At 72.7% G+C, this 227709-nt stretch carries 205 protein-coding genes, 3 tRNA genes, 3 rRNA genes, 1 other RNA gene, 7 pseudogenes, 1 CRISPR repeat array and 1 riboswitch (2 of these 221 only partly in view); of the genes and pseudogenes, 88 read left to right on the top strand and 131 right to left on the bottom strand.

Translation table 11 applies throughout. From position 1 onward, the window contains the following. The 4 genes in view from ACQP0T_RS07970 to cobS are tightly spaced (at most 52 nt apart) and all read left to right on the top strand, a layout consistent with a single transcriptional unit that may run on beyond the window. A protein-coding gene (locus tag ACQP0T_RS07970; protein WP_433871986.1) for an aldo/keto reductase family protein crosses the window boundary here: on the top strand, window positions 1-943 show its 3' portion. Its footprint begins 41 nt before the window's first position; the window shows 943 of its 984 coding nt (coding positions 42-984); the start codon falls outside the window, past its left edge; it ends in the stop codon at window positions 941-943. Window positions 944-995: 52 nt separating this feature from the next. Then, a complete protein-coding gene (cobU, locus tag ACQP0T_RS07965; RefSeq protein WP_433871985.1) occupies window positions 996-1538 on the top strand; it encodes a bifunctional adenosylcobinamide kinase/adenosylcobinamide-phosphate guanylyltransferase in 543 nt (180 codons plus the stop codon). A gap of 31 nt (window positions 1539-1569) precedes the next feature. Then, the gene (cobT, locus tag ACQP0T_RS07960; protein ID WP_433871984.1) at window positions 1570-2616 is read left to right on the top strand and encodes a nicotinate-nucleotide--dimethylbenzimidazole phosphoribosyltransferase; all 1047 of its coding nucleotides are present in this window, start codon (window positions 1570-1572) and stop codon (window positions 2614-2616) included. A 1-nt stretch (window position 2617) separates the two neighbouring features. Beyond that, the gene (gene cobS, locus ACQP0T_RS07955) at window positions 2618-3361 is read left to right on the top strand and encodes an adenosylcobinamide-GDP ribazoletransferase (protein ID WP_433871983.1); all 744 of its coding nucleotides are present in this window, start codon (window positions 2618-2620) and stop codon (window positions 3359-3361) included. Window positions 3362-3464: 103 nt separating this feature from the next. Here the strand turns inward: cobS and ACQP0T_RS07950 are convergent, their stop codons facing one another. Next, window positions 3465-4568, bottom strand: coding sequence for a branched-chain amino acid aminotransferase (locus ACQP0T_RS07950; RefSeq protein WP_433871982.1), 1104 nt, complete (start codon window positions 4566-4568; stop codon window positions 3465-3467). 308 nt (window positions 4569-4876) lie between these two features. Between ACQP0T_RS07950 and ACQP0T_RS07945 the strand changes: the two genes are divergently transcribed. Beyond that, window positions 4877-5179: a hypothetical protein gene (locus tag ACQP0T_RS07945; protein ID WP_433871981.1), complete on the top strand. Its 303-nt coding sequence runs from the start codon at window positions 4877-4879 to the stop codon at window positions 5177-5179. Window positions 5180-5226: 47 nt separating this feature from the next. Here ACQP0T_RS07945 and ACQP0T_RS07940 read toward each other — a convergent pair whose 3' ends face one another. Next, window positions 5227-5901, bottom strand: coding sequence for a DUF402 domain-containing protein (locus tag ACQP0T_RS07940; RefSeq protein WP_433871980.1), 675 nt, complete (start codon window positions 5899-5901; stop codon window positions 5227-5229). A 7-nt stretch (window positions 5902-5908) separates the two neighbouring features. Continuing rightward, entirely contained in the window at window positions 5909-7156 is a 1248-nt protein-coding gene (locus ACQP0T_RS07935) for an amino acid permease (RefSeq protein ID WP_433871979.1), read from the bottom strand. Between the two features lie 216 nt (window positions 7157-7372). On the opposite strand from ACQP0T_RS07935, the pseudogene ACQP0T_RS07930 reads away from it, so the two are divergent. Together ACQP0T_RS07930 and ACQP0T_RS07925 are read left to right on the top strand one after the other, a co-directional pair. Continuing rightward, a pseudogene (locus ACQP0T_RS07930) lies at window positions 7373-8859 on the top strand (leucyl aminopeptidase). A 165-nt stretch (window positions 8860-9024) separates the two neighbouring features. Next, complete coding sequence (locus ACQP0T_RS07925) at window positions 9025-9543, top strand: OsmC family protein (RefSeq protein WP_433871978.1); 519 nt, start codon at window positions 9025-9027, stop codon at window positions 9541-9543. Between the two features lie 36 nt (window positions 9544-9579). Here ACQP0T_RS07925 and ACQP0T_RS07920 read toward each other — a convergent pair whose 3' ends face one another. After that, the gene (locus ACQP0T_RS07920; RefSeq protein WP_345365098.1) at window positions 9580-9915 is read right to left on the bottom strand and encodes an oxidoreductase; all 336 of its coding nucleotides are present in this window, start codon (window positions 9913-9915) and stop codon (window positions 9580-9582) included. Window positions 9916-10151: 236 nt separating this feature from the next. On the opposite strand from ACQP0T_RS07920, the gene lpdA reads away from it, so the two are divergent. From lpdA to ACQP0T_RS07885, 7 genes and pseudogenes are all read left to right on the top strand, one after another. After that, window positions 10152-11522: a dihydrolipoyl dehydrogenase gene (gene lpdA, locus ACQP0T_RS07915; RefSeq protein ID WP_433871977.1), complete on the top strand. Its 1371-nt coding sequence runs from the start codon at window positions 10152-10154 to the stop codon at window positions 11520-11522. Between the two features lie 52 nt (window positions 11523-11574). Then, window positions 11575-11742, top strand: a pseudogene (locus ACQP0T_RS07910) (biotin/lipoyl-containing protein); the annotation flags it as partial. A gap of 221 nt (window positions 11743-11963) precedes the next feature. Next, window positions 11964-12398, top strand: a complete 435-nt coding sequence (locus ACQP0T_RS07905) for a biotin/lipoyl-containing protein (protein WP_433873619.1) — start codon at window positions 11964-11966, stop codon at window positions 12396-12398. Next, a pseudogene (gene sucB, locus ACQP0T_RS07900) lies at window positions 12296-13327 on the top strand (2-oxoglutarate dehydrogenase, E2 component, dihydrolipoamide succinyltransferase); the annotation flags it as partial. The gene ACQP0T_RS07905 and the pseudogene sucB, both read left to right, overlap by 103 nt. A gap of 120 nt (window positions 13328-13447) precedes the next feature. Continuing rightward, window positions 13448-14194, top strand: a complete 747-nt coding sequence (gene lipB / locus ACQP0T_RS07895) for a lipoyl(octanoyl) transferase LipB (RefSeq protein WP_433871976.1) — start codon at window positions 13448-13450, stop codon at window positions 14192-14194. A gap of 65 nt (window positions 14195-14259) precedes the next feature. After that, window positions 14260-15363, top strand: coding sequence for a serine hydrolase (locus tag ACQP0T_RS07890; RefSeq protein WP_433871975.1), 1104 nt, complete (start codon window positions 14260-14262; stop codon window positions 15361-15363). A 14-nt stretch (window positions 15364-15377) separates the two neighbouring features. After that, window positions 15378-15845, top strand: a complete 468-nt coding sequence (locus ACQP0T_RS07885) for an ArsR/SmtB family transcription factor (protein ID WP_433871974.1) — start codon at window positions 15378-15380, stop codon at window positions 15843-15845. 26 nt (window positions 15846-15871) lie between these two features. Here the strand turns inward: ACQP0T_RS07885 and ACQP0T_RS07880 are convergent, their stop codons facing one another. Genes ACQP0T_RS07880 through ACQP0T_RS07870 form a run of 3 tightly spaced genes read right to left on the bottom strand, consistent with a single transcriptional unit; the run spans window position 15872 to window position 18550 of the window. After that, window positions 15872-16816, bottom strand: a complete 945-nt coding sequence (locus tag ACQP0T_RS07880) for an LLM class F420-dependent oxidoreductase (protein WP_433871973.1) — start codon at window positions 16814-16816, stop codon at window positions 15872-15874. A 46-nt stretch (window positions 16817-16862) separates the two neighbouring features. After that, window positions 16863-17636 (bottom strand): ABC transporter permease, encoded by a 774-nt coding sequence (locus tag ACQP0T_RS07875; protein WP_433871972.1) that lies wholly within the window; start codon window positions 17634-17636, stop codon window positions 16863-16865. Then, window positions 17636-18550 carry an ABC transporter ATP-binding protein gene (locus ACQP0T_RS07870; protein WP_433871971.1) on the bottom strand — a complete coding sequence of 305 codons (915 nt, stop codon included), beginning with the start codon at window positions 18548-18550 and terminating at the stop codon, window positions 17636-17638. Before ACQP0T_RS07870 ends, ACQP0T_RS07875 begins: the two co-directional genes overlap by 1 nt. Before the next feature lie 133 nt (window positions 18551-18683). Between ACQP0T_RS07870 and ACQP0T_RS07865 the strand changes: the two genes are divergently transcribed. The 5 genes from ACQP0T_RS07865 (at window position 18684) to ACQP0T_RS07845 (ending at window position 23388) form a co-directional block, all read left to right on the top strand. After that, window positions 18684-19805, top strand: coding sequence for a sensor histidine kinase (locus ACQP0T_RS07865; RefSeq protein ID WP_433871970.1), 1122 nt, complete (start codon window positions 18684-18686; stop codon window positions 19803-19805). Then, on the top strand, window positions 19802-20452 hold the full coding sequence (locus ACQP0T_RS07860; RefSeq protein ID WP_433871969.1) for a response regulator: 651 nt from the start codon (window positions 19802-19804) through the stop codon (window positions 20450-20452). Before ACQP0T_RS07865 ends, ACQP0T_RS07860 begins: the two co-directional genes overlap by 4 nt. Window positions 20453-20514: 62 nt before the next feature. Next, on the top strand, window positions 20515-21444 hold the full coding sequence (locus tag ACQP0T_RS07855) for an oxidoreductase (protein ID WP_433871968.1): 930 nt from the start codon (window positions 20515-20517) through the stop codon (window positions 21442-21444). Between the two features lie 81 nt (window positions 21445-21525). Continuing rightward, window positions 21526-22527, top strand: a complete 1002-nt coding sequence (gene lipA / locus ACQP0T_RS07850) for a lipoyl synthase (RefSeq protein WP_345365074.1) — start codon at window positions 21526-21528, stop codon at window positions 22525-22527. 129 nt (window positions 22528-22656) lie between these two features. Further along, window positions 22657-23388 carry a DUF4191 domain-containing protein gene (locus ACQP0T_RS07845; protein ID WP_345365072.1) on the top strand — a complete coding sequence of 244 codons (732 nt, stop codon included), beginning with the start codon at window positions 22657-22659 and terminating at the stop codon, window positions 23386-23388. 124 nt (window positions 23389-23512) lie between these two features. On the opposite strand, the gene ACQP0T_RS07840 is transcribed toward ACQP0T_RS07845, so the two are convergent. Next, window positions 23513-23680 carry a hypothetical protein gene (locus tag ACQP0T_RS07840; RefSeq protein ID WP_433871967.1) on the bottom strand — a complete coding sequence of 56 codons (168 nt, stop codon included), beginning with the start codon at window positions 23678-23680 and terminating at the stop codon, window positions 23513-23515. Beyond that, entirely contained in the window at window positions 23677-23982 is a 306-nt protein-coding gene (locus ACQP0T_RS07835; RefSeq protein ID WP_433871966.1) for a hypothetical protein, read from the bottom strand. Before ACQP0T_RS07835 ends, ACQP0T_RS07840 begins: the two co-directional genes overlap by 4 nt. A gap of 202 nt (window positions 23983-24184) precedes the next feature. On the opposite strand from ACQP0T_RS07835, the gene glnA (ACQP0T_RS07830) reads away from it, so the two are divergent. Together glnA (ACQP0T_RS07830) and ACQP0T_RS07825 are read left to right on the top strand one after the other, a co-directional pair. Further along, window positions 24185-25609, top strand: a complete 1425-nt coding sequence (gene glnA / locus ACQP0T_RS07830; RefSeq protein ID WP_433871965.1) for a type I glutamate--ammonia ligase — start codon at window positions 24185-24187, stop codon at window positions 25607-25609. A 104-nt stretch (window positions 25610-25713) separates the two neighbouring features. Further along, the gene (locus ACQP0T_RS07825) at window positions 25714-26547 is read left to right on the top strand and encodes a PhzF family phenazine biosynthesis protein (RefSeq protein WP_433871964.1); all 834 of its coding nucleotides are present in this window, start codon (window positions 25714-25716) and stop codon (window positions 26545-26547) included. A 46-nt stretch (window positions 26548-26593) separates the two neighbouring features. Here the strand turns inward: ACQP0T_RS07825 and ACQP0T_RS07820 are convergent, their stop codons facing one another. The 11 genes from ACQP0T_RS07820 to ACQP0T_RS07770 all read right to left on the bottom strand — a co-directional run bounded on the left by ACQP0T_RS07820 (window position 26594) and on the right by ACQP0T_RS07770 (window position 46482). Beyond that, a complete protein-coding gene (locus ACQP0T_RS07820) occupies window positions 26594-27460 on the bottom strand; it encodes an SMP-30/gluconolactonase/LRE family protein (protein WP_433871963.1) in 867 nt (288 codons plus the stop codon). A gap of 115 nt (window positions 27461-27575) precedes the next feature. Beyond that, window positions 27576-28139 (bottom strand): dihydrofolate reductase family protein, encoded by a 564-nt coding sequence (locus tag ACQP0T_RS07815; protein WP_433871962.1) that lies wholly within the window; start codon window positions 28137-28139, stop codon window positions 27576-27578. Between the two features lie 96 nt (window positions 28140-28235). Next, window positions 28236-31271 (bottom strand): bifunctional [glutamine synthetase] adenylyltransferase/[glutamine synthetase]-adenylyl-L-tyrosine phosphorylase, encoded by a 3036-nt coding sequence (locus tag ACQP0T_RS07810; RefSeq protein WP_433871961.1) that lies wholly within the window; start codon window positions 31269-31271, stop codon window positions 28236-28238. Between the two features lie 53 nt (window positions 31272-31324). Further along, on the bottom strand, window positions 31325-32077 hold the full coding sequence (locus ACQP0T_RS07805; protein ID WP_433871960.1) for a type 1 glutamine amidotransferase: 753 nt from the start codon (window positions 32075-32077) through the stop codon (window positions 31325-31327). 314 nt (window positions 32078-32391) lie between these two features. Then, window positions 32392-32508, bottom strand: a 5S ribosomal RNA gene (rrf, locus tag ACQP0T_RS07800). 155 nt (window positions 32509-32663) lie between these two features. Next, window positions 32664-35751, bottom strand: a 23S ribosomal RNA gene (locus ACQP0T_RS07795). 258 nt (window positions 35752-36009) lie between these two features. Continuing rightward, window positions 36010-37532 (bottom strand): 16S ribosomal RNA (locus ACQP0T_RS07790). Together the 16S, 23S and 5S rRNA genes form the textbook arrangement of a ribosomal RNA operon. 565 nt (window positions 37533-38097) lie before the next feature. Then, window positions 38098-41682 carry an FkbM family methyltransferase gene (locus ACQP0T_RS07785; protein ID WP_433871959.1) on the bottom strand — a complete coding sequence of 1195 codons (3585 nt, stop codon included), beginning with the start codon at window positions 41680-41682 and terminating at the stop codon, window positions 38098-38100. Between the two features lie 105 nt (window positions 41683-41787). After that, entirely contained in the window at window positions 41788-43131 is a 1344-nt protein-coding gene (gene glnA / locus ACQP0T_RS07780; RefSeq protein WP_433871958.1) for a type I glutamate--ammonia ligase, read from the bottom strand. A 65-nt stretch (window positions 43132-43196) separates the two neighbouring features. Next, a complete protein-coding gene (locus ACQP0T_RS07775; protein ID WP_433871957.1) occupies window positions 43197-44807 on the bottom strand; it encodes an SLC13 family permease in 1611 nt (536 codons plus the stop codon). Between the two features lie 79 nt (window positions 44808-44886). Then, window positions 44887-46482, bottom strand: a complete 1596-nt coding sequence (locus ACQP0T_RS07770; RefSeq protein WP_433871956.1) for an alpha/beta hydrolase — start codon at window positions 46480-46482, stop codon at window positions 44887-44889. Between the two features lie 97 nt (window positions 46483-46579). On the opposite strand from ACQP0T_RS07770, the gene ACQP0T_RS07765 reads away from it, so the two are divergent. The 8 genes from ACQP0T_RS07765 to ACQP0T_RS07730 all read left to right on the top strand — a co-directional run bounded on the left by ACQP0T_RS07765 (window position 46580) and on the right by ACQP0T_RS07730 (window position 57878). Beyond that, window positions 46580-48316: an NAD+ synthase gene (locus tag ACQP0T_RS07765; RefSeq protein WP_433871955.1), complete on the top strand. Its 1737-nt coding sequence runs from the start codon at window positions 46580-46582 to the stop codon at window positions 48314-48316. Between the two features lie 105 nt (window positions 48317-48421). Beyond that, the gene (locus ACQP0T_RS07760) at window positions 48422-51292 is read left to right on the top strand and encodes a DEAD/DEAH box helicase (protein ID WP_433871954.1); all 2871 of its coding nucleotides are present in this window, start codon (window positions 48422-48424) and stop codon (window positions 51290-51292) included. Beyond that, a complete protein-coding gene (locus ACQP0T_RS07755; RefSeq protein ID WP_433871953.1) occupies window positions 51285-52067 on the top strand; it encodes an SWIM zinc finger family protein in 783 nt (260 codons plus the stop codon). The genes ACQP0T_RS07760 and ACQP0T_RS07755 overlap by 8 nt, the downstream gene beginning before the upstream one ends. A 181-nt stretch (window positions 52068-52248) precedes the next feature. Further along, complete coding sequence (locus ACQP0T_RS07750) at window positions 52249-53040, top strand: transporter substrate-binding domain-containing protein (RefSeq protein WP_433871952.1); 792 nt, start codon at window positions 52249-52251, stop codon at window positions 53038-53040. A 46-nt stretch (window positions 53041-53086) separates the two neighbouring features. Next, window positions 53087-53701 carry a hypothetical protein gene (locus ACQP0T_RS07745; protein WP_433871951.1) on the top strand — a complete coding sequence of 205 codons (615 nt, stop codon included), beginning with the start codon at window positions 53087-53089 and terminating at the stop codon, window positions 53699-53701. 160 nt (window positions 53702-53861) lie between these two features. Then, window positions 53862-54713, top strand: a complete 852-nt coding sequence (gene panB, locus ACQP0T_RS07740) for a 3-methyl-2-oxobutanoate hydroxymethyltransferase (RefSeq protein ID WP_433871950.1) — start codon at window positions 53862-53864, stop codon at window positions 54711-54713. A 287-nt stretch (window positions 54714-55000) separates the two neighbouring features. Continuing rightward, on the top strand, window positions 55001-57061 hold the full coding sequence (locus ACQP0T_RS07735; RefSeq protein ID WP_433871949.1) for an SIR2 family protein: 2061 nt from the start codon (window positions 55001-55003) through the stop codon (window positions 57059-57061). A 25-nt stretch (window positions 57062-57086) separates the two neighbouring features. Next, window positions 57087-57878 carry a hypothetical protein gene (locus ACQP0T_RS07730; RefSeq protein WP_433871948.1) on the top strand — a complete coding sequence of 264 codons (792 nt, stop codon included), beginning with the start codon at window positions 57087-57089 and terminating at the stop codon, window positions 57876-57878. Between the two features lie 60 nt (window positions 57879-57938). Here ACQP0T_RS07730 and ACQP0T_RS07725 read toward each other — a convergent pair whose 3' ends face one another. Next, window positions 57939-58919, bottom strand: a complete 981-nt coding sequence (locus tag ACQP0T_RS07725; RefSeq protein WP_433871947.1) for a glutathione S-transferase family protein — start codon at window positions 58917-58919, stop codon at window positions 57939-57941. Window positions 58920-58979: 60 nt separating this feature from the next. Between ACQP0T_RS07725 and ACQP0T_RS07720 the strand changes: the two genes are divergently transcribed. Then, complete coding sequence (locus tag ACQP0T_RS07720) at window positions 58980-59726, top strand: SDR family NAD(P)-dependent oxidoreductase (protein WP_433871946.1); 747 nt, start codon at window positions 58980-58982, stop codon at window positions 59724-59726. Between the two features lie 154 nt (window positions 59727-59880). On the opposite strand, the gene npdG is transcribed toward ACQP0T_RS07720, so the two are convergent. The 15 genes and pseudogenes from npdG to cobC form a co-directional block, all read right to left on the bottom strand. After that, window positions 59881-60528 carry an NADPH-dependent F420 reductase gene (npdG, locus tag ACQP0T_RS07715; protein WP_345365052.1) on the bottom strand — a complete coding sequence of 216 codons (648 nt, stop codon included), beginning with the start codon at window positions 60526-60528 and terminating at the stop codon, window positions 59881-59883. A 114-nt stretch (window positions 60529-60642) separates the two neighbouring features. Beyond that, on the bottom strand, window positions 60643-60831 hold the full coding sequence (locus ACQP0T_RS07710) for a hypothetical protein (RefSeq protein ID WP_345365004.1): 189 nt from the start codon (window positions 60829-60831) through the stop codon (window positions 60643-60645). 48 nt (window positions 60832-60879) lie between these two features. Beyond that, window positions 60880-61335: a hypothetical protein gene (locus ACQP0T_RS07705; RefSeq protein ID WP_433871945.1), complete on the bottom strand. Its 456-nt coding sequence runs from the start codon at window positions 61333-61335 to the stop codon at window positions 60880-60882. Between the two features lie 264 nt (window positions 61336-61599). Continuing rightward, window positions 61600-62556 (bottom strand): annotated as a pseudogene (locus ACQP0T_RS07700) (C40 family peptidase); the annotation flags it as partial. Between the two features lies 1 nt (window position 62557). Continuing rightward, window positions 62558-63154, bottom strand: coding sequence for a hypothetical protein (locus ACQP0T_RS07695; RefSeq protein WP_433871944.1), 597 nt, complete (start codon window positions 63152-63154; stop codon window positions 62558-62560). A 27-nt stretch (window positions 63155-63181) separates the two neighbouring features. Beyond that, on the bottom strand, window positions 63182-65089 hold the full coding sequence (locus tag ACQP0T_RS07690) for a hypothetical protein (RefSeq protein WP_433871943.1): 1908 nt from the start codon (window positions 65087-65089) through the stop codon (window positions 63182-63184). 5 nt (window positions 65090-65094) lie between these two features. Next, complete coding sequence (locus ACQP0T_RS07685; RefSeq protein ID WP_433871942.1) at window positions 65095-67959, bottom strand: ATP-binding protein; 2865 nt, start codon at window positions 67957-67959, stop codon at window positions 65095-65097. Next, a complete protein-coding gene (locus tag ACQP0T_RS07680; protein WP_433871941.1) occupies window positions 67934-68473 on the bottom strand; it encodes a hypothetical protein in 540 nt (179 codons plus the stop codon). The genes ACQP0T_RS07685 and ACQP0T_RS07680 overlap by 26 nt, the downstream gene beginning before the upstream one ends. A 7-nt stretch (window positions 68474-68480) precedes the next feature. Then, window positions 68481-68774 (bottom strand): hypothetical protein, encoded by a 294-nt coding sequence (locus ACQP0T_RS07675; protein WP_345364990.1) that lies wholly within the window; start codon window positions 68772-68774, stop codon window positions 68481-68483. A gap of 581 nt (window positions 68775-69355) precedes the next feature. Then, window positions 69356-71539, bottom strand: a complete 2184-nt coding sequence (locus ACQP0T_RS07670; RefSeq protein WP_433871940.1) for a hypothetical protein — start codon at window positions 71537-71539, stop codon at window positions 69356-69358. 604 nt (window positions 71540-72143) lie between these two features. After that, window positions 72144-72536, bottom strand: an RNA gene (gene rnpB, locus ACQP0T_RS07665) — RNase P RNA component class A. Between the two features lie 30 nt (window positions 72537-72566). Further along, on the bottom strand, window positions 72567-73682 hold the full coding sequence (locus tag ACQP0T_RS07660; protein ID WP_433871939.1) for a bifunctional RNase H/acid phosphatase: 1116 nt from the start codon (window positions 73680-73682) through the stop codon (window positions 72567-72569). After that, window positions 73679-74407 carry a zinc ribbon domain-containing protein gene (locus ACQP0T_RS07655; protein ID WP_433871938.1) on the bottom strand — a complete coding sequence of 243 codons (729 nt, stop codon included), beginning with the start codon at window positions 74405-74407 and terminating at the stop codon, window positions 73679-73681. Before ACQP0T_RS07655 ends, ACQP0T_RS07660 begins: the two co-directional genes overlap by 4 nt. Next, the gene (locus ACQP0T_RS07650) at window positions 74404-75261 is read right to left on the bottom strand and encodes a Nif3-like dinuclear metal center hexameric protein (protein ID WP_433871937.1); all 858 of its coding nucleotides are present in this window, start codon (window positions 75259-75261) and stop codon (window positions 74404-74406) included. The genes ACQP0T_RS07655 and ACQP0T_RS07650 overlap by 4 nt, the downstream gene beginning before the upstream one ends. A 5-nt stretch (window positions 75262-75266) precedes the next feature. After that, window positions 75267-76313 carry an Rv2231c family pyridoxal phosphate-dependent protein CobC gene (gene cobC, locus ACQP0T_RS07645; protein ID WP_433873617.1) on the bottom strand — a complete coding sequence of 349 codons (1047 nt, stop codon included), beginning with the start codon at window positions 76311-76313 and terminating at the stop codon, window positions 75267-75269. A 154-nt stretch (window positions 76314-76467) separates the two neighbouring features. Between cobC and ACQP0T_RS07640 the strand changes: the two genes are divergently transcribed. From ACQP0T_RS07640 to ACQP0T_RS07630, 3 genes are read left to right on the top strand one after another with little or no spacing between them, the layout of a single operon-like run. Then, window positions 76468-76926, top strand: coding sequence for a low molecular weight protein-tyrosine-phosphatase (locus ACQP0T_RS07640; protein ID WP_433871936.1), 459 nt, complete (start codon window positions 76468-76470; stop codon window positions 76924-76926). 7 nt (window positions 76927-76933) lie between these two features. Beyond that, on the top strand, window positions 76934-77806 hold the full coding sequence (locus ACQP0T_RS07635; RefSeq protein ID WP_433871935.1) for a fructosamine kinase family protein: 873 nt from the start codon (window positions 76934-76936) through the stop codon (window positions 77804-77806). 56 nt (window positions 77807-77862) lie between these two features. After that, window positions 77863-78699, top strand: coding sequence for an SURF1 family cytochrome oxidase biogenesis protein (locus ACQP0T_RS07630; RefSeq protein ID WP_433871934.1), 837 nt, complete (start codon window positions 77863-77865; stop codon window positions 78697-78699). A 161-nt stretch (window positions 78700-78860) separates the two neighbouring features. On the opposite strand, the gene ACQP0T_RS07625 is transcribed toward ACQP0T_RS07630, so the two are convergent. Next, the gene (locus tag ACQP0T_RS07625; protein ID WP_433871933.1) at window positions 78861-79802 is read right to left on the bottom strand and encodes a cobalamin biosynthesis protein; all 942 of its coding nucleotides are present in this window, start codon (window positions 79800-79802) and stop codon (window positions 78861-78863) included. Window positions 79803-79943: 141 nt separating this feature from the next. Between ACQP0T_RS07625 and ACQP0T_RS07620 the strand changes: the two genes are divergently transcribed. The 6 genes from ACQP0T_RS07620 to ACQP0T_RS07595 all read left to right on the top strand — a co-directional run bounded on the left by ACQP0T_RS07620 (window position 79944) and on the right by ACQP0T_RS07595 (window position 89913). Further along, the gene (locus ACQP0T_RS07620) at window positions 79944-81566 is read left to right on the top strand and encodes a DUF2397 domain-containing protein (RefSeq protein WP_433871932.1); all 1623 of its coding nucleotides are present in this window, start codon (window positions 79944-79946) and stop codon (window positions 81564-81566) included. After that, window positions 81563-82753, top strand: coding sequence for a TIGR02678 family protein (locus ACQP0T_RS07615; RefSeq protein WP_433871931.1), 1191 nt, complete (start codon window positions 81563-81565; stop codon window positions 82751-82753). Before ACQP0T_RS07620 ends, ACQP0T_RS07615 begins: the two co-directional genes overlap by 4 nt. Further along, the gene (locus ACQP0T_RS07610; protein WP_433871930.1) at window positions 82750-86835 is read left to right on the top strand and encodes a TIGR02680 family protein; all 4086 of its coding nucleotides are present in this window, start codon (window positions 82750-82752) and stop codon (window positions 86833-86835) included. The genes ACQP0T_RS07615 and ACQP0T_RS07610 overlap by 4 nt, the downstream gene beginning before the upstream one ends. Beyond that, a complete protein-coding gene (locus ACQP0T_RS07605) occupies window positions 86828-88024 on the top strand; it encodes a DUF2399 domain-containing protein (RefSeq protein WP_433871929.1) in 1197 nt (398 codons plus the stop codon). The genes ACQP0T_RS07610 and ACQP0T_RS07605 overlap by 8 nt, the downstream gene beginning before the upstream one ends. Window positions 88025-88553: 529 nt before the next feature. Continuing rightward, a complete protein-coding gene (locus tag ACQP0T_RS07600; protein WP_433871928.1) occupies window positions 88554-89117 on the top strand; it encodes a VOC family protein in 564 nt (187 codons plus the stop codon). A 136-nt stretch (window positions 89118-89253) separates the two neighbouring features. Beyond that, on the top strand, window positions 89254-89913 hold the full coding sequence (locus tag ACQP0T_RS07595; protein ID WP_433871927.1) for a YdcF family protein: 660 nt from the start codon (window positions 89254-89256) through the stop codon (window positions 89911-89913). A 3-nt stretch (window positions 89914-89916) separates the two neighbouring features. On the opposite strand, the gene ACQP0T_RS07590 is transcribed toward ACQP0T_RS07595, so the two are convergent. The 3 genes from ACQP0T_RS07590 to ACQP0T_RS07580 all read right to left on the bottom strand — a co-directional run bounded on the left by ACQP0T_RS07590 (window position 89917) and on the right by ACQP0T_RS07580 (window position 93015). Continuing rightward, window positions 89917-90972, bottom strand: a complete 1056-nt coding sequence (locus ACQP0T_RS07590) for a saccharopine dehydrogenase family protein (RefSeq protein WP_433871926.1) — start codon at window positions 90970-90972, stop codon at window positions 89917-89919. Window positions 90973-91132: 160 nt separating this feature from the next. After that, on the bottom strand, window positions 91133-92278 hold the full coding sequence (dgoD, locus tag ACQP0T_RS07585; RefSeq protein WP_433871925.1) for a galactonate dehydratase: 1146 nt from the start codon (window positions 92276-92278) through the stop codon (window positions 91133-91135). After that, window positions 92275-93015: an IclR family transcriptional regulator gene (locus ACQP0T_RS07580; RefSeq protein ID WP_433871924.1), complete on the bottom strand. Its 741-nt coding sequence runs from the start codon at window positions 93013-93015 to the stop codon at window positions 92275-92277. The genes dgoD and ACQP0T_RS07580 overlap by 4 nt, the downstream gene beginning before the upstream one ends. Window positions 93016-93217: 202 nt before the next feature. Between ACQP0T_RS07580 and ACQP0T_RS07575 the strand changes: the two genes are divergently transcribed. Continuing rightward, window positions 93218-94213, top strand: coding sequence for a YdcF family protein (locus ACQP0T_RS07575; RefSeq protein WP_433871923.1), 996 nt, complete (start codon window positions 93218-93220; stop codon window positions 94211-94213). Between the two features lie 35 nt (window positions 94214-94248). Beyond that, window positions 94249-95406, top strand: coding sequence for a VanZ family protein (locus ACQP0T_RS07570; RefSeq protein WP_433871922.1), 1158 nt, complete (start codon window positions 94249-94251; stop codon window positions 95404-95406). Between the two features lie 79 nt (window positions 95407-95485). On the opposite strand, the gene ACQP0T_RS07565 is transcribed toward ACQP0T_RS07570, so the two are convergent. Both ACQP0T_RS07565 and hisD read right to left on the bottom strand, forming a co-directional pair. Then, on the bottom strand, window positions 95486-96784 hold the full coding sequence (locus ACQP0T_RS07565; protein WP_433871921.1) for an MFS transporter: 1299 nt from the start codon (window positions 96782-96784) through the stop codon (window positions 95486-95488). 25 nt (window positions 96785-96809) lie between these two features. Further along, window positions 96810-98123: a histidinol dehydrogenase gene (gene hisD / locus ACQP0T_RS07560; RefSeq protein ID WP_433871920.1), complete on the bottom strand. Its 1314-nt coding sequence runs from the start codon at window positions 98121-98123 to the stop codon at window positions 96810-96812. A 124-nt stretch (window positions 98124-98247) separates the two neighbouring features. On the opposite strand from hisD, the gene ACQP0T_RS07555 reads away from it, so the two are divergent. After that, window positions 98248-99264: a LacI family DNA-binding transcriptional regulator gene (locus tag ACQP0T_RS07555; protein WP_433871919.1), complete on the top strand. Its 1017-nt coding sequence runs from the start codon at window positions 98248-98250 to the stop codon at window positions 99262-99264. Window positions 99265-99274: 10 nt separating this feature from the next. Here the strand turns inward: ACQP0T_RS07555 and ACQP0T_RS07550 are convergent, their stop codons facing one another. From ACQP0T_RS07550 to ACQP0T_RS07530, 5 genes are read right to left on the bottom strand one after another with little or no spacing between them, the layout of a single operon-like run. Further along, window positions 99275-100039: a putative hydro-lyase gene (locus tag ACQP0T_RS07550; protein ID WP_433873616.1), complete on the bottom strand. Its 765-nt coding sequence runs from the start codon at window positions 100037-100039 to the stop codon at window positions 99275-99277. Window positions 100040-100053: 14 nt separating this feature from the next. Beyond that, the gene (locus ACQP0T_RS07545; RefSeq protein ID WP_433871918.1) at window positions 100054-100923 is read right to left on the bottom strand and encodes a biotin-dependent carboxyltransferase family protein; all 870 of its coding nucleotides are present in this window, start codon (window positions 100921-100923) and stop codon (window positions 100054-100056) included. Next, window positions 100923-101534 carry a 5-oxoprolinase subunit B family protein gene (locus ACQP0T_RS07540; RefSeq protein WP_433871917.1) on the bottom strand — a complete coding sequence of 204 codons (612 nt, stop codon included), beginning with the start codon at window positions 101532-101534 and terminating at the stop codon, window positions 100923-100925. Before ACQP0T_RS07540 ends, ACQP0T_RS07545 begins: the two co-directional genes overlap by 1 nt. A 4-nt stretch (window positions 101535-101538) precedes the next feature. Then, window positions 101539-102300, bottom strand: a complete 762-nt coding sequence (locus ACQP0T_RS07535) for a LamB/YcsF family protein (RefSeq protein WP_433871916.1) — start codon at window positions 102298-102300, stop codon at window positions 101539-101541. An 11-nt stretch (window positions 102301-102311) separates the two neighbouring features. Next, the gene (locus ACQP0T_RS07530) at window positions 102312-103532 is read right to left on the bottom strand and encodes an NRAMP family divalent metal transporter (protein ID WP_433871915.1); all 1221 of its coding nucleotides are present in this window, start codon (window positions 103530-103532) and stop codon (window positions 102312-102314) included. Between the two features lie 179 nt (window positions 103533-103711). On the opposite strand from ACQP0T_RS07530, the gene ACQP0T_RS07525 reads away from it, so the two are divergent. Continuing rightward, the gene (locus ACQP0T_RS07525) at window positions 103712-104410 is read left to right on the top strand and encodes a GntR family transcriptional regulator (RefSeq protein ID WP_345364925.1); all 699 of its coding nucleotides are present in this window, start codon (window positions 103712-103714) and stop codon (window positions 104408-104410) included. Between the two features lie 170 nt (window positions 104411-104580). On the opposite strand, the gene mshB is transcribed toward ACQP0T_RS07525, so the two are convergent. Together mshB and ACQP0T_RS07515 are read right to left on the bottom strand one after the other, a co-directional pair. Then, window positions 104581-105402, bottom strand: a complete 822-nt coding sequence (mshB, locus tag ACQP0T_RS07520; RefSeq protein WP_433873615.1) for an N-acetyl-1-D-myo-inositol-2-amino-2-deoxy-alpha-D-glucopyranoside deacetylase — start codon at window positions 105400-105402, stop codon at window positions 104581-104583. Window positions 105403-105471: 69 nt separating this feature from the next. Then, window positions 105472-106428, bottom strand: coding sequence for a DUF3048 domain-containing protein (locus tag ACQP0T_RS07515; RefSeq protein WP_433871914.1), 957 nt, complete (start codon window positions 106426-106428; stop codon window positions 105472-105474). A gap of 254 nt (window positions 106429-106682) precedes the next feature. On the opposite strand from ACQP0T_RS07515, the pseudogene ACQP0T_RS07510 reads away from it, so the two are divergent. Continuing rightward, window positions 106683-108220 (top strand): annotated as a pseudogene (locus tag ACQP0T_RS07510) (UxaA family hydrolase). A 56-nt stretch (window positions 108221-108276) separates the two neighbouring features. Here the strand turns inward: ACQP0T_RS07510 and ACQP0T_RS07505 are convergent. The 4 genes from ACQP0T_RS07505 to ACQP0T_RS07490 all read right to left on the bottom strand — a co-directional run bounded on the left by ACQP0T_RS07505 (window position 108277) and on the right by ACQP0T_RS07490 (window position 112129). Beyond that, the gene (locus ACQP0T_RS07505; protein ID WP_433871913.1) at window positions 108277-109548 is read right to left on the bottom strand and encodes an acyltransferase family protein; all 1272 of its coding nucleotides are present in this window, start codon (window positions 109546-109548) and stop codon (window positions 108277-108279) included. A 120-nt stretch (window positions 109549-109668) separates the two neighbouring features. Next, window positions 109669-110325: a response regulator gene (locus ACQP0T_RS07500; RefSeq protein WP_433871912.1), complete on the bottom strand. Its 657-nt coding sequence runs from the start codon at window positions 110323-110325 to the stop codon at window positions 109669-109671. Further along, window positions 110322-111545 carry a sensor histidine kinase gene (locus ACQP0T_RS07495; protein ID WP_433871911.1) on the bottom strand — a complete coding sequence of 408 codons (1224 nt, stop codon included), beginning with the start codon at window positions 111543-111545 and terminating at the stop codon, window positions 110322-110324. Before ACQP0T_RS07495 ends, ACQP0T_RS07500 begins: the two co-directional genes overlap by 4 nt. Window positions 111546-111625: 80 nt before the next feature. Continuing rightward, entirely contained in the window at window positions 111626-112129 is a 504-nt protein-coding gene (locus tag ACQP0T_RS07490; RefSeq protein ID WP_433871910.1) for an AAA family ATPase, read from the bottom strand. Window positions 112130-112380: 251 nt separating this feature from the next. On the opposite strand from ACQP0T_RS07490, the gene dnaE reads away from it, so the two are divergent. Beyond that, on the top strand, window positions 112381-115980 hold the full coding sequence (gene dnaE / locus ACQP0T_RS07485) for a DNA polymerase III subunit alpha (RefSeq protein WP_433871909.1): 3600 nt from the start codon (window positions 112381-112383) through the stop codon (window positions 115978-115980). Window positions 115981-116674: 694 nt separating this feature from the next. Here dnaE and ACQP0T_RS07480 read toward each other — a convergent pair. From ACQP0T_RS07480 to ACQP0T_RS07470, 3 genes are all read right to left on the bottom strand, one after another. Further along, a tRNA-Val gene (locus ACQP0T_RS07480) sits at window positions 116675-116749 on the bottom strand. Between the two features lie 71 nt (window positions 116750-116820). Continuing rightward, the gene (locus tag ACQP0T_RS07475; protein WP_345364897.1) at window positions 116821-117285 is read right to left on the bottom strand and encodes a peroxiredoxin; all 465 of its coding nucleotides are present in this window, start codon (window positions 117283-117285) and stop codon (window positions 116821-116823) included. Between the two features lie 100 nt (window positions 117286-117385). Next, on the bottom strand, window positions 117386-117817 hold the full coding sequence (locus tag ACQP0T_RS07470) for a DUF3052 domain-containing protein (protein WP_345365046.1): 432 nt from the start codon (window positions 117815-117817) through the stop codon (window positions 117386-117388). A 285-nt stretch (window positions 117818-118102) separates the two neighbouring features. On the opposite strand from ACQP0T_RS07470, the gene aceE reads away from it, so the two are divergent. Beyond that, window positions 118103-120877: a pyruvate dehydrogenase (acetyl-transferring), homodimeric type gene (gene aceE / locus ACQP0T_RS07465; RefSeq protein ID WP_433871908.1), complete on the top strand. Its 2775-nt coding sequence runs from the start codon at window positions 118103-118105 to the stop codon at window positions 120875-120877. A 92-nt stretch (window positions 120878-120969) separates the two neighbouring features. Here aceE and ACQP0T_RS07460 read toward each other — a convergent pair whose 3' ends face one another. Both ACQP0T_RS07460 and pnuC read right to left on the bottom strand, forming a co-directional pair. Next, entirely contained in the window at window positions 120970-122241 is a 1272-nt protein-coding gene (locus ACQP0T_RS07460; RefSeq protein ID WP_433871907.1) for a M14 family metallopeptidase, read from the bottom strand. Between the two features lie 83 nt (window positions 122242-122324). Continuing rightward, on the bottom strand, window positions 122325-122972 hold the full coding sequence (gene pnuC / locus ACQP0T_RS07455) for a nicotinamide riboside transporter PnuC (protein WP_433871906.1): 648 nt from the start codon (window positions 122970-122972) through the stop codon (window positions 122325-122327). 110 nt (window positions 122973-123082) lie between these two features. Beyond that, window positions 123083-123216, bottom strand: a riboswitch (FMN riboswitch). Window positions 123217-123370: 154 nt separating this feature from the next. Between pnuC and ACQP0T_RS07450 the strand changes: the two genes are divergently transcribed. Beyond that, a complete protein-coding gene (locus ACQP0T_RS07450; RefSeq protein WP_345364889.1) occupies window positions 123371-123601 on the top strand; it encodes a DUF3263 domain-containing protein in 231 nt (76 codons plus the stop codon). A gap of 32 nt (window positions 123602-123633) precedes the next feature. On the opposite strand, the gene ACQP0T_RS07445 is transcribed toward ACQP0T_RS07450, so the two are convergent. After that, complete coding sequence (locus ACQP0T_RS07445; RefSeq protein ID WP_433871905.1) at window positions 123634-124494, bottom strand: peptidoglycan recognition protein family protein; 861 nt, start codon at window positions 124492-124494, stop codon at window positions 123634-123636. A gap of 205 nt (window positions 124495-124699) precedes the next feature. Between ACQP0T_RS07445 and ACQP0T_RS07440 the strand changes: the two genes are divergently transcribed. From ACQP0T_RS07440 to ACQP0T_RS07415, 6 genes and pseudogenes are all read left to right on the top strand, one after another. Continuing rightward, window positions 124700-125896, top strand: a complete 1197-nt coding sequence (locus ACQP0T_RS07440) for a PucR family transcriptional regulator (protein WP_433871904.1) — start codon at window positions 124700-124702, stop codon at window positions 125894-125896. Between the two features lie 180 nt (window positions 125897-126076). After that, window positions 126077-126997, top strand: a complete 921-nt coding sequence (locus tag ACQP0T_RS07435) for an ACP S-malonyltransferase (protein WP_433871903.1) — start codon at window positions 126077-126079, stop codon at window positions 126995-126997. Next, window positions 126994-127974: a beta-ketoacyl-ACP synthase III gene (locus ACQP0T_RS07430; protein ID WP_433871902.1), complete on the top strand. Its 981-nt coding sequence runs from the start codon at window positions 126994-126996 to the stop codon at window positions 127972-127974. Before ACQP0T_RS07435 ends, ACQP0T_RS07430 begins: the two co-directional genes overlap by 4 nt. A 62-nt stretch (window positions 127975-128036) precedes the next feature. Further along, window positions 128037-128276: an acyl carrier protein gene (locus ACQP0T_RS07425; RefSeq protein WP_433871901.1), complete on the top strand. Its 240-nt coding sequence runs from the start codon at window positions 128037-128039 to the stop codon at window positions 128274-128276. Continuing rightward, a pseudogene (locus ACQP0T_RS07420) lies at window positions 128273-129516 on the top strand (beta-ketoacyl-[acyl-carrier-protein] synthase family protein). The gene ACQP0T_RS07425 and the pseudogene ACQP0T_RS07420 overlap by 4 nt, the downstream one beginning before the upstream one ends. Window positions 129517-129598: 82 nt before the next feature. After that, complete coding sequence (locus ACQP0T_RS07415; RefSeq protein ID WP_433871900.1) at window positions 129599-131050, top strand: acyl-CoA carboxylase subunit beta; 1452 nt, start codon at window positions 129599-129601, stop codon at window positions 131048-131050. A 275-nt stretch (window positions 131051-131325) separates the two neighbouring features. Here the strand turns inward: ACQP0T_RS07415 and ACQP0T_RS07410 are convergent, their stop codons facing one another. Continuing rightward, on the bottom strand, window positions 131326-131892 hold the full coding sequence (locus ACQP0T_RS07410) for a hypothetical protein (RefSeq protein WP_433871899.1): 567 nt from the start codon (window positions 131890-131892) through the stop codon (window positions 131326-131328). 64 nt (window positions 131893-131956) lie between these two features. Beyond that, complete coding sequence (locus tag ACQP0T_RS07405) at window positions 131957-132460, bottom strand: DUF3145 domain-containing protein (protein WP_433871898.1); 504 nt, start codon at window positions 132458-132460, stop codon at window positions 131957-131959. A gap of 349 nt (window positions 132461-132809) precedes the next feature. Between ACQP0T_RS07405 and ACQP0T_RS07400 the strand changes: the two genes are divergently transcribed. Then, complete coding sequence (locus ACQP0T_RS07400) at window positions 132810-134018, top strand: hypothetical protein (protein WP_433871897.1); 1209 nt, start codon at window positions 132810-132812, stop codon at window positions 134016-134018. Here the strand turns inward: ACQP0T_RS07400 and ACQP0T_RS07395 are convergent, their stop codons facing one another. The 3 genes from ACQP0T_RS07395 to ACQP0T_RS07385 form a co-directional block, all read right to left on the bottom strand. Continuing rightward, complete coding sequence (locus tag ACQP0T_RS07395; protein WP_433871896.1) at window positions 134019-134684, bottom strand: hypothetical protein; 666 nt, start codon at window positions 134682-134684, stop codon at window positions 134019-134021. 380 nt (window positions 134685-135064) lie between these two features. Continuing rightward, entirely contained in the window at window positions 135065-136072 is a 1008-nt protein-coding gene (locus ACQP0T_RS07390; protein WP_433871895.1) for a hypothetical protein, read from the bottom strand. After that, window positions 136069-136560 (bottom strand): SigE family RNA polymerase sigma factor, encoded by a 492-nt coding sequence (locus ACQP0T_RS07385; RefSeq protein ID WP_345364863.1) that lies wholly within the window; start codon window positions 136558-136560, stop codon window positions 136069-136071. The genes ACQP0T_RS07390 and ACQP0T_RS07385 overlap by 4 nt, the downstream gene beginning before the upstream one ends. Before the next feature lie 254 nt (window positions 136561-136814). Here ACQP0T_RS07385 and ACQP0T_RS07380 point away from each other — a divergent pair, with 254 nt between their 5' ends. The 4 genes from ACQP0T_RS07380 to pobA all read left to right on the top strand — a co-directional run bounded on the left by ACQP0T_RS07380 (window position 136815) and on the right by pobA (window position 141529). Next, the gene (locus ACQP0T_RS07380) at window positions 136815-137639 is read left to right on the top strand and encodes an LLM class F420-dependent oxidoreductase (protein ID WP_433871894.1); all 825 of its coding nucleotides are present in this window, start codon (window positions 136815-136817) and stop codon (window positions 137637-137639) included. 232 nt (window positions 137640-137871) lie between these two features. Next, window positions 137872-140001: a carbon starvation CstA family protein gene (locus ACQP0T_RS07375; RefSeq protein ID WP_433871893.1), complete on the top strand. Its 2130-nt coding sequence runs from the start codon at window positions 137872-137874 to the stop codon at window positions 139999-140001. After that, window positions 139998-140207 carry a YbdD/YjiX family protein gene (locus ACQP0T_RS07370; RefSeq protein ID WP_345364857.1) on the top strand — a complete coding sequence of 70 codons (210 nt, stop codon included), beginning with the start codon at window positions 139998-140000 and terminating at the stop codon, window positions 140205-140207. Before ACQP0T_RS07375 ends, ACQP0T_RS07370 begins: the two co-directional genes overlap by 4 nt. 149 nt (window positions 140208-140356) lie before the next feature. Then, a complete protein-coding gene (gene pobA, locus ACQP0T_RS07365) occupies window positions 140357-141529 on the top strand; it encodes a 4-hydroxybenzoate 3-monooxygenase (RefSeq protein ID WP_433871892.1) in 1173 nt (390 codons plus the stop codon). 42 nt (window positions 141530-141571) lie between these two features. On the opposite strand, the gene ACQP0T_RS07360 is transcribed toward pobA, so the two are convergent. Further along, window positions 141572-142549: an adenosine deaminase gene (locus tag ACQP0T_RS07360; RefSeq protein WP_345364853.1), complete on the bottom strand. Its 978-nt coding sequence runs from the start codon at window positions 142547-142549 to the stop codon at window positions 141572-141574. Between the two features lie 96 nt (window positions 142550-142645). On the opposite strand from ACQP0T_RS07360, the gene ACQP0T_RS07355 reads away from it, so the two are divergent. Continuing rightward, window positions 142646-143341 carry a class I SAM-dependent DNA methyltransferase gene (locus ACQP0T_RS07355; protein ID WP_433871891.1) on the top strand — a complete coding sequence of 232 codons (696 nt, stop codon included), beginning with the start codon at window positions 142646-142648 and terminating at the stop codon, window positions 143339-143341. Here the strand turns inward: ACQP0T_RS07355 and ACQP0T_RS07350 are convergent. Together ACQP0T_RS07350 and ACQP0T_RS07345 are read right to left on the bottom strand one after the other, a co-directional pair. Continuing rightward, the gene (locus ACQP0T_RS07350) at window positions 143320-144048 is read right to left on the bottom strand and encodes an rRNA methyltransferase (protein ID WP_433871890.1); all 729 of its coding nucleotides are present in this window, start codon (window positions 144046-144048) and stop codon (window positions 143320-143322) included. The two genes, ACQP0T_RS07355 and ACQP0T_RS07350, sit on opposite strands and share 22 nt — an antisense overlap. 41 nt (window positions 144049-144089) lie before the next feature. Further along, a complete protein-coding gene (locus ACQP0T_RS07345) occupies window positions 144090-144215 on the bottom strand; it encodes a hypothetical protein (RefSeq protein WP_345364848.1) in 126 nt (41 codons plus the stop codon). 487 nt (window positions 144216-144702) lie between these two features. On the opposite strand from ACQP0T_RS07345, the gene ACQP0T_RS07340 reads away from it, so the two are divergent. Both ACQP0T_RS07340 and ACQP0T_RS07335 read left to right on the top strand, forming a co-directional pair. Further along, complete coding sequence (locus tag ACQP0T_RS07340) at window positions 144703-144909, top strand: hypothetical protein (RefSeq protein WP_345364845.1); 207 nt, start codon at window positions 144703-144705, stop codon at window positions 144907-144909. A gap of 120 nt (window positions 144910-145029) precedes the next feature. Further along, a tRNA-Ile gene (locus ACQP0T_RS07335) sits at window positions 145030-145104 on the top strand. A gap of 66 nt (window positions 145105-145170) precedes the next feature. Here the strand turns inward: ACQP0T_RS07335 and ACQP0T_RS07330 are convergent. The 9 genes from ACQP0T_RS07330 to ACQP0T_RS07290 form a co-directional block, all read right to left on the bottom strand. Beyond that, the gene (locus tag ACQP0T_RS07330) at window positions 145171-146271 is read right to left on the bottom strand and encodes a site-specific integrase (RefSeq protein ID WP_433871889.1); all 1101 of its coding nucleotides are present in this window, start codon (window positions 146269-146271) and stop codon (window positions 145171-145173) included. Between the two features lie 74 nt (window positions 146272-146345). Beyond that, complete coding sequence (locus ACQP0T_RS07325; RefSeq protein WP_433871888.1) at window positions 146346-146528, bottom strand: helix-turn-helix domain-containing protein; 183 nt, start codon at window positions 146526-146528, stop codon at window positions 146346-146348. Further along, on the bottom strand, window positions 146528-148057 hold the full coding sequence (locus ACQP0T_RS07320) for a replication initiator (protein ID WP_433871887.1): 1530 nt from the start codon (window positions 148055-148057) through the stop codon (window positions 146528-146530). The genes ACQP0T_RS07325 and ACQP0T_RS07320 overlap by 1 nt, the downstream gene beginning before the upstream one ends. 108 nt (window positions 148058-148165) lie before the next feature. Further along, on the bottom strand, window positions 148166-149071 hold the full coding sequence (locus ACQP0T_RS07315; protein ID WP_433871886.1) for a hypothetical protein: 906 nt from the start codon (window positions 149069-149071) through the stop codon (window positions 148166-148168). Window positions 149072-149083: 12 nt separating this feature from the next. After that, complete coding sequence (locus tag ACQP0T_RS07310) at window positions 149084-149269, bottom strand: hypothetical protein (RefSeq protein ID WP_369774901.1); 186 nt, start codon at window positions 149267-149269, stop codon at window positions 149084-149086. A 43-nt stretch (window positions 149270-149312) separates the two neighbouring features. Then, a complete protein-coding gene (locus ACQP0T_RS07305) occupies window positions 149313-150719 on the bottom strand; it encodes an FtsK/SpoIIIE domain-containing protein (RefSeq protein WP_433871885.1) in 1407 nt (468 codons plus the stop codon). Between the two features lie 166 nt (window positions 150720-150885). Beyond that, on the bottom strand, window positions 150886-151062 hold the full coding sequence (locus tag ACQP0T_RS07300) for a hypothetical protein (RefSeq protein WP_369774904.1): 177 nt from the start codon (window positions 151060-151062) through the stop codon (window positions 150886-150888). Then, complete coding sequence (locus tag ACQP0T_RS07295; RefSeq protein WP_433871884.1) at window positions 151062-151313, bottom strand: hypothetical protein; 252 nt, start codon at window positions 151311-151313, stop codon at window positions 151062-151064. The genes ACQP0T_RS07300 and ACQP0T_RS07295 overlap by 1 nt, the downstream gene beginning before the upstream one ends. Window positions 151314-151886: 573 nt before the next feature. Then, a complete protein-coding gene (locus ACQP0T_RS07290; RefSeq protein ID WP_433871883.1) occupies window positions 151887-152246 on the bottom strand; it encodes a hypothetical protein in 360 nt (119 codons plus the stop codon). 121 nt (window positions 152247-152367) lie between these two features. Between ACQP0T_RS07290 and ACQP0T_RS07285 the strand changes: the two genes are divergently transcribed. Further along, window positions 152368-152712 carry a GntR family transcriptional regulator gene (locus ACQP0T_RS07285; protein ID WP_433871882.1) on the top strand — a complete coding sequence of 115 codons (345 nt, stop codon included), beginning with the start codon at window positions 152368-152370 and terminating at the stop codon, window positions 152710-152712. 171 nt (window positions 152713-152883) lie between these two features. Further along, window positions 152884-153435: an HD domain-containing protein gene (locus tag ACQP0T_RS07280; RefSeq protein WP_433871881.1), complete on the top strand. Its 552-nt coding sequence runs from the start codon at window positions 152884-152886 to the stop codon at window positions 153433-153435. On the opposite strand, the gene ACQP0T_RS07275 is transcribed toward ACQP0T_RS07280, so the two are convergent. Genes ACQP0T_RS07275 through ACQP0T_RS07265 form a run of 3 tightly spaced genes read right to left on the bottom strand, consistent with a single transcriptional unit; the run spans window position 153423 to window position 154891 of the window. Further along, window positions 153423-153893, bottom strand: a complete 471-nt coding sequence (locus tag ACQP0T_RS07275) for an NUDIX hydrolase (RefSeq protein ID WP_433871880.1) — start codon at window positions 153891-153893, stop codon at window positions 153423-153425. The genes ACQP0T_RS07280 and ACQP0T_RS07275 overlap by 13 nt on opposite strands. A gap of 9 nt (window positions 153894-153902) precedes the next feature. Beyond that, the gene (locus ACQP0T_RS07270; protein ID WP_433871879.1) at window positions 153903-154649 is read right to left on the bottom strand and encodes an XRE family transcriptional regulator; all 747 of its coding nucleotides are present in this window, start codon (window positions 154647-154649) and stop codon (window positions 153903-153905) included. A gap of 53 nt (window positions 154650-154702) precedes the next feature. Further along, window positions 154703-154891, bottom strand: a complete 189-nt coding sequence (locus tag ACQP0T_RS07265) for a MerR family transcriptional regulator (RefSeq protein ID WP_433871878.1) — start codon at window positions 154889-154891, stop codon at window positions 154703-154705. An 84-nt stretch (window positions 154892-154975) separates the two neighbouring features. Here ACQP0T_RS07265 and ACQP0T_RS07260 point away from each other — a divergent pair, with 84 nt between their 5' ends. After that, window positions 154976-155167, top strand: coding sequence for a hypothetical protein (locus ACQP0T_RS07260; RefSeq protein WP_433871877.1), 192 nt, complete (start codon window positions 154976-154978; stop codon window positions 155165-155167). Window positions 155168-155247: 80 nt separating this feature from the next. Here the strand turns inward: ACQP0T_RS07260 and ACQP0T_RS07255 are convergent, their stop codons facing one another. Next, window positions 155248-155625 (bottom strand): hypothetical protein, encoded by a 378-nt coding sequence (locus ACQP0T_RS07255; protein WP_433871876.1) that lies wholly within the window; start codon window positions 155623-155625, stop codon window positions 155248-155250. Window positions 155626-156262: 637 nt separating this feature from the next. Beyond that, window positions 156263-156961: direct repeats of the CRISPR family, unit length 29 nt; unit sequence GTGCTCTCCACGCATGTGGAGGTGGTCCG. Between the two features lie 451 nt (window positions 156962-157412). Here ACQP0T_RS07255 and ACQP0T_RS07250 point away from each other — a divergent pair. Beyond that, the gene (locus tag ACQP0T_RS07250; RefSeq protein WP_433871875.1) at window positions 157413-158087 is read left to right on the top strand and encodes a glycoside hydrolase family 16 protein; all 675 of its coding nucleotides are present in this window, start codon (window positions 157413-157415) and stop codon (window positions 158085-158087) included. Further along, a complete protein-coding gene (locus tag ACQP0T_RS07245; protein WP_433871874.1) occupies window positions 158084-158347 on the top strand; it encodes a hypothetical protein in 264 nt (87 codons plus the stop codon). Before ACQP0T_RS07250 ends, ACQP0T_RS07245 begins: the two co-directional genes overlap by 4 nt. A 19-nt stretch (window positions 158348-158366) precedes the next feature. On the opposite strand, the gene ACQP0T_RS07240 is transcribed toward ACQP0T_RS07245, so the two are convergent. The 3 genes from ACQP0T_RS07240 to ACQP0T_RS07230 all read right to left on the bottom strand — a co-directional run bounded on the left by ACQP0T_RS07240 (window position 158367) and on the right by ACQP0T_RS07230 (window position 159955). Further along, entirely contained in the window at window positions 158367-159083 is a 717-nt protein-coding gene (locus ACQP0T_RS07240) for a hypothetical protein (RefSeq protein ID WP_433871873.1), read from the bottom strand. Between the two features lie 3 nt (window positions 159084-159086). Next, window positions 159087-159272 carry a hypothetical protein gene (locus tag ACQP0T_RS07235; RefSeq protein WP_433871872.1) on the bottom strand — a complete coding sequence of 62 codons (186 nt, stop codon included), beginning with the start codon at window positions 159270-159272 and terminating at the stop codon, window positions 159087-159089. A gap of 101 nt (window positions 159273-159373) precedes the next feature. Next, entirely contained in the window at window positions 159374-159955 is a 582-nt protein-coding gene (locus ACQP0T_RS07230; protein WP_433871871.1) for a TMEM165/GDT1 family protein, read from the bottom strand. A gap of 519 nt (window positions 159956-160474) precedes the next feature. On the opposite strand from ACQP0T_RS07230, the gene ACQP0T_RS07225 reads away from it, so the two are divergent. After that, window positions 160475-161626 (top strand): sensor histidine kinase, encoded by a 1152-nt coding sequence (locus ACQP0T_RS07225; RefSeq protein ID WP_433871870.1) that lies wholly within the window; start codon window positions 160475-160477, stop codon window positions 161624-161626. 19 nt (window positions 161627-161645) lie between these two features. Here the strand turns inward: ACQP0T_RS07225 and ACQP0T_RS07220 are convergent, their stop codons facing one another. From ACQP0T_RS07220 to dnaG, 5 genes are all read right to left on the bottom strand, one after another. After that, complete coding sequence (locus ACQP0T_RS07220) at window positions 161646-162878, bottom strand: hypothetical protein (protein WP_433871869.1); 1233 nt, start codon at window positions 162876-162878, stop codon at window positions 161646-161648. Window positions 162879-163045: 167 nt separating this feature from the next. Further along, window positions 163046-163118 (bottom strand) — tRNA-Asn (locus ACQP0T_RS07215). A 100-nt stretch (window positions 163119-163218) separates the two neighbouring features. After that, entirely contained in the window at window positions 163219-163977 is a 759-nt protein-coding gene (locus ACQP0T_RS07210) for a trans-aconitate 2-methyltransferase (RefSeq protein WP_433871868.1), read from the bottom strand. Beyond that, a complete protein-coding gene (locus tag ACQP0T_RS07205; protein WP_345364827.1) occupies window positions 163977-164501 on the bottom strand; it encodes a hypothetical protein in 525 nt (174 codons plus the stop codon). Before ACQP0T_RS07205 ends, ACQP0T_RS07210 begins: the two co-directional genes overlap by 1 nt. Continuing rightward, a complete protein-coding gene (gene dnaG / locus ACQP0T_RS07200; protein ID WP_345364825.1) occupies window positions 164498-166390 on the bottom strand; it encodes a DNA primase in 1893 nt (630 codons plus the stop codon). The genes ACQP0T_RS07205 and dnaG overlap by 4 nt, the downstream gene beginning before the upstream one ends. Before the next feature lie 57 nt (window positions 166391-166447). Between dnaG and ACQP0T_RS07195 the strand changes: the two genes are divergently transcribed. Then, window positions 166448-167365 carry a sigma-70 family RNA polymerase sigma factor gene (locus ACQP0T_RS07195; protein ID WP_433873613.1) on the top strand — a complete coding sequence of 306 codons (918 nt, stop codon included), beginning with the start codon at window positions 166448-166450 and terminating at the stop codon, window positions 167363-167365. 308 nt (window positions 167366-167673) lie between these two features. Here the strand turns inward: ACQP0T_RS07195 and ACQP0T_RS07190 are convergent, their stop codons facing one another. The 6 genes from ACQP0T_RS07190 to ACQP0T_RS07165 form a co-directional block, all read right to left on the bottom strand. Then, window positions 167674-168240 carry a carboxymuconolactone decarboxylase family protein gene (locus tag ACQP0T_RS07190; protein ID WP_433871867.1) on the bottom strand — a complete coding sequence of 189 codons (567 nt, stop codon included), beginning with the start codon at window positions 168238-168240 and terminating at the stop codon, window positions 167674-167676. A 78-nt stretch (window positions 168241-168318) separates the two neighbouring features. Further along, entirely contained in the window at window positions 168319-169413 is a 1095-nt protein-coding gene (locus ACQP0T_RS07185) for a serpin family protein (protein WP_433871866.1), read from the bottom strand. Window positions 169414-169502: 89 nt separating this feature from the next. Continuing rightward, the gene (locus tag ACQP0T_RS07180) at window positions 169503-169688 is read right to left on the bottom strand and encodes a hypothetical protein (protein ID WP_345364820.1); all 186 of its coding nucleotides are present in this window, start codon (window positions 169686-169688) and stop codon (window positions 169503-169505) included. A gap of 138 nt (window positions 169689-169826) precedes the next feature. Next, on the bottom strand, window positions 169827-171119 hold the full coding sequence (locus ACQP0T_RS07175; protein WP_433871865.1) for a deoxyguanosinetriphosphate triphosphohydrolase: 1293 nt from the start codon (window positions 171117-171119) through the stop codon (window positions 169827-169829). 39 nt (window positions 171120-171158) lie between these two features. Continuing rightward, window positions 171159-171818, bottom strand: coding sequence for a YdcF family protein (locus ACQP0T_RS07170; RefSeq protein ID WP_433871864.1), 660 nt, complete (start codon window positions 171816-171818; stop codon window positions 171159-171161). Between the two features lie 357 nt (window positions 171819-172175). After that, window positions 172176-173561: a glycine--tRNA ligase gene (locus ACQP0T_RS07165; protein WP_433871863.1), complete on the bottom strand. Its 1386-nt coding sequence runs from the start codon at window positions 173559-173561 to the stop codon at window positions 172176-172178. 197 nt (window positions 173562-173758) lie between these two features. On the opposite strand from ACQP0T_RS07165, the gene ACQP0T_RS07160 reads away from it, so the two are divergent. Together ACQP0T_RS07160 and ACQP0T_RS07155 are read left to right on the top strand one after the other, a co-directional pair. Then, window positions 173759-174208 carry an ArsR/SmtB family transcription factor gene (locus ACQP0T_RS07160; RefSeq protein WP_433871862.1) on the top strand — a complete coding sequence of 150 codons (450 nt, stop codon included), beginning with the start codon at window positions 173759-173761 and terminating at the stop codon, window positions 174206-174208. Beyond that, window positions 174205-174618 (top strand): Fur family transcriptional regulator, encoded by a 414-nt coding sequence (locus tag ACQP0T_RS07155; protein ID WP_433871861.1) that lies wholly within the window; start codon window positions 174205-174207, stop codon window positions 174616-174618. The genes ACQP0T_RS07160 and ACQP0T_RS07155 overlap by 4 nt, the downstream gene beginning before the upstream one ends. A 4-nt stretch (window positions 174619-174622) precedes the next feature. Here the strand turns inward: ACQP0T_RS07155 and ACQP0T_RS07150 are convergent, their stop codons facing one another. From ACQP0T_RS07150 to hrcA, 17 genes are all read right to left on the bottom strand, one after another. Next, the gene (locus ACQP0T_RS07150; protein WP_433871860.1) at window positions 174623-175333 is read right to left on the bottom strand and encodes a TIGR03943 family putative permease subunit; all 711 of its coding nucleotides are present in this window, start codon (window positions 175331-175333) and stop codon (window positions 174623-174625) included. Beyond that, window positions 175333-176349, bottom strand: a complete 1017-nt coding sequence (locus ACQP0T_RS07145; RefSeq protein WP_433871859.1) for a permease — start codon at window positions 176347-176349, stop codon at window positions 175333-175335. Before ACQP0T_RS07145 ends, ACQP0T_RS07150 begins: the two co-directional genes overlap by 1 nt. 129 nt (window positions 176350-176478) lie before the next feature. Continuing rightward, window positions 176479-176907 (bottom strand): YbjN domain-containing protein, encoded by a 429-nt coding sequence (locus tag ACQP0T_RS07140; protein WP_433871858.1) that lies wholly within the window; start codon window positions 176905-176907, stop codon window positions 176479-176481. Beyond that, window positions 176904-177749, bottom strand: coding sequence for an isoprenyl transferase (locus tag ACQP0T_RS07135; RefSeq protein ID WP_433871857.1), 846 nt, complete (start codon window positions 177747-177749; stop codon window positions 176904-176906). The genes ACQP0T_RS07140 and ACQP0T_RS07135 overlap by 4 nt, the downstream gene beginning before the upstream one ends. A 91-nt stretch (window positions 177750-177840) precedes the next feature. Next, on the bottom strand, window positions 177841-178629 hold the full coding sequence (gene recO / locus ACQP0T_RS07130) for a DNA repair protein RecO (protein WP_345364802.1): 789 nt from the start codon (window positions 178627-178629) through the stop codon (window positions 177841-177843). A gap of 30 nt (window positions 178630-178659) precedes the next feature. Continuing rightward, the gene (locus tag ACQP0T_RS07125; RefSeq protein ID WP_433871856.1) at window positions 178660-179079 is read right to left on the bottom strand and encodes a DUF2752 domain-containing protein; all 420 of its coding nucleotides are present in this window, start codon (window positions 179077-179079) and stop codon (window positions 178660-178662) included. Then, complete coding sequence (locus ACQP0T_RS07120) at window positions 179076-179486, bottom strand: CD225/dispanin family protein (RefSeq protein ID WP_433871855.1); 411 nt, start codon at window positions 179484-179486, stop codon at window positions 179076-179078. Before ACQP0T_RS07120 ends, ACQP0T_RS07125 begins: the two co-directional genes overlap by 4 nt. 59 nt (window positions 179487-179545) lie before the next feature. Further along, window positions 179546-179995 (bottom strand): CD225/dispanin family protein, encoded by a 450-nt coding sequence (locus ACQP0T_RS07115; RefSeq protein WP_433871854.1) that lies wholly within the window; start codon window positions 179993-179995, stop codon window positions 179546-179548. A 116-nt stretch (window positions 179996-180111) separates the two neighbouring features. Then, on the bottom strand, window positions 180112-181020 hold the full coding sequence (gene era, locus ACQP0T_RS07110; RefSeq protein ID WP_345364794.1) for a GTPase Era: 909 nt from the start codon (window positions 181018-181020) through the stop codon (window positions 180112-180114). 243 nt (window positions 181021-181263) lie between these two features. Next, window positions 181264-181596: a cytidine deaminase gene (locus tag ACQP0T_RS07105; RefSeq protein ID WP_433871853.1), complete on the bottom strand. Its 333-nt coding sequence runs from the start codon at window positions 181594-181596 to the stop codon at window positions 181264-181266. Beyond that, window positions 181589-182920, bottom strand: coding sequence for a hemolysin family protein (locus ACQP0T_RS07100; RefSeq protein WP_433871852.1), 1332 nt, complete (start codon window positions 182918-182920; stop codon window positions 181589-181591). Before ACQP0T_RS07100 ends, ACQP0T_RS07105 begins: the two co-directional genes overlap by 8 nt. A gap of 13 nt (window positions 182921-182933) precedes the next feature. Beyond that, entirely contained in the window at window positions 182934-183497 is a 564-nt protein-coding gene (gene ybeY, locus ACQP0T_RS07095; protein ID WP_345364788.1) for an rRNA maturation RNase YbeY, read from the bottom strand. Beyond that, on the bottom strand, window positions 183494-184546 hold the full coding sequence (locus ACQP0T_RS07090) for a PhoH family protein (RefSeq protein ID WP_433871851.1): 1053 nt from the start codon (window positions 184544-184546) through the stop codon (window positions 183494-183496). The genes ybeY and ACQP0T_RS07090 overlap by 4 nt, the downstream gene beginning before the upstream one ends. Before the next feature lie 131 nt (window positions 184547-184677). Further along, complete coding sequence (locus ACQP0T_RS07085) at window positions 184678-185025, bottom strand: histidine triad nucleotide-binding protein (RefSeq protein ID WP_433871850.1); 348 nt, start codon at window positions 185023-185025, stop codon at window positions 184678-184680. 472 nt (window positions 185026-185497) lie between these two features. Next, window positions 185498-186256 carry a 16S rRNA (uracil(1498)-N(3))-methyltransferase gene (locus ACQP0T_RS07080; protein WP_433871849.1) on the bottom strand — a complete coding sequence of 253 codons (759 nt, stop codon included), beginning with the start codon at window positions 186254-186256 and terminating at the stop codon, window positions 185498-185500. Between the two features lie 3 nt (window positions 186257-186259). Further along, window positions 186260-187435, bottom strand: coding sequence for a molecular chaperone DnaJ (gene dnaJ / locus ACQP0T_RS07075; protein ID WP_433871848.1), 1176 nt, complete (start codon window positions 187433-187435; stop codon window positions 186260-186262). A 44-nt stretch (window positions 187436-187479) separates the two neighbouring features. After that, window positions 187480-188502 (bottom strand): heat-inducible transcriptional repressor HrcA, encoded by a 1023-nt coding sequence (gene hrcA, locus ACQP0T_RS07070; protein ID WP_345364779.1) that lies wholly within the window; start codon window positions 188500-188502, stop codon window positions 187480-187482. A 401-nt stretch (window positions 188503-188903) separates the two neighbouring features. Between hrcA and ACQP0T_RS07065 the strand changes: the two genes are divergently transcribed. After that, complete coding sequence (locus tag ACQP0T_RS07065) at window positions 188904-189248, top strand: hypothetical protein (protein ID WP_433871847.1); 345 nt, start codon at window positions 188904-188906, stop codon at window positions 189246-189248. 214 nt (window positions 189249-189462) lie between these two features. Then, window positions 189463-189756, top strand: coding sequence for a type II toxin-antitoxin system VapB family antitoxin (locus ACQP0T_RS07060; protein ID WP_345364775.1), 294 nt, complete (start codon window positions 189463-189465; stop codon window positions 189754-189756). Between the two features lie 19 nt (window positions 189757-189775). Here ACQP0T_RS07060 and hemW read toward each other — a convergent pair whose 3' ends face one another. Next, a complete protein-coding gene (gene hemW, locus ACQP0T_RS07055) occupies window positions 189776-191005 on the bottom strand; it encodes a radical SAM family heme chaperone HemW (RefSeq protein ID WP_433871846.1) in 1230 nt (409 codons plus the stop codon). A gap of 274 nt (window positions 191006-191279) precedes the next feature. Here hemW and ACQP0T_RS07050 point away from each other — a divergent pair, with 274 nt between their 5' ends. The 10 genes from ACQP0T_RS07050 (at window position 191280) to ACQP0T_RS07005 (ending at window position 205606) form a co-directional block, all read left to right on the top strand. Beyond that, entirely contained in the window at window positions 191280-192977 is a 1698-nt protein-coding gene (locus tag ACQP0T_RS07050) for a nitrite/sulfite reductase (protein WP_345364771.1), read from the top strand. Next, window positions 192974-193126 carry a hypothetical protein gene (locus ACQP0T_RS07045; RefSeq protein WP_433871845.1) on the top strand — a complete coding sequence of 51 codons (153 nt, stop codon included), beginning with the start codon at window positions 192974-192976 and terminating at the stop codon, window positions 193124-193126. Before ACQP0T_RS07050 ends, ACQP0T_RS07045 begins: the two co-directional genes overlap by 4 nt. Continuing rightward, a complete protein-coding gene (locus ACQP0T_RS07040) occupies window positions 193123-193848 on the top strand; it encodes a phosphoadenylyl-sulfate reductase (RefSeq protein ID WP_433871844.1) in 726 nt (241 codons plus the stop codon). Before ACQP0T_RS07045 ends, ACQP0T_RS07040 begins: the two co-directional genes overlap by 4 nt. A gap of 45 nt (window positions 193849-193893) precedes the next feature. Beyond that, window positions 193894-194814: a sulfate adenylyltransferase subunit CysD gene (gene cysD, locus ACQP0T_RS07035; protein WP_433873611.1), complete on the top strand. Its 921-nt coding sequence runs from the start codon at window positions 193894-193896 to the stop codon at window positions 194812-194814. A gap of 115 nt (window positions 194815-194929) precedes the next feature. After that, a complete protein-coding gene (locus ACQP0T_RS07030) occupies window positions 194930-196273 on the top strand; it encodes a sulfate adenylyltransferase subunit 1 (RefSeq protein WP_433871843.1) in 1344 nt (447 codons plus the stop codon). 5 nt (window positions 196274-196278) lie between these two features. Next, window positions 196279-197040 (top strand): sirohydrochlorin chelatase, encoded by a 762-nt coding sequence (locus ACQP0T_RS07025; RefSeq protein WP_433871842.1) that lies wholly within the window; start codon window positions 196279-196281, stop codon window positions 197038-197040. Window positions 197041-197277: 237 nt separating this feature from the next. After that, window positions 197278-197514 carry a hypothetical protein gene (locus ACQP0T_RS07020; protein ID WP_433871841.1) on the top strand — a complete coding sequence of 79 codons (237 nt, stop codon included), beginning with the start codon at window positions 197278-197280 and terminating at the stop codon, window positions 197512-197514. A gap of 221 nt (window positions 197515-197735) precedes the next feature. Next, entirely contained in the window at window positions 197736-202331 is a 4596-nt protein-coding gene (locus ACQP0T_RS07015) for a type VII secretion system-associated protein (RefSeq protein ID WP_433871840.1), read from the top strand. Window positions 202332-202377: 46 nt separating this feature from the next. After that, window positions 202378-204735, top strand: coding sequence for an ADP-ribosylglycohydrolase family protein (locus ACQP0T_RS07010; protein WP_433871839.1), 2358 nt, complete (start codon window positions 202378-202380; stop codon window positions 204733-204735). Between the two features lie 94 nt (window positions 204736-204829). Then, on the top strand, window positions 204830-205606 hold the full coding sequence (locus tag ACQP0T_RS07005) for an enoyl-CoA hydratase-related protein (RefSeq protein ID WP_433871838.1): 777 nt from the start codon (window positions 204830-204832) through the stop codon (window positions 205604-205606). A gap of 3 nt (window positions 205607-205609) precedes the next feature. Here the strand turns inward: ACQP0T_RS07005 and ACQP0T_RS07000 are convergent, their stop codons facing one another. The 6 genes from ACQP0T_RS07000 to ACQP0T_RS06975 form a co-directional block, all read right to left on the bottom strand. Continuing rightward, window positions 205610-205978 (bottom strand): barstar family protein, encoded by a 369-nt coding sequence (locus ACQP0T_RS07000; protein WP_433871837.1) that lies wholly within the window; start codon window positions 205976-205978, stop codon window positions 205610-205612. 419 nt (window positions 205979-206397) lie between these two features. Further along, a complete protein-coding gene (locus tag ACQP0T_RS06995; protein ID WP_433871836.1) occupies window positions 206398-206631 on the bottom strand; it encodes a hypothetical protein in 234 nt (77 codons plus the stop codon). A gap of 119 nt (window positions 206632-206750) precedes the next feature. Continuing rightward, on the bottom strand, window positions 206751-207641 hold the full coding sequence (mmsB, locus tag ACQP0T_RS06990; RefSeq protein ID WP_433871835.1) for a 3-hydroxyisobutyrate dehydrogenase: 891 nt from the start codon (window positions 207639-207641) through the stop codon (window positions 206751-206753). A gap of 43 nt (window positions 207642-207684) precedes the next feature. Continuing rightward, window positions 207685-208716: an enoyl-CoA hydratase/isomerase family protein gene (locus tag ACQP0T_RS06985; RefSeq protein WP_433871834.1), complete on the bottom strand. Its 1032-nt coding sequence runs from the start codon at window positions 208714-208716 to the stop codon at window positions 207685-207687. A gap of 34 nt (window positions 208717-208750) precedes the next feature. Further along, the gene (locus ACQP0T_RS06980) at window positions 208751-209923 is read right to left on the bottom strand and encodes an acyl-CoA dehydrogenase family protein (RefSeq protein WP_433871833.1); all 1173 of its coding nucleotides are present in this window, start codon (window positions 209921-209923) and stop codon (window positions 208751-208753) included. Window positions 209924-209976: 53 nt separating this feature from the next. Continuing rightward, the gene (locus tag ACQP0T_RS06975) at window positions 209977-211476 is read right to left on the bottom strand and encodes a CoA-acylating methylmalonate-semialdehyde dehydrogenase (RefSeq protein WP_433871832.1); all 1500 of its coding nucleotides are present in this window, start codon (window positions 211474-211476) and stop codon (window positions 209977-209979) included. Window positions 211477-211662: 186 nt separating this feature from the next. Between ACQP0T_RS06975 and ACQP0T_RS06970 the strand changes: the two genes are divergently transcribed. Together ACQP0T_RS06970 and ACQP0T_RS06965 are read left to right on the top strand one after the other, a co-directional pair. Then, window positions 211663-212526 carry a transketolase gene (locus tag ACQP0T_RS06970; protein WP_433871831.1) on the top strand — a complete coding sequence of 288 codons (864 nt, stop codon included), beginning with the start codon at window positions 211663-211665 and terminating at the stop codon, window positions 212524-212526. Then, the gene (locus tag ACQP0T_RS06965; protein WP_433871830.1) at window positions 212523-213518 is read left to right on the top strand and encodes a transketolase family protein; all 996 of its coding nucleotides are present in this window, start codon (window positions 212523-212525) and stop codon (window positions 213516-213518) included. The genes ACQP0T_RS06970 and ACQP0T_RS06965 overlap by 4 nt, the downstream gene beginning before the upstream one ends. A gap of 86 nt (window positions 213519-213604) precedes the next feature. Here ACQP0T_RS06965 and ACQP0T_RS06960 read toward each other — a convergent pair whose 3' ends face one another. The 7 genes from ACQP0T_RS06960 to ACQP0T_RS06930 form a co-directional block, all read right to left on the bottom strand. Continuing rightward, window positions 213605-214468 (bottom strand): LLM class F420-dependent oxidoreductase, encoded by an 864-nt coding sequence (locus ACQP0T_RS06960; RefSeq protein WP_433871829.1) that lies wholly within the window; start codon window positions 214466-214468, stop codon window positions 213605-213607. Between the two features lie 163 nt (window positions 214469-214631). Continuing rightward, the gene (locus tag ACQP0T_RS06955) at window positions 214632-215072 is read right to left on the bottom strand and encodes an NUDIX domain-containing protein (RefSeq protein ID WP_433871828.1); all 441 of its coding nucleotides are present in this window, start codon (window positions 215070-215072) and stop codon (window positions 214632-214634) included. A gap of 69 nt (window positions 215073-215141) precedes the next feature. Next, the gene (locus ACQP0T_RS06950) at window positions 215142-215612 is read right to left on the bottom strand and encodes a ribose-5-phosphate isomerase (protein WP_433871827.1); all 471 of its coding nucleotides are present in this window, start codon (window positions 215610-215612) and stop codon (window positions 215142-215144) included. Then, window positions 215609-217297, bottom strand: a complete 1689-nt coding sequence (locus ACQP0T_RS06945; RefSeq protein WP_433871826.1) for a dihydroxyacetone kinase family protein — start codon at window positions 217295-217297, stop codon at window positions 215609-215611. Before ACQP0T_RS06945 ends, ACQP0T_RS06950 begins: the two co-directional genes overlap by 4 nt. 238 nt (window positions 217298-217535) lie before the next feature. Further along, window positions 217536-218852, bottom strand: coding sequence for a GntP family permease (locus tag ACQP0T_RS06940; protein WP_433871825.1), 1317 nt, complete (start codon window positions 218850-218852; stop codon window positions 217536-217538). Window positions 218853-219035: 183 nt separating this feature from the next. Then, on the bottom strand, window positions 219036-219800 hold the full coding sequence (locus tag ACQP0T_RS06935; protein WP_345364726.1) for an SDR family NAD(P)-dependent oxidoreductase: 765 nt from the start codon (window positions 219798-219800) through the stop codon (window positions 219036-219038). Window positions 219801-219822: 22 nt separating this feature from the next. Beyond that, a complete protein-coding gene (locus tag ACQP0T_RS06930; RefSeq protein ID WP_433871824.1) occupies window positions 219823-220668 on the bottom strand; it encodes a sugar phosphate isomerase/epimerase family protein in 846 nt (281 codons plus the stop codon). Window positions 220669-220801: 133 nt separating this feature from the next. On the opposite strand from ACQP0T_RS06930, the gene ACQP0T_RS06925 reads away from it, so the two are divergent. Genes ACQP0T_RS06925 through ACQP0T_RS06915 form a run of 3 tightly spaced genes read left to right on the top strand, consistent with a single transcriptional unit; the run spans window position 220802 to window position 223067 of the window. After that, a complete protein-coding gene (locus ACQP0T_RS06925) occupies window positions 220802-221470 on the top strand; it encodes a GntR family transcriptional regulator (protein WP_433871823.1) in 669 nt (222 codons plus the stop codon). A 35-nt stretch (window positions 221471-221505) separates the two neighbouring features. Beyond that, the gene (locus tag ACQP0T_RS06920; RefSeq protein ID WP_433871822.1) at window positions 221506-222033 is read left to right on the top strand and encodes a GNAT family N-acetyltransferase; all 528 of its coding nucleotides are present in this window, start codon (window positions 221506-221508) and stop codon (window positions 222031-222033) included. Window positions 222034-222062: 29 nt separating this feature from the next. Then, window positions 222063-223067 carry a methyltransferase gene (locus tag ACQP0T_RS06915; protein WP_433871821.1) on the top strand — a complete coding sequence of 335 codons (1005 nt, stop codon included), beginning with the start codon at window positions 222063-222065 and terminating at the stop codon, window positions 223065-223067. Here ACQP0T_RS06915 and ACQP0T_RS06910 read toward each other — a convergent pair. The 3 genes and pseudogenes from ACQP0T_RS06910 to ACQP0T_RS06900 all read right to left on the bottom strand — a co-directional run bounded on the left by ACQP0T_RS06910 (window position 223042) and on the right by ACQP0T_RS06900 (window position 226456). Continuing rightward, the gene (locus ACQP0T_RS06910) at window positions 223042-223701 is read right to left on the bottom strand and encodes an MOSC domain-containing protein (protein WP_433871820.1); all 660 of its coding nucleotides are present in this window, start codon (window positions 223699-223701) and stop codon (window positions 223042-223044) included. The two genes, ACQP0T_RS06915 and ACQP0T_RS06910, sit on opposite strands and share 26 nt — an antisense overlap. Before the next feature lie 250 nt (window positions 223702-223951). Continuing rightward, a pseudogene (locus tag ACQP0T_RS06905) lies at window positions 223952-224982 on the bottom strand (NAD(P)H-dependent flavin oxidoreductase). Window positions 224983-225001: 19 nt separating this feature from the next. Further along, the gene (locus ACQP0T_RS06900) at window positions 225002-226456 is read right to left on the bottom strand and encodes an MFS transporter (RefSeq protein ID WP_433871819.1); all 1455 of its coding nucleotides are present in this window, start codon (window positions 226454-226456) and stop codon (window positions 225002-225004) included. Between the two features lie 70 nt (window positions 226457-226526). Here ACQP0T_RS06900 and ACQP0T_RS06895 point away from each other — a divergent pair, with 70 nt between their 5' ends. Then, window positions 226527-227084: a TetR/AcrR family transcriptional regulator gene (locus ACQP0T_RS06895; protein ID WP_433871818.1), complete on the top strand. Its 558-nt coding sequence runs from the start codon at window positions 226527-226529 to the stop codon at window positions 227082-227084. On the opposite strand, the gene ACQP0T_RS06890 is transcribed toward ACQP0T_RS06895, so the two are convergent. The 3 genes from ACQP0T_RS06890 to ACQP0T_RS06880 all read right to left on the bottom strand — a co-directional run. Continuing rightward, window positions 227085-227276 (bottom strand): DUF397 domain-containing protein, encoded by a 192-nt coding sequence (locus tag ACQP0T_RS06890; protein WP_433871817.1) that lies wholly within the window; start codon window positions 227274-227276, stop codon window positions 227085-227087. It lies immediately after the preceding gene. 134 nt (window positions 227277-227410) lie between these two features. Then, window positions 227411-227608: a DUF397 domain-containing protein gene (locus tag ACQP0T_RS06885; protein ID WP_433871816.1), complete on the bottom strand. Its 198-nt coding sequence runs from the start codon at window positions 227606-227608 to the stop codon at window positions 227411-227413. Beyond that, window positions 227602-227709, bottom strand: partial view of a helix-turn-helix domain-containing protein gene (locus ACQP0T_RS06880; protein WP_433871815.1) — the 3' end only. The gene runs 738 nt beyond the window's last position; the window shows 108 of its 846 coding nt (coding positions 739-846); the start codon falls outside the window, past its right edge; its stop codon occupies window positions 227602-227604. The genes ACQP0T_RS06885 and ACQP0T_RS06880 overlap by 7 nt, the downstream gene beginning before the upstream one ends.

Raw genomic sequence — 227709 nt, 5'->3', positions numbered from 1 at the left:
CGAGATCGCCTACGGCAACTGGCTCACCCACGGCTCCCAGGTCGAGGAGGAGCGGGCGGTCGAGTGCGTGCGGGCCGCCCTGGACGCGGGGATCACGACGTTCGACACCGCCGACGTCTACGCCGCGACCCGCGCCGAGTCGGTGCTGGGCCGGGCGCTGTCCGGGGTCCGCCGCGAGGGCGTGGAGATCTGCACCAAGGTCTACTTCCCCACCGGTGCGGGCCCCAACGACCGGGGGCTGGGCCGCAAGCACGTCGTGGAGTCCTGCCACGCCTCGCTGCGGCGGCTGGGGACCGACCACGTGGACCTCTACCAGGCGCACCGGTTCGACCACGAGGTGCCGCTGGAAGAGACCATGACGGCCTTCGCCGACCTGGTCCGCCAGGGCAAGGCGCTCTACATCGGGGTCTCGGAGTGGACCGCCGAGCAGATCACCCGGGGCGCCGAGCTGGCCCGCGAGCTGTCGGTGCCGCTGATCTCCAACCAGCCGGAGTACTCGATGCTGTGGCGGGTCATCGAGTCCCAGGTGGTCCCGGCCGCCGAGCGCGAGGGCCTCGGGCAGCTCGTCTGGTCACCGCTGGCCCAGGGCGTGCTCACCGGCAAGTACCTGCCCGGCCAGCAGCCGCCCGAGGGCTCCCGCGCCACCGACGAGTCCGGTTCGGAGACGATCGCCCGCTGGATGCACGACGAGGTGCTCGAAGCGGTGCAGCAGCTCACCCCGATCGCCGCCGACCTGAACCTGTCGATGGGGCAGCTCGCGGTGGCCTGGGTGCTGCAGAACCCGAACGTCTCGGCGGCGATCATCGGCGCGTCCCGGCCCGAGCAGGTCGTGGACAACGCCGGTGCCGCCGGGGTGGTGCTCGACGAGGACGTGCTCGACGCGATCGACGACGTCCTCGACGACCTGATCACCAGCGACCCACGCCGGACCGGCTCGCACTGAACGCCCGCCACCGCCCCGCCGGCCCGGGGCGAGCGCAACACGAGGAGGTCGGGTGGCAGCCCGCACGCTGGTGCTCGGAGGGGCCCGCTCCGGCAAGTCCGCGCACGCCGAAGGGCTGCTGCCCGCCGACGCGGACGTCGACTACGTCGCCACCGCCCGGCGCGACCCGGACGACGCGGAGTGGTCGCGGCGGATCGCCGCGCACGTCGAACGCCGCCCCGCGAGCTGGCGGACCGTCGAGGCCGGTCCGGACGAGCTCGCCGCGGTGCTGCTGGCCGCCGGGCCGGACCGGTGGCTGCTGGTCGACGACCTGGCGACCTGGCTGACCGCCGCGCTCGACGACGCCGGGGCGTGGGAGCGCGACCCAGCGGCGCTGGCCGCGGTCGCCGACCGGTGCGCCGAGCTGGTCGACGCCGTCGCGCGGTGCCGCTGCCGGCTCGTGCTGGTCTCCGCCGAGGTCGGGTTGGGCGTCGTGCCGGGCACCAGGTCTGGAAGACTCTTCCGCGACGAGCTGGGAGCGCTCAACGCCCGGCTCGCCGAGGGGTGCGACGACGTGCTGCTGCTCGTCGCGGGCATCCCGCTGCGGCTGCGCTGACCGGCCGCCGAGGAACACGGAGGTTTTTCGCTTGTCCACCGATCCCGCCTTCCCGACCGTGCCGGAGCCCGACGACGAGGTCCGGCAGCAGGCGCGGGAACGGCAGGCGCAGCTCACCAAACCGGTCGGCTCCCTCGGGCGCCTGGAGGAGCTCGGCACCTGGGTCGCGGCCCGGCAGGGCGTCTGCCCGCCGCGCCCGTTCGCCCGGCCCCGGGCGGTCGTCTTCGCCGGGGACCACGGCATCGCCCAGCACGGCGTGTCGGCCTACCCCGCCGAGGTCACCGGCCAGATGGTGCGCAACTTCCTCGACGGCGGCGCGGCGGTCAACGTGCTCGCCGACAACGCGGGGGCGACCGTGCGGGTGGTCGACCTCGCCGTCGCCGTGGATACCTCCGAGGCGATCAGCACGCACAAGGTCCGCCGGAGCTCGGGCGTCATCGACCGGGAGGACGCGCTCACCGAGGACGAGGTGGACGCCGCGATCCGGGCCGGCCGGACCATCGCCGACGAGGAGATCGACTCCGGGGCCGACCTGCTCGTCGCCGGGGACATGGGCATCGGCAACACCACCCCGGCCGCGGTGCTGATCGCGCTGCTCACCGGGACCGAGCCGGTCGCCGTGGTGGGGCGCGGCACCGGCATCGACGACAACACCTGGATGCGCAAGGCCGCCACGATCCGCGATGCGCTGCGCCGCGCCCGCCGGGTGATCGACGACCCGGTGGCGCTGCTGCGCACCTCGGCGGGGGCCGACATCGCCGCGCTGACCGGCTTCCTCGCCCAGGCCGCGGTGCGCCGCACCCCGGTGCTGCTGGACGGCGTCGTGGTCGGGGCCGCCGCGCTGATCGCCGAGGAGCTCGCGCCCGGAGCCCGGCAGTGGTGGCTGGCCGGGCACCGCTCCGCCGAGCCCGGTGGCCCGCTCGTGCTCGAACACCTGGACCTCACCGCGGTGCTGGACCTGGACATGCGGCTCGGCGAAGGCTCCGGTGCGCTCACCGCGCTGCCGCTGCTCACCGCCGCGGTGCGGCTGCTCGGCGAGATGGCGACCTTCGCCGAGGCCGGCGTCAGCGGGAGCTGAGGTGGGCGGACTGCGCCTGGCCCTGTCCTGGCTGAGCGTGCTGCCGGTGCCGGTCGGCCGGGTCGACGAGCGCGTCGCCCGGCACGCCATCACCGCCGCACCGCTGGTGGGCGCCCTGCTGGGCGCGCTGGCCGCCGCCGTGCTCGGGTTCGCGACGCTGCTCGGCGCCCCGCCGCTGCTCGCCGGACTGCTCGCGGTCACCGCGCTGGCGCTGCTCACCAGGGGGATGCACGTGGACGGGCTGGCCGACACCGTCGACGGGCTCGGCTGCTACGGGCCGCCGGAACGGGCGCTGGCGGTGATGCGCGACGGCGGCGCGGGACCGTTCGCCGTGGTCGCGCTGATCCTGGTGGTCGGCGTGCAGGCGACCAGCCTCGCCGAGCTGAGCGCCGAACCGGCAGCGGTGGTGCTGGCCTGCGCCGCGGGGCGGGCGGGCTTCCTGGTCTGCTGCCGCACCGGGGTTCCCGCCGCCCGGCCGGAGGGCCTCGGCGCGCTGGTGGCGGGCAGCCAGCGGCTGCCGGTCGTGCTGGCCTGGTGGGCCGGGCTGGTGGCGCTCGGTGCGCTCGGTGCCGGCGCCGGCCTGCTCGGCTGGGGCGCCGTCGCCGGGCTCGTGCTGGCGCTGGCCGCCCTGCTCGCCGTCGTCGAGCACGTCCGGCGCCGCTTCGGCGGGATCACCGGTGACGTGCTCGGCTTCGCCACCGAGGTCGGCACCACCCTCGTGCTCGCGGCAGCCGCCTCCAGTTGAACCCCGGGACCGGCGGGTCGTGGGTGCGGGGCACCCCGTACCAAGTCATGCGGTACAGGGTGCCCCGCACTCATTCCTCGACGGGTGAGTCCTCGGCTGGTGCTCAGGCCAGGGGGACCATCCAGCCGTGCTCGTCGGCGACGGTGCCCTTCTGGATGCCGGTGAGCTTCTCGCGCAGCGTCATCGTCACCGGGCCCGCCTGGCCGTCGGCGACGGTGAACTCGCCGTCGCGGTGCTTGACGTGGCCGACCGGGGTGATCACCGCGGCGGTCCCGCAGGCGAAGACCTCGGTGAGCTCGCCGGAGGCGGCCCGCTGCTCCCACTCGTCGACGGTGATCCGGCGCTCCTCGACCTTCATGCCGAGGTCGCGACCCAGCTCCAGCAGCGACGAGCGGGTGACGCCGGGCAGCAGGCTGCCGCTGAGCTCCGGGGTGACCAGCGTGGCGTCGGCACCGGAACCGAACACGAAGTACAGGTTCATGCCGCCCATCTCCTCGACGACGCGGCGTTCCACGGCGTCGAGCCAGACCACCTGGTCGCAGCCCTTCTCCACGGCCTGCGCCTGGGCGGCGAACGAGGAGGCGTAGTTGCCCGCGAACTTCGCGGCCCCGGTGCCGCCCGGCACCGCGCGGACGTACTCGTGGCTCAGCCACACCGTCACCGGCGTGACGCCGCCGGTGAAGTACGAGCCCGCCGGGGAGGCGATCAGCGCGTACAGGTACTTGCTCGACGGGTGGTTCACGCCGAGCCCGACCTCGGTGGCGATCATGAACGGCCGCAGGTACAGCGAGCTCTCGCCCTCACCGGGGACCCAGTCGGCGTCCTCGGCGACGAGCTGGCGCAGCGACTCCAGGAACAGCTCCTCCGGCAGCTCGGGCATCGCGATCCGCTCCGCCGAGCGCTGGAAGCGCTGCGCGTTGGCGTCCGGCCGGAACGCCGCGATCGAACCGTCGGGCTGCCGGTAGGCCTTGAGGCCCTCGAAAATGGCCTGCGCGTAGTGCAGGACCGAGGTCGCCGGGTCGAGCTCGATGCCGCGGTAGGGCTCCAGCCGGGCGTCGTGCCAGCCCTGCCCGCTCTCCCACCGGATCGTCACCATGTGATCGGTGAAGAACCGCCCGAATCCCGGACTCGCCAATACTTCGGCCCGTCGCTCGGCACTGGCCGGCTGCGGGTTGGGGGAACGGGAGAACGACAGCGATTCAGGCATGGCAACACCGTATCGCGCGCCCACGAGCAGTGGAAACCGACTCGGCGAAACTCGGACTTCCCAATGTCGCCCGTCCACCTACCGGCCGGATCCGGAGAGCCGGGGGCGATCGCGCCGAGCATCCCGGCACCGGCCCCGGCCGCGCTGAACGGCTGCGGCGAGCGGACTCGCTGCCTGCGCGGGACCGGCGTGGCGTTCGACGGCGTTGCCGTCGGTCGCCGCGGCTCCGCTGCGACCGATGGCAACGCCTTGCGCCGATCCCCGCTCGGCGACCGCGCCCCATTGCCGGAGCCTCCTATGATGACGTCATGACCAACGCGCAGAACGCGCCCGTCCCAGCCGGGCCCACCACCACGTCGCAGGACGTGCTCGCCGCGACGATGGCCGCGCTGATGCCGCTCGGCGCCGGGTTCACCGTCACCCTCGGCTACCTGTGGCTGGACATCTTCGGGCTGATCGTCGGGCTGGGCGCCGTGGCGGGCTGGGCGTACTGGTGGCGCAACAAGCACGGCGCCTTCTTCCCGGCCGACCTGCGCGGCGGTTCGGTGGGCGGCTTCGGCGCGCTGGTCGCGGTGATCGGGCTCTTCTTCCTGATCGCCCTCGTCCCCTGAGCCCGCCGGGCTCCTGAGCCGCCGCGTCGAGCACGGCGGTCCGGGGCTCAGCCGAGCAGCAGGGAGGGCGGCAGGGCGGGAGCCGTCCAGGACGGGTTCGGCCGGGCGTCGCAGTAGGTGCCGTCGAACGGGAACCGGCCGGCCTCGGCGGCCTCGATCATCCGCTCGCCCTCGGTGCGCAGCCGACGCAGGTGGTCCGCGCCGAAGCGCCCGGCGGCCACCGCCGGTCCCACCTCGTGCTCGTCCTTCCAGCTCCACCGGCCGTCCGGAAACACCTCCAGGTCCAGCACGCCGTCGACCCGGATCACCCCGGCGGCATCGCGCCCCAGCGGCACCTCCAGGTTGATGTACCAGTTGCGGAAGCGGCCGTCGGGCTCGAAGAACCACCACACCGAGGACCAGCGCCGCTCCTGCACCAGCCGCAGGTTCGGTCCGCCCCGCCAGGACGACCTGGCCGCCACCCGCGGGGTGGTGAACCGCTCGGCGAGCGGGAGCTCCCGCGGTGACCGGCCGTCCGGCGCGGTGGTGACCCGGATCTCGGTGCCGGGCAGCACCCAGCACAGCAACCGGTCCCCGTCGTCGTCGACCACCCGCGCCGGGTGCACCGCGCCCAGCGAGGAGTCCAGCCGCTGGAAGCGGTAGAGGACCCGCTCGCCCGGCCCCCACACGGGGCGCTGCTCGATCGGGTTCGGGGACGCCGCCCCGGCTGTCGTTCTCAGCATGACCGCCTCAGCTCCAGCGACGGGAGACCGCTCCCATCACGACCGGACCGACGATGACAACCGCCAGCGTCGCAAGCATCGCGGCGATCGGCATGCTCATCAGCAGAACCACCGAGAGCCCCATCCCCGCGCAGGCCGCCCGGGTCGGCCAGCGCCGCTCGTCGGCCAGCAGCACCCGCGCCGCCGCGCTGCCGAAGGCGTGGTGCGCCAGCAGGCAGCAGGACGCGACGGCCATCGCCACCACCGGGTCGACCAGCAGGACCAGCACCGCGGCGGCCCCGCCGACCAGCAGGTCCTGCACGTACGGCGTCCCGTGGGCACCGAACCGCCGCAGCGCACCGGGCAGGTCGCCGTCCTCGACCGCGGCCGTGGTGGTCGGTCGCGCCGATTCGAGCACGGCGAGTAGCACCGGCAGCAGGGCGACGGCGGCGGCGGTGCACAGCAGCGGGGCCAGTTCGGCCGCCGCGGCGGCGCCCAGCAGGTCGCGCAGCGGCACCGCGGACAGCGCCAGCCGCGCGGCCCCGAGCTGGTGCAGCGCCGACCAGCCGAGCGCGAGCAGCACCACCGCGGCGACCACCAGGGCCAGCAGCACCGCGCGACCGGACGCGCGGGGCGTGAAGCGGTCGTCGTCGGGCTCCGGGGCGCTCAGCCGCTCGAAGCCGAGGAAGGCGAAGAACAGCAGCCCGGCCGCGCCCGGGATCCCCACCGCCTCGTCCGCGCCGGACCGATCACCGGCCATCGCGGGGGCGGGCGGGATGGCCCAGCACAGCACCACCACGATCGCGAGCACCCCGAACATGAGCAGCAGCCACGCCCACGCGGCGCCGCCCCGGATGCGCAGCCCGGCGGTGGCGGCGAGCACGACCAGCAGCACGGCCACCGCCCCGGTGGGACCGGCCGCGGCGGGCAGCAGCAGCTCGCCGAGCGCACCCGCCACGGCCGCGAGCGCGGCGACGTGACCGGCGAGGTGCGCGCTGGAGGTGATCCGCGCGGGGAGCACGCCCAGCCGGGAGCGGGACGCGGCGTACACGGCGGCCCCGCCCGGGTAGTGCTGCGCCTGGTACGACGTGGCGGTCGCCGCGCAGCCCGCCGTCACCGCGGCGACCACGACGCCGACCAGCGACCACGGTCCCGCGGCGGCCGCGGCGGGCGCCATCCCCAGGACCGCGCCGCCCCCGATCATGCCGCCGAGGGCGAGCGGGAGCGCCGCCGCGCTGGAGGCGAGCCGTCGGGACGTGCCGAGCCGGAGAGCCACGCGACCACCCTTCCAGAAGGAAGTCCGCTCGTTCAGCCCCCTGTCGGTTGATCCTCGCAGTGGAGCCGGTGCCGCGAACCAGCCTAGCCGGGGCGCGGAACCGCCCGGTCCGGACGCGCCCGGTACCCGCTGCCCGATCACCGCACCGGCGGGGGGCTTAGAGTGCGCGGAGGACCCGCTGCTGTTGCGCAGCGCAGCCGCACGCCCGGAGGAAACGTGACACCGAAACTCGCCCTCACCGACAGCGCACCGCACAAGCTCGCCGTGGACGCCCTCGTCATCGGCGTCGTGCAAGGCGAACCCGGCCTGGAGCTCGGCCCCGGCGCCGAGGACGTCGCCGACGCCTACGACGGCGACCTGCTCGCGGTGCTCGGCTCGCTGGGCGCCACCGGGAAGTCCGGCGAGGTGGTCAAGCTCCCCGGCGGCAAGCTCCGCGCGGACCTGCTGGTGGCGGTTGGGCTCGGCCAGCGCGGCGACAGCGGCGCGGTCCCCGCCGAGGCGATCCGCCGCGCCTCCGGTGCCGTCGCGCGCTCGCTGGCCGGGGTGGGGCACGCCGCGACGACCTTGTCGGCCACCGAGCTCTCGGCCGCCGTGCAGGGCACCGTGATGGGCGCCTACAAGTTCACCGGCTACAAGTCCGCGGCCGGGACGACCCGGTGGGCAAGGTCGAGTTCGTCGTCCCCGACGACGGTGCCGACACCGCCCGCCAGGCGCTCAAGGGCGCCACCGCGATCGGCGAGGCCGTCAACACCGCGCGGGACCTGATCAACACCCCGCCGAACGACCTGTTCCCCGCGGCGTTCGCCGAGCGCGCCACCGAGCTGGGCCGCGCCGCCGGCCTGGAGGTCGAGGTGCTCGACGAGAACGCGCTGCGCAAGCAGGGCTTCGGCGGCATCCTCGGCGTCGGTTCCGGCTCCTCCCGACCGCCCCGGCTGGTCCGGCTGCGGCACCGGGGCGGCAAGTCCGCCGCGAAGGTCGCGCTGGTCGGCAAGGGCATCACCTTCGACACCGGCGGCATCTCGCTCAAGCCCGCCGCGGGCATGGACGAGATGACCTCGGACATGTCCGGGGCCGCCGCGGTGGTCGCCACGATGGTGCTGGCCGCCAAGCTGAACTACCCGCTGGAGATCATCGCCACGGTGCCGATGGCCGAGAACATGCCCTCCGGCACCTCCTACCGGCCCGGTGACGTGCTGACCATGTACGGCGGCACCACCGTCGAGGTGCTCAACACCGACGCCGAGGGCCGGCTGATCCTCGCCGACGCGATGGTGCGGGCCTGCGAGGACGGCCCGGACTACCTGGTCGAGACCTCCACGCTCACCGGCGCGCAGGTCGTCGCGCTGGGCAAGCGCACGCCCGGCGTGATGGGCAGCGAGGAGTTCCGGGACCGCGTCGCGCAGACCTCCCAGGCGGTCGGCGAAGGCGGCTGGCCGATGCCGCTGCCGGAGGAGCTGCGCGGCGAGCTCGACTCCAAGCTCGCGGACCTGGCCAACGTGACCGGGCAGCGCTGGGGCGGGATGCTCGCGGCCGGGCTGTTCCTCCAGGAGTTCGTCGCCGACGAGGTCGCCTGGGCGCACATCGACATCGCCGGTCCGGCCTACAACAGCGGGTCGCCGTGGGGCTACACGCCCAAGGGCGGCACCGGCGTGCCGGTCCGCACCCTCGCCGCGGTGCTCGCCGACATCGCCGACCGGGGCTGACCCCGCGAACCGGGTGCGGGGTGCCTTCATCCGACATGGCCGGATGAAGGTGCCCCTCACTCATGAACTGAAACGGGTGACGCTGCGCTCCGCTGCGACGACGGCGGGTGACGAACCGCTCACAAGCCTCACCGGATCGCGGGCCCGGAATGCCAGGATGGGGCGATGACGGAACTGAGACCAGCTCCCGCCCCCGCCCCCGCTCCCACCCCCGACCGGCACGGGTACCAGGTCGACGTGGTCTGGACCGGCAACACCGGCCAGGGCACCAGCAGCTACCGCGGCTACGAGCGCACCCACGAGGTCCGGGTCCCCGGCAGGGAAGCCATCGAGGCCTCCGCCGACCCCGCCTTCCTCGGCGACGCCAACCGCTACAACCCGGAAGAACTGCTGGTCGCGGCGCTGTCCCAGTGCCACATGCTGTGGTACCTGCACCTCGCTGCGGAGACCGGCGTGGTGGTCATCGGATACCACGACCAGGCCCGCGGGGTGCTCGCCGAGAGCCCGGTGGACGGCACCGGGCAGTTCGAGGAGGTCGTGCTGGCGCCGCAGGTCACGGTGTCCGACCGGGTCAGCCTGGACACCGCCGAGGCGCTGCACCAGCGGGCCCACGAGCTCTGCTACATCGCGAGGTCGGTGACCTTCCCGGTGCGCCGCGAACCGACCACCCGGATCGCGAACTGACCGCCCGGATCGTGAACTGACCCGGGACCCGGGGGCTCAGGCGTCGCCGCGCTCGCGGAGGATGCGCTGCCGCGCCTGGTAGTCGCGCATCCGCTGCGGGTAGCCGACCTTGGCGACCTCGTAGCAGGGCAGCCCCAGCCGCCGGGTCAGCTTGAACGCCGCCTCGGGGCCGTCGACCCGGCGCCGCGTCCACTCGCCGTCGTGGGCGATGAGCATCAGCGTGGTCTCGGTGACCGCGGTGCGGGGCTCGACGAAGCCCTCTACCCCGCGGCGCTGCCCGGCCCAGGCGACGAGATGATCGGCGTCCTCCGAGGACGCCTCGCGCCGGACACCGGCCCGCTTGCGTCCGCGCAGCCGATCGAACAGGCCCACCGCCATCGCCTCCGTTCACCAGGGGTTCCCTTCCGATGATGCCAGCATTCGAACCCGGTCGAGGCTGAATCGATCAGAACGCCGCCCGCCGCTGTGATCTCCGACGTCACAGCCGCGGATCGGACGGCCCACGTCGCGTCCGCACATCGTGTGGTGACAAGATGGCTGCTGGTGCCCTTGACCACTCGGTCCGCGGCGCCAACAGCGAGTCAACGATGCCTGTCGAGGAGTGCGAAGTGACCGACACGTCCGCCGATCTGGTCATTCTCGGCGGCGGTTCGGGCGGCTACGCCTGCGCTTTCCGCGCGGCCGAGCTCGGCCTTTCCGTCGTCCTCATTGAAAAGGACAAGCTCGGTGGTACCTGCCTGCACCGAGGCTGCATCCCCACCAAGGCGCTGCTGCACGCCGCGGAGGTCGCCGACTCCGCGCGCGACTCCGCCCAGTTCGGGGTGAAGGCCTCCCTCGAGGGCATCGCGATCGACGAGGTCAACAAGTACAAGGACGGCGTGGTCAACGGCCTGCACAAGGGCCTCCAGGGACTCGCCAAGGCGCACCAGGTCACCGTCGTCGAGGGCGCCGGGACGCTCGTGGACGCCAACACCGTCGAGGTCGCGGGCACTCGCTACACCGGCAAGAACGTCGTGCTGGCCACCGGTTCCTACTCCAAGTCGCTGCCCGGGCTGGAGCTCGGCGGCCGGGTCATCGCCAGCGAGCAGGCCCTGAACCTGGACTTCGTCCCGGAGAAGGTCGTGGTGCTCGGCGGCGGCGTGATCGGTGTGGAGTTCGCCAGCGTGTGGCGCTCGTTCGGCGCCGAGGTGACCATCGTCGAGGCGCTGCCGCACCTGGTCCCCAACGAGGACGAGTTCGCCTCCAAGCGCCTGGAGCGCTCCTTCCGCAAGCGCGGCATCACGTTCAAGACCGGCGTCAAGTTCACCGGCGCGGAGCAGACCGACTCCGGGGTCACCGTCAGCCTGGAGAACGGCGAGACCTACGACGCCGACGTGCTGCTGGTCGCCGTCGGCCGAGGGCCCAACACCGCGGGCCACGGCTTCGAGGAGGCCGGCGTCACCCTGGAGCGCGGCTTCGTGCGCACCGACGAGCGGTTGCGCACCAGCCTGCCCGGCGTCTACGCCGTCGGCGACATCGTGCCGGGGCTGCAGCTCGCGCACCGCGGCTTCCAGCAGGGGGTCTTCATCGCCGAGGACATCGCCGGGCTGAACCCGCCGGCGATCGACGAAGCCGGGATCCCCCGGGTCACCTACTCCCACCCCGAGGTCGCCTCGGTGGGCCTGACCGAGGCCGCCGCCAAGGAGCGCTACGGCTCGGTCGAGACCTTCACCTACGACCTCGCGGGCAACGGCAAGAGCCAGATCCTCAAGACTTCCGGCGCGGTCAAGCTGGTCCGCGCCACCGAGGGACCGGTGGTCGGCCTGCACCTCATCGGCGACCGGGTCGGCGAGCTCATCGGCGAGGCGCAGCTCATCTACAACTGGGAGGCTCTGCCCGAGGACGTGGCGCCGCTGGTGCACGCCCACCCGACCCAGACCGAAGCCCTGGGCGAGGCCCACCTCGCCCTGGCCGGCAAGCCGCTGCACGTGCACGGCTGACGTCGGCGCACGCAGCCAAGCACCCCGCCACACCACGAGGAGTCAGCAACAGATGGCCTTCTCCGTTCAGATGCCGGCACTAGGCGAGAGCGTTTCCGAGGGAACGATCACCCGGTGGCTCAAGCAGGTCGGCGACACCGTCGAGGTCGACGAACCGCTGCTCGAGGTCTCCACCGACAAGGTCGACACCGAGATCCCGTCCCCGGCGGCCGGTGTCCTCCAGCGGATCGTCGCCGAGGAGGACGACACCGTCGAGATCGGCGCCGAGCTCGCCGTGCTCGGTGACACCGCGGAGGGCGACGCGCAGCCCCAGCAGCAGGAGTCGGCCCAGCAGGAGCAGCCCGCCCAGCAGGCGGCCCCCAGCAGGAGGCCCCGCAGGAGCAGCCCGCCGGTCAGGCCCAGGCGGGTCAGGCCCAGTCCGGTCAGGCCCAGTCCGGTCAGATGCAGGGCAGCGACGTGCAGATGCCCGCGCTCGGCGAGAGCGTTTCCGAGGGCACCGTCACCCGGTGGCTCAAGCAGGTCGGCGACACCGTCGAGGTCGACGAGCCGCTGCTCGAGGTCTCCACCGACAAGGTCGACACCGAGATCCCCTCGCCGGTGGCCGGCACCCTGCTGGAGATCGCCGCGGAGGAGGACGACACCGTCGAGGTCGGCGCCAAGCTGGCCGTGATCGGCGAGCAGGGCGCCGCGGCACCCGCCCAGCAGGCCCCCAGCAGGAGCAGCCCGCGCCGCCGCAGCAGGAGGCTTCCCCGCAGCAGGCCCCGCAGCCGGCCGCGCCCGCCCCGGCTCCGGCGGCACCGCCCGCCCCGGCCGCGCCGCAGCCGCAGCCCGAGCAGGTGGCCGAGGAGACCAAGTCCGGTGCCACGCCGTACGTGACGCCGCTGGTGCGCAAGCTGGCCAACGAGCACGGCATCGACCTGGCCGGCCTCCAGGGCAGCGGGGTCGGCGGCCGGATCCGCAAGCAGGACGTGCAGGCCGCCATCGACGCCAAGTCCGCCCCGGCGGCCGAGCCCGCGAAGCCGTCGGCTCCGCAGGCGCCGTCCACCGCCGCGGCCGCCGAGCCGTCGGAGGAGGCCAAGGCGCTGCGCGGCACCACGCAGAAGATGTCGCGGCTGCGGCAGCTCCTGGCCCGCCGGATGGTCGAGTCGCTGCAGACCGCCGCGCAGCTCACCACGGTGATCGAGGTCGACGTGACCCGGATCGCCCGGCTGCGCGAGCGCGCCAAGAGCGGCTTCGAGGCCTCCGAGGGCGTCAAGCTGTCGTTCCTGCCGTTCTTCGCCAAGGCGGCGGCGGAGGCGCTGAAGCTGCACCCGAAGCTCAACGCCTCGGTCGACGAGGAGAACAAGGAGATCACCTACCACGGCTCCGAGCACCTGTCGGTGGCGGTGGACACCGATCGGGGCCTGGTCTCGCCGGTGATCCACGACGCGGGCGACCTCAACCTCGGCGGCCTGGCGCGCAAGATCTCCGATCTGGCGGAGCGCACCCGCAACAACAAGATCAAGCCGGACGAGCTCTCCGGCGGCACGTTCACCATCACCAACACCGGCAGCCGGGGCGCGCTGTTCGACACGCCGATCCTGAACCCCCCGCAGGTGGGGATGCTGGGCACCGGTGCCGTGGTGAAGCGGCCCGTGGTGGTCTCCGACGAGAACGGCGGCGACACCATCGCGATCCGCTCGATGGCGTACCTGGCGCTGTCCTACGACCACCGGCTGGTCGACGGCGCCGACGCCGCCCGCTTCCTGGCCACCCTCAAGCAGCGGCTGGAGGAAGGCGCGTTCGAGGCCGACCTCGGTCTCTGAGCCCCGTTCCCGAGCGCCCCGCGGCTCCCCGGCCGCGGGGCGCTCGTGCGCCCGGGCGGCTACTCGCCGGTACGGCGGGGACGGCACGCGGGCGGTCCCGCCGGGCGTAGCCTGAGCCGCGTGAGCCGTGCCGAAGAATCATGCCGCGCCACCGCCGAGCCCGTCGCGGTGCGCGAGCTGGGGACCATCGACTACCTGTCCGCGTGGGAGCTGCAGCGCGAGCTGGCGGACGACCGCGCGAACGACGCGGGTGAGGACACCCTGCTGCTGCTGGAGCATCCGTCCGTCTACACCGCGGGCAAGCGGACCGCGCCGGAGGACCGCCCGACGGACGGGACACCGGTCATCGACGTGGACCGCGGCGGCAAGATCACCTGGCACGGGCCGGGGCAGCTCGTCGGCTACCCGATCCTGCGGCTGTCCGACCCGGTGGACGTCGTCGACTACGTGCGCCGCCTGGAGCAGGCGCTGATCCACGTGTGCGACCAGTACGGCCTGACGGCCGGGCGCGTCGAGGGCCGCAGCGGCGTCTGGCTGCCCGCCGCCGACGGCCGCCCGGAGCGCAAGATCGCCGCGTTGGGCATCCGCGTGCAGCGCGGGGTCACCATGCACGGCCTGGAGCTCAACTGCGATGCCGACCTGGCGGCGTTCGACCGGATCATCCCCTGCGGCATCCGCGACGTGGGCACCACCTCGCTGTCGACCGAGGTGGGCAGGCGGGTGCCGGTCGCGGAGGTCGTGCCGCTGGTCACCCGGGCCGTGCTGGACGCGCTGGACGGCGCGCTGCCGGTCACCGAGCGGGACATCCCCCGGCAGGAGGCCGCCGCGGCCGGGGTGACGCTGGCGCTGGACCCGTCGTTGCGCTGACGCTGGCGCACCGCGCTCCACTCCTCTAGTATTCCGGAATTACGGACTACCAGAGGAGTGGAGCCATGCCGTTCTCCCGACGCCACCTGCTGGCCACCGCGGGCGCCACCGCCCCGCTGCTGCTGCTCGCCCCGAGCGCCGCCGCCCGGCCGAGCCCGCCCGACCTGGGCGCCCCGGACGGCTGGGTGGCGTGGTTCCGCGCCCACCGCGGTGGGGTGGGGCTGTTCCTCGACGACGGCCGCGGGAACCGGCTGGTCCACCGCCCGCACGCCGCGCAACCGCTGGCCTCGGCGATCAAGGTGGTCCACCTCCTCGGGTACGCGGTGGCGGTCGAACGCGGCGAACTGGACCCGCGCGAGCAGATCCGCCTCGGCGACTGGGAGCGCTACTACGTGCCGCTCGACGGCGGGGCGCACCCGGCCGCGCTGCGGCACCTGGGCATCCCCACCGACGACACCGGCCTGCACGCCGCCGACCCCGACCACCGGGTCGCACTCGACGACGCGGTCGCGACGATGATCCGGTTCAGCGACAGCGCGATCCCCGACCTGCTGCGCGACCGGCTCGGCGTCCGCGCGCTGCGCCGGGCCGCGGCGACGGGCGGCTGGCCCGATCCGGACCTGCGGTCGATGTGCGCCGAGTACCTGTTCCTGCTGCCCGAGCACGCACCCCCGGCGCACCTCCCGCTGCCCGCCCGCCGGGCCCGCGGGTTCGCCCTGGAACGCCGGTACCGCGACGACCCGGCGCTGCGGCGGCGGGTGCTGGACCGGCTGCTGACCACTCCCCTGCCGAGCTGGGACGAGCAGCGCGCGTGGGGCGACCGCACGATGGCCGCCCCGGCACGGCCGCTGGCCGCGCTGCACCGCGCCACCGCCACCGGCGCGATCCCAGGTGCCGCGCTCGCCCGCACCCACCTGGAGCGCCCGCGGGCGGGCGCGCTGCCTCCCGGGGTCGACGGCATCGGCTACAAGGGCGGCAGCCTGCCGGGAGTGCTCACCGCCGGGCTCACCGTCCGCCGCGCCGACGGCAGCACCGGCAGCGGGGCGCTGCTCGCGCACGGCGACATCACCCCGGAGCAGCTCACCACCGCCGACCCCGGCGGCGCGGTGCACCTCGCCCTCCAGGACCCCGCCTACCGCGACCGGCTGGCGGCGGCGCTGCGCGGTTGAGGCAAGCTGGCCGGATGGAGCAGGAGTGGCACGAGCGCATCGAGGCCCTGGAACGGCGGGTCGCCGCGCTGGAGGGCGCCGCGCGCTCGGCGGCCGTCGAGCCCAGCGGCGGGCGGGTGTCCTACGAGGGCAGCATCGCCGAGCCGGTCGAGCTGGAGTGGCGGATCGACGTCGACCCGGCGCGGGTGCTCGCGCTCGACCACGCCCCGCGCACCGAGGTGCTGTCCGCGCTGGGCCACCCGGCGCGGGCCTCGATCGTCGCGCTGCTGGCGACGTCCGGTCCGCAGACCACCCAGGCGCTGCAGGCCGAAGCCGGGCTGGGCTCCACCGGGCAGCTCTACCACCACCTCAAGGCCCTCACCGGCTGCGGCCTGGTCGACCAGGACAAGCGCGGCTCCTACCGGCTGCGCCCGCAGGCGGTGGTCCCGGCGCTGGTGCTGCTCACCGCGGCCTCCGACGTGTCCGGCCAGCTGCGCGGCTGACTGAGCGGAGACCGCGGCGAGCGCGGTCACAGCTGCGGGGCGACCTCCGCCGCGACCAGCTCGAGGTGGTCGAGATCGGCCAGGTCGAGGACCTGGAGGTAGAGGCGGGTGATCCCGGTCCGCTCGCGCCACCGGCCGATCACGTCGACGATCTCGGCGGGCGAACCGCACAGCCCGTTCTCCCGCAGCTCGTCGACCTCCCGGCCGATGGCCAGCGCGCGTTGCGCGACCTGCGCCTCGGAGGTGCCCGCGCACAGCACGAGCGCCGCGGAGCGGACCATCCCGGCCGGGTCGCGGCCGATCGCGGTGCAGGCCTGGTCGACCCGCTCGAACTGGGCGGCGGCGACGTCGGACCGCACGAACGGCACGTTGAACTCGTCGGCGTAGCGGGCGGCCAGCCGCGGCGTGCGCTTCGGCCCGCCCCCGCCGATCAGCACCGGCGGCGCGGGGCGCTGCACCGGCTTGGGCAGTCCGGGCGAGTCGGCGACCTGGTAGTAGGTGCCGTCGTGGCTGTAGGTCTGCCCCGTCTCGGTGCGCCACAGGCCGGTGATGATCTCCAGCTGCTCGGCGTAGCGGTCGAACCGCTCCCCCAGCGGCGGGAACGGGATGCCGTAGGCGGTGTGCTCCTCCTCGTACCAGCCGCTGCCGAGGCCGAGCTCGACCCGTCCGCCGGACATCTGGTCCACCTGCGCCACCGAGATCGCCAGCGGGCCGGGCAGCCGGAAGGTGCCCGCCGTCATCAGCGTGCCGAGCCGGATCCGGGAGGTCTCCCGGGCCAGCCCGGCCAGCGTCACCCAGGCGTCGGTCGGACCGGGTTGCCCGGTCGTCGAACCCATCTTGAGGTAGTGGTCGGACCGGAAGAACGCGTCGTACCCGGCCGACTCGGCGGTCCGGGCGACCCGGAGCAGGTCGTCGTAGGTGGCCCCCTGCTGGGGTTCGGTGAAGATCCTGAGCTTGAACGTCTCGTCCACGTCCGCGAGGCTAGCGGGTCGGCCGACCCCGCCGGCGCCGCGCGCCTCAGGTCCAGCGGAACAGCGCCGCGGCGGCGATCCCGCTGAGCGCCGCCGACACCGCCAGGGCGATCAGTTGACCCGCGTCGGGCACCACCCCGGTCCAGCACGCGGTGAGCACGTCCATCCCGGCGCCGAAGGGCAGGTGCGCGCCCACCGCCGCCAGCCACTCCGGGAGGTGCTGCCGCCCGCCGAAGCCGCCGCCGGTGGCGAAGATCGCGAAGAAGGCGACGAGCCCGATGGCCACCGCGGAGTTCGGCGTCGGCGACACCGCGGCCACCAGCATCCCCAGCGCGTACATCGCCACGACCACCAGCGCGAAGGCCGCCACCGCACCGAGCGGGGAACGCGGCGCCGCGAGGCCGAACCCGAGCCGGGCCACGACCAGCGCCAGCCCGATGCCGATCAGCGACTGCGCCACCCCGACCACGACCTGCGCCGCCAGCACCATCCAGGGGTGCGCCGGGGTGACCGACAGCCGCCGCAGCACCCCGGTGCGGCGGTAGGTCGCCAGGAACGACGGCATGTTCACCACGCCCGTCATGGCCAGCACCATCGCCATCGTCATCGGCACCACCACGGCGTCGAAGGCGGGCAGCCCGCCGAGTTCGGGGATGCCCGCGCCGTCGCTGCCGAGCCCGTTCATCACCATGAGCAGCACCGGCAACCCGAGCGGGACCACGATCCCGGCGGTGTCCCGCAGCACCAGCTTGGCCTCGGTGGCGATGAGCAGCCCCCACGCGCGCGGTCCCGGCCGGACCGCCTCGACCGGCTCCGCCATCACGCCACCTCCGCCGCGCCGCGCCCGGTCAGCTCGAGGAACGCGTCCTCCAGCCCGGGCCGCTCCAACCTGGTCCCGGTGGCCGCGATGCCGTACCGGGCCAGCGCCGAGCTGACCTCCGCCAACAGGTCCCCGGTGCCGGTCACCACCACCTCGGCACCGTCCGCGACCACCCCGGTGACCCCGGGCAGGTCGGCCAGCAGCGCGTGCTCGAACGGCGCGAGGGGGCGCAACCGCACCCGCTGCCCCAACCCGGCGCGCTCGACCAGACCGGTCGGGGTGTCCAGCGCCAGCACGCGTCCCGCGTCGAGGACCGCGATCCGGTCGCAGAGCCGCTCGGCCTCCGCCATGACGTGGGTGACCAGCACGACGGTGACGCCGGAATCGCGGATCCGCTCGACCAGCGCCCAGATCTCCCGCCGGGCGCGGGGATCGAGGCCGGTGGACAACTCGTCGAGCACCGCCACCCGCGGGTTGCCGACCAGGGCCAGCGCGATGGACACCCGCTGCGCCTGCCCACCGGACAACGCGCCGAACGGGGTGCGCTTCTGCTCGGTCAGCCCGAGGTCGGCCAGCAGCCGGTCCGGGTCGGCGCCGTCCCGGTAGAACGAGCGGTACAGCGCGACGGCTTCCCCGACGCGCAGCGCGTCGGGCAGCACCGCTTCCTGGAGCTGCACGCCGAGCACCTGCCGCAGCCGCTTCCGGTCGCGGCGCGGGTCGAGCCCGAGCACGTCGATCCGGCCCCGGTCCGGGGCGCGCAGCCCGGACACGCATTCCACCACCGTCGTCTTGCCCGCCCCGTTGCGCCCGAGGATGCCGAACACCTCCCCGCGCGCGACGGTGAAGCCGACGTCGTGCACGGCGATCACCTCCCCGTAGCGCTTGTGCAGTCCGGCCACTTTGATCACGTCCACGTCGTCCTCCGATGTCCTGGTCGGGCGTCGACGCTAGGTCGGGCGGCGGGACCGCCGCGGGTGCCGGAAGTCGTCGGCCGCGCCATGACTTCCGGCACGGTCGGCGCGGGCCCGCGGCGGCTAGGCTGCCGCCGTGGCGGGATGGCGGCTGGAGATCTGGGGAGCGGCGGGCCTGCTGCTGGTGAGCGTGCTCATCGGAATCCCGGTCGGCACCGCGTCGCTGGGCGGCTCGGACGTCATCGCCGGACCGGAGTGGCTGTGGTGGCTCTGCTACGGCTGCTTCCCCGCGCTGCTGGCGCTGTGCTTCCTCGGTCACCTGGTGCCCCGGCTGGACGCCCGGTACCTGCTGATCCCGCTGGAGCTCACCGCCGCCGGGGTGGTGCTGCTGGCCCCGCGCGGCGGTTTCCTGCCGATCCTGCTGGTGTTCGTCACCGCGCTGGCCGCCGAGCTGGCGTCGGTTCGGGTCGTCGCGCCCCTGCTGCTCGGCAACGGCGGCGTGATCGCGGTGGCCGTCGGGATGGCCGGGGCCGCGCCCGGCGAGATGGTGGTGCTCGCGCTGATCTACCTGGTGCTGCAGGCCTGTTCGGTGTGGATGGTGTGGAGCAACCGGCGGGAGGCCGAGCACCGGCGGCGCCTCGCGGTGGCGCACACCGAACTGCGGGCGGCGACCGCGCTGCTGGCCGAGTCGAGCCGGGCGACCGAGCGGCTGCGCATCGCCCGCGAGCTGCACGACCTGGTGGGCCACCAGCTCACCGCGCTGGTGCTGGAGCTGGAGATCGCCGCGCACCGCAGCGCGCCACCCGCCGACGCGCACGTGGCGCGGGCCCGGGCGGTGGCCCGGGACCTCCTCGGCGACGTCCGCACCGCGGTCGGCGAGCTGCGCGGCACCCCGCAGCGGCTGGACCGGGCGCTGCGCGAGATCGTCGCGGACCTGCCGCACCCCCGGGTCCACCTGGAGGTGGCCGATTCGGTGGCGCCGGACGAGGCGAGCGCGGCGGCGCTGATCCGGTGCGCGCAGGAGGTCGTCACCAACGCCATCCGGCACTCCGAAGCGGACAACCTGTGGATCCGGATCGGCACCGACGAGTCCGGGGCGATCACGCTCAGCGCCCGCGATGACGGGCTCGGCACCCCGGTGCTGCGGCTGGGCAACGGGCTGACCGGGTTGCGGGAGCGGATCGAGTCGCTGGGCGGGCACGTCCGGTTCGACACCCGCTCCGGCTTCCGGGTCGACGCGGCGGTGCCCGCCTCGTGATCCGGGTGGCGATCGTCGACGACCAGACGCTGGTCCGGCACGGCATCCGGGGCCTGCTGGAGCTCGCCGACGACATCGAGGTCTCCGGCGAGGCCGGCGACGGCGACGGGGCGCTGGCCCTGGTCGCCGCCGACCCGCCGGACGTCCTGCTGCTCGACCTGCGGATGCCCGGCCGCGACGGCCTCTCCGCGCTCACCGCGCTCGCCGAGGGCGGGGCACCGCCGCCGACCCTCGTGCTCACCACCTTCGACGACGACGAGCTGGCGTTGCGGGCGCTGCGCGCGGGTGCCCGGGGCTTCCTGCTCAAGGACGTGACGCTGGAGCAGCTGGTGGATGCGATCCGCACCCTGGCCTCGGGGGGCACGCTGGTGCAGCCCGCGCTCACCGAACGGCTGGTGCGCGCCGCCCGGGCCCTGCCCGAACCGGACGGCATCGACGACTTGCCCGCACCGCAACCGCTCACCGAACGCGAGCGGGAGGTCCTGCGCCTGCTCGCCGGCGGCTACGCCAACCGCGAGATCGCCGCGGCGCTGCACCTGGCGGAGGGCACCGTGAAGAACCACGTCTCCAGCCTGCTGCTGAAGCTCGGCGTCCGGGACCGGACCCGGGCCGTGCTGCGGGCCCTCCAGCACGGCTTGCTGGGCTGACCACCGCGCCGGGAACCCGCGGCTCGCTCAGCGCGGGCGGGCCCTCGCGTAGGTTCGGGAAGATGCGATGGACAACCGCCGACATCCCCGACCAGACCGGCCGCACCGTGCTCGTCACAGGCGCCAATTCGGGCCTCGGCTGGTACAGCGCCAAGGCGTTCGCCCGCAGCGGTGCGCGGGTGCTGCTCGCCTGCCGCGACGCCGAGCGCGGTCGCGCGGCGCTGAACTCGGTGGCCGCCGACGCCACCGCCGAGCCGGCGCTGGTCGAGCTCGACCTGGCCGATCTGGCGTCGGTGCGCAAGGCCGCCGACGAGGTCCGGGAACGCACCGGCGACGGCCTCGACGTGCTGCTCAACAACGCGGGCGTGATGGGCCCGCCGAAGCGCACCACGCGGGACGGCTTCGAGCTCCAGATCGGCACCAACCACCTCGGGCACGCCGCGCTGACCTGGCTGCTGCTGCCCGCGCTGCGGGAGCGCTCCGGGGCCCGGGTCGTCACCGTCTCCAGCCTGGCCCACCACGGCGGCAGCCTGGACGTCGACGACCTGAACTTCCAGCGCCGCCGCTACGACCCGATGCGCGGCTACTTCCAGGCCAAGCTGGCCAACCTGCTGTTCGCCGCGGAACTGGACCGGCGGGCCGAGCGCGCCGGGCTGGACCTGCTCAGCGCCGCCGCCCACCCCGGGATGAGCAACACCGAGCTGCCCACCAATTCGGCCCGGCTGCGCTCGATCCCCGGGGCCGAGCGCGTCGTCGGCTTCGTCAACGGGCTGATCACCCAGCCCGCGCACCGCGGCGTGCTGCCCCAGCTCTACGCCGCGACGTCCCCGGACGCCCGCGGCGGCGCGTACTACGGCCCGGACGGGTTCGCCGAGATCACCGGTTTCCCGAAGGAGGCGCGGACCAGCGCCAAGGCGCGCGACGAGCAGCTCGCCCGGCGGCTGTGGGAGCGCACCGCCGAACTCACCGGCATCGATCCCGGCCTGGCCTGAACCGCCGCGGGCGCGCGCGGGGGCCGGGCCCGCCGCCCGCGCGGTGCGGCCCGGTTGCCCCGGGGGCGTAGCCTGTGCGGTGTGACTGTGGTGCCGGAGGGACGCAAGCTGCTGCGGCTTGAGGTTCGCAACAGCCAGACGCCGATCGAGAAGAAGCCGTCGTGGATCAAGACCCGCGCGCGGATGGGTCCGGAGTACAAGGAGCTCAAGGGCCTGGTCCGCCGCGAGGGCCTGCACACCGTCTGCGAAGAGGCCGGTTGCCCCAACATCTTCGAGTGCTGGGAGGACCGCGAGGCCACCTTCCTCATCGGCGGTGACCAGTGCACCCGGCGTTGCGACTTCTGCAACATCGACACCGGCAAACCCCCCGAGCTCGACACCGAGGAGCCGCGCCGGGTCGCCGAGTCGGTGCAGGCGATGGGCCTGCGCTACTCCACGGTGACCGGCGTGGCCCGGGACGACCTGCCCGACGGCGGTGCCTGGCTCTACGCCGAGACGGTCCGGCGGATCCACGCGATGAACCCCGGGACCGGCGTCGAGCTGCTCATCCCGGACTTCAACGCCGAGCCGGACCAGCTCGCCGAGGTGTTCGACTCGCGGCCGGAGGTGCTCGCGCACAACCTGGAGACGGTGCCCCGGGTGTTCAAGCGGATGCGCCCGGCGTTCCGCTACGACCGGTCGTTGAAGGTCATCTCGGAGGCCCGCGCGGCCGGGCTGGTCACCAAGTCCAACCTGATCCTGGGCATGGGCGAGACCCCCGACGAGGTGCGCCCGGCGCTGCAGGACCTGCACGACGCGGGCTGCGACATCATCACCATCACCCAGTACCTGCGGCCGAGCCCCCGGCACCACCCGGTGGACCGCTGGGTCAAGCCGGAGGAGTTCGTCGAGCACACCACCGCGGCCGAGGAGATCGGCTTCCCGGGCGTGATGGCCGGACCGCTGGTGCGCTCCAGCTACCGCGCCGGGCGGCTGTACGCCAAGGCGACCACCCACCGCGGGATGCCGCTGCCGGAGAACCTGGCGCACCTGGCGCAGGCGGGCACCGCCGCGCAGGAGGCGAGCAGCCTGCTCTCCCGCTGAGCACCGACCCCTGCGGCGCCTCCGGGCCGACCTCGGCTCGGAGGCGCGGCGGGGACGAGTTCTCACGTCTCGGTCACGGCCGACGACCGCGCCTGCACCCGCTCGAAGCACGGCCGTATCCTGGAAGTCATGGCCAAGCAGGACAAGGCCGCCAAGAAGCAGGCGGCCAAGGAACGGCGCCGGGCGTCCCGGGGCCGGATCAAGCAGATCTTCGAAGCGTTCCAGCTCCAGCGCAAGGAGGACAAGCTCCTCCTGCCGCTGATGCTGGGCACGTTCGTCGGCGTGACCGTCGTGGTCTTCCTGCTGGGCATGATCTGGGGGCTGCACTGGGTGTTCCTGCCCGTCGGGCTGGCCTTCGGCCTGCTCGGCGCGGTGATCGTGTTCGGGCGCCGGGTGCAGGCGACGGTCTACCGCAAGGCCGAGGGCCAGCCGGGCGCGGCGGGCTGGGCGCTGGACAACCTGCGCGGGCGCTGGGTGCTCACCCAGGCCGTCGCGGGGACGGCGCAGCTCGACGCCGTCCACCGGCTGATCGGCCGACCGGGCATCGTGCTGGTCGCCGAGGGCTCCCCCGGTCGGGTCAAGTCGCTCCTGGCCCAGGAGAAGAAGCGGGTCTCCCGCCTGGTGGGCGACACCCCGATCTACGAGATCGTGGTCGGCAACGAGGAGAACCAGGTCCCGCTGCGCAAGCTCCAGACCCACCTGATGAAGTTGCCCCGCAACATCAACACCGGTCAGATGCACGCGCTGGAGAACCGCCTCGCGGCCCTGGCCAGCTCCCGGGGCAACGCCATGCCGAAGGGACCGATGCCGCAGGGCGCCAAGATGCGCAACGTGCAGCGCTCGATGCGCAAGGCCCGCTGACCGATCCGCTACCTTCGCCGCCTGCCGACCGGCAGGCGGCGAACTGCTGTCCGGGCTCGCGCCAGGCGGCGGCCTCCTCGCGCGGACGCCGTGCGGGCGGTCGTCCGGAGGCGGTCCGCGGCGCCTAGCGTTGCAGCACGATGGTGCCGGTCCACCGGTCGTGCCAGGACCGCCCGTCGAAGTTCCACACCACGGCCGGGATGATCACCAGGGTCAGGGCGCAGCGCAGCACGGCGCGCACCGGACCGACCATCGAGCGGCCGTCGACCCGCGCCACCCAGATCCGGGTCATCGCCATGCCGGGGTGGCGCCGAAGAAGCTCACCGGCAGCACGGTGAGCAGCGCCCAGGTCAGCAGGCTCCAGTCGCCGGGGAACTCGGGCGCGGTGAAAGCGCCGGTGATGAGGGCCGCGAGCACGATGTCGATCAGGAAGGCCGACCCGCGCCGTCCCGGGGACGCCGCCGCGCCGGGGCCGTCCTCGGGCAGGCCCAGCCGTTCGCCCCGCCACTGCGGCCGTTCGTCGGCCGCCTGTTCCCGGGCGTTGTTCAACGCCGCCTTGGGGCCGTCCAACCAGGAACCCATCGCTCGTCGCACATCACCCAGGGTACGTCCTGCGGCAGCCCCCATACTCGACCGGAGTGCACCAGGGCAACCACCTGAACAGGTGGCCGTTAACCTCTGCGAAACACCGAGGTGATGGCCGGGCAACACCCGTGACATAACGTTCGGTGCCGAGCCGGCGGAACGCGTGCGGGGCGTCGGTGAGCTGTCGAAAGCATGATAGGAGCCACCGAGGGTGTTCAAGAATCCAGACGAGGTGCTGCGCTTCATCGCCGACGAGGACGTGAAGTTCGTCGATGTCCGGTTCTGCGACCTGCCGGGCGTCATGCAGCACTTCACCGTGCCCGCCGCGGCGTTCGACCAGGACTCCTTCACCGAGGGTCTGGCCTTCGACGGTTCCTCCGTGCGCGGCTTCCAGTCGATCCACGAGTCGGACATGCTGCTGCTGCCCGACCCCTACACCGCCCGCATCGACCCGTACCGGGCCGAGAAGACGCTGATCCTGAACTTCTTCGTGCACGACCCGTTCACGTTGGAGCCCTACAGCCGCGACCCGCGCAACATCGCGCGCAAGGCCGAGCAGTACCTGGCCGAGTCCGGCATCGCCGACACCGCGTTCTTCGGCGCCGAGGCCGAGTTCTACATCTTCGACTCGGTGAAGTTCGGCGAGGGCCCGAACAAGAGCTTCGCCGAGGTCGACTCCGTCGAGGGCTGGTGGAACACCGGCCGCGACGAGGAGGGCGGCAACCGCGGCTACAAGACCCGGATGAAGGGCGGCTACTTCCCGGTCTCGCCCTACGACCACTTCGCCGACCTGCGCGACAAGATGGTCACCGAGCTGACCGCCGCCGGCTTCACCATCGAGCGGGCCCACCACGAGGTCGGCACCGGCGGCCAGGCCGAGATCAACTACAAGTTCAACACGCTGCTGCACGCGGCCGACGACCTGCAGCTGTTCAAGTACATCATCAAGAACACCGCGTGGGAGGACGGCCGCACCGCGACCTTCATGCCCAAGCCGCTGTTCGGCGACAACGGTTCCGGCATGCACAGCCACATGTCGCTGTGGAAGGACGGCAGCCCGCTGTTCTACGACGAGACCGGCTACGCCGGGCTGTCGGACACCGCGCGGCACTACATCGGCGGCATCCTGCACCACGCGCCGAGCCTGCTGGCCTTCACCAACCCGACGGTGAACTCCTACCACCGCCTGGTGCCGGGCTACGAGGCGCCGGTGAACCTGGTGTACTCGCAGCGCAACCGGTCGGCCTGCATGCGGATCCCGATCACCGGGGCGAATGCGAAGGCCAAGCGCGTCGAGTTCCGCTGCCCGGACCCGTCCGGCAACCCGTACCTGGCGTTCGCCGCGATGATGATGGCCGGTCTGGACGGCATCAAGAACAAGATCGAGCCGGCCGAGCCGATCGACAAGGACCTCTACGAGCTCCCGCCGGAAGAGGCCAAGAATGTCCCGCAGGTGCCGGACAACCTGGCGGCGGTCATCGACAACCTGGAGAACGACCACGACTTCCTCCTCGAGGGCGGCGTGTTCACCCCGGACCTGATCGAGACCTGGATCCGGCTGAAGCGCGAGGACGAGATCGACCCGATCCGCCTCCGCCCGCACCCGCACGAGTTCTCGCTGTACTTCGACGTGTGATCGCCGCGCACGAGGGCCCGCCGCTTGCGAGGAGCGGCGGGCCCTCGTCGTTGCCGCCGGCCTGCGACGACGCCCCCTTCGCCGGAACCGCTAAGCTGATCGGCATGGCGCGCGTTCGGGAATTCCGCCAGGTCGACGTCTTCACCGAGGTGCCCTGCCTGGGCAACCCGGTCGCGGTCGTGCTGGACGCCGAGGACCTCGGCACCGACGAGATGCAGCGCTTCGCGCGCTGGACCAACCTCTCCGAGACGACCTTCGTGCTGCCGCCGACGAGATCCGACGCCGACTACCGGGTGCGGATCTTCACCCCGGCGGGCGAGCTGCCGTTCGCCGGTCACCCGACCCTGGGCACCTGCCACGCGTGGCTGGACACCGCCGGGGAGAAGCGCGACGTCGTGGTCCAGGAGTGCGCGGCCGGGCTGGTCGACGTGCGCCGCACCGGCGCCGGTCTCGCCTTCGCCGCCCCACCGCTGGTGCGCGGCGGCGACGTCGACGAGGCCGACCTCGACCGCGTCACCGCGGCGCTGGGCCTCGACCGCACCGAGGTCGTCGACGCGCAGTGGGTGGACAACGGCCCCGGCTGGGTCGCCGTGCTGCTCGCCGACGCCGAAGCGGTGCTCGCGGTCCGCCCCGCCGGCCCGCTCGACCTCAAGATCGGCGTGGTCGGCCCGCACCCGCCCGGTTCCCCCGAGGCGTTCGAGGTGCGCGGCTTCTTCCCGGTCGGCGGCACCGCCGTCGAGGACCCGGTCACCGGCAGCCTCAACGCCTCCGTCGCCGACTGGCTGCTGCGCACCGGCCGCGCCACCGCCCCCTACCTCGCCCGCCAGGGCACCGCGCTCGGCCGCGGCGGCCGGGTCCACGTCTCCACCGACGACGACGGGACGATCTGGGTCGGCGGCGGCACCCTCGACGTCCTCACCGGCCACGCCACCCTGTAACCCCACGCGCCCGCACCGGAACCCGGATCCCTTCCGGGTGAAGACCTCAGATGCCGCGCCAGGGCGGGACGGGGGTGCCCGCGGTGCCCGGGCGGAACCGCAGCAGTGAACCGGCGAGCGGGTCGGCGGCCAGGGCGCGCTCGTCGTAGCCGAAGCAGGCCGAGGTCACGTACATCTCCTCCAGCCGCGATCCGCCGAAGGCCACGTCGGTGATGCGCCGGGTCGGCGCCCACAGCACCGTCTCCAGGTCGCCGTTGGGAGCATAGCGGTGGATCCGGCCGCTCCAGTGCATCGCCACCCACACGCAGCCGTCGGCGTCCACCGCGAGACCCTCCGGGCTGCCCTCCGCCTCGGTGCACACGACCCACTGGCGTCCCGCCGTGGCGCGGGCCCGGTCGACGTCGTAGTCGTAGGTCCAGATGGTGCGCTGCGCGCTGTCCACCACGTACATCCGGGCCCCGTCCGGGCTCCACGCGATCCCGCCGCAGCGGCTCAGCGCGTCCACCAGCAGGCGGGCCCGCTCCCCATCGAGCACGTACAGCGCACCGGCGGACGCCTCGGAGCCGTGCGAGAGGGTGCCGCCCACGAAGCGGCCCGCCGGATCGCACGACCCGCCGTTCATCCGGTCCCCACCGCGGACCTGCACCACCAGCTCCAACGCGGCCCGCGCGAGGTGCACCCGCGCAAAACCCCGGTCGCCCGCCGCCACCAGTTGGCCGTGCCGGGTGGCGCCCACCCCGGCGACCGCCTCGGGCAGCACGCGCACCTCGTCGAACTCCGAGTCGCGGTGGTAGGTGTGCAGTTCCCGGCGCAGCACGTCGACCCAGTGCACGCAGTTCAGCGCTGAGAGCCACAGCGGGGACGTGCCGAGCAGCGCCTGCCGGTCCACGAGCAGTTCGAAGTCCTCGGACACTTCCGCACCCCATCGCCGACGCGCCTGTCCAGTGCCAGCAGGCTACGTCCGCCCACCGGCGGCCCGGGACCGCCGAGTGGGTCACCAGCAGGGCCGTGCGCAGCAGCGACGTCGGTTAGCGCCGCCTCGGGCGGTAGGTGCGCCCGAAGCTCCGCGGGCTGTCCTCGAAGATGTCGACCAGCTCCCAGTCGATCCGCCGCCCGCCGGCGACGTCGAAGATGCGGGTGCCATCGCCGAGGAACACCGGGGCGACGAAGATCTGCAGCTCGTCGATGAGGTCGTGCTCGAGCGCCTGACGGGCGATGTCGGCGCTGATGATCTGCACGTCCCGGTCCCCGGCGATCTCCCGGGCGCGACGGATCGCCTCCACGACGTCGCAGTTCAGCGCCACGATGGTCGGGTCCTCGGCGATCTCCTCCGGCCGGTGGGTGAGGATGAACTCGGTCCCGGACCACGCGCCGCCGTAGGCCGCCGACGTCGTCTCGTCCCGCTCGTCCTGCTGCGCCTTGGCCGCGTCGTAGCCCGCCCGACCGGAGATGATCACGGCGACGTCTCCCGCCATCCGCTCCACGGTGCCCTCCGCCAGCGGTTCCGCGGTGGACAGCCAGCTCATGTCGTGATCCGGCCCGGTGATGAAGCCGTCGATGGAACAGGTGAATCCCCAGCCGACCTTCCCCACGCGTCCTCCTCGACGATCGATGCCCGGCTGCCTTCCCGGAGTGACCATTCTCCACCGAGGACCGACAGAACCCCGCCGATCGCCCGCGCCGCAGGCTCAGAACTCGTAGAAGACCCGCTCCACCACCGACCGGGCGTGCCGGGTGACGCGCAGGTAGTCGTCGACGACCGCGCCGGAATCCACGCCCTGCGGGTAGCCGAGCGCCGCCCCCACCGCGGAGAGCTCGCGGACCTTCTTCGGGAGCTGGTCGTCGGGTTTGCCCCGGACCAGCATCACGGCGTTGCGCACCCGCATCGCCAGCGTCCACGCCTCGGTGAGCTCCGCGGCGTCCTGCTCGTCGAGCAACCCCGCCTCGGCCGCGACCCGCAGGCCCTCGACCGTCGACGGGGTGCGCAGCGCGGGCAGGTCGTGGGCGTGGCGGAGCTGGAGGAGCTGCAAGGTCCACTCCACGTCGGCGAGCCCGCCGCGCCCGAGCTTGGTGTGGGTCGCCGGATCGGCGCCGCGCGGCAACCGCTCGGAATCCACCCGGGCCTTGATCCGGCGGATCTCCCGCACCTTGTCCTCGTCCAAGCCGCCCACCGGGTAGCGCACCGGGTCGATCGCGGTGCGGAACCGCTCGCCGAGCTCCCGGTCCCCGGCGACCGGGCGGGCCCGCAGCAGCGCCTGCGCCTCCCACACCTCGCCCCACCGGTCGTAGTAGGTGAGGTAGGAGTCCAGCGTGCGCACCAGCGGGCCCTGCCGCCCCTCCGGGCGCAGGTCGATGTCCACCTCCAGCGGCGGGTCCTGGCTCGGCGCCCCGAGCAACCGCCGCACCTGCTCGACGACCGCCGTCGCGTACCGGACGGCGAGCTGCTCGTCGGCGTCCTCGGTCGGCTCGCACACGAACAGCACGTCGGCATCGGACCCGTAGCCGAGCTCACCGCCGCCGAGCCGCCCCATCCCGATCACCGCGATCCGGGCCGGCGGCGGCCCGCCGTGCTGGGCCGCGATCGTCCGCATCGACACGTCCAGCGCGGATTCCAGCACCGCGGCCCAGATGTTCGACAGGCCCCGGAACACCTCGGTCGGCTCCATCAGCCCGAGCAGGTCGGCGCAGGCGATGCGGAGCAGCTCGTGGCGGCGCAATGACCGCGCCGCGGCGGCGGCCCGTCCCGGGTCGGAATAGCGGCCCACCGCGCTGCGCAACGACGTCGCGGCCTCCTCCTGGTCGCGCTCGGCCAGCGCCGGGGTGTCGGAGAGCAGGCGGAGCACCTCCGGCGCCCGCACCAGCAGCTCCGGCACCAGCTTGGCGGTGCCCAGCAGCAGCGCGAGCCGTTCGGCGACCACGCCCTCGTCCCGCAACAGCCGCAGGTACCAGGGGGTTTCGGCCAACGCCTCGGACACCTTGCGGTAGGCGAGCAGACCGCCGTCCGGGTCCGGGGTGGTGGCCAGCAGGTCGAGCAGCATCGGCAGCAAGGTGCCCTGGATGCTGGCGCGCCGGGACATGCCGGAGGTGAGCGACTGGATGTGCCGCAGCGCGCCTTCGGGCGAGAGGAAGCCGAGCGCGGCGAGCCGTTCGGTCGCGGCCCGCGTGGTCAACCGCAGCGCTTCGGTGGGCACCTTGGCGACGGCTTCCAGCAGCGGTCGGTAGAACAGCTTCTCGTGCAGCCGCCGCACCCGGTTGAGGTGCCTGCGGAACTCCGCGACGAGCGCCTGCCCCGCCGAAGTGCGCCCGCTGGAGCGCAGGCCGAGCGCACGGGCCACCACGTGCAGCACCTCGGCGTCGTCGAAGTCCGGGAACAGGTGGGTGCGGCGCAACTTCTGGAGCTGCAGGCGGTGTTCCAGGCGCCGCAGGAAGCAGTAGGAGTCGACGAGGTCGGCGGCGTCGGCCCGCGCCACGTAGCCGCCGTCGCCCAGCGCCAGCAGCGCCTCCAACGTCGGGGCCTGCCGCAGCGACTCGTCGCTGCGCCCGTGCACCATCTGCAGGAGCTGCACCGCGAACTCCACGTCGCGCAGCCCACCGCGACCGAGCTTGAGCTCCCGCTCGGCGATGTCGGCCGGCACGTGGTCCTCGACCCGACGCCGCATCGCCTGCACGTCACCGACGAAGCCCTCGCGCTCCCCCGCCGTCCACACCAGCGGCTGCACCGCGGCGTGGTAGCGCGCGCCGAGGTCTTCGTCACCGGCCACCGGGCGGGCCTTGAGCAATGCCTGGAACTCCCAGGTCCGCGCCCAGCGGCGGAAGTAGTTCAGGTGCCCGTCCAGGGTGCGCACCAGAGCACCGGCCTTGCCCTCCGGCCGCAGCGCCGCGTCGATCTCGAAGAACGACGCGCCCGCGATGCGCATCAGCAGGCTGGCCAGCCGGGTCGCCGCGCCGAGGTCGTCCTCGGTCTCGGCGACGAACACGACGTCGACGTCGCTGACGTAGTTGAGCTCGCAGCCGCCGCACTTGCCCATCGCGATCACCGCGAGCCGGGGGAACGGGTCGTCCTCGCCGAACCCGGACTCGGCGACGGCCACCGCCAGCGCCGCGCGCAGCGCCGCGACCGCCGCATCGGACAGCGCGGCGGCGACCTGCTCGTAGGCGGCGGTGGGCAGCGCGGGCTCGACCACCCGACCGACATCGCGGCCGGCGATCTCCAGCAGCAACCCCCGGTAGGCACCGCGCAGCGCGCTGACCGCCTCGGTCCCGCACACGGTGGCGACGGGACCCGCCGGGGTTCCGGGAGCGCCGTCGGCCCGGTCGGCGTGCACCGCGTCGAGCAGCACCGAGGTGTACCCGTCGAGGGTCCGCTCCCGGAAGCGGTCCGAGCACAACCGCCGCCAGTCCTCGGGATGGGCGACCAAGTGGTCGGCGAACGTCGTGGAGGTGCCGAGCACGGCGAACAACCGCCCGCGCAGACCCACGTCCTCGGCGAGCAGCCCGGACAGCTCCGACCACGCCGGGCCGACCGCTTCGCGGAGCCGGTCCAGGGAGTGCAGCGCCAGGTCCGGATCGGGTGCCCGCGACAACGCCGCCACCACCGGCTCGGCCACCGGACCGGAGTCCGACCACCAGCCGGCCGCCCGCAACTGCTCCTCGGCGCGCCCGGCATCGCTGAACCCGAACCGCGCCGGAGAGGGCGTCGAACCCGACCGCGACGTGTTGGCCATGCTCGAACCGTAGTCCCGCTTCCCGGGAGGTGGACCGCCGGTCACCGCGGGGCTCACGCCAGCGGCAGGAACCGCGAGGAGCGGCGCTCGTCGACCGGCGTCCCGGCCAGCCCGACGAACCGCTCCACGACCGGCCGCCAAGTCTCCGCCAGGTCCACGTGGAAATCCGCGAGGTGCTCGTCGTCCCAGTGCCCGGGACGCGCCGCGGCGGCGATCTCCGGGGCGCGCTCGAGCCACGAGCGCACCACCGCCGGGGAGGACTCGACGTGGAACTGCACCCCGTAACCGCACGCCCCGACCCGGAACGCCTGGTTCTCGCACTTCGGCGAGGAGGCGAGCAGCTGCGCCGAAGGCGGCAGGACCGACACCTCGTCGCCGTGGAACTGCAGCACGTCCGGTGTGAGCGGGGCCGGGCCGAGCAGCACGTCCTCCGCCGCGACGTCCCGCTTCGCGATCAGCAGCGTGCCCGCCTCCGGACCCTTCGGCATCGGGCGGACCTGGCCGCCGGTGGCCGCCGCGAGGAGTTGCGCGCCGAGAGACACCGCCAGCGCCGGCACCTGCTTCGCCACGGCGCTGCTCAGCAGCCCCCGCACCTCGGCGAGCCACGGGTGTTCCAGATCGTCGTGCGCACCCATCAGACCGCCGAGGACGATCAGCCCCTGATATCCGTCGAGGGTGGCGGGCAACGGCTCCTCCGCAGGTCGCACCACCTCGACTTCGGCACCGGCATCGGCCAGCCAGCCGCCCAGCGGACTGCTCGGATCGAGCCTCGAAGGCTCCACGACGAGTACGCGCACACCACCCATTCCCCGAGCCTACGACCCGCGGCCGACGCATCCCACCCGGCACGAGCGGTTTCCGCTCAGTCGCTGAGCGGGAGGGCCCCACCGCCGCGCGGAGACCGGTGCGGTGACAGGACGGTTCCCCAGCCGTGCGGAGGTCCCCTTCTGCCATCCACCGATGAACGGAACTCCCCCACCCACGACCCGGTCCGGGGGCGCAGACAAAAAAGCGGGACCCCCGGGCCCATCAGGCCCCGGAACCCCACACGCAAAAAAAAAGAAAGGGGCGGGGCACGAAGACCAATTCGTCTTCGTGCCCCGCCCCTTCCATCGTAATGTGTCGGCGGTGTCTTACTCTCCCACACCCTCACGAGTGCAGTACCATCAGCGCTAAGGAGCTTAGCTACCGGGTTCGGAATGGGACCGGGCGTACCCTCCCCGCCATCGCCACCGACAACCCACACCCCCCACACACAGTGGGGGAAACCCATGAGCAGCCGCCAACCAGCGGACACACAAAACAATCCAGTTATCAACAACCCACCACACACAGTGAGCCAACACGTCCTGGGTTGTTGTCCCAGAACCATACAGTGGGTGCAAACATCTCGTGAACAAGCCCTCGGCCTATTAGTACCCGTCCACTCCATCCGTTACCGAACTTCCATGCCGAGCCTATCAACCCAGTCATCTCCTGGGAGCCTTAACCCCACAAAGGGGGCAGGAGACCTCATCTAGGAACAGGCTTCCCGCTTAGATGCTTTCAGCGGTTATCCCTCCCGAACATAGCCAACCAGCCATGCACCTGGCGGTACAACTGGCACACCAGAGGTTCGTCCATCCCGGTCCTCTCGTACTAGGGACAGCCTTCCGCAAGTCTCCAACGCGCGCGGCGGATAGGGACCGAACTGTCTCACGACGTTCTAAACCCAGCTCGCGTGCCGCTTTAATGGGCGAACAGCCCAACCCTTGGGACCAACTCCAGCCCCAGGATGCGACGAGCCGACATCGAGGTGCCAAACCATGCCGTCGATATGGACTCTTGGGCAAGATCAGCCTGTTATCCCCGGGGTACCTTTTATCCGTTGAGCGACACCGCTTCCACCAGCCAGTGCCGGATCACTAGTCCCTGCTTTCGCACCTGCTCGACCCGTCAGTCTCACAGTCAAGCTCCCTTATACACTTACACTCAACACCTGATTGCCAACCAGGCTGAGGGAACCTTTGGGCGCCTCCGTTACCCTTTAGGAGGCAACCGCCCCAGTTAAACTACCCACCAGGCACTGTCCCTGAACCCGATCAGGGCCCGAAGTTAGATGCCCAGAACGACCAGAGTGGTATTTCACCAACGACTCCACACCCACTAGCGTGAATGCTTCCCAGTCTCCCACCTATCCTACACAAGCCGAACCAAACACCAATACCAAGCTATAGTAAAGGTCCCGGGGTCTTTCCGTCCTGCCGCGCGAAACGAGCATCTTTACTCGTACTGCAATTTCACCGGGCCTGTGGTCGAGACAGCGGAGAAGTCGTTACGCCATTCGTGCAGGTCGGAACTTACCCGACAAGGAATTTCGCTACCTTAGGATGGTTATAGTTACCACCGCCGTTTACTGGCGCTTAAATTCTCCGCTACACCCCAAAGGGGTTCACGGGTCCTCTTAACGTTCCAGCACCGGGCAGGCGTCAGTCCGTATACCTCGCCTTACAGCTTCGCACGGACCTGTGTTTTTAGTAAACAGTCGCTTCTCCCTGGCCTCTGCGACCACCACCAGCTCCCCCAGCACGTGGGTTCACCAGCAATGGCCCCCCTTCTCCCAAAGTTACGGGGGCAATTTGCCGAATTCCTTAACCACAGTTCACCCGACCGCCTCGGTATTCTCTACCTGACCACCTGTGTCGGTTTCGGGTACGGGCCATGCACACACTCGCTAGAGGCTTTTCTCGGCAGCACGGGATCACTCACTTCACCACCACGGCTACGCATCACCCCTCACCCCCATGGTGTGCGGATTTCCCTACACACCGGGCTACAGGCTTACACCAGTACAACCACTCACTGGCAGAGCTACCCCCCTGCGTCACCCCATCGCTTGACTACTCCGGCATCAGGCCCCATGCCAACCACGACACAAACCCGAAGGTCCACGCCGCGTCGGGATGGTTAGTCTCAACCGTTCCATCACGGACGCGTGCACACGGGTACGGGAATATCAACCCGTTCTCCATCGACTACGCCTGTCGGCCTCGCCTTAGGCCCCGACTCACCCTGGGCGGACGAACCTTCCCCAGGAACCCTTAGTCATCCGGCGGCAGAGATTCTCACTCTGCACTCGCTACTCATGCCTGCATTCTCACTCCCGCACACTCCACACCACGATCACTCGGGCGCTTCACCGCATACAGGACGCTCCCCTACCCAACAACACCCCACAGGGCATCGCCGGCATGGCTTCGGCGGTGCGCTTCAGCCCCGCTACATTATCGGCGCAGGACCACTTGACCAGTGAGCTATTACGCACTCTTTCAAGGATGGCTGCTTCTAAGCCAACCTCCTGGTTGTCTCAGCGATCCCACATCCTTTTCCACTAAGCGCACACTTAGGGGCCTTAGCCGATGCTCTGGGCTGTTTCCCTCTCGACGACGAAGCTTCTCCCCCGCCGTCTCACTGCCGCGCTCCAACCCGGGCGTATTCGGAGTTTGGCTGACCTCAGTAACCCGCGAAGGCCCATCAGCCAACCAGTAGCTCTACCCCACCCGAGCACCACACGACGCTGCACCTAAATGCATTTCGGGGAGAACCAGCTATCACGAAGTTTGATTGGCCTTTCACCCCTACCCACAACTCATCCCCCAGGTTTTCAACCCTGGTGGGTTCGGGCCTCCACACGGTCTTACCCGCGCTTCACCCTGGCCATGGGTAGATCACTCCGCTTCGGGTCTGCACCACGCGACTCCACGCCCTCTTCAGACTCGCTTTCGCTCCGGCTACCCCCCAACGGGTTAACCTCGCCACGCAGCAGCAACTCGCAGGCTCATTCTTCAAAAGGCACGCCATCACCCACCACAAGGACAGGCTCTGACGGATTGCAGGCACACGGTTTCAGGAACTCTTTCACTCCCCTCCCGGGGTACTTTTCACCATTCCCTCACGGTACTATCCACTATCGGTCACCAGGAAGTATTTAGGCTTAGCGAGTGGTCCCGCCAGATTCACAGCACCCTCCACGGAAACGCTGCTACTCGGGAACACCACCACACACCCAGCATGCATTTTCGCCTACGGGACTCTCACCCACTCCGGCCAGGCATCCCAACCTGTTCAACTAACACACACCGACGGTGCTGAAGGGCAGACAGACCCCTCCAACAGTGCCCCACAACCCCGCACACGCAACCCCTGTCCGGTCTCCCACGCGCACGGTTTAGCCTCCTCCGCTTTCGCTCGCCACTACTCACGGAATCACCAGTGTTTTCTCTTCCTGCGGGTACTAAGATGTTTCACTTCCCCGCGTTCCCCCCAACACCCTATACATTCAGATGCTGGTAACCCGGCATCACCCGGGCTGGGTTACCCCATTCGGACACCCTCGGATCACAGCTCGGTTGACAACTCCCCGAGGACTCTCGCGGCCTCCCACGTCCTTCATCGGCCCCTGGTACCAAGGCATCCACCATGTGCCCTACATTACTTGGCCACAAAGATGCTCGCACCCACTATACAGTTCTCAAACAACAACCCAAGACAACACACCCACACAGAGCGTGCCCTCTCAGACACCCAACAGCGAACCATTCTTGATCACACCAGTGCTGTTCCACAATCCCTCAAGCACCCCACGGCAGGAACACACACGGTCCCTCCACCACAGGCCACTCCACCACCCCCACCACAGCACCACCAACAAAGGGCGACCACTGCACAGGGCTTCGGCGGGTGTTTTCGTGCTCCTTAGAAAGGAGGTGATCCAGCCGCACCTTCCGGTACGGCTACCTTGTTACGACTTCGTCCCAATCGCCAGTCCCACCTTCGACCACTCCACCCCAACAGGGTTAGGCCATGGGCTTCGGGTGTTACCGACTTTCATGACGTGACGGGCGGTGTGTACAAGGCCCGGGAACGTATTCACCGCAGCACTGCTGATCTGCGATTACTAGCGACTCCGACTTCACGGGGTCGAGTTGCAGACCCCGATCCGAACTGAGACCGGCTTTAAGGGATTCGCTCCACCTCACGGTATCGCCACCCTCTGTACCAGCCATTGTAGCATGTGTGAAGCCCTGGGCATAAGGGGCATGATGACTTGACGTCATCCCCACCTTCCTCCGAGTTGACCCCGGCAGTCTCCCGCGAGTCCCCACCATTACGTGCTGGCAACACAGGACAAGGGTTGCGCTCGTTGCGGGACTTAACCCAACATCTCACGACACGAGCTGACGACAGCCATGCACCACCTGTACACCAACCACAAGGGAAACCCCCTCTCAGGGGCAATCTGGTGCATGTCAAACCCAGGTAAGGTTCTTCGCGTTGCATCGAATTAATCCACATGCTCCGCCGCTTGTGCGGGCCCCCGTCAATTCCTTTGAGTTTTAGCCTTGCGGCCGTACTCCCCAGGCGGGGCGCTTAATGCGTTAGCTACGGCACAGAAACCGTGGAACCGGTCCCCACACCTAGCGCCCAACGTTTACGGCGTGGACTACCAGGGTATCTAATCCTGTTCGCTCCCCACGCTTTCGCTCCTCAGCGTCAGTATCGGCCCAGAGACCCGCCTTCGCCACCGGTGTTCCTCCTGATATCTGCGCATTTCACCGCTACACCAGGAATTCCAGTCTCCCCTGCCGAACTCAAGTCTGCCCGTATCGACCGCACGCCCACAGTTAAGCTGCAGGTTTTCACGGCCGACGCGACAAACCGCCTACGAGCTCTTTACGCCCAATAAATCCGGACAACGCTCGCACCCTACGTATTACCGCGGCTGCTGGCACGTAGTTAGCCGGTGCTTCTTCTACAGGTACCGTCACCCGAAAGCTTCGTCCCTGTCGAAAGAGGTTTACAACCCGAAGGCCGTCATCCCCCACGCGGCGTTGCTGCGTCAGGCTTTCGCCCATTGCGCAAGATTCCCCACTGCTGCCTCCCGTAGGAGTCTGGGCCGTGTCTCAGTCCCAGTGTGGCCGGTCACCCTCTCAGGCCGGCTACCCGTCGTCGCCTTGGTAGGCCATCACCCCACCAACAAGCTGATAGGCCGCGGGCTCATCCTGCACCGCCGGAACTTTCCACACCCCACCATGCGGCAGAATGTCCTATCCGGTATTAGACCCCGTTTCCAGGGCTTATCCCAGAGTGCAGGGCAGATTACCCACGTGTTACTCACCCGTTCGCCACTCATCCACACCCGAAGATGCTTCAGCGTTCGACTTGCATGTGTTAAGCACGCCGCCAGCGTTCGTCCTGAGCCAGGATCAAACTCTCCAACAATGACTGTTGAAACAATCCCAGCAGACACTCCAACCACACCCCCACACACAGTGCAAAGGCCGGCGAGCGCCATACTCAAAGAAAACCCAAAAAAGGGGCTGTTCATCATGAACACTAGCCAAAAACAGTTCGCTGTTGAGTTCTCAAAGAACACACCCACACCACAACCACACACCCAACAAGGCGCACAGTCGCAGGGAGCAATTCCTGCTTCATTTACCGTATGTCGATCACTCTAGCAAGCCCGAAATCCGGTCGCTTCAGGGGGGTCCCCATCGCTCCCAGCCGCTCAGGCGACTGCTTGAGTTGTCAACTCGCCGCAGGAACGTTTTCCGTTCCCCCAGCGGCCACTCAACGTTACCCGGTTCGCTTCGCCGTGTCAAATCGGCGCGCCCCGGCCGGTCTGCACTCGCGGGATCACTCCCGGGCGCTCCCGGCACCGTCCGTCCCGGGCTTTCGCTCCGATCCGTCCGGCCGTCCGTGCGGCAAGAACTAAGTTACGCACACGCTCGGTGAAAGTCAAATCGCCTGTTCAGACGCTTGACGCCACCCGTTCGCCTGGGGATCACCGGGACGTCGGCCGGAGCCACAGCTTGACCGTGCTCGTCGTCCCGGTGGCGTTGACCGCCTCCAGGAGGTCCGCCGGGGACACCGTCCGGGTGCGACCGACCGGGACGAGCTCGTAACCGCGGGCGACGATGTCGTCCAGGGCGGTCGCGGGGTCATCGCCCATCTCGGTGATCGCCGAGGGGGTGAAGGTGCCGACCACAGACGGCCGGTCCCGTTCGAGCAGCCGGTCGAGCCCGCGCAGCACCCGGTGGATCCGGCCACCGACGTTCACGTGCACCACCGACAACCGCGCGCCGTCGGCCACCCCGCGAGACTCCAGCTCCTCGTCCAGCCGCACCCCGCGCACCGCGGCGCCGGAACCGCTCTCGGCCACCTCGACCCCGCCCGCGGCCGAGGAGGCGGCCACCAGCTCGCGCCCGGCGTCCCAGGCGGCGCCGTCCACCACCACCAGCCCGCGCGCCCACTCGGCCGGGACGTTGACCTCGACGTTGTGGCGCAGCAGTTCGCGGCTGCGGGCGCCCGGTTCCACGGCGACGACGCCGCCGCGGGGCCCGAACCTGCTGAGCACCCGCACCACCTGGTACCCGACGTAGGACCCGACGTCGAGGAACATCCCGTCGGGTTCCAGCAGCGAGTCGATGAGCGCGGACACCTCGGGATCCCAGGCGGAGTGCGAGGACAGCCAGGGCAGCATCGCGGCGTCGTCGGCGGGGAACCGCAGCAGCCCCGCGTCGCAGAGCACCGGGGCGGTGGTCGCGTCCTCCGCGCCGCTGCTGCGCTGGTGCTCCCGGAGCAGCACCCGTCGCAGCACGTCGGTGCGGTGCAGCGCGGCGCCCGCGTCGGCGGCGGCGCTGCGCACGCCGGCCTCCAGGGCGCGCCCGCCGTCGCGCTCCAGGGCGTCGACCCGGTCGACGATCCGCTCGACGGCGCCGGTCAGGCTGTCGATCCGCTGCGCGAGGGCGTCGATCCGGTCGCCCCCGCCCGGTTCCTGCTCCAGCTCGCGCAGCCTGCGGTGCTGGTCGGCGAGGTCGGCGCGGGCCCGGACCATGCCGTCGTCGGTGCCGAGGAGCTGGGCGTGCAGCTGCTCCTGCCGCTGCTGGAGCCGCCCGAGCTCGCCGCGCATCCCGTCCAGGTCGCCGCCGCCGTCGACGTCGTGCTGGCGGCTCAGGAGTTCGGCCGCGGTCTGCTCCACGCCGTCGATCAGCGCGCGCAGCACGTCGCGGATGTGCTCGTCGTAGTGGCTGAGCGCCCGCAGGACGGCCTTGCGCAGCGCGGGCGCCATCGAGTTGCGGCTCCCGACGCCGACGTCGGGGGTCCGGTGCAGGGCGTGCCGGGCGACGAGCAGCGGGCGCAGCGGGTCGTCGAGGTGGCCGTGCCGGTCCTGCGCCCACTGGGTGCGCCAGTTGCGGTAGGCGTGCTCCACGCGTTCGCGCAGCTTCTCCCCCGCCGCGGCGACGGTGTGCGTGGCGAGCAGGTGCTCCCGCGCCGACGCGGCGAACTCGGCGGTGCCGTCGGGATCGTCGGCCGCCCCGCGCAGCGCGACGGCGGCGGCGTCGATGTCCGGTTCCCCGGGCCCCTGGCAGGCGACGAGCACCGCGCCCCGCGCACCGAGCAGCTCGGCGACGCCGCCGTGCTCGCCCGCGATCACCGGCACGCCGGAGGTCGCCACGTCGAGCAGGCGCAGCACGTGGTGGTCGCCGCCGTCGCGGTGCAGCGACAGCACGCAGTCGGCGGCCCCGGCGAGCACGTCGACGTCGAGGTCCTCCTCGACGAGCAGCACCCGCTGGTCGGCGGCGGTGGCCAGGCGGAGGCGCTCGGCGGCCTCCGGGTGGTCGTCCGCGCCCGAGACGGCGATCAGCAACCGGACGTCGTCGCGGTCCGGGAAGGCGGCCAGGAAGGCGCTGACCAGGCCGACCGCGTTGTCGGTGCGCTCGACGGCGTGGTCGACGGCGGCGGCGACCACGTACTCCTCGGAGATGCCGAAGCGCGCCCGGGCCGCCTTGCGGGTGGGCAGGTCGACGGGCTCGTGGTCGACGGCGGCCACCGGCAGCACCCGGGCCACCGCCCCGGTGCGCCGGGCCGCCGCGCGGCTGCTCTCCGAGAGCACCCAGGTCTCGGCCACGGCGGCGGAGGGCCGCTCCGCGACGCTCGGGCGCACGTCGATCAGGTGGCGGCCGGTGGGCACCGGGATGCCGGGTTCGCAGCGCAGCACGACCGGGTAGTAGGCGGTGTCGGCGGTGGGCAGGCCCGACGCGCGGACGGCGGCGCGGACCGCCTCGGCGAGCCGGCCGCCGCCGAGCACCGCGACGCCGAGCTGGTCGACGAGGGCGGCGCGGTGGTCGCTCTGCCGGTGGACCGCCGCCGCGGGGACCCGGCCGCTGGCGATGCCGACGCCGACGCACCACTCGTGGAACGCGACCGCGTGCTCGCCGAAGGGTTCGGGGTGGTCGCGGCGCAGCACCGGGTCCTCCGCCCACACCGCCGCGGTCCAGCGCGAGCCGCCCGCGGCGCGCTGCCGGTCGTCACCGGGGGCGCAGGCCCACTCCAGGAATTCGTCGGCGGACTCGAAGGGGCTGGGCGGCGCCTGGCCGGCCGACCACGCGGCGGCGTACTCGCGGCGCAGCTCCTCGGGCAACGCCGTGCCGTCCGGCAGGAAGTCGTAGGGGTGCGGCTGCTCGCGGGTGTACCCGGCGGCGACCAACGCGTTGCGGTACCCGGCGCAGAGGCCGGCGAGTCCGGGTTGCTCGGACAGCAGCACGCGGGGCCGGTCGGCGTAGCCGGTGGACAGCAGCCACGGGCGCTGCGGCTGGAACCCCTCGAAGTGGACGGTGCGCAGCGGGAGGCCGTTCGCGGTGTGCGCGCCGTCGCGGGAGACGACCAGGGCGCGCTCGGTGGCGTTCCACGCCGAGAGCCCGACGCCCGGGTCGCGGACGACGTGGTGGTCGACCAGCGAGATGGCCACGTCGAGCAGGCCGGCGGCGCCGGTCGGGTCGGCGCTGAGCCGGTCGATCGTGGTGTTCAGCAGCTCCTCGGCCCCGGTGTGGACGGCGAACACCGCCGGGTCGAAGGTGCCCTCCTCGGCGAGGTCGGTGGCGTCCGGGCGCAGGCCGTCGACGGGCAGCGGGGCGAGCACCCGGGGCACCAGGGTGACCGGCTGCCCGGAGCCGCGCAGCGGTTCGTCGAGCGGGGCGAAGACCTGCACCCACGGCTCGAACTGGACCACGGTGCCCGCCCCGGCGAGCAGGTGCCGCAGCAGCCGGGGGCGCAGCACGTCGCGGAGCTGCTCGCTGGTGCAGGCCATCGCCAGCCGGGCGAACTCCTCGGCGGGCACGCCGACCGCGCCGGGGGACAGGCAGTCCGGTTCGTGCGCGGTCTCGTCGACCAGCAGCAGCCCGAACTCGGCGGTCGGGTGCTGCTGGAGGAAGGAGTCCCGCAGCACCCGCGCGGCGGGGAGCTGGTCGCGGGTCGCGACGGTGCATCCGGTGAGCCAACCCGGCGCGTCCGGGGCTTCGGCGGGCCACTGCGGCTCGGTCGGATCGCCGGGGGCGGTGGGGTCGTGATGCGCCTGCGAATCGGTCACGGGCGCAACCTACCGCCCGCCGCGGCGCGGCCGAACGCCTCACCCGCCGGAGTGATCGACGCCGGAATCGTCCCTGGTCGCGGGGGTGTCCGACGCCGCGCGCGCTCACAGCATCGGCATCAGGGTCCGCAGCTCGTACGGGGTGACGTGGCTGCGGTAGGAGTTCCACTCCTCGCGCTTGTTGCGCAGGAAGAAGTCGAACACGTGCTCGCCGAGGGTCTCGGCGACCAGCTCCGAGTTGTCCATCTCGGCCAGCGCCTCGTTGAGGTTCTGCGGCAGGGTGTCGAACCCGGCGACCTTGCGCTCCCGCTCGGTCAGCGACCAGACGTCGTCCTCGGTGGCGGGCGGCAGCTCGTAGCCCTTCTCGACGCCGCGCAGCCCGGCCGCCAGGATCACCGCGTAGGCGAGGTAGGGGTTGCAGGCCGAGTCGAGGTTGCGGACCTCCACCCGGCGCGAGGACGCCTTGCCCGGTGAGTACATCGGGACCCGGACCAGCGCGGAGCGGTTGGCGTGCCCCCAGCAGACGGCGGTCGGGGCCTCCCCGCCGACGATGAGCCGCTTGTAGGAGTTGACCCACTGGTTGGTCACCGCGGTGATCTCCCGCGCGTGGTGCAGGATCCCCGCGACGAACGCCCGCCCGGTGTCGGACAGCTCGTAGGGGTCCTCCGGGTGGTAGAAGGCGTTCTGGTCGCCCTCGAACAGGCTGAAGTGGGTGTGCATCCCCGACCCGGCCTGGGTGCTGAACGGCTTGGGCATGAAGGAGGCGTTCACGCCCTGGGTGATCGCGACCTCCTTGACCACGTACCGGAAGGTCATCACGTTGTCGGCCATGGTCAGCGCGTCGGCGTAGCGCAGGTCGATCTCCTGCTGGCCGGGGGCGCCTTCGTGGTGGCTGAACTCCACCGAGATGCCCATCGCCTCCAGGGTCTCGATGGCGTTGCGCCGGAAGTGCGGCGCGGCGTTGTGGCTGGCCTGGTCGAAGTACCCGCCGGAGTCGGCCGGGACCGGTTCGCTGCCGTCGTCGGGCAGGTTCTTGAGCAGGAAGAACTCGATCTCCGGGTGGACGTAGCAGGTGAACCCGGACTCGGTGGCCCGGGCCAGGGTCCGGCGCAGCACGTGCCGGGGGTCGGCCCAGCAGGGGGAACCGTCGGGCATGTGGATGTCGCAGAACATCCGCGCCGAGTAGTGCTCGCCGTCCGGGGTCTCCCACGGCAGCACCTGGAAGGTCGTCGGATCGGGCTTGGCGACCATGTCCGATTCGTAGACCCTGGCGAAGCCCTCGATCGACGAGCCGTCGAACCCGATGCCCTCGGCGAAGGCGCCTTCGAGCTCGGCGGGCGAGATCGCCACCGACTTCAGGATGCCGAGGACGTCGGTGAACCACAGCCGCACGAAGCGGATGTCACGTTCCTCCAGGGTGCGGAGCACGAACTCCTGCTGGCGGTTCATGCTGGCAGCCTAAAAGCTCGACGGCCCCGATGCGTAACTGGTCCGTGAAGCCCCGCCGCGCGCGCTCACCCGCCGAAGCCCAGCGCGGCGACCATCAGCGGCAGCAGCAGGGCGATGAGGATCGCGCCCGCCACGTCGAACACCGCCCCGGAGCGGATCATCTTGGTGATCGGCACCGCGCCGGAGCCGTAGACGATGGCGTTCTGCGGGGTGGACACCGGGAGCATGAACCCGAACGACGCGGCGAAGGTGGCGGCGATGGCGGGCACGAACGGGTTGATCCCGGCGGCGACCGCGATCGGGATCACGATGGGCACCACCACCGCGGCCGAGGCCGTGTTCGAGGTGGTCTCGGAGACCACCACGGCCAGCACGATCGCGAAGACCGTGATGGCGACCGTGCTGGACAGGCCGAGCCCGCTCGCTGCGGCGGTGCCGATGGTCTGGGCGAGTTCGGTGTCGGCCAGCAGCGAGCCGAAGATGATGCCGGTGCCGAACAGCACCACGGTGCCCCAGTCGATCCGGCTGGCCTCGGTCCAGGTGAGGGTGAACTGCCGCTTCTTCCAGTCGGTCGGCAGCAGGAACAGCAGCGCGGCGCCGAACACCGCGACGATGCCCTCGTCGAGCCGCTCGCTGATCACGTCGTAGACCGGGGAGTCGTTGCCCGCGAACAGCGCGACGAACCCGGGGGTGACCCACAGCGCGACGGTGACGCCGAAGGCGACCAGGGTGTTCTTCTCCGCGCGGGAGATCCGGCCGAGCTTGGCCCGCTCCGCGGCGACGTACTCCTCGACCCCGGTGAGCTTGCCGATCTCGGGCCGGTTGAGCAGCAGCAGGACCACCACGAGGATGACGAACATCAGCGCGCACACCGGAGCGGCCATCGCCATCCACTGCAGGAAGGTGATGCGCTCGCCGGTGGCCTCCTCGATCAGGCCGCGCCCGATCAGGTTCGGCGGCGAGCCGATCGGGGTGAGCAGCCCGCCGACGCTGGCGCCGTAGGCGAGCACCAGCATCAGCGCCACCCCGACCCGCAGCCGCAGCGGGTCGAAGGGCGCGTCGGCGGGGAGCTTGGCGCGCACCAGGTCCGCGATCACCGCGAGGATGCCGACCGCGGTGGGCAGCAGCATCGCGACGGTGGCGGTGTTCGAGACGACGGCCGACAGCAGCGCGGTGACCACGCCGAACGCCGCGATCACCCGGCCGGAGCTGCGCCCGACGCCGGGCAGCGACAGGATCGTGAAGGCGAACCGGCGGGCCAACCCGTGCCGCAGCATCGCCTGGGCCAGGATGAACGCCCCGATGAAGGTGAACACGGTGGACGAGCCGAACGGGGCGAGCACCTCGTCCGGCGGCAGCACCCCGAGCATCACGATCGCCGCCACGCCGAGCAGCCCGCCGACCGGGATCGGCACCGGTTCGCAGACCCACAGCACGATGACGCCGAGCAGCACGGCGGCGAGCTTGTGCTGCGCCGGTTCGAGCTGGATCGGGAGCAGCAGGAAGACGATGCTGATCAGCGGGGCGAGAACCAGCCCGACGGTGCGCCTGCCCTTCTCGAACCGCTCCTCGGCCGGGGACAGCACCTGCTCGCCCAGCCCGCGGTAGGTGCTGCCCGAGAGCAGCACGTCGGTCACGCTCCGCGAGCCGGAGTCCCGGCGGTCCGATTCGTCCATGCGGGAACCATAGGGTCGTCGTGATCGGCCTCACCACCGGCGAACCGCCCAATCTGGACTGCTCCGCCGGATGGGTGACCTACCTCCCCGCGGAGCAGCGGGCGCCGGGGGCGGGCAGCTCCAGGTCGACGAGGTAGTCGGTGCCCGCCTGGTCCACGCAGGCGTTGCCCTGCAGGAAGGCGGTGTGCTGGGTGCCCTCGAAGGTGAGCAGCCCGCCGCGCAGGGCTTCGGCCAGCGCCACCCCGGCTCGGTACGGCGTGGCCGGGTCGCCCGTGGTGGACACGACGAGCACCGGCGGCAGCTTGCCGACCTCCGGCGGCTCCTGCTCGCCGGTGACCGGGACCGGCCAGAACGCGCAGGTGTCGCGGGCTCCGCTCGGCGGATTGCCGTCGTCGAGGAACGGCGCCGCCTCCCGGTAGCGGCGATCCGCCTCCCGGAGCACCGCGGGGTCCAGCACCCGGGCGTCGTCCACGCAGTGCACCGCGTCGAACGCGTCCATCGTGTTGGCGTAATTTCCGCCCGCGCCGCGCTGGTAGTACTGGTCGGCCAGCGCGAGCAGCATCTCGCCGTCGCCGTCGCCGTCGCGCAGGCCGCGCAGCCCGAGGTCGAGGTACTCCCACAGGCTCGGGGCGTACAGCGCCTGCACCGCGGCGGTGGTGGCGTCGCCGTAGGAGAGCTGGCGACCGCGGCCCGCGGGCACCGGCTGGTCCACCAGCGGTCGGGTGAGCTGCTGGAAGCGGCGGACCGCGGCGCCGGGGTCGTCGCCGAGCGCGCAGTCCGGGCGGCGCGTGCACCACACCGCGAAGTCGTCGAAGGCCCGCTGGAAGCCGGCGCCCTGCGCGACCAGGCTGTCCACGGCGGACTGGGTCGGGTCGATCGCCCCGTCCAGCAGCAGGGCCCGCACGTTGCCGGGGAACTCCTCGGCGTACTCCGACCCGATCCGGGTGCCGTAGGAGAAGCCGAGGTAGGTCAGCTTCGGGTCGCCGAGCACCGAGCGCAGCACGTCGAGGTCGCGGGCCACGTCGCGGGTGCCGATGTTGGCCAGCAGCTCGGTGCCGGAGCGCTCGGCGCACTTGGCGGCGTAGGCGCGTTCCTCCTGCTCGGTCTCGGCCACGCCGCTCGGCGAGGTGTCGGCGTCGGAGTCCAGCCGTTCGGCGTCGCGCTCCGGTCCGGTCAGGCACTGCACGGCGGGTTCGCTGGCACCGACGCCGCGCGGGTCGAAGCCGACGAAGTCGAACCGCTCGCCCAGCTCACCGCCGGCCACCGCGGCGGACATGGTCGCCGCGGAGCTCATCCCGGAGGCGCCGGGGCCGCCCGGGTTCACCACCAGCGAGCCGATCCGGTCCTGCTGGTCGGCGGCGGGGCGGCGCAGCACGCCGAGGGTCAGCGTCGCGCCGTCCGGGTCGGCGTAGTCCACCGGCGCTTCCATCCGCGCGCACTCCAGCCCGGGTTCCTGGAAGGCGATCCGGTCGCTCGCGGAGGACGCGTACGGCGCGCACGGTCCCCAGGACAGGCGCTGGCCGTAGAACCGCTCCAGGGCGGGCGGCACCGGACCGGCCGGGCCGCGCTGTTCGGTGTGCGGGCGCAGCGGCTCGTCGCCACCCCCGTCGGGCGGGGCGCACGCGGTGGTGGCCAGCAGCAGCAGCGTCCCGATCACGGTCAGTAGGCGTGGCACCCGCTGATCGTGACATGCCGTGCCGGTGGCGCCGCGCGCGAGGTGCCTCGCAGCGGGCGGGCGAGGCGGTCGGCGCCGGATGCGCGAAGATGGAGCCATGCCGCAGTTGCGCACCGCACTCGCACAGGTCAACGCGTCGGTCGGCGACGTCGCCGGCAACAGCGCCATGATCCTGGACTGGACCCGCAAGGCCGTCGCCGAAGGCGCTCACCTGGTCGTCTTCCCGGAGCTGGCGCTGTCCGGCTACCCGGTGGAGGACCTGGCGCTGCGCAAGTCGTTCGCCGCCGCCAACCGCGCCGAGCTGGAGGAGCTGGCCGGGAAGCTGCGCGCGGCGGGGTGCGGGGACGCCCTGGTGGTCGTGGGCCACCTGGAGCGCGACGACTCCGGGCCGCGCAACGCCGCGTCCTTCCTGCACGGCGGCGAAGTCGTCGCCACCTACCACAAGCACTACCTGCCGAACTACGGCGTGTTCGACGAGGCGCGCTACTTCGCGCCGGGCTCGCGGCTGCCGATCGTGCGCTGGCACGGACTGGACATCGGCGTGGTGATCTGCGAGGACATCTGGCAGAACGGCGGGCCCGTCGCGGCGCTCGGCGAAGTCGGCGTGGACGTCCTGGTGTGCCCCAACGGCTCGCCCTACGAGCGGGCCAAGGACGACCAGCGCACGCCGCTGGTCTCCGGGCGGGCGGTCGAGGCCGGGGCGCCGATGCTCTACGTCAACCTGGTCGGCGCGCAGGACGAACTGGTCTTCGACGGCGACTCGATGGTCTCCGACGCCGAGGGCCGGATCGTGGCGCGGGCGCCGCAGTTCGCCGAGCACCTGCTGTTCACCGACCTGGACGTGCCCGCGGGCGGCTACACCTCGACCACCGTGGAGGTCGACCCGGGGCGGCCCGCGTTCGAGGTGCAGCGGATCGTGCTGGCCCCCGACCCGCTGCCCGGCTACGAGCCGCTCCCGGAACCGCCGCTGCCCGAGCCGCTGTCCGAGCCGGCGGAGGTCTGGGGCGCGCTGGTCACCGGGCTGCGGGACTACGCGCACAAGAACGGGTTCCGGACCATCACCTTCGGCTTCTCCGGCGGCATCGACTCGGCGGTGTGCGCGGCGCTGGCCGCCGACGCCCTGGGCCCGGATGCGCTGCACGGCGTCTCGCTGCCCTCGACGCATTCCTCGGAGCACTCCCGGTCCGACGCCTCCGAGCTGGCCGAGCGGCTGGGCTGCCACTTCCAGGTGCAGCCGATCGCCGAGATGGTCGAGGTGTTCGACCGGCAGCTCGAGCTGACCGGGCTGGCCGCGGAGAACGTGCAGGCCCGGGCCCGGGGCGTGACCCTGATGGCGCTGTCCAACCTGCACGGCCACCTGGTGCTGGCCACCGGGAACAAGACCGAGCTGGCGGTGGGCTACTCGACGATCTACGGCGACGCGGTCGGCGGGTTCGCGCCGATCAAGGACGTGCCCAAGACGCTGGTGTGGGAGCTCGCGCGGTGGCGCAACGCCGAGGCGGAGAAGCGCGGCGAGGTGCCGCCGATCCCGGAGAACTCGATCAGCAAGGCGCCGTCCGCGGAGCTGCGGCCGGACCAGGTGGACCAGGACACGCTGCCGCCGTACGAGCTCCTCGACGTGGTGCTGGACGGCTACGTCGAGGGCGATCTGGGCTACGCGGACCTGCTCGCCCGGGGCTACGACGCCGAGCTGGTCGAGCGGGTGCTGCAACTGGTGGACCGGGCCGAGTACAAGCGCAGGCAGTACCCGCCGGGGACCAAGATCACCTTCAAGGCCTTCGGCCGGGACCGCAGGCTGCCGATCACCAACCGCTGGCGCGAAGTCAAGCCCTGATCCCGTGCGAGTGCTGCACGGAGCCGTCGCGTCCGGCCGGCTGCTGCTGTGGGCGGAGGACTCGGAGCTGCCCGCGCGGATCCCGGGGCGGGCCCCCGGTCCGTGGTGGCGCACCCGTTCGCCGTGGCCGCCGAGCGGTTGCTCGCGGCGCTGCCCGCCGGTGTCGAGGCCGAGCCCGCGGACCAGGTCCTGCGGTTGCCGTCGCACCCGTCGGCGCCGGTGCCCTCCCCCGAGCTGGTGCGCGACCCGCTGACCTCGGGAGCCGCGCCGCGCGGGGCGGTGCGGCTGCGCGAGTGGCGCGTCCCGGTGCTGCGCTGCGCACCGGCGGCGCTGCTCGACGCGCTGGCCGGCGGGGCACCGGACGTCCGGTTGGGCGCGTCGGGGCACTTCCTGCGCTCGGTCGCCGAGCTCGCCGAGCGGCTCGTCTCGCGCGGTGGCGTGGTCCCCGCGGTGGTGGTCGAAGGCCCGCGCCCGCAGGCCCGTTGGCGGCCCGCGCCGTCCGGGTCCGAGTCCGCCCGCGTCGCGGCGCTGCGCGAGGCGATGCCGCCGGTGCTGCGCAGCGCCGACGAACGCGCCCCGGCCGAGGTGCTGCGGGAGGCGCTGGAGGCGCTCGTGGACGACCTCGCCCGGCAGCGCGCGGCCGGGGTGGAGCTCGGCGGCTCCGGCGGCGTCGGGGCGTGGCTGCGGGCGCTGACCGGCGCACCGGAGTTCGACGCCGATCCCGCCGAAGTGGCCGGGCTGGCGGACTCGCTGGCCGCGTGGCGGGCCGAGGCGGTCCAGGACGGCCCGGTGCGGACCTGCTTCCGGCTGCACCCGCCCGACGACGGCGAGCAGGACTGGCGGGTCGAGTTCCTGCTCCAGGCGGTCGGCGATCCCAGCGTGCTGGTCCCGGCCGCGCAGCTCTGGCACGAGGGCCCCGGGGTGCTGCGGCACTGGACCGACTCCCCCGAGGAGGAGCTGCTGGCCGGGCTCGGCGCGGCCGGCGAGTGGTTCCCCGCCGTGGACGAGGCGCTGCGCGCGGCGCACCCGACCGGCGCGCTGCTCGACGTCGAAGGCGCCCACGAGTTCCTCACCCTGGCGCCCGACCTGGACCGGGCCGGGTTCGGCGTGCTGCTGCCGTCGTGGTGGGGGCACGGCCCGGAGCTGGGGTTGAAGCTCACCGCGACGAGCACCGGCACGGCCGGGACGGTCGCGAAGGAATCGGCGCTCGGACTGGGCGCGATCGTCGACTACCGCTGGGACCTGGCCCTCGGCGACGCCGAGCTGACCTCCGCCGAGCTCGCCGAACTCGCCGGGGCGAAGGTGCCGCTGGTGCGGTTGCGCGGCCGGTGGGTGCGGCTGGACCGGGACCGGCTCGCCGCCGGGCTGGCGTTCCTGGAGCGGTCCCGGACCGGCCGGATGAGCGCGGGCGAGGTGCTGGCGCACGCGCGGCTGCCGGAGGACGGGGCGCCGGTGCCGGTGTCCCGGGTGGACGCCCGCGGCTGGCTCGGCGACCTGCTGTCCGGGGAGGCCGAGCAGCGGCTGGAGCCGGTCGACCCGCCGCCGGGGTTCACCGGCCGGCTCCGCCCCTACCAGCGCCGCGGTCTGGCCTGGCTGGCGTTCCTGGACCGCCTCGGGCTCGGCGCCTGCCTCGCCGACGACATGGGCTTGGGCAAGACGGTGCAACTGCTGGCGCTGGAAGAGCTCACCGCGGGCCGCGGCCCCACGCTGCTGGTGTGCCCGATGTCGGTGCTCGGCACCTGGCAGCGGGAGGCCGAGCGCTTCACCCCGGGCCTGGCGGTGCACGTCCACCACGGCGCGGACCGGACCGGCGGCGAGGCGCTCGCCGACGTGGCCGCGCGGCACGACCTGGTGCTCACCACCTACCCGCTGGCCCTGCGGGACGCCGAGGTGCTGCGCGGGATCGACTGGGACCGGGTGGTGCTCGACGAGGCGCAGCACATCAAGAACAGCTCCTCCCGGCAGGCCCGCGCGGTGCGCGCCCTGCCCGCGCGGCACCGGATCGCGCTCACCGGCACCCCGGTGGAGAACCGGCTGGCCGAGCTGTGGTCCATCGTGGACTTCACCAACCCCGGCCTGCTCGGGCCGCTGGCCACCTTCCGCGCGCGGTTCGCGGTGCCGATCGAACGCGACGGGGACACCGGCGCCGCCGAGCGGTTGCGGCGGACCACCCGCCCGTTCGTGCTGCGCCGCACCAAGACCGACCCGGTGATCGTCGACGACCTGCCGGACAAGGTGGAGCTCCAGCAGCTCTGCAACCTCACCGCCGAGCAGGCCTCGCTGTACCAGGCGGTGGTGGACGACATGCTCGCCCGCATCGACGACACCGAGGGCATGGCCCGGCGCGGCCTGGTGCTGGCCACGATGTCCAAGCTGAAGCAGGTCTGCAACCACCCGGCGCAGTTCCTCGGCGACGGCTCACCGCTGCCCGGCCGGTCCGGGAAGCTGGCCCGGTTGGAGGAGATCCTCGAAGCGGTGCTGGCCGATGGCGACAAGGCGCTGTGCTTCACCCAGTTCGCCGGCTACGGCGGGATGCTCGTGCCGCACCTGTCCGCGCGGTTCGACACCGAGGTGCTGTTCCTGCACGGCGGCACGCCGCGGCGGCAGCGCGACGCGATGGTCGAGCGGTTCCAGTCCGCGGGCGGACCGGCCCTGTTCCTGCTGTCGCTGGGCGCGGGCGGCACGGGCCTGACGCTGACCGCCGCCAACCACGTCGTGCACCTGGACCGGTGGTGGAACCCCGCGGTGGAGGACCAGGCCACCGACCGGGCGTTCCGGATCGGCCAGCGGCGGGACGTGCAGGTCCGCAAGCTGACCTGCATCGGCACCCTGGAGGAGCGGATCGACCGGATGATCGAGGACAAGCGCGCGCTGGCCCGGCTGGTGGTCGGCGCCGGCGAGAACTGGCTGGCGGAGCTGTCCACCGAGCGGCTCCGGGAGCTGGTCGCGCTGTCCGGCGAGGCGATCGGTGGCTGAGGGCTGGGGCCGACCGATCCGGGTGCCCGGTGGGCTGCGGGCCCGCAGCAGGCGCGGCCGGATCGGGCGGACCTGGTGGTCGCAGCGGTTCATCGCGGCGCTGGAGGAACTCGGCATCGGCGGCAGGCTGCAACGCGGCCGGACCTACGCGCGCGGCGGCCAGGTGCTCAGCATGACCCTGACGCGGGGCGTGGTGATCGCGCTGGTGCAGGGCTCGGTCCCGGAGCCGTACCGGGTGCGGATCGGGATCAGGGCGTTCAGCGAGGCGGAGTGGCGGCGGGTCGAGCAGGTGCTGGCCGAGCAGGCGGGGTACGCGGCGAAGCTGCTCGCCGGGCGGATGCCGACCGACGTCGAGGACGTCTTCGCGGCGGAGGGACTGCGGCTGTTCCCCACCGACCTGCACCAGCTCGGCATGGACTGCACCTGCCCGGACTGGGCGTTCCCGTGCAAGCACCTGGCCGCGACCTGCTACCTGCTGGCCGAATCCTTCGACGAGGACCCGTTCCGGATCTTCGCCTGGCGCGGCCGGGAGCGGGCGGAGCTGCTGGCCCGGTTGCGCGCGCTGCGCGGCGTCGCGGAGGAACCGGCGGCACCACCGGTCCCCGCGCTCGCGGACCGGCTCGACTCGTTCTGGACCGCGCCCGGCGCGCCCGCGCCACCGCCCGCCGAGGACACCGGCGACTGGGCCCTCGACGAGCTCGGTCCGCTGCGCAGCGGTGCGCACGACCTCACCGAGCTGCTGCGCCCCGCCTACCGGGCGATGACCGGACGCTGACGCGGGCGTGCGGCGCGGCCGGCAGGGAGGGAGGCACCCCCAGACGCCTCCCTCCCGCTCCTACCTCCGTAGACGCCGGGGGGCCCGGGAAGTTGTCCGGCGCGGCCGAGATCACACCCTGGCTTTCCGCGTCCGGACCGGCTATGCACGGTGCGGCGACGACGCGGAAGGGCGGGACGGCATGGGACGGGCGAGCAGGTTCGGCGCCGGGCTGGTGCTGGCGCTGGCGTTGACCGGGTGCACGGCGGCGGCGCCGGACCGGGCCGCGAGCCGGCTGGACGAGGTGGTCGAGCGCGGCGAGCTGCGGGTGTGCAGCACCGGCGACTACCGGCCGTTCACCTACCGCGACGAATCCGGGGCGTGGCGCGGGATCGACATCGACATGGCGCGCGACCTGGCGTCCCGGCTCGGCGTGCGCGCCGAGATCGTGCCGACCACCTGGGGCGACCTGCTCGAAGACTTCCAGGACCGTTGCGACATCGCGGTCGGCGGGGTCTCGATCACCCTGGAACGCGCGCGGCACGCCGCGTTCAGCGAGCCCTACCTGGCGGGCGGCAAGGCGCCGATCACCCGCTGCGGCGAGGTCGAGCGGTTCGCGACCCTGGAGCGCATCGACCAGCCGGGCGTGCGGGTGGTGGTCAACCCGGGCGGCACCAACGAGGAGTTCACCCGGGGCGCGCTGGACCGCGCGACCGTGATCGGGCACCCGGACAACAACACGATCTTCCAGGAGATCGCCGAGGGCCGGGCGGACCTGATGATCACCGACGCCGCCGAGGCCCGCTGGCAGGCCACCCGCGACCCCCGGCTCTGCGCGGTGCACCCGGACCGGCCGTTCACCTTCTCCGAGAAGGCCTACCTGCTGCCGCGCGGTGACGTCGCGTTCCGGCACTACGTCGACCAGTGGCTGAACCTCGCGCTGCACGACGGCACCTACCAGCGGATCTCCCGGCCCTGGCTCGGCGCGGGATGATCGCGAACCGGCCCCGGCCGCGCCGCACGGCCGATACCCTGCGGCCATGACCACCCCGGGGCCCCCGCAGCAGTACCCGCCCGTCGTGCTCGACCTCGGTGGCCGCGCCGCCGCGCAGATCCTGGTCGGCGGCGCGCTGGCCGGCGGCATCGGGCTGCTCGCCCTGGGCGGCGTGGTGTTCGGCGGGACCGGGGGCGACACCGTCGGACTCGTCATCGGCAGCACCATCGGCCTCGTCTTCCTCGGCATCGGGTTGCTCTGCCTGCTCGGCTGGCGCCGCGCCACCCGACCCAGGCACCTGCTGTTCGAACCCGAGGGCATCCGGTGCTCCGACCCGGGCGGCACCTCCTGGGCGGTGCGCTGGGAGGAGCTCTCGGCGGTGACGATCTCGCGCACCCAGGAGCGGGCGGTCCAGCTCAGCGACCACCTCACCCGGCGTACCCTGGTGCGCCTCGACCTGCACCCGGCCGACCCGGCGTTCCGCCAGCGGCACCCCGAGATGGACGCGCTGCTGGCCGCGCACCCGCAGCGCCAGGCCTACCGCTACGGGCTCGGCCACGCCGCGGACTGGATCCCGCACATCGAGCGAGGCGTGCGGCAGTACCGGCCGCAGCTCTTCCAGGGCGTGCGGGACGAGGGGTTCACCGTCGGCCTGTCCTGAGCCCGCCGCGCGGCCGGGTGGCGAACCTCATCGCGCACCCCGCGTCACCAGGACCACGGACCCTTCTTCCCGGCGGGGCCGCGTGGCAGGCTGAACGGGAAACTACCGGAACCGACCCGGGGACCTGCTCGCAGGCCACGAGGAATGAGGACGGTCGACGATGAGTGCTGCCCACGACGAGACGAACGCGCCCTACGGCTCGGCACCGCGGCGCAAGCGGGTGCGCATCCCCCACCTCCAGCAGCTCAAGGAGCGCGGCGAAGCCTGGCCGATGCTCACCTCCTACGACATGTACACCGCCCGGATCTTCGACGAGGCGGGCATCCCGGTGCTGCTGGTCGGCGATTCGGCGGCGAACAACGTGTACGGCTACGACACCTCGCTGCCGGTGACGGTGGACGAGCTGCTGCCGCTGGTGCGGGCGGTGACCGGCGCCGCCGAGCACGCGCTGGTCGTCGCCGACCTGCCGTTCGGCTCCTACCAGGCCTCGCCGGAGCAGGCGCTGGCCACCGCGACCCGGTTCATGAAGGAGGGCCGGGCGCACGCGGTCAAGCTCGAAGGCGGTCGCCGCTACGCCCCGCAGGTCGAGGCGCTGGTCGCGGCGGGCATCCCGGTGATGGGCCACATCGGCTTCACCCCGCAGAGCGAGCACGGCCTCGGCGGCTACCGGGTCCAGGGCCGCGGGGACGACGCCGCCGCCGAGCTACTCGCCGACGCCCTGGCGGTGGAGGGGGCCGGGGCGTTCTCGGTGGTGCTGGAGATGGTCTCGGCCGACGCCGCCCGCGAGGTCACCAAGCGGCTGCGCATCCCCACCGTGGGCATCGGCGCCGGAGCCGAGACCGACGCGCAGGTCCTGGTGTGGACGGACATGTCCGGGATGAACACCGGGCGCACCGCGCGGTTCGTCAAGCGCTACGCCGACGTGGGCGGGGTCCTGGCCGACGCCGCGCAGCGCTTCGCCGCCGACGTCCGGGGCGGGGAGTTCCCCGCCGAGGAGCACTCCTTCCGCTGACCCGCCCGGGGGTCGTCGTGGTCGGCGGGTCCGGGAGCCCTCCCGGGCCCGCCCCGCCGCTGCGGCGCCGTTCGTCGTCGACCACGGTCCGCCGGACGTGGTTGGCGAGGCAGTGTCGCGCTCGGCGTCCACAGGTCGTCGAACCGGGTGGGCAGCACCCGCCAGCTCGGGCGAACGGCATGGCGACCGCCGTCGCGGACGAATCCTTCCGCGCGGCTACGACCGGGCGGTCGGGATCACCCGAACGTCCCTGCCGAGCTTCGGCGAGCTTCGGCAGGATGCGGCGGGTGATCGAAGGAGCGACATCTCCGGGCGAGGATCCGCACGCCAGGCTCGCCGGGATCTTCGAGCGGGCCGCCGAACCACCGACCGTCCTCCTCGGAGCCGGCGCGTCACTGCCGCAGTTGCCGGTCGCCCGCGACCTCAAGCAGGAAATCCTGACCCGGACGGCCGACATGGCCCGGTCCCGCCCCGCCGACCTGGACCAGCTTCGAGAGCGGATCGATCAACCGCACTTCACGCTCGAATTGCTGTGCAGCATGCTGCGTTACCGCTGCGCCCCCGCTTACGACGCAGTCGCGATGTGGTCAGCGCTGTGCTCCGGTGTCCCACCCAGCCGACTCACCTCCACGATCGCGTCGTTGCGGAGCGCGGGCATGATCGGGCCGATCGTCACGACCAACTTCGACGCGACGTGCATGAGCGCGTTGGAGCGGTCGGGGCAGCGGTTCCGGGTCATCACGGAATGGCAGGTGCGCGATGGCGACGACATGCCGGAGCACACCGACGTCTGCGCCCTGCACGGCACGACGTACCGGGCGGCGGACGGCGAGTTCGCCCCACCGCTGTCGGCGACCGTCCGCGGCCTGGCACGTCCGTTCACCCCGGGAATGCGGCGCTACCTGGCTGGACTCTTCCGGCCCGGTCGGCCAGTTGTCGTCGTGGGGTACTCGGGTCAGGACCACTACGACATCAACCCGCTCCTGCGCGAGCTGCATCGCGAGGACGCGAACCGGCTGCGGGAATGGATGTGGATCTGCCATCGCGAGCGGGACCGGGACGACGTCCCGGCCGTCGTGGCGGCTCAACACGTGGTGGGCGATGCCACCGAACTCCTCGGGGCGCTGTGCGCGGAGCGCGGGCTCCACGTGGCCGGGAGCGAGGACGTCGAAACCGTCGACTGGCGGGGAAACCTGCGGGCGGTGTTCCGCGGTTTCAACCTACCGGCGGACGGGGTTGATGACTTCTTCCACGATCTCCGATCGAACATCGCAGGAGCATGGGCGGTTCTGGAGCATTACCGGTTGTTCAGCGGCGGCTACGACACCGCTGTCACCCTGACTTTCGGAGGGGTGAAGGACGAGAACGCGGATGCGGACCACCTGTCGTTCCGGTTCGGCGGCCGGAGATTGCCCTTCGGCAAGCTCCTGCACGCCAGTGCCGTCTACCGCACCGAGGATGCGAGCTCGGACGGGTATCCGCAGTCGCTCGGCTTGCTCAACGATGCTCTCACCGCGCTGGAAACCGCGTGCGAAGCGGAGGACGAGTCGACGCGCGCAGAAGAGAGGGCGCTGGTGCGCGTGGGGATAGCGATCGCCGAGGACTACCTCGGCTTGATCGACCGCAAGCTGGCCATGCGCACCGGCGGTTCGGCAGCCGAACGCCTGCGAGCCGAGGCGATCGCGCACTTCCAGAGGTGTCGGGAGCGCGCCGAGAATGCCGGACAGCTGCTCGCAGCGACGCGTCGCGGCTCGGAACCCGAGCTCATCGAGGACTTGGTCCAGCACCGGACGTGGGCGCTGATCGGTCAGGCCAACATGGCGCGCACGCTGGACCGCGCTGCTGCGGTCGAGGCCTATGACGCGGTCATCGCGCTCCAGCTCGCCGTCATGGCCGAACAACGCGGGTCGGGCGAGGTGGCCGGCTACGACGAGGTCGTGGCGTTCGCCCCGCAGCTCTGGTTGCGCGCCTCGGAGTGGTTGAAGGCCATCCTGGATTGCAGCGGCGAGCTCGACGCACCCGTTTCCTGGGACCGGATCGACGATCGATGGCGGGCGTTCGCCGACAAGTCGTACCGCATCTGCCTCAACGCCTACGCCGAGTACAACGCGGTCTCCTCGCAGCTCAACAGCCGGTACCCGGCGTACTTCGAAACGCGGATACTCTACTTCGCCGCCCGGGCCCAGGCTCGGAACGCGTTCGCCGAGCCGGAACGACGTGCCGCGCGCTCCGCGGCGGAGCAGGCGTTCGCGGAACTGCGCGCGCTCGCCGAGGCGAACCCGGACGTCTCGCCCACCTGGGTCGGCAACGCCGAGGAACGATTCGCGCGCATCGCGCTCAACTGGTGAACCTCGAGGAGTGGGACGAGAAGAGATGAGGAAATTCTTCCACCGATTCGCGACCGATGTCCGGCAGCGCCGCTACCTGGACGCCTACGCGGTCGGCTTCCTCGCTTTGGTCATGATGGCCCTGACCGTCTTCGGCGACAACCTGCCGGACGACTACCGGTGGGCGGTGGTGTTCGCCGGGATCGGAATACTCGTGCTGCGGCTGACCGCTCCCGAGAACCGCGTTCCGCCGGGCGGCGCCGTCGTGATCGGCGACCGCGCCAGGTTCGAGGACGACCCGCTGGCGGAACGCCTGAAGCGCGCCGAGGAGGTCTGCATCTTCGCGCCCTCGGCTGTGAACGTCCTCGACGAGCAGACCGGCGAGATCCTGCGCAAGCACGTGCTCGGCCGCCGGAGGGGAAAGGTGCGGATCGTGGTGCTGGACCCCCGGGAGGAGTCCGCGGTGGCACTCGCGGTCCGCCAACTGGATGAATCGCTGGAGTACCGGCGTCGAGACTTCCCCACCGACCTCAACTCGGTCGTCGCCGAGCTGGAGCGCATGGCCCGGTGGGATGTCGAAGGCGAATTCGACCACCGGTTCCTGCCCTACAACCCGGGGTTCAGCCTGGTCGTGCTGAACAGGCACCAGGCCGACGGTGCCGTGACCGTCGAGGTGCACGGCTTCCACAACGAGACGACGGCCGGGCGCATGCATTTCGAGCTCACCCGGGAGGAGAACCCTCGCTGGTTCGAGTACTGGGCGTCCCAGTTCGACCGGATCTGGGCCGAGTCGCGGGCCCCCGAAGCCGACGACGTGGTGCCGACCACTCGACCGTGAGCCTCCTGGAAGGCCGCAGCGGTGCGGTGTTCCGGTGATGCGGTGGACACCAGGCGGCGCTCAGCTCGGCGGGGTGCCTTCGCCGAAGGGCCTGCCGCCGAGCTGGTCGCGGTGGTGCGGGAGCCGCCAGCCGGACAGGTCCGGGCCGGCGGGCACGATGCCCGTCGGGTTCAGCTCGGCGTGGGTGCCGTAGTAGTGCCGCTTGATGTGGTCGAAGTCCACCGTGTCGCCGAAGCCCGGGGTCTGGAACAGGTCCCGGGCGTAGGCCCACAGCACCGGCAGCTCGGTGAGCTTGTTCCGGTTGCACTTGAAGTGCCCGTGGTAGACCGCGTCGAACCGCACCAGGGTGGTGAACAGCCGCACGTCGGCCTCGGTGATGGTGTCGCCGACCAGGTAGCGGCGGTCGGCCAGCCGGAGCTCCAGGCGGTCCAGCGCGGTGAACAGCCGGTCGAACGCCTGCTCGTACGCGGCCTGGGTGGTGGCGAACCCGCAGCGGTAGACGCCGTTGTTGACGTCCCGGTAGACCTCGGCGTTGATCGCGTCGATCTCGTCGCGCAGGTGCTCCGGGTAGAGCTCGGGCGCCCCGGGCCGGTGGTGGCGGGACCACTCGGTGGACAGGTCCAGGCTGAGCTGCGGGAAGTCGTTGGTGACCACCCGGCGCGACGGGATGTCGAGCACCGCCGGGACGGTGACGCGCCCGCCGAAGTCCGGGTCCGCCGCCCGGTACGCCTCGGCGAGGAACCCGAGGCCGGTCACCGGGTCCACCCCGCCGGGATCGAGGGTGAACCGCCAGCCGCGCTCGTCCCGGATCGGGTCGACGACGCCGAGGGACAGCGCCGCGTCCAGGCCGAGCAGCCGGCGCACGATCAGCGAGCGGTGCGCCCACGGGCAGGCCAGGCTCACGACCAGGTGGTAGCGGCCGGGCTCGACCGGCCACGCGCCGTCGTCGGCGATCCGCTCGGTGAACCGGTTGCCCTGGCGCACCCATTCACCCCGCCGCGAGGTCTCCGCGGCGAACTGCGCGTGCTGCTGCGCGTCCACACCTCCACCGTAGCCCCGCGACGGCCCGGCGCGCCCGCCGCTGCGGATAGGGTCGCCCGCATGGATTTGGATCTTTCCGGACGCTGCTACATCGTCACCGGGGCGAGCAAGGGCCTCGGCTTCGCCACCGCGCGGGCCTTGGTGGACGAAGGCGCGAACGTGGTCGTCTCGTCGTCCTCGCCGGACAACACCGCCGCGGCCGTCGCCGAGCTCGGCGAACGCGCGCGGGGGCTGGCCGCGGACCTGACCGACCCCGGCTCCCCGCAGCGGCTCATCGAGCACGCGCGGGAGCGGTTCGGCAGGCTCGACGGCCTGTTCGTCAGCCACGGCGGTCCGCCCGGCGGCCTGCCCGCCGCGATGGACGACGACGCGCTGCGGGCCGGACTGGAGATCGCCGCCATCGCGCCGATCCGGATGGCCCGCGAGGTCGCCGCCGCGCTCGGCGAGGGCGGTTCGGTCGTGGTGCTCACCTCGACCTCCGGAGCCGAGCCGCTGACCGGACTGGCCAGCTCCAACGTGGCCCGGCCGGCGACCCAGGGCTTCGTCAAGGACCTGTCGAACGAAATCGGGCCGCGCGGCGTGCGGGTCAACGCCCTGCTGCCGGGCCGCTTCGACACCGAGCGGGCGCGTTCGCTGGCCGCGGGCAACCCGCGCGCCCAGGAGGAGGCCGAGCAGGCCGCCGCGCTGCGCCGCTCCGGCGACCCCACCGAGCTGGCCGCCGTCGCCGCCTTCCTGCTCTCGCCGAAGGCCTCGTACGTCACCGGAGCCGCCTGGACCGTCGACGGGGGCCGCCGCGCCGAGATGTGAACTGGGTGAGGAGCACCTTCATCCGGCTATGTCGGATGAAGGTCCCCCTCACTCGGGCGGCATCACCCGAACGTGACGTAGGTGAGGGGCACCCTTGTCCCAGACACTTGGGCAAGGGTGCCCCTCACTCAGTTCACGGCCACCCGGGTGGTGGTCAGACGTCGGTGATGCGGAGTCCGGCGTGGGCCTTGTAGCGGCGGTTGATCGCGATGATGTTGGCGGTGAACGCCTCGACCTGGTGGGCGTTGCGCAGGCGCCCGCCGTAGATGCCCCGCACCCCGGGGATCACGTCGGCGAGCTCGCGGACCACGTCGGTGGCCTCGCGGTCGTCGCCGAGGACCAGGACGTCGAGGTCGACGTGCTGCACCGAGAGGTCGGCGAGGACGACCGCCGAGACGTGGTGGAACGCCGCGGTGACCCGCGAGTCCGGCAGCAGCGACTCAGCCTGCTGCGCGGCGCTGCCCTCCTCGACCGCCAGCGGGTACGGCCCCTTCTTGTCGAAGCCGAGCGGGTTGACGCAGTCGATCACGATCTTGCCCGACAGCTCGGCGCGCAACGAGGTCAGCGTGTCCGCGTGACCCTCCCACGGCAGCGCGGCGAGCACGATGTCGGCGGTCGCCGCGCACCCGGCGTTGTCCTGCCCGGTCACGTCGCCGCCGGAGACCTGGGCGATCTCCTCGGCGGCGTCCTGCGCGCGCTCCGCCTTGCGGGAGCCGATGACGACGCGGAGCCCCGCCTTGGCCCACCGGATCGCCAGCCCCCGGCCCTGCGCGCCGGTCCCGCCCAGCACCCCGACGGTCATCTCCCGTACAGCCACCTTCGGCTCCCATCCTCGTAGCGGAAACGTGCTCCCCCACGATCGACGGGCCGCGGGCATCGCGCCACCGCCGTGCGCTGTGGTTCACGCCACGCCCGTTCAGTCCTCGTCCTCGTAGCGCCGTTCGGCCTCGTCGGCGGCCTCGGTGCGCTCCCGGGCGATCTCCAGCGCGCGCGACGCGGTCTCGGGGTCCGGGTAGGGCCCCAGGCGATCAGCGGCGCGGCACGCCTGGGAAGCGGGCTCGACCGCGTGGTGCTTCAGGCAGAAGAACCAACCTTTGCGTGCCATGCTCCGAGCCTCGCACGACGCCGACCGCGTGTCACGGCGGCGAGCGGGTCACCAGGGCGGCGGCGGTGCCGCGGGCATCGGCTGCGGGCCGCCGGGCGACTGCCGCGGGATCGGGTCCAGGCAGGACACCAGCACGTGGTGGTCCTCCGGATCGTCGATCCGGCGGCCGTCGCGCATCCGGTACTCCAGCTCGCCGTCGTCACCGACCTCGACGGTGCAGCCGACCTCCGCGAGCTGCTCGTCGTCGAGGTCGGCGAGCCGCTCGTAGCGGGAGGGCACCACCCGGTAGACCGGCCACTGGACGTGCCCGAACGCCTGGTGGAACTCGGCGAGCAGGTGGCTCATCTGGTGCTGCCACGGCAGCGGCATCGCCTCGGCCAGCGAACGCGGCAGCACCGTGTACCCGCCGTCCACGCCGTGCCGGGCGCGGGACAGGTAGTCCCCGAGCGGGGTGCTCGACGCAGGTGGACCGGTGCGGCGCGGAATCGGGTCCGGCGTGAACATGATCAACCCTCCCAGTCAGCGGGTTCCCACTGCCGCCCGCCATTCTTACCGGGCGCCACCCTCGACCGGTAGCACGTCGGCATCGCTGTCGTCCGGTGTGTCGTCACCGGGCCCGGCAACGTTGCTCGGCGCGGTGGGGACGGTGGCCGTCGGCCTGCCGACCGGGACCTCGGGCTCGGTCGGCTCGGCGGGCTCGGTCGGCTCGGCGGGCTCGGTCGGCTCGGCGGGCTCGGTCGATTCGGTCACCGGCGGGTCCTCCGGCACCGGGCGGACCACGTGCGGCAGCAGCTCGCCGCTGTCCCACAGCTCGGTGATCTCCACCGACTCGCCCGGCTGCGGCGCGTGCAGCACCTTGTTGTCGCCCAGGTACAGCGCCACGTGGTGCACGCTGTCGGGGTCCCGGCCGTACCCCCAGAACACCAGGTCGCCGGTGCGCGCCTCGGCCAGCGGGACGTGCGCGCCGCCCCGGTCGTACTGCGCCTGGGAGACCCGCGGGATCGTGACCCCGGCCGCCGACCACGCCTGCTGGGTGAGCCCGGAGCAGTCGAAGGTGTTCGGCCCGGTGGCGCCCCAGACGTAGGGCGAGCCGAGCTTGGTGTGCGCGTACTCCATCGCCTTGCCCGCCAGGACACCGCCCGCGGCCATGTTCTCGCAGCCGCTGAGCCCGGAGAGGTCGCCCTCGGTGCTGACCAGGTGCGCGGCCATCGCCTCCCAGCGGTGGTAGCGCAGCGGATAGGCCGAGCGCTCGACCCGCTGGGCGGCGGTGCCGGGGCGCATCTCCTGCCAGCCCGGCACTTCCAGCAGCACGTCGTAGAACTTGTGGATCTGGTACTCGACGTCGGTGACCTGGGCGACGGTCCCCCAGCCCATCGACGGCCGCATCTGGAAGATGCCCAGGGAATCCCGGTCGCCGTGGTTGAGGTTGCGCAGGTTCGACTCCGTCTTGCCCGCCTGGATGGCGATCTGCGCGGCGCGGGGCGGCAGACCGCGTTCCTCGCCGATGGTGATGATCGCCGCCGCGATCCGCAGCGACTCCTCGCCGAGGGTGGCCGCGTCCTGCTGGCCGCCCGCCCGTTCACCCCAGACGCCGAGGTTGGCGTTGCACGCTCCCCAGTCCTGCTGACCACCGCCGCTGCCCGCCAGCAGCGCGGTGAGCGCCCCGAGCCCGACCAGCCCGCCGAAACCAGCGAGCGCGATGACCGCCACGACGAGCTTGCGCATGTCAGCCTTCCTTGTCGTACTCGGTGACCCGCCAGCCGTCGGGCGTCCTGACCACCCGCACGGACAACTCGCCCACGTCGGTGGGCAGGTGCACGCGCATGGAGGTCGCGGTCGTCGTCCCGGCGGTGGCCGGACCGGTGACCGCGTTGCCCGCGTTGGCCGGATCGACCGACTCCATCACGGCGAGGAACTCCGGGGTGGTGAACGGGCGCAGCCCGTCCAGCCACTGCTGCTTGGTGCTGCCCGGCGGGTGGTTCACCCAGGCCGCGCCCCAGGATTCGACGAGCGCGACGGCCGCCGGGTCCGGCGCCGCGGGCGGCGGCGGCTCGGTCGGCACCGAGATGCTCGGCGGCGAGCCGGTGCGCTCCGCCGCCTCGGCCGCCGCCTGGTTCCGCTGCTGCGCCGCCTGCTGCGACGCGGTGCGCTGGCCCGCGGTGGGATCCGGGCTCGGCGGCGGATCGGGCAGCAGGAAGCCGATGGCGAGGACCAGCACCGCGAGCACCACGACCGCACCCGCGAGGTGCTTCGGGGAGCGCAGCGGCCAGCCCCACAGCCGCCGGTAGACCGCGGCGCGGCCGCGGTGCGTGCGGATCGGCATCCGCCCTACCCCCTTCCTGCCGTGGCATCAGCCATCGGACACCTCCAGCCCCCGCGAGGGCCGGTAGACCACGTGCACCGGACGGCCCGAGACGACCTCCATCTCGGCCCGGCGGGGACCGGCCGCCGGTTCCGCCGGAGGCGCCTGCGGCGGGCCGGCGAGGCTCGCCCGGGACGGGACCAGAACGGGATCCTCGTCGACTCCGTCCCATTTGGCATCCGCCACCGGGGCGGTATCCACGACCCGGCTGCTGGTGCGCGCCTCCGGGAGCGCCCGCGCGCCCGGGCGGCGTTCGGCACCGCCGGGCGGCAGCGCCGGATCCGGTCCGCCGGGGCCGAGCGCGGGCGGCTGATCGCGGTCGGTGCGCTGCGCGGTGGCGGCCACGGCGGGCAGCTGCGCCTCCGGGCGCCCGCGCCAGCGCTCCCGCGTCCGGCCCGCGTACTCCTCGTCCGGATCGGTGCCGCGCACCGAGTCCCAGAACCCGCCCTCCGGGTCGGGCTGGTCCGGCCGCCGTCCCCGGAACCGGGAGAACACGCTGGTCGGCGCCTTCGGCACCGCGCGGCTGACGCTGCCGACCGACAGCTCCACCATCTGCGCCATCCGGCGCACCGGTTTGCAGACCATGAGGAACACGATGGTCACCAGCGCGGCGAGCATGATCTGGGTCAGCGGGTTGAACCCGCGCGACAGGTCGAAGATCCAGGTCAGGATCAAGGTGTGCAGCCCGGCCATCGCCGAGATCATCACCACGTTGAGCAGCGCCGCCCCGGCGACCCGGCCGACCGCCCGCAGCACCTGGTGGTAGAGCAGCGCGACCAGGCCGATCAGCGGTCCGGCCAGGATCAGCACCCGCAGCAGGACCTGGGCGAGCAGGATCGCGGCCTTGGCCAGCAACTGGAACGAGGCGTAGGAGAACGACTGGACCACGGCCAGGGTGCCCGCACCGACCCGGCTGCCGTCGACGCCCTGGAAGTTGCCGTAGGCGCTGGTGTTCTCCAGCTGCGCGGCGATGTCCTGGAACGCCTGCTCCTTGGGCTCCGTCGAGCCCTCGTGCCTGCCCTCCCGCACCTCCTGCTTCGTCCACGTCTGGGCGCGCAGCAGGTCCCGCCCGTGCTGCCCGGCCTGCGGGGAGTCCGGCTGCCCGAACTCACCGCGCAGCCAGTTGCTGTACACGACCTGGTCGTGCAGCAGGGTGGGCAGTTCGTGGCGCTCGTCGACGCCCACCTCGCGCAGGAAACCGGCCTGCACCGCCGACGTCCCGGTGATGACCACGTCGTCGAGCGCGTGGGTGTAGACCAGCGGCGTCAGGTAGGTCGCGGAGGCCAGCCAGAGCCCGGCCAGCGCCCACATCCCGCGCTTGCCGATGGTGGCCAGGTCGCCCTGCCAGATGTAGCGGAACAGGATCACCGCCAGCAGCAGCGCGACCACGCCGAACCACGGGGTGAACACGCTGTCGTAGAGCGCGACCGTGCCGGTGGCGATCACGTCGTCCAGCGGGTCGAGCAGGGCGCCGTCGAGCAGCGCGTAGTGCAGCCCGTTGGTGGCGCCGACCAGGTTCTTGGCGATGTTGAACAGCTCGTTGCCGAGCCAGGTGTCGACCAGCGCGTCGGGGTTGGTGACGCCCTGCGGCCCGCAGCCGAGGTCGTAGGTGTGCCAGACCAGTCCGGAGTAGCCGACCTCGTCGTAGACGCTGCCGGGACGGCCTTGGCCGATCGGGGCCGGGTCGAGGGCCCCGACCATGCCCGCGCCCGGGGCCTCCGGGTTCGGCGGCTCCTTGCATTCCAGGCCCTGCGCGAAGGCGGTCGGGCCGATCACGAGCTGGGCGCCGATGATCCCGGCGGCCAGCAGCAGCGCACCGCGCACCGGGGCCGTGCGGCGGTGGCGCACCGCGTGGACGCAGCCGAGGACCGCGAGCAGCACCACCACGATCGCCACGCCGCTCACCTCGGTTCGTCCCCGCCCCGCTCGCCCGGCCGCCGGGCCGGACGGTTCCCGTTCTCGTCGGCGTGGCCGATGCCGACCGACTCCAGCTCGAACTCGTCGAAGGAGTCGAAGTCGTCCGCGTAGTCCTCGCCGGGCGGCAGCGCCGCGCTGTCGGAGTTGGCCCCGCGCTCGGCGGGCAACGCGCGGGGTTCGACGTCCTCGTCCACGGCGGGCGTGGTGTCCAGGGCCTCGCGCAGGTGCGCCAGGTGCGGACCCGAGTAGTCGATCCGGATCTTCTCCACCCCGCCGGCGCCGTCGCCGAAGATGAACTGCCGCGGCGAGCGGTCCCGCTCGGTGCTGCTGCGCGCCACCGTGGGCCGCCTGCCCAGCGCCGCGACCACCTGCTCGTACCCGGCGCCGACCGGGACCTTGAGCAGCCGCAGGGCGTCGGCCTGCGCGTCCTCGTCGTCGAGCCGTCCGATGAACACCGAGTCCAGCAGCGAGACGAAGCCCTGGATCCGCAGGAAGTCCGCCGGGATCTGGCTGGACAGCAGGACCCGCACGTTCCACTTCCGGGAGTCGCGGGCGAAGCGGTTCATCAGCACCCGCCCGGTCGGCACCTCGGACAGGAAGAACGCCTCGTCGATCCAGACGCCCTTGCGCTCGTTCTTGGGCCGCTCGTAGATGGAGCGCTGGGTCAGCCAGGCCGCCAGGTTCAGCATCTCCACGCCGAGCGCCTCGGCGTCGGTCCAGTGCTCCCGGCCGACGCCGTCCTTGGGCAGGTTCAGCCCGGCCATCGTCAGCACGGTGAGCCGGTCCTCGCGGCGCTCCGAGTACGGGTCGGCGTCGACCTCGGGGATCAGCAGCGACATGCGCTCCCGGATCTCGTCGAGGAAGTCGGCCACCACCACCGCGTGCTCGTGGTGCTCGCTGGCGTCGCGGCGCAGCGCCTCGAACACCATCCCGGGGTGGGCGTCCGGGCGTCCGCCGACGGCGCGGACCGCGCGCAGCAGCACGATCCTGGTCTGCGGCAGCCGGGCCACCTCGTAGGGCAGCAAGCCGGTCAGCACGTCCAGCACCAGTCGGCGCCGGGTCGCCGCGGCCAGCGCGCGTTCCCGCCGCCAGCTCCGCTCCGGGTCGTCCTCGTCGACGAAGTGCTCCAGCTCCGGTTCGGCCACCACCCGGTACGGGTTGAGGATGCCGGGCTGGGCGTTGAGCAGGTTGATCGGCCGCGCGTAGGGCCGCAGCTCGGGCAGCTCGCACAGCGCGGCGAGCGGTCCCGACGGGTCGAGCAACGTCCAGTGCGCCCCGGCGCGCAACGTCTTGTAGACGGTGCCGCCGCCGAGGAAGCTCTTCCCCCCGCCCAGACCGGCGACGATGGCGGTGAGCCCGGAGGCGTCCCGGACCTCCTGCGCCATCCACGGGTCCCAGGCCACCGGGCGCCGGGTGGCGGTGCAGGTCTCGCCGAGCAGGATGCCGCGCCGGTCGCCCACCTCGGCGGTGGCCTGCGGGACCGCGGACGCCGACCACACCACCGAACCGCGCCGCAGGTAGGCGGCGTTGGCCAGCGGCTCGCCCGGGATGAACTCCCGGGCCATCGCGTACTGCGCCTCGGGGTGCTCGATGGCGATCTTCGGCTTGTAGAGGTCCAGGAGCTGCTGGGCCATCCGCAGCGCGTCGCGCTCGGTGGGACCGGACACCGCCATCCGCCACCAGGACCGCACCCGGGTGGCCAGCGCGGTGAACCCGGAGGTCATCTCGTCGTCGATCTCCAGCACCCGCCCGGCCTGCCGGGCCAGCGAGGTCGGCGGCTCCAGGCCGTGCTCCTCGGTGTAGTGCCGGACCTGCGACCGGACCTTGTTCATCTGGCGCTGGAGCTCGCCGCTGACGTCCTCGGGGCGCCGCACGTAGATCCGCGCCGACCACTCCACCGGCACCGGTAGCCGGTCGGAGTGCTGCATCCACGGGTCGTCGATCTCCGGGATCTGCAGGCCGTGGGTCTGCCCGACGGTGAGCACCGCGACGTGCCGGGTGATCCCGGCGTTGGAGCCGGTGCGCCCGCGCACGGTGACCGTCGGGGCGTAGGGCTCCTGGTGCAGGTCGGAGGCGTCGGTGAACGACGCCAGGTCCTCGGGCTCCCACGGCGCGCCGGGCACCGCGGGCAGGTTGCGCGGGGCGGGCAGGCCGAGCGAGCACGACCGGTGCATCAGCCAGGAGATCTCCTCGGCGGTGACCGGGCGGCCGTCCAGCCCGGCGGAGCCGATGACCTGGTCGAGGTGGTCGATCTCGCTGTCCAGCGCGATGAGCTCGGCGTCCACCGCCTCCGGGAACACCCGGCGCAGCAGCGGCGCCGCGCGCTCCACGGCGCGGTCCACCACGTTGCGGGTCTGGACCTGGACGCCGAGGTAGACCTCCTTCTCGGCCATCGAGCGACCCATGAGCTGCTGCTGCTCGCCGACCATGTAGTCGTCGAAGCTCAGCGTGCCGGGCACGTCGGGCAGCGCGTCGCGCGCGTTGCGCACGTGCGCTTCGGCCCACATCCGGATCGGGTAGGGCCGGTTGGTGACGCGCAGGTGCAGCCAGCGGCCCTGGAGCTCGGCGTACTGCCCGGCGATGGCCGCGATCAGGTCCTGGCGCTGCGAATCGGACCGGAACGACCAGCGCTGCGGGGAGAGCCGGTACCAGGCGAAGACGTCCTGCCCGGTGCGCAGCAGGTGGCCGTCGATCGAGCGCGCCGCGATCGACGGCGTGTAGGTCGGGATCGACGGCTCGTCGACCCCGCGACCCCGCTTGCGCGGTTTGGCACCGCTGGACGTCCTGCCCCGGGGGACGCCCTGGGCCTGCTGCGAGTTCCGCTCACGGCCTCGCCGGCGACCGAACACCGCGAACCTCCTTGCTACGCGCGCGCCTGCTGGGAACCGTGCCGCGGGACGCCGATCTCCGGGACCGGTCGGCCCGCTGCCGTTGGGGGTGTTGCGGGGGCGGTGGTGGTGGCGGCGAGGGGGTGCCGCGCCCGCCCCGCTTGGCCTTGGGGAGGGGGCGCCGTCCGCGCACCTTGACCCGGGCCGCGGAGGCCGCTCCCCCGCTGCCCGCGCTGCGCTCGCGCGGCGCGGTCAGCTCCCGCAACCACATCACCAGCACCGCGCCGAGCGGCCGTTCGTGGCTGATCCGGGAGCAGATGACCCGGGTCAGCACGATCGTGATCACCACCGCCCACCCGGTGGAGAAGAAGCTGAAGCCGATGCCCATCCGCCGCTCGACGGCGAGCACCACGAGGAAGACCACGAGCCCCACGCCCCAAGCGACGTACCTGGCCCGCCAGGGGAAGGTGGCCTTCGGCGGACCGAGCCAGACGGCGTCGACCCGGTAGACCTCGTCGTCGGTGCGAATCCGCACTGCCGCATCACCCGCCGGTGCTGAACAGACTGGCGATGAAGGTGCCGATGTTGACCCCGGCCCCGGTCACGGCCAACCCGACGATGCCCAACGCCACGAGGACACCGCCGACGCGGCGCATCACCCCGGCGTTGTCGCCCTTCCCGCCACCGAGCCACAGCAGCAGGATCGCCACCGTGAGCAGCAGCAGCGGCAGCAGGTTGTCCAGGATCCACCCCTGGATGCCGGTGGTCCCCAGACCCGTCGTCTGCAACGCGAGCACGTCCAGGTGCGGCAGTGTGTGCTGTGGCAAGGCGGTCATCTCATGACTCCTGAATGCGCGGAGCGTCGTCGGGTCTGCTCAGCTCGTCGGGCACGACCCGGCATGCCGGTACGAGTAGAACATGACATGGTCACCAGAAGTAGTGGTTGCAGCGTCAGGTGTGGCGAAGATCCGGTGGCCGGACTCACCCGGCCACGCGGCGAATAGGCCGTTCGGGCAGCCCCTTTCGCCGCAACCTCCCGGGTGGGAGCCGTCGCCGGCGGGTTCCCGGACCGCGGATCCGCGGTCGTTCACCCGCTTGCGGGCCCATTCGTGACGCACCGTGCACGAACCCGGGCGTCGGTGGATTTCCGCGCACCGCACCGCGATGCACCCGACCGGATCACGCGATGGCGCCTCGCGATCCGGTTCCCGGGAGGTGATCTTGGTGCGTGCGTCCAGCGTAGCGGCTCCCGGACGCAGGGTGCGGGGCAGGTGCCCCGGCGCGCACCGCACTTCAGACCACAGTGGACGGTCGCGGCAGCCGTGCGGCGGCGGGATGTTGGGCCGGACGGAGCAGCGGCACGTCCGGACGGAGCAGCGCGGCCGGGACCGGCGCCCGTCCCGGCCGCGCCGCGCGGTCACTGGCTGAGCCAGTACCCGTAGGAGGTGTAGTCCGGGTAGGGCCCGACGAAGTCCTGCAGCGGTCCCAGCTCGACCCGCAGCTCGGTCCCGGTCACCAGGTGCGCCGGGAGGGTGAACGAAGTTTCGGTCCAGCCCAGCGGATCCGGCGCGAACGACCAGGTGCCGGCGAGCTCGCCGTTCACCCGCACCCGCACCTCGCGGGACCCGGTGGGCACCCCGGCCAGGGGCTCGGTGGCGTCCACCCGCGCGGTCAGGGTCGCCGGCCGCCCGGGGGTGAGCCCGCGCGCGGTGAACTCCTCCCCGCCGATCACGTGCCGCCCGCTGTCGACGACGCGGCGGCCGTCGGGCAGCTGCACCGTCCGGCCGCCGGTCATCGGCTGGAAACCGCGGTGCGCCGGGACGACCCGGTAGTCGTGCCGCTCCTCGTCGGCGAGGTCGGCGACGTCGAGGTGGTCGCGCACCCGGCCGGGCGGCGGCGCCACCGGCCGGTCGCCGCTGCCCACCAGGCTCCAATCGGCCTCGTAGACGGTCACCCGGTCGCAACCCCGCGCGGCCTGGCACGCGGAGTGCCCGCCGATGGTGATGTGGGAGAACCGCGGCGACTTGAGCTCGAAGCCGATCACCTCGCGGCCGAGCAGGCCGGTGTCGACCAGACCGTGCACGTTCCACGAGTCGAAGATGCTGAAGTAGTCCGGGCGGAGGTGCTCCGGCAGCTCCCGCAGCGCTTCGTAGAGGCTGCCCGCGCCGTGCAGGTTCGGCGCCGCCAGCCCGTTGGTGGTCAGCCCGATGAGGTCCACCACGTGGCGGTCGCCGAAGTAGGCGGCGGCGCCGACGTCGTTGACCGCCACGACGGCGTCCGGCGGGAGGTTCTCGTCGATCCAGTGGCTGATCGTCACCTGCTGGTCCCGGATGCCGGCGGCCTGCTGGCCCTGGCGGATCGCCCAGGCCGGGAGCTGGGAGAACGAGAACAGCAGCGCGATCGCCGCCAACCCGGCCAGCACCGCGCGCCGCCCGCGCCCGGCGAACAGCACGGCCACCGAGTCCATCCCGAGCGCGGCCATCAGCAGCAGGACCGGCAGCAGCGGTTGCAGGTAGCGCATGTGGTGCACCTGCGGGTGCACCAGGGTCGCCACCGCCACCAGCACCAGGGCCACCCCCGCACCCGAGGCCAGCGCCAGGCCGCGCCACTGCGGGAACCGGCGGTGCAACCCCACCACTCCGGCCACGGCGAGCAGCAGCGCCGCCGGGAAGACGTAGTCCTGCGTGCTCAACCCGCTGAACGCGGTGAGGAACACGCGCAGGTTGGTCAACGCCTGGTCGAGCACCTCCAGCGGGTAGACCACCGGGGCGTGCAGCAGCGACTTGGCCAGCACCCCGTTCTGCTCCGCCGAGCCGGTCACGAGCAGGTAGAAGAGGTACTGCGCGGCGGCGGCGTAGCACGGCAGCCCGACCCACAGCAGGCGGGCGAGCGCGCGCGGCCACCGCGAGCGGGTGCCGCGCGCGTGGTGGACGACGTGCCAGACCATCGCCAGGCACAGCGCCGTGGCGAAGATCATCGCCTCGGTCCGGGTGAGCGCGGCCAGCACCGCGATCACCGGGGTCAGCCGGAACCGCCCGGTGGGCCGCTCGACGACGAACGCCAGCAGCAGGGCCACCAGCAGCAGCGCCACGAAGGCGACCTCCATGCCGCTGGTGGCGCCCCACATCAGCGCGCCGTTGCCCGCCACCAGGAGCCCGGCGAGGACCCCGACGCGGCGTCCGGCGAGCCGGGTGCCGAGGAGGGTGCAGCCGACCGCGGTCAGCGCCGCGCACAGCGCGCCGAAGCCCATCGCGAACGGCAGGAACAGCTCGTCGCGCATCCCGAGCGCGTAGGCCGCGGCCAGCACCAGCACGTAGAGCAGGCTGCTGGCGCCGGTGCTGATCGGGTCGCCGGTGTTGTACTGGAGGAAGTGCCCGGAGCCGATCTGCTTCGCGTACTGCAGGTGGATGTAGGCGTCGTCCACGGGCGGGATGACGTTGCCGTGGTTGTACGCCACGTTCACCACCAGGAACCCGGCGCTGATCAGCAGCGACAGGATCCCGATGGCCCAGGCCGGACCGTCGGTGGGGAACCGGCGCCGCGGGCTGCCGGACGTCGGCGCGGCGAACCGGTGCGCGCGCTGGGGTGCGAATCTGGTCAAAGCGGTGCCAATCGGATGTCCGCCGCACGTGCCGGCAACCGTTCAGTTCCACACGTACGGGTGATGTCGGAGCAAATCCCCCATCAAGTGCGGTTGAGCACGCTAGTCCACGATGGAGTGAACCTCGCAGTCGGGATCTTGGTCCGCCGGACCGGCGGGGAGCGCACGTCAGCGGCGCTCGGCCAGCGCGGGGATCGCGCGGATCTCGTCCTCGTCGAGGTGGTGCCACAGGGTTCCGGGGCCGCGCCGGGGGTGCCGGGGTCCGCAGCACCTCCCCGGGCGTGACGATCACGTCGACCCGGACGTCGTGCTCGGTCTCCGGCAGCTCCTCGTCGAGCACCTGCAGCGGGTGGACCGTGGTGGCGATGGTGGTCCGCTCGTCGACCAGCCGGACCGCCACCTCGGCGCCGGTGGAGCTCGGGATGCGGCCGCGCCGAGCCGGCACCCGTTTCCAGGCACCTTCAGGGGCCTTCAGAAAGCGGCGGAACCGCTTCGCGGTGCGGCCGTCAACCGGCACCGCCGCGGGTTCGAAGCGGTCTTCATCCGGCATGGTCGGATGAAGGTGCCCTCACACGGCACCCTTCCGGGTGAAGCGGGGGCGGAGCGGACGAGCCGGCCTGTAAGCCGGATTCTGTTCCCGGGGGCCTCGCGGCCTCCCGTTCGGCGACCATCCATCTCGGCCTGCCGTCACCGGCAGGCTCCAGCGGTCTACCCGCGGACCTCGGGCGGGCAGCCCTCGAACGTCCGCGCAGGCGACTTTCGGCGCCCTCTTGACCTTGCTCCGGGTGGGGTTTACCGAGCCACCCCGGTCACCCGGGGTGCTGGTGGTCTCTTACACCACCGTTTCACCCTTGCTCCGGCCGCAGCCGGGGCGGTCTGCTTTCTGTGGCACTTTCCCGCGGGTCTCCCCGGGTTGCCGTTAGCAACCACCCTGCCCTGTGGAGTCCGGACTTTCCTCGACGGAGCAGCACTCCGACGCGATCGCCCGGCCGACTCGTCCGCTCCCGCCGATTCTAGCTCGCGGCGGTCAGCCCGACCGCAGGTGGGAGATGTCGTTCACCAACCGGACCGAGGCGTTGCCGTCGCCGTAGAACTCCACGATGGACAGCGACGACAGGTCCAGGTGCATCCGGTAGAACACCGACGGCCCGGCGGCCAGCCCCAACCGCAGCAGCGCCTTGATCGGCGTGACGTGGCTCACCAGGACCACGGTGCGCCCGGCGTGCTCGGCGAGGACGTCGTCGCGCACCCCGACGACCCGCCGGTACACCGCCTCCAGGCTCTCGCCGGCGGGCGGCAGCACCTCGGCATCGCCCAACCAGCGCCGGTGCAGTTCCGGATCCCGGTCGGCGGCCTCCTGGAAGGTCAGCCCCTCCCACTCGCCGAAGTCGGTCTCGACCAGCCCTTCGTGCGGCACCGCCTCGCCGCCGAGCACGTCGACGACGGCCTGCGCGCTCTGCCTGGCCCGCCGCAGCGGCGAGGTGAGCACCACCGCGCGCCCGTCGTCGCCGGTGATCCCGTCCAGCGCCGCGACCCGGCGTCCCGCCGCGCGGGCCTGGCGCATCCCCAGCTCGGTCAGCGGCACGTCCCCGCGCCCGGAGTAGCGGCGGTCCACCGACATCGCGGTCTGGCCGTGCCGGAGCAGCACCAACCGGGTCGGCGCACCGGACACCGCGAGCCACTCCTGCGGACGGCTGCGCGTGCCCCGCGCGGGCTCCGCCTCGACCGGGTGCTCGTCGGCGCCGTCCATCGCCTCGTTGGCCAGCCGGTCGGCGTGCGCGTTGCGGGCGCGCGGCACCCACTCGTAGGTGACCCCGTCGAAGCCGGCGGCCAGTTCGCGGGCGCGGGCGGCCAGCGGCTGGAGGTTCTCGTGCTTGACCCGCCAGCGACCGCTCATCTGCTCGATCACCAGCTTGGAGTCCATCCGCACCTCGACCGAGGTGGCGCCGAGCTCCGCCGCCGCCGCGAGCCCGTGGAGCAGGCCCTGGTACTCGGCGACGTTGTTGGTGGTGGTGCCCAGCGGCACGGCGCGCTCGGCGAGCAGGTCCCCGCTGGCCGCGTCGAACACGGCCGCACCACAGCCCGCCGGCCCCGGGTTGCCGCGCGAACCGCCGTCGGCCTCGACGACGACGCGCAGGCTCACTTCCCGGACTCCCGGACCAGGATCGCCCCGCACTCCTCGCAGCGGACCACGTCGTCGGGAGCGGCCTCGCGGAGGTCGTTGAGCGCCGAGCGGTCCAGTTCGAGCCGGCAGGCACCGCACCGGGCGCCCTGGAGCAGCCCGGCGCCGATGCCCTTCTGCTCCCGGATGCGCTCGTACAGGGCGGCCAGCCCCTCCGGCACGTTGTCCAGGATGAGCCGCCGGGACGCGGTGCCGCGGGCCTCGGCGGTGTCGAGGTCGGCCACCGCCGCGTCCCGCCGCTCCTGGACCTCGGCGACCCGCTCCTCGGCCGCGGTGGCGGCCTCGGCGGCCTTGTTGACGTTCATCTCCAGCGCCTCGCGCTGCTCCATGACGTCCAGCAGCTCGTCCTCCAGGACGCCCTGCCTGCGGGTCAGCGCTTCGAGCTCCCGCTCCAGGTCCTCCAGCTGCTTCGGCGACGCGCCGCCCGACATCAGGTCGCGGTCCCGCTGCTCCCGCTTGCGGAGCTGGTCGACCTCGCCCTCCAGCCGCTTGACCTCCCGGTCGAGGTCGTTGTAGGAGGTCTGCACGACCACGAGGTCGTCGCGCTTGGCGGTGAGGTCCCGCTCCGCCTCGCCGACCTCGGTCAGCTCCGGCAGCGTGCGTCGGCGGTGGGTGACGCGGTTGAGATCGGCGTCCACCTCCGCGAGGTCGAGCAGCCGTCGCTGCACGGCGGGGTCGGCTTTCACGCGAGCGCCCTCCCTGGGTCGGGTGCCGCACCGACGTGCACGGTCCACGGGTCGGTGCGGCGGGTGGAAACGAGAACCTCGACAGTATCCGGCAGCGCCGCGGCGACGATGTCGGCCGCCTGCTGGCACCACGGCCACTCGCTCGCCCAGTGCGCGACGTCGACGAGCGCGGGCACCTGCGCGCCGGGCACGTCGGCGCGCGCGGTGTGCTCGCCCGCGGGGTGGTGCCGCAGGTCGGCGGTCACGTAGGCGTCGACCCCGGCTGCGGTCGCGGCGTCCAGGAACGAATCGCCCGCTCCCCCGCAGACCGCGACGGTGCGGATCGGCCGGTCCGGGTCGCCCGCGCCGCGCACCCCCCAGGCGGTGGTGGGCAGGCCCTCGGCGACGCGGCGGACGAAGTCGGCGAACGGTTCGGCCTCGGGCAGCTCGCCGATCCGGCCGAGCCCGGTGCCCGCGCCCTCGGCGTGCGGGACCAGGGTTCGGGTGACCTCGACGCCGATCGCCTCGGCCAGCGCGTCCGAGACGCCCACGATGGCGCTGTCGGCGTTGGTGTGCGCGCAGTACAGCGCGATGCCGGAGCGGACCAGGCGGTGCACCACGCGGCCCTTGGGATCGTCGGCGGGCACCCCGTGGACGCCGCGCAGCAGCAGCGGGTGGTGGGCGATCACCACCTGCGCGCCGAAGTCCACCGCTTCGTCCACCGTGGCCTCGACCGGGTCCACGCAGAACAGCACCCGCTGCACCGCCGCGTCGGGATCCCCGCACACCAGACCCACCGCGTCCCAGCTTTCCGCCAGCTCCGGCGGGTAGGCCGCCTCCATCGCTTCGATCACGTCCCGCACCCGGACCGCCATCGTCGTCACCCCCGTCCCACGACGTCCCGCATGGCCTGCACCAGCACCGCGTTGCGCGCCGGTTCCCGGACCGCGACCCGCAGGTGATCGGGTCCGAGCCCGGGGAACGTATCACCGCGCCGCACCGCCACTCCCCGGTCGCGCAACGCCACCCGGACCTTCTCCCCGCCGTCGACGCGCAGCAGCAGGAACGGCGCCGCGGCGGGTCCGACGACCTCGACCCCCGGCACCGCGGCCAGCTCCTCGACCAGCGCGGCCCGGTGCCCGGCGGACTCGTGCGCGGCCCGCCGCGCCTCGGCCACCGCCTCGGGTCCGCTGCACGCGCGCACCGCCTCCAGCGCCAGCGTGCCCAGCGGCCAGTGCGGGCGGCCCCGCCCCAGCGCCCGCAGCAGCTCGGGATCGCCGAGGGCGTACCCGGCGCGCAGGCCCGGCAGTGCCCAGGTCTTGGTCAGGCTGCGCAGCACCAGCAGCCCGGCCTCGGCGCGGCCGGCCAGCGATTCGGGTTCGGCCGGCACCGCGTCGGCGAACGCCTCGTCCACGACCACCACCCGGCCGGGCCGCAGCAGCGCGCCGACCACCTCGGCCGGGTGCAGCACCGACGTCGGGTTGGTCGGGTTGCCGAGCACCACCAGGTCGGCCGCCTCGGGCACCGCCTCCGGACGCAGCCGGTAGCCGTCGTCGGGGTCCAGCAGCACCCGCTCGACCGGCACCCCGGCGGTGCGCAGCGCGAGCTCGGGTTCGGTGAACGACGGGTGCACCACGGCGGCCAGCCGGGGCTCCAGCGCCGCCAGCAGCGGGAACGCCTCGGCCGCCCCGGACAGCAGCAGCACCTCGCCCGCGCTGCGCCCGTGCCGCGCGGCGACGGCCTCCCGCGCCGCGCGGTCGTCCTCGGCGGAGGGGTAGGAGCCCAGCCGGTCCAGCGCCGCGGCCAGCCGGTCCCGCAACCAGCGCGGCGGCCGGTCCAGCCGCACGTTCACCGCGAAGTCCAGCAGCCCCGGTTCGGCGTCGACGTCGCCGTGGTGCCGCAACACCACCTCATCCCCGCAGCTCATCCCGAGCAGTCTAACGAGCGCCCGCGCCCCGCCCACCGACGCGGCGCCGCCCACCGGCCGTCCCACCAGGTGGGTGAGGGGCACCCGAACGGCGGTGCCCTCCACCGGACCGGCGGGGCCGTCCCGCAGCGGGGCCGACCCCTACACTCCCGGCGTGCACGTTTCGTTCATCTGCTCCGGCAACATCTGCCGGTCGCCGCTGGCCGCCCTCGTCCTCCGCGACCACCTGCGGCGCGCCGGGCTGGACGGCCGGGTCCGGGTGAGCAGCGCCGGGGTCGGGTCGTGGCACGTCGGGGAACCCGCCGACCCGCGCACGGCGTCGGTGCTGGCCGAGCACGGGTACGCCACCGAGCACGTCGCGGCGCAGCTCGACGCGGACCACCTGGACGCCGATCTGCTGGTCGCGATGGACTCCGGGCACCTGCGGGAGGTCCGGCGGCTCGCCGACGACCCGTCGAAGGTGCGGCTGCTGCGCTCGTTCGACCCGGGCTCCGCCCCGGACGCCGAGGTGCCCGATCCGTACTACGGTGGCCCGCGCGGTTTCGACGACGTCCTGGAGATGGTCGAGGCCGCGATGCCGGGACTGCTGGACTGGATCCGCGAGCGCCTGTGAGGAGCCGATGAGCCCGCTCGACGACGCCCGCCGCGCGGTGGCCGGGATCACCGGCCGCGAGGTCGCCGACCTGCGCCCGCTCGGCGGTGGGGACACCTCCGCCGCGGTGCGCGCCGTGCTGGACGACGGTGCGGTGGTGTTCGCCAAGGCCGCCCCGGCGGACCTGCCGGGCGCCGCCGAGGCGGAGGCCGCGTCGCTGTCCTGGCTGGCCGAGCCGGGAACCGTCGCGGTGCCGGAGGTGCGGGGCCAGGACGGCCGATGGCTGGTGACCGAGCACGTCGGCTCGGGATCGCCGTCGGTGGCGGCGGCCGAGCGGCTCGGCCGGGGGCTGGCGGAACTGCACGCGGCGGGTGCCGAGGCGTTCGGGACACCGCCGCCGGGCGGACCCGTCGACGCCTGGATCGGGCTGGCCCCGATGCGCAACCGCACCGCCGAGGACTGGCCGGCGTTCTACGCCGAGCACCGGATCGAGCCGTACCTGCGCCGGGCGGTGGACACCGGGGCGCTGCCCGCGCGCGACGCCCGCCCGATCGAGCGGGTCCGCGACGAGCTGCCCGCGCTGGCCGGACCGGCCGAACCGCCCGCCCGGCTGCACGGCGACCTGTGGACCGGCAACGTGCTGTGGGCCGACGACGCGGCGTGGCTGATCGACCCGGCCGCGCACGGCGGGCACCGCGAGACCGACCTGGCGATGCTCCAGCTCTTCGGCTGCCCGCACCTGGAGCGGGTGCTGGCGGCCTACCAGGAGGTGCGTCCGCTCGCGCCCGGCTGGCGGGACCGGGTGGGGCTGCACCAGCTCTTCCCGCTGCTGGTGCACACCGTGCTGTTCGGCGGTGGGTACGCGGCGCAGGCCGTGGCCGCGGCGCGCTCGGCGCTCTGAGGTGCCCGAGCGGGGGTGCGGGGCGGTGCCGGTGATGTCCGGCTTACCGTAGGGGCGTGCGCTTCAAGTTCCTGCTGCGGCCCGGGTGGATCGGCCTGATCTTGCTGGTCGTGGTGTTCGCCACGCTCTGCTTCACGCTGCTGGCCCCGTGGCAGTTCGACCGCAACGAGCAGGCGCAGGACCGCAACGCCGCGATCAGCGAGTCGTTCGAGGCGGATCCCCGCCCGCTGCGCGAGGTGCTGCCCGGCGGCCGGGCACCCGACGAGGGCACCGAGTGGTCCCAGGTGACCTTGCGCGGCCACTACCTGCCCGAGGCCGAGATGCTGGCCTGGCAGCGCACCGTGCTCGGCGAACCGGCCTTCGAGGTGCTGACCCCGCTGCGCACCACCACCGGCGAGACGGTGCTGGTCAACCGCGGTTTCATCCGCCCGGTCGAGGGCACCCGGGCACCGGAGTTCGCCCCGCCGCCGAGCGGCGAGGTGTCGGTGGTCGCGCGGGCGCGGGCCGACGAGCACGACAGCGAGCAGCGCCCGCCGTTCAGCCACGACGGCCACCGCTGGGTGTACGCGGTGGACTCCGGGACCGTCGCCGCGGCCACCGGGCTGGACCTGCACCCGGGCTACTTCATGCTGGGCAACGGCGAGCCGGGGGTGCTGGAACCGCTGCCGCTGCCCCGGCTGGAGTCCGGGCCGTACTTCTCCTACGCGTTGCAGTGGATCACCTTCGGCGTGATGGCCATCGGCGCCATCGGCTACCTGATCTACTCCGAGGTGCGCCCCTCCGGCGACCCCGCGAAGCCGACCGCGGGCCGCACCAGCCGCCGCCGCTCGGTGGCCGAGGCGATCGCCGAGGAGGAACGCCGCGAGGCCGAGGAGCAGGACGCCACCCGCTGAGCCGACGCCCGGACGTTGAGCGAGCGAGGGGCACCCTCGCCCAAGTAAGGACCGCTTTCGCCAATGGCCTGCGTGGCGGTGCGGGTAGCGGAACCTCAGCGGTCCCCTCGCTGCGCCGATCGCCTCCTGATGTACCCACTTCGTACGGGTGACGTCCGGGTTCAGCGGCGGAGGGTCCGGAGGAGCGCGGTGCCCGCTGCCGCGGCGGCGCTGGCGATGCCGATCACCCGGGACAGCTCGACGCCGCGGGTGACGTCCCCGGCGTCGGCGGTGCGGCCCTCGCCGAGCACCGGGCGCTGCTCGACGACGTAGCCGTAGATCGTCCGGCCGCCGAGCCTGATCTGCAGGGCGCCGGCGAAGGCGGCCTCGATCTGGCCCGCGTTGGGGCTGGGGTGCGCGGCGGCGTCCTGCCGCCAGGTCCGCCACGCGCCGCGCGCCGAGCCGCCGACGACCGGCGCGCACACCGCGGTGAGCATCGCGGCCAGCCGGGACGGGGCGAGGTTGAGCAGGTCGTCCAGGCGCGCGGCGGCCCAGCCGAAGTGGCGGTGCCGGGGTGAGCGGTGCCCGACCATCGCGTCGAGGGTGTTGGCCGCGCGGTAGCCGAGGAGGCCGGGAACGCCCGCGACGGCGCCCCAGAACAGCGGGGCGACCACGGCGTCGGACGTGTTCTCGGCGATGGATTCGACGGTGGCGCGGGCCAGGCCCTGCCCGTCGAGGACGGCGGCGTCGCGCCCGCAGAGGTTGCGCAGCCGGTCGCGGGCGGCGTCCAGCTCGCCGTCGTCGAGCAGCCGGGCCATCGCGGCGCCCTCGTCGGCCAGCGAGGACCCGCCGAGCACCGCCCAGGTCACCAGCGCGGTGCTCGCGGCCTCCAGCACGGGGCTGTCGCGGGTGAGCCGCTGGACGACGACGCCGAGCCCGGCGGCCCCGCCCACCAGCAGCCCGGTGTGCGCGACCCCGGCGGCGCGCCGGTCGCGGTGCAGCACCTGCTCGGTCGCCGCGGCCACCGAGCCGAACCCGGCCACCGGGTGCCAGCGCCGCGGATCCCCGATCGCCGCGTCCGCGGCCACGCCCAACAGCAGTCCGACCGCCCGTGCCACGCTCACCGGTGCTGTGCCCCCTCCGTCGCGAGGCACCGCCGCGCCCGGCGGTACCGGGTCGGAACGCTACCGACCCGGCGGTCCCGGTGGGGCCACCACCCGCCAGGTGACCGGGTGTGTCCGGCGCAGGGGTTATCGTGGCGCACCGTGACGGCCTCGGACCACGAAGTGCTGCGCGCGGGTGCGGTGGCGCCGCCCGCCGCTGCGGACCCGGCGGCGGCGCCCGCCGACACCGCCGACGACGCGCGACGGCTCGCGCTGTTCGCGTACCTGCAAGCGCCGGAGCACCGCACCTACCTGGCGATCATGCGCCTGTTCACCTCGACGCTGCTCGCGGACCTGTCGGCCGGGGAGGTCACCGCGGCGCTGGCCGCCGCCGAGCGGGAGGGCCGGGTGGCGCCCGGGGAGTCCGATGTGGACACGGTGATCGACCGGCTCCGGCAGCTCGTGCGGTGGGGCAACCTGGTGGTGGGCCGCCGGGAGACGATCGCGGCGAGCATCGCGGAGTTCCAGCACGGCAGCGTCCGCTACCAGGTGAGCAAGCTCGCGGTGCGGGTGCAGCGGGACATCGACGCGCTGCTGCGGGTGCCGGAAGGTGCCCGCGAGGTGTCCCGGGAGCTGCTGCCCGCGATCGACCGGGGGCTGGCCGGGATCGGCGAGGCGCTGTCGGCGGCGCTGACCGCGCGGCGCCGCGACCCGGAGTCGAAGGCGGCCCGCCAGGCCCGGGAGCGGCTGGCCGAGCAGGTCACCACGGTGTTCCTGCAGCACGCCGAGCTCGCCGCGACGGTCCGCGACTTCTACGCCTACCTGGGCCAGGTGGTGACCCGGCACCAGCTCGCGCCGGAGGAGATCTCCGGGTTCCGCAACCTGCTCGTCGAGTACATCCAGATGGTCGTGGCCGACGTGCTCCGGCACACCGAGACGATCGCGGCGTCGCTGGCGGGCCTGGCCCAGGTGCGCGGCGACCTGCTGGCGCTGCTGGGCCCGGCCGACCAGCTCGGCACCGACGTGGAGCGGGCCCGGGGCCGCACCGCCGCGGACTGGCAGGAGCTCACCGACTGGTTCGTGGACTCCCCCGGCAGGCCGAGCCAGGTCGCCGCGCTGCGGGAGGCGACCGCGCGGGCGATCGGGTCGCTGCTGGCCAGCGTCAAGCGGGCGACCTCGGCCGGCGGGGTGCTGCCGGGGCGGCGCGGCTCGCTGCTCAAGCTCGCGGCCTGGTTCGACGCGGCCGACCAGGAGCAGGCGCAGCGGCTGCACTCGGCGGCGTTCGGGCTGCACTCCTCGCGGCACCTGCTGCCCGCGCCGGACTACGACACCGACAACGACGAGGTGCCCTGGCGGGACGGTCCGGTGCAGGACGTGGTGGTCAGCGTCCGCAGCCGCGGCGACCGGGGCGCGCGGGGCCGGACCTCCAAGGTGCTCGACGACCCGATGACCGAGGAGACGTTGCTGGCCCAGGCCCGCGAGCAGGACCAGCGGCGCGGGGCCGCGGTGGGCGAGCTCGCCGCGGCGGGGGCCCGGCTGCCGCAGACCCGGCTGTCCGCCGATGCGCTCGGGGTGCTCTGCGAGCTGCTGACGCTGGCGATGGCGGGCCGGGAACGCGACGACGACACCGGCACCGCGCTGGACCCGGTGCACCGGCTGCGGGTGACGGTGCGGCCCGAACCCGGCGAGCTGACCACCGTCCGCAGCGCCGGGGGGACCCTGACGTTGCGCGACACCGCGCTGGAGGTCTCCGGCGACGGCGCGATCCCGGGGGCGGACCGGTGACCGCGGTGTTCGACGAGCTCGGGGACATCGACGCGGCGAACGTGGTGCGCTGCGCCCGGGTCCTGCTGCGCCGCCCGCTGCTGCGGGCGGGCGGGCCGGACGGCGACCTGCTGCCGATGATCTACCGCCACCGCGCCGCGCTCCAGGAGCTGTTCGCCGCCCGGCTGGGCTACCGGCTGGTGGTGGAGCGCCGCTTCGCGCGGCTCGGCAAGTCCGGCGCGGGCCAGGACCCGACGCGCGGTGAACCGGCGCTGTCCCCGCGCGGCCACGCCTACCTGGCGCTGACCCTGGCGGCGCTGACCGGGATCGGCCGGCAGGTGCTGCTGTCCCGGCTGGTCAGCGACGTCCGGGCGGCGGCGGCCGAAGCGGGCGTCGCCGTGGTCGACGACCCCGCCGACCGGCGGGCGCTGACCGCGGCGCTGCGCAACCTGGTGTCGCTGGGCGTGATCACCGAAACCGAGGGCACCGTCGCCGCCGACGCGGGCGCGGAGGCGCTGATCACCATCGACACCGATCTGCTCGGCCAGGTCGTCGTGGGGCCGCTGGCCGAGGCCGCCGATCCGGCGGAACTGGTCGAGCTGGCCGCCTCCAGCGGTCCGCGGGACGTGGCGCACGCGGTGCGCCGCAAGCTGGTGGAGGACCCGGTGGTGCACTACGCCGACCTGGCGCCGGAGCAGGCCCGCTGGCTGCGCGAGCACCGCACCACCGAGGCCAGGGCGCTGGAGCGGTACTTCGGGCTGGTCGCCGAGTCCCGCGCCGAGGGCGTGGTGGTCAGCGACCCGGAGGACTACCTGACCGACGTGGTGTTCCCGGGCCCGGGGACGGTGGCGCGGGTCGCGCTGCTGGCCCTGCCGGAGCTGCTGTCCCGCTCCGAGCCGGACGAGGCGGGTTTCCACCCGGTCGACGGCCGCGACGTCGCCGAGGTGTGCCGGGAACTGGTCGAGGCCCATCCCGCGGCGTGGTCCCGGCAGGCCGCGGAGGATCATCAGGAGCTGGTGCGCGCGGTGCTGGAACTGCTGCGGCGGCTCGGGCTGGCCCGTCCCGCCGACGGCCGGTGGCTGCTCAGCCCGGCCGCGCACCGCTGGTCACCGCGGCCCGACGCCACTCCGGCGCCCGGGAAGGAACCCGAACCACCGGCACCGGAACCCGCGGGCTGGTCGCTGTTCGACGAGATGGAGGACGGGTGAGCACGGACACCCCGCTGCCGAACCGGTGGCGGCTGCACCGGGGCGGGATCGTCAACATCTGGCAGTACGCCGAGACGACGTTCGACCTCTCCGGCGGTCGCGGCATCTTCCAGGGCACCAACGGGTCCGGCAAGTCCCGGACGCTGGAGCTGCTGCTGCCGCTGTGCCTGGACGGCGATCTGCGCCAGCTCGGTTCGAAGGGCTTCGACACGGTGAGCATCCGGCGGTTGATGCTCGACGAATACCCGGGCGGGCCGAACCGGATCGGCTACGCCTGGATCGAGCTGCGCCGGGAGCGCCCCGACGGCGAGGAGGAGTTCCTCACCTGCGGCATCGGCGTCAAGGCGTCGAAGACCTCGCAGTCGATCAGCGACTCGTGGCGGTTCATCACCGGCAGGCGGGTCGGCTCGTCGCTGCACCTGGTGGGGTCCGACCGGGTGCCGCTGGGCGCCGCCGGGCTGCGCGAGCTGCTCGGCGCGGACTGCGTGCTCGACGACCAGTCGTTCCGGGCGAAGGTGGCCGCGGTCGTCTACGGCGTGCCCGCGTCCCGCTACGGCGACCTGCTGCACCTGCAGCGCACGCTGCGCAACCCGGACGTGGGGCTGAAGGTGCTGGAGGGCCAGCTCGAGCAGATCCTCTCCGACGCGCTGCCGCCGCTGGACCCGGCGCTGATCGAGCGGCTGGCGACCTCGTTCGACGACCTGGAGTCGATCCGGTCCAACATCGTCGGGCTGGCCGGGGCGGACAAGGCGCTGGGCGCGTTCCTGACCACCTACACCGGTTACGCCTTCGGCGCGCTGCGGGACCGGGGCGCGGCGATGCGCACGGCGGACGACCGGCTGCGGTCGCTGCGCGCGGAGCTCGACGGGCTCGACGGGCGGCTGGCCCGCGAGCGCGCCGACCGCGCCGAAGCCCAGCGCGCGATCGACGAGCTGGAGGCCCGCGAGTCGGAGCTCGAATCGAGCATCGACGCGCTGCGCTCGCACCCGGCGTACTCGGAGCTGCAGAACCTGCGGGACCGGGAGCAGGTGGTCGAGGGCGCCCGGTCGGCGGCGCGGTCGGCGCTGGAGACCGCGGGTCGGCACCGCGCCCAGGAGCAGCGCTCGGCGGAGTCGGTGCGGGGCGTGCTGCGCAGGCTGGGCGGGGATGCCGAGGCCGCCGCCGAGGCCGCGGCGCGGGCCGCCGCCGAGCTGCGCACCGCGGGCCTGGACACCGCGCTGGTGCCCGCCGCGCCCGAGGTGGCGACCGCCGTCCCACCGGACCGCGAGGAGCGGGTGCGGGCCGCTCCGGAGCCCGGCGCGGAGCCGGTCCCGGTCACCCGCCCCGGGGTCCCCGAGCTGGACGCCGACGCGCTGGCCGAGCGGTTCCGCGCCGTGGTCGAGCAGGCGCGTGCCGCGGCGTCCCCGGCCCGGCAGCGCTCGGCGCTGACCCTCTCGCTGCACCAGAAGGCCCGGGAGCTCGACGCCGAGCAGCAGCGGGTCGACGAGCTGCACCGGCAGGCGCGGCGGGCGCAGCTCGGCGCCACCGAGGCCACCGGCAGGCGCAACCAGTCCCGGCAGGAGCTCGCCGACGCCGCCGCGGTCTGGGTCGAGCAGGTGCAGAAGTGGGCCGCCGGGTGGCCGGACGCCGCCGCCGATCCGGCTCCCGAACCGCCGTCGGCCGAGGACCTGGTCGCCGGGTCGGCGACGCCCCGGCAGGGTCGGGAGGCGGCCCGACGCTGGGCCCGGCCGCAACTGCACGCCGCGCGCCGCGAGGTCTCGGCCGTGGAGCAGGAGATCGCCGAGCAGCGCGAGCGGATCCGGGAGCGGGAGAAGGAGCTGGCCGCGCTGCGCTCCGGGCAGGAACGCGTCCCGGACCGTCCGGAGTGGGCGGTCGCCGACCGCGATCCGGCCGCCGGGCGGGCGTTCTACCGGCTCGTCGACTTCCGCCCCGGCCTGTCCGACGACCAGCGGGCGGGTCTGGAGGGCGCGTTGCAGGCCAGCGGGCTGCTCAACGCGTGGGTGACCGCCGACGGCGCGGTGCCCGAGGTGGCCGACCTGGTGGCGGCCCCGGCGTCGGCGGCCGGGACGACCCTGGCGGAGCTGCTGCGGCCCGCGCCGGAACCGGATTCCCCGGTGACCGCCGAGCACGTCGCCGCGCTGCTGGACTCGGTGTCCACCGACGGCGCGGGCTTGTCGGTCGCCGAGACCGGGGCGTGGCGCGCCGGGGTGCTGGCCGGGCGCTGGGCCAAACCGGCGGCGGAGTTCGTCGGTGCCGGAGCCCGCGAGGCGGCCCGGTCGCGGCGGATCGCCGAGCTGGAGGACGAGCTGGCCGGGCTGCGCACCGACACCGGCGACGCCGAGCGCCGCTGCCGGGAGACCGCTGAGCACGCGGCGCTGCTGGAGCAGCACCTGGAGTCCTACCCGGACGACGCCGAGCTGCTGGCCGCGCACGCGAAGCTGGCCGGGGCCGAGGAATCGGCGCACGAGGCCGAGGAGCAGGCGGCCGGGTTGCGCGGTGAGCACGACGACGCCCAGCGGCGCAGGCAAGCCGGGCACGCCGAGCTGGCGCGCGAGTCCGGTGCGGCGGGGCTGCCCGCCGACGCGGCGGCGCTGGAGTCGGCCCGCCGCGCCGCCGAGGACGCGGTCACCGCGATCGAGGCCCTGGGCGAGGTGGTCCGGTCCCGCTGCCTGCCCACGCTGGCCGAGCTGCGCGACATCGCGCTGCACCACGACGTCGCGGTCGCCGACCGGCAGGAGGCGGAGCAGCAGGCCGAGCGGCGGTGCGCCGAGCACGCCGAGCAAGCCGCGGCGCTGGCCGAGCTGACCGGCGCGGTGGACGGGGCGGCGCAGCAGGTCGCCGACAAGGTCGGGGCGCTGGAGCAGGAGCGGGCCGCGCTGCGCGAGCGGCTGCCCCGGGAACGCGAGCGGGTCGGTTCGCTGCGGGAGACCGCGGCCCGCCTGGAGACGCAGTGCGAGCACAAGCGGTCGCAGCTCGCCGGGCGGGAGTCCGACGCGGCGGCGGCCACCGAGGCGTTCGGCCGGGCGCTGCGCACGCCGGGGCTGTGGACGGCCGCCGAGCTCGACGCCGAGCAGCCCGACGACCTCGACGAGGCCGCGGAGCTGCTGGCCGCGGCCGACCGGCGCGGGGCCTCGGAGACGACGGTGCTCAACCGGTTGCAGGCGTTGCAGCACTCGCTCAGCGGCGGCTACGACATCACCGCGGCCGACGAGGATGGCCTGCTCACCGTCACCGTGACCGGCGAGGAAGGCCCGCAGCCGGTGGCCGAGGCGGCGCGGCGGGTCCGCGACCGGCTGGCCGAGCAGCGCGGCTACCTCAACGAGCGCTACCAGTCGATCTTCGCCGACTACCTGGTGCGGGACCTCGCGGAGCGGCTGCGCGCCCAGGTGGGCATCGCCGAGGACCTGTGCCGCCGGATGAACGAGGTGCTCGACGGCGCCCGGTCCAGCCAGGGCGTGCACGTGCAGCTCGACTGGCAGCCGTCGGCGGCGCTGGGCGACGACATCAGGCAGGCGATCGACGTGGTGCGCACCCCGGTCGCCGAGCGCAGCGACGACGAGGACGCGGTGCTGCGGCGGGTGTTCACCGAGCTGATCGAGTCCGAGCGCGACACCGCGACCGGCGGCTACGCGGAGGTGCTGGCCCGGGCGCTGGACTACCGTTCGTGGTTCGCCTTCACCGTGCGGGTCCGCGACACCGGGCCGGACGGCGGGGACCGGGTGCGGCGGCTGCGGCAGCTCTCCTCCGGCGAGACCCGGCTGATCTCCTACGTGACGCTGTTCGCGGCGGCGGCGGCCTTCTACGATGCGGTCAGCGCGGTCTCCGACGGCGGTGGCCCGCTGCGGCTGGTGCTGCTGGACGAGGCGTTCGAGCGGCTCGACGACCCGACGATCGCGCGGATGCTCGGGCTGCTGGTCGACCTGGACATGGACTGGCTGATCACCTGGCCGAGCGGGTGGGGCGTGTCGCCCAAGATCCCGAAGATGCACATCTACGACGTGCTGCGCCCGCGCAGCGGGCACGGCATCGCCTGCACCCACACCACGTGGGACGGTTCCGGTTTGGAGCGCGCTGATGGCTGATCCCGCCGACATCCGCCGAGCCTGGGACGTCGAGGCGCTGCGGGGGCTGTGGACCCGGGCGCGCGCGGCGGTGGAGGCCGAGGAGACGACGTTCCGGCTGGAGCTGCCCGACGACGCGGCCCGGCAGGCCGTCGGCGACCTCTACGGGCGGCCGATGTGGGGCGAGGGCACCCGGATCAGCGTGCCGAAGCTGGACGCCGCGCTGCGCGCCTCCCCGTTCGGCGTGGGGCTGCGCGAGGCGCTGGAGCTGCTGCACGGGCGCCCGCTCGGCGGGGCCCGACCGACCGCCGCACCGGCCCGCTCGGCCGATCCGCTGGCCGAGCAGCTCGCCGCGCACGGCCTCGACGGGGCCGATTGGGCGGGTCCGTGGATCGACTGGGTGCACCGCTACGGCCGGATCTCCCGGTCCGAGCTGCCCGCGCTGGCCCGCGACGCCACCGCGGTGCTGGCCGAGCTCACCTCGGACCGGGTGGTCTCGCGCGCCGAACTGGCCGCGCTGACCGGCGATCCGCACGCCCTGGACACCGGCACGGCGCTGAGCCGGGTGGTGTTCAAGGCCGCCTCGCTGGCGCTGGGCGACCAGCGACCGCGGCGGGACCTGTGGGCGAGCTGGGGCGTGGTGCGCAACGCGGCGTCGGCGGGGGCGGTGTGCTGGGCGCTGCCGCTGGTCGGCGCGGACCCGTGGTCGCGCGGGGTGCGCGAGCGCGCGGAGCTGGGCCTGCCCGCGCACCTGAGCCTGCTGGACCTGCGGGCGGCGCCGGACCGGCTGGTCGAGCCGGGCACCGCGATCGCGGTCTGCGAGCACCCGAGGCTGGTGGAGGCGGTGCTCGGCGAGCGGATCGGGCACCCGGTGGTGCGCGCGACCGGTCCGCTGGCCAGCGCGCTGCTGTCCCGGTTGGCCGCCGACGGCGCCGAGCTGCGCGTGCACGGCGACTTCGACTGGCCCGGGGTGGCCGCGGTCGCGCGGCTGGTGGAGCGGACCGGGGCGCGGCCGTGGCGGATGGCGGCGGCGGACTACCGCGAGGCGCTGGACCGGGCCGCGGCGCGGCGCACCGACCTGGGCACGCTGGTCGGCGACCCGGTGCGGACGCCGTGGGATCCGGACCTCGCCGGGCTGATGGCCGACACCGGACGCGCCATCGACGAGGAGATGGTGCTGCCGTCGCTGCTGGCGGACCTGCGGAGCTGAACCGCACGCGGCGGCGCCCCGGCAGGTTCCGTCCGGGCGTCGTTGCGGACGGCCCGCGCCCGCCGCGGAGCTCCCCGGACCCGCGCGGTCGGGCGGCCGCGGCGTGCGCGGCCACAACGGCGTCTCCGGAGACGAACGCGAATGCGAATCACGTCTTGCCCGTTGCACGGCGTACGGCCGATGACGTGCTGAACCGTGAACCAGCATGTCGCTTCACGCGGAGAGCCCGACCGCGCCATCCGAACGGCCTCGTGGCTGGCCCCGAGGTGCTGATGCGCCGTTCCGAGCGCTGCGCCGTTCCGAGCGCTACGCCGAGCCGGCCCGGGCCGGGGAGCTGCCACCGCGCCGTGACGGCTCCGCGGGCGGTGCGGACCGCCCCGGCGGGCAACACGGGCGCGCGTCACCCGCAAGAGTGGTGAGTGCGGGGGCACCTTCATCCGGCATACCCGGCTGAAGGTGCCCCTCACCTGGGGCGGAGCGGCCGCGGCCGTCCGCGCGGCACCGGGGCTGACGCCGTAACTTCGAGGGCATGTCCCCGATCGTCGTCGAGTTCTCCGCCCGCCAGCCGGACCGGCTCGCCCGCTGGTGGGCCGATGCCCTGGGCTGGGACGTCCACCTCGGCCACCGGCTCGACGTGCGCGCCGGGGCCACCGGGCCGACGCTGCGGTTCACGGCCGCCGATCGCGGCAAGGACGCCACCAACGGCGTGCACCTGGACCTGCGCAGCGGCACCCTCGACGAGCAGCGGCTGATCGTCGGGCGGCTGATCGCGGCGGGCGCCCGCACCACCGACGTCGGCCAGTCGGGAACGGCGCCCTGGGTGGTGCTGGCCGACCCGGAGGACAACGAGTTCTGCGTGCTCGAACCCCGCGCCGACTACAACGGGACCGGACCGCTGGCCGCCGTCGTCGTGCGCTCCCCCGACCCGGCCGAGGCTGCGCGGTGGTGGCAGGAGGAGACCGACATGGTCCGCGCCGAACCGGCACCCGGTTTCGCCTCGCTGCGCCCGGTGTCGGGCTACGGCACGCACCTGGAGTTCCTGCGCTCCGCGGACGGACCGGACGGGATGCTGCGCGTGCTGCCCGAGGAGTAGCGCCCGGCGGCGGGGGCGTTCCACCCTCCGGCCCGCGACGAGTTCGACGGCAGCCGCGCCCAGCTTCCGCGAGGGGCGGACTTCAGCGCGCCGCGCGCGGCGCCGATGGTGGGGGCGGACCCGAGAGGAGGCACGCATGACCGCGGCCGCGATCCCCACCACGCTGCACGACGACGTGCGCACGTTGTGGGACTACCACGACATGCACCACGAACTCCGGCCCACCGACGTCGGCATCGGCCTGGGCAGCCACGACCTCGGCGTGGCGACCTGCGCCGCCGAGCTGTACCACGTCGGCTGGTTCCCGCAGCTCGTGTTCACCGGCGCCACCGCGCCGACCACCGCCGAGGTCTTCCCGAACGGCGAGGCGGTGCACTACCGCGAGCACGCCCGGTCGCTCGGCGTCCCGGACGCCGCGATCCTCGTCGAACCGCGCGCCACCAACACCGGCGAGAACATCGGGTTCAGCCGCGCGGCGCTGCACCGGGCGGGGATCCACCCGAGGTCGGTCACCCTGGTCTGCCGCCCGTACCAGCAGCGCCGCGCCTACGCGACCTGCCGCGCGGCGTGGCCGGAGGTCGAGGTGCTGTGCGCCTCGCGGCGGCAGCCGTTCGAGGAGTACGTCGCCGCGCTCGGCGTGGACCGGGTGATCACGATGCTGGTCGGCGACACCCAGCGGATCACCGTGCACGCCCGCAACGGGTTCGCGATCCCGCAGGAGGTCCCGGCCGAGGTCGAGGCCGCCTACGACCGCCTGGTCGCCGCCGGGTACACCGACCGGCTGCTGCCGGGGTGAGCCTCAGCGCGGCGCGGGTTCGACGACCTCCACACCGCGCAGCTCGCGGACGAAGTCGGCGCCGAAGGCGGTGGACGGGGTGCGCGCCCCCGGAGCGACGCCACCGGCCCGCAACCTGCCGACCGCGCCGAGCACGGCGTCGGCGGTGAGGTCGTAGGTGTCCGGCCCGGTGAGCGCGGCCGAGGCGCTGCGCCCCTCGGGGTCGGTCGCCTCGGCGTAGACCTCCACCCAGCTCCGCTCGCGCGCGCCGCGCCCGGGACCGCTGATCAGCTTGCCGATCGCCGCGCGGCCCGCTCGCTGCACCGGTGCCGAACCCAGCACCCGACGGCCCAGGGCGCCGGAACGCCCGCCGAGCAGGTGCATCCCCGGCAGGTGGGCGAACGCGGTGATGTCGCCGATGCCGGTGCTGCGGAAGGCGGTGCTGACATCGCCCCACGGCAGCGACGTCACCGACCGGCTCCCGGCGGGGAACGGGACCTCCCGGGTGCGCCAGGCCATCGGCACCTCGGTGATCCGCCCGGCGATCCGGGCGCGCCCCCCGAGCGCGGCGCCTTCCAGCGCGCTCTTGAGGGTGCCCGCGCTGATGCCGCCGTGGGCGTGGAAGGCGAGGTCGAGCCGGTCCGCGCCGGGCAGCGCGGCGCTCACCATCGCCGCCAGGCAGTCGGTCGGCACCACGTCGAAGCCCGATCCGGGCAGCAGCACCACGTCGGCCGCGACGGCGTCGTCGTGCCGGGCGAACACCGACTCGAACACGTCGATCTCACCGGTGATGTCCACGTAGTGCGTTCCGGAGCGCAGACACCCGGCCACCATCGCCGCCGAGGTCGCCGAGAACGGACCCGCGCAGTGCGCCACCACGTCGACGTCCCGCAACGCCTCGGCCACCACGTCGGGATCGCCCAGGTCGAAGGTCCGGTACGGCAACCCGCGCGGCGTCGCGAACGCCGCGACCTTGCCCGCGTCCCGCCCCGCCAGCACCGGCCGCTCCCCGCGCCGCACCGCCAGCTCGGCGATGAGCCGCCCGGTGTACCCGCTCGCGCCGTAGATCATCCAGGCCATCGGCCACCTCCACCATCGTCGAGCCCACTCCCCCAACGACCACCCTCCCACCCCGTCACGCCCCACCCGTTCGCGTGGCGGGTGAGGGCCACCTCCAGCCGACCATGCCGGATGAAGGTGCCGCTCACTCAGGATCGCGCGGCGGGGCGGGCGCTGGTGGTCACCACTCGGTGAAGGAGCCGTCGGGGTTGCGCCAGACGGGGTTGCGCCAGCGGTGGCCGCGTTCGGCCGCTGCGGCGACGGCCTGCTCGTCGATCTCGATGCCCAGGCCGGGGCCGGTGGGGCGCGGGACGTGGCCATCGGCGTAGCCGAAGACCGCCGTGTCGACGAGGTAGTCGAGCACGTCCGAGCCCTGGTTGTAGTGGATGCCGAGGCTGGTCTCCTGGATGAGCGCGTTGGGGCTGGTGAAGTCGACCTGGAGGCTGGCGGCCAGGGCGATCGGCCCCAGCGGGCAGTGCGGCGCGAGGCTCACGCCGTGCAGTTCGGCCTGCGCGGCGATCCGGCGGGTCTCGGAGATGCCGCCCGCGTGCGACAGGTCCGGCTGGGCGACCGCGATCCCGGCGGCCAGCACGTCGCGGAAGTCCCACCGCGAGTACAGCCGCTCGCCGGTGGCGATCGGGATCGTCGTGCCCGCGCACAACCTGGGCAGCTCGCCGGAGAGCTCCGGCACCACCGGTTCCTCCACGAACAGCGGGTGCAGCGGTTCCAGCTCGCGCAGCAGCACCCGCGCCACGGCGGGCGAGACCCGGCCGTGGAAGTCCAGCGCCACGTCGCGGTCCGGGCCGATCTGCTCGCGCACCGCCGCGACCCGGTCCACCACCTCGCGCACGGCGGCGGGCGATTCCAGCGCCCGCATCCGCCCGCAGGCGTTCATCTTGACCGCCGTGAAGCCCTCCGCCATCCGCTTCGCGGCGTGCTCGGCGGCGGCCGTCGGCTCGTCCCCGGCGATCCACGAGTACACCCGCATCCGGTCCCGCACCGCACCGCCGAGCAGCTCGTGCACCGGAACGCCGAGCGCCTTGCCCTTGATGTCCCACAACGCCTGGTCGATCCCGGCGACCGCGCTGGCGAGGACCGGCCCGCCCCGGTAGAAGCCGCCCTTGGACAGCACCTGCCAGTGGTCCTCGATGCGCCCCGGGTCCTGGCCGACGAGCTGGTCGGCCAGCTCCGCCACCGCCGCCCGCACCGTCTCGGCGCGGCCCTCGACGACCGGTTCGCCCCAGCCGCTGATGCCCTCGTCGGTCTCCACCTTGAGGAACAACCAGCGCGGCTCCACCAGGTAGGTGCGCAAGGCCGTGATCTTCACCGCTCTCCCCTCCTCGGATGTCCCAGTTCGGCGGCGATCGCCGCCACCGCGTCGCGCAGCCCGGCGAGCAGCGCTTCGTCCGAGCCCGGTTCGGCCCGCACCACGGTCACCGACACCGCGGCGTCGACGGGGCCGGGCACCGCGACGCCGAGGCAGTGCACCAGCGGTTCGAACTCGGCGCGGTCGGTGCCGTACCCGGCGCGCGCCACCTCCGCGAGGTGCCCGCGGAACGCACGCGGGTCGGTGATGGTCCGCTCGGTGTAGCGGGTGAAGTCGTGGCCGGCCAGCAGCCGGTCCCGCCGCGCGGGGGGCAGCCCGGCGAGGATGGCCTTCGCCGCCGCCGCGGTGTGCAGCGGCACCGCGCGGCCGATCCGGGACCAGGTGCGGATGGTGGCCGCGCCCTCGATCTTGTCCACGTAGACGATCTGGTCGTCGAGCAGTTGGGAGAGGTGCACGGTGGCGCGGGCGGATTCGGCCAGCGCCACCAGGTGCGGGCGGGCGGCGGTGCGCAGGTCCAGGTCGTCGAGCACCTGCTGCCCCCACTCCGCCAGCCGCAGCCCGAGCCGGTAGCGCCCGTCCGAGCCCTTGGCGATGAGCCCGGCCTCGACCAGCGGTTGCAGCATCCGCAGCGCCGTGGAGCCGTGCACGTCGAGCTCCCGCGCGAGGTCGGCGAGCGATCGCGGCGAGCGCGCCAGCTCCTCCAGCACGTGCACCGCTTTGGCCACCGTCTTGGACATCCGCTCACCCCGTTCCGGGGCGCGACATTAGCAGTCGCGTTGCACATGGTGCGGTGGAACACCGTCCGGCCGGAGATGCGCGGCGACCCGGCGGCCCGGAACCGGACTTCCGGGTCCACTTCGGACTCGGTGGCGCGCGTCACGGCCGCCGTCGCACCGGAACCGCATTCCGGCGCTGCGGCGGTTCGGTACGGTGCGACCCATGATCTTCTTCGCCGCCGCGGGCGTGCTGTTCCTGGTCTTCGCGGTGAGCGTGATCTACGACCGCCGACTCGTGCGCAACGGCGTGTACCTGTTCTTCGCCTTGGTGTTCACCGCAGCGGGCACGTTGTTCGCGCTCGCGGAGGTCTCCGAGACCGCTGCCATGATCGTCCTCGTGCTGGCGGTCGGGCTGGTCCCGCTGCTGGTCCTGGTGCTGGCGGGGTTCCTCATCGCCAACGGCGTGACGATGCTCCGCCGCGAGGGCAGGCGCCTGGGCAACCTGCTCTCGCTGGGCGCGGGCGTGGGCATCATCGGGTTCGTCGTGCTGTGGGTCCTGGCGAACGGCATCGACCTGGCGCTGCTGCGCGCGTTCGTCGGCGCGGTCGGCAGCGTGCTCACCTACGTGTCGTTCCTGTTCACCTGCTTCCTGCTGTACTCGGTCTTCTACGCCCGGCTGCCGCACCGCCGCGCCGTCGACTTCGTCGTGGTGCTGGGCTCCGGGCTGCTCGGCTCGCGGGTGCCGCCGCTGCTGGCCAACCGGCTCGACCGGGGGCGCACCGCCTTCGAGGCCGCCCGCGCCAAGGGCGCCGATCCGGTGCTGGTGACCTCCGGCGGCCAAGGCCCCGGTGAGGACCTCCCGGAAGCGCGGGCGATGGCCGACTACCTGATCGCCGCGGGCGTGCCCGAGGACCGCATCCTGGTCGAGGACCAGTCCCGCAGCACCGAGGAGAACCTGCGGTTCAGCAGCGAGCTGATGCGCGAGCGCAAGTCCCGCTACCGCTGCCTCGTGGTCACCAACAGCTTTCACGTGATGCGGGCCGCGCGCATCGCCCGCACCGAGAAGGTCACCGCCCACGTGATCGGGGCCCCGACCGCGCGCTACTACTGGCCCAGCGCGACGATCCGCGAGTTCGTCGCCATCTTCCTGGCGCACCGGGTGCTCAACATCGGCATCTGCGCCCTGCTGGCCGCCCCGCAACTCCTGGTCCTGCTCTGACCGGGCCGAACACCAACATCGAGAGGAAGTGAACCGTGAGCAGCCGGTTGATGCCCGCGGTGATCGCCGTCGTCCTGGGAACGGCGCTGGCCGTGGCGCTGTTCGTGCCCTACGTCGCGCGGCAGTACCGCAGACGCGGCAAGCTCGGCGTCGGACACGCCGGGCTGGCGTTCGCCTCGCTGGTCTACGGCCTCGGCCTGCTCGCCTACGTGCTGCTGCCGTTCCCGACCGTGACCCCCGGCTTCTGCGCGGACGCGAGCGGGCCGCAACTGGTCCCGCTGAACTTCCTGCGCGACATGCAGCGCGAGGCCACCGGGACGGGGATGAGCGCGGTGCTCGGCAATCCCGCGCTGACCCAGGTGCTGCTCAACGTGGCGCTGTTCGTGCCGCTGGGGATGTTCGTCCGGCACCTGTTCGGGCGCGGCGTGCTGACCACCACGCTGATCGGCCTCGGCACGTCCCTGCTGATCGAGCTCACCCAGGGGACCGGGATCTGGTTCCTGTACCCGTGCCCCTACCGGCTGTTCGACGTGGACGACCTGCTGATGAACGGGCTCGGCGCGCTGGCGGGCGCGCTGGCCGCGCCGGCGCTGCGGGCCGTACCCGGGCAGCGCGAGGTCGGCGAGCCGGGCGCGCCCCGGCCGGTCAACCGGCGCAGGCGCCTGCTGGCCTCGCTGTGCGACCTGATGATCTACCACTTCAGCGCGGCGCTGCTGGCGGCTATCTGCACGGTGGCGGTGTACGCCGCGCACACCGGCCTGTTCTCCGCCGACGCCCGGCTGGCCCCCGACCTGCCCGGCTACCAGGCCGCGCAGGTCGTCGGCATCATCGCGCCGTGGGTGGTGCTCTACCTGGTGCTGCCGCTGGTCGGCGGGGGGTCCAGCCTCGGGCAGCGGGCCGTGCAGCTGCGGGTGGTCGGCGACGGTCGGCGTCCGGGCGCGGGCGCGCGGCTGGCGCGCGGCCTGCTCGGCACCGGCGGGTACGTGCTGCTGCAGCAGCTCGGCCAGGTGCCGGGCCTACCGGACGCCGCCGGTTACGCCACGCTGCTGGGCCTGGTCTCGGTGATCGGGATCTTCACCACCGCACGGCGCCGGGGCGTGTCCTGCGCCCTCACCCGGCTGCACGTGATCGACGCGCGGGAACCGCTCACCGAACCGGCGCCCGCCACCCCCACCAGCACCGTCACCCGGTAGAGCGCGGAGTGAGGGGCACCCTTGTCCCAATTACTCGGACAAGGGCGCCCCTCACCTGGAACGGGATCACCCGGACGCGTCAGCCGCGCAAGCTTCGGCGGTAGGTCTCCGGGGCGGCCAGCATCGCGGCCGCCGCGATGAGCGCCCCCACCGCGATCAGCGCCGCGACGCTCCACGCCGCCCCGCCGGACCACAGGATCAGCGAGGTCGCCAGCAGCGGGGTGAAGCCGCCCAGCAGCACGCTGCCCACCTGGTAGCCGATGGAAAGCCCGCTGTAGCGCAGCCGGGGCTCGAACAGCTCGGTGTAGAACGCCGCGATCGGCGCGAACACCGCGCCGTGCGGCACGGCGAGCGCGATCGCCAGGGCCAGCGCGATCAGGCCGGGCGACCGGGTGTCGACCAGCCAGAAGAACGGCCAGGCATAGGCGGCCATGAACAGCGCGCCGCCGATGAACACCGGTTTGCGGCCGAGCCGGTCGGACAACGCTCCCCACAGCGGTAGCGCCACGATGTTCAGCGCGGCGGCCAGCATCACCCCGGACAGCCCCACCTGCCGGGGCAGGTCGAGCTGCTGGGTGATGTAGGTGAGGATGAAGACGGTGAACACGTAGTAGTTCCCGCCTTCGGCGAACCGCACCCCGATGGCGATCAGCAGCTCCTTCGGGTGCGTCCGCAGCACCTCGACCAGCGGTCGGCGCGACGTTCCGGTCGAGGTCGCCGCCACGAACGATTCCGGCTCGCTGACCTTGAACCGGATGTAGAGGCCGACCAGCGCGAGCACGATGCTGAGCAGGAACGGCACCCGCCAGCCCCAGCTCATCAGCTGCGGTTCGGGCAGCAACGACATCAGGCTGAACGCCCCGGTGCCCAGCAGCAGTCCCGCCGACACCCCGGTCTGCGGCCAGGCGCCGTACCGGCCGCGGCTGCCGTCCGGCGCGTGTTCGACGGCCATCAGCACCGCGCCGCCCCACTCGCCGCCGACCGCGAAGCCCTGGACCAGCCGCAGCAGCACCAGCAGCGCCGGGGCGGCGACGCCGATCTGCTCGTAGGTCGGCAGCAGTCCGATCAGCGCGGTGGCCGCGCCCATCGTCGTCAGCGTCATCACCAGCGTCGCCTTGCGGCCGATGCGGTCGCCGTAGTGCCCGGCGACGAAACCGCCGACCGGGCGGGCGATGAACCCGGCGGCGAAGGTGCCGAACGCGGCCAGCGTGCCCGCGATCGGGCTGATGTCGCTGAAGAAGAGCTGGTTGAAGATGAGTGCCGCGGCGGTGCCGTAGATGGTGAAGTCGTACCACTCGATGACGCTGCCGATGGTGCTCGCGGTCAGCGTCCTGGTCGCCGATGGGCCACCGGCACGCGTCGTTGCGTTGGAGGTCATGGGCTGTGCGCTTTCTGCTCGGCGGTCAGGGGCGCGTGGTCGGGGGCGCCCACGGCAGCGCGGCGTCGCCGTACCGGGCGGCTCGGACGTCGCCGGAGCGGGCGTGCCCCTCGAACAGCTCGACGCGGGCCGCCCGGCCGCAGACCTCGCCGAGGCGTGCGCTGGCGGCCGGATCGGTGACCTCCTGGTAGGTCACCGTCTTCAGGTACTTGCCCACCCAGAGGCCGCCGGTGTAGCGGGCGGCGCCGCGGGTCGGCAGCACGTGGTTGGTGCCGATCACCTTGTCCCCGTAGGACACGCAGGTGCCCTCGCCGAGGAACAGGGCGCCGTAGTTGCGCATCGCCTCCAGCGCCTCGCGCGGGCGGGCGGTGAGCACCTGCACGTGCTCGCTGGCGTAGGTGTCGGCGAGCGCGTAGGCGGCGTCGAGGTCGTCGACGACGTGCACCTCGCCGTGGTCCCGCCAGGCGGGCTCGGCGTTGTCCCGGGTCGGCATGTCCGGCAGCAGCGCGTCGACGTGCTCCAGCACCGCGCGCCCGAGGGATTCCGAGGTGGTGATGAGCACCGCGGGCGAGTCCGGGCCGTGCTCGGCCTGGCTGAGCAGGTCGACGGCGACGACGAACGGGTCCGCGGTCTCGTCGGCGATGACGAGGATCTCGGTGGGCCCGGCGAACAGGTCGATCCCGATCTCGCCGTAGAGCTGCCGCTTGGCCTCGGCGACGAACGCGTTGCCCGGTCCGGCCAGCATGTCCACCGGCGCCATGCTCTCGGTGCCCAGCGCCATGCTCACCACGGCCTGCACCCCGCCGAGCAGGTGGATCTCGTCGGCCCCGGCGAGGTGCATCGCGGCCACGGTGGCGGCCGGGACCTCGCCGCGGATCGGCGGCGTGCAGGCCACGACGCGCGGCACGCCGGCCGCCTTGGCCGTCAGGATGGTCATGTGCGCCGAGGCGAGCAGCGGGTAGCGACCGCCGGGCACGTAGGCGCCCGCGGCGGAGACCGGGATGTGCTTCTGCCCGAGGTGGACGCCGGGCAGCGTTTCGACCTCGAACTCCCGCATCGACGCGAGCTGGTGCTCGGCGAACCCGCGCACCTGCTGCTGGACGAACTCGATGTCGTCGAGGACCTGCTGCGGCACCCGGCCGACGATCTCGGCGATCTCGGCGTCGGAGAGCCGGAAGGATTCGGGCTCCCAGCGGTCGAAGGTGGCGGAGTGCTCGCGGACGGCCTGGTCACCGCGCCGGCGGATGTCGGCGATGAGGTCCGCGACCTTCTCGCGCACGTCCGGCGGTGAGCTCGTGGTGGAGCCGGTGGCGGCCGGGGATTTCAGGACGACGGGCATGGCTGGGTGATCCCTCCGCTGGGTGCGGACCTGATGTTTACGTACACATCGCACGGTAGGCCGCTAGGATGATTACGTAAACCCCGATGTTCGCTTGCTCGATCCAGCCCACGGGAGGTCGTCGTTGGTCACCAGCCGGGACGTCGCGCGGTTGGCCGGGGTGTCGCAGATGACGGTCTCCCGGGTGCTCCAGGGCAGCACCAAGGTCGCCGCCGATACCCGCGACCGGGTGCTCGCCGCGATGCGGGAGTCCGGCTACCAGCCGAACGCCGCGGCGCGCACCATGCGGACCCGGCGCACCGCCACCATCGGCGTCGTCGTCGCCGACATCACCAACCCCTTCTACCCGCAGCTCCTCGAAGCCGTCGGACGCGCGCTGGGCGAGGCCGGACAGCGGATGGTGCTGTGGAACGCGCCGGATTCCGGCGGGACGAGCGCGCTGGAGGCGCTCGACGAAGGCACCGTCGACGGCCTGCTGTTCACCACCGCGACCGAGACGTCACCCGGTCTGGCCGACGCGGTGGAGCGCGGCCAGCCGATCGCCCTGCTGCACCGCCGCCTCGAAGGGCTCGCCTGCGACCAGGTCACCACCGACAACGTCGCGGGCGGGCGCGCGGTGGCCGACTACCTCGTCGGCACCGGGCACAGCCGCATCGGCTTCCTCGCCGGGCCCGACCTGCCCGCCACCGCCCGGCACCGGGAACGCGGTTTCCGCGACCGCCTCGCCGAACTGGGGCACCCGCTGGCGGACCCGCTGGTGGCCCGCGGCGGGTTCTCCCACGACGTCGCCCGGTCCGCGACGCGCGACCTGCTGTCCCGGCAGGACCCGCCCACCGCCGTGTTCTGCGCCAACGACCTCACCGCGCTCGGCGCGGTCGACGGCGCGGTGTCGCTGGGCAAGCGGGTGCCTGCGGACGTCTGGGTGGTCGGCTACGACGACATCGCCATGACGTCCTGGGATTCCTACGACCTCACCACCGTCCGGCAGCCGATCGCCGACATGTCCCGCGCGGCGGTCCGGTTGCTGCTGGCGCGGATCGACGACCGCGACCGCCCCGCTCGCGTCGAGGAGTTCCCCTGCGAGCTCGTGGTGCGCGGGTCCACCGCCGGAACCCCGCAGCCGTCCGCGGTGTACACCTGAGGCCCGCCGCTCAGGGCACCAGGAACTCGCTGTCCCGCGCGTCGGTGATCGCCATGTGGCCAGGGGCGTGGCCGAGGGCGAACGGCGGGCGGGAGTGCATGACGGCCGCCTGCGGCGTCACCCCGCACGCCCAGAACACCGGGACCTCACCCGGTCGGACCTCCACCGGTTCGCCGAAGTCCGGGGCACCGAGGTCGGCGATGCCGAGCGCCTCCGGGGCGCCGACGTGCACCGGCGCCCCGTGCACCGCCGGGTAGCGGGAGGTCACCCGCACCGCCGTGGCGACCTGCTCGGCCGGGACCGGGCGCATCGACACGACCTGCGGGCCCGCGAGCCTGCCCGCCGGGCGGCACTGCGCGTTCGTCCGGTACATCGGGACGTTGCCGCCGGTCTCGATGTGCCGCACCCCGACGCCCGCCTCCAGCAGCGCCGCCTCGAAGGTGAAGCTGCACCCGATCAGGAACGCGACCAGGTCCTCGCGCCACAGGTCGGTGACGTCGGTGCGCTCCTCGACCAGCTCGCCGTCGCGGTAGACCCGGTAGGCGGGCAGGTCGGTGCGCAGGTCCCCGGCGAAGCGCCGCGCGCTGGTCTCCCCGGGCTCGGTCACCTCCAGCACCGGGCACGACTTCGGGTTGCGCTGGGCGAACAGCAGGAAGTCGTAGGCGAAGTCGCGGGGCAGCGCGATCAGGTTCGCCTGCGTCCACCCGGCGCTGAAGCCGGAGGTGGGCACCCGCGTCCCGGCGCGGAACAGCTCGCGCGCCTGCTCGGGGGTCAGCTCCCTCGGATCGGTCATGCGGTCCTCCTCGTGCTCGCCGCCCGGAAGCGGATGCGCTGTCCCGGCGGGGCCTGCGCGGCCTTGTCCACGTCGGCGGCGGTCACCACGGCGATCACCGGGTAGCCGCCGGTCACCGGGTGGTCGGCCAGGAACAGCGTCGGACGCGACGACGGCGGCACCTGGAGCGCGCCGGACACCATGCCCTCGCTGGGCAGTTCGTCGGTGCGGCGGCGCGGCAGCTCCGGGCCGGCCAGCTTCATCCCGACCCGGTCGCAGTCGGCGGTGACCTCGTACCGGCTGGTCAGCAGCGCCCGCAGCGCGTCCTCGGTGAACCAGTCGTCGCGCGGGCCCGGGTGGACCCGCAGCACCAGTTCGCCCGCCGGGTGCGCGGGCACCGGGGCGACGTCGACCACCGGGAACCGCTCCGGCGGCGGCCCCACCGGCAGCCACGTCCCCGGGGCCAAGGGGTCGGGTCCGAGCCCGGCGAGCACATCGGTGGCCCGCGAGCCGAGCACCGGCTCGACGTCGAGCCCGCCGCGCACCGCGAGGTAGCTGCGCAGACCGGTGCCCGGCGTGCCGAGCCGCAGCCGCGCGCCCGCCGCCAGCCGCACCGGCGCGTTCACCGCCGCCGACCGGCCGTCGACCGCCACCGGGCACGGCGCGCCGGTCACCGCGACGGTCACCGCGCGGTGCGCCCGCAGCTCCAGCCCGCCGAAGGTGACCTCGACGGCCGCGGCGCCCTCGTCGTTGCCGAGCAGCCGGTTCGCCAACCGCAACGCGCCCCGGTCGGCGGCGCCCGACGGCCCCACGCCGATGTCGGCGAGCCCGGGGCGCCCGAGGTCCTGGACGGTGGCCAGCGGTCCGGTCGCCAGGACCTCCAGCATCAGGCCACCTCCTCGAACCGGACCCGCACGCCCGGCCTCAGCAGCGCGGGCGGGTCGCGGTCGACCTGCCAGATCACCAGGTCGGTGCGGCCGATGAGCTGCCAGCCGCCGGGTGACTCGCGCGGGTAGATCCCGCTGAACTCCCCGGCCAACCCGACCGCGCCCGCCGGGACCTTGGTGCGGGACTCGGCGCGGCGCGGCACCACCAGCTCGGCGGGGCCGCCCGCGAGGTAGCCGAACCCGGGCGCGAACCCGCCGAAGGCGACGGTCCACTCCGCGGCGGTGTGCCGGTCGACGACCTCGCGCGCGGTGAGCCCGGTCAGTTCGGCGACGTCGGCGAGGTCGACCCCGTCGTAGACCACCGGGACCCGGACCAGCTCACCACCGCCGCGCCCGCTCTCGCGCGGCCGGGCGGCGCGCACCTCGTGCTCGATCCGGCGGACGTCCGCGGTGCTCGGGTCCAGGTGCAGCAGCAGGGTGCGGGCGGCGGGCACCAGGTCCACCACCCCCTCCGGGGGCGCGTCGGCCAGCGCCGCGTGCAGCGCCTGCACCGAGGCGAGGTCGGCCAGTTCGACGATCAGCCCGGAATCGGCGCACGGGAGGAACCGCATCCGGTCACCGGGCCCGCGCGCTGAACGAGCCCAGCTCGACGCCCTCGGCGGCCAGCCGGTCCCGGACCGCCCGCGCGATACCGACCGCGTCGGGGCTGTCCCCGTGCACGCAGATCGAGTCGGCGCGCACCACGATCGACGAGCCGTCCGCCGCCTCGATCGGTTCGCCCCGGGCGATCCGCACGCAGCGGTCCGCGATCGCCGCCGGGTCGTGCAGCACCGCGCCCGGTTCCCGGCGGGACACCAAGGTGCCCTCGGGGGTGTAGGCGCGGTCGGCGAAGGCTTCCTGGAACACCGGCAGCCCCGCGTCGGCGGCCAGGGCGAGGAACCGCGACCCGGGCAGGCCCAGCACCGGCATCGCGGGGTCGAAGGCCCGCACCGCCGCGACCACGGCGGCGGCCTGCTCCTCGTGGTGCACGATCGCGTTGTAGAGCGCGCCGTGCGGCTTGACGTAGCGGACGCCGGTGCCCGCGATCCGGGCGAAACCCGCGAGCGCGCCCATCTGGTAGACGACGTCGTCGGTCAGCTCGGCGGGCGGCACGTCGATGAACCGCCTGCCGAAACCGGGCAGGTCGCGGTAGCCGACGTGGGCGCCGACCGCGACGCCCCGCGCGGCGGCCAGGTCCACGGCGCGGCGCAGCACGGTGGCGTCCCCGGCGTGGTAGCCGCAAGCGACGTTGGCGCTGGTCACGATGCCCAGCAGCGCCTCGTCGTCGGTGAGCTCCCAGCGCCCGAAGCCCTCCGCGAGGTCCGAGTTCAAGTCCATCCCAGTGCTCCTCACTGCCACAGCGCGGCGATCCCGGTCAGCGAGCTGATGCCCAGGTACACCGTCAACAACCAGGCCAGCAACCCGACGACCAGCAACCAGCGCGGGTAGCGGTACCCGCCCATCAGATCGCGCCGGCGCAGGGCGACCCACATCAGCACGCCGAAGCCGACCGGCAGGATCAGCCCGTTGAGCGCACCGGCGAGCACCAGGATCGTCGTCGGCGCCTGGTCGAGGAGCAGGAACACCGCGGCCGAGAGCACCACGAAGGCCACGACCAGCCAGTTGCGGCGGCGCCGGAGCTCCGGGGAGAAGGTGACCAGGAACGAGACCGAGGTGTAGGCGGCGCCGACCACCGAGCTGATGCTCGCGGCCCACAGGACCACGCCGAACAGCCGCAGCCCGATCTCGCCCGCCGCGTGCTGGAACGCCTCGGCGGTGGGGTTGGCCGAGGTCAGGGTCACCCCGGCGGCCACCACGCCGAGCACGGCGAGGAACAGCACCGCGCGCATCACGCCGGTGACCAGCAGCGACACGATGGAGCTGCGGCTGACCTCGGCGACCTTCTCCGGCCCGGTCACCCCGGCGTCCACCAACCGGTGCGCCCCGGCGTAGGTGATGTACCCGCCGACGGTGCCGCCGATGAGCGTGATGATCGGCAGGAAGTCGACCTCGTCGGGCCAGACCGACTGCCGCAGCGCATCGCCGACCGGCGGGTTCGAGGAGATCGCCACGAACAGCGTCAGGGCGATCATCACCACGCCGAGCGCGACCACGATGCGGTCCATCGCGACCCCGGCCTTCTTGCTCAGGAAGATCGCGATGGCGATCAGCGCGGAGAGCGCGCCGCCGATCTTGACGTCCAGGCCGAACAGCGCGTCCAGCCCCAGCGAGGTGCCCGCGATGTTGCCGACGTTGAACACCAGGCCGCCGAAGACGACCAGCGCGGCCATCAGGTAACCGAGGCCCGGCACCACCTTGTTGCCGAGGTCCTGGGCGAACATCCCGGACACCCCGATGACCCGCCAGACGTTCAGCTGGACGGCGATGTCGATCAGGATCGTGACCAGGATGACGAACGCGAACGCGGCCCCGAGCTGCATGGTGAACTCGGTCGTCTGCGTGATGAAGCCGGGTCCGATGGCGCTGGTCGCCATGAGGAACACGGCTCCGAGCAGCGTGCTGCGCTTCGCCGCCGAAGGCGGGCGCGCGGTGGGCGCTTCGTCGGCCATTTCACTCCGATCACCGGGGTGGCACCGCGTTGAGCAGGGCGATGCGAGGTCAAGGCGGCAGCCGCGGCTGCGTTGCGGGACAACATAATGAATTGTTGAACAATTCTGCAATACCCTGCCGTGGGACAATCTCGTTACACTGCGTGCGAATGATCTCCGACCGCGGCGTGAGGAGCCCGATGACCACCACGGACGCGTGGGAGGACCTGCTGGCGGCCGACCGGTCGCTGCTCGACCGGACGAGCACCGCCGAGCGGGTCTCCGACGTGCTGCGGCAGCGGATCATCGAGGGCGCCCTGGCCCCCGGCACCCGGCTGTCCGAGGAGAGCGCCGGGCGGGCGCTGGCGGTCTCCCGCAACACGCTGCGCGAGGCGTTCCGGCTGCTGGTGCACGAGCGGCTGCTGGTGCACGAGTTCCACCGCGGCGTGTTCGTCCGGGTGCTCACCGCCGAGGACGTCGTCGACCTGTACCGGATCCGGCGGCTGCTGGAGACGAGCGCGGTGCGCCGCGCCACCGACGCGCCCCGCGAGCTCGTCGTCGCGGTGGGCGACGCGGTGAGCCGCGGCGAGCAGGCCGCCACCGGGAGCCGCTGGTGGGACGTCGGCACCGCGAACATGCTGTTCCACCAGGCCCTCGCGGCGCTGGCGGGCAGCCCGCGGGTGGACGAGACGATGCGCCAGCTCCTCGCCGAGCTCCGGCTGGCCTTCCACGTGATGTCCCGGCCGCGCGAGTTCCACGAGCCGTACCTGGAGCTGAACCGGGCCATCGCCGACCTGATCGACGCGGGCGCGATGGAGGACGCCGCCGCCCGCCTCGACGACTACTTCGACGAAGCGGAACGGCAGCTCGTCGACGCCTACCGCGCCTACGGCACCTGAGCCGCCGCATCCGAGTGAGGGGCACCCTGTACCAAGTGACGTGGTACAGGGTGCCCCTCACTCAGCTCACGAACGGGTGAGGGCGAGCTGGGCGAGGGGCACCTTCATCCGACACAGCCGGATGAAGGTGCCCCTCACCCGGATGCGGAGATCACCTGGGCGGGTGGTGGTCACAGCCCGGCGAACAGGTCGTCCTCCCAGCCGTACGGGCCGCTGCCCGGGCCGCGCTCACCGCGCACCAGCAGGTAGTGCTCCACCGCGAACTCCGGGCTGGCGACCATGCCCGCGAAGAAGTCGTCGCCGTCGAGGTCCACCTGGCTGCGGTAGCGGCGCATCGCGGCCACCTTCGCGGGGTGGAACTCCCGGCCGTCCAGCACCGCGGTCAGCTCCTCGTCGGGGACCGAGTGCGCGGTGAACCCCTCGATGCCCATCGCCTCGATCTTCTCGATCGTCGAGCGCGGCAACGTCGACCAGTACACCTTCGCCACCCGCCAGGGTTCGCCCAGCTCCGGCGCGTATCCCGGGTCGGCGGCGGGTTCCAGCGCCTCCATCAGGGCCCGGTGCGCGGCGATGTGGTCGGGATGCCCGTAGCCGCCCACCTCGTCGTAGGTCACCGCCACCTGCGGGCGTTCCGCGCGCAGGATCCGCACCATCTCGCGGGTGACCTCGGCGCGGTCGGCGCCCGCGAACGACCCGGGAGCGGAATTGCCCTCGGTCCCGACCATCCCGCTGTCCCGCCACCGGCCCGCGCCGCCGAGCCAGTGGTGCCGCACCGGCCCGTACTCGACCAGCGCGTCGGTGATCTCCTCGCGCCGGTGCGCGCCGAGCGCCTCCGGATCGTCGCGCAGGTGCGCCAGGTCGTCGGTGACCACCTCGCCGAGCTCCCCGCTCGTGCAGGTCACCAGCGACACCGCCGCCCCTTCGGCGCAGTACCGCGCCATCGTGGCCCCGGTGGCCGTCGACTCGTCGTCCGGATGCGCGTGCACCAGCAGCAGGCGGCGTTCGTCCATGGACACGACACTACCGAGTGACCCCGACGCCCCTGCCGGGATCCAGCGGGCTCATCCTTCGGGCACCAGGACCACCCACACCTGCCCGGGGGCGAACGGGATGACCTCGCCCGCGGGGCTCCGGTAGGTGGTGCCCGCGTCCGGCGCGGGCCGGGACCAGGTGCCCTCGAACGCCCGGCCGTCGCGCAGCACCACCGCGCGACCGGTGCCGACGGTCTCCGCGAACGGCGAGACGTTGCCGCCGACGTCCTGGAACCGGGAGCCGGTGACCCGGACGTGCTGGAGCACGACGGTGCTGGCCAGCACCGGGGTCCCGTCGGCGGTCGCGTAGGGCTCGCCGTCCATCGACACCCGCCACCCGCTTTCGGCCTCGGTCCAGCCGAACCCGATGCGCGCGGCCCGGTAGCGCACCTCGTGCGCCTCGGTCGGCACGCCGCCGGGCGGCACGTCACCGAAGACCAGCGGGAACCGCGGCGACCACGGCTGCCCGGCGGGCAATCGCCCGGTGCGGACGTAGAGGTCGTGCGGCGGCCGTCCGGCACCCCGGTGGAACGCCCCGGGGACCTCGCGGGGCGAGGCGGCCACGACGGGGGCCCGGTGGATCTCCGGCAGCAGCTCGGGCGCGGCGCCGGAGAAGGCCAGCGCCGGGCGCCCGTACTGGCCGAGCAGCCGCAGGTCGGTCTGCCGGGCGCTGCGCACGGGCCCGACGACCGGTGGGATCTCGGAGGCGAACACGCCGATCAGCCGGGAGATCCCGGCCTCGACCGGTTCGACGTGGACCAGGTCGGCGGCCTCGAGCCCGGTGGGCGGCCGACCGGCCGGCGCGTTGTCGATCTTGACCGCCAGCACCGGCGGACCCGGTGGCGGAAGCGGCGGTGCCTCGGGTGGCTCCTCGGCGGCCCGGATCGCGGTCCGGGCGGGCTGCACGCCCACCGGCTGCCCCGCCAACCCGGCCAGGACCAGCACCAGCGCGGTGATCAGGACGCCGAGGACGCGTAATCGCCACATCGCACTCTCCCCCACCCGTGCCGCACCACCACCTTCCCCGTTTCACCCGTCCGGTACAAGCCCGCCACGCTCCGCGACCACCGTCCCGCCCAGGTCCGCGACCGAGACCGGCGTCGGCCGGGCGAAGACCCCGTCCGGCCCACGACAACGGCGCCGACGTGGCGAAACATGGCGTTGACACCGGGACGACGCGAAACATACGGTCGTTCACGATCTCAACCAGTGTTCGAAATCTCAGACGCTCGGAGCGCCGGATGCCGACCACCACCCAGACCCTCGTCCACCTGCACGCCGTGGACGACGTCGCCATCGCCGGAACGGACCTCAGCGCGGGGACCGACGTCGCGGTCGCGGGCACCTCCGTCGTGCTGCGCGACGACGTCCCGCGCGGCCACAAGGTCGCCGTGCACCCCATCGCCGCCGGCGCCGAAGTGCGGCGCTACGGGCAGGTGATCGGCTTCGGCGGTCGCGACATCGCTCCGGGCGAGCACGTCCACCTGCACAACCTGGAGTACCGCGAGTTCGAGCGGCGCTACGAGTTCTCCGTCGACGCCGCACCGCAGCAGCTCGTCCCCGAAGCGCAGCGGCGCACCTTCGAGGGCTACGTCCGCTCCGACGGCAAGGTCGGCACCCGCAACTACCTCGGCGTGCTGACCAGCGTCAACTGCTCGGCCACCGCCGCGAAGCTGATCGCCCAGCAGATGCGCTTCTCCGGCGTGCTCGACGACTTCCCGAACGTCGACGGCGTCGTCGCGCTGACCCACGGCACCGGCTGCGGGATGGCGCCCGACGGCGAGGGCATCGACACGCTGCGCCGGGTGATGCGCGGCTACCTCACCCACCCGAACTTCGCCGGATTCCTGGTGCTGGGCCTGGGCTGCGAGGACAACCAGATCGTCAAGCTCACCGAGGACGTCGCGCTCCGCGAGGGCCTGCCGATCACCACCGCCACCATCCAGGAGCTCGGCGGCACCACCAAGACCGTCCGGGAAGGCGTCGGGCGGCTCACCGAACTGCTGCCCGAGGTCGACGCGGTGCGGCGCACCACCGTCCCGGCCAGCGAGCTGATCCTCGGCACCAACTGCGGCGGCTCGGACTCCTACTCCGGCATCACCGCGAACCCGGCGCTGGGCGCCGCCGTGGACCTGCTCGCCGCGCAGGGCGGCACCGGGATCGTCGGCGAGACCCCCGAGATCTACGGCACCGAGCACATGCTGGTCCGCCGCGCCGCCACCCGCGAGGTCGGCGAGAAGCTGCTGGCCAAGATCGACTGGTGGCGCGACTACACCGCCAAGAACGGCGGCTCGATGGACAACAACCCCTCGCCGGGCAACAAGGCGGGCGGGCTCACCACCATCCTGGAGAAGTCGCTGGGCGCGGTGGCCAAGGGCGGCACCACGACGCTCACCGACGTGGTCGACTACGGGGCTCCGGTCACCACCCCGGGTTTCGTCTTCATGGACACCCCCGGCTACGACCCGGTGTCGGTCACCGGGATCGTCGCGGGCGGCGCGAACGTCGTCTGCTTCACCACCGGCCGGGGTCGGCGTTCGGCTGCTCGCCGGTGCCCAGCCTCAAACTCGCCACCAACACCCCGCTCTACCAGCACATGAGCGAGGACATGGACATCAACTGCGGCGGCGTGATCGACGGCGAGATCAGCGTCGAGGCCCTCGGCGAGCAGATCTTCGACCACGTCCTGCGGGTGGCTTCCGGCGAGCACACCCAGAGCGAGGACCTCGGCTACGGCGAGGAGGAGTTCGTCCCCTGGCACATCGGCACCGTGATGTGACCGAGTGAGGGGCACTTTCATCCGACTATGCCGGATGAAAGTGCCCCTCACTCACTTCACCTGCGGGTCGGCGTCGGGCGCACCTCTCGGGTCGTGATCCGCACCGAGGCGGCCAGCAGCGCCGAGCCCAGCACGGCCGTCAGCGGGGTGAACCCGACGACCAGCACGGCTACCGCGCCCGCCGTCGCGAGCACCACGCCGAACGCGACGACCGGGGCGGGCACCGGACCGCCCGGCACCGGGCGCCGTTCGAGGCGGCCGAGCCGGCGCGCGATCGGCACCAGCAGCACCACGACCCCGGCGAGCCACCACCCGCGGGAGCTCCACCACGGCCACCCGAGCGGCTCCGGCCAGCGGGCGTCCACCGCCAGCAGCACGACCGCGAACAGGACCAGCGCGGGCATGTGCCACAGGTAGAGGGTGAGGCTCCGGCCGCCGATGCCGTCGACCAGGCGGCGCAGGTCGGGATGCCGCATCCGCGCCGCGAGCCGGGGCTCGACCAGCGCCAGCCCGCAGACCTGCACGAAGCCCAGCAGCACCAGGCAGCTCGTCGGCGGGTTGAGATTGGCGAGCATGTCCGCCGGGTACGGCCCGAGCACCGTCACCACCAGCAGCAGCGCCAGCGCACCCACCCCGCCGCCGAGCAGCTCGCCGCGCGAGCGGGACCGGAACCAGCCGTCGGCGTACCAGAACCCGAGCTGCTGCAACGCCATCCAGACGAAGGCGAGGTTGAGGAAGCCGACCGCCGGGCTGCCGGTGCCCAGCGCCAGCGCGTCGACGCCGAGCGCCGCGGCCACCAGCGCCAGCAGGGTCCGCCGGGGTGCCGCCTCGTGCGCCCGGGCGAGCACCGGCACCAGCGCCGACACCCCCAGGTACACCGCGATGAACCACATCGGTTGGGCGAGCCGGAAACCCACCTCGGCGAGCACGTCCGGCGGGGTGCCCAGCGCCGCGGCGGTGAGCAGGCCGACCGCGATCGCGGCGAAGGCGACCGCGGCGGGGCGGGCGAGCCGGTGCAGCCGAGTCCGCGCGTACTCGCCCGCCGTCGCGCCGCGCGCCCGCATCCCGCGCCACTGCGACAGCCCGGCGAACCCGCCGACGACGAAGAACACCGGCATCACCTGCACGAACCAGGTGACCACCGCGAACCACTCCTGGCCCGCGAACGCGTTGCCGATCCGGATCCGCCCGTCGACGACCTCGATCCCGGCCATCATCGCGTGCAGCACGACGACCACGACCAGGCAGGCGGCGCGGACCAGATCGAGCACCGGGTCGCGGGACTCGGCCCGTGCCGGTGCGGAGGGGGACGGACTGAGCACGACCACGGCGACTCCCCGGTTCGATGAAGCTGACCGGGAGAAACGTTAGGAATTCGCGGGCTCCGGGTCGTCCCGCCGAGGAGCGCACTCGCACCCCCTACCCCGGTACGGGGTGCGGCCTCGATCTCACGCCGCGGGCGCCACCAGCCCGCCGTCGTAGGCGGCGACGACGGCCTGCACCCGGTCCCGCACCCCGAGCTTGGCGATGATCCGGCTGACGTGGCTCTTGACCGTCTGCTCGGCGATCACCAGCGCCTCGGCGATCTCGGTGTTCGACAGACCGCGCGCGACGAGCACCAGCACTTCCCGCTCGCGCTCGGTGAGCCGGTCCAGGCTCGGCGCCGGTGCGGGCGCCGGGACGCGCGCGAAGTGCTCGATCATCCGCCGGGTGACCGTCGGAGCGAGCAGGGCTTCGCCCGCGGCGATCACCCGCACCGCGGCGACGAGTTCGTCGGGCAGCGCATCCTTGAGCAGGAATCCGCTGGCCCCGGCGCGAATCGCCGCGTAGACGTGGTCGTCGATGTCGAACGTCGTCAGCATCAGCACCTTCGGCCGGTGCTCGGCGGCGTCGTCCAGCAGGGCGCGGGTGGCTTCGATCCCGTTGAGCACGGGCATCCGCACGTCCATCAGCACCACGTCCGGCCGGTGGGTGCGGGCGAGCTCGACCCCGGCCGCGCCGTCGGGGGCCTGCCCGACGACCTCGACGTCGGGTTGCGCGTCGAGCAGCGCGGCGAACCCGGCCCGCACCATCGCCTGGTCGTCGACGACGAGCACCCGGATCATCGGACCTCCTGCCTTTCCCCGGAACCCAGCGGGACCGTGGCCACCACCCGGTACCCACCGTCCTCGGTGGATCCGAACTCGATGCCGCCGCCCACGATCGCCACCCGCTCGCGCATCCCGGCCTGCCCGTGCCCGCCGCCCGCGACGGGGTCCGGCGGTCGCTCGGGCGGTCCGTTGCGGACGGTCAGCACGAGTTCCGGGCCGGGGCGCTCGAACCGGACCTCGGCGCGCGCGCCCGGGGCGTGCCGGGTCGCGTTGCTCAACGCCTCCTGGAGCAACCGGTAGGTGACGGTGCCCGCGACCTCGTCCCCAGCGCCGGGTGCGAGCACCTCGGCGCCGACCACGTCGACGGCGGTGCCCGCGCGGCGGGTGGTCTCCACGAGCTCCGGGATCTCGGCGAAACCGGGCTGCGGGGCGGTGTCGGCGTCGCTGCCCGCCTCCCGCAGCACCGAGAGCACGCCGCGCATCTCGCGCAGCGCCTGCCGGGAGGACGCGGCCAGCTCGTCGAACTCGGCGAGCAGCTCGGCGTCGGCGCCGGGATGCCGGTAGCGGGCGGTCGTGGCCTGCACGTTGACGATGGACATGCTGTGCGCGATCACGTCGTGCAGCTCCCGGGCGATCCGGGTCTTCTCCTGCACGACGACGCGCGCCGCGTGCTCCTGCTCGGTCAGCCGACGTTCCCGGACGAGCTGCGCGCTGATCCGCCGCCACCGCCCGACCAGCACGCCGATCAGCAGGGCGGCACCGGTCACGGAGCTGAACACCACCAGGTCGGCGGTCACCGCGGCGCCCGTGGTCGGCCACGGCCCCAGCAGGCCGAGGCAGCCGACCAGCATCCCGCCGACCCAGCAGGCCACCCCGATCCGCCACGGCGCGCGCAACCCGAACACCAGCAGCAGCGCGCACTGCCCCAGCAACGTCGTCACCGCCACCGGCCACGGCGCGGCGGAGGACTCCCCGCTGGACAGCGCCGCCAGCGCCAGCACCAGGACCAGCGACCCGACGGCGGCGGTGCGCGGCCGGAACACCGCGCCCACCGCGGCGGCCGCGTGCAGCGCGGTCAGCGGGAACGCGAGCACCACCGGAATCCCGTACACCAGCGCGTTGAGCGGAATCCCCACCGCCGCGACCGCGACGGCCACCGCGACCAGCGCGGCCCACGCCCACACCTCGGGCCGCACCCGCCGGAGGCTCACCCGATCGCGCGACGCACCACCCATCTCGCCTTCGCTCCCCCACCGACCACCGCAACCCGACGAGCATAGCCCCGGAACCCCCTCCGCACGCCGCTCAGGACAGGTCAGGTGCGGTCGAGGTGGTCGACCCGGTCCCAGCCTTCGGCCGGCAGGTCCGGGACGGCGCGGCTGATGGTCGCGTGCATCCGGCGGACGACGTCGTCGGGGACCCGCTCGGCGTGGCCGCAGGCCGGGCAGGGGCTCGGGTCCCGGGCGGCGTTGCGGGCCAGCGCCGTGCCCAGGTCGGGCAGCACGACCACCGCGCGGGTGCGGGCCCCCTGCTCGCGGGCCAGGTCCAGCAGCCGCCGCCGTTCGCGTCGGCGCGCGTTGGTGGCGTCCCAGACGACCGAAGTGCCCGCGGCCAACGCGGCGCGGGCGGTGGCCAGCGACCGGCGCAGCGCGGCGTGGGTGGCCGACTGGTCGGCGGCGCAGCAGCTCACCTCGGCGCGGGCCCGGTCGAGCCCGACGACCACCGCGTCCCGGACGTCGAGCCGGGCCAGCGCGGTGGTCTTGCCCGCTCCCGGCGGGCCGATCAACGCCACCAGCTCCGGTGGCGCGGGATGGGCCATGGCGGTGCTCCCTGGACGCGGTGGCCGGGACCGGTGTCGGTCCGGGGTGCCAGCAGCGGCGACAAGCGCCCGAACTGCAACGGCAGCGACCAGCAGGGTAACGACGAGTAGCAACACCTGCGGCGGCACCGGCGAGCTGCAGCCCCGCAAGCTCGGCGGCAACACGGACCCGACGCTGCCCGGCTACACCGAGTGCGGCGACTAGAGTCGCGGAGACCCAGCCCCATGCCCAGCCCCCGATGCCCCCGGAGATGACCCGCGTGTCTGATCAGTTCGTCCACCTGCACGTGCACACCGAGTTCTCCATGCTCGACGGTGCGGCCAAGCACGACGCGTTGTTCGCCGAGGTCAGTCGGCTCGAACAGCCCGCGGTGGCGATGACCGACCACGGCAACATGTTCGGTGCGCACTCCTTCTACACCAAGGCTGTGAAGTCCGGGGTCAAGCCGATCATCGGGATCGAAGCGTACGTCGCGCCGGAGAGCCGGTTTCACAAGAAGCCCGTGTTCTGGGGCGAGCGAGCGCGCACCGGCAAGAAGGAAGTCGACGAGTACGGCGAGAGCGGCGATGTCTCCGGTGCCGGTGCCTACACGCACATGACCATGCTCGCGGTGAACTCGGCAGGATTGCGCAATCTGTTCAAGCTGTCGTCGTTGGCGTCCATGGAAGGCTTCTTCCGCAAGCCGCGCATGGACAAGGAACTGCTCGCCGAGCACGCCGAGGGGATCATCGCCACGAGCGGCTGCTTGGCCGGCGAGATTCTGACCCGGCTTCGGCTGGGTCACAAGCAAGAAGCGCTCCAGGCAGCCTCGGATTACAAGGACATCTTCGGCGCGGACCGCTTCTTCATCGAGGTCATGGACCACGGCATTCAGATGGAGCGCAACATCCGCGGCGAGCTGCTCGACATCGCCAAGCAGCTCGATCTGCGTACGGTGGCGACCAACGACAGCCACTACGTGACCGCCGACCAAGCCGGGCACCACGACGCGCTGTTGTGCCTGCAAACGCGTTCCATGCTGGCCGACACCGAGAGGTTCAAGTTCAACGGTGACGGCTACCACATCAAGAGCTCGGAGGAGATGCGCGAGTACTGGGACACCGAGGTTCCCGGTGCCGCCGACAGCACGCTGCTGATCACCGAGATGGTCGAGGGCTACGACGAGGCGTTCGCCGCGCACAACCGGATGCCGCAGGCCAAGGTCGAAGTGGGCCGGACCGATATCGAGGTGCTGCGCGACGAGGTCGAACACTTCATCCCGACCCGTTTCCCCGACGACAGCTTTACCCAGGAGTACCGCGACCAGCTCGAATGGGAGCTCAAGGTCATCACCGAGAAGGGGTACAGCTCGTACTTCCTGGTGGTCGGCGACATGATCCGGTGGGCCAAGAACAACGGCATCCGGGTGGGACCGGGTCGTGGCTCGGCGGCCGGCGCGCTGCTGTCCTACGTGCTGCACATCATCGACATCGACCCGCTGAAGCACGGGCTGCTTTTCGAGCGCTTCCTCAACCCCGAGCGCGACTCGCCACCGGACATCGACATCGACTTCGACGAGCGCCAGCGCGAACGGGTCATCCAGTACGCGAAGGAAAAGTACGGGACCGAGTACTTCGCGAAGGTCATCACCTACGGCACGATTAAGACCAAAGCGGCATTCAAGGACGCCGCTCGCGTACACCTCGGCCAGCCTGGTTTCCAGCTCGCCGACCAGTTCAGCAAGGCGCTACCGGCGCCGATCGCGGCCAAGGACATCCCGTTGTCCGGAATCGTCGACCCCGAGCACGAACGCTATGCGGAGGCCGCCGAGGTTCGCTCGCTGATTGAGAACGACGCGCAGATCGGTAAGATCTTCGATACCGCTCGTGGTCTCGAAGGCCTGATCCGGAACGCGGGCGTGCACGCGTGCGCGCACATCATTTCCCGTGAACCGCTGCTCGACGTGCTGCCGCTGTGGCGCCGCGACGACGGCGAGATCATCACGGGGTGGGACGGGCCGCAGTGCGAGGACGTCGGCCTGCTCAAGATCGATATTCTCGGGCTGGTCAACATGACCACGATCGACGACACCGTGCGCATGGTGAAGGCCAACCATGGTGTCGAGATCGAGCCGCTCGACATTCCCCTCGACGACGGCGCCACCTACGAGATGCTGAGCCGCGGCGAGAGCCTGGGCGTGTTCCAGCTTGAAGGCGGCGGGATGCAATCGCTGCTCAAGCGGCTGCAACCGACGACGTTCGCCGACATCGTGGCCGCGAACGCCTTGTACCGGCCGGGGCCGATGGATGTGAACGCGCATCTGGACTTCGCCGACCGGAAGAACGGGCGCAAGCCGGTCGAGCCGATCCACCCCGAACTCGACGAACCCCTCCAGGACATCCTCGGCGAGACCAACGGCCTGATCGTCTACCAGGAGCAGATCATGGCCATCGCCCAGAAGGTCGCCGGATACACCCTCGGGCAAGCCGACCTGCTCCGTCGTGCCATGGGCAAGAAGAAGAAGGAGGTGATGGACGAGCAGTTCGCCCGGTTCGAGGCCGGGATGGCCGAGCGCGGCTACAGCAAGGGCGCCATCGACCAGCTCTGGGCGACGGTGCTGCCCTTCGCCGGGTATGCGTTCAACAAGTCCCACGCCGCCGCCTACGGCCTGGTGACCTACTGGACGGCCTACCTGAAGGCGCACTACCCGGCCGAGTACATGGCGGCCCTGCTGACGGCCAACGCGCACAACAAGGACAAGACCGGCGTCTACCTGTCCGAGTGCCGCCGGATGAAGATCCAAGTGCTCGCGCCGGATGTGAACGAATCCGTCGTCGAGCACACCGCGGTCGACGGCCGGATCCGGTTCGGCATGGGCGCGATCCGCAACGTGGGCGCGAACGTGGTCGAGTCGATCGTCAAGACCCGGGAGGACAAGAGCCGCTACACCTCGTTCAACGACTTCCTCGACAAGATCGAGATCACCGCGTGCAACAAGCGGGTCATCGAATCGCTGATCAAAGCCGGCGCGTTCGACTCGCTCGGGCACACCCGCATGGCGCTGACCCAACACCACGAGGCGGCGGTTGACGCCGTGATCGGCATCAAGCGGCACGAGGCGATGGGACAGTTCGACCTGTTCGGCAGTGCCGACGACACCGCATCCAGCGATGACACCTCACCGCTCGCGCATCTCCAGTTCACCGACGAGGAATGGCCGCGCAAGCAGCTCCTCGCCTACGAGCGCGAAATGCTCGGCCTCTACGTCTCGGCGCACCCCCTGGACGGGGCCGAGCGCCTGTTGTCGCCCTACCAGGACACCAGCATCGCCGAGCTCGTCGGCGGGGAACGGGAACCCGGCAGCAACGGCAAGGAACAAACCAAGATCGCCGGGATGATCTCGGGGATCCAGCGGCGCCTCAACAAGAACGGGCAGCCGTGGGCGATCGTCACGTTGGAGGACTTCGACGCCAGCGTCGAGGTGCTGTTCTTCCCGAAGTCCTACGAGATGTTCTCCGACTGCCTGATCGAGGACAACGCACTGGCGGTCAAAGGCCGGGTCAACGAGCGCGAAGGCGAGATCAGCGTCTTCGCCTCGGACGCCGTGCCGGTGGACATCGCCGCAGCCGAGCACGCGCCCGGGTCCGAGCCACCGCTGGTGTTGCGCGCCGACGCCAAGAAGCTCGGCAAGGACACGGTCGCCGAGCTGCGCAACACGCTGGGTACCTACCGCGGCGCGACCCCGGTGCACGTCCACGTGGGCGCGACACGGCTGGACCTGCCAGCGTGGCCGGTCAATGTCTGCACCGAGCTCGTGTCCGAACTCAAGTCGGTGCGCGGCATCACGATCGAACGCGCGGGGACGGCATGACCGGGCCGGATGTCGAGCTGGCACCGCAGCAACGGTGTGTGCGCAGTGCGATCGCCCATTGCACGCTCCACGAGCCGGGATCGAGACGGCCGTCCGCTCCCATGACATGAGGACCTACGAGCGGTACTCCGACCTCATCGCCACCGGAGGCACGGGCACCGAGAGATCCGCATGACCACCCCCTGGACGAGTGAGGGGCCCACACCGAGCCCCCGAGGAAGGTGCACTCGAATGGGGCCTCGGTCTCGCTCCCGCGGGCCCGCTCGCCGAAGTAGGAGTACCGGAGGTTCACCGAGTCGGTCCGCGGGGTCGCATCGGTGTCCCGCCGAGATCGCGTTCGGCTTCTCGTTCGACTTGGTGAGCCGAGCTCGGTTCTCATCACGAATCGAACACTCGACCCGATCCCGGACCGCCGACTCCACCTTCCGGCGCGACCGACCGGACCACCGGTTCGACACACCGAGCCGAAGGCACGGGAGGTGGGCTGACGAGGACCAGGCCTGCTCGCGCAACGCCTCGACGGTGGTCAACGGCAGCACAGCAACCGGGACCGCGGGGACACGAGCGGCTTCAGGCTTCGATCGTGGACCAGGGCGTCTCATCGCTCCGGATCGAGGAGCGGAGTTGTCCAGGTGCGCTGCGCCATCGGGACGACCACCGCTGGGAACCGCGTTCTGGCTGGCCACGGCGGCTGTGGTGGGCGCAGCTGGGTTCGAACCAGCGACCCCCTGCTTGTAAGGCAGGTGCTCTTCCGCTGAGCTATGCGCCCGAGGTGGCGGCCGAGAGGTCAGCCGTCGGAACACTGTACCGGTCGGCCACCACGCTCCGGCAGGTGGCGCCTCAGCCGTCGAGCTCGGCGAGCGCCTTCTTCCACACGTTCTGGTCGCGGGCCTCGCCGGGCTGGTTGACCTCGGCGAACCGGACCTTGCCGGTGGTGTCGATCAGGAACGTGCCGCGCAGCGCCATGCCCGCGGACTCGTTGAACACGCCGTAGGCCTTGGCGACCTCGCCGTGCGGCCAGAAGTCGGACAGCAGCGGGAAGGTGTAGCCCTCCTGCTCCGCCCACGCCTTGAGCGCGAACGGCGAGTCGACCGACACCCCGAGGACCTGGACCTTGTCGTTCTGGAACTCGGAGAGATCGTCGCGGACCTGGCAGAGCTCGCCCTGGCACACGCCGCTGAAGGCGAACGGGTAGAAGACCAGCAGCACGTTCTTCTCGCCCTGGAAATCGGCGAGCGAGACCTGCTGCTTGTTGTAGTCGGGCAACGTGAAGCCCGGCGCCTGCGCGCCGACCTCGACCGTCATGAGCACACCCTTCGGTTCGACGTGACCATGTCGACGCCGAACCTACACCGCGCGCCCCCGCGCGGGCACCGACGGCGGCGCCGGCACCCGCGCGCCGCCGTCAGCGCTTGGCCTTCTTCCGGTAGGCCAGCCGGGTGGCCATCCACCCCTCGGGCAGGTTGGGGCCTGCCGTCTGGGCCAGGTTCGCCGTCGAGGCCGCCTCCGCGATGTCGGCGGGTTCGACGTAGCCGTCGCGCCCCGTCTTCGGGGTGAGCACCCAGATCACCCCCTCGTCCGACAACGGCGTCATGACATCGAGGAGCGTGTCCGTCAGATCGCCATCGTCGTCGCGCCACCAGAGCAGCACCACATCGACCACTTCGTCGGCATCTTCGTCGAGCAGCTCGCTGCCGCAACGCTCCTCGATGGCTGCCCGGACGTCGTCATCGACGTCCTCGTCCCAGCCGAACTCCTGGACGACCATGTCCGGCTCGATTGCGAGTTTCTCGGCGACGTCGACATCGTTCTTGCCGGCGTCTCCCGCGGCGACCACGGTTTTCTCACTCCTCCAATGCACCGGTGCGACATCTGCCGCACCCCCGTTGTTCAGATTCTGGCCGATAGCGAACACTGCCAAGCACCACCGGCGCAACTGCTGACCGCACGACACGCCGAAGCGGGCGCCGTGGAGTTCGACTGTAGCGGTGCTCCGCCCGCGCCAACACCGCTCGTGGGGGCGTCGCCGCACGCACCCACCGCCGGGATGGGGGACCATGGCGGGTGTCCGACATCACTGCCGGACGCCCCCGCACGCCCACGACGCAGTCGAGGAGTCCACTTGTCCCCGCTCAACAACGATCTCGGCGGCAACCGGAACGCCGAGCGGGTGCGCGTCATCCGCGACGGCCTGGCCTCGCACCTGCCGGACATCGACCCGGAGGAGACCGAGGAGTGGTTGCAGTCGTTCGACGCGATGCTCTCCGGCGCCGGGCAGCAGCGCGCGCGGTACCTGATGCTGCGGTTGCTGCAACGAGCGCGGGAAGGCGGCGTCGGCGTCCCCTCGCTGACCAACACCGACTACGTCAACACCATCCCGACCGAGCACGAGCCGTGGTTCCCCGGTGACGAGGAGACCGAGCGCCGCTACCGAGCGTGGATGCGCTGGAACGCCGCGGTGATGGTGCACCGGGCCCAGCGGCCCGGCATCGGCGTCGGCGGGCACATCTCCTCGTTCGCCTCGTCGGCCAGCCTCTACGAGGTGGGCTTCAACTGGTTCTTCCGCGGCAAGGACCACCCGGGCGGCGGCGACCACCTCTACATCCAGGGCCACGCCTCCCCCGGCATCTACGCCCGCGCCCACCTGGAGGGGCGGCTCGCCCCCGAACGCCTCGACGGCTTCCGCCAGGAGTACTCGCACGCCGGCCCCGGCGGCGGGCTGCCCTCCTACCCGCACCCGCGGCTGATGTCGGACTTCTGGGAGTTCCCGACCGTCTCGATGGGCCTCGGCCCGATGAACGCGATCATGCAGGCCCGGTTCAACCGCTACCTGCGGGACCGGGGCATCAAGGACACCAGCCAGCAGCACGTCTGGGCCTTCCTCGGCGACGGCGAGATGAACGAGCCGGAGTCGCGCGGCCTGCTGCAGATCGCCGCGAACGAGTCGCTGGACAACCTCACCTTCGTGGTGAACTGCAACCTCCAGCAGCTCGACGGCCCGGTGCGCGGCAACGGCAAGATCATCCAGGAGCTGGAGGCGTTCTTCCGGGGCGCCGGCTGGAACGTGATCAAGGTCGTCTGGGGCCGGGAGTGGGACTCGCTGCTGCACGCCGACCCGGACGGCGCGCTGGTCAACCTGATGAACACCACCCCGGACGGCGACTACCAGACCTACAAGGCCAACGACGGCGCCTTCGTCCGGGAGCACTTCTTCGGCCGCGACCCGCGCACCAAGGAGATGGTCAAGGACCTCACCGACGACCAGATCTGGGGCCTGCGCAGGGGCGGCCACGACTACCGCAAGATCTACGCGGCGTACAAGGCGGCGACCGAGCACCACGGCCAGCCCACCGTGATCCTGGCCAAGACCATCAAGGGTTACGGCCTCGGCCCGCACTTCGAGGGCCGCAACGCCACCCACCAGATGAAGAAGATGACCCCGGAGGACCTCAAGCGGTTCCGGGACGGCCTGCGCATCCCGATCACCGACGAGCAGCTCGACGCCGACCCCGCGCTGCCGCCCTACTACCACCCCGGACCGGACGCGCCGGAGATCGAGTACCTGCACGAGCGCCGCAGGCAGCTCGGCGGTTACCTGCCGGAGCGGCGGACCCGGGCCCGGCCGCTGGTGCTGCCCGGCGACGAGGTCTACGACGTGATCCGGAAGGGCTCGGGCAAGCAGGAGGTCGCCACCACGATGGCGTTCGTCCGGCTGCTCAAGGACCTGGCCAAGGACCCCGAGGTCGGACCGCGCATCGTGCCGATCATCCCGGACGAGGCGCGCACCTTCGGGATGGACTCGATGTTCCCGTCGCAGAAGATCTACAGCCCGCAGGGCCAGCTCTACACCCCGGTGGACGACAAGCTGATGCTGGCCTACCGGGAGAGCGAGCAGGGCCAGATCCTGCACGAGGGCATCAACGAGGCGGGCTCGGCGGCCTCGTTCGCCGCGGCGGGCAGCAGCTACGCCACCCACGGCGAGCCGATGATCCCGGTCTACATCTTCTACTCGATGTTCGGCTTCCAGCGCGTCGGCGACGCCCTGTGGTCGGCCTCGGACCAGATGGCGCGCGGCTTCCTGCTCGGCGCGACCGCCGGGCGCACCACGCTGACCGGTGAAGGGCTGCAGCACGCCGACGGCCACTCGCACCTCCTGGCCGCGACCAACCCGGCGGTGGTGTCCTACGACCCGGCGTGGGCGTTCGAGGTGGCGCACATCGTCAAGGACGGCCTGCGCCGGATGTACGGCGAGGACGCCGAGAACGTCTACTACTACCTGACCGTCTACAACGAGCCCTACGCCCAGCCCGCCGAACCCGAGGACCTCGACGTCGACGGGCTGCTGCGCGGGCTGTACCGCTACCGCCGCGCCGCCGCGGGCAGCGGGCCGAAGGCGCAGCTGCTGGCCTCCGGTGTGCTGATGCCCGAGGCGCTGCGCGCGCAGGAGCTGCTGGCCGAGTGGGGCGTGCGGGCCGACGTGTGGTCGGCGACGTCGTGGTCGCAGCTCCGCCGCGAGGCCGAGGCCGCCGACCGGCACAACCTGCTCAACCCGGACGCCACGCCGCTGGTGCCGCACGTGACCCGGGCGCTGGCCGACGCGGAGGGGCCGGTGGTGGCGGTCAGCGACTGGATGCGCGCGGTGCCGGACCTGATCCGGCCGTGGGTGCCCGGCGACATGCTCAGCCTGGGCACCGACGGGTTCGGGTTCTCCGACACCCGTCCCGCCGCCCGCCGGGTGTTCCTGGTCGACGCCGAGACGACGGTGGTGGCCGCCCTCGCGGCGCTGGCCCGAGCGGGTGCGGTGCAGCAGGCCACCGTGGGCGAAGCGGCCCGCTATTACCGGATCGAGGACGCGCGGGCCGCCGGTCCGCAGACCTCCGACCCCGGCGACGCCTGACCCGGAGCACCGGCGCGGCGACCTGGGTGCGGGGCACCTCCATCCGGCGTGGTCGGATGGAGGTGCCCCGCACTCGGCAAACGAACGGGTGGTCAGCGGCAGTCCACCGGTTCGGCGGGGGTCAGCGGCGCGTCGGCGCGGGTGTCGAGCAGCACCGCGACCAGCGCCCGCGCCTCCTGCCGCATCGGCACGAACCGCCCGCCGTCCGGGGCCGGGAGGCTGCGCACGCCGTGCAGGTCGAGCTCGTCGCCGACCTCCTGGTGCTGCGCGGCGGTGAGCCGGTAGCCGCACGGCGGGTCGGTGTCGACGTCCTCCGGTGCGGGCGGTTCGTTGTCCGCGCCGCCGAAGTACACCGGGCCCTGGTCCCGCAGCCCGGCGAGCCGGGCCTCCGTGGTGGCGCGCTGGATCTCGGCGCGGCGCTGCTCGGCCATCCGCAGCACCTCGTCGAGGGCGATCCGCTGCGAATCGACGCGCCTGCGGTTGTTCAGCGCCGGATCGGCCTGCTCCTCCTCGGTCATCGGGTCCTGCCTGGCCTCGCCGAGCAGCCCGACCGCGTTCTTGATCCCGATGGTGTTGCGCAGGATGCGCGCCTGCCCGTCCCCGGCGACCTGGCGGATCGGCTCACCGGTCTCCGGGTCGGTGTAGATGCCGTAGACCCCGGTGCTGAACCCGCGCTCTTCCAGGGCGGGCCGCACGTACTCCTCGGAGAGCCGCTGCCCGGCCGCGTGCACCTGCCCGGCGGTGTTGAGGTTGCGCGACCACAGCGACAAGAAGTCCTTGACGTAGTACGGCGGGCGCCCGCCGTACTCGTGCAGGTCGTGCACCACGTCCGGCCGGTGGTCGCGCAGCACCGAGGCCAGCGCCCGCGCCTCCGGGGTGCGCAGCTGCAGGTGGTCCCGGTTGATGTCGAGCCCGGCGGCGTTCTCCCGGGTGTCGGCGACGCGCCCGTCGGGGTTGGCGTTGGGCAGGAACAGCACCGCGCCGCGGTCGAGGAACCGCCGCGCGCCGGGGTCGCGGGCCAGGTCGCGCGCCCCGGTCAGGCACGCCTCGCGCCCGGACGGCTCGTCGCCGTGCTGGGAGCAGACGAACAGCACGGTGTACCGGGCGTGTTCGGCGCCGACCCGGACGAGCCGCAGCGGGCGGCCTTCCACGCTGGTCCCCACCTGCCGCACCGACACGTCGTGGTGCCGCCGGTCGAGTTCGGCCAGGAACTCCCGCTCCTCCGCGAGCGTCGTCCAGCGCTGGCCACCGGTGCGCTCGAAACCCGTGTCCAGCGCGGTGCCCTCGGCCGCGACGGCGGTCGGCGCCACCAGCATCGCGCTCAACGCCAGCGATGCGACCGCGCGTCGTGCGAATCGACCCATCGGCTCGTCCCTTCCCTCGGTGAACCCCGGAAGCGGCAACGCCGCCGCTTCCGGAGCCAAATCACCACCGGGTCGGGGCGGAGTCAACCGCCGACCGAGGTGCGTTCGGCGGCGCGCTGCACCCGCGCGGTGCGGTTCCAGCTCCACCAGCCGTGCACCACCAGGACCGCGAACACCACGTAGATCGCGGCGCTGAAGTGCAGTCCCGAGGCGAACTGCAGCGGCACCCCGACGGCGTCGACGGCCAGCCAGACCAACCAGAACTCCACCAGTCCGCGACCCTGCGCCCAGAACGCGACCGCGGTGCCGACGAAGATCCAGGCGTCCGGCCACGGCGCCCAGGAGGCACCGGTCGCCTCCAGCAGCAGCGCGAAGGCGGTGGTGCCCAGGACGAGCGCGGCGAGCAGCGCGAGCCGTTCGCGCGGGCCCGCGCGGCGGACCACCACGCCGTAGACCGGGTCGCTGCGCCGCTGCCACGCCCACCAGCCGTAGACCGAGATGAGCAGGATGATCACCTGCCGGACGGCGAGCCCACCGAGGTGCGCCGAGGCGTAGACGGCGAACAGCAGCACGGTCGCGGCCACCTGCACCGGCCAGGTCGCCAGCGTGCGGCGCTGGGCCAGGAAGACGACGGCGAGGGCGCAGAGCTGGCCGACCAGTTCCGCCCACGAGATCCGCTGGCCCAGCACGGTGATCCCGTTGCCGAGCACCCATTCGGCGAGCTGCTGCACGCGCCCTCTCCTCCCACCCGGCGCACCGGGGCGGAATCGCGCGGGCAGCGGGAACGACGGGCGCGCCGTCGGCGCCCGAGGCGCGACGGCTGCTGCCGGTCCGGCGACCCGTGCGCTGCCTCCCATCCGGACTGTCACCGTCGGTTCCGGAATTCCACCGGATCGGCCGGGAACCTCCTCGCGGAGGCACCGGTTCGCGGACTGTCACCGCCGGTTCGGAATCGCACCGAGCCCCGGAGCGCACGACTTCTGCTGCTTCGGTCAACATCCTGCGCCGTCGCGCCGCTTCCCACACCGGGACGTGCGCCGCATCACAGCGAAGCCGGATGGCCGATCGAACACGCGTGCGCCACTCGGTAGACTCGATCGGAGATCAGCACGCCGGGGGGAGGCAGCCGATGAACGACACCGATCGAGCCATCCTCGACTTCGCCCGGGAGCACTGGCAGCACGCCGGGAACAAGGAGCGCGCGCTCCAGGAGCGCTTCGGCTTGTCCTCGATCCAGTACTACCAGCGGCTGAACCGATTACTCGACGAGCCCGAAGCGCTCGCCCAGCAGCCCGCGCTGGTCAAGCGGCTGCAACGGGTCCGGGACGCGCGACGTCGGAGCAGGCGTCCGGCGAGCTGAGCGCGCACCCGACCCGCTCCCCGGCCGGGTGGCTACACCTCCGGTTGCCGCTCCTGCTGGATCCGCACCAGTTCGGCGAGCAGCGGCGCGGCCCGCTCCGGCGGCAGCGCCCGGAACGCCGCCTTGATCTCCTCCGGATCACCCGCCGCGCCGTGCCCGGCGGGGTTCCGCCCCGGCTGGGCGAGCAGCCCGTTGACCAGGTCGACGAGCATCGCCACGACCGTCCTCGGCCCCAGATCGGTGTTCCAGCCCTGGATCTCGCCGTTCGGCCCGGGCGGACCGAGCAGTTCGGCCTCCACCCGGCGCAGGATGGCGTCCGGTCCCGATGCCATGCGCTCCCCCGTCCCACCGCCGCCGAGCTCGGCCCGGAAGCGGTCCATGTCGACGTGCCCCGGGTCGATCTTGCCGGTGACGCTGGTCTCCTTGTGTCCGCGCGCCGCCGCGTCGGGCTGCCCCAGGTGGCGCAGCACGGCGGCGGTCGCGATCAGCGCGGCGTCGTACTGCTCCGGGCTCGGCCCCTGCTCCACGCCCTGGTAGTCCAGCTCGAACCCGACGTAGAGGGTGTTGCCGTCCCCGGCGGGGACCGGCCCGGAGGCGCGCGCCTTCCCGGCGTGGTTGGCGCGCCCGGCGGCGATCAGGTGCACCACCCCGTCGAAGCCGATCAGCGCGTGGCACAGCGGTCCGGCCAGGTCGGGCCTGCCGTCGATGCAGAGCTGCAGGCTCGGCGCGGGATCCTGGTAGGAGGCCGGGGTGGCCGTGTGGTGCTCCAGCACCCCGACCGGTTCCGGCTGCGGACCGGACGTCGCGGTGCGCTCCCGCCAGCCCGGCGTCTCCCGCACGCGCAGACCGGCACCCGACAGCACGTCCGCGAGCCACACCAGCGGCAACGCCATCGTGATCACCCCCGAAGATCGACGTCACCACATGGTGTCGCGGCGGGTGCGCGGAGAGCCACGCCCAAGTGCGTGAAAACGCCCGGGTACCGCCCCAACGGGTGTGCGTGCACCGCCCGTTCGGCCCAGCGCGGGCCGACGTGCGGCGGTGCGCCCGACCCGGTGGCCCGCTCGGGCCGTCGCCGCGACGTGGGATTCTGGAGCCATGAGCGAGGAACGGGCAGACGGTGGCGCACCGGAGATCACCCCGGCCACCCTGCGCCGGCTCGAGCGGGCGTCCGGCGGGCTGGCCGCGGCCAGCATCGCCGCGATGGAGCAGCGGCTGCCCTGGTTCCAGCGGCTGCCCGCCGACGAGCGGGCCAGCGTGCAACTGGTCACCCAGACCGGCGTGGCCAACTTCGTGGCCTGGTTGCAGGACCCGACCGAGGCGATCCGGCTGACCACCGAGGCCTTCCGCTCGACGCCGCGGGAGCTGTCCCGCTGGGTCAGCCTCCGGCAGACGCTGGAGCTGGTGCGGGTGGCCATCGACGTCTTCGAGCAGCGGTTGCCCGAGGTCGCCGACGACGAGGCCCAGCAGGGGCTGCTGCGCGAGTCGATCCTGCGGTTCACCCGGGAGATCGCCTTCGCCGCCGCCACCTCCTACGCCGCCGCGGCCGAGGCCCGGGGCGCCTGGGACGCCCGGCTGGAGGCGCTGGTGGTGGACGGCATCGTCCGGGGTGACGCGGAGGAGTCGCTGCTGTCCCGGGCCGCCGCGCTGGGCTGGGACCCGGGTTCGGAGGCCACCGTGCTGGTCGGCAACGCGCCGTCGGAGGATCCGCCGACGATCGTCTACAAGGTGCGCGCGCGGGCGGCCCGGGTGGGGTGCGCGGTGCTGCTGGGCGTGCAGGGCAGCCGGCTGGTGGTCGTGTTCGGCACCGCGGGGTCCCGCGAGCAGGAGGCGGCGGCCGGGCTGGCGGAGGCCTTCGGCGAGGGGCCGGTGGTGGCGGGGCCGACGGTGTCGAGCCTGGCCGAGGCGCACCGGTCGGCCGGGGACGCGATGTCGGCGCTGCGCGCCGTGGTGGCCTGGCCCGGGGCGCCCCGCCCGGTGCCCTCCGCCGACCTGCTGCCGGAACGCGCGCTGGCCGGCGACCCGGAGTCGGAGCGGCAGCTCGTGGAGAACATCGTGCTCCCGCTGGTGGACTCCGGCGGCGCGCTGTTGGAGACCGTCGACACCTACCTGGAGGTCGGCGGCGTGCTGGAGAACTGCGCCCGGCAGCTCTTCGTGCACCCGAACACGGTCCGGTACCGGCTGCGGCGGGTCGCCGAGCTCACCGGCCGGGTGCCGTCGAACGCCCGGGACGCGCACGTGCTGCGGGTGGCGCTCGGGGTGGGCCGGCTGGCCAAGGCGCGCGGCCTGTGGTGAGCCCCGCGTTACGCGAATTTTGTTCACATTCCGATCACGACCCGGACACAACCGACAACGATTCACCCTCGTAGGGGGCCACGGACGGGGGGCCGTTGTAGACACCCCACAACAATGGCCGCCCGAGTTCGTTCGCCGCAGCATCACGGGGACCCCCGCCGGACGTGTTCAGTAGCAAGGGTGATCGCGCTTCTCGCCCCCGGACAGGGCTCGCAGACCCCCGGGATGCTCAGCCCGTGGCTCGAACTGGACGGTGTCGAGCAACGCCTCGCCGCCTGGTCCGAGCTGACCGGACTCGACCTGGTCCGCCTCGGCACCACCGCCGACGCCGATGAGATCAAGGACACCGCCGTCACCCAGCCGCTGGTGGTGGCCGCCTCGCTGATCGCCGCCGAGGCGCTGCGGGACCGCGTCGCGCTGCCCGCGGACACCCCGGTCGCCGGGCACTCCGTCGGGGAACTCGCCGCCGCGGCCATCGCGGGCGCGCTGAGCACCGACGACGCCGTGTCGCTGGCCGCCGTCCGCGGCTCCGAGATGGCCGCCGCGTGCGCGCTGGAGCCCACCGGCATGTCCGCCCTGCTCGGCGGTGATCCCGATGCGGTGGTGGGCCACCTGGAGTCGCTCGGCCTCGACCCGGCCAACCGCAACGGCGCCGGGCAGATCGTCGCCGCGGGCCGCGCCTCCGCGCTGACCGAACTCGCCGAGGAACCGCCGGACGGCGCCCGGGTCCGCCCGCTGCCGGTGGCCGGCGCCTTCCACACCCGCTTCATGGCCCCGGCCAAGGACGCCCTGGCCCGCCACGCCGACAAGGTGCGCGCCACCGACGCCGGGATGCCGCTGCTGTCCAACGCCGACGGCGCGGTGGTCTCCGACGGCGCCGAGGTCCTCCGGCGGCTGGTCGACCAGGTCACCCGGCCGGTGCGGTGGGACCTGTGCATGGCGGCGCTCGGCGAGCGGGGCGTCACCGCCACCGTCGAACTCCCGCCCGCGGGTGCGCTGAGCGGCATGGTGCGCCGCGAGCTCAAGGGCACCCAGACCGTGGCGCTGAAGACCCCGGCCGATCTCGACAAGGCCGCCGAACTCCTCGGGAGCGCCGCATGAGCCACCCCGCCCTCGCCCAGACCACCGCTCCCGGCGGCAGCGCGCTGCTCGGCTTCGGCAGCACCCAGGGCAACCGGGTGGTCACCAACCACGACCTCGCGAAGGTCGTGGACACCAACGACGAGTGGATCCAGCAGCGCGTCGGCATCGTGCACCGCCGCCTCGGCGACCCGGACCAGACCGTGGTGGCGATGGCGGTGGAGGCCGGTTCCAAGGCGATCGCCGACGCCGGGCTGGCCCCCTCCGACGTGGACCAGGTGATCGTGGCGACCTGCACGATGCCCGGCCAGATCCCCAACGCCGCCGCGCAGGTCGCCGACCAGATCGGGATCAAGTCCCAGGGCGCCTTCGACGTCAACGCCGCCTGCGCCGGGTTCGTCTACGCGCTGTCGGTGGCCTCCGACGCGGTGCGCGCCGGCTCGGCGCGCAACGTGCTGGTGGTCGGCTCCGAGCGGTTCCAGGAGTGGCTGGACTGGGAGGACCGGGCGAACTGCATCATCTTCGCCGACGGCGCCGGGGCCACCGTGGTCGGCGCGGGCGAGCGGGCCGGTCTGGGCCCGGCGGTGCTGGGCAGCGCCGGTGATCTGGCCGACACCATCTACTTGCGCGACCAGAAGTACATCTACCAGGAGGGCCAGTCGGTCTTCCGGTGGGCCACCACGCAGATCGCGCCGGTCGCCGCGCGCGCCGTGGCCGCCGCCGGGCTGGAGCTCTCCGACATCGACGTGCTGGTCCCGCACCAGGCGAACCTGCGCATCGTCGAGGCGATCGCGAAGAAGCTCCAGGGCCAGGGTGCCCGCGAGGACCTCGTGGTGGCTCGTGACATCGTCTACTCCGGCAACACGTCGTCCGCTTCGATCCCGCTGGCCATCGACCACATGCGCGCCGCCGGTGAGATCTCCAGCGGGGACGTGCTGCTGCTCGTGGGCTTCGGCGCCGGTCTGTCCTACGCGGGACAGGTCGTCGTCTGCCCCTGACGAACCGCGTCCGCGCGGCCCGAAAACCCATCTCCAGCGCAGGAACAAGGAAGGAACATCCCGTGTCGAACGAGGAAATCACCAAGGGCCTGGCCACCATCGTCGAGGAGGTCGCCGGTGTCGACGCCGGCGACGTCACCGTCGACAAGTCCTTCGTGGACGACCTCGACATCGACTCCCTGTCGATGGTCGAGATCGCGGTGCAGGCCGAGGACAAGTTCGGGGTCAAGATCCCGGACGACGAGCTGGCCAACCTCAAGACCGTCGGCGATGCGGTGAACTACATCGTCAACAACAAATGACCACCGATGTCGTGATCACCGGGTTGGGCGCGACGACACCGCTCGGCGGTGACGTCGCGTCCACCTGGGACGGACTGCTCAACGGGCACACCGGTATCCGGCGGCTCGACGTCGAGTGGGTCGAGCGCTACGAGCTGCCCACCGCGATCGGCGCGCCGCTGGCCGTGGACCCCGCCGAGGTGCTGCCGCGCGTGCAGCTCCGCCGGCTGGACCGCTGCGAGGCCGTCGCGCTGATCGCGGCCCGCGAGGCGTGGGCGGACGCGGGCTACGAGCTGCCCGGCGACGAGGCGGAACCGGTCGACCCCGACCGGCTCGGCGTGTCGATCGGCACCGGCGTCGGCGGGCCGCTGACCCTGCTCCAGCAGGACGACCTGCTGGAGACCGGGGGGCTGCGCAAGGTCTCGCCGCTGACCGTGCCGATGCTGATGCCCAACGGCCCGGCGGCCCACGTCAGCCTGGACCTGCGGGCCCGCGCGGGGTCCACTCCCCCGCGTCGGCCTGCGCTTCCGGCGCCGAAGGACTGGCCAAGGGCTGGGACATGATCCGGCAGGGCCTGGCCGACGTGGTGGTCGCGGGCGGTGCCGAGGCGTGCATCCACCCGGTCACCGTGGCCGGCTTCTCCCAGGCCCGGACCCTGAGCACCCGCAACGACGATCCGGACCGCGCCTCGCGGCCCTTCGACGTCGACCGGGACGGGTTCGTGATGGGCGAGGGCGCCGGGGTGGTCGTCCTGGAGAGCGCCGAGCACGCCGCGGCGCGCGGTGCCCGGGTCTACGGCACGCTGGCCGGGGTGGGCATCACCTCCGACGCCTACCACATCACCGGCAGCCACCCGGACGGCATCGGCCAGATCAACGCGATGCGCCGGGCGCTGCGCACCGCCGAGCTGGCCCCGTCCGACATCGGTCACGTCAACGCGCACGCGACCTCCACCGTGGTGGGTGACGTGGGCGAGGCGAACTCGGTGCGCCAGGCGGTCGGCGACGACGCCGTGGTCACCGCGCCGAAGGGCTCGCTGGGCCATCTGGTCGGCGGCGCGGGAGCGGTCGAGAGCATCATGACCGTCCTGTCGCTGCGGCACGGCCTGATCCCGGCGACCCGGAACCTGGATTCGCTGGACCCGAAGGTCGACCTCGACGTCGTGGCCGACAAGCCCCGGTACGTCGAGCAGACCGCGGCGCTCAACAACGCCTTCGGCTTCGGCGGGCACAACGTCGCGCTCGCCTTCACCCGGGCCTGACGCCCCGGGCCGCACGAGCCCACCGCTCGTGCGGCCCGCCGGCCCACCGAGCCTGTCCACCGCACCTCCCGGAGGAACACCGATGACCGCTCTCGCCACCCGGCCCGTAACCGAGCAGGAGCACCGCGATCCGCGGGATCCCGACGTCCGGCTCGAGCAGCTCCTCGACCCCGGGTCGGTCGAGCCGCTGCACCCGAGGGACGGCAGCGGGATGGTCGCCGCGCGCGGCCGGATCGACGGCGCGAAGGTCATCGCGTACTGCAGCGACGGCACCCGGATGGGCGGCGCGCTGGGCTCCGAGGGCTGCGGGCACATCGTCGACGCCATCGACCTGGCGGTGCGCGAGCGCTGCCCGGTGATCGGCGTGTGGCACTCGGGCGGGGCGCGCATCCCCGAAGGCGTGGAGTCGCTGGACGGCATGGGTCAGATGTTCGCCGCGATGATCCGCGCGTCCGGTCGGGTGCCGCAGATCTCGGTGGTGGTCGGCCCGGCGGCGGGCGGCGCGGCCTACGGCCCGGCGCTGACCGACGTGGTCGTGATGGCCCCGGCGGGTCGCGTCTTCGTCACCGGCCCCGACGTGGTCCGCAGCGTCACCGGTGAGGAGATCGACCAGGAGGGCCTGGGCGGCGCGGAGGCGCACGGCGCCAAGTCCGGGGTCGTGCACGTGGTCGCCGACGACGAGCCGGACGCCTACGCGCGGGCGCGGCGGCTGGCCGGGCTGTTCGCCCAGCCGGGCCTGTTCGACCTGCACTCGGTCCAGGGGGGCCGCGACCTGCGCGGGCTGCTGCCGGACCGCCCGCAGCGGGCCTACGACGTCAAGCCGGTGATCCGGGGCCTGCTGGACCACACCGAGGACGACGACGGCACCGTGGTCGCGGCGGAGTTCGAGGAGCTCCAGGCCAAGTGGGCGCCGAACGTGGTGGTCGGGCTGGGCCGCCTCGGCGGCCGGACCGTCGGGGTGATCGCGAACAACCCGCTGCGCAAGGGTGGCTGCCTGGACTCGCTGTCGGCGGAGAAGGCGGCCCGCTTCGTGCGGATGTGCGACTCCTTCGGGGTGCCGCTGCTGGTGCTCGTCGACGTGCCGGGCTACCTGCCGGGCGTCGGCCAGGAGTGGGGCGGCGTGGTGCGGCGCGGCGCGAAGCTGCTGCACGCCTTCGGCGAGGCGGTGGTGCCCCGGGTGACCCTGGTGACCCGCAAGTCCTACGGCGGCGCCTACATCGCGATGAACTCCCGCGCCCTCGGGGCGACCGCCGTGTTCGCCTGGCCGGAGGCCGAGGTCGCGGTGATGGGCGCCAAGGCCGCCGTCGGCGTGCTGCACCGCAAGGAGCTGGCCGCCGCGCCGGAGGAGGAGCGCGAGGAGCTGCAGAACCGGCTCACCGAGGAGCACCAGCGGGTCGCCGGCGGGGTCGGCCGGGCGATGTCGATCGGCGTGGTCGACGAGGTCATCGACCCCTCCACGACGCGGCGCCGGATCGCCGAAGCCCTCGCCGCCGCTCCCGCCGGGCGCGGCGCGCACACCAACATCCCGCTCTGAACCACCTCAGTCCTGAGTGAGGAGCACCCGTGCCCAGGTCCGGGTTCTCTTCAGAAAGCGGCGGAGCCGCTTTGCGGTGGGGCCGTCAACCAGCACCGCCGCCCGTGCTCGGACGTGACCGCTCAGCGGTCCCCTCGCGAGGACAGCCGTGACGCCGTGTCGAAGTGGGTACGTCAGGAACGGCTCCCGGAGCGAGAAGACCGCTGAGGTTCCGCCACCCGCACCGCCACGCACACCATCGGCGAAAGCCGTCCTCGCTCGGATGGAGGTGCCCCTCACTCGGGTCGGCAGGGGTCGAGCAGGGCGCTGCCCGGGAAGCGGTTGATGTCGAGCCGCAGCCCGCCCTCGTCGGGGACCAGCGGGTAGACCACCCGCCAGCGGATGCAGGGCTCGGCGAGCTGGGGCGGCGCTTGCGCGGGGTCCTGGGTGCTGGTGAAGGTGAGCAGCACGCGCAACGTGCCGTCCGGGGTCCGCTCGATCCGGTGCACCACCACGTCGCTGTCGTGGGTGGTCCGGTACGCCTGCAACCACTCGTCGCGCGGCTGCTCCCGCCACTTCGCCGGGACCACCGTGGACTTCCAGCCGTCGTAGTCCCGCCCGTTGATCGCGTCGAAGTGGACCTCCAGCAGCGCGCGCACGATGCCCTGGTCGGGATGCGCGGCGGCGTCGGCGGTGAACGCCAGCCCGCCCGGGACCGGCTCCGGTGCGACCGATTCGGGACTCGCCGGGGTGATGCCCTGGATGGACGTGCCGTACTGCTCGCGGGCGGCCAGCCCGCCGCCGATCGCGGCCGCGAGCACCAGCGCCGTCGTCGGAACGGCCCACTTCAGCCAAGAACGCACCCGCCGAGCTTCGCACACCGCCGCCGCGGCTCGTGCGGGCTCTCCTCGAAGCCGTCCCGGTCGGTCAGCCCACCCGGTGCAGCCAGGAGACCGGGGCGCCGTCGCCCGCCCGGCGGAACGGTTCGAGGGCGTCGTCCCACGCGGCGCCGAGGAGCTGTTCGACGCGGTGGGCGAACGATTCCGGTCCCCGGCTGGTGGCCGCGAGCGCGCGGAGCTGGTCCTCGCCCACCACGATGTCGCCGTTGGCGCTGGTGCAGGCGCGCCAGAGCCCCAGCCCGGGGGCGTGGCAGAACCGCTGGCCGTCCACGCCCGGGCTGGCGTCCTCGGTGACCTCGAACCGCAGCATCGGCCACGCGCGCAGGGCGGTGACCAGGCGTGCCGCGGTACCCGGCTCACCCGTCCACGCGCATTCCGCGCGGAGTTGTCCGGGTGCGGCGGGTTGGGCCGTCCAGCGGAGTTCCTTCCGCCCACCGAGCGCGCCAGAGATCGCCCACTCGACGTGCGGGCAGACCGCAGACGGCGACGAGTGGACGTAGATCACGCCACCGGTGCTGCCACGGGTGCTCACTGCTGACCTCCGCTGTTCGACGAGGAACGTCTTCCCCTACGGCCTCTCGAACACCGCGATCACCAGGTGCGGCGTCATTCTGCTATGCGGGTGGAACCTCCCGCCACACCAACGCGGGCATCCGCACCGGTGGCGCGGCGGCCCGGCCGGTCCCGCGGTGGCGGCCTCCGCTCGGCGGTCGTCGCAGATCCGGGCAGGTGCGCGGGGGAGTGCCGACCGTCACCGCAACGGCGGCACGGCACGACGGATACCACTCGAACGGACGAACGGCGGAACCCCCGGACACGCCCGGACGTGTCCGACTACCGTGCTCCGTGGCCGCACCGGCGGCCGCGGAGAGGAGGTCGTCGTGCGACTGGTGCGGCTCGACGCCGAACCCAGCGCGGTGGGAGCCGACGTCCGCGCCGCCGTCACCGCGTGGGGCGAGGGCGAATCGGTGCTCGGCGGCGTCGCGGTGTTCGGCTGCGCACCGCTGGGCGCACCGCGCCCGCTGGACGCGGTGCTGGTGCTGCCGCGCGGGGTGGTCGTGGTGCTCGGCGCCGATCTCGGCGAACCCGCCACCAAGCTGGAGGCCCCGCTGCGGACACCGTGGACGGTCGACGGCTGGCCGCTGGTGCGCGACGGCGCCGCCAACCCCGGGTTGGAGGCGCTGGAATCGGCCGCCGCGCTGGCCCGGGGCCTGCAGGCGCGGGGCGTCGAACCGCTGCCGGTCGCGGCGGTGGTCGCCGTCGGCCCCTACGCCGCCCAGGTCACGCAGCCGACCACCGACCTGCACCGGGGTCTGCGGGTGCTCTCGCCGACCACGACGTCGGTGCTGGCCGCCGCTCGGGAGCTCGCCACCTACGAACGCACCTGCCCGGCCGCCGCCGCGCACCGGTTGCTGCGCGCGCTGGACGGCGGCATCGACCTCAGCGCCGCCGAGCTCGTCGCCGAGGGTTTCGCCGACACCGGCGCCGACGACCTCGGCACCACCGAGACCGTCCTGCTGCCGAAGGTGCGCGCCGCCCCGCGACGCCCGCTGTCCCGCCGCCGCTCCGTCGTGGGCGGCGCGGTCGCGGCGGTGGTGCTGGCCTGCGCGGTGGTGCTCGTGGTGCTGCTGACCGGCGGGCCCGAGCCGGCAGCGCCCGCGCGGGCGGTGCGGCAGGTGGACGGGGTGGGGTTCGTCGAGCACGCGGCGCGGCGGGGCACCGACTGCGTGGCGGTGTCCTCCGGCGACGTGCAGGCCTGGTTCGCCGCGCACCCGTGCCGCGAGGTGTCCCGGGCCCGCTTCGCGACCCGGACCGACGGCCGCCCGGTGGTGGTCGCGGTGACGTCGGTGGACGCCGGGGACGAGCGGTCGGCGGCGGAGTTGCGGGAACTCGCCCAGCAACCCGGCACCGGCCAGGTCGGCGTGCCGCTCACCGGGAACGGGGCGGAGTTCGACGACGCCGCCCGAGCGGTGCAGCAGACCGGTGCGCGGGTCCGGGTGGTGCGGGCGGTCTGGGGCGACGGCCCGTCGGCGCCCGAGGACGTCGCCTTGCGCACCGCGGTCGAGCGCGGCCTGCGGCTGCCGCTGTGATCAGCGCGGATCCGGTTCCTCGTCGTCGGCGCGCACCCGGGTCCACCCGCCGCGCGCCGGGGCCGCGTCGCCCGGCGGCAGCAACCGGGGCGCCTTGGTCAGGTACGGCCGGACCAGCCGGCACAGCACCAGCAGCGGCGCGAACAGCGGGACCACGGCGGTCAGCGCCGCCGCCGTCACGCCGGCGCGCAGCACGTCGCGCGGGCGCAGCCCGGAACGCCGGTCCGGCATGCCCGCGCTGGTGAGCGAGGCGACCCAGAGCAGTGCCACGAACCCCACCAGCGTCGCCAGCGCCACCAGGATCGCGGGCTGGTAGCCGAGCCGTTCGGCGGAGAGCATCACCGCGAGCCAGCCCAGCAGCGCCGGGCCCTGGCCGCGTTCGGTGGTCGCCGCCCACAGCAGCCCGCCGAAGGCGGCCAGTCCGGCGCCGGTGTCGTACCAGGACGCCGCGAGCCGCTGCACCCACTCCCCCGCCAACCCGGTCCGGTCGGCGAACTCGCCGAGCACGGCCAGCGCGGTGGTGTCCCGCTCCGGCACGACGAACTGGGCGACGATCCACGCCAGCGCCCACAGCGAGACGACGAAGGCGAGCACCTGCTGCCAGCGCGGCCGGTCGAGCGCGGCCCGGCACAACCGCACCAGTTCTCCCCGTTGCTGTGCTCGCACCGCACCCGCCTCCGCCGACCGAGCGCCTCATGATGTCGGAGATCCCGCGACGGGGGAACCGCCGAGAGGTCCCCACCGCACCACCGGGCGAGACCATTCACCAGACCGGGACAGCAACCCCCGAAAGCCGAGGCCACCACCCGCAGCCGAGGCAAGGAACCCGGTGCAAGCACGCACGCCACCGACACCACCACCAGCCAAGCGGCGCAGCTCTCACCCCACGCACGGCACCGGCACCGGCACCGCCGGTTCTCAGCGGTCTTCTCGCGAGGACGCCCCGCCGCTGTGCATTGGCATCCATGAGAAGGGGCGCCCGGAGCGAGAAGGCCGCTGAGGTTCCGCCACCCGCACCGCCAAGCAACAGGACCACGATCAGGAAATCAAAAAGAAGAGGGGGTTCGGGCGCATCGCCCTCCCGGCGCGCACGCCGGGGGCAGCGGCCGGATCAGCCCGCCGTCGACCAGCCATTGCCCGGATCCCGCGGTGGAGACCAGGAACCGGCCGAGCCGGTCGGTGGACAGCTGCACGGAACCCGGGCGCAGCGGACCGGTCTCGAAGGCGACGCCGCCGCCGAGCCGCCTGCCGGTCTCCGCGTCGAAGGTGGCCACCCGGGAGTCCGCCGAGCCGCAGGCGACCGGCAGCAGCGCCGCGACGTCCCCGCCGGTCCAGGTCACCGACAGCGGTCCGCAGTCGCCGAGCACGTCGATCTCGCCCGCCGCCGCGAAGTCCGCCGCTCCGGCGGGCAGCACCCGGATGCCGACGTCACCCGCCGGACCGGCCAGGAGCACGGCCAGGCGCCCGTCCTCGGCCAGCGCCAGGTCGAGCACGGCGGTCCCGGGCGGGATCGGCACCCGCCGCTGCGCGGGGTCGGCGACCACCACCGCGCCGCCGTCGAGGTAGGCGACCCGGTCGCCTTCGGCGGTGAGCACCTGGCCGGTGGCGGTGCCGGGCAGCCTCCGCAGCTCGCCGTCGGCGCCGCCGGCGACGACGTGCCCGTCCACCAGGGCGAAGAACCGATCGGGCGAGCCGGCCACCGGTCCGGCGGCACCGCCGTCGACCCGGCCGAGCTCCCGCTGCCGCTGCCCGGAGTCCACGTCGAACACCGACACCACGCCGAGGTCGGTGATCGCGAGGTAGCCGTGCGGACCGATGCTCACCGGGGCGGTGCGCTGACCGGTCGGGAACACCACCAGCACCAGCAGCAGCGCCGCGGTGGCCGCGACCGCGCTGCCCGCGCCGAGCAGGACCCGGCGCCGCGGCGAGCGGTGGCGGCGGGTGGCGGCGAGCAGTCGGGGCAGCGCATCGGACCGGGGTTCGACGTCGTCCACCGCGGCGTGCAGCAGCGCGCGCACCCGCGCTTCGTCATCGGTGACCATCGTGCCGTTCACACCCGCTTCCCGAGCAGCTCCGACAACCGCGCGACGCCGCGCGAGCAGTAGGACTTGACCGAACCCGCGCTGCATCCCATCAGCTCCGCGGTGCGCGCCTCGCTCAGGTCGGCGTAGTAGCGCAGCACGATCGCCTCGCGCTGCCGCCGGGGGAGCTGGGCCAGCGCCGCGGTGAGCACCGCGCGGTCCACCCCGCGGCCGGTGTCGTCGGGCTGGGCGTCGGCGGTCGCCAGCTTCGGCTGGTACTTCTTGGCGATCTGCCTGCGCCGCAGGGTCGAGCGGGCCCGGTTGAGCACCGCTTGGCGCAGGAACGCCAGCGCCTTGTCCGGGTCGCGCAGCCGGTTCCGGGAGTCGAACACGCGGACGTAGGCGTCCTGCACGATGTCCTCGGCCGACGCGCGGTCATCAACCAGCAGCAGCGCGATCCGCAGCAGTTGCCGGTAATGCTCCTGGTAGAGGGCGGTCAGCCGGTCCGTCAAGTCATCCATGGCCGTCAGCCCGTCGCCCGACCAGGCGGTCGCGGGCGCTGCGATCGACACCGTCACATCCCTGCACGACGCGCGAGACCCCCTCCACGGTTGTGACCGGACCGGAGTTTTCCGCGATTCCCGGGCCCGGGGGAGCCTACCGGCGGTCCCCGCCGAAGATCATCGCCGTGGCCGCTTCGAGACAGACGACCGTGCTCGTCCCACCCGGCTGCACTACCGTCGGCCCCGTTGACTCGCGATGGGAGGAATACCTGATGCGGTTCGGGGTTTCGACGTTCATCACCGACGAGGGGATCAGGCCCGCGGACCTCGGGCGGGCGTTGGAGGAGCGCGGGTTCGACGCCGTCTTCCTCGCCGAGCACACCCACATCCCGGCGAGCCGGGAATCGCCGTACCCGGGCGGTGGGGACCTGCCGCGGATCTACTACCGCACCCTGGACCCGTTCGTCGCGCTCGGCGCCATGGCCTCGGTGACCGAGAACCTGCTGCTGGCCACGGGCATCGCGCTGGTGGTCGAGCGCGACCCGATCACCACCGCCAAGGAGGTCGCCTCGCTGGACCTGGTCTCCGGCGGGCGGGCGATCTTCGGCATCGGCGCGGGGTGGAACCGCGAGGAGATGCGCAACCACGGCACCGACCCGAGGACGCGGGGAGCGCTGATGGACGAGCGGATCCGGGCGATGCGGGCGCTGTGGACCCAGGAGCAGGCCGAGTTCCACGGGGAGCACGTGGACTTCGACCCGGTGTACGCGTGGCCGAAGCCGGTGCAGGACCCGCACCCGCCGATCTACGTCGGCGGCGAGAGCGACCGGGCCCGGGCCCGCGTCGCCGAGTACGGCGGCGGCTGGCTGCCCCGCGCGGGCAGCGGCGACCTGGCGTCGATGATCGCCGAGGTGCGCGAGCGGGCGGGCTGGCGGGTTCCGGTGTCGGTGTACTCGGCGCCCGACGACGCCGCCGAGATCGCCTCCTACGCCGAGGCCGGGGTGGACCGGACGCTGTTCCTGCTGCCGACCGAGCCGCGGGACACCACCCTCCGGCTGCTCGACGGCTACACCGCTCTCATGCGCGATTTCGGCTGATCTGTCCGCTTCCGGGCCCCGTCGACCACGCGACGTGGACGGCGGGGCCCACGCGTGTACCGACCGCTGCTTACATCCTGGTTACGTCCCGGGCACGGGGTGGACATCGGCTGGGCCGCGACCGATGCTCGGTCCGCGGCGCGGAGGGCGCATCGCGGCGGAACTGACCGAATGGAGTCGCGGGACGGTGGCAACGACGACGGACTCGCCGAGCGGAGCTCGGAAGCGGAGGATGAGCCCCAAGGAGATCGGCGGCTGGGTGCTCGTCGCGATCATCGGCGCGGTCGCCTGGGGCGTGATCGCGCTCAGCCGCGGGGAGGAGATCTCCGCGGCGTGGCTGGTGTTCGCGGCGCTGGCGTCGTACGCGATCGCCTACCGCTTCTACGCCCGGTTCATCACGTACAAGGTGCTGCGCGCCGACGACACCCGGGCCACCCCCGCTGAACGGCTGAACAACGCCACCGATTTCCAGCCGACCGACCGACGGGTGCTGTTCGGCCACCACTTCGCGGCGATCGCCGGGGCCGGTCCGCTGGTCGGTCCGGTGCTGGCCGCGCAGATGGGTTACCTGCCGGGCACCATCTGGATCATCGTCGGGGTGATCTTCGCCGGTGCGGTGCAGGACCTGGTGGTGCTGTTCTTCTCCACCCGCCGCAACGGCCGCAGCCTCGGCCAGATGGCCCGCGACGAGATCGGGCCGGTGGGCGGGGTCGCCGCGCTGATCGCGGTGCTGGCGATCATGATCATCCTGCTCGCGGTGCTGGCGCTGGTCGTGGTCGGCGCGCTCCGGGGCTCGCCGTGGGGCACCTTCTCCATCGGGATGACGATCCCGATCGCCCTGTTCATGGGCTTCTACCTGCGCTACGTCCGGCCCGGTCGGATCACCGAGACCTCGGTCATCGGCGTGGCGCTGCTGATGCTGGCGATCGTCGGCGGCGGCTGGGTCGCGGAGTCCTCGCTGGCCGGGATGTTCACCCTCAGCGCCAACGAGATCACCTTCGCGCTGATCGGCTACGGATTCATCGCCTCGGTGCTGCCGGTGTGGATGCTGCTGGCCCCGCGCGACTACCTCAGCACCTTCATGAAGGTCGGCGTGGTGGTGCTGCTGGCGGCGTCGCTGCTGATCGCGATGCCGCTGATGAAGACCGAGGCGATCACCGAGTTCGCGCTCAACGGCCAGGGGCCGGTGTTCAGCGGTTCGCTGTTCCCGTTCGTGTTCATCACGATCGCCTGCGGTGCGCTGTCCGGCTTCCACGCGCTGGTGTCCTCGGGCACCACGCCGAAGCTGCTGGAGAAGGAGTCGCAGGTCCGCGTCATCGGCTACGGCGGGATGCTCACCGAGTCGTTCGTGGCGATCATGGCGCTGGCCGCCGCCTGCATCATCGACCCCGGCCTGTACTTCGCGATGAACATGCCCGCCACCGCGCTCGGCGACACCGTGGAGTCGGCGTCCCAGGCGGTCGCCGGGATCGGGTTCCAGATCAGCCCGGAGCAGCTCGCGGCGGCGGCAGCGGCGGTCGACGAGGAGACGCTGGTCGGCCGCAGCGGCGGCGCCCCGACCCTCGCGGTCGGGTTGTCCGAAGTGTTCTCGCAGGTCATCGGCGGCGACGCGATGAAGGCGTTCTGGTACCACTTCGCGGTCATGTTCGAGGCGCTGTTCATCCTGACCACGGTGGACGCCGGGACCCGGGTCGGTCGGTTCATGCTGCAGGACACGGTCGGCAACGTCTGGAAGCGCTTCGGGGACGTGAGCTGGCGGCCGGGCAACTGGATCGCCAGCGCGGTCATCGTCGGCGCCTGGGGCTACTTCCTGTGGGCCGGGGTGAACGACCCGCTGGGCGGCATCAACCAGCTCTTCCCGCTGTTCGGCATCGCCAACCAGCTCCTGGCGGCGGTGGCGCTGGCGGTGGCCACCACGTTGCTGATCAAGGCCGGCAAGGCCAAGTACGCCTGGGTGACGCTGGTCCCCTTGGCCTGGGACGTGGCGGTGACGCTCACCGCGAGCTGGCAGAAGATCTTCTCCGCCGACCCGAGCATCGGGTTCTTCGCCCAGCGGGCGGCGTACCAGGCGGCGCTGGACGCCGGCGAGACCAGCAAGGGCAGCGCCCACACCGTCGCGGACATGCAGCAGGTGGTGGTGAACTCGACCGTCACCGGCGTGCTCAGCGTGCTGTTCGCGGTGCTGATCATCGTGGTGCTGGTCGACGCGATCCGGGTGTGGATCAAGGCGCTGCGCGCGTCCGAACCGCTGCCCACCACCGAGGAGCCCTACCAGGAGTCGACCCTGTGGGCGCCGTCCGGGCTGATCCCGACCGCCGAGGAGCGGCGGGTCCAGCGGGAGCGGGAGACCGCGGGGACATGACGGTGCGAGCGGTCCTCGCCGGGCTGCGCGACGGGGTGCGCGCGGCTCGGCGGATCGTGCGCGGCGTGGTGGGCGAGGACGCCTACGAGCGCTACCTCGCCCACCACCGCGCGCATCACCCGGACGAGGCCCCGCTGCCGGAACGCGAGTTCTGGCGCCGCCACGTCGACCGGCAGGAGGCCAACCCCGGCTCCCGCTGCTGCTGAGGACCGCCACGCGTACCACCGCACCGGGGCGGGTAGCCCGGGCCGGTGGGCCCCGGGAGGCTTCCGCTGAGCAGAAGGGCACCGTCGGCGACCGCGATGCCCCCCGGCGACAGTGTGGTGGTCCAAGCCACGGAAAGGTTCGAAACTCCATGCGCACACAGGTCGCGATCGTGGGCGGTGGCCCCGCCGGACTCCTGCTCTCCCACCTGCTGCACCTCCAAGGCGTCGACTCCGTCGTGCTGGAGCGGCGCAGCGCGGAGCACGTGCAGCAGCGGGTCCGCGCGGGCGTGCTGGAGCAGGGCACCGTCGACCTGCTCACCGAAGCCGGGGTCGGCGAGCGGATGCGGCGCGAGGGCGAGGTGCACAACGGCGTCCACGTCCAGTTCGACGAGGACCGGGTGCACATCCCGTTCAAGCAGCTGACCGGGCGGGCGATCACCGTCTACGGGCAGCAGGAGGTCGTCAAGGACCTCACCGAGCGGCGCCTCGCCGACGGCGGCCGGGTGCTGTTCGAGGTCGACGAGGTGCAGGTGGCGGGCGTCGATACCGACGACCCGGTCGTGCACTACACCCACGAGGGCGTCTCCCACGAGCTGCACGCGGACTTCGTCGCCGGGTGCGACGGCTTCCACGGCATCTGCCGCGATGCCATCCCGGCCGACGTGCGGACCGTCTACGAGCGGGTCTACCCGTTCGGCTGGCTGGGCATCCTGGCCGACGTGCCGCCCTCCAGCGACGAGCTGATCTACGCCAACAACGCCAACGGCTTCGCGCTGCTGAGCATGCGCTCGGCGACGATCAGCCGGATGTACCTCCAGGTCGCGCCGGAGGAATCGCTGGACCGCTGGCCCGACGAGCGGATCTGGGCCGAGCTGAGCACCCGGCTCGACGCCCCCGGGTTCACCCTCCAGCAGGGCCCGATCTTCGACAAGAGCGTCACCGCGATGCGCAGCTTCGTCGCCGAGCCGCTGCGCTACGGCAGGCTCTTCCTCGCCGGGGACTCGGCGCACATCGTGCCGCCGACCGGCGCCAAGGGCCTCAACCTCGCGGTGTCCGATGTGGACCGGCTCGCCGAGTCGATCGCCGACTACTACCGCACCGGCAGCGAGACGGGCATCGACACCTACTCGGCCGCGTGCCTGGAGCGGGTCTGGCGGGTGCAGCACTTCTCCTGGTGGATGACCTCGATGACGCACCGCTTCGAAGGGCCCGACGCGGCCTTCGACCGCCGGCTCCAGCGCTCGCAGTTCGACTACCTGGGCCGCTCCGAGGCGTCCGCCACCACGCTGGCGGAGAACTACGTCGGTCTCCCGCTGCGCTGAGGCAGGGTGCCCCTGGTGCGCCGCACCGGGGGCACCGCGCGCTCACAGCAGGTCGAGCAGCGCCCGGCGCTCCTCGTCGGTGACGAACGAGGCTTGGAAGGAGTGGGCCGCGAGCTCGCGCACCGCGGTGGCGTCGAGGTCCAGGGCCCGCTGGATGCCGACGTAGTTGTCCCCGACGTAGCCGCCGAAGTAGGCCGGGTCGTCGGAGTTGATGGTGACCACCACGCCCGCGTCCAGCAGCGCGGGCAGCGGGTGCTGCTCCAGGTCCGGCACGCAGCGCAGCCGCACGTTGGAGAACGGGCACACGGTCAGCGGGGTGCGTTCCCGGGACAGCCGCCGGAGCAGCTCGGCGTCCTCCACCGAGCGGATGCCGTGGTCGACCCGCTCCACGCCGAGCACGTCGAGGGCCTGCCAGACGTACTCCGGCGGGCCCTCCTCCCCCGCGTGCGCGACCAGGTGCAGGCCCGCCGCCCTGGCCCGCTCGAAGACCGGGGCGAACGCCGCGGGCGGGTAGCCGACCTCGGCGGAGTCCAGGCCGACGCCGTCGATCACGTCCAGGTGCGGCTGCAACGCCTCCCAGGTCGCCAGCGCGGCCTCCGGGCCCTTGTCGCGCAGGAAGCAGGCGATCAGCCGGGTGGAGATCCCGAAGCGCTCGGACGAGGTGCGCAGCGAGGCGGTGAGCCCCTCGACGATCACCTCCATCGGCACGCCGCGGTCGAGGTGCGCCTGCGGGTCGAAGAAGATCTCCGCGTGCTTGACGCCCTGGGTGCTGGCCTTGGCCAGGTACTCGTCGGTCATCTCGGTGAAGTCCAGCGGGGTGCGCAGCACGTCCATCGCCAGGTAGTACAGGTCCAGGAAGGACTGGAGGTCGTCGAAGACGTAGCGGCGGCGCAGGTCCTCGACGTCGGCGAACGGCAGCTCGATCCCGTTGCGGTGGGCGCAGGCGAACACCAGGCCCGGTTCGAGCGTGCCCTCGATGTGCACGTGCAGCTCGGCTTTCGGGATCAACAACCCGGGCAACTACGACCTCCTCGTTCGGAACCGGACGCCCCAGTAGACCACGGCCGCCGGAAAACCCGTGTCTCCGGAGGAGCGGGTGCGGCCATACTCGGCGGAATGGATTTCACCACCTTCGACAAGCGCGGATACCGCACCGTGGACGTCCGCGCCGGGTACGGCGAGTGGGTCTCGACCTACGAGGACACGGTCGAGGACGTGATGGACATCGCGCTGCTGGACCGGCTCCGGGTGCCGGACTGGGCCGCGGTGCGGCAGGCCGCCGACCTCGGCTGCGGCACCGGCCGCACCGGGCGGTGGCTGCGCGAGCGCGGGGTGGCGTCGATCGACGGCGTCGACCTCACCCCGGAGATGCTCGACGTGGCGCGCCGCCGCGGTGCGCACCGGAGCCTGGCCGAAGCCGACGCCACCGACACCGGTCTGCCGGACGCGACCTACGACCTGGTGATCTGCTCGCTGATCGACGAGCACCTGGGCGAGCTGCCGCCGCTGTACCGGGAGGCGTTCCGGCTGGCCCGCCCCGGCGGGCTGTTCGCGGTGGTCAGCTTCCACCCGCACTTCATCATGACCTCCGGGATGCCGACGCACTTCACCAGCCGCAGCGGCGAGGACCTGGCGATCACCACGAACCTGCACCTGATCAGCGATCACGTGGCGGCGGCGCTGGGCGCGGGCTGGCAGCTCGCCGAGCTGCGGGAGGGCGTGGTCGGCGACGAGTGGCTGGCGGTGAAGCCCCAGTGGGAGCGGTACCGGGGCCACCCGGTCTCCGCCGCCTACGTCTGGCGCCGGACCTGACCGGCCCGGAGGAAGGCCACCGCGCGGTGGCCGACCTTCAGCGACCCGACCGCCGGGAGGCCGCCCAGCGGCACCCGGCGGGCCCGGCAGCTCACCGCGATCACGGCGTCCTCGGCGAGCACGGCGGCCACGGACCGGACCAGGGCGGCCACCGGTTCGGCCGGAGCCCCGCGCCACCGGGTGAGCTCGCCGTAGGGCACGTCGGTGATCACCAGGTCCGGCCGGTGCTCCGCCACGGCCGGACGCAGCTCGGCGGGGTCGAAGACATCGGCGCGGCGGACGGCTGAACCGATTCCGCGCACCCGCGCGGCCAGCCGGTCGGCGGCGGCCACCGCGTCGCGGTGCGAGTCCTTCCCGTGAGCCCGGTGCAGCCCGGCGAGCTCGTCCCGGCGCTCGCGGAGGCCGTCGGCGGTGAGCAGCGCGAGGTTGCGGCGCGCCAGCGAAAGCGCCGCCTCGTCGACGTCCCCGGCGAGCACCCCGGCGATGCGGTCGGGGTGCAGCAGGCCGAGGGCGGTGAGCAGGTGGCCGCTGCCGCAACACGGGTCCCAGACCACCGGCGGGCGGTCCGCGCCGTGCAGCGCGGCGGCCCGCTGGAACACCTCGTCGGCCAGCCGGACCGGGAAACCGGGCATCCCGGGGGCCGAGCGGAGCACCTTGCCGCCCGCCAGGTCGCCGTGGTCCCGGCGATCGGTCGCGTAGCGGTACATGGCTCCCCCCGGGCTCGGACGTCGGCCCGAGACTAGCCGGATCAGCGCGCCGGGCAGGCGGGGGCGACGGCGGTGCGGGCGGCGGGCGGCGGATCGACCGGTTCCGCGGCGTCGGCCAACGCGGCGGAGAGCAGGACCGCGGTGAACATCATCGTTTTGAACAACATTCGACGTCCAGACGAGCCGGGGATGTCCGCCCCCGAGTCAACCCGACCACCGGGCCGACGGCCCGGGTCGAAAGTCCCGGGTGACCGGGGAAAACGGATCACCGGGCGGAGGTACCCCGCTGATCGCGGAGCGGGTGATGTTGGTACTCTTGACGTGCAGCGCAGATCGTCGGTCAACGACGACAGGACATCCCGGCGCCCGCGAAATCCGAAATGCATTCATTCAAATGAACGGAACCGCACGTTCCGATCAGGAATGGGTAACGATTTCCGACACGCCGCGGAACGCTCCCGATCCCGCTCGCGGGTCCCGGTGGCAGCGCGGATGATTCTGTCCAAGTCGGAGCAGCCGCGGAGCCGGACGATCAGCCGAGCGCTGAACGAGACTTGTTCGTTATGCGTTGAACGCAACGGGACTCCCGCTGCTCTCCGTCTCCGGAGCAGCGGTGCACGCAAGGGAGACTGACACGAGGACGGGGGAAGTCAGATGTCCGCACCAGGGATCGGCAAGGAACCACAGCTCGCACTGCCCGACATCTCGGCGATCACCAAGTTGCCGAAGCCGGTCAAGGCTCTGGTGTACTTGATCATGCTGGCGGTGCTGACCATCGCGACCATCGGCGCGCTCGGCGCGACGATCGCGATCATCGGGCAGCTCAGCGGGGCGTTCAACATCTTCGCGATGTTCAGTTGACGGCGGCCGAGCGACGGGGCCGGTGACCCGCGGGGCACCGGCCCCGTCGCTGCGCACAGCCCGACCCGACAGCCCCGAGGACTCCACACCTCGCTACGATTCCCCGTACTCGCGGAGCCGGGGGCAGTAGCTCAGCAGGTCAGAGCAGCGGACTCATAATCCGTCAGGTCGTGGGTTCAAGTCCCACCTGCCCCACTCCGCGCCTGATCGGAAAGGGTGGCGACGATCCTCCCAAGATCATCGCCACATCTTTCCCACACCTTATTTCCCGAACCACTCAACCTCGCTCAACGCCTCAGCGGCCTTGCGGCTCGTGACCCGCCTGCCCATGTAGACGTCCTGCGTCGTCGACACCTTCGAGTGTCCGAGCTGATCAGCGATCTCCCGAGCGGTCAAACCCGCCCCGTCGAGCACGGTCGCCACCGACTTCCGGAAGGTCTTGAAGGTCACCCACGGGTACTCGGCCTCCGCCCTGAACTCCCGCCAGCGCGCTAGCGTGTTGTGCTTGTCCCGCAGACCGCCCTTGGTGTTCGGGAACACCGGGCCGTCCAAGTCGTCGAGCGGTACCCCGAACCGCTCCGCCAGCCGCGCGCGCCGATCGCGGAGCATCGAGACCAGCCAGGTCGGCAACGCCAAGGCACGTTCGGAGACGTCGGTCTTGCCTTCGTTGATCAACAGGCCGGTCCCCTTCCCCCTGATCAGGCTGCCCGCCCACGCCACCGCCCCAGCATCGAGGTCGAGGTGCTGCCACTGCACCGCCAACGCCTCCCCCGTGCGGTACCCGGTGCCCGCGTACCAGCGCACCAGGTCAGGAAGGTCATTCCGAAGGGCGCGCTCGTTGCTGTCGAGCTTGGCGAGCAAGTCCCGCATCTCGTCGGGTTCCAGCGACCGCGACGCCTTCCGCCGCCCTTCCAGCGGCCCCATGTGCCGCACGGGGTTGACCGTCATCGCCTGATAGCGGACCGCCAACCCGCAGATCCCCGACAGGATGGTGCGGACCGTGCGGGCTGAGTCAACGCTCTGGTTCCGCTTCACCGCCTGGCACACCTGCTCAAGCCGGAACACCGTCACTTCCCGCAACCGGACCTGTCCGAGCGCCGGGATGATGATGCCCTTCAGCCGACCACTGTAGGTGTCCAGCGACGTCGGCGAGCGAGTACCGTCCGCCACCGCCGCCTCGAACTCCTGCAACCAGAGGTCAGCGGCTTCTTGGAACCGCGAGTCAGGACCGATCCCCACCTGCCGCACCGGCGCGAGGCGGTCCCGCAGATCCGCCTTCAGCCGCCGCTCAGCCTTCGCCCTGGTCGGCCCCGACCGCTCCACGTTCCGGGTCACCCCGTCGGCGTCCCGGTACTTCGTCATCGCACGCCAACCGGTAGCCGTCTGGTAGGTGCGGATCTTGCCGTGCGTGCCGATCTCCAGTGGTGGGCGTGGCATCAGACCACTCCCCCGGCCTGGTTCTCGAACCAGGTTTCGACGTCGGTGGGCTTGTAGCGGACGTGCTTGCCGACGCGGCGCCCGGGAGGGCCGTAGCCCCGGGTGCGCCACTGGTAGATGGTGCCGACCGGAACGCCGAGGTAGTCGGCGACCTCAGCCGGTCCCCAGAGGTTCCGGATCATCAGTCTTTCCTTTCTGTCTGGTAGCGGTGCCGCCTGGCGTCGCGTTTGCGTTCGGCGATGGCGGCGGCGAGTTCGCGGTCTTCGCTGGTGGGGTGGCCGACGGAGGCCAGGTGCCAGTCGTTGACCACGGTGATCGCCTCTTCGGTGACGCCCAGGTCGGCCAGGGTGTGTTCGAGCTGGAACCGGCGCCGGTCGTCGCGGATGCGGCGGAACGGGACGCTGTAGTGCTTGCTCTTGGTGAGGAAGTGGCCCCGGAAGGCGAGCATGTGCGCCCAGCGCCGCAGGTTGAGCGCATCGACCGGGTCGCGCTTGTTCTCGTCGAGCCCCGGGTGTTCGTAGTGCATCCGGGCGGTGCGGGAGACGAGTCCGCCGCCCCGGCAGGTCTCGCAGTAGCCGACTGCCGTGCAGGGGCAGTCGTCCTCCTGGTGCTCGCCGCCGGGGTGGCAAGCCGGACACGGGACCGGGCCGCCGAGGCGCCAGGCGGTGCGCACGATCCGCCGGTGATGTTCGGGCACGGGGAGCATGTCGATGTGGGTTTCGGTGCGGATCGGCCGGTCCGGGGTCTCGGAGGCGCCGGTGCCCTTGGTGGCGTACTTGGCGACGTAGGAGGCCAGCCGGTCATCGGTGATGGCGCCGTCCTGGTCCTCCAAGGCGCCGGCATCGTCGGCCCGGATGGGGCGGACGTCGAGCTGATCCCCGAACGCCAGCCGCCGCGCCACCCCGTCGACCTCCGGGGCGGTCAGGGCCACTGCCCAGTGCGTGGCCTCCACCGCAGAGGTGAGCAGTTCCGTGGTGGCCCAGGCGGGAGCCGGGTCGCCGGGTCCGGTCGGGCCGTCGAGGCGCACAACCGCGTGGAAGTGGATCACGCCGCGTCGCTGGTATTCGGCGACCTTGGCGAACGACAACCGCGCGTGGGCGCCGAAGTCGCGGACGCGAATTCCGGCGGCTTGGGCGATGTGGCGCCGCAGGTACTTGGTGAACCGCGACCACAGCGCCCCGGCATGCGCCTGCCACAGCACGTGCCCGGTGTAGTCGTAGCTGCCGGGGTCGAGGGGCTGCCCGAGGCGGGGGTCGGCCTCCTGGTGGAGGGTGCCGCAGCGGCACGGCACCGGCCGACCGGCCCGGACGCGGCGGTTGTGGACCGGCCCGAACGACGGGGCGGTGAGCGTCACGAACAACCGGGGCTGCTCCGCCACGGTGGTGGGCACGTCCTTGGTGCCACCGCACAACCCGGCACGGAGGAGGTGGAAGGCGTCGGCGGCGTAGCGGTCGGAGCAGGCGGGGCAGACGCTTTCGCGGCGGTTGCCGCAGGGCACGGCGACCCGGCCGCGCAGGTCCTTCAGCACCGCCCCAGTCGTGTCGGTGATGGTGTGGTGGCCGGTGAGCTGGATCGGGTGCGTGCACCCGCCGGTGGCCTCCACAGCGGCCCGCCAGCGGGCGTAGTCCGGGGCCTTCACTCGGCGGGCGTAGGCATCAGCGGTGACCCGCTGGTAGTCGTAGCTGGTCAGCAGAGCAGTCGAGTCGGGCACGGGTTTCCATCACCTCCAGACAGGCGAACGGCGGGACACCCGCCGCCTGTTGGGGGGGTGTCCCGCCGAGCCGGAACGGTTGCGTATTCGGTTGTGCCGCAGCCGGTTTCACGCGGGGACGCGGCCGGTGAGGTCGGCGGCGATGCGTGCGGCGAGGGGTTCGGGCAGCCGGGCGACCTGGCGGACGTCAGCGGTGGTGAACTCCCGGCCCTGCGAGGTGGCGCGGTGGTGTGCGTCCCGCAGGGCTTGCACCGTTGGCGCGGGCAGCTTGGCTCCACCGAGGCCGGAGTCCGAAGTCGGTGACTCCTCAGCCGGAGCCGGAGCCGCGACGGGCGCCGGTGGTGGTGCTGGGGTCGGAGGTGCTTCCGCGACCGGCACCGGTTCGGGCGCTGGGGCCGCACCAGGTGTCGAGGCGTCCGGCTGCTCCTGGTGCTCGACTTCAGCGGCGTAGGCGTAGGCCTGGTGGATCACCTCACGGCGTCGTGCCTGGATGACCGGGATGACTTCGGCCAGGCCGTAGACGATCACGGGGATGATCGCGTGGACGGCCAGCGACCCGAGGTTGAACGCGTCCCAGTCCCCGGTGACCAGCGGCGCGAGCTGCGGCAGCACGTTCATGGCCAGCGTGGAAGCCAACAGGACGTGCTTGAGCCGCTGCCACCACGGGTGACCGGGCTCGACCCCGTGGGCGAGGATCACGGCTTCGAAGTTCAGCAGCACGATCAGCAGCCCCGCGAACATCGGCTCGACCGCCCACGCGGCCCACCACAGCGGATCAGCCGGAGTCGCATCCCCAGCCAAGAACCGCTGGACACCCTCGGTGGTGAACACCAGCCCCAGCGCGAGGAAGAACCACAGCCCGGCCAGAGTGCGGCGCCCCTGGCGCTCCATCTCCACCGCCTGAAGGTCCGGGTCCACCACCAGGCCCCGGAGCCGTCGCGCTTCCGAGATCCGGGCACCGAGGCGCCGGACGCGGCGAGTGCGCCCCGGTACGTCGTCGTCAGTGGTGCTCATGCGGTCCCCCGTTCACTCGGCGGGCTTGAGCAGGGCGAACAGGCCCTTGACCAGCAGCACCAGGCCCAGGCCGCCGAGCAGGGCGTAGCCGGGTCCGGCGAGCCACCACACGAGGGCGAGGACGCCGAGGGCCAGGGCGAGCAGTCCGAGGGCGGTGAGCAGGCCCTTGCCGGTGAGCACGATCGTCACGGGGTTCATCGGTTTCTCCTTGCTGTGTCAGGGAAAACGCTTCGGTCGGTGCTCAGGCGCTCTCTTCTTCGTCTTCGCCGTCGAAGTAGGCGATCTCTTCCACCTCGTCGTCTTCGAGTTCCTCGAAGTCGGTATCGGCCCAGCCGTCGCGAGCCGGGGCGAGGGCGTCGTCACCGATCGGTCGGCGGATCGGGACGACCGCACCGCCGCTCGTGGTGAACTCGACGAGTTCGGCGATGTCGGCATCAGCGGTGAAGGCGGCGCGGACGCGGAGCGCTTCGCGGCGGCCGTCCTGCTTGGCGTAGGCCACGCCGGGCATGTAGTCCGGGATCTTGTCCGCGAACGCACCCAGATCCCGAACGCCTTCACCAAGGCACATGTCCACGTAGCTGGACTGCGCCAGGCGCAGCGCGATCTTGGTGGGGAACAGCCCGCGCATGGGCACGACGTCCTTGGTCGGCTCCTGCGTCGCGGCGACGATGCGCCCGCCGACCGCCCGATACTGGGTCAGCGCCTTGCTCAGCAGCGTCTCGAACTCCGCCTTGTCGCTCTTGGTGGTCGTGTAGGCGGTCATGGCGGCCAGCTCGTCGCAGATCAGCAGCTCGATCGGGGTTTCCGCCGAAGGCTCGGCGGTGCGCACGCCCTGGTTGCCGAGTTCGGTCTTGCGGGCGTCGAGCACGGTCGTGTACTCGCGCATCACGGCCAGACCGGTCCGGTCGTCGGTGGCGAAGCGGTGGAACATCTCCCGCCCCCCGCCGAACTCCATCCCGCCCTTGGGGTCGATCACCCACACCCGCACGACCCCGGCCCGGACCAGCGGGGCCAGCGACCGCAGCAGCCCCCACAGCCACGAGCCCTTGCCCGCACCGGTCTCACCCGCCAACAGCACGTGCAGGTCCCGCTTGAGCAGGTCCAGGGCGAAGTCCCGGCCGTACTCGTCCCGGCCGACCACGACGCGCCGCAGCCGGTCGACCTCGGTGCTGTCCGACAGCCCGGCCAGCGGGATGGGCATCTCGTCGAAGGGCTCCCGCCGCTGGAGATCCACCGCCACGCGGCCCGGCTTGAGCACCCGCAGAGAGGCCGACCGGGCGCGGAAGGAGTTCGCGATCCGGTCGAGCACCCCGCCGACATCCTCGGGCTGCTGGCCCTTGGCCAGGTCGATGAACAGCGTGTCCCACGCCCAGGTGGAGCGGACCCGCCGCAGCTTCGGCACCAGCACCGCGCCCCGGTGGTCCGAGGTGGTGAGGTTGCAGGCCACCAGGATGCGCAGCCATTGCCGGTGATAGACCGCCCAGCGTCGCCACCACGCCCGCAGCAGGCGTCCGGCGAACCGGTCGAAGGTCGGCGCGTCCAGCACCCGCCAGGAGCCCCCGGCGAGCACCGCGACGCCTGCCGTCATGAGCATGGCCTGGTAGCCGACCAGCACCACCGCCGGAGTGATCACCGCCGCTGTGGACACCGAACGCGGGTGCCGCACCATCCAGCGCCCGACCGCCCGAGCCGGAGAGTTCGACGTGACCTCAATTCGGGTGTCGCGCATTCTTTCTCGCTCCTTTGCACCACGAAGCGCGGGGCGCCGGAAATCCCGTAGGAATCCAGCACCCCGCGCCGAGTTCGTTCCTGATTCAGTTGCGGCGTTCGGTCATCTCCAGGTGCGCCACCAGGTCGCCCACCGCGTTCTTCGTCTTGTTCAACGGCTGCCCGAGTCCCTTCGGGACGCCGAACCGCTGAAGCGTCTTCGTCAGCGTCCACATGGTCGAGTCGATCTTGCGCACCGTCGAGTGCACACCTTCACGAGCCATTACTTGTACTCCTTCGCCACGTTGCCGCCGCCCTTCTTCGCCACCGCATCGCGCACCGCATCCAGCGACGTGCGCGCCTTCGATGCGAGGTCTTCGGCCTGTTCCATAGCGCGCTTGTCCACGATGTCGTCGGACAGGAATTCCACCCGGTCCAAGTTCTGACCCAGTTCATCGAGCAGCGCCGCAATGGCCTCCAACCTGCGGATGGCCGGGGTGTTGCGCCGCATCCCCGCCGGAACCTTGATCTCCACCGCTCACCAACTCCTTTCGTTGATTCCCAGGCATCCGGTCCCGTGGAAGTCCTTCACCGCGACCACCCCCGTGCGTGCGCCGCGCAGTGCGCGTCCTGGCTGTGCTGGTACCGCCACGTATCGATGTGGCACGCCGGGCAATACGCCAACGACATTCCCGATCAACCCCTTTCCCCGGGCACCAGCCGGTACTCCGGACATACCCGGGCTCCACATTCCGGTGTGCAACCCCTCCAGCCCGCAGAACGGGCATGGAACCACCGGAGGAGCCCCGGAAATATTGCAACTGCCGATCTCCCGGCCGTCGGTGGAAACGATCACGTCCCGTGCCTGGCCACCGCACGTGCACAACTCACCCGCCACAGCCGGACGGCTATTCAGCATCGTCACGAACACACCTCCACATCGGGCCATAAAAGCCCCCGACACGCGTTCGGGGGCCAATAAAGCCCTCCGGCGCAACACAATCCGCGCCGGAAAAAGGCATAGCTCGGCCCACTCTGGAATTCTCAAACAACAACCGCCGGAATTCGGCGAAGATTCAGCCCGGCTCAAGCCGGGAACGGCGCAGGGTCAGCCCTGCGGGGTGAGCCCGATGGCGCGGAAGGACAGGCCGGAGCTGTACCGGCCGCCGCGCTGGTTCTCCCAGTGGCTCACCGTCGCGTCGACGAGCTGCACGTAGGTGCCCTCGTCGAAGCCCTCGCCGGGGTCGGCGGTCAGGGTCACCTTGATCTCCTCGCCCTTGCCCGCGTACTCGCCCGGCTGCACCCGCCGCTTGGCGAACAGCGACACCACGAACTCCTGCGCGCCCGTCTGCCGGTTCACCACCGGTTCGGCCACGCCCTGCTCGTTCTCCCGCATCTTGATCGTCGGCTCTTCGGTCACCATCAGCTTGTAGCCGCCCATGTTCGCCGGGATGTTCTTCAGCATCATCAACCTCTGTCATGTGTCGTTCTTTGTCGTACTAGCTCACTGTAGCACAGTGCTAGTACACCTGGTGTTGCTCCGTTCGAGTGAGCTAGCGCGTGATGTGGCGTCTCGGTACAGTCACCGCGTGAGACACCAGCGAGTCGCCGCGCACCCGTACCAGGAGATGGCCGCCGAGATCGCGGGCCAGATCGACAGCGGCGAACTCGCTCCGGGAACCCGCCTGCCGTCCGTCCGCGCCCTCGCCAAGCAGCACGAGGTCTCGGCGATGACAGCGCAGAAGGCCCTGAACCAGTTGGCCCAGGACGGCTACGCGGAAGCCGTCTCCGGACTCGGCTACTACGTGACCGAGCGCCCGGCCGAGGGAGAAGCGCCGGCCGATCCGGCCACCCTCGGCCGCCAGCTCGCCGAACTCCAGAGCACCGTCGCCGAGCTGCGTGCTCGGGTCGAGGCCCTGGAAGGCCGCTCCTGAAGTCCCCTGCCCTGTCATGCCTCAAGATTGCCGGGTTCCGGCGGACGCCTTCACCGCACAGCGGGACGCTTCAGGACGTCTGCGGTGATCTCGAAACGTCCCTTCGCGTCCCCGGTGGGTTCACGCGTTGAGGGGCATCTGAGGCCGGTGGCCGCCGGATACGGTGGGGCGGTGACGCTGTACCGGTGGGCCTTCGACGTGGCCGAGCAGAAGCTGTCCGAGAGCCTGCCGCGCCGGTGGTCTCACGTCCAGGGCGTCGCCGAACGCGCGCGGTCGCTCCGGTCGGTCTCCGGCGCTGATGCCGACTTGCTGGAAGCCGCCGCGATCCTGCACGACGTCGGATACGCCCCGGACCTCGCGACCACGGCCTTCCACCCGCTCGACGGCGCGGTGTTCCTGCGGCAGATCGGCGCACCGGATCGGCTCGTGCACCTGGTCGCGCACCACTCCTACGCCGAGCTGGAAGCAGGCCTTCGCGGCCTGTCCACCGAGCTGGCCGAGTTCACCGACGAGCGCGGGTCGCTGCGCGATGCGCTCTGGTACTGCGACCTCAACACCACGCCGGACGGCGAGGAGGTCGACGCGCGCGAGCGGATCGCGGAGATCAAGCAGCGCTACGGCCCCGGCCACCTGGTCACGACCTTCATCACCGAGGCGTCGCCGGAACTGCTCGCCGCGGTCGACCGCACGCGCGAGCGCGCCCAGGTCGCTCAGCTCAGGTAGGGCTCGGCCCGCTCCTCCAGGGCGTGCTGGATGCGCAGCCGCATCGAGGAGTGGATATCGAGCCCCGCGATGCGGTCCGGCTCGACCCAGTGGACGCGGCGGGATTCGTTGCTGGTGCGCAGCTCGCCGCCGACCGGTCGGGCGCGGAAGACGATGGAGAACTCCTGCCGGACCTCGCCGTCGTCGTAGGCGATGACGTGGCGCGGGTCGGAGTAGATCCCCACGATCCCGGTAATGGCGATCTCGACCCCGGTCTCTTCGAGCGCCTCGCGCTCCGCCGCCTGCCGAGTGCTCTCCCCGACGTCCTGAGCGCCACCCGGGACCGCCCATAGCCCGTTGTCGGTGCGCTCGATCATCAGCACGCGCCCGGAGTCATCACGCACGACGGTGGCCACGGCGACCACGAGGCTGTTCGCCGGGGGCGCGGCCGGGTCGTCGTAGTAGTCCTTCTTGGGCATGACCCCTGCCTACCACTCGTGCGGCTGCGCGCCCGACCACACGGCCTCGAAGCTCTCCGCGTAGGTGGTGAACAGGTCGCCCGCGCCCAGGCGGCGCAGGTGCAGCGCCGGAGCGTGCGAGGCGAGCTTTCCGAACACGTGCGGGTTCACGATCATCTCGTCATCGAACCGGTAGACCGAGTTGTAGAGCACCGTGGCGTGGGTGCGGATCTCGACGCCGGGCACGTCGGCCAGCGGCTTGAAGAACGCCAAGGCGTGATCGATCTTCGCCGAGATCGTGTGCTCCCCGATGCCTTCGTCCAGGCTCCGCTGGATCACCGCCGGGCAGTCCCGGTCGCCGAAGGCCAGCCGCACCCGGGCGCCGTTGGCGGCCTTCTCGCGCAGTAGGCCGAGGAGGTTCGGCTTCTCGGTCATGAACATGCCGACGTAGACGAGCATGTCGACGTGTTCGGCCGCCTGGTCGAGGAGCCGGTCCCACAGGTCGTGCGGGACCGCGCTGCGGTGCGGGTACACGTGGACCACTTCGGACTCGCTGACCTGCTCCTGGCGCTCCTTCGGCAGCGCCTCCGGCCACAAGTACCGCTCGCTCTCACCGAGCCTGGCCGCGATCGCGTGCCGAGTCTTCGGGTGCGGTGGGCGCCCAGTGCTGATCCACCGCTCCGCCGTCTTGGGGTCCACCTTCAGGTGCGCGGCCAGCGCGGCGGGCGTCACGCCCTGGCGGTGCAGCGCGTCCCGCAGCCGTTCGTTCGGTGCCACTCAGTCGCTCCCAGGCATACAGGAGCCCGAGCCCAACCCGTCGCGCACGGGGATCACTCGGCCTGATCGTCGCGCAGCGCGTGCAGGTCGGCCCGGAGCTTGTCCACGTCCCATCGGGCATGCCCGCCAGCGGTCACCACCGGCGGCGTGACCAAACCGCGCTGCCACCACCGCACGAGCGTCGCCCGGTCCACACCGAGCTGCTTCGCGGCGATGCCAGTGGCGACGAGCTTGCTGGTCACACGGCGACGATGCAGGACAAATGCAACGTCCACCCTTGGTGAGCGACGCTTGTGGACAACTGCAACGAATGCAACGATTGAGGTATGCAGCAACGGGCACGCGAACTCGTGGTGCTTCTGCGCAAGGCGCAGTGGCTCCTGGACGACATGGCCTACGAGCTAGGCGGAGGCAGGCTCACACCCGAACAGCAGGACAACACCACCGAGGCGCTGGGCGAGCTGGTCGAAGCGCTCAAGGCCGAGGACTTCTCAGCGACCGCCAGCGCGGAGCCGTAGCCCGGGACACCCGCATGGACGCCCGGGAGAACCTAAGATCGACCTACGAGAAGGGCCCCGATTCCTCGGGGCCCTAGTGCCTACTGAAGTAGGCCCTCCTCCGTAAGAGCATTCCGACACTGCGCACACGTCACGTTCGTCAATGGCTCGTTTTCCAGACGGCGCTTCACCTCACGTTTCTTAGAACGGTCACACAACGTGTAACGACCGACGCGTGTCCGCTGGCGCCGTTGGTAGACGGCAGCAGCGTGCCGGACCACGGAGGAGCGAGCGGTGATGTCGACCGGCACATACTTGACGATATCGTCTGAGCCCGGCGCACCTACTTCCTCCGCAGCCTCTCCCGGTGGTTGGGTGTTTTCGACGAGGACGGAATAGCCATCGCGTTCTAGAGTTGCGATTTCCCCCGGACCGGGTAGAGCATCAGCGGAAATGGTGATGTGAAGATCGTCGGCCATCAGGCTCGGCTCCTTGCCCTCGATGAGGTGACTCGGCGACGCCGGTCGCAGCATCTATCGCCAGCAACGTGAACGCGTTACACAACTGGGCTCGTCATCCAGCGCGACGAGGCGAAAGGCTTCAACCTCAAGCCTGTGGTGCGCGTGTGTCCAAAGTTTCTTCTCTTCATCAAGGCGGCCCCTGCGGGGCCGCCTGCCCGCTGTATGCGAGCCCGACCGAGACCGCCGACCTTGCTGTATGCGAGCCCGGCCCAGGCCGACCGGGCGGGGGTTCCGCTTCGCTGCACCACCCGCCCGGTCGGCGGGCCGGGCGCGAGCGGAAAGGTCGGCGGTTCGGTCGGGCGCGAGCGGTGGGCAGGCGGCCCCGCAGGAGCCGCGTAGTGGGAACGGTGACGCGGACCCATGCCGGCATCGAGCTGGTCGCCTGGGCGAGCCTCCAAGGACCGGGGTGGGCACGCTGCCGGGGTGGTCACCGAGCGGCCTCAAGCTGGCATCGTCGGCGCGGCTGCCGTAGTGGCCCACCGGCTTGTGGTCCCGCTGCGAAAGGGACTCGGGAGAGCGTCCGACCCCGTACAGTAGCGGCGTGAACGAGCGCCCAAACGAACAACAGCCCTTCTAAACCCGCAGGTCGCGAAGGGTGCTCTCCACGCATGTGGAGGTGGTCCGCGTGGCGCTCCGGGGCGGCCGACTGGACCGACGTGCTCTCCACGCATGTGGAGGTGGTCCGGGCGATCGCGACCCCGCCGAGTGGCTGCCCGAGTGCTCTCCACGCATGTGGAGGTGGTCCGTCGTGGGCCGACTTCTTCCTGCCCGGATCCGAGTGCTCTCCACGCATGTGGAGATGGTCCGGACATCACCCCCACCCCGTGGGACACCCTCCGGTGCTCTCCACGCATGTGGAGGTAGTCCGCGCTCCAGGTGGTCCGATGTAGGCGTGTCGGCGTGCTCTCCACGCATGTGGAGGTGGTCCGACCATCGCGAGCCTTCTCCGCTGGCTGATCTAGTGCTCTCCACGCATGTGGAGGTGGTCCGGCGGCCAGCAGCCACTGCGGGGAGGCGGCGCCGTGCTCTCCACGCATGTGGAGGTGGTCCGGGCACGTCGGCACGGTCGCCGCCGCCGAACAGGTGCTCTCCACGCATGTGGAAGTGGTCCGGCTGCTCGCGCGGCTCCCGTTCGGCTTCTGGGGTGCTCTCCACGCACGTGGAGGTGGTCCGGGCGTGATCCTGTTCCGGGGTCAAGACGGGTTGTGCTCTCCACGCATGTGGAGGTGGTCCGGCGCGGAAGCTGCCGCCAGGGCCTGACTGACGTGCTCTCCACGCACGTGGAGGTGGTCCGAACACAGGGGCCGAGACGTCGGCGCTCGGTGTGTAGTGACTCCCCGGCCAGGGTCCCGCTGCCTCAATGCAAGATCATCACCACACTTTACCCCCACAAAACCGCGATAGACGCCCGCGAACGGCGTCAACCACTGGCATGTGCGTTCGTGAACCTTGCTGACCACGGCGGATGACGGCAAACAACGCTCAACCGGGCTCATGACCCGTCAGGTCGTGGGTTCAAGTCCCACCTGCCCCACTCCGCGCCTCGCCGGAAGTGGTGATCTCTTCGAGATCACCACCGCGCTTTCTCCCGCCGCCCCTGCATCGCCGGGCTTCCGGATGCGCGCGGTCCGATGCCCGCGCGAATGGACCACGGTGGTGCCCGCTGGTGGCAGCAATCCGCGGCGGGGTGGATCGATGCAGTTCCCGGACGCCCTTTACCGCCAGGCGCTCCGGGGATTCTCTGAATGCATCGAGCTGCGGCCGAGCCGGGACCGCTGCGCCCTCGCGGAGAGGAGATCGACGTGATCGTCGCGACCAGGCTCGCGGTCCTCGCGGCAGCCGCGCTGCTCCCCCTGACGGCCGCTCCGGCGGCCTCGGCCCAGCAGGAGATCTTCTTCGACGACTTCTCCGGTTCGGTCATCGACCGCTCCCGGTGGACGGTGGAGGTCACCGGGGAGAACTTCGGCACCGTCAACTCCGAGCAGCAGGCCTACATCGATTCGCCCGAGACGCTCTACGTCGACCAGAACGCCGCGGGAGCCCAGAACGGCGCCCTGGCCATCCACCCCCGCTACCGGCCCGGCCACCAGGCCCCCGACGGGCAGACCTACGACTTCGTCTCCGGCCGGCTCAAGACGCAGGGCAACTTCGACTTCACCTACGGCACGTACTCGGTGCGGCTCAAGCTCCCCGAAGGCGCGAACGCTTCCGGCTTGTGGCCCGCCGCGTGGGCGCTCGGCAGCAGCATCGGATCCGGCACCCCGTGGCCGGACTGCGGTGAGATCGACCTGATGGAGCACGTCGGCGAGCCGTGGACGAGCACCGCGCTGCACGGTCCCGGCTACTCCGGGACACCCCGATCACCGGCAGGCAGGACTTCACCGGCACCGACCCCGGCGGCTGGCACGTCTACTCGGTGAACTGGCAGCCGGACGGCATGACCTTCTCCGTCGACGGCACCCCGTTCCACCGGGTCGACCGGGCGCAGGTGGAGCAGTACGGCCGGTGGGTCTTCGACGACCCCCAATTCCTGATCCTCAACTTCGCCCTCGGCGGCACCTTCCCGCACGGCGTCAACGGCGTCACCGAGCCCTACTTCGGCCTGCCGCAGAGCTCGGTGGACCGCGTCGCCGCGGGCACCGCCCGCTACCTCGTCGACTGGGTCCGCGTCGAGCAGTGAGCCACTCCGCGCCGACCGCTCACGGGCGGCGCAGCGCGGTGCTGTTGACCGCGCGGGGCCCGGCCTCCGGTTCGAGGATCGTGTAGCCGAGTTCGTGGAGCGCGTGCACGGCGATGTCGGGAGCGTCGCGCACCATGGTCGCGATCTGCGTGCGGCGCCAGTCCGCGCGGCCCGCGTCGATCGCTTGCTGGGCGCCGTTCAGCCGATCGAACTGGAACTCGTCGAACAGCATCTGGAGGAAGTCCTCCAGGCACGGACGTCCACGGGCGCCCCCAACCGGCAAGTGGACCTTCGAAAGCATCCCCGAGTGCTTCGGGTTGGTCCGTGCGAGCAGATGGCTGACCGCACCGCGTTCGGCGTGGACGTTCCAATGCGCCGCGGGGACGCTGTGCGCGCCGCGGTCGTAGTCGAGCCGCAGGAGCGGCGCCTTGTTGTCTCCCTTGTTCCGAGCGATGAGATCGAACCCGGATTTTTTCACCGCCAGAAAGGTGCCGTCGGTATCGCTCGTGCAGTGGTACGACACCCGCAGACTGGCGACGTGCTCACCGTCGCAGAGAAGCGGGATCGGCGTCGCGTTCGTCGTCGCACCGGGATGGACCGCGTAATACGTGTCAGCGACGAAGAGGCAGCTGACCGCCCGGTCCTCCTCGGGCGCGCTCTCCAGAACGGGCAACGTGGCGTTGAGAAGGTCCTGCACCTGCTGTGCGAAGGCCCGCGCCTTCGCGTGGGTGTCCAACGATCAGCGCCCCAGCAGGAAATCGATCTCGACGAGTTCGTTGTAGACCTCGCGCTCGTCCGGGGACGCGGTGTGGTCCTCGGCCGCCCGCTGCACCAACTCGGCTTCATCGAAGGGCAATGCGGAGATCAACTGCTCCCGCCGGGCGAGGAGTTGTTCTGCCGTTACCTGGATCATGGCTACGGTCATCCCAACCCCCTCCGAACACGATCGGCAATCGCCCGGCTGCGTTCCGATCATACCGTCGACGGGCCGACTCTTGCTCGTCGTTCACCACAACGGACTACCGCTCAGCCGAGGAGGGTGCGGGCTCCCTGGAGGGTCATGAACGCGCCGACCGCGAAGAACAGGACCGCGGCGCCGATCTGGATGGCGCGTTCGGGGAGCTTCTTGCCGAGGAGCTTGCCGAGCACCACGGCGATGCCGTCGGCGACGACCATGCCCGCCGTGGAGCCGATCCACACCGCGAGCCAGGCCAGCGAGGTGTTCGAGTAGTTGGCGCCGACGGTGATCGTGGCGAGCATCGTCTTGTCGCCGAGCTCGGCGACGAAGAAGATCGTGGCCACCGCGATGAACGCCGAGCGGGTGCGGCGGGCCGCCGTTCGGCGCTCGTCCTCGGCGGTGAGCTCGTCGCCGCGCAGGGTCCAGGCGCCGAAGAACAGGAACGCGAGCCCGGCGACCAGGGTGATCCAGTCGGTCGGTAGCGCGAGGCCGAGGACCTCGGCGATCAGGACGCTGACGCCGTGCACCGCGACGGTGGCGGCGGTGATCCCCGCCAGCACGGTGAGCGCGCGGTAGCGGGTCGCCAGCGAGAGCGCGACCAATTGCGTCTTGTCCCCCATTTCCGCGATGAAGATGGCGACCGCGCTCACACCCAGAGCGGTGGCGAATTCCACGTGAACCCCTTTTTCCAGCGCGGCCGGGCAGCATTCGCCCCGACCCGCGTTCCAGCACCGGGCCGAAGGTCTCGTCCGCCCCGAAGGAGGCTCGCGCAGCCGGGACCACCTGCGTCGATGCGGGATCCACCGTGTCGACCGCGCGAATTGGGGACTACTCCCCTCCGACGCGAGCGACCTTACCGAATCCTTTCGACGAACAGCAACGATCCGCAATTCCGACGCGGAATTCCAACCTCGGCCAACTATTCCGTTCGGCGTCCCGAAGAAGAATCGTCGGCGATTCGTCCGCGCGGGTTTCGCCGCGGGACGGCTCCTCCTGCGGGAGGGCACCCCGCTGTGGTCGGTCGCGGCCCCGCGCCGTGGACCGAGCTGTGGCCCCGGAGGCGCCGGATCGGCATCTTCGACGACCCGCCCGGCGTACGACCGGGGTCGTACACCGGTCAGGCCCGCAGGTTGATCTCGGGCGACGTCCCGGCTGGCTACTCTGGCGCGATGCGACGGCTGAACCGGTGGTTCAGGGAGCACCCGATGACCGGTGACTCCCTGCTCGCGGCGGCGCTGTTCCTGCCCCAGGTCCTGGAAGGGTTCTCGGGCTTCGCGGCCCGCAGCCGACTGGGCGGGGTTCCCGAATACCTGGTGCTGAGCGCGCTGCTGGTGGCTCCGCTGGTGGTGCGCCGCCGGTGGCCGGTCGCCGGCGCCGCCGCGACGCTCGTCGCGTTGGCCCTGCTGGTGCTGCTGCAGAGCCCGTGGCCGCTGCGGGTCGCCCAGTTCGCCGCGTGCGTGTACCTCCACACCCTCGTCGTGCACGTCGGCCGGGGTGTGGCGGCGGGGTACGCCGGGGTGATCGGCCTCGGGGTGGGCATCGAGCTCGCCCGAGCGGGTTACGAGCCGGTCCAGACGGTGTGGGTGGCGCTGTTCTTCCTGCTGCTTGCCGTGGTGAGCTGGGCGTTCGGCGAGCTGGTTGTGGCCCGGCGCGCCGAGGTGGCGCAGCGGGTGCACGCGCTGCAGGTGGAGCGCGACCACCAGGCCCGGATCGCCGTCGCCGAGGAGCGCAACCGCATCGCGCGGGAGATCCACGACGTGCTGGCGCACTCGGTGAGCGTGATGGTCAGCCAAGCCGACGGCGCCCGCTACGCGTTGCGCGGCAAGCCGGAACTCGCCGAGCAGGCGTTGCGCACCATCGGCAGCACCGGCCGCGAGACGCTGACCGAACTGCGGCAGCTCCTCGGCGTGCTGCGCGCGGACACCGATCGCGAGGACGCCCCGCAACCGACCGCGACCGCCGTACCGGACCTCGTCGAGCGGGTGCGGGCGCTGGGCAGCCCGGTGTCGCTGGAGGTGGTGGGCGACCTCGGCGCGTTGCCCACCGGACCGGGCCTGGGGGTGTACCGGATCGTGCAGGAATCGCTGACCAACGCGCTCAAGCACGGCGCGGGCGGGATCGCGGTGCGGCTGGAGCACGACGGCGCGGCGGTCACCATCGACGTGCGCAACCTGATCGGCGCCGGGACGGCGCGGTTGCCGGGCGGCAACGGCGTGATCGGGATGCGGGAGCGCGCCACCGCCTACGGCGGCGAGCTGGCGGCCGGACCGGAACCCGACGGCGACTGGCGGGTCCGCGCGGTGGTCCCGGTGGGCGTCTGAGGCGTCCCCGCTCCCGGCGCTAGGCGCGCATCGTCTGGAGGACCCGCTTCGCGAGCGTGCTGACCTGCTCACCGGGCCCGCTTTCGAGGGCACCGGACCGGATCAGCGCCTCGACCTGGGTGCGGAACGCCGCCAGGGTCCGCTCCGCGCTCGGCCGGTTCCGGGCGAGCTGCGCCTGCGCGGTGTCCAGCGTGGCGCCGAGTCCGGTGCCGTGCCCGCGCGCGAGCGCTCCCGCGCGGACCAGCCCGTCGACCGCGGAACGCAGTGTGTCGACCCCTCGTTCCGATGACTGCACGAGGATGCCGAAGTTGGTCCGCAGGTAGGTGTCGTAGACCTCGTACAGGGCCTCGGCGTAGTCGGCGACCTGCTGGTCGTTCTCGCGCACGCCCAGCCGGTTGTGCTCGATCTGCACCCCGCAGATCGGCCCGCCGTCCACGCAACCGTGCCGCCGGGTGTTGTAGCCGCCGCTGAAGAACGGCTCCGAGGCCGCGGGCGCCGGGTCGGGCTCGCTCGGCGTGGCGGGATAACCGGCGTCGGCGAACAGCGTGCCCAGCGCCGTGGGCCCGCGCAGGAGCCCGGAGAACGACCGCGGAGATTCTTCCGAGAACGAACGGATCGACGTGCCGGTCTCGAAGGACCCGGCGTCGAGCTCGGCGTCGGGGCGCCGCAGTTGCTCACCGGTGAGCAGGTAGCCCAGTTCCAGGCGCTGCACATCATGTCCGTGCCCGTGCAGATCGGTGAACCAGCCCTTGTCGTAGTCCTGCCTGACCTGGTCCCCGGCGGCTCCGATGAACGCGTGGAAGTCGGTCCACGCCCGCTCGGCCCGGGCGGAACCGCAGGCCGCCTCGTCGATCGCGCGGTTGGCGTCCAACCGGGTCCGGTGCAGGCGGTTGATGACGACGTGCGGGTACTTCCCGGTCTCCGCGAAGAACTCCCGCTGGATCTCGCGCGCGAGCTCCTGGGTGTTGAGGTCGTTCACCGTGGTGGGGGTCACGCCGCACCGCTGCTCGGTGCGCTCGGGGATCGTGGACGGTCGGAGGTGGCCGCCGTGGGGCGCCGCGAAGATCACCGGCAGGTTGCCCGCGAGGTACTCGACGTAGCCCTCCGAGCCGAAATACCGCTCGCCCGGCGTGAACTCGGCGGGCAACGGCTCCGGGGCGGCTGCCGACACCGGCGGCGCGGCCGAGCCCACCAAGGCGAGCGCGAGAGGTACGACCAAGGCCGCCGCCCCGGGTATCCCCATGCGTTTCATCGGGCCTCCTCGTCGAGAGGAGAACCGTAGGGGCGGGTTCGGGGCGCGCACATCGTCCGTCCGGCGGAATCGCGCCCCGGAGGACCGGAGCCGAGCACAGGCACCCGACGAAGAGGCGCGGACGCCCTGCGAAGAAAAACCCCAGGTCGATCAACCTGGGGTGGAAGCTCCTCCGACTGGACTCGAACCAGTAACCCTTCGGTTAACAGCCGAATGCTCTGCCAATTGAGCTACGGAGGAATGTTCTTCGTTCATCAGCCCTCGACGTGCTGACGGGAACTACTCTAGACCATCCGCTCGAGCGGGCTCCACCCACCCCCTCGTTCATGATCGTCGCAGGTCACGGACGGTGCGCCACGGCGAAGACCCGGCGGAAGCCGAACCAGGTGGTGCCGTCGGCGCGGCGCGGGTGGGCCTCGCGCAGCAGCGGGGCGAGCTCGGCGCGGAAGTCGGACCACCCGGCGTCGTCCAGCGCCGCGCGGACCGGGCGCAGCGCGGTCCCGCTGACCCACTCCAGCACCGGGTCGGGTCCGTGCAGCCGGTGCGCGTAGGTGGTCTCCCAGGCGTCCACCTCGGCGCCGAGGTCGGCGAGCACGTCGGCGTACCCGGTGGCGTCGAGCACCGAGCCGGCGTCCAGCACGCCCTCGACCCGGCCCCGCCACCGCTCGCGGCCGAGCACCTCGTGGATCGCCCGGTAGGACGGGGAGCCGAAGTTCCCGGGCACCTGGAAGGCGAACCAGGCCCCCGCGGGCAGGGCGGGGATCCACCGGTGCAGCAGCTCGACGTGCTCCGGCACCCACTGCAGGACCGCGTTGCACAGCACCACGTCGGTGTCCGGGGCCGGGGACCAGTCGCGCACGTCGAGCAGCCGGGCGCGCACTCCCCGCTCACGAGCGGCGGCCACCATCTCCGGGGAAGCGTCCGAGGCGTCCACCTGCGCCTCCGGCCACCGCCGCGCGAGCAGGCCGGTGAGGTTGCCGGCGCCGCACCCGAGGTCCGCGGCGCGTCGGACCCGCTGGGCTCCGACCCGGGCCAGCAGGTCGTGCGCGGGCCGGTCCCGGTGGTCGGAGAAGGCCAGGTAGTGCCCCGGATCCCACATCACTCGGCCTGGCGCAACCGCTCGGAGACCTGCGCGGCGAAATCGGCCAGCACCGCGGGGTCGGTGCCCTCCTCGGCGCGCACCTGGAGCACGATGCCGTCCTGGCCGGGCACCTTGCGCTGCACGAACCACGCGCCGCCACCGGGCAGCTCGCGGTGGTGCCGGGACCGGATCGAACCGGTGACCCGCTCGTGCACCACCTCCGGGACCCGCCCCGGATCGGTGAGCCGGAAGCGTTGCGGGGCGTGGTCGCGCAGCAGCACCGCGTCCCCGGCGGTCCCGGTCTCCGCCGCCTCGATCAGCACCAGCAAGCCGTCGTCCCAGGTCGCCTTGCTGATCAGGTGCCAGCCGACGCGCCGCCCGGCGGGCAGCCACAGCCCGAGGCGGGTGGCCAGCAGCGGGCCGTCCGCGGCGCGCCCGACCGCCAGCACCTGCTCATCAGCGGCCAGCTCCCCGGCGAAGTCCGCGGGCACCTCCGCGGTGCCGCTCAGCCGGTCCAGCAGCCGACGTGCCCACGTCCTCATTCCAGTCCGCCCATCGCCTGATCGAGCAACGCCTTGCGGTACCCCTCCAGCGCCACCAGGTCGCCGAACAGGGCGTTGTACTCCTCGGGGTCCTCCAGCGGCGACATCCGCTGCACCTTCGACTTGATGTCGGCGATCTGCCTGCTCACCAAGCTCTCCTGCAACCGGGCCAGCACGGCGGAGACGTAGCGGGCGTCGTCGGCGGACTTCATGTCCATCGGCTCCACCGCGAGCTCGGTGAGCAGGCTGCGCCCCACCTGGTCGGTGCAGTGCTGCGCGATGGCGTCGACGAACGCCGGGCCGCTGAGCCCGGAGGCGGTGCCCCCGGCCGCCAGGACCGCGCCGTGCAGCGCGGCGTAGGCGGGCTCGGTGAACGCCTCGTCCGGCAGCGCGTCGTAGAGCGGCCCGGCCAGCGCCGGGACCTGCAACGCCGCCTTCAACGCCTCGCGCTGCTGCCAGCGGGGGTCGTGCCGGGGCGGGCGCTTGGGCAGGTCCGCGTCGAGGCCCAGCGGCTGCTGCGCCTCCTGCCTGCGCGGGCGGCGCTTGGTCTTGACCGGGGCGCCGGAGGACTCGCGGACCCGGCGGACCACCTGGTTCTCGTCGTTCCAGCCCGCCCACCAGGCCAACTTCACCGCGTACCCGTCCCGGCTGGCCGGGTCCTTGATCTGGGCGACCAGCGGCACCGTGCGCTTGAGCGCCGCGACCCGGCCGTCCACCGAGTCCAGGTCGTGCTCGGTGAGCAGGCTGCGGATGGCGAACTCGAACAGCGGGCGCCGCCGGGCCACCAGGTCGCGGACCGCGGCGTCGCCCTTGGCCTGGCGCAGTTCGCAGGGGTCCATCCCCTCCGGGGTGATGGCCACGTAGGTCTGGGCGGCGAACTGCTGCTCGCCGTCGAACGCCTTCAGCGCCGCCTTCTGCCCGGCCTCGTCCCCGTCGAAGGTGAAGATGACCTCGCCGCGGAAGACGTCGTCGTCCATCATCAGCCGCCGCAGCACCGAGATGTGCTCGTCGCCGAAGGCGGTGCCGCAGGAGGCGATCGCGGTGGGCACCCCGGCCAGGTGCATCGCCATCACGTCGGTGTAGCCCTCGACGACCACGGCTTGCCTGCGCTTGGCGATCTCGCGCTTGGCCAGGTCGATGCCGAACAGCACCTGGGACTTGTTGAAGATCGGCGTGGCGGAGGTGTTGACGTACTTCGCCTCGATGGGGTCGTCGTCGAAGATCCGGCGCGCGCCGAAGCCCACCACGTCACCGGAGAGGTCCTTGAGCGGCCACAGCAGCCGCCGGTGGAACCGGTCGATCGGTCCGCGCCTGCCCTCCTTGGCCAGCCCGCCCTTGATCAGCTCGTCGAGCTCGAACCCCTTGCCCAGCAGCAGCTTGGTCAGCTTGTCCCACCCGGAGGGGGCGAACCCGCAGCCGAACCGGGTGGCCGCCGCCTCGTCGAAACCGCGTTCGGCGAGGTACTCGCGGGCCTTGAGCGCCTCGGGCGAGCGCAACTGCTCGGCGTAGAACTCGGCGGCCAGCCGGTGCGCCTCGACCATCCGGGCGCGGGTCCCCCGGTCGCGCTGCGGTCCCGGCCGGCCGCCCTCGTAGGTCAGCCGGACGCCGGCGCGGTCGGCGAGCTGCTCGACGGCCTCGACGAACCCGACGTGCTCGCTCTTCATCAGGAAGGCGATCACGTCGCCGCCCTCGCCGCAGCCGAAGCAGTGGAAGGTGCCGTGGCTCGGGCGCACGTTGAACGACGGGGTCTTCTCGTCGTGGAACGGGCACAGGCCCTTCTGCGCACCACCACCGGCGTTGCGCAGGGCGACGTACTCGCCGACCACGTCGTCGATCCGGATGCGCTCGCGTACCTCGGCGATGTCGCTCTCCCGAATCCTCCCTGCCACGCCCCCAGCATAGGGGCTGCGGGATCGACTCCGGTGCGCCGTCCCCGGTGCGGCAGAATCGGTGCGGTGACCACCAGCGACGCCGCCCTGGCCGCCGAGTTCGACCGGCATCGGGGCAGGTTGATCGGCATCGGGTACCGGCTGACCGGCTCGATCGCCGACGCCGAGGACGCCGTGCAGGAGGCCTGGCTGCGCCTGGCGGGGACCGACCGCGCGGGCGTCCGCGACCTCGGCGGCTGGCTGACCGCCGTGGTGAGCAGGCTGTGCCTGGACCGGATGCGCTCGGCCGCGGTGCGCCGGGAGCGCTACGTCGGGCCGTGGCTCCCGGAGCCGATCGTGACCGCCTCGGACCCCGACCCGGCGGACCTGGTCGCCGACCGCGACGACCTGCGGATGGCGGCGCTGCGGGTGCTGCACGAGCTGCCGCCCGACCAGCGGTTCGCCTTCGTGCTGCACGACGGCTTCGACGTGCCGTTCAGCGAGATCGCCGAGCTGCTGGACTGCGCGGTGGCCACCGCGCGGCAGCACGCCTCCCGGGGCCGCCGCCGGATGACCGACGCCGCACCGGCCGAACGCGCACCGCTGCCGGTGCAGCAGGAGGCGCTCGACGCGTTCCTCACCGCGGTGGCGTCCCGGGACGTGGCCGCGATCGGCCGGGCGCTGCACCCGGACGCGGCGGTCTACGGCGACAGCGGTGGCCGGGCCCGGACGGCGCGGCGTCCGGTGCTGGGCCGGGAGAAGGTGGCGCGCTTCGCCGCGGGGCTGATCGGCAAGTACGGCGACGAACTGCTCGCCGGCACGCGTCCGGTGCGGGTCAACGGCGACCCGGGTTTGCTGGTGCCCGGCACCGGAGAGGCGGCGCCCCGGGTGCTGGCGGTCGCGGTCCGCGACGGCCTGGTCGCCGACCTCTTCGACGTCGTCAACCCGGACAAGCTCACCCGAGTCCGCTGGGACGTTCACCCCCAGGAGTGGTGAGTGAGGGGCACCCTTGCCCAAGTTAGGACCGCTTTCAGAATGATCTGCGTGGCGGTGCGGGTGGTGGAACCTCAGCGGTCCCCTCGCTGCGCCGATCACCTCCTGATGTACCCACGACGTACACGGCGTCGGCGCTGTCCTCCCGAGAAGACCGCTGAGCGGTCACGTCCGAGCACGGGCCGCGGTGCCGGTTGACGGCCGCACCGCATGCGGCTCCGCCGCATTCTGAAAGGACCCCATACTTGGGCAAGGGTGCCCCTCACCTGAGGTGAATTCACCCGGGTGGGTGCTCTGGTCGGGTCGGGTGCTCAGGGCATCGGGGCGCGGCAGGCCTTGCCCGAGGTGAAGCCCTGCGCGGTGATGCCCAGCGCGTGGTTGAACCGGGTGCGCTGGTTCTCCAGCGCGATCAGGTGGGTCAGCTCCACCGCTCCCGCGCGCCCCAGGTGGCGCTCCAGCTCGGCGACCTGCTCGTCGGTGACCCGCATCGGCAGCGCGGTCATGGCGTCGGCGTACTCGATCACCAAGCGGTCCAGCTCGCTGAACGCCGCCGAGTTCCGGTAGTCGTCGATCTCGGCGAGCCGGTCGAGGTCCAGGCCCTCGTTGCGTTGGAGCATGGTGCCGAAGTCCACGCACCAGGAGCAGCCCAGCGCGGTGGCGACCCGGTAGGTGGCCAGTTCCCGCACGGCGGCGGGCAGCACCGTCGCGGCCTTCTCCACGGCCAGCTCCGCGACCCCGGAGGCCAGCATCAGCTTGCGGTGGTGCGCCAGGACGGCCAGCGGTTCTAGCACCGCGCCGTATTTCCGCGCGCACACCCGGTACACCCAGCGGGTCAACCGGTCGGCCCGCGCCGCGGGCACCAGCGGAATCCTCGGCATGATCGCCTCCTCACCCTCGCGCCCGCCCGTCGCGGGCGCTCACCGGGAGGACGAGGTGGCCGTGCCGGACGTGACAGGTCAGCTCGGATCCACCACGCGGGCGAGGAAGTACAGCGCACCGCTGCCCTGGTGCCGCACCAGGAACAGGAACGGCCGGTCGACCACCACCGGGATCGGGTCGGGTTCGGACACCACGGCGGTGAGCCGCATCATCGCCGCCGTCGCGGCGGCGCCCTCCAGCCCGCTCTCGTCGATCCGCAGCACCGCTTGGTGGATCATCGTGGAGATCCGCAGCGGGGCGTCGGTCAGCGGGGAGAAGTCGGCGGCCGGGGTGAACAGCGCGCGCACCCCGAGGGCGCCCAGCGGGCGCCGCAGCTCCGCCTCGCCGGTGGCCTCGAAGCGGGGCAGCGACAGCTCCACCCGCTGCGGCTCGACGGCGTCGAGCAGGGCGCCGAGCGCGGCGCCGTCCAGCCCCGCCTCGGCCCCGGCCAGCTCACCGTCGGGCAGCAGCACCAACGCCTCCACCCCGCCCGTCGCGGGCAGCGACACGACCTGCCAGCCGTCCCGGGCGGCGTAGCCGGTGCGGCGGGTGAACCGCATGGTCGGCACCTCCCGGTCGCCGCCCGGGGCGTGGAAGGTCCGCTCGGCGGTGGCCGCGCGGTCGAAGGCCTCGCGCCAGGAGGTCTTCAGGTACAGGGCGTTGACCAGCGCCGCGACCGTCTCGGAGTCCACCGCGTCGGGCGGCAGCAGCTCCGGGATCAGGCCGCGGGTGGTCTCGGCGACGTCGTCGTTGATCTGCTCGCGGGCCTTCTCCGGTTCGGCGCGGAACGGCGCGTTGCGCAGGGCGCTGCCCGGCCAGTCCGCCAGCGCGCGCAGGTAGGACTCCTGGACCGGGAGCTCCTCGTGCGCGTAGAGGGTGTTGGTCACCGCCAGCACCGGCTCTTCGGCCCCGGCGGCGGACTCCAGCTCGGCGGCGCGGGCCAGCCGGTCGACGACGGCGGGCAGCTCGCCGCGCAGCGCCGCGACCAGCTCCGCGCGGGTGTCCCCGGCCGACGCCGCGGCGGCCAGGCCGAGGGCGCTGGCCACGGAGTACGGCGACCAGCAGAACGGTTGGTCGGCGGCGGGGGCCAGGCGGTGGTGCAGGGACGCGCTGAAGGCGAGGTGGTCGCTCACGGGCCGCTCCAGGTGATCGCTCGGGCTGCCGCCGAGTCTGCCAGCTCCGGCGCCGCTGCGGGGCCCGGCGCCGACGCCTCACGAAGCGCTCAGCGCAGCGTCTCCTCGATGTCGGACAGGCCCATCAGGCGCAGTTCCTGGATGATGTAGCGGGCGGCGCGCTCGGCGGCGGGGTCCTGCCAGTTCAGCGCACCGATCCAGCCCGCGAGGTCGTCGGAGTTGACGTAGGGCTCACCGCCGACGACGAGCTTCTGGATGTAGTGCCGGTGGGACATCGGGTTCTCCTAGCGGTGCGGAAGGCTCGGGGCCGCGCCGCGACGGGGGCGAAGACGGGGGTGGTGAACACCCCGTTAATACTCTGCGTGACAGTGTGGCGGAAATTCGCAGATCGACTCCGCACTTTCGGGTATACCTCACACCGAGTCAACTCCGACCCGCACATGCGTCCGGTGCCACCGCCACGCCTGCGCATCGGTCAGCGACGCCACCTGGTCGAGCACCACGCGCAGCTTCCCGGCGTCGTCGGCGGCCCGCTCCCAGGCCCCGGCCAGCGCCGGGTCCAAGCACTCCGGCGCCCGCCCGAGCAACGCCGCCACGAGCTCCACCAGCACCGCGCGCTGCCGCTCCTGCAACCGCAACCGCTGCGGATCGCTCATCACGTAGCGCAGCGCCACGGCCTTGAGCACCGCCACCTCCGCGGCCATGCCCGGCAGCACCACCAGGTCCGCGGCGTAGCGGGTGTGCGGCCCGGGACCGGACCGACCGGTGGTGCCGGTCACCGCCGCCGCCACGTAGCGGCCGACGAGTTCGCTGGTCAGCCGCTTCAGCGCCACTTGGGACCGGAAGGTGCCGTCGTAGTCCAGCACGGCGGCCACCGCGGGCAGCTCCACCAGCTCGACCGCGGCCCGGTCCAGCCGGTCCACCGCGTCGCCGTCCCCGCTGAAGAAGTGCTTGGCCGCCATCCGGACGATCTCGTCCCGCTCGGCGGCGCTGGTCAGCGCCCGCAGCGAGATCCGCCCCGCCAGCACGCCGTCCTCCACGTCGTGCACCGAGTAGGCGACGTCGTCGGACCAGTCCATGATCTGCGCCTCCAGGCACCGCCTGCCCTCCGGCGCGCCCTCCCGCATCCACTCGAACACCGCCAGGTCGTCGGCGTAGACGCCGTACTTGGGCTCGCCAGGGCGCTTGGGCCACGGGTACTTGGTGGCCGCGTCCAGACCCGCCCGGGTGAGGTTCAGGCCGCGCCCCACGTCGGCGGGATCGGCCAGCTTCGGCTCCAGCCGGGTGAGGATGCGCAGCGTCTGCGCGTTGCCCTCGAACCCGCCGCACGCGTGCGCCAGCTCGTCGAGCGCGTCCTCGCCGTTGTGCCCGAACGGCGGGTGGCCGATGTCGTGGGCCAGCCCGGCGGTGTCCACCAGGTCCGGATCCGCACCGAGCGCGGTGGCGATCCCCCGGCCGATCTGGGCGACCTCGAGCGAGTGGGTGAGCCGGGTGCGCGGCACGTCGCCCTCCTCGGGGCCGACCACCTGCGTCTTGCCCGCCAGCCTGCGCAGCGCCGCCGAGTGCAGCACCCGCGCCCGGTCCCGGGCGAACGCCGACCGCTCGTCGGCGTGCGCCGCACCGGGCACGGCCAGCTTGGGCGCCTCCGGCAGCGATCGCGCGAGGTCGTGGTCGCGGTAGCCGGTGGGCGGTGCGCTGCTGCTCATCGGTGCCAGCCTACGGGGGTCCGCCGCCGCGCAGCGCATTCAGCCGAGGCTGTCGCCATCCACCTCGGCGCTGGCGTGGGTGAGCCGGTAGTACAGCAGCGCGCCCGTCTCCCGCACGATGTAGTGCAGCTGGGTCGCCCTGGTCTGCACCATCGGGCCGGACCGGGTGGGCGAGGCCCAGGTCTCCAGGCCCAAGTCGTTGGCCATCGTCTTGGCCCGCAGCGAGTGCCACGGGTCGCTGACGATCAGCGCCGAGTCCCAGCCCCGCCCCTCGGCGAGCTCGGCCACCGCCGAGACGCTGCCCAGCGTGTCGCTGCCCACGTCGACGTCGGTGATGCGGTCGCGCGGGACGTCGTGCTCGGCCAGCCACTTCTTGCCCGCCCCGGCCTCGGTGTAGGCGTCCCCGGGCTGGCTGCCGCCCACCGTGACCAGGTGTTCGACCATCCCCTGCCGGTACAGCTCCAGGGCGTGGTCCAGCCGCGCCTCCAGCACCTCCGAGGGCGTGCCGTGGTACTGCGCCGCACCGAGCACCACCGCGATGTCGACCGGCCGCCGCTCGTCGAAGCGGGCGACCTGCCACACCCGGAACGCGGTGCCGCCGATCACGAGCACCACCATCACCAAGGCGCCGACCAGCGTCCGGCGCAGCACCCGCGCGCCGCGCGAGGTGGGCCGAGCGGTTCGATGCGGAGTCACCACGCCATCGTGGCAGACCTCGCCACGACAGAAGCTCCAGGGCCGCAGGGGGACCACTTCGGTTCCGCCCACCGAAGGTCCCAGCCCTCACCTCACGAGAGCACCCGAAGAGGCCCCACCCGGCGAGAGCCGCTTCCGCCGAACGCACGCGCCACCGGCAACCGCCGTCAGGCAAGCGGCGGGAGCCGCTTTCGCACTACCCCACCCTCGCAACTTGCACCGCCGCGGGTTCTCAGCGGCCTTCTCGCGAGGACGCCCTGACGCTGTGTACGTGTTTGGTACATGAGGAAGGGCGCCCGGAGCGAGAAGGCCGCTGAGGTTCCGCCACCCGCACCGCCGCGCAAGGCGGGTCCGGAAAGATCAGCAACCGGGCAGGCGGGCTGCCAGGTACTCCTCCAGCTTGTCCATCGCGACTCGCTCCTGGGTCATGGTGTCGCGCTCGCGCACGGTCACCGCGTGGTCGGACAGCGAGTCGAAGTCGACCGTGACGCAGAACGGGGTGCCGACCTCGTCCTGGCGGCGGTAGCGGCGGCCGATCGCCCCGGCGTCGTCGAAGTCGACGTTCCAGTTCCGGCGCAGCGCGGCGGAGAGGTCGCGGGCCTTGGGCGAGAGCTCGGCGTTGCGCGACAGCGGCAGCACCGCCGCCTTCACCGGCGCGAGCCTGCGGTCGAGCTTGAGCACGGTGCGCTTGTCCACCCCGCCCTTGGCGTTGGGCGCCTCGTCCTCGGTGTAGGCGTCGATCAGGAACGCCATCATGGGCCGCCCGACCCCGGCCGCCGGCTCGATGACGTAGGGCCGGTAGCGGGAGTTGCTGGCCTGGTCGAAGTACGACAGGTCCACGCCCGAGTGGTTCGAGTGGGTGCCGAGGTCGAAGTCGGTGCGGTTGGCGATGCCCTCCAGCTCGCCCCACTCCTGGCCGCCGAAGCGGAAGCGGTACTCGACGTCGACGGTCCGCTTGGAGTAGTGCGACAGCTTCTCCTGCGGGTGCTCGTACTCGCGCAGGTTGTCGGGGTTGATGCCGAGCTCGACGTACCAGTTCAGGCGCTGGTCGATCCAGTACTGGTGCCACTGCTCGTCCTCGCCGGGCTCGACGAAGAACTCCATCTCCATCTGCTCGAACTCGCGGGTCCGGAAGATGAAGTTGCCGGGCGTGATCTCGTTGCGGAACGACTTGCCGATCTGGCCGATGCCGAACGGCGGCTTCTTGCGCGCCGTGGTCATCACGTTGGCGAAGTTGACGAAGATGCCCTGCGCGGTCTCGGGGCGCAGGTAGTGCATCCCCTCCTCGCTCTCCACCGGACCGAGGAAGGTCTTGAGCATCATGTTGAACTCGCGCGGCTCGGTGTACTGCCCGCGGTTGCCGCAGTTCGGGCAGGGCACCTCGGAGAGGTCGCCCTCGTCGGCCTGCTTGCCGGTGCGCTCGGTGAACTCCTCGGCGAGCTGGTCGGCGCGGAAGCGGTGGTGGCAGCTCTGGCATTCCACCAGCGGGTCGTGGAACGCGGTGACGTGCCCGGAGGCCTCCCAGACCTGGCGGGGCAGGATGACCGAGGAGTCCAGGCCGACGACGTCGTCGCGGCCCTGCACCACGGACTTCCACCACTGGCGCTTGATGTTGTCCTTCAGCTCCACGCCGAGCGGACCGTAGTCCCACGCCGACCGGGTACCGCCGTAGATCTCGCCGGAGGGGTAGACGAAACCACGGCGCTTGCAGAGATTGACGATCGTCTCGATCTGATCGGCGGGCACGGTCACTCCGGAATCTTCGCTGGTCTGCGCCGAACTGGCTGGTCGGCTGGAGTTTCCCAGCGTACCGATGCCCGCCTGGCCGATGGCGCGCCCCCACCGGGTCGCGACGCCGAGGTGCGACGACGGAACGGGCGCTACCCGTAGGATGTGGGGGGAAGGCGCCCGACGCACCCATCACGTCCGCCGGAAAGGACACCATGCCCGCCGTCAGCCCGGACTCCGCAGCCGGGAACGCGAGTCCGCTGGTCACCGCCGGTGAGCACGTGCACGCCCCGGAGCGGGAGGCACGCCCGGCGCCGCAGCGGGACCAGCAGACGCTCGTCGAGGCCGGTGAGCTGCTGCGCGCGCTGGCCGCCCCGGTGCGGATCGCGCTGGTGCTCCAGCTGCGCACCTCGGAGCGCTGCGTGCACGAGCTGGTCGACGCGCTCGGCGTCGCGCAACCGCTGATCAGCCAGCACCTGCGGGTGCTGAAGTCGGCCGGCGTGGTCTACGGCGAGCGGCACGGGCGCGAGGTCGTGTACCGCCTCGTCGACGAGCACCTCGCGCACATCGTGGTGGACGCCGTGGCGCACGCGGAGGAGAGCGCGGGCCACCGGTCCCGGCCCGCGGCGGACCGACCGAGCGGACAGGAGACGGAGACAGCGTGACCACCGGCGAGCGGCCCGGCGTCGTACCGGGATTGCGGGCCACCAAGCAGCGGGCGGCGGTGTCCAAGCTGCTCAACGAGGTCGAGGACTTCCGGTCCGCCCAAGAGCTGCACGAGGAGCTGCGCCGCAAGGGCGAGGGCATCGGCCTGACCACCGTCTACCGCACGTTGCAGACGCTGGCCGACGCCGGTGAGATCGACGTGCTGCGCACCGGCAACGGCGAGGCCGTCTACCGCCGCTGCTCCACCCATCACCACCACCACCTGGTGTGCAGGCATTGCGGTCGCACCGTCGAGGTCGCCGACCCACCGGTGGAGAACTGGGCCGAGCGGATCGGCCAGGAGCACGGCTTCACCGACGTCAGCCACACCGTCGAGATCACCGGCACCTGCCGCGACTGCCAGGGCTGAGCGCTCACCGCTCGTAGGGCTCGGCGGGCACCGGGATCGGCCGCACCGCGCCGACCCGCACCGTCGGCACGTAACCGCTGCCCTCGGTGGCCGAGCCCGGGCGCAGCCGACCGGTGACCTCGATCCAGGTGTCCGAGGGCAGCTCCGCCGCGCGCGCCGCCACGGGACCGGCCAGCTCGACCGCGACCGGCGCCGCGTCCGCCGCGCAGCACCGGATGCGCATCCGGGCGAGCTGCACCGGACCGTCCTCCGGGTGCACCACGAACCCCCGCAACCGCACGTCCCGCCCCGCCAGCGCGCGGCTGTCGTCCCAGACCGCGCGGGTGACGAACTCCGACAGGCTCAGCACCGGTGCCCCCGGCGGCAGCGGCGGGAACAGCGAGGTCTCCTCGGGCGGGCTGGACCGCTCCCCGGCGCGCAGCACCGAATCGGAGCCGAGCGCGGGCGGCGCGACCAGGAAGATGGCCAGCACCGGCAGCAGCAGCATCCACGGACTGCGGCTGCCGTGCTCGTGGCCCGGTCCGGTGGCGGCGCCCCCTGCGCGGACGTCGCGCACGATGGCCACCGCGGCCAGCACCACCATCACCGCGCCCGCCCCGACCAGCCACGGGAACAGCTCCGCCTTGACGTAGCGCAGGTACGAACCGCCGAAGGCGATCTTGAGCAGCGCCCCGCCGAACAGCAGCAGCAGCACGTTCTGCGTTTCCCGGCGCATCAGCGACCTCCCACCAGCACCGCACCGACGAGCACCGCGCAGCCGATCGCGACGGCGAACGTCGCGGGCGCGAAGCGCAGCGCGAACCGCCTGCCGAAGGTGCCGGACTGCAACGCGAACAGCTTCAGGTCCACCGCCGGACCCACGACCAGGAAGACCAGTTGCGGCAGCAGCGGCAAGCCCGGCATCGCGGCCACCACGAAAGCGTCGGCCTCGCTGCACAACGCCAGCACCACCGCCAGCACCGCCATCACCAGCACGCCCAGCACCAGTTGACCGCCCAGGGTCTCCAGCCAGGACGCCGGGACGAGCACGTTGAACACCGCCGAGGTCACCCCGCCGAGCACCAGGAAGCCGCCCGCCTCGACCAGGTCGTGCCGGGCCGACTCGGCGAAGACCACCCAGCGGTTCCCGGCCGCGCGGGTCGCTTCGACCCGCCGCAGCGCCCGCTCGGCCAGCCATTCGGCGCGGCCGAAGCGCGCCCACAGCCAGCCCATCGCGCAGGCGGTGAGCAGCGAGCCCAGGAATCGGGCGAGCACCATCACCGGCTCCGCCGGGAACGCGACCGCCGTCGAGACCAGCACGATCGGGTTCACCGCCGGGGCGGCGAGCAGGAACGCCAGGGCCGCGGCCGGGGCCACCCCCTGCTGCATCAGCCGCCGCGCCACCGGCACCGACGCGCACTCGCAGCCCGGCAGCGCCACCCCGGCGATCCCGGCGACCGGGACCGCCGCCGAGGAGCGGGCGGGCAGCAGGCGGCGCACCGCCGTGGGCGGCACGAACGCCGCGATCAGGCCGCTGATCAGCACCCCGAGCACCAGGAACGGCATCGCCTGCACGCACACCGCGACGAAGATCGTCGAGCCGGTGCGCAGGGCGGGCACGTCCAGCGCGGCGACCAGCGGCTGCTGGAACGCGGCGGCGAGCACGAGCAGCCCGCACAGCACCTCCAGCGAGGTGACGCCGCGGCGCGGCGGGCGGGCGCGGGCGCTGGCGCGCGGCACGGTCTCGGTCACCCGGACATCGTGCCAGTTCGAACTGATAATCGTTCGCAGTACCGCCGCTTCACCTGTTCGGTACCTGAGTGAGGGGCACCTTCATCCGACCAAGCCGGATGAAGGTGCCCCTCACTCAGAACCGGGTGGTTACTCGCCGCCGGTGCCGTTGTCGACGAGCAGCTCGGTGCGGAGCTGGGAGGCGGTGGCCACCACCAGCATCAGCAGCGTGCCCAGCGGAGCGGGGTCCATGCCCTCGGCCGGGAACGCGTAGCGCAGCGTGATGTCCATGCCGTTCTCCGTGCGCACCACGCCGAGCGTGCCGAACAGACCCTGACCCGCGCGTTCGGCGACCGACTGGGCGAGCTCGTCGCTCACCGGCAGGTCCCAGGCGACCACGCAGGTCAGGCTCAGCACGGTGAGCCCCTCGGCGAGCTGCATCGCCTGGACCGCGCACGGCACGTCGGAGTGCCGGAAGGTCAGCGCGCCGTCGTCGTCGACGTGCACTTCGTGGTAGGACTCCAGAGCTTCCTTGGCGGCGGTCAGCAACCGCGCGGTGGTGGCGGCCTCCAGCGTCATGAGGTGCCCTCCTGGGCGTCGGGGGTGTCGTCGTCGGTGGCGCTGCGGTCGACCGCACCGCCGAACCGCCGGTCCCGGCGGGCGTACTCCAGGCACGCCTGCCACAGGTGCCGCCGATCCACGTCGGGGAACAAGGTGTCCTGGAACACGAACTCCGAGTACGCGCTCTGCCAGAGCATGAAGTTCGAGGTGCGGAACTCCCCGGACGGGCGGATGAACAGGTCCACGTCCGGCATCTCGGGTTGGTAGAGGTGACGTGCCACGGTGCGTTCGTCCACCCGTTCCGGATTGATCTTCCCTGCCGCGGCGAGCCGGGCGATCTCCCGCGCGGCGTCGCCGATCTCCGCACGTCCACCGTAGTTCACGCACATGGTCAGATTCAGCACCTCGTTGCCCTTGGTGCGTTCCTCCGCGCTGCGCAGTTCGTTGACCACGCTGCGCCACAGCTTCGGCCGGCGGCCCGCCCAGCGGACCCGCACGCCCATCGCGTCCAGCTCGTCGACGCGGCGGCGGATCACGTCTCGGTTGAAGCCCATGAGGAACTTCACCTCGTCCGGGCTGCGCTTCCAGTTCTCCGTGGAGAACGCGTACAGCGACAGCCACTTGACGCCGATCTCGATGGCGCCTCGGGCCAGTTCGAGCACCACCGCCTCACCGCGCTTGTGGCCCTCCACCCGGGGCAGGCCGCGCTGGTTCGCCCAGCGCCCGTTGCCGTCCATCACGACGGCGACGTGCCCGGGGACGAACTCGGCGGGCACCGCCGGTGGCACCGCCCCCTCCGCGTGCGGTGCAGGAGGCTGCACGCTCGGGTCTTCCCGGTCCCGCCCGCGACGTCGCAACATAGGTGAACTCCCCTTCGGCCCTTCCGCCTGGACCGGGCCATTGTGCCGCCCCGCCGAGGTTCACCCGTCCAGAGGTACCGCCCCGGCGCCCTCAACCCTCGCCGACGCGCTCGCCCGGCAGTTCCGCCCGCTCCCGGATCAGCTCGGGCACCGCGCGTTCCACCAGCGGCAGCGAGCGGAGCTGCCGTTCCATGTACCACTGCAGGTGCGCGGCGACCAGCCCGCTGGCCTCCCGCCGGACCGGGTTCGCCGCCGCCTCGGCCGCGTCCCAATCGCCGTGCAGCAGCGCGTCCATCAGCGGCATCGTCGAGGCCGACGGGCGCACCGAGCCGGCTGGGCGGCAGCTCCCGCACACCGCTCCCCCCGCCTGCACGTTGAACGCGCCGTGCGGGCCCGCCGCGCCGCACCGGGCGCACTCGCCCAGCGCGGGGGACCACCCGGCGAACGACATCGCCCGCAGCAGGAACGCGTCCAGCACCAGCGAGGCGTCCCGGTCCCGCCCGGCCAGCGCCCGCAGCGCCCCGGTGGCCAGCAGGTACAGCCGCAGCACCGGCTCGCCCTCCTCGGCGGCCAGCCGGTCGACGGTCTCCAGCACCGCGCACGCCGCGGTGTAGCGCCGGTAGTCGTCCACGATGTGCGCGCCGAACGCGTCCAGGGTCTGCACCTGCGTGATCACGTCCAGGGTCCGCCCGGTGTGGAGCTGCACGTCCACGTGGCAGAACGGCTCGACCCGCGCGCCGAACCGCGAGGTCGTCCGGCGCACCCCCTTGGCCACGGCGCGCACCTTGCCCCCGCGCCGGGTCAGCAGCGTGATGATCCGGTCGGCCTCGCCCAGCTTCTGCACCCGCAGCACGACGGCGGTGTCCCGGTAGAGGCTCACCCACCCATCATCCCACCCGGGCCGGACCCCTCAGGCGCGCAGGGACGAGAACGGCTCGAACGGCAGGTTGCGGGCCACCGACCAGACGGCGATCAACACCAGGGCGACGTGCGGGGACCAACGCCACTGCTCCCACGTGCGGACTTGCCTGCCGCGCCAGCGACCCCACGCCCAGCCACCCCACGTCCACAGGAAGAAGGGGACGAACAGCACGGCGGCCGCGTTGTAGTGCACGGCGGCCGGAAGATCGCCGTGCAGCAGGCTGTAGATCATCCGGGCCGCCCCGCACCCGGGGCAGTCGATGCCGAAGAGGAGCTTGAGCGGGCACGGCGGCAGCGGGAAACCCGCCTCCGAGGTGGGATCGGCGGCAACGACGACGGTGGCGATCGCGATCGCCACCACCACGCTCGCGGCGGGCGGCAGCATGGCCTTCAACCGCGTGGCGGTCACGGCTGCCCGGAGGTGATGGCGCCGCCGACGAGCCCGGCGAGGAACACGAAGTAGACCACCATGAGCACCAGGTACAGGCCCCACAGGCAGGCCCCGACGATGATGCCGATCTTGCCCCACTTCTTCGCCTCGGAAGCGGCGGCCTGCGCCTCGCCGAAACGCCCCTGCGCCCAGAGGGTGGTCACTTGCGTGGCCTTGATCAGCGACGGGATCCCGAAGGGCCAGCAGACCAGCAAGCCACCGATCGCCCACCCGAGGTTGTTGTTCGGCGGCACCGGCCACCCGCCCCAGGCCTGCGGCGGGAGGTACCCGCCCGGCGGCGGTGCCGGGACCTGCGCTGGACCGACCGGCCCCTCAGGCACCGGCGACGAACCCTCGGCGGAACGGTCATCGGTGGGATCGCTCATGGTCCCTCCCAGGGCGAAGGGTGCACGCGGCCCGCCCCGGCGAGGGCGGACCGCGAACCTCAGTACGTCGAGCCGGACACGGCCGTGGCGAATCCGATGATGATCAGGACGACGTAGAGCAGGATCAGCAACCCGTAGCCGGCGGCACCGACGATGATACCGATCTTGCCCCACTTCTTGGCCTCGTCGGCGGCTTCCTGCGACTGCTGGAACTGGCCTTGCGCCCACAGGTTCTGCACCGAGGTCGCCTTGATCAGCGACGGGATGGCGAACGGCCAGCACAGGAAGATGGAGCCGATGCCCCACCCGATGTTGTTGTTCGGCGGAACGCCGTAGTTGGGCATTCCGTAGGGCTGGCCGTACGGCGGTTGGCCGTAGGGCTGCTGGCCATAAGGCTGCTGGCCGTAGGGCTGCTGCGGGATCGGGCCCGATTGCGGGTAGCCACCCGGCTGCTGGCCGTAGGGCTGCTCGGGTTGAGGCCCCGATGGCGGGCCGTAGGGGTTGGTCACGGTGCTTCCTTCGACGTGGGAGCGGGCTCGGCCGCTGCGCGACTGCCGCGCTGCAACGTACCCGTGATGGGCGCCGGTTTTCGCCGGTTCCGGCGATCCCGGTGGGGGAGTTGTGATCAAAAACCCAGGCGGCGGAGCTGGCGCGGGTCCTGCTGCCAGTCCTTGGCGACCTTGACGTGGAGGTCGAGGTAGATCTTGCTGCCGAGCAGCTTCTGGATGTGCTGCCGGGAACGGCTGCCGACGTCGCGGAGGCGCTCGCCGCCACGTCCGATCACGATCGCCTTCTGGCTCTGCCGCTCGACGTAGATCACCGCGTGCACGTCGATCAGGTCGTCGCGGTCCTCGCGCGGGATCATCTCCTCGATCGACACCGCCAGCGAGTGCGGCAGCTCGTCGCGGACCCCTTCGAGCGCGGCCTCGCGGATCAGCTCGGCGATGAGGGTGGACTCGGGCTCGTCGGTGAGCTCGCCGTCCGGGTAGAGCTGCGGGCCCTCGGGGAGCTGGCGGACCAGCACGTCGGACAGCTCGTCGGTCTGGAACGAGTCCACCGCCGAGACCGGCACCAGGTCGGCGAACTCCAGCACCTGCTGGAGGTCGAGGAGCTGCTCGGCGACCCGCTCCTTGCCCACCAGGTCGGCCTTGGTGACGATGCCGACCACGGGCGTGCGGCGGGCGACCTTGGCGAGCTGCTCGGCGATGTAGCGGTCCCCGGGGCCGATCTTCTGGTCGGCGGGCACGCAGAACCCGACGACGTCCACTTCGGACCAGGTCTCGTAGACGAGGTCGTTGAGCCGGCGGCCGAGCAGCGTCCGCGGCCGGTGCAGTCCGGGGGTGTCGACGATGATCAGCTGCGCGTCCGGGCGGTGCACGATCCCGCGGATCGCGTGCCGGGTGGTCTGGGGCTTGCTGGAGGTGATCGCCACCTTCGACCCGACCAAGGCGTTGGTCAGCGTCGACTTGCCCGCGTTGGGCCTGCCGACGAAGCAGGCGAACCCGGAGCGGTGGACATCTGCGGAGCTGGTCACCACCCCATTGTGACGGTCCCGCTCACCTCCGGGCGCACCACCCGTCCGCGTGATGGGTGAGGGGCACCCTTGACCAAGATAGGGGCGCTCTCGGAAAGATCTGCTCGGCGGTGCCGGTGGCGGAACCTCAGCGGTGCCGGCTGCGTGCCTCACCGCATGCGGCTCCGCCGCAATCCGAAAGGACCACATACTTTGGGCAAGGGTGCCCCTCGCTCACGTGTCGAACGGGTGAGCGGGTGGCCGTCAGTGGGTGTGCTGGATCTCGCCCCCGGCGTCGGCGCGGAAGATCGGGGCGCCGCTGCCGAGGTCGCGCACGGCCGCCGCGGACCCGGCGTCCACGTCGGCGGCGTCGGTGACCACGGCCGCCGCTTCGAGCCCCTCGGCGCCGCTGGCCACCGCCGCGGCCACCGCGGCCTGCAACGCCGACAGCGACAGCGAGGGCAGCGCGACGGTGCACGCCGCGTAGGTGCGCCCGTCGGTGTCGCGCACCGCGGCGCCCTCGGCCGCACCGGTGCGGGCGCGCGCCGACCGCGCCAGGGTGAGGATCTTGACGTCCTCGGGATCGAGCTCAACCACGGGCGTTGCTTCCTTCCTTCTCCGCGACGCGCAGCGGCGACGCGTGCTCCAGCTCGGCGGTCCGGCGCACCAGCAGCGCCGTGATCCGGATCCGCCCCCGGTGGTCCTTGCCGCCCTCGGCGCGCAGCCGCAGCCCGGCGATCTCGGCCTCCGCGCCCGGCAGCGGAACCCGCCCGAGCCGCTGGGCCAGCAACCCGGCCACGGTCTCCACGTCGGAGCCGTCCAGTTCCACGTCGAACAGCTCGGCGAGGTCCTGCACCGGCAGCCGCGAGCTGACCCGCACGGTGCCGTCCGGCAGCTCCTCGACCGGGCGGTGCTCCTCCAGGTCGGACTCGTCGGTGATCTCGCCGACGATCTCCTCGATGATGTCCTCGATGGTCAGCACGCCCGCCGTGCCGCCGTACTCGTCGACCGCGATGGCCAGGTGGCTGCGGGAGAGCTGCATCTCGCGGAGCAGCTCGTCGACCCGCTTGGTATCCGGCACGAAGGTCGCCGGCCGCATCAGCTCGGCGACGTCGGGACCGGGCATCGGACCGGCCAGCACCGCGCGGGCCAGCTCCTTGAGGGTCACCACGCCGACGATGTCGTCCACGCTCTCGCCGATCACCGGCACCCGGGAGAACCCGGAGCGCAGGCACAGCGCCAGCGCCTGCCGGGCGGACTTGGTCTGCTCGATCCAGATGACCTCGGTGCGCGGCACCATCACCTCGCGGGCCAACGTGTCGCCCAGCTCGAACACCGAGTGGATCATCTCCCGCTCCCCGGCGGCGACCACGCCGCGCTCACCGGCCAGGTCGACCAGCTCGCGCAGCTCGACCTCGGAGGAGAACGGGCCTTCGCGGAAACCGCGGCCCGGGGTGATCATGTTGCCGATCAGGATCAGCAGCCGGGTCAGCGGGTTGAGCACCCGCGCGAGCGCTCGCACCGGGGCCGCGACCGTTCCGCCGATGGCGTAGGGGTGCTGCCTGCCGAGGGTGCGGGGGCCGACGCCCACCAGGACGTAGGAGGCCACCAGCATCACCACCCCGGCCACCAGCACCGCCCACGCGTCGCTGTCGGCGACCCGCACCGCGACCAGCGTGACGAGCACGGTGGCACCCATCTCGCAGGCCAGCCGCAGCAGCAGGAGCAGGTTGACGTGCCGGGGTCGGTCGGCCAGCACCAGGGCGAGGTTCGAGGCACCGGACCGGCCCTCCCGGACCAATTCCTCGACGCGCGCCCGGGAGGCCGCGGCGATCGCCGACTCCGAGGCGGCGAACACCCCGGCGGCCAGCACCAGCAGCACCGCCCAGATGAGCAACGGGACGGAATCGAGCCACTCCACCGCCGTCAGCCCCTCAGCTCGCGCCGGTCGACCCGCCGCGCGGGTCCGGCTCGTCGAGCCCGACCGCGCCGAGCAGCTGGTCGTCGGCGCTGCGCTGCGCCGCCAACCGGTCGGCCTCGGTCCGGGCGGTCCGGTAGTCGGCCAGGATGCGGTCCTGCAGGCCGAACATCTCCTTCTTCTCCTCCGGCTCGGCGTGGTCGTAGCCGAGCAGGTGGAGCACGCCGTGCACGGTGAGCAACCACAGCTCGTCGAGCAGCGAGTGCCCCGCCTTGGCGGCCTGGTCCTTGGCGAACGCCGGGCAGAGCACGATGTCGCCCAGCAGCGCGGGTCCGGCCCCGGCGGCGTCGGGGCGGCGCGCCGAGTCGTACTCGTCCATCGGGAAGGCCATCACGTCCGTGGGCCCGGGCAGGTCCATCCACCGCACGTGCAGGTCGGCCATCACCTCCAGCTCGACGAGCACGATGGACAGCTCGGCGAGCTGGCTGACGCTCATCCGGTCGAGCGCGAAGCGGGCGACGGAGACGATGGACGTCTCGTCGACCCCGACGCCGGATTCGTTGGCGATCTCGATGGTCATGCGCTTCCCTGCCGATGCCCGTTGCGCTGCTGTCCCGCGTCCTGCTCCGCCTGCCACCGGTCGTAGGCGTTGACGATGTCGGTGACCAGCCGGTGCCGCACGACGTCGTGGCTGTCGAGCTGGGAGAAGTGCACGTCCTCGACGTCGTCGAGGATGCCCTGCACCACCTTCAGCCCGCTCACCTGTCCGCCGGGCAGGTCGATCTGGGTGACGTCGCCGGTGACCACGATCTTGGAGCCGAAGCCCAACCGGGTCAGGAACATCTTCATCTGCTGCGGCGTGGTGTTCTGCGCCTCGTCGAGGATGATGAAGGCGTCGTTGAGCGTCCGGCCGCGCATGTAGGCCAGCGGGGCGATCTCGATGGTGCCCGCCCCCATCAGCCGCGGCACCGACTCCGGGTCGACCATGTCGTGCAGCGCGTCGTAGAGCGGGCGCAGGTACGGGTCGATCTTCTCGTTCAGCGTGCCGGGCAGGAAGCCCAGCCGCTCCCCCGCCTCCACCGCCGGGCGGGTCAGGATGATCCGGTTGACCTGCTTGGCCTGCAGCGCCTGCACGGCCTTGGCCATCGCCAGGTAGGTCTTGCCGGTGCCCGCCGGGCCGATCCCGAAGACCACCGTGTGGTCGTCGATGGCGTCGACGTAGCGCTTCTGGTTCAGCGTCTTGGGGCGGATGGTGCGGCCCCGCCGCGACACGATGTCCAGCGTCAGGACGTCCGCCGGGGATTCGTTGTGATCGGCGGAGAGCATCGCCACGCTGCGCCGGACGATGTCCGGGTTCAGCTTGTTGCCCTTGCTCACCAGGGCGATCAGCTCGGCGAACACCCGTTCGGCGAACGCCACCTCGGCGGGTTCCCCGGACAGCGAGACCTCGTTGCTCCGGACATGGACGTCGGCGTCGAGCAGATCCTCCACGGCTCGGAGGTTCTTGTCCCGCGACCCGAGCAACGTCATCACGACGTCCTCGGGGACCGTCACCTTCGAACGTGCGGTCGCGGTCTCGGCCTGCTCTCCGGACTGGGCTGCGGCTCCACCCGCTGCGATTCCGGCCACGTGTGTTCGGGCCTGCTTTCTGCGCGTGAGCGCGGGTCGTGCGGTCAGTTCTGCCTACCACCGATGGTAGAGCACGCGTCGAGGCGGTTGCGGCCACGACGAGGCGCGGCCGATGCGCGGGACGTCACAGCTCAGCCGCCCGCGAGCGCGCCGAGCTGCTCGCCGCCGAGCAGGTGCAGGTGCACGTGGAAGATGGTCTGCCCCGCGTCGGCGCCGGTGTTGAACAGCATCCGGTACCCGGACTCGGCGATGCCCTCGGCCTCGGCGATCTCGCGCGCGGTGCCGATCAGCTCGGCGAGCAGCGCGGGGTCGGCGGCGGCCAGCTCCCCCGCGTCGCGGTAGCGGGTCTTCGGGATGACCAGCACGTGCGTGGGGGCCTGGGGGTTGATGTCGCGGATGGCGAGCACCCGGTCGTTCTCCCGGACGATGTCCGCGGGCACCTCGCGGTCGATGATCTTGAGGAACAGGTCGTCGCTCATGCCGCGAGGTTATCGCCTCCGGGGCGCGGTGATCGTCCGCACGTGCCACCGGATCGGAAGTGCTGCGCCGCAACCAGGTCTGGGGGCTGTCCGATTGCGGCGCAGCTCTCACCGGACCGAGGGGGGAGGTGTCCGGCGAGCACTCGGGAGCGGTGCCCGTGCGCTACCCGGTCCCGAGGTGGCCGCGGCGGCGTGGCCGCGACCCCTTCACCACGAAGCGTATCGCCGGTACACGTTCGGGCGCCATCGATCACGCGAAAGTTTTTGATCTTAGGGAGCCTTCCAGAATGCGGCGGAGCCGCATGCGGTGAGGCACGCAACTTGCACCGCCGCGGGTTCTCAGCGGCCTTCTCGCGAGGACAGCCGTGACGCCGTGTACGTCGTTGGTACATCAGGAACGGCTCCCGGAGCGAGGAGGCCGCTGAGGTTCCGCCACCCGCACCGCCACGCAGGCCATCGGCGAAAGCGGTCCTCAGTCGCCTTGCGTGACGTTCCACCGGTCGGTGAGGACGCCGAGCGCCCCGAGGGCGACCGCCCCCGCCGTCGACGCCCGCAGCACCGACGGGCCCAGCCGCACCGGCCGGGCGCCCGCCTCGGTCAGCACCGCCAGCTCCTCGGCACCGATGCCGCCCTCCGGGCCGACCACCACCAGCAGCTCCCCGGACGCGGGCAGCGGCGCCCCGGCCAGCGGGGTCGCAGCGGACTCGTGCAGCACCACCGCGCCGTCGGCGCCGCGGACCACCTCAGCGAGCCGCTTCGTGCTCACCGGCTCGTCCACCTGCGGGGTCCACGCCCGCCGCGCCTGCTTGGCCGCCTGCGCCGCGGTGCTGCGCCAGCGGTTCAGCGCCTTGGCGCCGCGCGGTCCGTCGTCCCACTTGGCGATGCTGCGCGCGGCCCGCCACGGCAGCACCGCGTCCACGCCCGCCTCGGTGGCCAGCTCGACCGCCAGCTCACCGCGCTCGCCCTTGACCAGCGCCTGCACCAGCCGGACCCGCAGCCGGGGCTGCTCGACGTGCGCGACGTCGAGCACCGCCAGCCGCAACGAGTCCTTGGCCGCCTCGACGACCTCGCAGCGGGCCAGGCCACCGGCGCCGTCGGAGAGCAGCAGCAGCTCCCCGGGGCGCAACCGCCGGACCGCGGCCGCGTGCTTGCCCTCCGGGCCGTCCAGCACGAACGGGCCGGTTCCGGGCAGCCGTTCGACCGCGAAGACCGGCAGCGAGGTGTCCGGCACGGCTCAGCGCTGGCCGAAGGAGCGGAAGCGGGAGAACAGCCCGCTGCGGTGACCGTTGCCGTTGGCCGTCACCGTCGGCTCCGGCTGCTCCTCGCCGCGCGCCGCCGCGAGCTGGCGCAGCAGCTCCGCCTGCTGGTCGTCCAGCCGGGTCGGCACCACCACGTCCAGGTGCACGTGCAGGTCGCCGTGGCCGCTGACCTTGCCGTTGGACCGCAGCTTCGGCAGGCCCTGCCCGGTGAGCACGTGCTCGGCGCCCGGCTGGGTGCCCGGCTCGACGCGGAGCTCCTCGCTCACCCCGCCCAGCGTCTCCAGGGTGAGCGTGGTGCCCAGCGCGGCGGCGGTCATCGGCACCTCGACGGTGCAGTGCAGGTCCGCGCCGTCGCGGGTGAACCGCTCGTGCGGCAGCTCCTCGACCTCGACGAACAGGTCGCCCGCCGGACCACCGCCGGGTCCGACCTCGCCCTCGCCCGCGAGCCGCACCCGCATCCCGTCGCCGACCCCGGCGGGGATCTTGACGGTGATGGTGCGCCGCGCCCGGACCCGGCCGTCCCCGCTGCACTGCTGGCACGGGTCGGTGATGACCTCGCCGAAGCCGCGGCAGACCGGGCAGGGGCGCGAGGTCATGACCTGGCCGAGGAACGACCGCTGCACCGACTGGACCTCACCGCGACCGCCGCAGGTGTCGCAGGTCGACGGGGCGCTGCCCGCGCGGGAGCCGCCGCCGTCGCAGGCGTCGCACAGCACTGCCGTGTCGACGGTGATGTCCCGGTTCACGCCGGTCGCGCACTCCTCCAGGGTCAGCTCCAGGCGCAGCAGGGCGTCGGAACCGGGCTGCACGCGACTGCGCGGCCCGCGGCCGCCACCGGGGCCACCGCCGCCGAAGAAGGCGTCCATGATGTCGCCCAGGCCGCCGAACCCGGCGAACGGATCCCCGCCCGCGCCGCCGCCGGCACCGCCGCCGGAGGACATCGGGTCGCCGCCGAGGTCGACGATCTGCCGCTTCTTCGGGTCGGAGAGGACCTCGTAGGCGGTCGTCACTTCCTGGAACCTCGCCTGCGCGTCCGCATCGGGGTTGACGTCCGGGTGCAGCTCCCTCGCCATCTTCCGGTAGGCGCGCTTGAGCTGCTCGGGCGTTGCGTCCTTGGCCACCCCGAGGGTCGCGTAGTAGTCCGTGGCCACCTTCTCCGTACTTCCTCTGCTCGTTCGAGTGCACCCGGTCGCGGTCAGCGACCGTCCAGGATCTCACCTACGTATGCGGCGACGGCGCGCACCGCCGCCATCGTGCCCGGATAGTCCATCCGGGTGGGGCCGACGACACCGAGACCGCCCAGCACCATGCCATCCGAACCGTATCCGGTGGACACCACCGAGGTCGTCTGCATCTCCTCGGCTTCGTTCTCCACCCCGATGCGCACGGTGACGGTCCGGGCGTCGCGGGCCGCGGCCAGCAGCTTGAGCACCACGACCTGCTCCTCCAGCGCCTCCATCACCTGCCGCAACGAGTGCGGGAAGTCGGTGAAGTTGGCGGTGAGGTTGGGCGTGCCGCCGAGCACCATGCGCTCCTCCGGGTGCTCGACCAGCGACTCGATGAGCACGCTGGACACCCGGACCAGCGCCGAGCGCAGGTCGGCCGGGGCCTGCTCGGGCAGGTCCGCCACCGCGGCCGAGGCCTCGGCCAGCCGCTTCTCCGCCATCGCGCTGTTGAGCACGGTGCGCAGGCGGGCCACGTCATCGTCGGTGATCACGTCGCCGAGGTCGACCATCCGCTGGTCCACCCGGCCGGTGTTGGTGATCAGCACCAGCATCAACCGGGCCGGGGTGATGGTGACGACCTCGACGTGCCGCACCGTCGACCGGGTCAGCGTCGGGTACTGCACCACCGCGACCTGCCGGGTGAGCTGGGCCAGCAGCCGGACGCTGCGCCGCATCACGTCGTCGAGGTCGACCGCGCCTTCCAGGAAGTTCTGGATGGCGCGGCGCTCGGCGGAGGTCAGCGGCTTGATCTCGTGCAGCCGGTCCACGAACATCCGGTAGCCCTTGTCGGTGGGCACCCGTCCGGCGCTGGTGTGCGGCTGGACGATGAAGCCGTCCTCCTCCAGCGCCGCCATGTCGTTGCGCACCGTGGCGCTGGAGACACCGAGGTTGTGCCGGTCGACGAGGGCCTTGGAACCGACGGGTTCCTGGGTCGACACGTAGTCCGCGACGATCGCGCGCAGCACTTCGAAGCGGCGTTCATCCGCGTTCACCGTGCCACCTCCTGTTCGTCCGGCCGACCGATCACCCACGCCCCCGGACCGCGCGGGCCGGGAGCCGGCGGGCGGACCACCTCGGCGCCACCTCCGAGTTTACGGTGTCGCACCGGCACATCATCGCTACCAGCGCAAACCGACGTCCGCGCGGACCGGGACCGACGGCTCCGCCGACGCGCCGGGCGCGGGACATCCCACCGAGCATAAGGGCCATTGGTCCACCCGTTCGAGCGCCGATCCACCGCGGAGCGCATCCGGACGACGACGGACGGTCATCCGGACGAAACGGGTGTGATCTACGCCACACGCTATCGATTGGGACGCGGATGATCACCCCCGCTGGGTTCAATGATCAGGCCCGGCGAGCTGCTCGGGCGCCCCCCGAGAAGGAGAACGCAGTGTCGTACCCCATGCCCGCCGCCCCGCCCCAGAAGAACGCCCTGGCGCTCACCTCGATGATCCTCGGCATCATCGCCGTCGCGCTCAGCTTCGTCCCGTTCATCGGGATGGTGTCCTGGGTGCTCGGGCCGCTCGCGGTGATCTTCGGCATCATCGGCATCCGGAAGCAGATCGGCAAGGGGCAGGCGCTCGCGGGCCTCATCACCGGCGGGATCGCGATCGTCGTGTGCATCGTGTGGACGGTCATGACCGTCGTCACCGTGCAGCAGGTCGACCAGGACCTCCAGCAGTACAGCAGCTGCCTCGAGAACGCCCAGACCCCCGAGGAGGCCGCGGCCTGCTGACCCGGACCAGGTGAGGGGCGCCTTCATCCGGCACAGTCGGATGAAGGCGCCCCTCACTCATGACTCGTCCGGGTGAGGCTGCGTCCCGTGGCTCACCCGGACGGGCGGTACCCTGCCGCGGGTACGACCGGCGGGCACCGGCCGCGGTCGCCCGCCACCGGTGCGCTCGCCGCCGAACGACCGCGCGGCGCCCGCGCCGCCCGAGGGGTGCACCGTGATCTTCAAGGACGTCCGCGACGGACGCCCGTATCCCGAACCCCGGCTCTCCACCCGGGACTGGTCCCGCATCCCGCCCCGCCAGGTGCGGCTGGAAGACCTGGTGACCACGACCAAGGTGCTCCGCCTGGATCGGTTGCTCAGCCCCGACTCGACCTTCTTCGGCGACCTCTTCCCGCACGTGGTGCGCTGGCGCGGCGAGCTGTTCCTGGAGGACGGCCTGCACCGCGCGTTGCGGGCGGCGCTGCACCAGCGCACCGCGCTGCACGTGCGGGTGCTCGAACTCGGCTGACCGCCGTTCCGCGCGCTGCTCAGCCGACCAGCCGGGCGATCACCCCGTCGGCCAGCAGCCGGCCCCGGTCGGTGAGCACGCAGCGCCCGCGGTTCAGGTCGGCGCCGCGCAGCAGCCCGTCGTCGACGGCCTGCTTGGCGGCCAGCACCCCGGCCTCGTCCAGCACGTCGGTGCGCAGCCCGGTGGCCAGCCGCAGTTCCAGCATGACCCGCTCGACGCGACGGTCCTCCTCGGTGAGCACCTCGCGGCCCACCGCCGGGGACCGCCCCGCCGCGAGCCGCTCGGCGTAGCGGGCCGGGTGCTTGACGTTCCACCACCGCACGCCGCCGACGTGGCTGTGCGCGCCCGGCCCGGCGCCCCACCAGTCACCGCCGCTCCAGTAGCCGATGTTGTGCCGGCACGCCGCGTCCGGACCCGCGGCCCAGTTGGAGACCTCGTACCAGTCCAGGCCCGCACCGGCCAGCGCCGCGTCGATCATCTCGTAGCGGTCGGCGAGCACGTCCTCGTCGGGCATCGGCAGCTCGCCCCGCCGGACCTTGCGCGCCATCGCGGTGCCGTCCTCGACGATCAGCGAGTAGGCCGAGACGTGGTCCACCCCGGCGTCGAGCACCGACTCCAGCGAGGCCCGCAGGTCGTCGTCGGACTCCCCCGGCGTGCCGTAGATCAGGTCCAGGTTGACGTGCTCGAACCCGGCGGCGCGGGCCTCCCGCGCGGCGGCGACCGCGCGCCCCGGCGTGTGCGCGCGCTCCAGCACCCGCAGCACGTGCGCGGCGGCCGACTGCATCCCCAGCGAGATCCGCGTGTAGCCGGCCGAACGCAGCCCGGCGAAGAACTCCGGCGAGGTCGACTCGGGGTTGGACTCGGTGGTGATCTCCGCCCCGGCGGTGAGCCCCACGGTGTCGCGCACCGCGGTCAGCACCTCCCCGAGGCGTTCGGCGCCGAGCAGCGACGGGGTGCCGCCGCCGACGAACACCGTCTCCGCGGCCGGCGGCGCCGCGCCACCGGCCGACAGCACCCGCGCGCCCAGCTCCAGCTCCCGCCGCAGCCCGTCCAGCCAGCTCCCGAAACCCGCCGAGGAGCCGAGCTCGTCGGCGGTGTAGGTGTTGAAGTCGCAGTAGCCGCAGCGGGTGGCGCAGAAGGGCACGTGGACGTAGACCCCGAAGGGCCGGGATCCGAGTCCGGTCAGCGCTCCGGCGGGCAGCGCGCCGTCGTCCGGGACGGGCTCGCCGGTCGGTGGTTGAGCAGGCACATCACCACTGTCCCACCATGCGGATGGTGGTGGACCGCCCGGTGGCCGCGTGGCACGCTGACCGGCATGGGTACGACCGCGCAGGCGTTGCTGCTGGTCTCCCGCCGCTACGTGGACCTGCGGCGGGTGTGCAGCGCGCTCTGCCGCAGTTGACCCGCCGCCGCGTTCTGCATTGTCCAGTCGGCGCCGGGACCGCCGACCGGGTGAACCGTCTCAGCCGACGGAGCAGCCTGCGGCGCGCTCCGGCCCGCATCACTCCCGGAGGTCGGACCTCATGGCCCCCTCGACGGATGCCCCGAACCGTCCCGCCCGCAAGCGCAAGACCCGCGGCGAAGGTCAGTGGGCGCTCGGCTACCGCGAGCCGCTCAACGCCAACGAGCGCTCCAAGAAGGACGACAACCCGCTCAACGTCCGGGAGCGCATCGAGACGATCTACGCGCACCGCGGCTTCGACTCCATCGACCCCGGTGACCTGCGCGGCAGGTTCCGCTGGTGGGGTCTCTACACCCAGCGCGCCCCGGGCATCCCGGGCGCGCGGACCGGCACGATCGAGCCCGAGGAGCTCGACGACTCCTACTTCATGCTGCGCGTGCGCGTCGACGGCGGGGCGCTGACCACCGAGCAGCTGCGCACCATCGGCGAGGTCTCGCAGACCTACGCGCGCGACACCGCCGACATCACCGACCGGCAGAACGTGCAGCTCCACTGGATCCGGGTCGAGGACATGCCGACGATCTGGGAGAAGCTGGAGGGCGTCGGGCTGTCCACCACCGAGGCGTGCGGCGACTGCCCCCGGGTGGTGCTGGGTTCGCCGGTGGCCGGCGTCGCGGCCGACGAGGTGATCGACGGCACGCCGGCGATCGACGAGATCACCGAGCGCTACATCGGGGACCCGTCGCTGTCCAACCTGCCGCGCAAGTTCAAGTCCTCGGTCAGCGGCTCGCCGCGCTGGGACTCGGTGCCGGAGATCAACGACGTCTCGTTCGTCGGCGTCGAGCACCCCGAGCACGGCCCCGGCTACGACCTGTGGGTCGGCGGCGGGCTGTCCACCAATCCGAAACTGGCGGTGCGGCTGGGCACCTGGGTCCCGCAGGAGGACGTCGCCGAGGTCTGGCACGGCGTGGTCCGGATCTTCCGGGACTACGGCTACCGCAGGCTGCGGCACCGCGCCCGGCTGAAGTTCCTGGTCACCGACTGGGGCGCGGAGAAGTTCCGCGAGGTGCTGGAGACCGAGTACCTCGGCCGCGCGCTGGTCGACGGCCCGGCGCCGGCCACGCCCACGACCGCCCGCGACCACCTCGGCGTCCACCCGCAGCAGGACGGCAACTTCTACATCGGCGCGAAGTCGGCGGCGGGCCGGGTCAGCGGCTCCACCCTGGTCGAGGTGGCCAAGGCCGCCGAGCGGGCCGGGTCCCGCCGGGTCCGCACCACCGTCGAGCAGAACCTGCTGGTGCTCGACGTGGCGCCGGGCGAGGTCGACGGCCTGGTCTCCGACCTGGCCGGACTCGGGATGCACGCCGACCCGTCGCCGTGGCGGCGGGGGGTGATGGCGTGCACCGGAATCGAGTTCTGCAAGCTTGCCATCGTGGAGACGAAGGAACGCGCCATCGACCTGATCGGCGACCTGGAGCGGCGGCTGGCCGACATCCAGGGCGACGTGCGCGATCCGGTCACCATCAACCTCAACGGCTGCCCGAACGCCTGCGCCCGCACCCAGGTCGCCGACATCGGGCTGAAGGGTCAGATGGTGCCCGGCCCGGACGGCGCGCAGGTGCCCGGGTACCAGGTGCACCTGGGCGGCGGGCTCGCGCTCGACGCCGGGTTCGGCCGCAAGCTGCGCGGCCACAAGGTCACCTCGGAGGAGCTCGGCGACTACGTCGAGCGCCTGGTGCGCCGCTACCTCGACCAGCGCACCGAGGGCGAGCGGTTCGCGCAGTGGGTGGGCCGGGCCGAGGAGGACGACCTCCGATGAGCCGGGCGGTGCCGTTCCACTGCCCGTACTGCGGGGACGAGGAACTCGAACCGGAGGCCGAACCCGTCGGCGCGTGGCGGTGCCGGGCCTGCTTGCGGGTCTTCACCGTCTCGCTCGTCGGGCTGGCCCTGGGAGGGAGCGAGGAATGACTGCCGAGACCACCACGAACATCGGCGTCCGCCGCGGTGACGACCAGCTGCGCGCGCTGGCCGAGCAGGGCGCGCGGGACCTGGCCGAGGCCGGTGCCGAGGAGGCGCTGCGCTGGGCGGCCGAGACCTTCGGGCCCGGCCTGATCGTCGCGTCCAACATGCAGGACGCGGTGCTGGTCGACCTGGCGGCCCGGGCCCGGCCGGGCGTGGACGTGCTGTTCCTGGAGACCGGTTACCACTTCGCCGAGACGATCGGCACCCGCGACGCCGTCGCCCAGGTCTACGACGTGAACATCGTCAACGCGACCGCGCAGCAGTCGGTCGCCGAGCAGGACGCCGCCGAAGGCCCCCGGCTCCACGAGCGGGACCCGAACCGCTGCTGCTTCCTGCGCAAGGTCGTGCCGCTGCGCGACACCCTGTCCCGCTACGAGGCGTGGGTGACCGGGGTGCGCCGGGTGGAGGCCCCGACGCGGGCGGGCACGCCGATCGTCACCTGGGACGACCGCAACGGGCTGGTGAAGATCAACCCGATCGCCGCCTGGTCCGACGAGGACATGGACCGCTACATCGACGAGCACGGAGTGCTGGTGAACCCGCTGGTGCCCGCGGGGTTCCCGTCCATCGGATGCCAGCCTTGCACCAACAAGCCCGCCCCGGGCGCCGATCCGCGCAGCGGTCGGTGGGCGGGCACCAGCAAGACCGAGTGCGGATTGCACGGCTGAGCCGGGACCTTTCGGAGGGACAACGTGAGCACGACCGATCTCGACATCGCCCCGGCCGACGCGGGCGCGCCGCCCCAGGTGGACAACCTGGATGCGCTGGAATCCGAAGCGGTGCACATCTTCCGCGAGGTGGCCGGCGAGTTCGACCGCCCGGTGATCCTGTTCTCCGGCGGCAAGGACTCCACCGTGCTGGTCCACCTGGCGCGCAAGGCGTTCTGGCCCGCGCCGGTGCCGTTCCCGCTGCTGCACGTCGACACCGGTCACAACTTCCCCGAGGTGCTGGAGTTCCGCGACGAACTGGTCGACCAGGACGACCTTCGCCTGGTGGTGGCCTCGGTGCAGGACTACCTCGACGACGGGCGGCTGGAGGAGCGCGCCGACGGCACCCGCAACCCGTTGCAGACCACACCGCTGCTCGACGCGATCGGCGACAACAAGTTCGACGCGGTCTTCGGCGGCGGCCGGCGGGACGAGGAGCGGGCCCGCGCCAAGGAGCGGATCTTCAGCCTGCGCAACGCCTTCGGCCAGTGGGACCCGCGGCGGCAGCGCCCGGAGCTGTGGAACCTCTACAACGGCAAGCACCGGCCCGGCGAGCACGTCCGGGTCTTCCCGCTGTCGAACTGGACCGAGCTGGACATCTGGCGCTACATCCAGCGGGAGAAGATCGACCTGCCCGCGATCTACTACGCGCACCGCCGCGAGGTCTTCCAGCGCGACGGCATGTGGCTGACCTCCGGGCCGTGGGGCGGACCGCGCGAGGGCGAGGCCCCGGTGGACAAGGTCGTGCGCTACCGCACGGTGGGCGACGGGTCCTGCACCGGCGCGGTGGAGTCCGAGGCGTACACGGTGGACGACGTGATCGCCGAGGTCGCGGCCTCCCGGCTCACCGAGCGCGGGGCGACCCGGGCCGACGACCGGATCTCCGAGGCGGCCATGGAGGACCGCAAGCGCGAAGGCTACTTCTGATCGACCGTTCCCGTCGCCGCGCCGCGTGACCCCGGCGGGGGACCGCTGGTCCCGCGCGCCCGGTGACGGACACGCCGTCCACCGCCCGATCGCACCACCAGGAATGGGTTCCGCAATGACCGAGACGACCACCCGCACGGCGCCGGACTCCGGTACCGAGGTGACGCTGCCCGCTCAGACCGACCTGCTGCGGCTGGCGACCGCCGGATCCGTCGACGACGGCAAGAGCACCTTGGTCGGCCGGCTGCTGCACGACACCAAGTCGGTGCTGGCCGACCAGCTCGACGCGGTGCACCGCGCCAGCGCGGACCGCGGCCTGGCGACCCCGGACCTCTCGCTGCTCGTCGACGGGCTCCGGGCGGAGCGCGAGCAGGGCATCACCATCGACGTGGCGTACCGGTACTTCGCCACCCCCCGGCGGACGTTCGTGCTGGCCGACACGCCCGGTCACGTGCAGTACACCCGCAACACCGTCACCGGGGCCTCCACCGCCCAGCTCGCGGTGCTGCTGGTCGACGCCCGCAACGGCGTCGTGGAGCAGACCCGCAGGCACGCCGCGGTGCTCGCCCTGCTGGGCGTGCCGCGCCTGGTGCTGGCGGTGAACAAGATCGACATGGTGGACTTCGACGAGTCGGTCTACGACCGCATCGCCGCGGAGTTCCGGACCCACGCGGCGGCCCTCGGCTACGCCGAGGACGCGGTGCTGACCATCCCGGTGTCCGCGCTGCTCGGCGACAACGTGGTGGAGCGCTCGGAGCGGATGCCCTGGTACACCGGCCCGTCGCTGCTGGAGCACCTGGAACAGGTGCCGGTGGCACCGGACCCGGAGGACGTGCCGTTCCGGATGCCGGTGCAGTACGTGATCCGGCCGCGCACCGCCGAGCACCCCGACTACCGGGGTTACGCGGGCCAGGTCGCGGCCGGGGTGGTCACCGCGGGCGAGGAGGTCGTGGTGCTGCCCGCGGGGCTGCGCACCCGGGTCGCGAAGGTGGACACCCCGGACGGCCCGGCGCCGCGCGCCGCCGCCGGGCGTTCGGTCACGCTGCTGCTGGAGGACGACTTCGACATCGCGCGCGGCGACCTCATCGCCGCCGCCGCGGACGCGCCGCGGGTCACCGACGAACTCGACGCCACGGTTTGCTGGCTGGCCGAGAAGCCGCTCAACCCGGGGTCGAAGGTGCTGGTCAAGCACGGCACCCGCACGGTGCAGGCGCTGGTAGAGGAGCTGACCGCCCGCTTCGACGAGCAGGCGCTGTCCAGCGTGGCGGCTCCGGATTCGCTGGCGCTCAACGAGATCGGCCGGGTGCGGCTGCGCACGTCCGAACCGCTGCCGGTGGACGACTACGCCGCGAGCCGCCGCACCGGCTCGTTCCTGGTGGTCGACCCCTCGGACGGGACGACGCTGGCCGCCGGGCTGATCGGGGTACCGCTGGCGCCGTTCGCCGCAGCCGCGGGGTGACGGCCGTGTCCGCCCCGCTGGTGGCGGTCGCGCACGGCAGCCGCGACCCGCGGTCGGCCGGGACCGTCCACGCCCTGATGGACGTGGTGCGGGCGTCCCGGCCGGACCTCGACGTGCGCACCGCGTTCCTGGACCTCTCGGCGCCCCGGCTCGGCGACGTGCTCGCCGGGGTGCACCAGGACGGCCACGACCGGGCCGTGGTGGTCCCGCTGCTGCTCGGCCGCGCCTTCCACGCCCGGGTCGACGTCCCGGCGGCGATCACCGAGGCGGCGCGGCGGTTCCCCCGGTTCGACGTGCGGGTGGCCGACGTGCTCGGGCCGGACCCGCGGCTGGACCGGGCGGCGTGGCGGCGGCTGGTGGCCGCCGGGGCCGAGGCCGACGACCCGGAGCTCGGCGTGGTGCTGGCCGGGGCCGGGTCGTCGCACGCCCCGGCCAACCGGCTGGTCGACGACGTGGCCGCCCGGTGGCGGGCCGGTACCCGGTGGGCGGGCGCGGTGGCCGCGTTCGCCGCGGCGGCCGAGCCCGACGTGCCCGCGGCGCTGGACCGGTTGCGCGCGGCCGGCGCCCGCCGGTTCGCGATCGGGGCGTGGTTCCTGGCGCCCGGGCTGCTGCCGGACCGGATCGTCGAGCAGGCCCGGCGGCACGTCGCCGACCCGCTGATCGCGGCGCCGATGGCCGACGATCCCGAGGTCGCCGAGCTGGTGCTGCACCGCTACGCCGAGGTGGCGGAGCTCGGGGCGCCCGCGCTGCTGCCGCAGGCGCTGTAGAACGGCGGCTCGGGTGCGGGGGCGCGCACCGCTTCTGGGATAGTTCTCGCGGCATCGCGCGGAAAACCCGCGCGGCGTTGCGCAAACACGCCAACCCTTCGTCATCCCCGGGCCCCGGGGCATGATGTACCGCGTGTGAGCTGACACACCCGAAGACCGGGAGCGGCCCGGGTCCCCCGACACCCGGGTCGCTGCCGGCCCCGACTTTCCGAGGGCACACGGAGATCGGCGGCACCGATGAGCGGACAACCGCACCTGATCGCGCGCGTACTCCCGGAGTACGCGCGCAACGAGCAGGACAAGTCCTGCCACTTCTTCCCGCTCCCGGCGGGCGGCGGACCCTTACCGGAGAGCCTGCGCGCCTACTGCGGTTTCCACATCACACCCGGAGTGGCCGAGGCGCTCGAAGGCCCCGCCGGGATGCCGTGCACGACCTGCCTGGTGACGGCGACGATCTCCGGCAACGCCGGCTGAGGAGCGAGCCGCGCCCGGCAAGCACTGATCACGTTGCGTGTTGTTGCTGAACCCCGAGACTCACTCGGGGTGGTCATGAGAGAGTGCAATTCCAGCGTAGGGCCGGGGAACCGACCTCCCTCTGTCAACGTCGAACCCGTCAGGCCCGCTCTACCGAGTGACCGCCGGGGTGAGGGCGTTCAATGCAAGGCTGGATGAGAAGTCGGGGACAACAGCGCGAGATGAACACGCAGCAGCCGAGTCGACCGGTCATCACGCCGGCGATGCGGGAGCAGGCCGTCAAGCAGCCGAACACCTGGCTGTACGTGGTCGACCCGATATTCACGGACCCGAGCGCCGAGGTGCCGCCGTGGGGCTTCATCGGCGGTTACCGGGTGGACGAGCACGGCGAGATCACCGACGACTTCTCGCCGAACCCGAACTACCGGCCCTCGCCGGTCGCCTTGCGCCTGCCCGCGCCCACCAACGACGTGGAGCGCGCGCTGCAGCTCACCACCACCGGCTACGCGCAGGGCCAGGCGCTGCTCGCCGCGCTGCTGGAAGCGGAGCTGGTCCTGTTCGCCCAGCCCCAGGGTTCCGGGCTGTTCGTGATGGACCACGAGTCCGGCCGCAAGCAGCTCCAGGTGTTCACCTCCGACGGCTTCCTGCCGCCGAACTGGACCACCTGGCAGCGGATGACCGGGCGCGCGCTGGCCGGGCTGAACCTCGCCGGGACCGACGTGCAGATCAACCCGACCAGTCCGGTCAAGGCCCGGCTGCCCGGTGAGGACCTGGTCAAGGCCGCCGCCTCGATCCCGCCGAAAGCACCGCCGCCGTCCTCGCCGGCCACCGGCGTCCCGGTGGTCCGCCAGCCGGAACCGGCGCCCGAACCCGCTCCCGCGCCGGAGGAGCCCGCGCGGCCCGGCGCCCCGAGCCCCGCCGACACCGAACTCGGTCGCCGGTTCACCGGGGCGCTGCTGGCCGCCGCGATCGGCGACGCCCTCGGCGCTCCGGTCGAGTTCTACCCGGTCGACCAGATCCGCGGTCGCCACGGCGCGAACGGCGTCACCGAGTACGACCGCGGCCACGAGCACCCCGGCGAGTTCACCGACGACACCCAGCTCCTCGCGTTCACCGTCGAGGGGCTGATCCGCGGGCACCGCGCGGTCCGCGACGGGTCGCCGTCCCCGCTGCCCGCGGTGCAGCACGCCTACCAGCGCTGGCTGCACACCCAGGGCTACGGCTGGAGCCGGGTCGCCGGACCGTTCGCCGAGACCAACCCGGAGCCGACCGGGTGGCTGATCGGCGAACGCGAGCTGTTCGCGGTCCGCTCGCCCAACAGCACCTGCATCACCGCGCTGCGCGAGTTCGCGGCGGTCGGCGCCCCCGGCACCCTGGAGCGGCCGATCAACGAGTCCCCGGACAACTCCGGCGTGGTGCGCGCGGCCCCGGTGGCGCTGTGGTCGGACGACCCCGGCGAGGTCTTCGAGCTGGCGGCCGCGATCGCCGCGCTGACCAGTTCGGCGCCCAACGCCTACCTGCCCGCCGGGGCGCAGGCGGTGCTCGTGCGGGGGCTGCTGCGCGGCGACGCGCCGCCGGAGGCGCTCGCCGAGACCCGGCAGGTGCTGCGCCGCTACCGGGACCACGAGGACACCGACCTGGCGCTGGCCCGGGCCGAGGAGCTGGCGGCCGAGGGCAAGCCCAGTCCGGAACGGCTCAAGGACGCCCTCGGCGGCGGCTGGGCCGGGCACGAGGCGCTGGCGATCGCGGTGTGCGCGGTGCTGTCCACCGACAACGTCGCCGCCGCGGTGATGCTGGCGGTCAACCACTCCGGCGACAGCGACTCGACCGGGGCGATCTGCGGTGCCCTCGCCGGTGCGCTGCACGGCGTTTCCGCGCTGCCCGGCGTGTGGCTGCGCGACCTGGGGCAGCGCGAGCTGATCGAGGCGCTGGCCGCCGACGCGCTGCGGGAGTTCGGCCCGAACCCGCCCGCCGACGAGGCGTGGGCGCGGCGCTACCCCGCCGAGCAGGACCGCTCGGAGATCGACTTCACCTCGACCCCACCGCTCGCCTCCGCCGAGGCGGCCCCACCCGAGCCCGCCGAGGCGGACGTGACCGCCGCGATCACCGTCGAGCCGACCGACCCAGCCGAGGACCCGGCGCCCGCGGAGACCGCCGAGCCCGCACCGGTCGAGCCGGAACCCGCCGAACCCGAGCCGGAGCCCGTCGAGCCGGAGCCGGTCGACGAGGCGCCCGCGGCCGAGGCGCTCGCCGGCGAGCCGATCGGCGAGGACCAGCTCGACCCCGCGCGGGTGCGCGCCCGGCGCGTCCACGGCTTCCTGCTCGGCGGCGCGGTGGGCGACGCGCTGGGCTACCCGATCGAGGACGACGACCTGGCGGCGATCCGGCGCAAGCACGGTCCCGACGGGCTCGCCGACTTCGTCGACGCGGCCCGGCCCGGCGGCTCGATCAGCGACGACACCCAGATGACGCTGTTCACGCTGGAAGGGCTGATCCGGGCCAGCATCCGGCGGCGCCGCTTCGGCGAGCACGAGCCGGGGACCCAGGTGCAGCACGCCTACCAGCGCTGGCTGCACACCCAGGGCTTCGACTGGCGGGACGCGGGCGGCCCGCTGGCCACGACCCCGCCGGACGGCTGGCTGATCCGGTGCAAGGGCCTGTTCGTCCGCCGTGCTCCGGGCAAGACCTGCATCCAGGCGCTGCACGGTTACGCCACCGGCACCCCGCGCGGCTCGTTCACCCACCGGCTCAACGACTCCAAGAGCTGCGGCGGCGTGATGCGCGCCGCCCCGGCCGGGTTGTGGTCCGACGACCCCGCCACGGTCTTCCAGGTCGGCTCCCTCACGGCGGTGCTCACCCACGGCCACCCCAGCGGCTACCTGCCCGCCGGGGCGCTCGCGGTGATCATCCAGCAGCTCGTGGCGGACCGGTCGCTGCCGGAGGCGGTGGACCGGGCGCTCGGCGAGCTGTCGTCCTGGGACGGCCACGAGGAGACCACCGCGGCGCTGCGCGCGGCCGTCGACCTGGCCACCAGCGGCGCGCCGACCCCGGAGGAGCTGCACGAGCGACTCGGCGAGGGCTGGTTCGGCGAGCAGGCGCTGGGGATCGCGGTGTGCGCCGCGCTGGCCCGCCCGGACTCCTTCGCCGATGCGGTGCTGTTGGCCGCCAACCACTCCGGCGACAGCGACTCCAGCGCCGCGATCTGCGGCAACATCATGGGCGCCGCGCTGATGCCGGAGGCGATCCCGCAGCCGTGGCGCGACGGGCTGGAACTGCGCGAGGTCATCGAGGAGCTCGCCCGGGACGCCGTCGAGGAGTTCGGCCCGAACCCGCCGACGACGCCGGAGTGGTGGGAGCGCTACCCGGTCGGCGAGGCCGAGCCGGAGCAGCCGGAACCGGTGCCCGAACCCGCCGCCGTCGCCGAAACCGCAGCGGTGCCGGAACCCGCCCCCGCGCCCGCCGCGGTGCCGGAAGCCGCCGAGCCGGAGCCCGCCCCGGCGGAAGCGGACGCCCGGCCGGTGCCCGCCGACGTCGCGGACGATCCCGACGAGGGCCTGTCCGACGAGGAGGTGCGGCTGCTGGCGGCGTGGCGGAAGTTCCGCGACGGCGAGGAGGGCACCTCCGCCGAGCTGAGCCAGGGCCTGAACAAGCTGCTCGTCGAGGCGTTCGGCGAGGATCGGGCCGCGCAGCTGCTCGGCGAGGCGGCGGCCGACGAGGTCCAAGGCGCCGGTCTCCCCGCGGAGGAGCAGGTGCAGCCGGACCGCCAGGAGCGGTTCACCGGGTGCGTGCTGGGCGCCGCCGTCGGCGACGCGCTCGGCGGGCCGTGGATGTTCTCCGACCTGCGCGCCGTGCTGCGGGCCAACCCCGAGGGCGTGCGGGAGTACGCGGAGTTCTTCGGGCGGCGCGGCACCGCGACCTCGCTGTCCCAGCAGGGCGCCTTCGTCCTGGAGGCGATGATCCGGGCCGTGCTGCGCACCGCGCTGCGCGGCGTCCCGGCGCACCACCCGTCGATGGTGCTCACCTCGTTGCAGCACTGGCTGCACACCCAGGGCGTGCCCGCCGAACCCGCGCGGCGCGCGCCGCTGGCCGAGCGGGACGTGCTGCGCGCCCAGCGCTTCCCGGACGAGACCACGCTGAGCGCGCTGGCCCGCTGGGCGGACCGGCGCGACGCCCCGACGCCGGCCAACCCGCCCAACGCCGCGCGCACCGTCGCCGCGACGGTGCGGGGTCCGGTGCTGGGCTTCGCCGCCGCCGACCCGGCGCAGGCGATCGGCTTCGGCGCCGAGATGGCGGTGGTCACCCACGGCCACCCGGACGGCTACCTGCCGGCGGGGGCGCTGGCGGGTCTGATCGCCGCGCTGGACGACGGCCGCACGCTGGCCGAGAGCGTGCGCACCGTGCTCGCCGAACTGGACCAGCTGGAGGGGGCCAGCACCACCGCGGAGGGGTTGCGCTCGGCGCTGGAGCGGGCCGCTTCCGGTCCGCTGTCGCCGACCGCGCTGGAGGAGCTCGGGCTGGGCTGGACCGCCCCCGAGGCGCTGGCCATCGCCGTCGCCGCGGCGCTGTCGCACCCCAACTCGTTCCTCGACGCGGTGTCGCTGGCCGCCACCCACTCCGGGAACAGCGCCGCCACCGCGGCGATCTGCGGTGCGCTGCTGGGCGCCGCGCGGGGGGCGGGGGACATCCCGGCGGAGCTGTCGGCGGGCCTGGAACTGCGCCCGGTGCTCGACGAACTGGTCGCGGACCTGCTCCGCGCCCGCACCGAGGTCATCACCGATCGGGAACCACCGGAGTGGGCCGGGCGTTACCTCGGATGACAGCCCCTCGGACCGCACCCCCTGGGATCGCAGCACCGTGGATGACATGAGCGGAGCCGGTGACCGGTTGGACGACACCGAACGCGCCTTGCTCGCCGCTTGGCGGGCGGCTGCCCGGCGCGACCCCGTCGAGCGGGAGCTGCTGGCGGTCTGGCGGCGGTGGCGGGCCGAACCGGCCACCCGTCCGCCGTGGGGAGCAGCGTTGCAGCAGCGGCTCGCCGCCGATCCGGACGCGCCGCTGCCCGCCACCGGGCTGGCCGGGCCGGACGGCCTGCTGCTCGACGCGCCGAGCCGGGTGCTGGGGATGCTGCTGGGCGGCGCGGTCGGCGAGTTCACCGCGCTGGGCCGGGTCGGCCACCGCACGAGCGCGCTGCTGTTCGTCCTGGAGGGGCTGCTCCGGGCGCACACCCGCGCCCGGTCCGCCGGCGACGGCGATCCGCTCCGCGGCGCCGTGTCCGGGCTGCGCCGCTGGCTGCGCTCGCGCGGGGTGCCGTGGCGCGACTGCACCGGCACCGGGGCGCCGAACGGCTGGCTGCTCGCCGAACGCGCGCTGCGCTCGCGGCTCACCGACGAGCCGACCATGCTGCTCGCGCTCGGCCGGATCACCGGCGGGCACCCGGCGGGCACCCGCGCGGAACCCCTCAACTCCGCCGACAGCGCGACCGCCGTGCCGCTGGGCGCGCTGGCCGCGCTGTGGTCCGCCGACCCCGAGACGGTGTTCGCGCTGGGCGGTGACCTCGCCGCGCTGACCCACGGCCACCCGGACGGGCACGACCCGGCCGGGGTCGTCGGCGTCCTGGCCCACTGGCTGCTGCGCGGACGTCCGCTGGAGCAGGCGGTGGCGCACGGGGTGGCGGCGTGGCCGCCGGGACGGCCGAAGCTCGCCCGCGCCCGCGGCCTCGGCGAGGCCAGTCCGGCCGGGTTCGCGCCGGGACCGGCCGAGCTGGACGCGATGGCCCTCGGCCGCAGCGGGTTGGACGCGCTGGCCATCGCGGTCCGCTGCGCCCTGGCGGCACCGGACTTCGCGACCGCGGTGCGGGCGGCCTCCCGGCACGGCGGGGACTCGGCGTCCTCGGCGATGCTGTGCGGGCTGCTGCTCGGCGCGCTGCACGGCCCGACCGCCGTCCCCGAGCGGTGGCGCACCGCGCTGCCGATCACCGGCCTGGTGGAGCGCATCGCCGAGGACGCCGCCACCGAGTTCGGCCCGTACCCCGACGAGTCCGACGACTGGGAACGGCGCTACCCCACCTCCGACCTCGCCGACCCGCACCGGCCCGCCGCGGCCTACCGCACCGGGCTGGCCGCGGTGCCCCGGCTGGCCGCCTCCCGGGACCGGTTCGTCGGGGGCGTGCTGGGCGCGGCGATCGGCGAAGCGCTGGGGATGCCGGTCGCGGGCGACAACTGGGAGGAGATCCGGTCCCGGCACGGCAACGGCGGCATCACCGACTACGTACCGGCCGGCCACCCGTCCGGTCGGCTCGGCAGCGACACCCAGCTGCTGCTGTTCTCCCTGGAGGGCACGATCCGGGCGAACGTGCGGCGGCGCAGCGCCGGGGCGATCGACCCGACCCGGCACCTCCAGCACGCCTACCAGCGCTGGCTGCACACCCAGCACCTGAGCTGGCCGCGCGCCGCGGGGGAGTTCCTCGCCGACGCACCGGCGCCCGACGGGTGGCTGGTCGAGCAGCGCGCGCTGTTCCAGACCCGCAACCCGGGGCGCACCATGATGCGCACCCTCATCGCCTTCGCCAAGGGCCAGCAGTCGAGGGGCACGCCGGAGGACCCGGTCAGCGACGCCGAGGACAGCGGCGCCGTGCTGCGGACCGCCCCCGCCGCGCTGTGGAGCGGCGATCCGGCCGAGGTGTTCGGGGTCGGGATGGCCACCGCGGCGCTGACCCACGGCCACCCGAGCGCCTACCTCAGCGGCGGGGCGCTGGCGTTCCTGGTCGCCCGGCTGGTGCACGGGGTGGAGCTGACCGCGGCGGTGGACGAGGTGTTGGAGCAGCTCACCCGGCATTCCGGCCACGACGAGGTCAGCCGCAGGTTGCTCACCGCGATGCGGCTGTCGAAGGGCACCCCGCTGCCCCCGGATGAGCTCAACCGCGCCCTCGGCACCGGCTGGACGGCCGCCGAGGCGCTGGGCATCGGGGTGCACGCGGCGCTGGTCGCCGAGGGCGACCTGGACGCGGGGCTCGCCGTGGCGGTCAACCACTCCGGCAACAGCGCCACCACCGGCGCGGTGTGCGGCTGCCTGCTCGGCGCGACCACCGGCGCGGACCGCATCCCGGAGCGCTGGATCGCCGACCTGGAACTGCACGAGGTGGTCGAGCGGCTCGCCCACGACGCCGTCCTCGAGTTCGGCCCCCGCCCCCCGGACTGGGCCGACCGCTACCCCCCGACCTGACCCCCACTCAGATCACTGCTTCACCTGGACGGGTGAGAGCCGGTTCGGTGCGGAGGTGGGGTCGTCGGGTTCACGTCCGGGTTAGCGTGCTGGCATGGCTGAACTCGTGCACCGCAGCACCGACGGCGGCATCGCCACCATCACCCTGGACTCCCCGCACAACCGCAACGCCCTGTCCGCCCAGCTCCGCCGCGAGCTGCTCGACCACCTCACCGCCGCGATCGACGACGACGCGGCGCGGGTGCTCGTGCTGGACCACACCGGTCCGGTGTTCTGCGCCGGGATGGACCTCAAGGAATCGCGCGCGGCGGGCTCCGAGGAGCAGGGGGTGCAGGAGCTCCCGGCCATCCTGGAACGGCTCTGGCACAGCCCGAAGCCGGTGGTCGCCAAGCTCGCCGGACCGGCCCGCGCGGGCGGGGTGGGCATGGTCGCGGCCTGCGACCTCGCGGTGGCCGCCGACACCGCCACGTTCGCCTTCTCCGAGGTGCGCATCGGGGTGGTGCCCGCGGTGATCTCGATCCCGGTGCTGCCCCGGCTGACCACCCGCCAGGCGCACGAGCTGTTCCTCACCGGGGAGACCTTCGACGCGCCGCGCGCGGTGCGGATCGGGCTGCTGAACGCCGCGGTGCCCGTCGCCGAGCTGGACGCCGAGGTGACCCGCTACACCGACATGCTGGCGCTCGGCGCCCCCGGCGCGCTGGCCGCCGCCAAGGAGCTGCTGCTCGCCGAGCGACCGACCGACCTGGGCGCCGGGTTCGAGGCGATGCAGCGGCTGTCCGCCGAGCGGTTCGCGGGCGCGGAAGGCCAGGAGGGGATGCGGGCCTTCGCCGAGAAGCGCAAGCCCTCCTGGGTGCCCGAGCGGCTCCGCTGAGCGTCAGTCGCGGGCCAGCACGGCGCTGAAGTTCCGCCCGCACATGCTGTTCAGCGACGCGTCGCGGAGAACGGCCTGGATGCCCCGGAAGGCCTTCGGGTCGTTCTTCGCCAGCGCCGCGTGCCCGCTCCAGACCAGCACGTGCTCGCCCTCGGGCAGCCACGACAGGTCGGTCAGGCAGTCGTAGAGGGCGTCGAGGTTGCGGCCGGTCCACTCCGGGAAGTTCATGGCCGCCGCGATCCCCTCGAGGGTCGTCCGCTTGTTGACCAGTTCCGCGCCGTCGACGACGTGCACGGCCGCACCCCGCTGCTCCGCTTCGGCAACGGCCTGGTGGGTCGTCACGTCAGCGGAGGGCTGTTCCACCTCGCTCACCGCCGGCTCCTTCCCCACCTTGCTGGCCCACTTCGTAGCAAACATCGCACTCAACCATCGGCGTCGACAACGACGAATGATCCGTCATGATCGTTGTTGTGGCAAAGCTCGGACCTGTTCGCGGTGGCCGACCGCCGCGTTCTCCGCCGCAGCGGGGCCCGGGACCGGCACCGCGCGGTCGTGGCTCGACGAGCCCGGCCGCGAGTCGTCCGGAGGCAGGGGCGAGCGGCCCGGCGGGGCCGAGGCCCGGTCCGCCTCCGGAGGCAACTCCGCCAGGTTACGCACTGGAAGCCGGAATTCCACAGCCCCCGGCGCCGAGTGCTCCGAAGTCCCGCTTCCGGCGTAGTCGCGGACGAACCAACCGATGACGACGAGGGCGATGAGGCCCACGAGCGCCACCGAGATGCGCTTGCGCGAGCTCACGCCGCGGTCCCCTTCCGCCCGGCGGAACCGTCCCGGCGGACCGGCGGTTCCGCGTCGCGGACCCGGGTGAGCCGCGCGCCCAGGCCGTCGATGCCGCGATCGATGACCCGCGCGAGCACCCAGGCCAGCGGGACCAGGACCGCGAACACGAGGGTCACCTGCAGCACGTAGGGGAGCTGCACGAGCCAGAGCTCGACGCCGTCCCACCACTCGACCAGCCATGCCAACACAGAGCGTCAGAGTACGCCCGGTTCAGCGGCCCGCGACGGCGGCCTGACCCCGACGTGGTCACAGCCCGTGCGCACCACACCGGACCGAGCGGGCGCGTCACGCGTCCGGGTGAGAGGTATCAGACGGTGCCGGAGCGCTCCCGGATCGAGCCGATGATCGCGCCGAAGTCCAGCGACCCGCCGCCCTCGTCGTTGAACCGCTGGTAGAGCTCGGTGGCCAGCCGCCCGACGGCGGTGTCGGTGCCGCTCTGCTCGGCGGCCGAGGCGGCCAGCTTGAGGTCCTTGAGCATCAGCGCCGCGGCGAAACCGGGTTCGTAGTCGTGGTTGGCCCGGCTGGTCTCCACCAGCCCCGGCACCGGGCAGTTGGTGGTCAGCGCCCAGCACTGGCCGGTGGAGACCGAGGCCACGTCGTAGAGCGCCTCCGGCGGCAGGCCCAACCGCTCGCCGAGCACGAACGCCTCGCCGACGGCGATCATCGAGGCGCCCAGGATGAGGTTGTTGCACATCTTGGTGACCTGGCCGTTGCCCGCCCCGCCGCAGTGCACGACCTTGCGGGCCATCGGCTCCAGCACCGCCTCGCTGCGCCGGAAGTCCTCCTCGGCGCCGCCGACCATGAACGTGAGGGTGCCCGCCTCGGCCCCGGCGGTGCCGCCGGAGACCGGCGCGTCGATCATGCCGAAGCCCGCGGCGGCGGCCTTCTCGTGCGCCTGCCGCGCGTCGGCGACGTCGACGGTGGAGGAGTCGATCAGCAGCGCGCCCGGTTCGGCGGCGGTGAGCACCTCGTCGAGGCATGCCAGCAGGTGCCGACCGCCGGGGAGCATGGTGATCACCGCCTCGGCGCCGCGCACCGCCTCGGTCACCGAGGGCACCACCTCGACCCCGTGGCCCCCGGCGGCCTCCAGCGCCGCCGGAGCCAGGTCGAAGCCCCGCACCCGGTGGCCGGCCCGGACCAGGTTCGCCGACATCGGGCCGCCCATGTGCCCCAGCCCGATGAATCCGATGACAGCCATCGTCACTCCTCCTCGGTACCTCCGTCGCCGACCGGCGACCGGCCTACAGCACCAGTTCCCCGTCCGGGCGCGGCGCGAAGAACTCCGCCACCCGGGCATCGTCGACCTCGGCGAGCTCGGGCGGCGACCACCGGGGCCGGTGGTCCTTGTCGACGAGCGTGGCGCGGACGCCCTCCACGAAGTCGCCGATGCGCACGCACGCCATCGACACCCGGAACTCCTGGCGCAGCGCGTCCTCCAGCGAGCCGAAGTCCGTCCGCAACGAGCGCAGCGCGACCTTCAGCGCGGTCGGCGACTTGGCGCCGATGACCTCGGCGGCGGCGTGCGCGGCCTCCTCCGGGCGGTACCGCAGCCGCTCCAGGATCTGCTCCACCGAGTCGGCGGAGTACGCGGCGTCGATCCAGTTCCGGTGCGCCGCCAGGTCGGACTCGGGCGGCGGCGTGGCGTACTTGGCCAGCGCGGCGTCGACGTCCCCGGCGGCCAGCGCCTCGACGAGCGCGGGCAGCTCGGAGCTCGGCACGTGGTGGTCGGCCATCCCGGCCTGGATCGCGTCGGCACCGGTGATCGGCGCCGCGCTCAGCGCGAGGTGGGTGCCCAGCTCGCCGGGCGCGCGGGACAGCAGGTAGGTGCCGCCGACGTCGGGCACGAACCCGATGCCCACCTCGGGCATCCCGATGCGGGAGCGCTCCGTGACCACCCGGTGCGAGCCGTGCGCGGTGATCCCGACGCCGCCGCCCATGCAGATGCCGTCCATCAGGCCGACGACGGGCTTGGGGTAGTTCGCCAGCGCGCTGTTGAGCCGGTACTCCTCGGCCCAGAACGTCGCGGGCAGCGATTCGTCCCCGGCCGCGGCGGCGTCGTGCAGCGCGCGGACGTCGCCCCCGGCGCACAGCCCGCGGTCCCCCGCCCCGTCGATCAGCACCGCGGTGATGTGCCCGGCGTCGCGCCACCGCTCCAGGGCCTCGGCCATCGACCGGACCATGCCCAGCGTCAGGGAGTTGAGCGCCTTGGGGCGGTTGAGGGTGATCCGTCCGAGCGCGCCCTGCTCGTCCAGCAGGATCTCGGGCTCCGTCATGATGCCGACTCCTCGTCGCGGACGACCGCCGCGGTCACGGCGCCTCCAGCAGCCCGCGGGAGATGATCATCCGCATGATCTCGTTGGTACCTTCCAGGATCTGATGCACCCGCAGGTCGCGGACGATCTTCTCCAAGCCGTACTCGGCAAGGTATCCGTAACCACCGTGGATCTGAAGGGCCTCGTTGGCCACCGCGAAACCCGCGTCGGTGGCCAACCGCTTGGCCATCGCGCACAGCCGGGTCGCGGCCGGGTCGCGCACGTCCAGCGCCCAGGCTGCCCGCCACAGCAGCAGCCGGGCCGCTTCGAGCTCGGTGGCCATGTCGGCCAGCTTGAACCGCAGCGCCTGGAACTCGCCGATCTTGCTGCCGAAGGCGCTGCGCTCCCGCACGTAGCCCAGGCTCTTGTCCAGCGCCGCCTGCGCACCGCCGAGCGAGCAGGCGGCGATGCTGAGCCGTCCGCCGTCCAACCCGGCCATCGCGATCTTGAACCCGATGCCCTCCGCGCCGAGGCGCTGGTCGGCACCGACCCGCACGCCGTCGAAGGTGACCTGCCGGGTGGGCTGGGCGTTCCAGCCCATCTTGCGCTCGTTGGCGCCGAAGGACAGCCCCTCGGCGGCGCCGTCCACGACGAAGGTGGAGATGCCCGCGGCGCCCTCCTCGCCGGTGCGCGCCATCACCACGTAGACGTCGGAGGAGCCGCCGCCGGAGATGAACTGCTTGACCCCGGTGAGCACGTACTCGTCGCCGTCCCGGACCGCCTTGGTGCGCAGCGCCGCCGCGTCCGAGCCGGCCTCCGGTTCGGTGAGGCAGTAGCTGGCCAGCCGCTCGGTCGCGCACAGCGACGGCAGCCAGCGCGCCCGCTGCTCGTCGGAGCCGAAGCGGTCGATCATCCCGGCGCACATGTTGTGGATCGACAGGTACGCCGCGATCGACGGGTCGCCGGTGGCCAGCGCCTCGAAGATGAGCACCGACTCGAACCGGCTGAGCCCGCTGCCGCCGAAGCGCTCGTCGACGTAGACGCCGCCGATGCCGAGCTGACCCGCCTCGCGGATCACCTCGACCGGGAAGTGCTTGTCCTGGTCCCACCGCACCGCGTCCGGCGCGAGCCGCTCGGCGGCGAACTCGCGGGCGGTCCGCTGGAGGTCGCGCTGGTCCTCGGTCAGCTCGAACGGCGACGCGGGCCCTGCTACTGCCGCAACGGACATCTCCACTCCCTTCCGCCGGCGCGGTGGGCGGTTCCGGGCCGCCCGGCGCCGGATCAGTGCATCGTCGGGATGGTGAAGCTGGCGCTCTCCTTCAGCCCGGAGGGCCAGCGCGAGGTCACCGTCTTGGTCTTGGTGTAGAAGCGGACCGAGTCCGGCCCGTGCTGGTTGAGGTCGCCGAATCCGGAGCGCTTCCAGCCGCCGAAGGTGTGGTAGGCGATCGGCACCGGGATCGGCACGTTGACGCCGACCATGCCGGTGTTCACCCGCGAGGTGAACTCCCGCGCGGCGTCCCCGTCGCGGGTGAAGATCGCGACGCCGTTGCCGTACTCGTGCTCGCTGGGCAACCGGACCGCCTCCTCGAAGTCGGCGGCGCGCACCACCGACAGCACCGGCCCGAAGATCTCCTCGCGGTAGATCCGCATGTCGGTGGTGACCCGGTCGAACAGCGAGGCGCCGGTGAAGAAGCCGTCCTCGTGCCCGTCGAGCCGGAAGTCCCGGCCGTCGACGAGCAGTTCGGCGCCTTCCTCGACGCCGACCCCGACGAGGTCGCGCACCCGCTCCCAGGCCTGCCGGGTGACCAGCGGCCCGAAGTCGGCCTCGGCGTCGAAGCTGGTGCCGATGCGCAGGCCGCGGACCCGCTCGGCGAGCTTGGCGACGAGCGCGTCGGCGGTGGCCTCGCCGACCGGGACGGCGACGGAGATCGCCATGCAGCGCTCCCCCGCCGAGCCGTAACCGGCGCCGATGAGCGCCTCGACCGCCTGGTCGAGGTCGGCGTCGGGCAGAACGACCAGGTGGTTCTTGGCGCCGCCGAAGCACTGCGCGCGCTTACCGTGGTCGGCGGCGGTCGAGTAGATGTACTGCGCGATGTCGGAGGAGCCGACGAAGCCGACCGCCTCGACGCGCGGTTCGGTCAGCAGCGCGTCGACCGCCGCCTTGTCGCCGTTGACGACGTTGAACACGCCCGGCGGCAGCCCGGCCTCGACGAACAGCTCGGCCAGCCGCAGCGGCACCGAGGGGTCGCGCTCGGACGGCTTGAGGACGAAGGCGTTGCCGCAGGCGATGGCGGGCGCGGCCTGCCACAGCGGGATCATCGCGGGGAAGTTGAACGGCGTGATGCCCGCGACGACGCCGAGCGGCTGGCGCATCGAGTAGACGTCGATCCCGGTGCCGACGTTGTCGCTGTACTCGCCCTTGAGCAGGTGCGGGATGCCGACGGCGAACTCCACGACCTCCAGGCCGCGCTGGATGTCGCCCTTGGCGTCGGGCAGCGTCTTGCCGTGCTCGGCGGAGAGCAGCCGGGCCAGCTCGTCCATCTCGTCGTTGACCAGTTGCAGGAACCGCATCAGCACCCGGGCGCGCTTCTGCGGGTTCTGCGCGGCCCAGTCCCGCTGCGCCTCCGCCGCGCCGGTCACCGCCGAGACGACCTCGGCGGAGGAGGCCAGCGGGACCCGCGCCTGCACCTGACCGGTGTTTGGGTCGAAGACGTCGCCGAACGCACCCGAGGTGCCGGGCACCCGCTTGCCGCCGATGAAGTGTCCGAGCTCGTTGGTCATACCGCGCACCCTCCGCCGTACCGCCGTGGATTTTACTAGGAGGACAAACCTTCGGGGCTCCGATCATTCCCGAGATTCAGCCATTCGCAACAGGGTGTTCCCCGTCACATCACCGGTTCAGCGGTTTGACCGACTGTCGACAGTCAACAAAGCTGCTCCGCAGGATCACGGAAGGAGGCGTTCTCGATGGCTGCACCGCACGCGGCACCGAGTTCGTTCGACGAACGGGTGGACACCGCGCGACAGGCCGCGCACCGGATGCGGCACCACATCCTGAACATGGGCGAAGCCCAGGGGCAGGGCTACGTCGGGCAGGCGCTGGGCGTGGCCGACCTGCTCGCCGTCGTCTACCGGGACCGCCTGCGGTACCGGGCCGACGACCCCGAGTGGCCCGACCGCGACCGGTTCCTGCTCTCCATCGGCCACTACGCCATCGCGCTCTACGCCGCGCTGGCCGAGGCGGGCACGCTCGACGTCGCGGAGCTGGAGACCTACGGCGCCGACGGCAGCAGGCTGCCGATGTCCGGGATGGCCTCCTACACGCCCGGGATGGAGATCTCCGGCGGCTCGCTCGGGCACGGGCTGACCGTGGCCACCGGGATGGCGCTGGGCCTGCGCCACCAGGGCAACCCGGCGCAGGTGTACAACCTGCTCTCCGACGGCGAGCTGAACGAGGGCTCGACCTGGGAAGCCGCGATGGGCGCCGCGCACCACCGGCTCGGCAACCTCACCGCGATCGTGGACCTCAACGGCCTGCAGGCCGACGGCCCGACCGGCACCGTGCTGTCCGCCGAACCCGTCGTCGACAAGTGGCGGGCCTTCGGCTGGTACCCGGTGCGGGTGGACGGCAACGACGTGCCCGCGCTGCTGCGCGGCTTCGAGGAGCTGGCGGCGGCCCCGGCGGACCAGCCGCGGGTGCTGCTCTGCGACACCCGGATCGGACGCGGCGCGCCGCTGCTGGAGACCCGGGAGAAGGCGCACTTCATGCGCATCGAGGAACACGAGTGGCAGCTCTGCCGCGACCAGCTCGACGAGGTGAACGACCGATGACCCGCCGCCTGACCACCTCCGCGATGATCGCCTCGTTCGTGGACGAGGGCATGCGGACCACGCCCGCCCCGTTCGGGCACGCCCTGGCCGCCTTGGCGGAGCAGCGGCCCGAGGTCGTCGGACTGACCGCCGACCTCGGCAAGTACACCGACATGCACATCTTCGCCCAGGCCCACCCGGAGCGGTACTTCCAGGTCGGGATGGCCGAGCAGCACCTGCTGGGCGCGGCGGCCGGGATGGCCGAGGTCGGGCTGGTCCCATTCGCGGCCACCTACTCGGTGTTCGCCACCCGCCGCGCCTACGACTTCCTGTGCCTGGACATCGCCGAACCCGGGCTCAACGTCAACGTGATCGGCGGGCTGCCCGGGCTCACCACCGGCTACGGCCCCAGCCACCAGGCCACCGAGGACGTCTCGCTGCTGCGCGGCGTGCCGGGTCTGACCATCGTGGACCCCTGCGACTCGGTGGACATCGAGCAGGCGGTGCCGCAGCTCGCCGCGCACCCCGGCCCGACCTACCTGCGGCTGCTGCGCGGCAAGGTGGCCACGATCCTCGACGAGTACGACTACCGCTTCGAGCTGGGCAAGGCCGCCGAGCTGCGGCCCGGGCGCGACGTCGTGCTGGTCTCCAGCGGCCTGATGACCATGCGCGCGCTGGCCGCCGCCGAGGAGCTGGCCCGCCACCACGTCGACGTCTCGGTGGTGCACTGCCCGACCATCAAGCCGTTCGACGCCGGGACCGTGCTGCGCGCGGCCGACACCGACCGGCTGCTGGTGACGCTGGAGAACCACTCGGTCGTCGGCGGGCTGGCCGACGCGGTGGCCACCGCCCTGGTCACCGGCGGCAAGCCCCGCTCGCTGGTCCCCATCGGACTGCCGGACGAGTTCCTGGCCGCGGGGCCCTGCCGACCCTCCACGACCGCTACGGCCTGTCCACCGACAAGGTCGTCGAACGCGTCCTGCACGAACTGTCCTGACCCCCCGACCGGGTGAACATCACCCGTTCTCGCCATGAGTGAGGGGCACCCTTGCCCAACAGGACCAAGGGTGCCCCTCACTCAGCTCACGAAAGGGTGGCGTCAGAGGAGGGCCGGGGCCAGTTCGCTCCACTGCTGCCGGGCGAGATCGTCGGAACCGGTGAGGACCTGGACCGCGACGTGCTCGGCGCCGGCGTCGAAGTGCTCGCGCACCCGCCGCAGCACCGCGTCCTGGTCGCCCCAGGCGACCACGGCGTCGATCAGGCGGTCGCTGCCCCCGTCGGCGAGGTCGGCATCGGTGAAGCCCAGCCGCCGCAGGTTGTTCGCGTAGTTCGGCAGTCCGAGGTAGACCGCCACGCCCTCGCGCGCGATGCGCCGGGCCTCGTCCGGATCGGTCTCCAGCACCACCTTCTGCTCCGGGGCCAGCAGCGGTCCCCGGCCGAGGATCTGCCGCGCCTGGGCGGTGTGCTCCGGGGTGACCAGGTACGGGAGCGCACCCGCCGTCCGCTGCCCGGCGACCTCCAGCGTCCTGGGCCCGAGCGCCGCCAGCGCCCGGGCGTGGTGCGGCAGCGGCACCGACTGGGCGTCGAGCTCGTCGAGGTAGGAGCGCACCTTGGTCAGCGGCTTGCGGTAGCTGTGCCCGTGCTGCTCGACCAGCGGGGCGTGGCTGCTGCCCAGCCCGACCAGCAGCCGCCCCGGGCGGGACCGGTCGACGCGCTGGTAGGCGGCGGCGACGTCGGCGGGCGAGTACAGCCAGACGTTGACGATGCTGGTGCCCACCACCAGCCGCTCGGTGGCGTCGAGCAGGCCCTCCGCGGTGGCGAGCCCGCCGTGGGCGTTGCCCAACCACAGCGTGCCGAAGCCGAGCTCCTGGATCTGCGCCGCCGCCTCGCGGTGGTCGGAGCGGCCCGGGTCCCAGAACGCCTCGGCGATCCAGAGACCGATCCTGCCGAGTCCGAGCGCCATGCGAATCCTCCTGTCGCCTGATCCGGTGCCCTCAGGATGGCCCAGCGCCCGGGACCCGGCAACGAAGCGCCGCCGGAGCGGCTCGGGCGAGCGGACCGCCCGCCCGCGCGGGGACCGGTGACGTCGTCGGCCGTCGCGACTCGCCTCGCCGACCACCCGCCGCTCAGCGGGTCCGGAAGTGCGCGTCGAGGATCGCGGCGAGCTCGCCGGACAGCGGCGGTTCGTCGCCCGCCGAGATCCAGGCGTAGGCGTCGTGCTCGGTGAGCCGGATGTCCCCGGCCGGGATGACCTGGACCGACCAGGTGTGCTGGCGTTGCCTCGTCCCGCTGCGGGTGGTGTAGTCGAAGGAGCCGAGGTAGTCGGTGATCCGCTCGATCCGGTAGCCGGTCTCCTCGTCGACCTCGCGGTGCAGCGCGGGGATCAGCTCCTCGCCCGGGTCGACCTTGCCGCCGGGGAACTCCCACTCGCCGCCCCGGAACTCGCCCGCGGGGCGGCGCAGCAGCAGCACCCGCCCGCCGACCTCGACGACGGCCGCCACGATCTGTTGCCCGATGCCGTCCGCGTCGTCCTGGCGGTCCAGCTCGGCGATCTCGACCGGACGCATCGACCACACCCCTCCCGGTCGCCCCACCGTACCGGCCGCCGTCGGAGCCGCGAGCCGACGCGGGATCGGCTACCGCGTGCGGTTCTCGTAGGCGGTGAGCCCCGCGACCTTCGCCGCCGAGGCCGACTCCGGGTCGAAGCGGTGCGCCAGCCACTCGCGCACCAGGGTGCGGGCGAGCTCCAACCCGATCACCCGCTGGCCGAGGGCGAGCACCTGGGCGTCGTTGCTCAGCACCGAGCGCGCCACCGAATAGCTGTCGTGCGCGGTGACCGCGCGGACGCCCTTGACCTTGTTCGCGCTGATCGCCACGCCGAGGCCGGTGCCGCAGATGAGCAGCGCCCGGTCGGCCTCGCCGCGCGCGACCTGCTCGGCGGCGGCCACCGCGACGTCCGGGTACGGGGTGGTCTCGCCGTCGGTCACCCCGACGTCGGCCACCGAGGCGACCCGGGGGTCGGCGGCCAGGTCGGCCTTGAGCGCTTCCTTGTAGGTCAGGCCCGCATCATCGGCCCCGACCACGATGCGCAGCGGTGCGTCGCTCACTTCTCCTCCAGTCCAGCGGCGATGGTCTCCACGATCAGCGCGAACGAGACCGCCCCGGCGTCGGGCGTCCCGGCGCTGCGCTCGGCCAACGGCCGGGCGCGTCCGCGCTTGGGCATGAGCGCGGCGGTGTCCTCGGCGGCCCGGCGCGCCTCGGCGGCGGCCTCCGGCCAGCGGCGCCCGGCGGTGAGGGCGCGGGTGAACGGGACGAGGGCGTCGACCATCGTCTTGTCCCCGACCTCGGCCCCACCGGTGCGCCGGATCGCCTCGGCGAACGCCTCGACGGCCGCCGCCCCGCTCACCGGGGTGGGCGCGGCGGTGTCCCCGAGGCGCTCCCCGGCGGCGCGCAGGCCGGTACCCCACAGCACCCCGGAGGTGCCGCCCGCCTTCGCCGCCCAGGCGTCCCCGGCCTCGGCCAGCACCGATCCCGCGCCGGCCCCGGCGGCCAGCGCGGCCGAGGCGGCCTCCAACGCCGCACCGGTGCCGCGGACCATGCCGCGCCCGTGGTCGCCGTCGGCCGCGACGGCGTCGATCCGGCCGAGCTCCTCCTCGGCGGCGGCGATGGCCCGGCGGACCGCGTCGAGCACGTCGACGGCCACCGCCGCGCTCGCCCGGGACTCCTCGGTCGCCTCCCAGCTCCGCTGCCGACGGGCGGTTCCGCGCCGCTGCCGGGCGGGTTCGGCGCCCGGGGCGGGCGGGGCGCCCTTGCGGAAGGCGGGGGCGTCGGCGGGGGCCCGCCAGCACCGCTCCAGGTCCTCGTCCAGCCACACCAGGGTCAGCGAGATGCCCGCCATGTCCAGGCTGGTGACCAGTTCGCCGACCTCCGGGTCGACGACCTCGCACCCGGCCTCCCGCAGCCGCCGCGCGACCCGGGACCACACGACGAACAGCTCCTCGTACTTGGTGCCGCCGAGCCCGTTGAGCACCGCGCCGACCCGGCCGCCCTGGCTCGGCGCCTCGGCGAGCACGCCGTCGACGAGGACGTCGGCCACCTCCTCGGCGCTGCCGAGGTCCACATCGGACACCCCGGGTTCGCCGTGGATGCCCAGTCCCAGCCCCATCTTCCCGTCGGGGACGGTGAACAGCGGGGTGTCCTGGCCGGGCAGCGTGCACCCGGCGAAGGCGATGCCGAGGGTGCGGGTGCGCTCGTTGGCCAGCCGGGCCAGGCGTTCCACCTCGTCGAGGTCGGCGCCCTCCTCGGCCGCCGCGGCGGCCACCTTGAACACCACCAGGTCACCGGCGATGCCGCGCCGCTGCTCGGCGCGTTCCGGTGGGGCGGAGGCGATGTCGTCGGTCACCACCACGGTGCGGCAGTCGATCCCCTCGGCCCGCAGCCGCTCCTGCGCGATGCCGAAGTTCATGGTGTCCCCGGCGTAGTTGCCGAAGCTGAACAGCACCCCGCCGCCGAGGTCGGCCGCCCGCGCCACCTCGACGGCCTGCTGCGCCGACGGCGAGGTGAACACGTTGCCCACCACGGCGCCGTCGCAGAACCCGGGGCCGACCAGCCCGGCGAACGCCGGGTAATGCCCGGAACCGCCGCCGACGACCACCGCCACCTTGCCCTCCGGGCCGGGCGCGGCGCGGACCACGCCGCCGTCCACCCGGGCCGCGCTGCGGGCGTGCAGCTCGCAGAAGCCGTCCAGGGCGTCCTCGGTGAACGCCGCCGGATCGTTGAACAGCCGTGTCATGCTCGCCTTCCGTGGTTGAAGGGCAGGATGCGCCATCGCTGAGCCGTGTTTCAGGAAGCGGCGGATCCGCTTCGCGGTGAAGCACGCGTCCGGCGCCGCTGCGGGTTCTCGGTCGTCGCCTCGCGAGGACGCCCTGACGCTGTGTATGGGGATGCATGAGGAAGGGCGCCCGGAGCGAGGCGGCGACCGAGATTCCGCCACCCGCACCGCTACGCGAGCCATCGACGCAGAACAGCTCCTAGACGACCAGGCTGGCGGCCAGCACGAGGCCGAGCGCCACCACGCCCATCAGCGACTGGGCGACGGTGTAGACCTGGAACGCGCCCCGGGTGGACAGTCCGAGCAGTCCCCGGAACATCCAGAACGTGTTGTCGTTGACGTGCCCGCCGAAGCTCGCGCCCGCCGCCGCGGCCAGCACCACCAGCACCGGGTTCACCCCGAGGGTGTCCACCACCGGCAGCAGCAGCGTCCCGCCGGTGATCGCCGCGACCGAGCCGGAGCCCTGGGCGAGCCGCAGCAGCGCGGCCACCAGCCAGGCCAGCACCAGCGGGGACAGCGTGCTGGTGGTGAACAGCCCGGCCACGATGTCGCCGACGCCGGTCTTCGAGATGACCTCGCCGAGCGAGCCGGCGACGCCGTTGAACAGCAGGATGGTGCCGCTGGTGGCCGCGCCCTTGCTGATCGCCCGCTCCACCGCCTTCATCGACAGGCTGTAGGCGCAGATCACGCAGCCCAGCAGCAGGCCGATCAGCAGCGAGACGATCGGGTCGGACACCAGGGTCACCCAGCCGATCTCGGCGCCGGAGATCTCGGTGACGGTCCCGGAGACGATCAGCGCGAGCGGCACCACGATCGGCAGCAGCAGCACCGGCAGGGGCAGCCGCCTGCGCGGCTCCTCCAGGTCGGCCACCTCGATGTCGATGGAGGTCTCGATGTCGTCGGCCTCGTCCTTGGCCGGGTTCCAGGTGCGGCGCATCAGCAGGCCGTGCAGGAAGATCGAGATGATGATCGCCAGCACGCCGACGACGCCGCCGACCAGCAGCATCATGCCCAGCGAGGCGCCCAGCGCGCCGCTGACCGCCAGGGCGGCCGAGCCGGGCAGGATCATCAGCAGCCCGACTTCGAGCCCGATGGCCAGCGCGCCGCCGACCTTCGCGACGCTGATGCCGGTGCGGCGCGCGACCGACTTGGCGATGGGCGCCAGCATCACCAGCGCCACGTCGAAGTAGATCGCCGGGAACACCACGCCGGAGGACAGGCCGAGGGCGTAGGGCGATTTGCTCTTGCCGAACACGCGCAGGAACAGCTCGACGATCCGCTGCAACGTGCCGGTGGCCGACAGCAGCGAGCCCAGCAGCACGCCGAACCCGATGATGAGCCCGATTTCGGCCATCAGGCCGCCGAATCCTTCGGCGACGGCCGTGGTGGTGCCCTCGAAACCGAGGCCCGTGGCCAGTCCCAGGTAGAGCGCGCCCAGCACGAGCACGATGACCGGGTTCAGCTTGGCCGCGACGATCAGCGCGACGATGCCGACCAGCGCGATGGCCGTGTGCATGATGATGAGAGAAGGGGGCATGGCAGTGCCTTCCCGTGATCCTCGACGTTGAGGAGGCCCGGCGGGCGGGCAGGTGGAACTCCGGATCGCTCCCGGGGATGGTTCCGGGCGCTCCGGTGGCTGCGGTGGGCGAGCGGGTGGTCCGCTCGCGGTGGGGCCCGCGCCGCCGCGCGGGCCCGCTCGTCACTGGATGTGCGAGCCGCCGTTGATGTCGACGGTGGTGCCGGTGATGTACCCGACGTGCTCCCCGGCGAGGAAGGTGACCGTCGCCGCGACGTCGGCGGTGCGGCCGTTGCGCCCCACCGGGATGTCGGCGATCAGCTTCTCCTTGCGCTCGCCGGTCAGCGCCCCACCGGTGATGTCGGTGTCGATCAGGCCGGGGGCCACCGAGTTCACCACGACGCCGTGCTGGCCGACCTCGCGGGCCAGCGCGCGGGTCAGGCCCAGGATCGCGGCCTTGGCCGCCGAGTAGTGCGAGCCGCCGAAGACGCCGCCGCCGCGCTCGGCGCTGACCGAGGACAGGTTCACGATCCGGCCGTAGCCGCGCTCGACCATGCCCGGCAGCACCCGCTGGGTGACCAGGTAGGTGCCGGTGACGTTGACCTTGAAGACGAGGTCCCACTCCTGCTCGGTGATGTCCAGGAAGCGGGTCGGGCGGGTGATGCCCGCGTTGTTCACCAGCGCCCCGATGGCGGGCAGCTCGCCGTCCTCGACGGCGGCGATCGCCGCGTCCACCGAGGCGGCGTCGGTGACGTCGGCGGTCAGGCCCCGCGCCGGCACGCCGCACTCCTCGGCGACCAGCGCGGCGGTGCGCTCGGCGGCGGCGCCGTCGAGGTCGAGCACCGCGACGGCGAAACCGGCGCGCCCGAGGTGCAGCGCGGTCTCCCGGCCGATGCCGCGTTCGGATCCGGCGCCGGTGATGACGGCGGTGCGGGCGGTGTCGGACATGCTTTCTCCCTGTCGTAGGTGGTCAGGCCAGCGCCGGGTCGATGAGCGCGACGGCGCGGGCGGCTTCGGCTTCGCGGGCGGCTTCGGCGACGTCGTGGGTCTCCAGCTCCAGCACGTAGCGCGGCGTCCGACCGCTCCCGCGCAGCGCGCCGGTGACCCCGGCGAAGTCGGCGCGGCCGCGGCCGAGGCTGAGGTTGATCTCGCCGGGCCGGGCGTCGCGGAGGTGGACGTGCTCGACGCGCTCGGCGACGTCGCGGGCGAAGGCGACCTCGTCGATGCCGCCCGCGACGACGTGGCTGACGTCGAGCACGAATCCGGCGGAGTCGGCGGGGACCCGCTCCAGCAGCGCCTCGCAGCGCTGCCGGGTGTGGCAGAAGCGGAAGTGGTGCAGGCCCTCGACGAGCACCCGCACGCCGCGCGCGGCGGCGAGGTCGCCGAGCAGCCGCAGGCCCCGGGCGAGCCGGTCGAGGTCGGTGGCCTCGTCGACGAAGGGGTCGCGGTGCTGCGCCCCGCAGGGCACCATCAGCGCGGCGTCGAGCCGGGCGGCGAGGTCGACCAGCGGCCCGGCGGTGGCGCGCAGCGCGGCCTCGTCGAGCCGGGGGTCGTTCATCGCGCCCGCGTCGACGTTGATGGCCCAGGTGCGCAGCCCGGAGTCGGCGACGGCGGCCAGCACCTCGGGTGCGGCGGCGCCCAGCGGGGTGGGGATGTGGTCGCACACCCCGGGCAGCCCGCCGAGGTCGATCCCCTCGACGCCCAGCCCGGCGATGGCCCGCAGCGCCTCCGGCAGCGGGCGGTGCCGGAACGAGATCGTCGAGCAGCCCAGGTCCGGGTGCGTGCGACCCGGCGCTGCGATGCCGTTCGGGTTCATCGGCGACACTCCTTCGTGCTCGTGCCGGAGCAGTTAACCCATTTGGGTGGTCGACTGTCAACAGTCAACGGTCGGGTGAGTGCGCGGTATGCACTAGAGTGAGCACGGCTCCCGATCGGAAAGGCGATAACCGGTGTCCCTGGACGTCCCCGCACTGGCCGGCGTCGACCGGCAGACCTTGCGCGAGCAGAGCCTGCGCAAGCTCCGCGAAGCCATCAGCAGCGGCCAGCTCGAACCCGGCACCCGGCTGATCGAGACGGAGCTCAGCGAAGCCCTCTCGGTGTCCCGGGGCACGCTGCGCGAAGCCCTGCGCCACCTGGTCCAGGAAGGACTGGTGGTCGCCGACGAGCGCGGCAAGCTGCTGGTGCGGGCGCTGACCCCCGACGAGGTGCGGGAGATCTTCGCGGTGCGCGGCGCGCTCGAAGCGCTCGCCGCCGAGACCCTCTGCACCCGCCAGGACCGGACCGAGGTGGTCGCGGCGCTGCGCGATCTGCTCGACCGGTTGCGGGCCGAGGACTCGGTGCCCGAGCGGGTGGAGCTGGACCTCACCTTCCACCAGCGGCTCTGCGAGCTCACCGGCAACACCGCGCTGGTGCAGTCCTGGCGGCACCTGTCCGGGCTGACCCGCGCCACGATCATGCGCTCCGGCCCCGAGCAGGCGATCCGCAACATGGACTGGCAGCGGCACGCCCCGATCGTCGACGCCATCGAGGCGGGGGACGCCGCGCGCGCCCGCGCGGTCGTGCAGGACCACATGCGCGAAACGGCCGACCGGATCGTCGGAGCGCTCACCGCCCGGTGACCACCCCGATCGCTCGATCGTGTTGACTCGGCGGGGTGAACGTGCGCATCACGACCTTCGACCTGGCGGCGCGGCTCGACGCGGCCCGCGCGCTGGCCCGGACCGCGATGAGCGCGGCGGGGCAGCCCGGCGGCATCCTCATCGGCCAGTACTTCCACGAGGTCACCGAGCTCGACGGGCTGCTGGCCCTGGGCGCCTTCCACGACGACGAGCTGGTCGGGATGCTGCTCGGCTGGCCCACCGCCAGCCGCGACTGGTGGCCCGCGCAGGTGCGCCCCGACCTCGCCCAGACCGGGAACCTGCACTGGCTCGACGACGCCTTCGAGCTCGCCGAGATCCACGTGCACCCGGACCACCAGGGCCGCGGGCTGGGCGGTCGGCTGCTCGGCGCCGCCGAGGAGCGCATCCCGCAGCGGCGGATCGTGCTGGGCACCAACGCGATCGACAACCACCGCGCCAAGGAGTTCTACCGCCGCCGGGGTTTCCGCACCCTGACCGGGCCGTTCCGGTGGCTCGGCCTGCCGCTGCGGGTGCTGGTGCTCGGCCGGGAGATCGCGCGCTGAGCCGTCCGGGCGGGCTTACCATCCGTCCCATGCCAGAGGAGCCGGCCGACGTCTGGGCGATGGCCGACCTCGCGCTGCCCTTCGCGGTGCGCGTGGTCGCCACGCTGCGGGTCGCCGACGTGGTGCGGGACGGTCCGCTGCCGCTCGACGAGATCGCGCGGCGCTGCGGCGCGCGCCCCGACCCGCTCGGCCGGGTGCTGCGCTTCCTGGTGCACCGCGACATGTTCGCCGAACCGGAGGTGGACGTCTTCGGCCCGAACGCCACCTCCGACGCGCTGCGCTCCGACGTGCCGGAGGGCCCGCAGCCGTGGCTGGACCTCGACGGCGCGGTGGGGCGCGCCGACCTCGCCTTCGTGGAGCTCATCGAGCAGGTACGCGGGCACCACCCCGCCTACACCACCGCGTTCGGCCGCTCGTTCTGGGAGGACCTGGCGCACAGCCCCGAGCTCGCCGATTCCTTCGACTCCCTGATGGAGACCAAGACCCACGGGCTCGCCCCCGCCGTCGCGGCGGCCCACGACTGGAGCCGCTACCGCACCGTCGCCGACGTGGGCGGCGGGAAGGGCGTGCTGCTGGCCGAGATCCTGCGCACCGCCGAGGAGCCGCGGGGCGTCCTCGCCGAGCTCGAAGGGCCCGCCCGGCACGCCCCGGAGTACCTGCGGGACCAGGGCGTCGGCAAGCGCACCGAGGTGCACACCGCCAACTTCTTCGAGCCGCTGCCGTTCCGCGCCGATGCCGTGGTGCTGTGCGACGTGCTCGGTGACTGGGACGACGCCGACGCGGTGCGCATCCTGACCCGCTGCGCCGAGGCCACCACCGCCGACGGCGTGGTGCTGGTCGTCGAACTGCTCCCGGACACCGGGCGCATGTCCGAGTTCACCGAGATCGACCTGCGGATGCTGGTCTACGTGGAGGGCCGGATGCGCGATCTGGAGCGCACCGAGCGGATCGCCGAACGCGCCGGGCTCACCGTCGTGGACCTGACCCCGCTGGACAGCGGCTACTCGATCATGGAGTGCCGTCCGCGGCGGTAGCGGCGGGCAGCAGCTTCGCGATCTCGGCGCGCCAGCGGGGCGGCAGGTCGTCCAGCGCGGCGGCCACGTGCCCGGCCAGCTCCCGCCTGCCGCGCGCCCGGAAGGCGAACACGTCGGCCACCGCCACGCCGTGCGCGGGCCGGGACAGCACCTGCACCCGGTCCCCGGCGGTGATCTCCCCGGACTGCTCCACCGCCAGGTAGGCACCGGTGCGGCCGTGCTCGGTGAACCGCTTGATCAGGCCGGGCACGTCCCAGAAGCCCGTGAACACCCGGCACGGGGTGCGCGGGCCGGTCACCCGCAGCACCGCACCGCCGATGCGCCACCGCTCCCCGATCACCGCGGCCGAGGAGTCCACCCCGGACAGCGTGAGGTTCTCCCCCGCGTTGCCCGGCACCAGGTCGAGCCCGGTGTGCTCCGACCAGTGCCGGAGCTCCTCGACGTCGAAGGCGTAGGCGGCCTGGAACCAGGCGCCGTGGTGGTCGCGGTCGAACACCGCGTCACCCGCCACGCCGTCCGCGGCAAAGCGCACCGGCCCGGCGGCCGGGCGCTTGTCGATCCCGGACCGACCCAGCCGACCGGTCCACGGATCGGTGCGCACGACGGCGATGTTGACGGACTCCACGACGCTCACCCGAACAGCTTAGGAACCCCGACCCCGAACCGCGATCGAATTCCCGACCACCTCACACCCCACCACTGCACACCCGGCCACCGCACGCCCGGGCGCCACGCCCAACACGCCCGCCCAAGTCACACCCGCGCTCGTCGTCACCCGATAGTTCACTGAGTGAGGGGCACCCTTGCCCAACACACTTGGTCAAGGGTGCCCCTCACTCACGCGGAAATCGGGTGACGTGGGCGGGTCCGACCTTGGTCGCGGGTCAGGTTCGGGCTGCGGCCAGGGCTGTCCGGGTCTCCTCCGCCAGGACGCGGACGAGGTCGGCGGCGGGCATGGGGCGGGCCTGGGCGTAGGTCTGCCCGGCCCAGAGCGACATCGCCTCCGGGTCGCCCGCGCCGCGCACCGGCTTGGTGAGGTGGTGCAGCTCGGGGTAGGCGGCCGGGGCGTGCGGGGTGTGCTCGGCGAGGAACCGGTTCACCAGGCCGCGGGCCGGGCGTCCGCTGAATGCCCTGGTCAGAGCGGTGTCGCGGGTTCCGGCGAGGATCTCGGCGCGCTGGACCGGGCCGGTGCCCGCCTCGTCGGTCACCAGGAACGCGGTGCCGAGCTGGGCGGCGACCGCACCGGCGGCCAGCACCGCCGCGATGTCCGCGCCGCGCGCGAGCCCACCGGCCGCGATCAGCGGCAGGTCCACCTCGGCGGCGACCGAGCGCAGCGCGGCGAGCAGGCCGAGTTCCGGGCCGCTGGCGGGCGAGGTGCCGTCGTCGACGAGCACCGCGCGGTGCCCGCCCGCCTCGATCCCCTGCACGCACAACGCGTCGACGCCGATCTCGGCGGCCCGGCGGGCCTCGGCCGGGTGGTGACGGTGCCGACGACCTCCGCGCCCACCGCGTGCAGTCGCTCCACATCGGACGGTTCGGGCAGCCCGAAGGTGAACGACACCACCGGGATCGCCTCGGACACCACCAGTTCCAGCTTGGCCCGGTAGTGGTCGTCGTCCCACGCCGCCACCCCGGGTTCGACGCCGAGGCGGGCGGCCTCCGCCGCGACCCGCTCCCGGTAGTCGGCGAGGTCGAGCCCGCTGGGCTCCCCCGGAACGAACAGGTTCACGCCGAACGGCTCGGCGGTGAGCGAACGGACCCGGGCGATCCGCTCCGCCAGTGCGTCCGGGCCGAGGTACCCGGCGGCCAGGAACCCGAGCCCGCCCGCCGAGCTCACCGCCGCCGCCAGTTCCGGGGTGGAGATGCCGCCCGCCATCGGTGCCGCGATGACGGGCGCGCTGCGCTGCGCGATCATGCCCCGACGGTACGACGGCTCACCGCCCCGCGCGCAGGCCGAATCCGGTGATCACCGCCACTACCACGAGCACGGCGGCCCCGAGCAGCGCCGCCGCGCCGACCGCCTCGGTGTAGGCGTCGAAGGCCACCGCCAGCGCCGCGCTGTCCGGGGCCAGGTCCGCGACGGCCTCGGCGATGGTGCCGCCCGGGACGCCCTCGGCGCCCGTGCGGTAGACCGCCGCGGCGAGCGTGCCGAAGGTGGCGATGCCGAGTGCGGAGCCGAGTTCGGTGCTGGTCTCGGAGAGCCCGGCGGCGGCTCCGGCGCGATCGGCGGGCGCGGTCTCCAGCACCAGCGCGTTGGCGATCGTGCCGACCACGCCGACCCCGGCGGTCAGCAGCGCGTACCCGCCGATCAGCACGACCAGCGGGGTCCGCGGTTCGACCGCGGCCACCACGCCGAAGCCCACCGCGCCGACCAGCAGTCCGCCGACCAGCAGCAGCGCCGGGCGCACCCGACCGCCGAGCGCTCCGGCCAGCGCGGCGCCGAGGAAGGTGCCCGCGAAGGTCGGCGTCGCCCACAGCGCGGCGGCCAGTGGGCTCAGCCCGTGCACGGTCTGCAGGAAGGTGAAGGCCAGCAGCCCGAGCCCGCTGATGGCGAAGGCGACCGCCACGTTGCCCGCGAGAGCGGCGCGGAAGGCGGGGAACCGCAGCAGCACCAGGTCGATCAGCGGGTGGGCGGCGCGGCGCTGGCGGCGCACGAACCCGGCCAGGGCGATGGCGCCGAGCAGCCCGGCGACGAGGGCGAGCGGGCTGGGACCGTGCTCGACCAGGTGCTTGGCGGCGAAGACCAGGGCCAGCACCGCGAGCAGCGAGGTCGCCGCGCCGGGCAGGTCGAAGCGCGCCGCCGACGGGTCGCGCGATTCCCGGACCAGCCACGGCACCGCGAGCAGCAGCAGGACCATCACCGGCACGTTGATCAGGAACACCGATCCCCACCAGAAGTGCTCCAGCAGCAGCCCGCCGAGGATCGGCCCGGCCGCCGCCCCGCCGCTGAAGGCCACCGTCCACGCCGCGATCGCGGTGCGGCGTTGCCCCTCGTCGGCGAAGGTGCTGCGGACCAGGGAGAACGTGGAGGGCGCGAGCGTCGCGGCGCCGATGCCGAGCAGCGCCCGCCCGACGAGCAGCAGTTCGGCGGTGGGCGCGGCGGCGATGAGCAGCGAGGCCGCGCCGAACAGGGCCGAGCCGAGCAGCAGCAGCCGCTTGCGGCCGATCCGGTCGCCCAGGGAACCCATCGTGAGCAGCAGTCCGGCCAGCACGAACGTGTAGACGTCCATGATCCACAGCCATTGGGTCGGGCTCGGGTCGAGCGCCGCGCTGATCGCCGGGGCGGCGACGAATAGCACCGAGATGTCCATCGAGATGAGCAGGGCGGGCAGCAGCAGGAAGACCAGGCCGCACCAATCCCGCGTCGTGGCGCGGGTCGAGGTTCGCATGGGTTGGATCGTACGTGCGTTCAAATCCGTGTCAATACGGACGTCCGTGCAAACTGCTAGGCTGCGGATCATGAGCCAGCGCGAAGACCTCCTGGCCGGCGCGAAGCGCTGCCTGACCGAGAAGGGCTACGGCCGCACCACGGCGCGCGACATCGCCGCCGCCTCCGGCACCCACCTCGGCGCCATCGGCTACCACTTCGGGTCCAAGGACAACCTGATGAACACCGCCGTGCTGGAGGCCACGAGCGAGTGGGGCGACCGCATGGAGGCCGCGGTGCGCGCCGCGCAGGCCGGTGATCCGGCCCGGCGGCTGGAGGTGTTCCTCACCGAGCTGTTCGCGGCGGTGCACCAGGAGCGCGACCTGCTGGTGGCCAGCATCCAGGCCTACTCGCAGGCCCACTTCGACGAGTCGATCCGCACCCGGGTCGCCGCCGGGTTCGCCGAAGCCCGCACCGCGCTGGCCGCGATGGTCCTCGGCACGGCGGAGGTCGACGAGGCCACGGCCGACGAGCTCGGCTCGGTGGTCTACGCGCTGGTCACCGGCTACCTGGTGCAGTCCCTCGCCGACCCCGGCTTCAGCCCGCCCCCGGACCGCCTCGTCACCGCCCTGCACCGCCTCGCGAGCTGATCAGCGCTGGTAGCGCCCATCCCGGACGGCGGCGAGGAACGCCGCCCACTCCGGCGCGGTCGCCGTGAAGAACCCCGCCGCGCGGTCCTTCGAGTCCCGCACGGCGGCACCACCGCCGATGCGACCGACCTCGACGCAGTTGGTCTCCTGGTTGCTGTAGCTCGACGTGTGCCAGCGAGTCACCTGGTTCACGGCGCCACCTCTTCCGGCTTCGATGCCCGAAACCTCAGCCAATCCGACGGCAGGGCGCCGCGAAACCGCCGTACGAAGGCAAACCGGGCCGTCCGGCTCAGGAAGACGCCAGACAGCCCGGAATCAGCGGAAGGTCAGCCGGCGAAGCGACCGCCCTTGACGGCTGACACGAACGCGGCCCACTGTGGCGCTGTCGTCGTGAAGTACCCGGCCGCGCGGTCCTTCGTGTCACGAACAGCAGCACGGCCGCCGATCCGGCCGACCTCGACGCAGTTGGTCCCTCCGCTGTAGCTCGATGTGCGCCAGTAGCGCGCGCCGTGCTGGGTCAGCATGATCTCTCCTTCGTCGCCAGAATTTCGGCGATGAGCTCGACAGATTCAGCCGGATCCATCGCCACGTCGCGGAGAATGTCGACAGCTTCCCGGTACCGACT

Origin of the sequence: Saccharopolyspora sp. CA-218241 (genome assembly GCF_050954615.1) — a bacterium.
Taxonomy (GTDB): domain Bacteria; phylum Actinomycetota; class Actinomycetes; order Mycobacteriales; family Pseudonocardiaceae; genus Saccharopolyspora; species Saccharopolyspora cebuensis.
The sequence above is the reverse complement of the archived record's forward strand: the minus strand, read 5'-3'. Positions and strand labels throughout refer to the sequence as shown.

What these genes read in the sequence shown, in the direction of transcription:
- ACQP0T_RS07950 (WP_433871982.1), bottom strand. Translation starts at nt 4,568, where the DNA reads ATGCCTGAATCGCTGTCGTTCTCCCGTTCCCCCAACCCGCAGCCGGCC.
- ACQP0T_RS07945 (WP_433871981.1), top strand. Translation starts at nt 4,877, where the DNA reads ATGACCAACGCGCAGAACGCGCCCGTCCCAGCCGGGCCCACCACCACG.
- ACQP0T_RS07940 (WP_433871980.1), bottom strand. Translation starts at nt 5,901, where the DNA reads ATGCTGAGAACGACAGCCGGGGCGGCGTCCCCGAACCCGATCGAGCAG.
- ACQP0T_RS07925 (WP_433871978.1), top strand. Translation starts at nt 9,025, where the DNA reads ATGACGGAACTGAGACCAGCTCCCGCCCCCGCCCCCGCTCCCACCCCC.
- ACQP0T_RS07905 (WP_433873619.1), top strand. Translation starts at nt 11,964, where the DNA reads ATGCAGGGCAGCGACGTGCAGATGCCCGCGCTCGGCGAGAGCGTTTCC.
- ACQP0T_RS07890 (WP_433871975.1), top strand. Translation starts at nt 14,260, where the DNA reads ATGCCGTTCTCCCGACGCCACCTGCTGGCCACCGCGGGCGCCACCGCC.
- ACQP0T_RS07885 (WP_433871974.1), top strand. Translation starts at nt 15,378, where the DNA reads ATGGAGCAGGAGTGGCACGAGCGCATCGAGGCCCTGGAACGGCGGGTC.
- ACQP0T_RS07875 (WP_433871972.1), bottom strand. Translation starts at nt 17,636, where the DNA reads ATGGCGGAGCCGGTCGAGGCGGTCCGGCCGGGACCGCGCGCGTGGGGG.
- ACQP0T_RS07855 (WP_433871968.1), top strand. Translation starts at nt 20,515, where the DNA reads ATGCGATGGACAACCGCCGACATCCCCGACCAGACCGGCCGCACCGTG.
- ACQP0T_RS07845 (WP_345365072.1), top strand. Translation starts at nt 22,657, where the DNA reads ATGGCCAAGCAGGACAAGGCCGCCAAGAAGCAGGCGGCCAAGGAACGG.
- ACQP0T_RS07840 (WP_433871967.1), bottom strand. Translation starts at nt 23,680, where the DNA reads ATGACCCGGATCTGGGTGGCGCGGGTCGACGGCCGCTCGATGGTCGGT.
- ACQP0T_RS07825 (WP_433871964.1), top strand. Translation starts at nt 25,714, where the DNA reads ATGGCGCGCGTTCGGGAATTCCGCCAGGTCGACGTCTTCACCGAGGTG.
- ACQP0T_RS07810 (WP_433871961.1), bottom strand. Translation starts at nt 31,271, where the DNA reads ATGGCCAACACGTCGCGGTCGGGTTCGACGCCCTCTCCGGCGCGGTTC.
- ACQP0T_RS07805 (WP_433871960.1), bottom strand. Translation starts at nt 32,077, where the DNA reads ATGGGTGGTGTGCGCGTACTCGTCGTGGAGCCTTCGAGGCTCGATCCG.
- glnA (WP_433871958.1), bottom strand. Translation starts at nt 43,131, where the DNA reads ATGAACCGCCAGCAGGAGTTCGTGCTCCGCACCCTGGAGGAACGTGAC.
- ACQP0T_RS07775 (WP_433871957.1), bottom strand. Translation starts at nt 44,807, where the DNA reads ATGGACGAATCGGACCGCCGGGACTCCGGCTCGCGGAGCGTGACCGAC.
- ACQP0T_RS07765 (WP_433871955.1), top strand. Translation starts at nt 46,580, where the DNA reads ATGCCGCAGTTGCGCACCGCACTCGCACAGGTCAACGCGTCGGTCGGC.
- ACQP0T_RS07750 (WP_433871952.1), top strand. Translation starts at nt 52,249, where the DNA reads ATGGGACGGGCGAGCAGGTTCGGCGCCGGGCTGGTGCTGGCGCTGGCG.
- ACQP0T_RS07745 (WP_433871951.1), top strand. Translation starts at nt 53,087, where the DNA reads ATGACCACCCCGGGGCCCCCGCAGCAGTACCCGCCCGTCGTGCTCGAC.
- panB (WP_433871950.1), top strand. Translation starts at nt 53,862, where the DNA reads ATGAGTGCTGCCCACGACGAGACGAACGCGCCCTACGGCTCGGCACCG.
- ACQP0T_RS07730 (WP_433871948.1), top strand. Translation starts at nt 57,087, where the DNA reads ATGAGGAAATTCTTCCACCGATTCGCGACCGATGTCCGGCAGCGCCGC.
- ACQP0T_RS07720 (WP_433871946.1), top strand. Translation starts at nt 58,980, where the DNA reads ATGGATTTGGATCTTTCCGGACGCTGCTACATCGTCACCGGGGCGAGC.
- npdG (WP_345365052.1), bottom strand. Translation starts at nt 60,528, where the DNA reads ATGACCGTCGGGGTGCTGGGCGGGACCGGCGCGCAGGGCCGGGGGCTG.
- ACQP0T_RS07710 (WP_345365004.1), bottom strand. Translation starts at nt 60,831, where the DNA reads ATGGCACGCAAAGGTTGGTTCTTCTGCCTGAAGCACCACGCGGTCGAG.
- ACQP0T_RS07705 (WP_433871945.1), bottom strand. Translation starts at nt 61,335, where the DNA reads ATGTTCACGCCGGACCCGATTCCGCGCCGCACCGGTCCACCTGCGTCG.
- ACQP0T_RS07695 (WP_433871944.1), bottom strand. Translation starts at nt 63,154, where the DNA reads ATGCCGATCCGCACGCACCGCGGCCGCGCCGCGGTCTACCGGCGGCTG.
- ACQP0T_RS07675 (WP_345364990.1), bottom strand. Translation starts at nt 68,774, where the DNA reads ATGACCGCCTTGCCACAGCACACACTGCCGCACCTGGACGTGCTCGCG.
- ACQP0T_RS07650 (WP_433871937.1), bottom strand. Translation starts at nt 75,261, where the DNA reads ATGGCGGTCCGGGTGCGGGACGTGATCGAAGCGATGGAGGCGGCCTAC.
- cobC (WP_433873617.1), bottom strand. Translation starts at nt 76,313, where the DNA reads ATGAGCTGCGGGGATGAGGTGGTGTTGCGGCACCACGGCGACGTCGAC.
- ACQP0T_RS07635 (WP_433871935.1), top strand. Translation starts at nt 76,934, where the DNA reads ATGAGCCCGCTCGACGACGCCCGCCGCGCGGTGGCCGGGATCACCGGC.
- ACQP0T_RS07605 (WP_433871929.1), top strand. Translation starts at nt 86,828, where the DNA reads ATGGCTGATCCCGCCGACATCCGCCGAGCCTGGGACGTCGAGGCGCTG.
- ACQP0T_RS07600 (WP_433871928.1), top strand. Translation starts at nt 88,554, where the DNA reads ATGTCCCCGATCGTCGTCGAGTTCTCCGCCCGCCAGCCGGACCGGCTC.
- ACQP0T_RS07595 (WP_433871927.1), top strand. Translation starts at nt 89,254, where the DNA reads ATGACCGCGGCCGCGATCCCCACCACGCTGCACGACGACGTGCGCACG.
- ACQP0T_RS07590 (WP_433871926.1), bottom strand. Translation starts at nt 90,972, where the DNA reads ATGGCCTGGATGATCTACGGCGCGAGCGGGTACACCGGGCGGCTCATC.
- ACQP0T_RS07580 (WP_433871924.1), bottom strand. Translation starts at nt 93,015, where the DNA reads ATGTCCAAGACGGTGGCCAAAGCGGTGCACGTGCTGGAGGAGCTGGCG.
- ACQP0T_RS07575 (WP_433871923.1), top strand. Translation starts at nt 93,218, where the DNA reads ATGATCTTCTTCGCCGCCGCGGGCGTGCTGTTCCTGGTCTTCGCGGTG.
- ACQP0T_RS07565 (WP_433871921.1), bottom strand. Translation starts at nt 96,784, where the DNA reads ATGACCTCCAACGCAACGACGCGTGCCGGTGGCCCATCGGCGACCAGG.
- hisD (WP_433871920.1), bottom strand. Translation starts at nt 98,123, where the DNA reads ATGCCCGTCGTCCTGAAATCCCCGGCCGCCACCGGCTCCACCACGAGC.
- ACQP0T_RS07545 (WP_433871918.1), bottom strand. Translation starts at nt 100,923, where the DNA reads ATGCTGGAGGTCCTGGCGACCGGACCGCTGGCCACCGTCCAGGACCTC.
- ACQP0T_RS07540 (WP_433871917.1), bottom strand. Translation starts at nt 101,534, where the DNA reads ATGCGGTTCCTCCCGTGCGCCGATTCCGGGCTGATCGTCGAACTGGCC.
- ACQP0T_RS07535 (WP_433871916.1), bottom strand. Translation starts at nt 102,300, where the DNA reads ATGGACTTGAACTCGGACCTCGCGGAGGGCTTCGGGCGCTGGGAGCTC.
- ACQP0T_RS07530 (WP_433871915.1), bottom strand. Translation starts at nt 103,532, where the DNA reads ATGGCCGACGAAGCGCCCACCGCGCGCCCGCCTTCGGCGGCGAAGCGC.
- ACQP0T_RS07525 (WP_345364925.1), top strand. Translation starts at nt 103,712, where the DNA reads ATGACCACCACGGACGCGTGGGAGGACCTGCTGGCGGCCGACCGGTCG.
- ACQP0T_RS07515 (WP_433871914.1), bottom strand. Translation starts at nt 106,428, where the DNA reads ATGTGGCGATTACGCGTCCTCGGCGTCCTGATCACCGCGCTGGTGCTG.
- ACQP0T_RS07500 (WP_433871912.1), bottom strand. Translation starts at nt 110,325, where the DNA reads ATGATCCGGGTGCTCGTCGTCGACGACCAGGCGATGGTGCGGGCCGGG.
- ACQP0T_RS07495 (WP_433871911.1), bottom strand. Translation starts at nt 111,545, where the DNA reads ATGGGTGGTGCGTCGCGCGATCGGGTGAGCCTCCGGCGGGTGCGGCCC.
- ACQP0T_RS07490 (WP_433871910.1), bottom strand. Translation starts at nt 112,129, where the DNA reads ATGGCCCATCCCGCGCCACCGGAGCTGGTGGCGTTGATCGGCCCGCCG.
- dnaE (WP_433871909.1), top strand. Translation starts at nt 112,381, where the DNA reads ATGACCCGCGTGTCTGATCAGTTCGTCCACCTGCACGTGCACACCGAG.
- ACQP0T_RS07475 (WP_345364897.1), bottom strand. Translation starts at nt 117,285, where the DNA reads ATGACGGTCGAGGTCGGCGCGCAGGCGCCGGGCTTCACGTTGCCCGAC.
- ACQP0T_RS07460 (WP_433871907.1), bottom strand. Translation starts at nt 122,241, where the DNA reads ATGGGTCGATTCGCACGACGCGCGGTCGCATCGCTGGCGTTGAGCGCG.
- ACQP0T_RS07450 (WP_345364889.1), top strand. Translation starts at nt 123,371, where the DNA reads ATGAACGACACCGATCGAGCCATCCTCGACTTCGCCCGGGAGCACTGG.
- ACQP0T_RS07445 (WP_433871905.1), bottom strand. Translation starts at nt 124,494, where the DNA reads ATGGCGTTGCCGCTGGTGTGGCTCGCGGACGTGCTGTCGGGTGCCGGT.
- ACQP0T_RS07440 (WP_433871904.1), top strand. Translation starts at nt 124,700, where the DNA reads ATGAGCGAGGAACGGGCAGACGGTGGCGCACCGGAGATCACCCCGGCC.
- ACQP0T_RS07430 (WP_433871902.1), top strand. Translation starts at nt 126,994, where the DNA reads ATGAGCCACCCCGCCCTCGCCCAGACCACCGCTCCCGGCGGCAGCGCG.
- ACQP0T_RS07415 (WP_433871900.1), top strand. Translation starts at nt 129,599, where the DNA reads ATGACCGCTCTCGCCACCCGGCCCGTAACCGAGCAGGAGCACCGCGAT.
- ACQP0T_RS07385 (WP_345364863.1), bottom strand. Translation starts at nt 136,560, where the DNA reads ATGGATGACTTGACGGACCGGCTGACCGCCCTCTACCAGGAGCATTAC.
- ACQP0T_RS07380 (WP_433871894.1), top strand. Translation starts at nt 136,815, where the DNA reads ATGCGGTTCGGGGTTTCGACGTTCATCACCGACGAGGGGATCAGGCCC.
- ACQP0T_RS07375 (WP_433871893.1), top strand. Translation starts at nt 137,872, where the DNA reads ATGAGCCCCAAGGAGATCGGCGGCTGGGTGCTCGTCGCGATCATCGGC.
- ACQP0T_RS07370 (WP_345364857.1), top strand. Translation starts at nt 139,998, where the DNA reads ATGACGGTGCGAGCGGTCCTCGCCGGGCTGCGCGACGGGGTGCGCGCG.
- pobA (WP_433871892.1), top strand. Translation starts at nt 140,357, where the DNA reads ATGCGCACACAGGTCGCGATCGTGGGCGGTGGCCCCGCCGGACTCCTG.
- ACQP0T_RS07355 (WP_433871891.1), top strand. Translation starts at nt 142,646, where the DNA reads ATGGATTTCACCACCTTCGACAAGCGCGGATACCGCACCGTGGACGTC.
- ACQP0T_RS07350 (WP_433871890.1), bottom strand. Translation starts at nt 144,048, where the DNA reads ATGTACCGCTACGCGACCGATCGCCGGGACCACGGCGACCTGGCGGGC.
- ACQP0T_RS07345 (WP_345364848.1), bottom strand. Translation starts at nt 144,215, where the DNA reads ATGTTGTTCAAAACGATGATGTTCACCGCGGTCCTGCTCTCCGCCGCG.
- ACQP0T_RS07340 (WP_345364845.1), top strand. Translation starts at nt 144,703, where the DNA reads ATGTCCGCACCAGGGATCGGCAAGGAACCACAGCTCGCACTGCCCGAC.
- ACQP0T_RS07330 (WP_433871889.1), bottom strand. Translation starts at nt 146,271, where the DNA reads ATGACGAAGTACCGGGACGCCGACGGGGTGACCCGGAACGTGGAGCGG.
- ACQP0T_RS07325 (WP_433871888.1), bottom strand. Translation starts at nt 146,528, where the DNA reads ATGATCCGGAACCTCTGGGGACCGGCTGAGGTCGCCGACTACCTCGGC.
- ACQP0T_RS07315 (WP_433871886.1), bottom strand. Translation starts at nt 149,071, where the DNA reads ATGAGCACCACTGACGACGACGTACCGGGGCGCACTCGCCGCGTCCGG.
- ACQP0T_RS07310 (WP_369774901.1), bottom strand. Translation starts at nt 149,269, where the DNA reads ATGAACCCCGTGACGATCGTGCTCACCGGCAAGGGCCTGCTCACCGCC.
- ACQP0T_RS07300 (WP_369774904.1), bottom strand. Translation starts at nt 151,062, where the DNA reads ATGGCTCGTGAAGGTGTGCACTCGACGGTGCGCAAGATCGACTCGACC.
- ACQP0T_RS07290 (WP_433871883.1), bottom strand. Translation starts at nt 152,246, where the DNA reads ATGATGCTGAAGAACATCCCGGCGAACATGGGCGGCTACAAGCTGATG.
- ACQP0T_RS07275 (WP_433871880.1), bottom strand. Translation starts at nt 153,893, where the DNA reads ATGCCCAAGAAGGACTACTACGACGACCCGGCCGCGCCCCCGGCGAAC.
- ACQP0T_RS07260 (WP_433871877.1), top strand. Translation starts at nt 154,976, where the DNA reads ATGCAGCAACGGGCACGCGAACTCGTGGTGCTTCTGCGCAAGGCGCAG.
- ACQP0T_RS07255 (WP_433871876.1), bottom strand. Translation starts at nt 155,625, where the DNA reads ATGGCCGACGATCTTCACATCACCATTTCCGCTGATGCTCTACCCGGT.
- ACQP0T_RS07250 (WP_433871875.1), top strand. Translation starts at nt 157,413, where the DNA reads ATGCATCGAGCTGCGGCCGAGCCGGGACCGCTGCGCCCTCGCGGAGAG.
- ACQP0T_RS07235 (WP_433871872.1), bottom strand. Translation starts at nt 159,272, where the DNA reads ATGACCGTAGCCATGATCCAGGTAACGGCAGAACAACTCCTCGCCCGG.
- ACQP0T_RS07225 (WP_433871870.1), top strand. Translation starts at nt 160,475, where the DNA reads ATGCGACGGCTGAACCGGTGGTTCAGGGAGCACCCGATGACCGGTGAC.
- ACQP0T_RS07220 (WP_433871869.1), bottom strand. Translation starts at nt 162,878, where the DNA reads ATGAAACGCATGGGGATACCCGGGGCGGCGGCCTTGGTCGTACCTCTC.
- ACQP0T_RS07210 (WP_433871868.1), bottom strand. Translation starts at nt 163,977, where the DNA reads ATGTGGGATCCGGGGCACTACCTGGCCTTCTCCGACCACCGGGACCGG.
- ACQP0T_RS07205 (WP_345364827.1), bottom strand. Translation starts at nt 164,501, where the DNA reads ATGAGGACGTGGGCACGTCGGCTGCTGGACCGGCTGAGCGGCACCGCG.
- ACQP0T_RS07190 (WP_433871867.1), bottom strand. Translation starts at nt 168,240, where the DNA reads ATGCCGAGGATTCCGCTGGTGCCCGCGGCGCGGGCCGACCGGTTGACC.
- ACQP0T_RS07180 (WP_345364820.1), bottom strand. Translation starts at nt 169,688, where the DNA reads ATGTCCCACCGGCACTACATCCAGAAGCTCGTCGTCGGCGGTGAGCCC.
- ACQP0T_RS07175 (WP_433871865.1), bottom strand. Translation starts at nt 171,119, where the DNA reads ATGAGCAGCAGCGCACCGCCCACCGGCTACCGCGACCACGACCTCGCG.
- ACQP0T_RS07160 (WP_433871862.1), top strand. Translation starts at nt 173,759, where the DNA reads ATGCCCGCCGTCAGCCCGGACTCCGCAGCCGGGAACGCGAGTCCGCTG.
- ACQP0T_RS07150 (WP_433871860.1), bottom strand. Translation starts at nt 175,333, where the DNA reads ATGCGCCGGGAAACGCAGAACGTGCTGCTGCTGCTGTTCGGCGGGGCG.
- ACQP0T_RS07140 (WP_433871858.1), bottom strand. Translation starts at nt 176,907, where the DNA reads ATGACGCTGGAGGCCGCCACCACCGCGCGGTTGCTGACCGCCGCCAAG.
- ACQP0T_RS07135 (WP_433871857.1), bottom strand. Translation starts at nt 177,749, where the DNA reads ATGTTGCGACGTCGCGGGCGGGACCGGGAAGACCCGAGCGTGCAGCCT.
- ACQP0T_RS07120 (WP_433871855.1), bottom strand. Translation starts at nt 179,486, where the DNA reads ATGAGCGATCCCACCGATGACCGTTCCGCCGAGGGTTCGTCGCCGGTG.
- ybeY (WP_345364788.1), bottom strand. Translation starts at nt 183,497, where the DNA reads ATGACCATCGAGATCGCCAACGAATCCGGCGTCGGGGTCGACGAGACG.
- ACQP0T_RS07085 (WP_433871850.1), bottom strand. Translation starts at nt 185,025, where the DNA reads ATGAGCGACGACCTGTTCCTCAAGATCATCGACCGCGAGGTGCCCGCG.
- ACQP0T_RS07050 (WP_345364771.1), top strand. Translation starts at nt 191,280, where the DNA reads ATGGCCCCCTCGACGGATGCCCCGAACCGTCCCGCCCGCAAGCGCAAG.
- ACQP0T_RS07045 (WP_433871845.1), top strand. Translation starts at nt 192,974, where the DNA reads ATGAGCCGGGCGGTGCCGTTCCACTGCCCGTACTGCGGGGACGAGGAA.
- ACQP0T_RS07040 (WP_433871844.1), top strand. Translation starts at nt 193,123, where the DNA reads ATGACTGCCGAGACCACCACGAACATCGGCGTCCGCCGCGGTGACGAC.
- ACQP0T_RS07030 (WP_433871843.1), top strand. Translation starts at nt 194,930, where the DNA reads ATGACCGAGACGACCACCCGCACGGCGCCGGACTCCGGTACCGAGGTG.
- ACQP0T_RS07020 (WP_433871841.1), top strand. Translation starts at nt 197,278, where the DNA reads ATGAGCGGACAACCGCACCTGATCGCGCGCGTACTCCCGGAGTACGCG.
- ACQP0T_RS07015 (WP_433871840.1), top strand. Translation starts at nt 197,736, where the DNA reads ATGAACACGCAGCAGCCGAGTCGACCGGTCATCACGCCGGCGATGCGG.
- ACQP0T_RS07010 (WP_433871839.1), top strand. Translation starts at nt 202,378, where the DNA reads ATGAGCGGAGCCGGTGACCGGTTGGACGACACCGAACGCGCCTTGCTC.
- ACQP0T_RS07005 (WP_433871838.1), top strand. Translation starts at nt 204,830, where the DNA reads ATGGCTGAACTCGTGCACCGCAGCACCGACGGCGGCATCGCCACCATC.
- mmsB (WP_433871835.1), bottom strand. Translation starts at nt 207,641, where the DNA reads ATGGCTGTCATCGGATTCATCGGGCTGGGGCACATGGGCGGCCCGATG.
- ACQP0T_RS06985 (WP_433871834.1), bottom strand. Translation starts at nt 208,716, where the DNA reads ATGACGGAGCCCGAGATCCTGCTGGACGAGCAGGGCGCGCTCGGACGG.
- ACQP0T_RS06980 (WP_433871833.1), bottom strand. Translation starts at nt 209,923, where the DNA reads ATGTCCGTTGCGGCAGTAGCAGGGCCCGCGTCGCCGTTCGAGCTGACC.
- ACQP0T_RS06975 (WP_433871832.1), bottom strand. Translation starts at nt 211,476, where the DNA reads ATGACCAACGAGCTCGGACACTTCATCGGCGGCAAGCGGGTGCCCGGC.
- ACQP0T_RS06970 (WP_433871831.1), top strand. Translation starts at nt 211,663, where the DNA reads ATGGCTGCACCGCACGCGGCACCGAGTTCGTTCGACGAACGGGTGGAC.
- ACQP0T_RS06965 (WP_433871830.1), top strand. Translation starts at nt 212,523, where the DNA reads ATGACCCGCCGCCTGACCACCTCCGCGATGATCGCCTCGTTCGTGGAC.
- ACQP0T_RS06960 (WP_433871829.1), bottom strand. Translation starts at nt 214,468, where the DNA reads ATGGCGCTCGGACTCGGCAGGATCGGTCTCTGGATCGCCGAGGCGTTC.
- ACQP0T_RS06955 (WP_433871828.1), bottom strand. Translation starts at nt 215,072, where the DNA reads ATGCGTCCGGTCGAGATCGCCGAGCTGGACCGCCAGGACGACGCGGAC.
- ACQP0T_RS06945 (WP_433871826.1), bottom strand. Translation starts at nt 217,297, where the DNA reads ATGACACGGCTGTTCAACGATCCGGCGGCGTTCACCGAGGACGCCCTG.
- ACQP0T_RS06940 (WP_433871825.1), bottom strand. Translation starts at nt 218,852, where the DNA reads ATGCACACGGCCATCGCGCTGGTCGGCATCGTCGCGCTGATCGTCGCG.
- ACQP0T_RS06935 (WP_345364726.1), bottom strand. Translation starts at nt 219,800, where the DNA reads ATGTCCGACACCGCCCGCACCGCCGTCATCACCGGCGCCGGATCCGAA.
- ACQP0T_RS06930 (WP_433871824.1), bottom strand. Translation starts at nt 220,668, where the DNA reads ATGAACCCGAACGGCATCGCAGCGCCGGGTCGCACGCACCCGGACCTG.
- ACQP0T_RS06915 (WP_433871821.1), top strand. Translation starts at nt 222,063, where the DNA reads ATGCCAGAGGAGCCGGCCGACGTCTGGGCGATGGCCGACCTCGCGCTG.
- ACQP0T_RS06900 (WP_433871819.1), bottom strand. Translation starts at nt 226,456, where the DNA reads ATGCGAACCTCGACCCGCGCCACGACGCGGGATTGGTGCGGCCTGGTC.
- ACQP0T_RS06895 (WP_433871818.1), top strand. Translation starts at nt 226,527, where the DNA reads ATGAGCCAGCGCGAAGACCTCCTGGCCGGCGCGAAGCGCTGCCTGACC.
- ACQP0T_RS06885 (WP_433871816.1), bottom strand. Translation starts at nt 227,608, where the DNA reads ATGCTGACCCAGCACGGCGCGCGCTACTGGCGCACATCGAGCTACAGC.